This is a genomic window from Paraburkholderia sp. LEh10 (assembly GCF_017814945.1).
Classification (GTDB): Bacteria; Pseudomonadota; Gammaproteobacteria; order Burkholderiales; family Burkholderiaceae; genus Paraburkholderia.
The window spans coordinates 57,672-275,343 of record NZ_JAGIPX010000003.1 but is presented as its reverse complement, the minus strand read 5'-3'; the positions used below and the strand labels follow the sequence as shown (position 1 = coordinate 275,343).

Annotated in this window: 205 protein-coding genes, 1 tRNA gene and 1 pseudogene (1 of these 207 running past the window's edge); 104 read left to right on the top strand and 103 right to left on the bottom strand. The window is 63.7% G+C overall.

Going from position 1 to position 217,672, the window contains the following annotated elements; all coding sequences use genetic code 11:
* Window positions 1-224: 224 nt before the first annotated feature.
* The 3 genes from J8I87_RS04220 to J8I87_RS04210 all read right to left on the bottom strand — a co-directional run bounded on the left by J8I87_RS04220 (window position 225) and on the right by J8I87_RS04210 (window position 3,060).
* Window positions 225-611 (bottom strand): RidA family protein, encoded by a 387-nt coding sequence (locus tag J8I87_RS04220; protein WP_209930186.1) that lies wholly within the window; start codon window positions 609-611, stop codon window positions 225-227.
* Between the two features lie 67 nt (window positions 612-678).
* Complete coding sequence (locus J8I87_RS04215) at window positions 679-2,166, bottom strand: amidohydrolase family protein (RefSeq protein ID WP_209930185.1); 1,488 nt, start codon at window positions 2,164-2,166, stop codon at window positions 679-681.
* Between the two features lie 3 nt (window positions 2,167-2,169).
* Complete coding sequence (locus tag J8I87_RS04210; RefSeq protein WP_209930184.1) at window positions 2,170-3,060, bottom strand: MurR/RpiR family transcriptional regulator; 891 nt, start codon at window positions 3,058-3,060, stop codon at window positions 2,170-2,172.
* A gap of 141 nt (window positions 3,061-3,201) precedes the next feature.
* Here J8I87_RS04210 and J8I87_RS04205 point away from each other — a divergent pair, with 141 nt between their 5' ends.
* Complete coding sequence (locus J8I87_RS04205; RefSeq protein ID WP_209930183.1) at window positions 3,202-4,479, top strand: amino acid deaminase; 1,278 nt, start codon at window positions 3,202-3,204, stop codon at window positions 4,477-4,479.
* A 50-nt stretch (window positions 4,480-4,529) separates the two neighbouring features.
* Here the strand turns inward: J8I87_RS04205 and J8I87_RS04200 are convergent, their stop codons facing one another.
* Together J8I87_RS04200 and J8I87_RS04195 are read right to left on the bottom strand one after the other, a co-directional pair.
* Window positions 4,530-5,000: a MarR family winged helix-turn-helix transcriptional regulator gene (locus J8I87_RS04200; RefSeq protein WP_209930182.1), complete on the bottom strand. Its 471-nt coding sequence runs from the start codon at window positions 4,998-5,000 to the stop codon at window positions 4,530-4,532.
* Window positions 5,001-5,035: 35 nt separating this feature from the next.
* Window positions 5,036-6,631, bottom strand: a complete 1,596-nt coding sequence (locus J8I87_RS04195; RefSeq protein ID WP_209930208.1) for an MDR family MFS transporter — start codon at window positions 6,629-6,631, stop codon at window positions 5,036-5,038.
* 165 nt (window positions 6,632-6,796) lie between these two features.
* Here J8I87_RS04195 and J8I87_RS04190 point away from each other — a divergent pair, with 165 nt between their 5' ends.
* Window positions 6,797-7,639, top strand: a complete 843-nt coding sequence (locus tag J8I87_RS04190) for an EcsC family protein (RefSeq protein ID WP_209930181.1) — start codon at window positions 6,797-6,799, stop codon at window positions 7,637-7,639.
* Here the strand turns inward: J8I87_RS04190 and J8I87_RS04185 are convergent.
* From J8I87_RS04185 to J8I87_RS04150, 8 genes are all read right to left on the bottom strand, one after another.
* Complete coding sequence (locus tag J8I87_RS04185; RefSeq protein WP_209930180.1) at window positions 7,609-8,559, bottom strand: alpha/beta hydrolase; 951 nt, start codon at window positions 8,557-8,559, stop codon at window positions 7,609-7,611. The two genes, J8I87_RS04190 and J8I87_RS04185, sit on opposite strands and share 31 nt — an antisense overlap.
* Window positions 8,560-8,744: 185 nt before the next feature.
* Window positions 8,745-9,179, bottom strand: coding sequence for a CHRD domain-containing protein (locus J8I87_RS04180; RefSeq protein ID WP_209930179.1), 435 nt, complete (start codon window positions 9,177-9,179; stop codon window positions 8,745-8,747).
* Between the two features lie 149 nt (window positions 9,180-9,328).
* Window positions 9,329-13,684 (bottom strand): ATP-binding protein, encoded by a 4,356-nt coding sequence (locus J8I87_RS04175; protein WP_245253678.1) that lies wholly within the window; start codon window positions 13,682-13,684, stop codon window positions 9,329-9,331.
* A gap of 115 nt (window positions 13,685-13,799) precedes the next feature.
* Window positions 13,800-14,546, bottom strand: coding sequence for an aquaporin (locus J8I87_RS04170; RefSeq protein ID WP_209930177.1), 747 nt, complete (start codon window positions 14,544-14,546; stop codon window positions 13,800-13,802).
* Window positions 14,547-14,759: 213 nt separating this feature from the next.
* Window positions 14,760-15,401 carry a response regulator transcription factor gene (locus tag J8I87_RS04165; protein ID WP_209930176.1) on the bottom strand — a complete coding sequence of 214 codons (642 nt, stop codon included), beginning with the start codon at window positions 15,399-15,401 and terminating at the stop codon, window positions 14,760-14,762.
* A 93-nt stretch (window positions 15,402-15,494) separates the two neighbouring features.
* Window positions 15,495-16,196, bottom strand: a complete 702-nt coding sequence (locus J8I87_RS04160) for a response regulator transcription factor (RefSeq protein ID WP_209930175.1) — start codon at window positions 16,194-16,196, stop codon at window positions 15,495-15,497.
* Window positions 16,197-16,318: 122 nt separating this feature from the next.
* Complete coding sequence (locus J8I87_RS04155; protein WP_209930207.1) at window positions 16,319-16,972, bottom strand: response regulator transcription factor; 654 nt, start codon at window positions 16,970-16,972, stop codon at window positions 16,319-16,321.
* A 647-nt stretch (window positions 16,973-17,619) separates the two neighbouring features.
* Window positions 17,620-18,927 (bottom strand): MFS transporter, encoded by a 1,308-nt coding sequence (locus tag J8I87_RS04150; RefSeq protein ID WP_313063768.1) that lies wholly within the window; start codon window positions 18,925-18,927, stop codon window positions 17,620-17,622.
* A gap of 96 nt (window positions 18,928-19,023) precedes the next feature.
* Between J8I87_RS04150 and J8I87_RS04145 the strand changes: the two genes are divergently transcribed.
* The 7 genes from J8I87_RS04145 (at window position 19,024) to J8I87_RS04115 (ending at window position 25,671) form a co-directional block, all read left to right on the top strand.
* A complete protein-coding gene (locus J8I87_RS04145) occupies window positions 19,024-19,917 on the top strand; it encodes a LysR family transcriptional regulator (protein WP_209930173.1) in 894 nt (297 codons plus the stop codon).
* Between the two features lie 430 nt (window positions 19,918-20,347).
* Window positions 20,348-21,070 (top strand): c-type cytochrome, encoded by a 723-nt coding sequence (locus tag J8I87_RS04140; RefSeq protein WP_209930172.1) that lies wholly within the window; start codon window positions 20,348-20,350, stop codon window positions 21,068-21,070.
* Window positions 21,067-22,449, top strand: a complete 1,383-nt coding sequence (locus J8I87_RS04135) for a cytochrome c (protein ID WP_209930171.1) — start codon at window positions 21,067-21,069, stop codon at window positions 22,447-22,449. The genes J8I87_RS04140 and J8I87_RS04135 overlap by 4 nt, the downstream gene beginning before the upstream one ends.
* Before the next feature lie 43 nt (window positions 22,450-22,492).
* Window positions 22,493-22,675 carry a hypothetical protein gene (locus J8I87_RS04130; RefSeq protein ID WP_209930170.1) on the top strand — a complete coding sequence of 61 codons (183 nt, stop codon included), beginning with the start codon at window positions 22,493-22,495 and terminating at the stop codon, window positions 22,673-22,675.
* Window positions 22,676-22,677: 2 nt separating this feature from the next.
* Window positions 22,678-23,250, top strand: coding sequence for a cytochrome C oxidase subunit II (locus J8I87_RS04125; protein WP_209930169.1), 573 nt, complete (start codon window positions 22,678-22,680; stop codon window positions 23,248-23,250).
* On the top strand, window positions 23,237-24,862 hold the full coding sequence (locus J8I87_RS04120) for a b(o/a)3-type cytochrome-c oxidase subunit 1 (RefSeq protein ID WP_209930168.1): 1,626 nt from the start codon (window positions 23,237-23,239) through the stop codon (window positions 24,860-24,862). Before J8I87_RS04125 ends, J8I87_RS04120 begins: the two co-directional genes overlap by 14 nt.
* Entirely contained in the window at window positions 24,859-25,671 is an 813-nt protein-coding gene (locus tag J8I87_RS04115; protein ID WP_209930167.1) for a c-type cytochrome, read from the top strand. The genes J8I87_RS04120 and J8I87_RS04115 overlap by 4 nt, the downstream gene beginning before the upstream one ends.
* 91 nt (window positions 25,672-25,762) lie before the next feature.
* Here the strand turns inward: J8I87_RS04115 and J8I87_RS04110 are convergent, their stop codons facing one another.
* Complete coding sequence (locus J8I87_RS04110) at window positions 25,763-27,412, bottom strand: methyl-accepting chemotaxis protein (RefSeq protein ID WP_209930166.1); 1,650 nt, start codon at window positions 27,410-27,412, stop codon at window positions 25,763-25,765.
* Between the two features lie 342 nt (window positions 27,413-27,754).
* Between J8I87_RS04110 and J8I87_RS04105 the strand changes: the two genes are divergently transcribed.
* Window positions 27,755-28,558: a hypothetical protein gene (locus tag J8I87_RS04105; RefSeq protein WP_209930165.1), complete on the top strand. Its 804-nt coding sequence runs from the start codon at window positions 27,755-27,757 to the stop codon at window positions 28,556-28,558.
* 8 nt (window positions 28,559-28,566) lie between these two features.
* Here J8I87_RS04105 and J8I87_RS04100 read toward each other — a convergent pair whose 3' ends face one another.
* Window positions 28,567-29,472, bottom strand: coding sequence for a LysR family transcriptional regulator (locus J8I87_RS04100; protein WP_209930164.1), 906 nt, complete (start codon window positions 29,470-29,472; stop codon window positions 28,567-28,569).
* A 135-nt stretch (window positions 29,473-29,607) separates the two neighbouring features.
* Between J8I87_RS04100 and J8I87_RS04095 the strand changes: the two genes are divergently transcribed.
* A complete protein-coding gene (locus J8I87_RS04095; RefSeq protein ID WP_209930163.1) occupies window positions 29,608-30,351 on the top strand; it encodes an SDR family oxidoreductase in 744 nt (247 codons plus the stop codon).
* Window positions 30,352-30,462: 111 nt separating this feature from the next.
* Here the strand turns inward: J8I87_RS04095 and J8I87_RS04090 are convergent, their stop codons facing one another.
* Both J8I87_RS04090 and J8I87_RS04085 read right to left on the bottom strand, forming a co-directional pair.
* The gene (locus J8I87_RS04090) at window positions 30,463-30,990 is read right to left on the bottom strand and encodes a single-stranded DNA-binding protein (RefSeq protein ID WP_209930162.1); all 528 of its coding nucleotides are present in this window, start codon (window positions 30,988-30,990) and stop codon (window positions 30,463-30,465) included.
* A gap of 134 nt (window positions 30,991-31,124) precedes the next feature.
* Complete coding sequence (locus J8I87_RS04085) at window positions 31,125-32,312, bottom strand: MFS transporter (RefSeq protein WP_209930161.1); 1,188 nt, start codon at window positions 32,310-32,312, stop codon at window positions 31,125-31,127.
* Window positions 32,313-32,584: 272 nt separating this feature from the next.
* On the opposite strand from J8I87_RS04085, the gene uvrA reads away from it, so the two are divergent.
* The 3 genes and pseudogenes from uvrA to J8I87_RS04070 form a co-directional block, all read left to right on the top strand.
* A complete protein-coding gene (uvrA, locus tag J8I87_RS04080) occupies window positions 32,585-35,731 on the top strand; it encodes an excinuclease ABC subunit UvrA (RefSeq protein WP_209930160.1) in 3,147 nt (1,048 codons plus the stop codon).
* 21 nt (window positions 35,732-35,752) lie between these two features.
* A complete protein-coding gene (locus J8I87_RS04075; protein WP_209930159.1) occupies window positions 35,753-36,841 on the top strand; it encodes an AI-2E family transporter in 1,089 nt (362 codons plus the stop codon).
* Window positions 36,842-37,098: 257 nt separating this feature from the next.
* Window positions 37,099-37,337: pseudogene (locus J8I87_RS04070) on the top strand (PepSY domain-containing protein); the annotation flags it as partial.
* A gap of 54 nt (window positions 37,338-37,391) precedes the next feature.
* Here J8I87_RS04070 and purU read toward each other — a convergent pair.
* The 5 genes from purU to J8I87_RS04045 all read right to left on the bottom strand — a co-directional run bounded on the left by purU (window position 37,392) and on the right by J8I87_RS04045 (window position 42,594).
* Entirely contained in the window at window positions 37,392-38,255 is an 864-nt protein-coding gene (gene purU, locus J8I87_RS04065) for a formyltetrahydrofolate deformylase (protein WP_209930158.1), read from the bottom strand.
* 75 nt (window positions 38,256-38,330) lie between these two features.
* On the bottom strand, window positions 38,331-39,191 hold the full coding sequence (locus tag J8I87_RS04060) for a DUF4743 domain-containing protein (protein ID WP_209930157.1): 861 nt from the start codon (window positions 39,189-39,191) through the stop codon (window positions 38,331-38,333).
* A gap of 65 nt (window positions 39,192-39,256) precedes the next feature.
* A complete protein-coding gene (locus J8I87_RS04055; protein WP_209930156.1) occupies window positions 39,257-39,871 on the bottom strand; it encodes a LysE family translocator in 615 nt (204 codons plus the stop codon).
* Window positions 39,872-39,896: 25 nt separating this feature from the next.
* A complete protein-coding gene (locus J8I87_RS04050; protein ID WP_209930155.1) occupies window positions 39,897-40,463 on the bottom strand; it encodes an adenine phosphoribosyltransferase in 567 nt (188 codons plus the stop codon).
* Window positions 40,464-40,590: 127 nt separating this feature from the next.
* The gene (locus J8I87_RS04045; protein ID WP_209930154.1) at window positions 40,591-42,594 is read right to left on the bottom strand and encodes a monovalent cation:proton antiporter family protein; all 2,004 of its coding nucleotides are present in this window, start codon (window positions 42,592-42,594) and stop codon (window positions 40,591-40,593) included.
* Window positions 42,595-42,741: 147 nt separating this feature from the next.
* On the opposite strand from J8I87_RS04045, the gene kdsD reads away from it, so the two are divergent.
* The 11 genes from kdsD to J8I87_RS03990 all read left to right on the top strand — a co-directional run bounded on the left by kdsD (window position 42,742) and on the right by J8I87_RS03990 (window position 52,269).
* A complete protein-coding gene (gene kdsD / locus J8I87_RS04040) occupies window positions 42,742-43,725 on the top strand; it encodes an arabinose 5-phosphate isomerase KdsD (RefSeq protein WP_209930206.1) in 984 nt (327 codons plus the stop codon).
* Entirely contained in the window at window positions 43,725-44,288 is a 564-nt protein-coding gene (locus tag J8I87_RS04035) for a KdsC family phosphatase (RefSeq protein ID WP_209930153.1), read from the top strand. Before kdsD ends, J8I87_RS04035 begins: the two co-directional genes overlap by 1 nt.
* Window positions 44,285-44,890: an LPS export ABC transporter periplasmic protein LptC gene (lptC, locus tag J8I87_RS04030; protein WP_209930152.1), complete on the top strand. Its 606-nt coding sequence runs from the start codon at window positions 44,285-44,287 to the stop codon at window positions 44,888-44,890. The genes J8I87_RS04035 and lptC overlap by 4 nt, the downstream gene beginning before the upstream one ends.
* 20 nt (window positions 44,891-44,910) lie before the next feature.
* Window positions 44,911-45,588, top strand: a complete 678-nt coding sequence (gene lptA / locus J8I87_RS04025) for a lipopolysaccharide transport periplasmic protein LptA (protein ID WP_209930151.1) — start codon at window positions 44,911-44,913, stop codon at window positions 45,586-45,588.
* On the top strand, window positions 45,585-46,367 hold the full coding sequence (gene lptB, locus J8I87_RS04020) for an LPS export ABC transporter ATP-binding protein (protein WP_209930150.1): 783 nt from the start codon (window positions 45,585-45,587) through the stop codon (window positions 46,365-46,367). The genes lptA and lptB overlap by 4 nt, the downstream gene beginning before the upstream one ends.
* Before the next feature lie 209 nt (window positions 46,368-46,576).
* Window positions 46,577-48,094, top strand: coding sequence for an RNA polymerase factor sigma-54 (locus J8I87_RS04015; protein ID WP_209930149.1), 1,518 nt, complete (start codon window positions 46,577-46,579; stop codon window positions 48,092-48,094).
* Between the two features lie 175 nt (window positions 48,095-48,269).
* A complete protein-coding gene (hpf, locus tag J8I87_RS04010) occupies window positions 48,270-48,629 on the top strand; it encodes a ribosome hibernation-promoting factor, HPF/YfiA family (RefSeq protein ID WP_209930148.1) in 360 nt (119 codons plus the stop codon).
* Between the two features lie 279 nt (window positions 48,630-48,908).
* Window positions 48,909-49,424, top strand: a complete 516-nt coding sequence (locus J8I87_RS04005; RefSeq protein WP_209930147.1) for a PTS sugar transporter subunit IIA — start codon at window positions 48,909-48,911, stop codon at window positions 49,422-49,424.
* A 204-nt stretch (window positions 49,425-49,628) separates the two neighbouring features.
* Entirely contained in the window at window positions 49,629-50,597 is a 969-nt protein-coding gene (gene hprK, locus J8I87_RS04000; protein ID WP_007579699.1) for an HPr(Ser) kinase/phosphatase, read from the top strand.
* Window positions 50,598-50,672: 75 nt separating this feature from the next.
* Window positions 50,673-51,566, top strand: a complete 894-nt coding sequence (gene rapZ / locus J8I87_RS03995; protein WP_209930146.1) for an RNase adapter RapZ — start codon at window positions 50,673-50,675, stop codon at window positions 51,564-51,566.
* A 67-nt stretch (window positions 51,567-51,633) separates the two neighbouring features.
* Window positions 51,634-52,269: an LON peptidase substrate-binding domain-containing protein gene (locus J8I87_RS03990; RefSeq protein WP_209930145.1), complete on the top strand. Its 636-nt coding sequence runs from the start codon at window positions 51,634-51,636 to the stop codon at window positions 52,267-52,269.
* Window positions 52,270-52,277: 8 nt separating this feature from the next.
* On the opposite strand, the gene mutY is transcribed toward J8I87_RS03990, so the two are convergent.
* Both mutY and mutM read right to left on the bottom strand, forming a co-directional pair.
* Complete coding sequence (gene mutY / locus J8I87_RS03985; RefSeq protein ID WP_209930144.1) at window positions 52,278-53,381, bottom strand: A/G-specific adenine glycosylase; 1,104 nt, start codon at window positions 53,379-53,381, stop codon at window positions 52,278-52,280.
* A gap of 7 nt (window positions 53,382-53,388) precedes the next feature.
* Window positions 53,389-54,219 (bottom strand): bifunctional DNA-formamidopyrimidine glycosylase/DNA-(apurinic or apyrimidinic site) lyase, encoded by an 831-nt coding sequence (gene mutM / locus J8I87_RS03980; RefSeq protein WP_209930143.1) that lies wholly within the window; start codon window positions 54,217-54,219, stop codon window positions 53,389-53,391.
* A gap of 87 nt (window positions 54,220-54,306) precedes the next feature.
* Between mutM and J8I87_RS03975 the strand changes: the two genes are divergently transcribed.
* From J8I87_RS03975 to hisC, 8 genes are all read left to right on the top strand, one after another.
* On the top strand, window positions 54,307-56,148 hold the full coding sequence (locus J8I87_RS03975) for a tetratricopeptide repeat protein (protein WP_209930142.1): 1,842 nt from the start codon (window positions 54,307-54,309) through the stop codon (window positions 56,146-56,148).
* The gene (gene lolB / locus J8I87_RS03970) at window positions 56,148-56,792 is read left to right on the top strand and encodes a lipoprotein insertase outer membrane protein LolB (RefSeq protein ID WP_209930141.1); all 645 of its coding nucleotides are present in this window, start codon (window positions 56,148-56,150) and stop codon (window positions 56,790-56,792) included. The genes J8I87_RS03975 and lolB overlap by 1 nt, the downstream gene beginning before the upstream one ends.
* A gap of 29 nt (window positions 56,793-56,821) precedes the next feature.
* Window positions 56,822-57,703 carry a 4-(cytidine 5'-diphospho)-2-C-methyl-D-erythritol kinase gene (gene ispE / locus J8I87_RS03965; RefSeq protein ID WP_209930140.1) on the top strand — a complete coding sequence of 294 codons (882 nt, stop codon included), beginning with the start codon at window positions 56,822-56,824 and terminating at the stop codon, window positions 57,701-57,703.
* Window positions 57,704-57,755: 52 nt separating this feature from the next.
* Window positions 57,756-57,832: transfer RNA gene (locus J8I87_RS03960), tRNA-Gln, on the top strand.
* 47 nt (window positions 57,833-57,879) lie between these two features.
* The gene (locus tag J8I87_RS03955; RefSeq protein WP_209930205.1) at window positions 57,880-58,836 is read left to right on the top strand and encodes a ribose-phosphate pyrophosphokinase; all 957 of its coding nucleotides are present in this window, start codon (window positions 57,880-57,882) and stop codon (window positions 58,834-58,836) included.
* 157 nt (window positions 58,837-58,993) lie between these two features.
* A complete protein-coding gene (locus J8I87_RS03950) occupies window positions 58,994-59,605 on the top strand; it encodes a 50S ribosomal protein L25/general stress protein Ctc (protein WP_209930139.1) in 612 nt (203 codons plus the stop codon).
* Between the two features lie 120 nt (window positions 59,606-59,725).
* Window positions 59,726-60,328: an aminoacyl-tRNA hydrolase gene (gene pth / locus J8I87_RS03945; RefSeq protein WP_209930138.1), complete on the top strand. Its 603-nt coding sequence runs from the start codon at window positions 59,726-59,728 to the stop codon at window positions 60,326-60,328.
* Between the two features lie 88 nt (window positions 60,329-60,416).
* Window positions 60,417-61,496 carry a histidinol-phosphate transaminase gene (gene hisC, locus J8I87_RS03940; protein ID WP_209930137.1) on the top strand — a complete coding sequence of 360 codons (1,080 nt, stop codon included), beginning with the start codon at window positions 60,417-60,419 and terminating at the stop codon, window positions 61,494-61,496.
* Window positions 61,497-61,549: 53 nt separating this feature from the next.
* On the opposite strand, the gene J8I87_RS03935 is transcribed toward hisC, so the two are convergent.
* The 3 genes from J8I87_RS03935 to rsmD form a co-directional block, all read right to left on the bottom strand.
* Window positions 61,550-61,807: a YfhL family 4Fe-4S dicluster ferredoxin gene (locus J8I87_RS03935; RefSeq protein ID WP_209930136.1), complete on the bottom strand. Its 258-nt coding sequence runs from the start codon at window positions 61,805-61,807 to the stop codon at window positions 61,550-61,552.
* Window positions 61,808-61,954: 147 nt separating this feature from the next.
* The gene (gene coaD / locus J8I87_RS03930; protein ID WP_209930135.1) at window positions 61,955-62,461 is read right to left on the bottom strand and encodes a pantetheine-phosphate adenylyltransferase; all 507 of its coding nucleotides are present in this window, start codon (window positions 62,459-62,461) and stop codon (window positions 61,955-61,957) included.
* A 117-nt stretch (window positions 62,462-62,578) separates the two neighbouring features.
* Window positions 62,579-63,193, bottom strand: a complete 615-nt coding sequence (gene rsmD / locus J8I87_RS03925; protein WP_209930134.1) for a 16S rRNA (guanine(966)-N(2))-methyltransferase RsmD — start codon at window positions 63,191-63,193, stop codon at window positions 62,579-62,581.
* A 293-nt stretch (window positions 63,194-63,486) separates the two neighbouring features.
* On the opposite strand from rsmD, the gene ftsY reads away from it, so the two are divergent.
* Entirely contained in the window at window positions 63,487-64,674 is a 1,188-nt protein-coding gene (gene ftsY, locus J8I87_RS03920) for a signal recognition particle-docking protein FtsY (RefSeq protein WP_209930133.1), read from the top strand.
* 132 nt (window positions 64,675-64,806) lie between these two features.
* Here ftsY and maiA read toward each other — a convergent pair whose 3' ends face one another.
* Together maiA and J8I87_RS03910 are read right to left on the bottom strand one after the other, a co-directional pair.
* Window positions 64,807-65,451 carry a maleylacetoacetate isomerase gene (maiA, locus tag J8I87_RS03915; RefSeq protein ID WP_209930132.1) on the bottom strand — a complete coding sequence of 215 codons (645 nt, stop codon included), beginning with the start codon at window positions 65,449-65,451 and terminating at the stop codon, window positions 64,807-64,809.
* Between the two features lie 41 nt (window positions 65,452-65,492).
* Entirely contained in the window at window positions 65,493-66,191 is a 699-nt protein-coding gene (locus J8I87_RS03910; RefSeq protein WP_209930131.1) for a fumarylacetoacetate hydrolase family protein, read from the bottom strand.
* A 292-nt stretch (window positions 66,192-66,483) separates the two neighbouring features.
* Here J8I87_RS03910 and ybiB point away from each other — a divergent pair, with 292 nt between their 5' ends.
* Both ybiB and leuA read left to right on the top strand, forming a co-directional pair.
* Window positions 66,484-67,452 carry a DNA-binding protein YbiB gene (gene ybiB, locus J8I87_RS03905; protein ID WP_209930130.1) on the top strand — a complete coding sequence of 323 codons (969 nt, stop codon included), beginning with the start codon at window positions 66,484-66,486 and terminating at the stop codon, window positions 67,450-67,452.
* A gap of 538 nt (window positions 67,453-67,990) precedes the next feature.
* Window positions 67,991-69,649 (top strand): 2-isopropylmalate synthase, encoded by a 1,659-nt coding sequence (gene leuA, locus J8I87_RS03900; protein ID WP_209930129.1) that lies wholly within the window; start codon window positions 67,991-67,993, stop codon window positions 69,647-69,649.
* A gap of 132 nt (window positions 69,650-69,781) precedes the next feature.
* On the opposite strand, the gene J8I87_RS03895 is transcribed toward leuA, so the two are convergent.
* Window positions 69,782-70,165 carry a nuclear transport factor 2 family protein gene (locus J8I87_RS03895; RefSeq protein ID WP_209930204.1) on the bottom strand — a complete coding sequence of 128 codons (384 nt, stop codon included), beginning with the start codon at window positions 70,163-70,165 and terminating at the stop codon, window positions 69,782-69,784.
* A 42-nt stretch (window positions 70,166-70,207) separates the two neighbouring features.
* Window positions 70,208-70,771 (bottom strand): acyloxyacyl hydrolase, encoded by a 564-nt coding sequence (locus J8I87_RS03890; protein ID WP_209930128.1) that lies wholly within the window; start codon window positions 70,769-70,771, stop codon window positions 70,208-70,210.
* Window positions 70,772-71,121: 350 nt separating this feature from the next.
* On the opposite strand from J8I87_RS03890, the gene rpoH reads away from it, so the two are divergent.
* The 5 genes from rpoH (at window position 71,122) to cydX (ending at window position 75,555) form a co-directional block, all read left to right on the top strand.
* Window positions 71,122-72,057: an RNA polymerase sigma factor RpoH gene (gene rpoH / locus J8I87_RS03885; RefSeq protein WP_209930127.1), complete on the top strand. Its 936-nt coding sequence runs from the start codon at window positions 71,122-71,124 to the stop codon at window positions 72,055-72,057.
* A 310-nt stretch (window positions 72,058-72,367) separates the two neighbouring features.
* The gene (gene cydP / locus J8I87_RS03880) at window positions 72,368-72,628 is read left to right on the top strand and encodes a cytochrome oxidase putative small subunit CydP (protein WP_209930126.1); all 261 of its coding nucleotides are present in this window, start codon (window positions 72,368-72,370) and stop codon (window positions 72,626-72,628) included.
* A complete protein-coding gene (locus tag J8I87_RS03875; RefSeq protein WP_209930125.1) occupies window positions 72,618-74,207 on the top strand; it encodes a cytochrome ubiquinol oxidase subunit I in 1,590 nt (529 codons plus the stop codon). The genes cydP and J8I87_RS03875 overlap by 11 nt, the downstream gene beginning before the upstream one ends.
* 64 nt (window positions 74,208-74,271) lie before the next feature.
* The gene (cydB, locus tag J8I87_RS03870) at window positions 74,272-75,408 is read left to right on the top strand and encodes a cytochrome d ubiquinol oxidase subunit II (protein ID WP_209930124.1); all 1,137 of its coding nucleotides are present in this window, start codon (window positions 74,272-74,274) and stop codon (window positions 75,406-75,408) included.
* Between the two features lie 27 nt (window positions 75,409-75,435).
* A complete protein-coding gene (cydX, locus tag J8I87_RS03865; protein WP_209930123.1) occupies window positions 75,436-75,555 on the top strand; it encodes a cytochrome bd-I oxidase subunit CydX in 120 nt (39 codons plus the stop codon).
* Window positions 75,556-75,701: 146 nt separating this feature from the next.
* On the opposite strand, the gene nagE is transcribed toward cydX, so the two are convergent.
* From nagE to J8I87_RS03840, 5 genes are all read right to left on the bottom strand, one after another.
* Window positions 75,702-77,474, bottom strand: a complete 1,773-nt coding sequence (gene nagE / locus J8I87_RS03860; RefSeq protein WP_209930122.1) for an N-acetylglucosamine-specific PTS transporter subunit IIBC — start codon at window positions 77,472-77,474, stop codon at window positions 75,702-75,704.
* Window positions 77,475-77,583: 109 nt separating this feature from the next.
* Entirely contained in the window at window positions 77,584-80,169 is a 2,586-nt protein-coding gene (gene ptsP / locus J8I87_RS03855) for a phosphoenolpyruvate--protein phosphotransferase (protein WP_209930203.1), read from the bottom strand.
* A 13-nt stretch (window positions 80,170-80,182) separates the two neighbouring features.
* A complete protein-coding gene (locus J8I87_RS03850; protein ID WP_209930202.1) occupies window positions 80,183-81,190 on the bottom strand; it encodes an SIS domain-containing protein in 1,008 nt (335 codons plus the stop codon).
* Window positions 81,183-82,286, bottom strand: coding sequence for an N-acetylglucosamine-6-phosphate deacetylase (gene nagA / locus J8I87_RS03845; protein ID WP_209930121.1), 1,104 nt, complete (start codon window positions 82,284-82,286; stop codon window positions 81,183-81,185). The genes J8I87_RS03850 and nagA overlap by 8 nt, the downstream gene beginning before the upstream one ends.
* 101 nt (window positions 82,287-82,387) lie before the next feature.
* Window positions 82,388-83,122 (bottom strand): GntR family transcriptional regulator, encoded by a 735-nt coding sequence (locus J8I87_RS03840; protein ID WP_209930120.1) that lies wholly within the window; start codon window positions 83,120-83,122, stop codon window positions 82,388-82,390.
* Window positions 83,123-83,497: 375 nt separating this feature from the next.
* On the opposite strand from J8I87_RS03840, the gene J8I87_RS03835 reads away from it, so the two are divergent.
* Window positions 83,498-84,421: a bifunctional helix-turn-helix transcriptional regulator/GNAT family N-acetyltransferase gene (locus J8I87_RS03835; RefSeq protein WP_209930119.1), complete on the top strand. Its 924-nt coding sequence runs from the start codon at window positions 83,498-83,500 to the stop codon at window positions 84,419-84,421.
* Window positions 84,422-84,490: 69 nt separating this feature from the next.
* On the opposite strand, the gene J8I87_RS03830 is transcribed toward J8I87_RS03835, so the two are convergent.
* On the bottom strand, window positions 84,491-85,303 hold the full coding sequence (locus J8I87_RS03830; RefSeq protein ID WP_209930118.1) for a MetQ/NlpA family ABC transporter substrate-binding protein: 813 nt from the start codon (window positions 85,301-85,303) through the stop codon (window positions 84,491-84,493).
* Window positions 85,304-85,634: 331 nt separating this feature from the next.
* Here J8I87_RS03830 and J8I87_RS03825 point away from each other — a divergent pair, with 331 nt between their 5' ends.
* A complete protein-coding gene (locus J8I87_RS03825; RefSeq protein WP_209930117.1) occupies window positions 85,635-86,459 on the top strand; it encodes an FkbM family methyltransferase in 825 nt (274 codons plus the stop codon).
* Between the two features lie 4 nt (window positions 86,460-86,463).
* On the opposite strand, the gene J8I87_RS03820 is transcribed toward J8I87_RS03825, so the two are convergent.
* Window positions 86,464-88,230, bottom strand: coding sequence for a methyl-accepting chemotaxis protein (locus J8I87_RS03820; protein WP_209930116.1), 1,767 nt, complete (start codon window positions 88,228-88,230; stop codon window positions 86,464-86,466).
* 218 nt (window positions 88,231-88,448) lie between these two features.
* On the opposite strand from J8I87_RS03820, the gene J8I87_RS03815 reads away from it, so the two are divergent.
* Complete coding sequence (locus J8I87_RS03815; RefSeq protein WP_209930115.1) at window positions 88,449-88,739, top strand: YciI family protein; 291 nt, start codon at window positions 88,449-88,451, stop codon at window positions 88,737-88,739.
* A gap of 83 nt (window positions 88,740-88,822) precedes the next feature.
* On the opposite strand, the gene J8I87_RS03810 is transcribed toward J8I87_RS03815, so the two are convergent.
* The 5 genes from J8I87_RS03810 to J8I87_RS03790 form a co-directional block, all read right to left on the bottom strand.
* Window positions 88,823-89,440, bottom strand: coding sequence for an SCO family protein (locus J8I87_RS03810; RefSeq protein ID WP_209930114.1), 618 nt, complete (start codon window positions 89,438-89,440; stop codon window positions 88,823-88,825).
* 4 nt (window positions 89,441-89,444) lie between these two features.
* Entirely contained in the window at window positions 89,445-90,350 is a 906-nt protein-coding gene (gene cyoE, locus J8I87_RS03805; RefSeq protein ID WP_209930113.1) for a heme o synthase, read from the bottom strand.
* A gap of 5 nt (window positions 90,351-90,355) precedes the next feature.
* On the bottom strand, window positions 90,356-91,465 hold the full coding sequence (locus tag J8I87_RS03800; RefSeq protein WP_209930112.1) for a heme A synthase: 1,110 nt from the start codon (window positions 91,463-91,465) through the stop codon (window positions 90,356-90,358).
* Between the two features lie 48 nt (window positions 91,466-91,513).
* On the bottom strand, window positions 91,514-92,185 hold the full coding sequence (locus tag J8I87_RS03795; protein ID WP_209930111.1) for a cytochrome C oxidase subunit I: 672 nt from the start codon (window positions 92,183-92,185) through the stop codon (window positions 91,514-91,516).
* A 69-nt stretch (window positions 92,186-92,254) separates the two neighbouring features.
* Complete coding sequence (locus J8I87_RS03790) at window positions 92,255-93,016, bottom strand: SURF1 family protein (protein ID WP_209930110.1); 762 nt, start codon at window positions 93,014-93,016, stop codon at window positions 92,255-92,257.
* A gap of 87 nt (window positions 93,017-93,103) precedes the next feature.
* Between J8I87_RS03790 and J8I87_RS03785 the strand changes: the two genes are divergently transcribed.
* Window positions 93,104-93,313 carry a twin transmembrane helix small protein gene (locus J8I87_RS03785; protein WP_087734172.1) on the top strand — a complete coding sequence of 70 codons (210 nt, stop codon included), beginning with the start codon at window positions 93,104-93,106 and terminating at the stop codon, window positions 93,311-93,313.
* A 359-nt stretch (window positions 93,314-93,672) separates the two neighbouring features.
* On the opposite strand, the gene J8I87_RS03780 is transcribed toward J8I87_RS03785, so the two are convergent.
* The 8 genes from J8I87_RS03780 to J8I87_RS03745 form a co-directional block, all read right to left on the bottom strand.
* Window positions 93,673-94,530, bottom strand: coding sequence for a cytochrome c oxidase subunit 3 (locus J8I87_RS03780; RefSeq protein WP_209930109.1), 858 nt, complete (start codon window positions 94,528-94,530; stop codon window positions 93,673-93,675).
* 156 nt (window positions 94,531-94,686) lie between these two features.
* Window positions 94,687-94,896, bottom strand: a complete 210-nt coding sequence (locus J8I87_RS03775; RefSeq protein ID WP_209930201.1) for a DUF2970 domain-containing protein — start codon at window positions 94,894-94,896, stop codon at window positions 94,687-94,689.
* A gap of 55 nt (window positions 94,897-94,951) precedes the next feature.
* Window positions 94,952-95,566: a cytochrome c oxidase assembly protein gene (locus tag J8I87_RS03770; protein WP_209930108.1), complete on the bottom strand. Its 615-nt coding sequence runs from the start codon at window positions 95,564-95,566 to the stop codon at window positions 94,952-94,954.
* Between the two features lie 52 nt (window positions 95,567-95,618).
* Window positions 95,619-95,753 (bottom strand): cytochrome oxidase small assembly protein, encoded by a 135-nt coding sequence (locus tag J8I87_RS03765; RefSeq protein WP_209930107.1) that lies wholly within the window; start codon window positions 95,751-95,753, stop codon window positions 95,619-95,621.
* Between the two features lie 99 nt (window positions 95,754-95,852).
* Entirely contained in the window at window positions 95,853-97,466 is a 1,614-nt protein-coding gene (ctaD, locus tag J8I87_RS03760; protein WP_209930106.1) for a cytochrome c oxidase subunit I, read from the bottom strand.
* A 45-nt stretch (window positions 97,467-97,511) separates the two neighbouring features.
* Window positions 97,512-99,182 carry a cytochrome c oxidase subunit II gene (gene coxB / locus J8I87_RS03755; RefSeq protein WP_209930105.1) on the bottom strand — a complete coding sequence of 557 codons (1,671 nt, stop codon included), beginning with the start codon at window positions 99,180-99,182 and terminating at the stop codon, window positions 97,512-97,514.
* Between the two features lie 77 nt (window positions 99,183-99,259).
* Window positions 99,260-99,733 (bottom strand): DUF2244 domain-containing protein, encoded by a 474-nt coding sequence (locus J8I87_RS03750; protein WP_209930104.1) that lies wholly within the window; start codon window positions 99,731-99,733, stop codon window positions 99,260-99,262.
* A 279-nt stretch (window positions 99,734-100,012) separates the two neighbouring features.
* Window positions 100,013-100,972, bottom strand: coding sequence for a methyltransferase domain-containing protein (locus J8I87_RS03745; RefSeq protein ID WP_409518721.1), 960 nt, complete (start codon window positions 100,970-100,972; stop codon window positions 100,013-100,015).
* Window positions 100,973-101,210: 238 nt separating this feature from the next.
* Between J8I87_RS03745 and J8I87_RS03740 the strand changes: the two genes are divergently transcribed.
* Together J8I87_RS03740 and trmL are read left to right on the top strand one after the other, a co-directional pair.
* Window positions 101,211-101,867 (top strand): ComF family protein, encoded by a 657-nt coding sequence (locus tag J8I87_RS03740; protein ID WP_245253674.1) that lies wholly within the window; start codon window positions 101,211-101,213, stop codon window positions 101,865-101,867.
* Window positions 101,868-101,885: 18 nt separating this feature from the next.
* On the top strand, window positions 101,886-102,356 hold the full coding sequence (gene trmL, locus J8I87_RS03735; RefSeq protein WP_209930102.1) for a tRNA (uridine(34)/cytosine(34)/5-carboxymethylaminomethyluridine(34)-2'-O)-methyltransferase TrmL: 471 nt from the start codon (window positions 101,886-101,888) through the stop codon (window positions 102,354-102,356).
* Here the strand turns inward: trmL and J8I87_RS03730 are convergent.
* The 5 genes from J8I87_RS03730 to J8I87_RS03710 all read right to left on the bottom strand — a co-directional run bounded on the left by J8I87_RS03730 (window position 102,329) and on the right by J8I87_RS03710 (window position 105,354).
* Window positions 102,329-102,880, bottom strand: a complete 552-nt coding sequence (locus tag J8I87_RS03730) for an O-acetyl-ADP-ribose deacetylase (RefSeq protein WP_209930101.1) — start codon at window positions 102,878-102,880, stop codon at window positions 102,329-102,331. The genes trmL and J8I87_RS03730 overlap by 28 nt on opposite strands.
* Window positions 102,881-103,016: 136 nt before the next feature.
* Window positions 103,017-104,015 (bottom strand): NAD(P)H-dependent glycerol-3-phosphate dehydrogenase, encoded by a 999-nt coding sequence (locus J8I87_RS03725; RefSeq protein ID WP_209930100.1) that lies wholly within the window; start codon window positions 104,013-104,015, stop codon window positions 103,017-103,019.
* Window positions 104,016-104,036: 21 nt separating this feature from the next.
* The gene (gene secB, locus J8I87_RS03720) at window positions 104,037-104,507 is read right to left on the bottom strand and encodes a protein-export chaperone SecB (protein ID WP_209930099.1); all 471 of its coding nucleotides are present in this window, start codon (window positions 104,505-104,507) and stop codon (window positions 104,037-104,039) included.
* Window positions 104,508-104,668: 161 nt separating this feature from the next.
* Window positions 104,669-104,932, bottom strand: a complete 264-nt coding sequence (grxC, locus tag J8I87_RS03715) for a glutaredoxin 3 (RefSeq protein WP_209930098.1) — start codon at window positions 104,930-104,932, stop codon at window positions 104,669-104,671.
* Window positions 104,929-105,354, bottom strand: coding sequence for a rhodanese-like domain-containing protein (locus J8I87_RS03710; protein WP_209930199.1), 426 nt, complete (start codon window positions 105,352-105,354; stop codon window positions 104,929-104,931). The genes grxC and J8I87_RS03710 overlap by 4 nt, the downstream gene beginning before the upstream one ends.
* A gap of 150 nt (window positions 105,355-105,504) precedes the next feature.
* Between J8I87_RS03710 and gpmA the strand changes: the two genes are divergently transcribed.
* The 3 genes from gpmA to J8I87_RS03695 all read left to right on the top strand — a co-directional run bounded on the left by gpmA (window position 105,505) and on the right by J8I87_RS03695 (window position 109,269).
* Window positions 105,505-106,251, top strand: a complete 747-nt coding sequence (gene gpmA / locus J8I87_RS03705) for a 2,3-diphosphoglycerate-dependent phosphoglycerate mutase (protein ID WP_209930097.1) — start codon at window positions 105,505-105,507, stop codon at window positions 106,249-106,251.
* 537 nt (window positions 106,252-106,788) lie between these two features.
* Entirely contained in the window at window positions 106,789-108,381 is a 1,593-nt protein-coding gene (locus J8I87_RS03700; protein WP_209930096.1) for a S41 family peptidase, read from the top strand.
* A gap of 123 nt (window positions 108,382-108,504) precedes the next feature.
* The gene (locus tag J8I87_RS03695) at window positions 108,505-109,269 is read left to right on the top strand and encodes a molybdopterin-synthase adenylyltransferase MoeB (RefSeq protein WP_209930095.1); all 765 of its coding nucleotides are present in this window, start codon (window positions 108,505-108,507) and stop codon (window positions 109,267-109,269) included.
* A 44-nt stretch (window positions 109,270-109,313) separates the two neighbouring features.
* Here the strand turns inward: J8I87_RS03695 and ptsP (J8I87_RS03690) are convergent, their stop codons facing one another.
* A complete protein-coding gene (ptsP, locus tag J8I87_RS03690) occupies window positions 109,314-111,056 on the bottom strand; it encodes a phosphoenolpyruvate--protein phosphotransferase (protein ID WP_209930094.1) in 1,743 nt (580 codons plus the stop codon).
* A gap of 118 nt (window positions 111,057-111,174) precedes the next feature.
* Here ptsP (J8I87_RS03690) and J8I87_RS03685 point away from each other — a divergent pair, with 118 nt between their 5' ends.
* Entirely contained in the window at window positions 111,175-111,414 is a 240-nt protein-coding gene (locus tag J8I87_RS03685; protein WP_209930093.1) for a hypothetical protein, read from the top strand.
* Here J8I87_RS03685 and J8I87_RS03680 read toward each other — a convergent pair.
* The 6 genes from J8I87_RS03680 to J8I87_RS03655 form a co-directional block, all read right to left on the bottom strand.
* Window positions 111,378-111,647 (bottom strand): HPr family phosphocarrier protein, encoded by a 270-nt coding sequence (locus J8I87_RS03680; RefSeq protein WP_209930092.1) that lies wholly within the window; start codon window positions 111,645-111,647, stop codon window positions 111,378-111,380. The two genes, J8I87_RS03685 and J8I87_RS03680, sit on opposite strands and share 37 nt — an antisense overlap.
* 94 nt (window positions 111,648-111,741) lie before the next feature.
* Window positions 111,742-112,251 (bottom strand): PTS sugar transporter subunit IIA, encoded by a 510-nt coding sequence (locus J8I87_RS03675; protein ID WP_209930091.1) that lies wholly within the window; start codon window positions 112,249-112,251, stop codon window positions 111,742-111,744.
* 298 nt (window positions 112,252-112,549) lie between these two features.
* Window positions 112,550-113,506, bottom strand: coding sequence for a glutathione synthase (gene gshB / locus J8I87_RS03670; RefSeq protein WP_209930090.1), 957 nt, complete (start codon window positions 113,504-113,506; stop codon window positions 112,550-112,552).
* Between the two features lie 224 nt (window positions 113,507-113,730).
* Window positions 113,731-115,020, bottom strand: a complete 1,290-nt coding sequence (gene gshA, locus J8I87_RS03665; RefSeq protein WP_209930089.1) for a glutamate--cysteine ligase — start codon at window positions 115,018-115,020, stop codon at window positions 113,731-113,733.
* Between the two features lie 252 nt (window positions 115,021-115,272).
* Complete coding sequence (locus J8I87_RS03660; RefSeq protein ID WP_209930088.1) at window positions 115,273-116,778, bottom strand: ammonium transporter; 1,506 nt, start codon at window positions 116,776-116,778, stop codon at window positions 115,273-115,275.
* A 26-nt stretch (window positions 116,779-116,804) separates the two neighbouring features.
* Window positions 116,805-117,143, bottom strand: coding sequence for a P-II family nitrogen regulator (locus tag J8I87_RS03655; RefSeq protein ID WP_006048089.1), 339 nt, complete (start codon window positions 117,141-117,143; stop codon window positions 116,805-116,807).
* 413 nt (window positions 117,144-117,556) lie between these two features.
* On the opposite strand from J8I87_RS03655, the gene J8I87_RS03650 reads away from it, so the two are divergent.
* Together J8I87_RS03650 and J8I87_RS03645 are read left to right on the top strand one after the other, a co-directional pair.
* Entirely contained in the window at window positions 117,557-117,811 is a 255-nt protein-coding gene (locus tag J8I87_RS03650; protein WP_209930087.1) for an accessory factor UbiK family protein, read from the top strand.
* Window positions 117,812-117,911: 100 nt separating this feature from the next.
* Window positions 117,912-119,483, top strand: a complete 1,572-nt coding sequence (locus J8I87_RS03645) for a YifB family Mg chelatase-like AAA ATPase (protein WP_209930086.1) — start codon at window positions 117,912-117,914, stop codon at window positions 119,481-119,483.
* A gap of 333 nt (window positions 119,484-119,816) precedes the next feature.
* Here the strand turns inward: J8I87_RS03645 and J8I87_RS03640 are convergent, their stop codons facing one another.
* Window positions 119,817-120,413, bottom strand: coding sequence for a hypothetical protein (locus J8I87_RS03640; protein ID WP_245253673.1), 597 nt, complete (start codon window positions 120,411-120,413; stop codon window positions 119,817-119,819).
* A gap of 491 nt (window positions 120,414-120,904) precedes the next feature.
* Here J8I87_RS03640 and J8I87_RS03635 point away from each other — a divergent pair, with 491 nt between their 5' ends.
* Entirely contained in the window at window positions 120,905-121,429 is a 525-nt protein-coding gene (locus tag J8I87_RS03635) for a peroxiredoxin (RefSeq protein ID WP_209930085.1), read from the top strand.
* A gap of 81 nt (window positions 121,430-121,510) precedes the next feature.
* On the opposite strand, the gene J8I87_RS03630 is transcribed toward J8I87_RS03635, so the two are convergent.
* The 8 genes from J8I87_RS03630 to ugpQ form a co-directional block, all read right to left on the bottom strand.
* A complete protein-coding gene (locus tag J8I87_RS03630) occupies window positions 121,511-122,866 on the bottom strand; it encodes a sigma-54 dependent transcriptional regulator (protein ID WP_209930197.1) in 1,356 nt (451 codons plus the stop codon).
* Between the two features lie 64 nt (window positions 122,867-122,930).
* A complete protein-coding gene (locus J8I87_RS03625) occupies window positions 122,931-124,991 on the bottom strand; it encodes an ATP-binding protein (RefSeq protein ID WP_209930084.1) in 2,061 nt (686 codons plus the stop codon).
* A 3-nt stretch (window positions 124,992-124,994) separates the two neighbouring features.
* Window positions 124,995-126,275 carry a dicarboxylate/amino acid:cation symporter gene (locus J8I87_RS03620; RefSeq protein ID WP_209930083.1) on the bottom strand — a complete coding sequence of 427 codons (1,281 nt, stop codon included), beginning with the start codon at window positions 126,273-126,275 and terminating at the stop codon, window positions 124,995-124,997.
* Window positions 126,276-126,681: 406 nt separating this feature from the next.
* Window positions 126,682-127,755: an ABC transporter ATP-binding protein gene (locus J8I87_RS03615; protein WP_209930082.1), complete on the bottom strand. Its 1,074-nt coding sequence runs from the start codon at window positions 127,753-127,755 to the stop codon at window positions 126,682-126,684.
* A 28-nt stretch (window positions 127,756-127,783) separates the two neighbouring features.
* A complete protein-coding gene (locus tag J8I87_RS03610) occupies window positions 127,784-128,575 on the bottom strand; it encodes an ABC transporter permease (protein ID WP_209930081.1) in 792 nt (263 codons plus the stop codon).
* Window positions 128,572-129,513, bottom strand: a complete 942-nt coding sequence (locus J8I87_RS03605) for an ABC transporter permease subunit (protein ID WP_209930080.1) — start codon at window positions 129,511-129,513, stop codon at window positions 128,572-128,574. The genes J8I87_RS03610 and J8I87_RS03605 overlap by 4 nt, the downstream gene beginning before the upstream one ends.
* 102 nt (window positions 129,514-129,615) lie before the next feature.
* The gene (locus J8I87_RS03600; RefSeq protein ID WP_209930079.1) at window positions 129,616-130,722 is read right to left on the bottom strand and encodes an ABC transporter substrate-binding protein; all 1,107 of its coding nucleotides are present in this window, start codon (window positions 130,720-130,722) and stop codon (window positions 129,616-129,618) included.
* Between the two features lie 90 nt (window positions 130,723-130,812).
* Entirely contained in the window at window positions 130,813-131,577 is a 765-nt protein-coding gene (gene ugpQ, locus J8I87_RS03595) for a glycerophosphodiester phosphodiesterase (RefSeq protein WP_209930078.1), read from the bottom strand.
* A gap of 422 nt (window positions 131,578-131,999) precedes the next feature.
* Between ugpQ and J8I87_RS03590 the strand changes: the two genes are divergently transcribed.
* On the top strand, window positions 132,000-132,773 hold the full coding sequence (locus tag J8I87_RS03590; protein ID WP_209930077.1) for a DeoR/GlpR family DNA-binding transcription regulator: 774 nt from the start codon (window positions 132,000-132,002) through the stop codon (window positions 132,771-132,773).
* A 142-nt stretch (window positions 132,774-132,915) separates the two neighbouring features.
* On the opposite strand, the gene lipA is transcribed toward J8I87_RS03590, so the two are convergent.
* From lipA to J8I87_RS03575, 3 genes are all read right to left on the bottom strand, one after another.
* Complete coding sequence (lipA, locus tag J8I87_RS03585; RefSeq protein ID WP_209930076.1) at window positions 132,916-133,938, bottom strand: lipoyl synthase; 1,023 nt, start codon at window positions 133,936-133,938, stop codon at window positions 132,916-132,918.
* A 13-nt stretch (window positions 133,939-133,951) separates the two neighbouring features.
* Complete coding sequence (gene lipB / locus J8I87_RS03580) at window positions 133,952-134,719, bottom strand: lipoyl(octanoyl) transferase LipB (protein ID WP_209930075.1); 768 nt, start codon at window positions 134,717-134,719, stop codon at window positions 133,952-133,954.
* Between the two features lie 72 nt (window positions 134,720-134,791).
* Window positions 134,792-135,118, bottom strand: a complete 327-nt coding sequence (locus J8I87_RS03575; RefSeq protein ID WP_209930074.1) for a DUF2917 domain-containing protein — start codon at window positions 135,116-135,118, stop codon at window positions 134,792-134,794.
* Between the two features lie 98 nt (window positions 135,119-135,216).
* Between J8I87_RS03575 and J8I87_RS03570 the strand changes: the two genes are divergently transcribed.
* Entirely contained in the window at window positions 135,217-136,236 is a 1,020-nt protein-coding gene (locus J8I87_RS03570) for a transcriptional regulator GcvA (protein WP_209930073.1), read from the top strand.
* Window positions 136,237-136,266: 30 nt separating this feature from the next.
* Here J8I87_RS03570 and J8I87_RS03565 read toward each other — a convergent pair whose 3' ends face one another.
* The 9 genes from J8I87_RS03565 to J8I87_RS03525 all read right to left on the bottom strand — a co-directional run bounded on the left by J8I87_RS03565 (window position 136,267) and on the right by J8I87_RS03525 (window position 144,397).
* The gene (locus J8I87_RS03565; protein ID WP_209930072.1) at window positions 136,267-136,536 is read right to left on the bottom strand and encodes a DUF493 family protein; all 270 of its coding nucleotides are present in this window, start codon (window positions 136,534-136,536) and stop codon (window positions 136,267-136,269) included.
* A 90-nt stretch (window positions 136,537-136,626) separates the two neighbouring features.
* On the bottom strand, window positions 136,627-137,853 hold the full coding sequence (locus J8I87_RS03560; RefSeq protein WP_209930071.1) for a D-alanyl-D-alanine carboxypeptidase family protein: 1,227 nt from the start codon (window positions 137,851-137,853) through the stop codon (window positions 136,627-136,629).
* A gap of 373 nt (window positions 137,854-138,226) precedes the next feature.
* Complete coding sequence (locus tag J8I87_RS03555) at window positions 138,227-138,883, bottom strand: alpha/beta hydrolase (protein WP_209930070.1); 657 nt, start codon at window positions 138,881-138,883, stop codon at window positions 138,227-138,229.
* A gap of 46 nt (window positions 138,884-138,929) precedes the next feature.
* Entirely contained in the window at window positions 138,930-139,253 is a 324-nt protein-coding gene (locus J8I87_RS03550) for a (2Fe-2S) ferredoxin domain-containing protein (protein WP_209930069.1), read from the bottom strand.
* A gap of 167 nt (window positions 139,254-139,420) precedes the next feature.
* Window positions 139,421-140,581: a VanZ family protein gene (locus J8I87_RS03545; protein WP_209930068.1), complete on the bottom strand. Its 1,161-nt coding sequence runs from the start codon at window positions 140,579-140,581 to the stop codon at window positions 139,421-139,423.
* Between the two features lie 30 nt (window positions 140,582-140,611).
* Entirely contained in the window at window positions 140,612-141,238 is a 627-nt protein-coding gene (locus J8I87_RS03540) for an ABC-type transport auxiliary lipoprotein family protein (RefSeq protein ID WP_209930067.1), read from the bottom strand.
* 18 nt (window positions 141,239-141,256) lie between these two features.
* Window positions 141,257-142,219: an MlaD family protein gene (locus tag J8I87_RS03535; protein WP_209930066.1), complete on the bottom strand. Its 963-nt coding sequence runs from the start codon at window positions 142,217-142,219 to the stop codon at window positions 141,257-141,259.
* Between the two features lie 151 nt (window positions 142,220-142,370).
* Complete coding sequence (locus J8I87_RS03530; RefSeq protein ID WP_209930065.1) at window positions 142,371-143,261, bottom strand: ABC transporter ATP-binding protein; 891 nt, start codon at window positions 143,259-143,261, stop codon at window positions 142,371-142,373.
* A complete protein-coding gene (locus tag J8I87_RS03525) occupies window positions 143,258-144,397 on the bottom strand; it encodes an MlaE family ABC transporter permease (protein WP_209930064.1) in 1,140 nt (379 codons plus the stop codon). Before J8I87_RS03525 ends, J8I87_RS03530 begins: the two co-directional genes overlap by 4 nt.
* Before the next feature lie 158 nt (window positions 144,398-144,555).
* On the opposite strand from J8I87_RS03525, the gene J8I87_RS03520 reads away from it, so the two are divergent.
* From J8I87_RS03520 to J8I87_RS03510, 3 genes are read left to right on the top strand one after another with little or no spacing between them, the layout of a single operon-like run.
* Complete coding sequence (locus J8I87_RS03520) at window positions 144,556-145,461, top strand: biotin--[acetyl-CoA-carboxylase] ligase (protein WP_209930063.1); 906 nt, start codon at window positions 144,556-144,558, stop codon at window positions 145,459-145,461.
* A complete protein-coding gene (locus tag J8I87_RS03515; protein WP_209930062.1) occupies window positions 145,458-146,333 on the top strand; it encodes a type III pantothenate kinase in 876 nt (291 codons plus the stop codon). The genes J8I87_RS03520 and J8I87_RS03515 overlap by 4 nt, the downstream gene beginning before the upstream one ends.
* Window positions 146,334-146,372: 39 nt before the next feature.
* The gene (locus J8I87_RS03510; RefSeq protein ID WP_209930196.1) at window positions 146,373-146,612 is read left to right on the top strand and encodes a hypothetical protein; all 240 of its coding nucleotides are present in this window, start codon (window positions 146,373-146,375) and stop codon (window positions 146,610-146,612) included.
* Between the two features lie 48 nt (window positions 146,613-146,660).
* Here the strand turns inward: J8I87_RS03510 and rfaE2 are convergent, their stop codons facing one another.
* The 6 genes from rfaE2 to J8I87_RS03480 form a co-directional block, all read right to left on the bottom strand.
* On the bottom strand, window positions 146,661-147,143 hold the full coding sequence (gene rfaE2, locus J8I87_RS03505; RefSeq protein ID WP_209930061.1) for a D-glycero-beta-D-manno-heptose 1-phosphate adenylyltransferase: 483 nt from the start codon (window positions 147,141-147,143) through the stop codon (window positions 146,661-146,663).
* A 192-nt stretch (window positions 147,144-147,335) separates the two neighbouring features.
* Window positions 147,336-148,208, bottom strand: coding sequence for a ferritin-like domain-containing protein (locus J8I87_RS03500; RefSeq protein ID WP_209930060.1), 873 nt, complete (start codon window positions 148,206-148,208; stop codon window positions 147,336-147,338).
* A 566-nt stretch (window positions 148,209-148,774) separates the two neighbouring features.
* On the bottom strand, window positions 148,775-149,512 hold the full coding sequence (locus tag J8I87_RS03495; protein WP_209930059.1) for a PhaM family polyhydroxyalkanoate granule multifunctional regulatory protein: 738 nt from the start codon (window positions 149,510-149,512) through the stop codon (window positions 148,775-148,777).
* Between the two features lie 245 nt (window positions 149,513-149,757).
* The gene (locus tag J8I87_RS03490) at window positions 149,758-150,609 is read right to left on the bottom strand and encodes an enoyl-CoA hydratase/isomerase family protein (RefSeq protein WP_209930058.1); all 852 of its coding nucleotides are present in this window, start codon (window positions 150,607-150,609) and stop codon (window positions 149,758-149,760) included.
* A gap of 92 nt (window positions 150,610-150,701) precedes the next feature.
* On the bottom strand, window positions 150,702-151,910 hold the full coding sequence (locus J8I87_RS03485; RefSeq protein WP_209930057.1) for an ABC transporter substrate-binding protein: 1,209 nt from the start codon (window positions 151,908-151,910) through the stop codon (window positions 150,702-150,704).
* A 233-nt stretch (window positions 151,911-152,143) separates the two neighbouring features.
* Window positions 152,144-153,136 carry a fumarylacetoacetate hydrolase family protein gene (locus J8I87_RS03480; protein ID WP_209930056.1) on the bottom strand — a complete coding sequence of 331 codons (993 nt, stop codon included), beginning with the start codon at window positions 153,134-153,136 and terminating at the stop codon, window positions 152,144-152,146.
* A 17-nt stretch (window positions 153,137-153,153) separates the two neighbouring features.
* Here J8I87_RS03480 and J8I87_RS03475 point away from each other — a divergent pair, with 17 nt between their 5' ends.
* The 7 genes from J8I87_RS03475 to J8I87_RS03445 all read left to right on the top strand — a co-directional run bounded on the left by J8I87_RS03475 (window position 153,154) and on the right by J8I87_RS03445 (window position 161,367).
* Window positions 153,154-154,131: an IclR family transcriptional regulator gene (locus J8I87_RS03475; RefSeq protein ID WP_209930055.1), complete on the top strand. Its 978-nt coding sequence runs from the start codon at window positions 153,154-153,156 to the stop codon at window positions 154,129-154,131.
* 75 nt (window positions 154,132-154,206) lie between these two features.
* The gene (locus J8I87_RS03470) at window positions 154,207-155,418 is read left to right on the top strand and encodes a DUF3108 domain-containing protein (protein ID WP_209930054.1); all 1,212 of its coding nucleotides are present in this window, start codon (window positions 154,207-154,209) and stop codon (window positions 155,416-155,418) included.
* 147 nt (window positions 155,419-155,565) lie between these two features.
* The gene (locus tag J8I87_RS03465) at window positions 155,566-156,354 is read left to right on the top strand and encodes an alpha/beta fold hydrolase (protein ID WP_209930195.1); all 789 of its coding nucleotides are present in this window, start codon (window positions 155,566-155,568) and stop codon (window positions 156,352-156,354) included.
* A 116-nt stretch (window positions 156,355-156,470) separates the two neighbouring features.
* Window positions 156,471-156,728 carry a DUF3567 domain-containing protein gene (locus tag J8I87_RS03460; protein ID WP_209930053.1) on the top strand — a complete coding sequence of 86 codons (258 nt, stop codon included), beginning with the start codon at window positions 156,471-156,473 and terminating at the stop codon, window positions 156,726-156,728.
* A gap of 401 nt (window positions 156,729-157,129) precedes the next feature.
* Window positions 157,130-158,197 (top strand): homocysteine S-methyltransferase family protein, encoded by a 1,068-nt coding sequence (locus tag J8I87_RS03455; RefSeq protein ID WP_209930052.1) that lies wholly within the window; start codon window positions 157,130-157,132, stop codon window positions 158,195-158,197.
* A 47-nt stretch (window positions 158,198-158,244) separates the two neighbouring features.
* Window positions 158,245-160,983, top strand: coding sequence for a methionine synthase (metH, locus tag J8I87_RS03450; protein ID WP_209930194.1), 2,739 nt, complete (start codon window positions 158,245-158,247; stop codon window positions 160,981-160,983).
* A 177-nt stretch (window positions 160,984-161,160) separates the two neighbouring features.
* Window positions 161,161-161,367 (top strand): acid-shock protein, encoded by a 207-nt coding sequence (locus tag J8I87_RS03445; RefSeq protein WP_209930051.1) that lies wholly within the window; start codon window positions 161,161-161,163, stop codon window positions 161,365-161,367.
* A 155-nt stretch (window positions 161,368-161,522) separates the two neighbouring features.
* On the opposite strand, the gene J8I87_RS03440 is transcribed toward J8I87_RS03445, so the two are convergent.
* The gene (locus J8I87_RS03440) at window positions 161,523-161,849 is read right to left on the bottom strand and encodes a DUF1840 domain-containing protein (RefSeq protein WP_209930193.1); all 327 of its coding nucleotides are present in this window, start codon (window positions 161,847-161,849) and stop codon (window positions 161,523-161,525) included.
* Window positions 161,850-162,255: 406 nt separating this feature from the next.
* On the opposite strand from J8I87_RS03440, the gene argS reads away from it, so the two are divergent.
* From argS to J8I87_RS03410, 6 genes are all read left to right on the top strand, one after another.
* Entirely contained in the window at window positions 162,256-164,040 is a 1,785-nt protein-coding gene (gene argS / locus J8I87_RS03435) for an arginine--tRNA ligase (protein ID WP_209930050.1), read from the top strand.
* A gap of 100 nt (window positions 164,041-164,140) precedes the next feature.
* Complete coding sequence (locus J8I87_RS03430) at window positions 164,141-164,944, top strand: SPOR domain-containing protein (protein WP_209930049.1); 804 nt, start codon at window positions 164,141-164,143, stop codon at window positions 164,942-164,944.
* Window positions 164,945-165,095: 151 nt separating this feature from the next.
* Window positions 165,096-165,734 (top strand): thiol:disulfide interchange protein DsbA/DsbL, encoded by a 639-nt coding sequence (locus tag J8I87_RS03425; protein WP_209930048.1) that lies wholly within the window; start codon window positions 165,096-165,098, stop codon window positions 165,732-165,734.
* Window positions 165,735-165,758: 24 nt separating this feature from the next.
* Entirely contained in the window at window positions 165,759-166,529 is a 771-nt protein-coding gene (locus J8I87_RS03420) for an SDR family oxidoreductase (protein WP_209930047.1), read from the top strand.
* Window positions 166,530-166,532: 3 nt separating this feature from the next.
* Window positions 166,533-167,354: a helical backbone metal receptor gene (locus J8I87_RS03415; RefSeq protein ID WP_209930046.1), complete on the top strand. Its 822-nt coding sequence runs from the start codon at window positions 166,533-166,535 to the stop codon at window positions 167,352-167,354.
* A 265-nt stretch (window positions 167,355-167,619) separates the two neighbouring features.
* Window positions 167,620-169,218: an ABC transporter substrate-binding protein gene (locus J8I87_RS03410; protein ID WP_209930045.1), complete on the top strand. Its 1,599-nt coding sequence runs from the start codon at window positions 167,620-167,622 to the stop codon at window positions 169,216-169,218.
* Between the two features lie 110 nt (window positions 169,219-169,328).
* Here J8I87_RS03410 and J8I87_RS03405 read toward each other — a convergent pair whose 3' ends face one another.
* Window positions 169,329-170,399 carry an MBL fold metallo-hydrolase gene (locus J8I87_RS03405; RefSeq protein WP_209930044.1) on the bottom strand — a complete coding sequence of 357 codons (1,071 nt, stop codon included), beginning with the start codon at window positions 170,397-170,399 and terminating at the stop codon, window positions 169,329-169,331.
* Window positions 170,400-170,610: 211 nt separating this feature from the next.
* Between J8I87_RS03405 and J8I87_RS03400 the strand changes: the two genes are divergently transcribed.
* The 13 genes from J8I87_RS03400 (at window position 170,611) to J8I87_RS46225 (ending at window position 184,607) form a co-directional block, all read left to right on the top strand.
* The gene (locus tag J8I87_RS03400; RefSeq protein ID WP_209930043.1) at window positions 170,611-171,060 is read left to right on the top strand and encodes a MerR family DNA-binding transcriptional regulator; all 450 of its coding nucleotides are present in this window, start codon (window positions 170,611-170,613) and stop codon (window positions 171,058-171,060) included.
* A 186-nt stretch (window positions 171,061-171,246) separates the two neighbouring features.
* Window positions 171,247-173,067, top strand: coding sequence for a bifunctional isocitrate dehydrogenase kinase/phosphatase (aceK, locus tag J8I87_RS03395; RefSeq protein ID WP_209930042.1), 1,821 nt, complete (start codon window positions 171,247-171,249; stop codon window positions 173,065-173,067).
* A gap of 64 nt (window positions 173,068-173,131) precedes the next feature.
* On the top strand, window positions 173,132-173,908 hold the full coding sequence (gene can / locus J8I87_RS03390) for a carbonate dehydratase (RefSeq protein WP_209930041.1): 777 nt from the start codon (window positions 173,132-173,134) through the stop codon (window positions 173,906-173,908).
* A complete protein-coding gene (locus J8I87_RS03385; RefSeq protein ID WP_209930040.1) occupies window positions 173,901-175,091 on the top strand; it encodes an acetyl-CoA C-acetyltransferase in 1,191 nt (396 codons plus the stop codon). The genes can and J8I87_RS03385 overlap by 8 nt, the downstream gene beginning before the upstream one ends.
* 60 nt (window positions 175,092-175,151) lie before the next feature.
* Window positions 175,152-175,829 carry an SDR family oxidoreductase gene (locus J8I87_RS03380; protein WP_209930039.1) on the top strand — a complete coding sequence of 226 codons (678 nt, stop codon included), beginning with the start codon at window positions 175,152-175,154 and terminating at the stop codon, window positions 175,827-175,829.
* A 45-nt stretch (window positions 175,830-175,874) separates the two neighbouring features.
* The gene (locus J8I87_RS03375; protein ID WP_209930038.1) at window positions 175,875-177,005 is read left to right on the top strand and encodes an acyl-CoA dehydrogenase family protein; all 1,131 of its coding nucleotides are present in this window, start codon (window positions 175,875-175,877) and stop codon (window positions 177,003-177,005) included.
* 19 nt (window positions 177,006-177,024) lie between these two features.
* The gene (locus J8I87_RS03370) at window positions 177,025-177,471 is read left to right on the top strand and encodes a YchJ family protein (protein ID WP_209930037.1); all 447 of its coding nucleotides are present in this window, start codon (window positions 177,025-177,027) and stop codon (window positions 177,469-177,471) included.
* Window positions 177,472-178,008: 537 nt separating this feature from the next.
* Window positions 178,009-179,292 carry a dienelactone hydrolase family protein gene (locus tag J8I87_RS03365; RefSeq protein WP_209930036.1) on the top strand — a complete coding sequence of 428 codons (1,284 nt, stop codon included), beginning with the start codon at window positions 178,009-178,011 and terminating at the stop codon, window positions 179,290-179,292.
* A gap of 786 nt (window positions 179,293-180,078) precedes the next feature.
* Entirely contained in the window at window positions 180,079-181,425 is a 1,347-nt protein-coding gene (bioA, locus tag J8I87_RS03360) for an adenosylmethionine--8-amino-7-oxononanoate transaminase (protein ID WP_209930035.1), read from the top strand.
* Entirely contained in the window at window positions 181,425-182,609 is a 1,185-nt protein-coding gene (gene bioF, locus J8I87_RS03355; protein ID WP_209930034.1) for an 8-amino-7-oxononanoate synthase, read from the top strand. Before bioA ends, bioF begins: the two co-directional genes overlap by 1 nt.
* Entirely contained in the window at window positions 182,606-183,325 is a 720-nt protein-coding gene (bioD, locus tag J8I87_RS03350) for a dethiobiotin synthase (protein WP_209930033.1), read from the top strand. Before bioF ends, bioD begins: the two co-directional genes overlap by 4 nt.
* Before the next feature lie 37 nt (window positions 183,326-183,362).
* Window positions 183,363-184,421 carry a biotin synthase BioB gene (bioB, locus tag J8I87_RS03345; RefSeq protein WP_209930032.1) on the top strand — a complete coding sequence of 353 codons (1,059 nt, stop codon included), beginning with the start codon at window positions 183,363-183,365 and terminating at the stop codon, window positions 184,419-184,421.
* 42 nt (window positions 184,422-184,463) lie between these two features.
* Window positions 184,464-184,607 carry a hypothetical protein gene (locus J8I87_RS46225; protein WP_209930031.1) on the top strand — a complete coding sequence of 48 codons (144 nt, stop codon included), beginning with the start codon at window positions 184,464-184,466 and terminating at the stop codon, window positions 184,605-184,607.
* Here the strand turns inward: J8I87_RS46225 and J8I87_RS03335 are convergent.
* On the bottom strand, window positions 184,604-185,626 hold the full coding sequence (locus J8I87_RS03335; RefSeq protein ID WP_209930030.1) for an IS30 family transposase: 1,023 nt from the start codon (window positions 185,624-185,626) through the stop codon (window positions 184,604-184,606). The two genes, J8I87_RS46225 and J8I87_RS03335, sit on opposite strands and share 4 nt — an antisense overlap.
* 74 nt (window positions 185,627-185,700) lie before the next feature.
* Window positions 185,701-186,726, bottom strand: a complete 1,026-nt coding sequence (locus tag J8I87_RS03330; protein ID WP_209930029.1) for a sulfate ABC transporter substrate-binding protein — start codon at window positions 186,724-186,726, stop codon at window positions 185,701-185,703.
* A gap of 362 nt (window positions 186,727-187,088) precedes the next feature.
* Here J8I87_RS03330 and J8I87_RS03325 point away from each other — a divergent pair, with 362 nt between their 5' ends.
* Window positions 187,089-187,331 (top strand): hypothetical protein, encoded by a 243-nt coding sequence (locus J8I87_RS03325; RefSeq protein WP_245253671.1) that lies wholly within the window; start codon window positions 187,089-187,091, stop codon window positions 187,329-187,331.
* 44 nt (window positions 187,332-187,375) lie between these two features.
* Here J8I87_RS03325 and J8I87_RS03320 read toward each other — a convergent pair whose 3' ends face one another.
* Window positions 187,376-187,978, bottom strand: coding sequence for an RBBP9/YdeN family alpha/beta hydrolase (locus J8I87_RS03320; RefSeq protein WP_209930027.1), 603 nt, complete (start codon window positions 187,976-187,978; stop codon window positions 187,376-187,378).
* 202 nt (window positions 187,979-188,180) lie between these two features.
* Between J8I87_RS03320 and J8I87_RS03315 the strand changes: the two genes are divergently transcribed.
* From J8I87_RS03315 to J8I87_RS03285, 7 genes are all read left to right on the top strand, one after another.
* Window positions 188,181-188,627, top strand: coding sequence for a VOC family protein (locus tag J8I87_RS03315; protein WP_209930026.1), 447 nt, complete (start codon window positions 188,181-188,183; stop codon window positions 188,625-188,627).
* A gap of 23 nt (window positions 188,628-188,650) precedes the next feature.
* Window positions 188,651-189,601, top strand: a complete 951-nt coding sequence (locus tag J8I87_RS03310) for a glyoxylate/hydroxypyruvate reductase A (RefSeq protein WP_209930025.1) — start codon at window positions 188,651-188,653, stop codon at window positions 189,599-189,601.
* A gap of 61 nt (window positions 189,602-189,662) precedes the next feature.
* Window positions 189,663-190,589 (top strand): hydroxymethylglutaryl-CoA lyase, encoded by a 927-nt coding sequence (locus J8I87_RS03305; protein WP_209930024.1) that lies wholly within the window; start codon window positions 189,663-189,665, stop codon window positions 190,587-190,589.
* A gap of 34 nt (window positions 190,590-190,623) precedes the next feature.
* Window positions 190,624-191,154 carry a YbaK/EbsC family protein gene (locus J8I87_RS03300; RefSeq protein ID WP_209930023.1) on the top strand — a complete coding sequence of 177 codons (531 nt, stop codon included), beginning with the start codon at window positions 190,624-190,626 and terminating at the stop codon, window positions 191,152-191,154.
* On the top strand, window positions 191,151-191,408 hold the full coding sequence (locus J8I87_RS03295) for a DUF1289 domain-containing protein (protein ID WP_209930022.1): 258 nt from the start codon (window positions 191,151-191,153) through the stop codon (window positions 191,406-191,408). The genes J8I87_RS03300 and J8I87_RS03295 overlap by 4 nt, the downstream gene beginning before the upstream one ends.
* A complete protein-coding gene (locus J8I87_RS03290; protein WP_209930021.1) occupies window positions 191,405-191,863 on the top strand; it encodes a MaoC family dehydratase in 459 nt (152 codons plus the stop codon). Before J8I87_RS03295 ends, J8I87_RS03290 begins: the two co-directional genes overlap by 4 nt.
* The gene (locus tag J8I87_RS03285) at window positions 191,860-192,780 is read left to right on the top strand and encodes an MBL fold metallo-hydrolase (RefSeq protein WP_209930020.1); all 921 of its coding nucleotides are present in this window, start codon (window positions 191,860-191,862) and stop codon (window positions 192,778-192,780) included. The genes J8I87_RS03290 and J8I87_RS03285 overlap by 4 nt, the downstream gene beginning before the upstream one ends.
* A gap of 235 nt (window positions 192,781-193,015) precedes the next feature.
* On the opposite strand, the gene J8I87_RS03280 is transcribed toward J8I87_RS03285, so the two are convergent.
* Window positions 193,016-193,915 carry a DMT family transporter gene (locus J8I87_RS03280; RefSeq protein WP_209930019.1) on the bottom strand — a complete coding sequence of 300 codons (900 nt, stop codon included), beginning with the start codon at window positions 193,913-193,915 and terminating at the stop codon, window positions 193,016-193,018.
* A 113-nt stretch (window positions 193,916-194,028) separates the two neighbouring features.
* Here J8I87_RS03280 and J8I87_RS03275 point away from each other — a divergent pair, with 113 nt between their 5' ends.
* Complete coding sequence (locus tag J8I87_RS03275) at window positions 194,029-194,514, top strand: Lrp/AsnC family transcriptional regulator (protein ID WP_209930018.1); 486 nt, start codon at window positions 194,029-194,031, stop codon at window positions 194,512-194,514.
* A 35-nt stretch (window positions 194,515-194,549) separates the two neighbouring features.
* On the opposite strand, the gene J8I87_RS03270 is transcribed toward J8I87_RS03275, so the two are convergent.
* Complete coding sequence (locus J8I87_RS03270; protein ID WP_209930017.1) at window positions 194,550-195,440, bottom strand: alpha/beta fold hydrolase; 891 nt, start codon at window positions 195,438-195,440, stop codon at window positions 194,550-194,552.
* A 280-nt stretch (window positions 195,441-195,720) separates the two neighbouring features.
* On the opposite strand from J8I87_RS03270, the gene J8I87_RS03265 reads away from it, so the two are divergent.
* The gene (locus J8I87_RS03265; RefSeq protein ID WP_209930016.1) at window positions 195,721-196,680 is read left to right on the top strand and encodes a nitronate monooxygenase family protein; all 960 of its coding nucleotides are present in this window, start codon (window positions 195,721-195,723) and stop codon (window positions 196,678-196,680) included.
* An 80-nt stretch (window positions 196,681-196,760) separates the two neighbouring features.
* On the opposite strand, the gene icmF is transcribed toward J8I87_RS03265, so the two are convergent.
* The 4 genes from icmF to J8I87_RS03245 form a co-directional block, all read right to left on the bottom strand.
* Window positions 196,761-200,126 (bottom strand): fused isobutyryl-CoA mutase/GTPase IcmF, encoded by a 3,366-nt coding sequence (gene icmF, locus J8I87_RS03260; protein WP_209930015.1) that lies wholly within the window; start codon window positions 200,124-200,126, stop codon window positions 196,761-196,763.
* A gap of 116 nt (window positions 200,127-200,242) precedes the next feature.
* Window positions 200,243-201,181 (bottom strand): LysR family transcriptional regulator, encoded by a 939-nt coding sequence (locus tag J8I87_RS03255; protein WP_209930014.1) that lies wholly within the window; start codon window positions 201,179-201,181, stop codon window positions 200,243-200,245.
* Window positions 201,182-201,335: 154 nt separating this feature from the next.
* Window positions 201,336-202,415, bottom strand: coding sequence for a porin (locus J8I87_RS03250; protein ID WP_209930013.1), 1,080 nt, complete (start codon window positions 202,413-202,415; stop codon window positions 201,336-201,338).
* 545 nt (window positions 202,416-202,960) lie between these two features.
* Complete coding sequence (locus tag J8I87_RS03245; protein ID WP_209930012.1) at window positions 202,961-203,584, bottom strand: hypothetical protein; 624 nt, start codon at window positions 203,582-203,584, stop codon at window positions 202,961-202,963.
* A 531-nt stretch (window positions 203,585-204,115) separates the two neighbouring features.
* On the opposite strand from J8I87_RS03245, the gene J8I87_RS03240 reads away from it, so the two are divergent.
* From J8I87_RS03240 to J8I87_RS03205, 8 genes are all read left to right on the top strand, one after another.
* The gene (locus tag J8I87_RS03240) at window positions 204,116-205,138 is read left to right on the top strand and encodes a bile acid:sodium symporter family protein (RefSeq protein WP_209930011.1); all 1,023 of its coding nucleotides are present in this window, start codon (window positions 204,116-204,118) and stop codon (window positions 205,136-205,138) included.
* A 268-nt stretch (window positions 205,139-205,406) separates the two neighbouring features.
* Window positions 205,407-207,248 carry a phosphodiesterase gene (locus tag J8I87_RS03235; RefSeq protein ID WP_209930010.1) on the top strand — a complete coding sequence of 614 codons (1,842 nt, stop codon included), beginning with the start codon at window positions 205,407-205,409 and terminating at the stop codon, window positions 207,246-207,248.
* A 392-nt stretch (window positions 207,249-207,640) separates the two neighbouring features.
* Window positions 207,641-208,627: a LacI family DNA-binding transcriptional regulator gene (locus J8I87_RS03230; protein WP_209930009.1), complete on the top strand. Its 987-nt coding sequence runs from the start codon at window positions 207,641-207,643 to the stop codon at window positions 208,625-208,627.
* On the top strand, window positions 208,624-209,910 hold the full coding sequence (locus tag J8I87_RS03225) for an AGE family epimerase/isomerase (protein ID WP_209930008.1): 1,287 nt from the start codon (window positions 208,624-208,626) through the stop codon (window positions 209,908-209,910). Before J8I87_RS03230 ends, J8I87_RS03225 begins: the two co-directional genes overlap by 4 nt.
* 5 nt (window positions 209,911-209,915) lie before the next feature.
* Complete coding sequence (locus J8I87_RS03220; protein WP_209930007.1) at window positions 209,916-210,830, top strand: carbohydrate kinase family protein; 915 nt, start codon at window positions 209,916-209,918, stop codon at window positions 210,828-210,830.
* 174 nt (window positions 210,831-211,004) lie between these two features.
* Window positions 211,005-211,226, top strand: coding sequence for a hypothetical protein (locus J8I87_RS03215; protein ID WP_209930006.1), 222 nt, complete (start codon window positions 211,005-211,007; stop codon window positions 211,224-211,226).
* An 88-nt stretch (window positions 211,227-211,314) separates the two neighbouring features.
* Window positions 211,315-211,560 (top strand): hypothetical protein, encoded by a 246-nt coding sequence (locus J8I87_RS03210; RefSeq protein WP_209930005.1) that lies wholly within the window; start codon window positions 211,315-211,317, stop codon window positions 211,558-211,560.
* Between the two features lie 288 nt (window positions 211,561-211,848).
* Window positions 211,849-212,787, top strand: a complete 939-nt coding sequence (locus J8I87_RS03205; protein WP_209930004.1) for an ion channel — start codon at window positions 211,849-211,851, stop codon at window positions 212,785-212,787.
* Window positions 212,788-212,814: 27 nt separating this feature from the next.
* Here J8I87_RS03205 and J8I87_RS03200 read toward each other — a convergent pair whose 3' ends face one another.
* Window positions 212,815-213,432: a glutathione S-transferase family protein gene (locus J8I87_RS03200; RefSeq protein WP_209930003.1), complete on the bottom strand. Its 618-nt coding sequence runs from the start codon at window positions 213,430-213,432 to the stop codon at window positions 212,815-212,817.
* A 320-nt stretch (window positions 213,433-213,752) separates the two neighbouring features.
* Here J8I87_RS03200 and J8I87_RS03195 point away from each other — a divergent pair, with 320 nt between their 5' ends.
* Window positions 213,753-217,343 (top strand): indolepyruvate ferredoxin oxidoreductase family protein, encoded by a 3,591-nt coding sequence (locus J8I87_RS03195; protein ID WP_209930002.1) that lies wholly within the window; start codon window positions 213,753-213,755, stop codon window positions 217,341-217,343.
* A 64-nt stretch (window positions 217,344-217,407) separates the two neighbouring features.
* Here the strand turns inward: J8I87_RS03195 and J8I87_RS03190 are convergent, their stop codons facing one another.
* Window positions 217,408-217,672: the final stretch of a copper homeostasis protein CutC gene (locus tag J8I87_RS03190; RefSeq protein WP_209930001.1), read on the bottom strand. Its footprint extends 437 nt past the window's final position; only the last 265 of its 702 coding nucleotides appear in the window; its start codon lies beyond the right edge, outside the window; it ends in the stop codon at window positions 217,408-217,410.

The following is a 217,672-nucleotide window of genomic DNA, read 5'->3' as shown; positions in this document are numbered from 1 at the left end:
GGGCCCGTGGGTAATCGTCAAGCGGCTCGGGGTGAGCTGCTTTCTTTTGCCTACTTTTCTTTGCAGCCGGCAAAGAAAAGTAGGTGCCGCCCCGCACAGGGGCAACGCCCGCGCCGCGAGGCGCTATCGCGGATGCCAGCGACGGCGGCAAAACACAAGCCGGATTCGCAGATGCCAGCGCCAAAGTAAAACAACAAAAACCGCATCGCGAACCACAAAAAAACTCAAGCCGAAGGCTTCTTATATGCAACGCAGTCGACTTCGACCTTGCAGTCGATCACCATCGACGACACCACACACGCCCTCGCCGGCGGATTCGCGCCGAAATATTCCTTGAACACCTTGTTGAAAGAAGCAAAATCACGCGGATCATCGAGCCAAACCCCACACCGCACGACATGCTCAGGCCCATACCCGGCCTCGGTCAGAATCGCCATCACATTCTGAATCGCCTTGTGCGACTGCTCAACGATCCCGCCGTTGATCACTTCGCCGTTCTCCATCGGCGTCTGCCCCGACACGAACAGCCAGCCGTCCGCCTCGACCGCGCGCGCAAGCGGCATCACCTGACCGCCCGTGCCCTTGCCACCCTCAACGCCATAACGCTTCATCGTTCAACTCCTAAAACGTAAGTGCGTCCGCAACCCATGCGAACGCATCAATCGAAAATCGGATCAGTCAGAAACCCTGTGTCAGCTCGGCCCGCGATGCCGCCGTCGCCCCACGCGCGACGAACCTGCCTGCGCGCTCGCCCGTCAGCTTGCCGTCGAGATACGACAGCACGCCATTCACCCACACGGCATCGATGCCATCGGCCGCCTGCTGCGGCTTGTCGAACGTCGCCGCGTCGCGCACGCGCGCCGGGTCGAACAGCACGAGATCGGCGTGATAGCCGATATGCACTTCGCCGCGCTCCTTCAAGCCGAAACGCCGCGCCGACAGGCCCGTCATCTTGCGAATCGCTTCTTCCAGCGGAATCAGCTGCTGGTCGCGCGCATAGTGCCCCAGCACGCGCGGAAACGCGCCCCACAAGCGAGGATGCGGCAGCGGATCGTTCGGCAAACCGTCCGAGCCCACCATCGTCGCTGGATGCGACAGAATGCGCCGCACGTCGTCCTCCGACATGTTGTGGTACACGGCGCCCGCCGGCTGCAAACGCTTCGCCGCTTCCTGCTGCGTCACACCCCACTCCGCCGCGATCTCCTTCACCATCTTCCCCGCCATCTCGGGATGAGGCGTCGACCATGTGATCGTGATGTCGATATCGCCCGTCACCTGCTTGAGGTCGAGCGTCGACGAGCTGCGGTTGTACGGATAGCAGTCGCAACCGACGGGATGCATGCGCCGCGCGCCCTCCAGCGATTCGAGCACCTCGACGCTGCGCCCCCAGTTCGACGGCCCCGCGCACTTCAGATGCGAAATCACGACAGGCACGCGCGCGTGCTTGCCGATGCGGTACGCCTCGTCCATCGCATCGAGAATCGCGTCGAACTCGGTGCGCATGTGGGTCGTGTACAACGCGCCCGCCACTGCGAGCGGCTCCGCGAGCGCCATCACCTCTTCAGTCGGCGCAGCGAACGCGGAGCCATATGCGAGCCCTGAACTCAGGCCAAGCGCGCCGTTCGCAAGCGCTTCTTCGAGCTGTGCGCGCATTCCGTCGATTTCCTGCGAGGTCGCCGCGCGATCGAGCCGGTCCATGTGGTTGTTGCGCAGCGCCGTATGTCCGATCAGCGCGCCCACGTTGACGGAAGGCTTCGCAGCATTGACGGCGGCGACATAGGCCGCGAACGTCGGATACTGGAACGCGTCGCGCTCCCCGAGCAGATTCATCGGATCGGGCGGATCGCCCTTCAGCGACACGGGCGACGCGCTAATCCCGCAATTGCCGACGATCACCGTCGTCACGCCCTGCGTGATCTTGGGCAGCATTTGCGGCGAGCGGATCACATGCGTGTCGTCGTGCGTGTGGACATCGATGAAGCCAGGCGCGAGCGCGCGGCCATTCGCCTCGATCACCTCTTCGGCCAGCCAGTTCGACAGATTGCCGATCGCGGCGATCTTTCCATTGCGCAACGCGACGTCGCGCTCGACAGGCGGCGCGCCCGTGCCATCGTACAGTTGCGCGCCGACGATCAGCGTATCGGCGGCTTCGGGGTGCGAATGCATGGATCAGTCTCCTAGCGGTTGTCGGTCGCCGCCGCCGCGATGCGCATCGAGCGCATGCTTCATGCGGCGCAGCAGTTCGCGGCTCTCGTCGCCGAGGCTCACGGCCAGTTCGGTGACGAGCACGTCGAGCGCCATCATCATCGCGTAGCGCGATGACGACGGCTTGTAGATGAAATCGGTTTCGAACGCGACGATGGGAATCAGCCAGTCAGCGAGCTTCGCAAGCGGCGACGCGGGCGCCGTCACGGTGATCAGCGTCGCGCCGTAGCTGCGCGCGATGCGGCAGCTGTCGACCATTTCCGGCACGCGGCCCGTCGTCGACAGCGCGATCACCACCGTGTCGCGCGATACCGTCGATGCGACCATGCGCTGCAGCAAGCCGTCCTGATACGTCGCGACAGGCCGGCCGAGGCGCACGAGCCGGAAGCGCATTTCATCGGCAAGCGCGGTCGAGCCGCCGCCCATGCCGAACACGTAGATCATGCGCGCTTCGCGCAATGCGGCAGCAGCCTGCGCAACGGGCGCCTGGCATAGCAAATGATGGTTGTGCGCGAGCGCCGTCTGCAATTCGTCGAACACGCGCGTCGCCAGCGGTTCGGGCGTGTCGGGCTGCGCGCCCGATTGCAGGAACCGCTGACCGACCGCCGCCGCCTGCGCGAGCCGCAACTTCAGTTCGCGCACGTCGCGGCAACCGACAGCCTTCGCAAAACGCGTAACGGTCGCGACACTTACTTCCGCCCGCTCGGCCAGCGCCCCGATGCTCGCGCGCGATGCGCCCGTCAGGTCGTCGAGGATCAGCGCCGCGACCTTGCGCTCGGCCGAACGCAACTCGGGCGCGCATTCTGCAATGCGCGCGACGATGTCGAAGGCAACAGGTTCGGCAGTGGTGTTCATGGCTCGCGCGCGCCACGCGCCGCCGGTAACATCAGCCGCGGAACGCGTGGTACTAAATAACATTTCTTCAACCATCGTACTTTCGGTAACATACGAAAGTCAACTTCGATTCGATTTAACTGGCCGATGGAGCAGGATGACATGAAAGTTACAAACTATCAGGGAGCCACGATCGATCCGTACAGCAAGGGCCTCGGCAACGTGCCGGGCACGAGCATCCAGCTTGCGGACGCGTCGCGTCTCGAATGGAATCTGCTTGACGAGGACGTGAGCCTGCCCGCCGCCGTCCTGTACGCGGACCGTATCGAGCACAACCTGAACTGGATGCAGAAGTTCGTCGCCGAATACGGCGTGAAGCTCGCGCCGCATGGCAAGACGACGATGGCGCCGCAACTGTTCCGCCGCCAGATCGAAACGGGCGCGTGGGGCATTACGCTCGCCACTGCGCATCAGGTGCGCGCCGCGTATCACGGCGGCGTATCGCGCGTGCTCATGGCGAACCAGCTGGTCGGCAAGCGCAACATGCTGATGATCGCCGAACTGCTGAGCGATCCCGAGTTCGAGTTCTTCTGTCTGGTGGATTCCGTCGAAGGCGTCGAGCAGCTCGGCAAGTTCTTCGGCTCGGTGAAAAAGCAGTTGCAGGTGCTCGTCGAACTCGGGGTGCCGGGCGGCCGCACGGGCGTGCGCGACGAGGCGCAAACCAGCGCGGTGCTCGACGCGATCTCGCGCTATCCGGACTCGCTGAAGCTCGCGGGCATCGAACTGTACGAAGGCGTATTGAAGGAAGAACAGGAAGTGCGCGACTTCCTGCGCAGCGCCGTGAGGCTCACGCTCGAACTGTCGGACAAGGGGCGCTTTGCGCGCACGCCGGCCGTGCTGTCGGGTGCGGGATCGGCATGGTACGACGTCGTCGCCGAAGAGTTCGCGAAGGCATCGCGCAAGGACCGCATCGAAATCGTGCTGCGTCCGGGCTGCTATCTGACGCACGACGTCGGCATCTATCGTAAGGCGCAGACGGATATCTTCAAGCGCAATCCCGTCGCGAAGCGCATGGGCGAAGGCCTGTTGCCCGCGCTGCATCTGTGGGCCTACGTGCAGTCCATCCCAGAGCCGGACCGCGCGATCATCGGCCTCGGCAAGCGCGATTCGGCGTTCGATGCCGGCTATCCCGAACCCGCGAAGCACTATCGTCCGGGGACGGAAGCGCCGCGCGATGTCGCTCCCGGCGAAGGCTGGGAAATCTTCGGGATGATGGATCAGCACGCCTACCTGCGAATTCCCGCAGGCGCCGATCTGAAGGTCGGCGACATGATCGCGTTCGACATCTCGCATCCGTGCCTGACGTTCGACAAGTGGCGCCAGGTGCTCGTGCTCGATCCGTCGTATCGCGTGACGGAAGTGATCGAAACGTTCTTCTGATCGTTCTTCGAAGGAGGCGGCGCTGCGCGGCGCCGCTGTCTTTCAACGGTTCAACGCCCAGCCGCCGTGGCCTCCGCGTCAGTCGACGCGGCCGCCACCACTTCACCGATGCGCGCTTCAAGCATCGTCAGCGCACTCGACAGTCCCGCCAGCACGTCGTCCGGCAACGCGGCCATCGTGTCGTGCAGGAATGCGTTGCGGTTCGGCAGACTCGCTTCGATCGCGGCGCGGCCTTCAACGGTGAGTTTCACGTTCGTAATGCGGTTGTCGCGCTCGTCCATGCTGCGCGCGATCCAGCCCATCGCTTCGAGCGACTTTAGCTGACGCGTCAGCGCGCCGGGATCGATGCGCAGCCGCTCGACCAGCTTCTTCTGCGACGACTCGCCGGCCTGCTCATATAGCGCAAGCAGAATGCGCCAGCGCGGCAGCGGATGCCCGACGCGCCCTTCGAACGCCGACATGAACGCCCGATACGTGCGGCCAAACTGATGAAGGATAGCGACGCGGTCTTGTTCTTCCATGATGTTTCTACGGTTCCAAAGCGCTCAAACGACGGTCAATCCGCGTGGATGACCGGCTCGATCTGCTTGCGCAGTTTGACGGTCGGCACGCGCCGGCAATGCCAGACTGCAAACAGCGCGACCAGCGCGCCCAACGTGAGTCCGACATGAATCGCGCCAACCAGCGACTCGCGCGCCGATTCGAGCAGCACGGCGCCATTGTGCCCTGCGCGAGCCAGTTCGTTCAAAAGCACGTGCTGCGCGTCGCGGTTGACGAGAATCTGCGGATCGCCGAGCTCTGCAAACCATTGGCTCGCGTGGTCGCCATCGAGTGCGTCGCGCACGCCGCTCGCGTACATATGCGTGACGAGCGTGCCCGTCAGCGCCGTCCCGATCATGCCGCCGATCATCCGCAGCGATTGCAGCAGCGCCGTCGCGATGCCGAGATGCTGGCGGCCCGCCGTCTGCTGCGCGAAGACCGTGAGATTAGGCAGCACGAAGCCGAGGCCGAGACCGCCCATCGTCATGAACGTCATCAGCAGCCAGTGCGGCATCGTGCGCGTCGCGATCACCACGCCGAGCGACGCGCCCGCGAACAGCGCGAAGCCGACGAACAGCATCAGGTTCGGATTCGGAATGCGCGACACGATGCGTCCGTTGACGATACTGCCGATCGTGATGAACACGACGAGCGGCGTAATCACGAGGCCCGCCTGGTTCGGCATCATGCCGAAGCCGCCCTGGAACAGCAGCGGTGCGTAGAACAGCAGCGAAAACATCGCGAAGCCGCCGAGCACGGCCAGCGCGAAAAGCGCGGACAGGCTCTGGTTGCGGAACATGTCGATGGGAAGAATCGCTTGCGGGAAGCGCTTTTCCCATTGCCACAGCGCGATCGCGCACGCCACGCTGAACGCGAGCAGCGCAACGGCCGACGCGGTCACGCCATGCTTCGGCAGCAGTTCGACGAACAGCTGCAAGCTGCCCAGCGACAGCGCGATCAGCAACGCACCGGGCCAGTCGAGGCGCATCTTGCCTTCGTGCACGACATGCCGCAGATGCGGCAGATAACGCCATACGAAGAACAGCGACAGCAAGCCGACGGGTAGATTCACGTAGAACACCGAACGCCAGCCGTAGTACTGCGTGAGAAAGCCGCCGAGCGACGGTCCGACGGCATTCGCGATCCCGAACGCCGAACTCATCAGCACCTGCCAGCGCAGGCGAACCACCGAGTCAGGAAACAGATCAGGAATACACGCGAACGCGGTGCCGACCAGCATCCCGCCGCCGATGCCCTGCAGCCCGCGCGCAATCACGAGAAACAGCATGTTGTTCGCCGCGCCGCACAGCACCGAGGCACCCGTGAACACGACGATCGACGCGATCACGAACGGCTTGCGCCCATAGTAGTCGCCGAGCCGCCCGAAAATCGGCACGGTGATCACGGACGTCAGCAGATACGACGTCGCGACCCACGCGTATAGCTCGAAGCCCTTCAGATCGGCGACGATCGTGGGCAGCGCGGTACCGACAACCGTCTGGTCGAGCGCGACGAGCATCGATACGAATGAGATACCGAGCATCGCCAGCAGCGATTCCCGGAACGGTAACACTTGCCCACTCGAATGGTGGGCGGCGGTATGCACGGCCATTTTTTGATGGAACAACTGTTGACGCGTCAACGATACGGGAATCATACCATGCTGAATGGTTCTAATCTGAGTGCGTCCGAACTCTGCCGTCACGCACTTGGACGCACCGAAAATCTCAATATCTGCCGAAATCAGCAACGATCTTGCATGGGATCAGGGAGACTCATGGATTCAGCCACGCTTGCCGCCATGCCGCTATCCGCCGACGATCTCGCGGCCCTGCGCCGCGCCAAACACCAGCTGGAAAGCCCGGCGCTGGCGATGAAGCTCGCCAGCATCGTCGGTTCGCCACTGGAAAAACTGATCGCGCGCATGCCGTCCATCGCCAGCGACAAGGTCAACGATGCGACGCAGATCGCGCTGCGCAGATGCCTGCAGCTTGCGCTGCGCACGCTGGGCCGGCCGATGGGCGGCGCGCCGCTCGGCGTCAGCGGAAAGCCGAGCAATCTGCTGCACAAGTTCGCTGTTGCGACGACGGGCGCCGCGGGCGGCGCCTTCGGACTGCTCGCGCTGCCCGTCGAACTACCCGTCACGACGACGCTGATGTTCCGTTCGATCTGCGATATCGCGCGCAGCGAAGGTGAGGACCTGACGTCGATCGATACGCAATTGCAATGTCTGACCGTGCTCGGCATGGGCGGGAAGTCGAAATCCGACGACGAGGCCGATTACGGCTACTTCATCATGCGCGGCGCGTTGGCGCAGGCCGTGTCGAAGGCGTCGTCGGAGATTGCGAGCAAGGGATTCACGGCGCATGGCTCGGCGGCGCTGCTGCGCCTCTTGAACACGATCGCGTCCCGCTTCTCGGTGCAAGTGAGCGAACAGATCGCGGCGAAGTCGATTCCGGCCATCGGCGCGGTGCTCGGCGCAATGGTCAACACGGTGTTCATCGATCATTTCCAGCAGGTCGCGCACGGCCACTTCACCGTGCGCCGGCTCGAGCGCCATTACGGCACGGGTGTCGTGCAGGCCGCTTATCAGACAATCGACGTTTCGCTCGACGGGTGAACGCTGTCGGGCGCGCTCGTCACGCGCGACACAAAGCGCGCGGCGAGATCGAGCGCGCGGCGCGCCTCGGGGATGAACGGCACCCAGAGTTGCCAGACGTGCGGCATCTTGCGCCAGATTTCGAAGTCGATGTCGACGCCCGCGACGCGCGCCCTGTCGACGACGCGGCGTGAATCGTCGAGCAGCACTTCCGTGCTGCTCACCTGGATGAACAGCGGCGGCAAGCCTTTCAGGTCCGCGTAAAGCGGCGATGCGTACGGATGCGTCGCCGGGGTATCGCCAAGATAGAGCCTGGCGGCACGCGCGACGGAGGGACCGTGGAACATCGGATCGATGCCGTCGTTGGTTTGCAGCGACGCGCCCGTCGCGGCGAGATCGGTCCACGGTGAAAACAGGATCGCGCCTGCCGGCAGCGGATCGCGCGCATCGCGCAACGCGACGAGCGTCGCGAGCGCGAGACCGCCACCGGCGGAGTCACCGGCGATCACGATCGACTCTCGTTTCGTCCCATCTTCGAGCAGACAGCGATATGCGGCCAATGCGTCGTCGAGCGCGGCGGGGAACGGGTTTTCCGGCGCAAGGCGGTAATCGAGCGAGAAAACCCGCGCCCGGCTGCGTGTCGCAAGACCGAACGACGCCGCGCGATGCGTCCGCGGCGAGCAGAAGTAGTAGCCGCCACCGTGCAGATAGAGAATCGTCGCCGCGTGTCCGCCATCGGCGCGTTCCAGCCATTCGCCACGCAACGGCCAGTCACGCTCGCCATAGCGTTCATGCAGCACCCAGCCAGGCGGCACGCGCGGCGTGTACGCGCGCTTTGCGGTCATCTTGCGCGCGCGTTCGGCGCTGATCGTCGGATGCCGCGTCTGCGGATGAAACTGACGGCGCAAGAACCAGCACGCCAACGCGCTTTGCCAACTCATCGGAACACTCTCCAGCGACGGTTAAGCACCATGGTAGTGGGATTTGCGTGCTGTCGTCGAAGACGGGTTCGATTGGCTGCGCCGGCTGGCAACGCGCCGCTTGCGTCATGCGTGAAGAAAAATGGCCGGGAACCGTCGCGGACGGTCGCGGCCATCGTGGCTGCATGTGTTGGCTTCTCGTTGGTTTAGTTCGCCGGCAATACCTGGCCGCGAATTTCGCCCGAAGGATTTTGCGCCGTATGGACGTTGAAGTACCACTGTCCGGCAATCAAATCGGTGACCTGCTGTTCCGTCAGCGTCGCGGAACCCTTGATCGGACTGGCGAGCGCATTCTTGTCGATGGGCACCTGCACCTTCGCGTTCTGACCGACGGGCGCCGGACCATGGAAGTGCGCCATCGTCACGGGACCCGATAATCCTTCGTATGTGGCCGTCCATTTGAGCATTCTGCTCGAGGTGTCGAAGGTGGCGTCCAATGCGCCGTGCCCATGGCTCACGCGGGGCGGCACTTCGCTCGACGGTTCGAGGTCCGCCTTCAATTCCACCGTGTCGGCCAGCGCAACTCCCGACGCTAGCGCCCACAACACGGCCACCATGCTCAGCTTTCGAATCGCAGTCATTGTTATCTCCGGGTCTTTGTGCGTCGGGCGAGCATCGCAGCGGATGCCATGCCGCAACTGACGCCAGCACATACTAGTGCAAATCGGAGCACGGCGTACGACGCACGCGTAGCGATGAAAAGCCTTGCGAAGCAAACGGAAAATGGGTGTCAGGCAAGCAGCGCAGCCTGTTCTTCGATGCCGTCGAGCATCGTATTGCATTTGCGGACCAGCGCGACGCCTTCGCTACGCAATTCCTCCACGGGCGCAACCGTCAATCGCCGCCGATAGTGTTCGAGTTCCCCGAGCAATGGCGGATACTGCAAAACGCCAGCCGCGCCGGCGACGCGATGATGCCACTGCCGTAACGCCGCGACGTCGGGCTCGTTCAGCAGCGGCAGCAACGCGCGCAGATCGTCGCGCACCGCCGACACGAACGCGTCGAGCAGCGACTTGACCGTCGATTCGCTGCCCCAGATCTGCGTCAACTGGCTGAGGTCGACGGGTACGAACGGCATGTTGTCGGCGCTTTCGGAACCTGCATCCGCAACGGGCGCGCCGGGCACTTCAGCTTGCACGGCGGGCCGCGCGCTGTCCGCGCCGAACCACCGGCTCAGATATTCTCGCAACGTGGCGAGCCGCGTCGGCTTCACGAGGCAGTCGTCCATGCCGGCCGCGCGACATGCCTTCAGATCTTCCGGCGCCGTGTTCGCGGTGATGCCGAGAATCGGCAGCCGCGCGCCGCTGAGCCGTTCTCTTTCGCGCACGGCTCGCGCGAGTTCGTAGCCCGACATCCTGGGCATGTGGCAGTCGGTAATGAGGAAACCGTATGGCGTCTCATCGAGTGCTTCGAGTGCTTCGGCGCCATCGTTGACGACATCGCACGCGAAGCCAAGCAGCGCCAGTTGATGGCGGATCAGTTCCTGATTGACGGGATGATCCTCGGCGACGAGCACGAGACGACCTGCCGCGATCGCGCGCTCGCGGTCCGGCGGCGCAAAGCTCGCTTCGACTTCGCCCGGTTGACGCAGAGGCGTCGGCGACAGCCCCGTCAGCGCGGCAGCGCAGGCAGCGCTCAGACCGCGCCACGAAATCGGATTGATGCTGACGCGCACGGCGTCGTCGACGATCCGGTAGCCCGTCGGCTTTGGCTTCTCGCTCAGGCCGATGACCTTCGCGCCGGACTGTGCGACAGCCTCGGGAATGTCGATGCCGTCGGCGACGAAAACCAGGTCTACATCGCGCAGCACGCGCGGATTATGCAACTCCTTGCGGTTGCTGCTTGCGCAATGCAACTCGATGCCGAGCGCCGCCGCCAGATGTATCAGCGCGTGCGCGACGGACTTGTCGTTCGTGGCGACGATGCCCCGCTTGCCGCGCAATCCTCCCGCCGTGTAGTGCTGCATTTCAACCGGCATCGACAGACGCAGCGTCATGCAGGTCCCTTTGCCCGGCGCGCTGGACAGCGAGAGCGTGCCGCCCATCAGCGCGACCAGCTTACGGCAGATTGTCAGTCCGAGACCCGTGCCGCCAAAGCGCCGTGTCGTCGATGATTCCGCCTGCACGAAAGGCGCGAACAGCCGCGCCTGCACATCGGGCGCGATGCCGATACCCGTATCGTCGACGGTTATTTCTATGGTCTGTCCCGCGTCGTCCTCGCCGACCACCTTCACGTGGACGTCGACCTCACCCTCCGGCGTAAACTTGATCGCGTTTCCGAGCAGATTGAACAGGATCTGTCGCAGTCGCACACTGTCGCCGCGCAGCGTCGCGGCCACCTGCGGTTCGATGTCGACGCGTACTTTCAGACCTTTCTCGTGTGCGCGTCCCGCCAGCAGACCAACCGCGGTGTCGACGAGATCGCGCAGGTCGATTGGCTCGGACTCGATGGTCAGGCGTCCCGCCTCGATCTTCGAATAGTCGAGCAGGTCATCGAGAATCTGCAGCAGCGCGCCCGCCGATTCGTGAATCATCCCGAGCATTTCGCCCTGGTCGGCATCGAGCCGCGTGCGCTCCAGGACTTCGACGAGTCCGAGCACGCCGTTCATCGGCGTACGGATTTCGTGGCTCATCATCGCGAGGAAGTCATCCTTGGCGCGCGACGCCGCTTCGGCCAGATCGCGCGCGTGCGCGAGTTCGTCGGAACGCAGCCGTTCGCTGCTCACGTCGACCCAATAGCCGCTCCATACGGTGACGCCCGATGGTTCGAGGCGCGGCACGAGTCCCGCGCGAACCCAGCGCTGTTCGATCCCGCCATCGATGCGAAACTCGAGGCGCAGCGGTTCGGAAAGCTCCGCGGACCGCTCAAGTGCGGCCACGACGACAGGACGATCGTCTGCGCAGATGGTGCTGAAATCGAGCTCGCCACTGCGCATCAGCACATTGCTGTCGTATCCGAACAGGTGCTCCGTATCGCCGCCGACATACGGGAACGTGTATTTGCCATCGAGGCCGCGCCGCAACTGGAACACCACGGCCGGCAATGAACTCGTGACGTCGACGAGGCGCCGCTGGGTCTCGCTCGCCAGCACTTCTGCACGCCGGATGTCAGTGATGTCGACGACCGTGCCCAGCACGCACACGGGCGCCCCGTCTGCCCCGTTGCAGACGGACACGCAAAAGATGCCATGGCGGCTGTCGCCGTCGCGGCCTTCGAACTCCAGTTCGACTTGCGTCGGCGTGGCGCTCTTCAGCACGTCGCGGGTCAACTGTTCGAGCCGCACGCCGTTGTCCTCGCCCCATGCGCGAACATCGGCGCTGGTACGGCCGATGACGGCGTCGCGAGAGAGCCCGGTTGCGTCCTCGTAGGCCCGGTTGACGGCGATGTAACGCCCACACAAGTCTTTCGCGACGAGCGGATAGGGCACCATCTCCATCATCGTCTGCTGGAAATTCAGCTGCGACTCGAGTTCGCGCTCGGTGCGCTCGCGCCGCGCGACTTCGCGTTGCAGCAGCATGTAGGCCCGCAACGTCACCAGCAGCACGACACCGATACCGATCAGCACCGGCAGCAGGCGCAACGCCGTCACGCTCCAGCCGCGTTGCGGCGCAACCTCGCCCGTCACCCATTTTTGACTGATGCGCTGCCGCTCTGACGCGGGCATCGCAAGCAATGCGCGGTCGATCAACCCAGCCAGCGGCGCAAGATCGTCGCGCACGGCAAAGCCGACGGGGTCCGGCTCGCGCACGGCGCCGACGATCTTCAGCACGTCCGCATACTTCCGCGTGCGCGCGGCGTCGATTTCCGCGACATTGCCGACCAGCGCATCGGCGCCCCCGGAGGCAAGCAGTTGCAACGCCGCGTCCAGACTCGGAGCGACGATCACGCGTGCAGCGGGTACGCCGTACAGTTCGAACGGCACCGAGCCGCGGCTGTGCGACGAAACCACTACACGCCGCTTTGCGAAATCGGTCAGACTGCGCGCGGCGGGCTCGTGTGCACGCGCTACGATAACGAGGGGATAGTTCTCGTATGAACGTGTATAGGTCGCACCCGACAGGCGCGGATCGTTGCGGGTGGCCGTAGCGAGCACCGCGACGTTGCCACGGTTGAATTCGTCAATCGTCGCTGTCCGGTCCCTTGCCGGCGCTCGATGGAATTTGAGGCCCAGCGTGCGGCTCAGATAGTCGAGATAGTCGGCGGCGAAGCCCGTTGGTCTGCCCGTGTCGTCCAGCGTGCTGAACGGCGCCCAATCGCTGTCGAAGCCGACCGGCAACGACGGCAACGACTGCAACCAGGCCTGTTCTTCGCGGCTCAAGACCAGATTGGGCACCGTCGACGCGGCCCGCGTGTCGAAAGTGGCACCGAGCCATCGCGCCCGGATCGCGGCTTCGTCTTCCGGCTGCATGGCCGCGAGGCCGCGGTCGAGCTTGTCTCGCAGATCGCTTCTCGCGATGGGCACGGCAAAGCGTAGTTCGCTGAACTGCCCCGTTTCCTCGAATGCGATGCCCAGGTTGCGGAATTCGGCATCGATGAGATAGTGGCGCACAGCCGGCGTGAAGCCGAAGTACACGTCGTCGTCGCCCTTTTTGACCGCACGCAAGGCCGAGAGCGTGTCGGCAACGACATTGATCCGTGCGCGCGGATACCGCTCCCGCAGCACCGTGCTCAGCGCGAAGCCGCGCTCGACGGCCACGCGCGCGGTTTGAAGCTGCGCCCGCCCCGACAGCGCCATCGTGTTGTCCGCGAGCGTCACCGCCGAAGTCGAGCCGCGAAAATAGGGCACCGAAAATGACAGGCAATGCTCGCGCCCCGGCGTACGGGCGATGCTCGTCAGCAGGTCGACGCGGTTCGCGCAAGCCGCTGCAAGCAACTGCTCCATGTCGGGATACGCTTTCGTCTCGATTTCGACATCCCGTCCGACGATGGCGCGCAGATAGTCGACGCTCAAACCCGTGTATTTGCCGTCTTGAAACATCTCGAATGGCGACCAGCCATTGGCGAGCACACCGACCGTCAGCTTTCGAGGAAATGCAGATGGAGTGGTGTCAGGGGCCGCATTCGCCGACTGGCTGTACAGCCACATCGAAAGCAGCGCGATGCAGGCTGTCAGGACTCGGCAAACGCGAATCAGCCACGCGGCGCGAGCAGATTTACACGTGGAAGAAGCCGTCAGGTCTGGGGAGAGCATGGCCGCACGCTCACGCCGACTCGCCGTGGCGGCCCTCGTACGGCGAAGGCACGCGGTAATCGCGCGAGTCGCCGGGCAGCCGGGAATGCAGCAGGCCGGCGAGCACGCCACCCGCGAGCGGAGCCGCCCAGAACAGCCACAACTGGTCGAGCGCCCAGTCGCCGACGAAAAGCGCCGGCCCCGTCGAGCGCGCGGGATTGAGCGATGCGTTGGTAATGGGTGCAGCGACGACGTAGCTCAATGCCAGCCATACGCCTGCGACGAGCGGGCTGACCAATGTGGCCGATTTGTAGCCCGACATCAGCATGCGAGCCATGACGAACGCAAAGGACATCGTCACTTCGACGGCTAGCGCGGAATGCAGTTGATAGTCGGCAGGCGAGTGATCGCCGTACCCGTTGGCGCCGAATTCGCTCGCTGCGAGTTCGAATCCTGGACGCCCGCTGGCGATATAGGCCAGCAACGCGGCGCCCGCGACCGCGCCGAGTATTTGCGCCGCGATGTACGGCGCGAGATAGCGGACTGGAAAGCGTTGCGCCGTGACGAAGCCCACCGTGACGGCAGGGTTGAAGTGAGCGCCTGAGAAACGCCCGAGCACATAGGTCGCCGTAGTCAGTGCGAAACCGAATGCCAGCGGCATGGCCAAAATGCTATTGCCCTGCGCGCCCGAGTTGAACACCGCCGTGCCGCATCCGATGAACACAAGCCAAGCCGTCCCAGCGCCTTCCACGATCAACCGCTTCACCAGCCCTGACATGCACCCTCCCGGTAACTGCGCCGCCCGATCGCTCTGCGAGGCGGACTCTCTTTTGCGCCCGGTATCGATTGATATGCAGGTCGAATCAATGGCATGGCGCTCGCCCCCGCGATCCGCGGAGTCCAACAGGAGATTGTTGTGCGAGCAAACAAATCGATAAATCGGACAACTCCGAAAAAAATGTTAGCGTGCGTAAGCCTGCTGCGAAAGAGTTCATGTAAGACCGATCTGGCATGCGTAGTCGATAACGTCGGCTTCCGTCTCCAGACCAAGCTTGCGCATCGCATTGCGCTTTTGCGTGCTGATTGTCTTGGCGCTGCGATTCAGCTTGACGGCAATTTGACCAATCGTCATGCCGCTCACATACATCGTGAATACCTTCCACTCCCGCGCGCTCATCACGCCTGCCCGCGGCTGAGGCACACCCGCCTCCGCGATGGCCGCGCGGGCGTGATTGGACAGATATCCCTGCCCCGTCACCGCGGCGTCGATCGCGTGTACGAGCGATGCCGTGATATCGCGCTTGTCGACGATTCCGGCGATGCCGTGCTGCAGCAGCCCCATCAGAATCGATGCCTGATGGATCATCGTGAGCACCACAACGGGCAAATGGGGCGCATGGTGCAACAGACGTCTCAGGAACTGGATCGCATTGCTCTCGCCATCGATACCCGGCATGCCGAGGTCCGATACAACGACATCGCACGCGCACGAATCGAGCAATTCGGCAAGGGCTTGCGTATCTGCCGCCTCGCCCACCACGGAGACATGGGTTATCTGCTCCAGCAAATATTTGACGCCCATGCGCACGCATGCGTGATCGTCTGCCAAGACGACCCGAATCTTGTTTTCCATCTTGTTGTATTCTTCTCGGTGGACCGTCGCTTCATTGCTGTCCCCTTGCAGACGGTCGTTTCGCTACGTTGCGGCGCCGCTACGTCAACCTCTTCAGGCCAAACTGCGTGCAGCGTCCAGTTGATCGTCGGGCACCAGTCCGTGCTCGACCGCGAACCTGAATAGCTCCGCATCGCTTTGCAGCGACAGCTTGCGCATCGCCGTGCATTTCTGCGCGCTGATCGTCTTGACGCTGCGGCCAAGCCTCAGCGCGATTTCCGTCACGCCACGCCCCGACGCATAGTGCGTCAGGACTTCGAGCTCGCGCCTCGAAAGCACCTGCCGCACGTAGTCGATCCGGCGCGACAGCGTCGCGTCAGCCAGCAACGCGCGGATTGCAGGGCCCACATAACATTCGCGGGCCAACGCGGTGATGATGGCCACGTGAATCAGATCGATGCGGTCACGCTTGCTGATGACAGCGCCCACGCCGAGCCCGATTACCTTTTGCAATGCATCGGCCGCCGTTTCCATGGTCAGCACGACGATGACGACGTCGGGATGACGCTCCCTGAACTGGCGGACCATGTCGACGCCGTCGCCGTACGCGCCTCCCGGCATGTACAAGTCCATGACGATGAGTTCGCATTTGACACGCTGCGCTTCAGCAAACAGTTCAGATGAATCTGTTGCCCTTCCCACGATTTCGATATTCGGGAAGCCCGACATCAGATTCTCCATCGCAAGCAGGACCAGCGGATGATCGTCAGCGATGATGGTGCGGATCGGTAATGTCCCGTCCCTCTTGATATTCACGGCCTGGTCCTCCCTGTACCTGTCACCTGTTACATCGTTTTGCCCGCGAGAATCGGACATTCAGCCCCCGGCAGACATAAGACTCATCCGAAAGAGAGGCATCTGTCATGAATGTTTTATGTTTAGCCATCCTGAATAGCTTTTTGCACAAGACCGTACGCCCGTACGAATGCAAATAGACCGGGGTCGTTGCTCACACCCAGTTTCGCCATGGCGTCGCGTTTTTGCCGGCTAACTGTCCGGACGTCACGCCCCAGGTCGCGAGCGATCTCAGAGATCGACTTGCCACGCACGAACATGCGAATGACCTCCGCCTGCCGCGGCGACAAGTGGCGCATGGGCGACATGCCAGGCGGGTCGCCGCTCGCTTGCGCGAGTGTCAGCAGGATCGACTTGCTGACGTAGGAACGGCCCGCGCCCGCTGCGCGAATGGCCGACGCCAGTTCGTCCATCGATTCGCTCTTGTTGAGCATGCCGATCACGCCGTCCGACATGATCGAACGGAGAATGGCCGCATTCGTCAGGCTCGTCAGCACGACAATGCGCACTTCTGGCCAGCCCATCCTGACACGCCGGATGAGCCGCAGCCCGTCGTCGGCGTCGCCAGACGCGTTGGGCATGGTCAGGTCCGTCACGAGCACGTCGCACGGCGTCTTCTCCATCAACTGGACGAGCGACGAAGGACTCGTCGCCTCCCCAACGATAGCGAAGCCCCCCAGTGCCACCAGCGTGGCCCGGATACCGAGCAGAACAAACGGGTGATCGTCTGCCAGCATGACTCGAAGGTTCACTATTGCCGCCCTGTTTATTGGTTTGTGTTTGTCAATTCCGAAAAGCAATGCCAAATACGAGGCCGCTTTACGACATTGCTGGCGACATATAGCGAATTGCGCTCCGACAAACATAATCAAAACATCCACGACAAAAGCGGAATATCAGAGAGTTCCGAATCAGTGGCTGATTCAAAGGCAATTTGAAAATTTTATCGAGAACTTCCAATAACCAGCATTCCCATCGCGACAGTGACCGTCCATTTTCAGCACATCATTTCCGAAATTTCGAAGCACAGGCTAGGAAGCAGCGGCGAGCAAAATCGCCACGAGCGGATAGTTCAGGGGCCGATGGACGTTCCTCGCAATAACGCCCGGTAGCGTATTAGATTCAATATGAATTCCGTGCAAATCGTCGATTTATTTTTTTAATATACACCCAAAAGAGGAATTAACTTAGAAAGCGAATCCAGGAAAAGTCGCCACTTAAAATAATTCCGACTTTCACATCAGATAAATCAGACACAACCGATCGAATCTCCAACACAGGAATAATTCGATCAATCGAATGCAGAAAACAACGTCGAAAATAAAAGAGCGTTCGGTACATGGCCGAACGCCAAAAGAAAAAGTCTGAAAAGGCGCCAATGCGATCACGCTCCGACGCGCGGCGCGTACCCCGCCGCGCGCGACGGTCGCGGGAAAACAGGTAGCGCGAGCAACGCACATGCGCTCGCGACCGCCCACACGGCCGGCCACGAAGTCGCCGCGAGCAACGGAGGAATCGCAAGCGGCGTGACGAACAGCGTCATGAACGCACAGGTGTTGCCCATCGCAAGCGCAGTGCCCGCGCGGCGCGTTCCGGCGAGCGTCGCGAGCTCCGTATATGCAACGCCGTGCCACGCGGATGCGCTCACGCCGCCCAACACAACCATCGCCGCGAACAGGGTCGTCACCCAGCCGTATCCGTCGCCGAAGCACGCGGCGATCAATGCGAGCGTTGCGAACAGCAGTGCCGTCAGCACGCTGCAGACGCGCATGTACGCGCGCCGGTTGCCGTGCCGGTCCGTCCAGCGTCCGCTCCAGACACGCGCGACGGCGGCGCCCGTCTGCACGGCGCCCATCGTCGCGCTGATGCCAACCACGCCGGCATGGCCGAAATCATGGAGAAAAACGGTCGCGAACGTGACGACGGCGAGTTGCGGCACGCACAGCACGCCGATGCCGAGCGCGACGCGCCACACGCCGGCATCTCGCAGCGGCGAGACTCGCGTGGCTTGCATGGCCGCGAGTTCGCCACCCGCCGCGGCCGTCTGGTCCGCCTGCGCAGCGGCGCTGGGCGCCTCGTGCAGCCAGCGCCACGCGAACAGCGCCGTCACCGCGCACAGCACCGCAAGCACGCCATACACGGCGACAAAGCCGAAGTGCGCGGCCAGCGACGGCAGCGCCATCGCCCCGAGCCCGCCGCCCGCGGGGACGGCCGTCTGGCGGATGCTCATCGCGAGCCCGCGCTCGCCTTCGCGAAACCATGCCATGACGGCTCGGCCGCTCGAGCCATTGACACTGCCCCCGAGCAGCCCGACCGCGAGCAGTCCGAGTGCGAGCGGCACGATGCCGGGCGCGTCAGCGCCGCGCGGCACGACGAAGCCCGCCATCGCGGCGAGCGCGGCCGCCGTCGTCAGCAGGCCGAGCAGCAGCACGCGCCGGTCGCCCCAGCGATCGGTGAGCAGTCCCCACGGCAGCTCGCTGAGCGCGATGCCAAGACCCAGCATGCCGAGCACGACACCGAGCCCGTCGTTACCGAGGTGATAGCCGTTGCGCAAAAAAATCGCCGTCGTCGGGATACCCGAAAATGCAGCCGAAAAGCTCGCGTTTGCGGCAAAGCCGACACCCAGCACCTTCCAGCGATGATTGCCGTGCACGGCGCCCGATGCTTCCGATCCTTTGAATCCCTGCTCCACGTTTGCCTCCGTCATTCAGTCGACAGTCATCGTAGGATTGGACGACCAATCGGAAAAGCGGGAAAATAGGATGCCAGCCATCGGAAACTCCGAAACATGAACCAGCGTGCTTTCGACCTCGCGCAGTTGCGCACCTTCGTCGCCGTCGCCGAAGCGGGCAGCGTTTCGGCGGGGGCGGAACGCGTGTTCCTGTCGCAGTCGTCCGCCAGCGAGCAACTGAAGAAGCTCGAAGAGCGCGTCGGCCAGCCGCTTTTTCTGCGCGGCAAGCAGGGCGTCACGGCGACGCCGGCCGGCGCGAAGCTGCTCGACCATGCGCGGCGCATTCTCGCGATGAGCGAAGCGGCGTTCGAAGACCTGCAGGGCCGCTCGCTCGATGGCGAGTTGCGCATCGCGATTACCGACTACTACCGGCCGCAGGACATCGCTCGTGTGCTGAAGTTGTTCTCGGAGCAGCATCCGCGCCTGCGTCTGCATGTGACCGTCCTGCCGAGCGCGGTGATCGACAGCAGCGTCGAAGACGACACGACCTTCGATATCGGCCTGTCGCTGCGCATCGTCGCGCCCGGCGCGAAGCGCACGCCATCGGCGAATGCGCGGGCGTCGAGCACCGTCGTGAGGCGCGAGAAGCTGGTATGGGCGATGTCGGCCGATGCCGATCCGCAGCACATCGCCGCCCCCTTCCGTCTCGTGCTTTTGCCAGCGACGTGTCAGCTGCAGCGCTTCGTCGTCCGCCTGCTCGATGAGCGCGACGTGCCTTACGTCGTGTCGCATTCGGCATCCGGCATGGCGGGCCTGCAGTTGGCGTTGAAAGCTGGGCTCGGCATCTCATGTCTGAACGAATCGTCGCTCGGCTCGGGCATGGTGCCGTGCCCGCCTGCTGTTGCTCTGCCGCAGTTGCCGGCAGTCGAGTTCCATCTGTTGCCGGGACGCCCGGGCGAGAGCGGGCATGTCACCAATGCGCGCGCCGCGTTCATGCGGCTGCTCGCGTGAGAGGCGGTTGCCGTTGCGTGAGCGTGTCGGGCTGACACCTATCGCAAGCGTTCTGCCTTCCGTTGAAACGACGCGGATTGCCTCCTATGATGGTTGCAATGCCTACGTCATCCTGATGCCTTAACGTGGCGAAGCGTTTGCCGAAGCAGGCACGCGCGAAGCATGCGCGCATTCCGGGGCTTTCGCGCGGCAGCGGCCGGTGTCACGCTGTCGAGCCTCACCCTCTTCTGCATGCTTGTGCGCACTTGAATAGACTGTCGGCGCCGCGCACTTCTTCACATGTCAGGGCAATTGCAATTTCATTGACATAGGTCATGCGCGTGAAGGGAACAACCAGGCAGCATCGAAGAGTGGCCAGGCATGAGCCACGTCTTCCAAGGGTGTAAAAAGGATATCTAGAAACACAAACCCTCTCCCTACGAGGCAAGTCGTGCATCGCAGAACCGTCGGCTCTTCGATCCTGTTGCTTTTTTGCGTCTTGTGCGCCTTGTGCGCAACGCCGTCATTCGCGGCCTCGAACGATGCATCCGCACCATCGGCAATGGACGAGAAAATGCACGCCTGCACGACCTGTCATGGCATGCAGGGCCAGGGGCGCAACAACGACTATTTTCCGCGCATTGCGGGCAAGCCCGCCGAGTATCTGTTCAACCAACTGACAGCCTTCCGCGACGGCGGCCGCACGTATCCGCCGATGGGCTATCTGCTCGCGTTCCTGCCCGACGACTATCTGCGCAAGATCAGCCAGTACTTTGCCGATCTGCAGCCGCCTTATCCGAATCCCGATACCAACCCGCTGCCGCAAGCAACACTCGACTACGGCAAGCAGCTCGTCATGCGCGGCGACGCGAAGCGCGGCATTCCCGCCTGCGCCGCGTGCCACGGCGAACGTCTGACGGGACAGCAACCCGGCATCCCCGGCCTGCTCGGACTGCACACGAGCTATATCGCCGGGCAGATGGGCACGTGGCGCTCCGGCACGAGACACGCTCTCGCGCCCGATTGCATGCACTCGATCGCCGTCAAACTGAACGACAAGGACATCACCGCCGTATCGAGCTGGCTCGCGCGTCAGCCGCGCCCCGCCGATCCGCGTCCCGTGCCGAGATTGCCCGGCAAGCTGCCGCTCGCATGTGGGAGCCAACCGGAATGAAGACTCTGTCATTTAGCTTTGTGTCGATTAGCTCCGCGTCGCCTCGCTCCATCCCGGCTGGCTCCGCGAACTGCATGCGGCGTGCAGCGCGTCTGACGCGGCGCGCGGCGCTGTCGCTCGTCGCGGGCGCCTCGTTCGCTCTCGCGGCCGTCGCGCCGTGTCCGCCCTTCGTCAGCGCGGCCCGTGCGGCGGAAACGGCGCCGGCCGGCACCGACACACGTTCCGAGGTCGTTGTGCGCGGCGAGTATCTGGCGCGCGCGGGCGACTGCGTCGCGTGCCACACCGCGCCGCGCGGCAAGACCTTCGGCGGCGGCCTCGCGATGGAAACGCCGTTCGGCACGCTCTATACGCCGAACATCAGCCCCGACAACGAATACGGCATCGGCAAATGGACAGCCGACGACTTCTTCAAGATGATGCGCACGGGCAAGAGCCCCGACGGCAAGCTGATCTATCCGGCCATGCCGATCGCGCAATACACGAAGGTCACGCGCGAAGACTCCGACGCGATCTTCGCGTACCTGAAGTCGATGCCGCCCGTCCATCAGCCGAACCGCAAGCATGAGCTGCGCTTCCCGTTCAACCAGCGCGAGCTGCTGATCGGCTGGCGTTCGCTGTACTTTCGCGAAGGCGAGTTCCAGCCGAATCCGTCGCGCTCCGTCGAATGGAACCGCGGCGCGTATCTCGTCGAAGGGCTCGGCCACTGTACGATGTGCCACACGAAAATCAATCTGCTCGGCGGCTCGTCGAAGAGCGAGCAGTTCGCGGGCGGGCTGATCCCGGTGCAGAACTGGTATGCGCCGTCGCTCACGTCCGACAAGGACGGCGGCCTCGGCGACTGGAGCATCAAGGACATCGTCGATCTCCTGCAGGCGGGCATTTCCGATCGCGGTGCGGTCTACGGGCCAATGGCCGAGGTCACGTATCACAGCCTGCAATACATGACCGACGACGACGCCAAGGCGATGGCCGTCTATCTGAAGACGCTGCCCGACAACGACCCCGGCCGCAAAACAGGCCCGTCGGCGACCGTCAAGCCGGCCGTGTTCGAGACAGGCCAGCGCATCTATACGGATAAGTGCGCGATGTGCCACGGCGAGCATGGCGAAGGCAAGCTGCAGCACTATCCGCCCCTCGCGCGCAATCAGTCGATCGAAATGGACTCGGCCGTCAATCCGATCCGCATCGTGCTCAACGGCGGCTTCCCGCCGGGCACGCGGCGCAACCCCGAACCGTACGGCATGCCGCCTTTCGCACAGGAACTCAACGACGCCGACGCAGCGGCCGTCGTCACCTATATCCGTACCGCGTGGGGCAATCACGGCCTGCCTGTGACGGCAAAACAGGTCAACGAACTGCGCAAGGCGCCGCTGCGCTGACCATGCTTGACTGACTCAAATCCTGTCATCGGAGACTTCGCAGATGGACCCTAACGATCACTCCGGCGACCAGTACGGCAACGCTTCGAACGACGAAGTCGAACGCATCGTCGCGCAAGGACCGCACGGCGCGATCGCGGTCGCGGGCGTCGCGGCCGTGGTCGTGCTGGCGATCTGGATCGGCTTCTACTTTCTCGTGTTCTTGCCGCGCGGCGTCATTCACTGATCATGTCGAGCCAACCTTCCCATTCCCCTGACAGCGGTCACGCCGTCGCCGAGCGCGCTGAAAGGCGCTGGGCGTACTTCGTCATCGCGATCGTGGTGTTCATGCTGGCGCTGGTCGTGTACTCGGGACTGCACTGGGCGATGATGCCGCCATCGCGCGTCGAGACCATCGATCCATCCCGGCTGCAGATGTCGGGTGAATTCGTCGAGAGCAATCTCGGCAGCGCCGTCGAGACCGACGGTTCCGTCGTCGTGCGCTTCGTCGCGCAGCAGTACTCGTTCACGCCGCAATGCCTGCTGGTGCCCGCCGACACGCCGATCACATTCCGCACCACGAGCGCCGACGTCGTGCACGGCCTGCTCGTCACCGACACGAACATCAACACGATGGTCGTGCCTGGCTACGTCGCGACGTTTTCCTCCACCTTCGACAAACCCGCCGAGCACCTGATGCCCTGCCACGAGTTCTGCGGCTTCGGCCATCAGACAATGTGGGCGCACGTGAAGGTCATCGACAAGGCTGCTTTCTTCGAGCAGGCGAAACAAAACCGGAGGCTCAGCTGTGTTTCACGCTAAGCGACTCGTTCTCGCGCACTTCTGGCTCGCGTTCATCGCGTTCGGAATCGCGCTTCTGCTGGGCGCATGGCAGATGCTCGTGCGCAGTCCGCTGCATCCGTGGATCGGCGAACCGGAGCTGTACTACCGCTCTGTGACGGCGCACGGCACGGTGATGGCCTACGTGCTGCCCACGCTGGTGGCGATGGGCTTCGGCTACGCAATCGTCGAGCTGGCGCTGCAACAGGCGCTCGTCGGACTGAAGTGGGCGTGGGCCGCGTTCATCCTGCTCGTGGTCGGCGCGGTGATGGCCGTCGTGCCCATCGCGGCGGGCCAGGCATCGGTGCTCTTCACGTTCTATCCGCCCATGATCGGCAGCCCGTTCTACTACCTCGGCGTGGTGCTGGTGGTGGTCGGCTCGTGGATCTGGGTCGCGCTGATGGGCGTGAACCTGCACATCTGGAAACGCGCGAACCCCGGCAAGCCGGTGCCGCTTGCGATGTACGCGAACGTCGCGGGCGCGTATCTGTGGGCGTGGACGGCCGTCGGCGCCGCGCTCGAAATCCTCTTCCAGATCTTGCCCGTCGCACTCGGCCTGAAGACGACCATCGACGCGGGCCTCGCGCGCGTGCTGTTCTCATGGACGCTGCACGCGATCGTCTATTTCTGGCTCGTGCCGTCGTATATCGCGTACTACACGCTGGTGCCGCGCGCGATCGGCGGGCGTCTCTATAGCGATTCGATGGCGCGCGTGTCGTTCATCCTGTTCCTCGTGTTCGCGATGCCGATCGGCATTCACCATCTGTTCGCCGATCCGCAGGTCGGCGCGGGCTTCAAGTTCGTGCATGCCGTGTTCACGGGCATGGTCTCGGTGCCGACGCTGCTCACCGTGTTCACGATCTGCGCGTCGGTGGAAATCGCGGGACGGCTGCGCGGCGGCAAGGGCGCGTTCGGCTGGCTGAAGGCGCTGCCGTGGGACAACCCGATGATGCTCGTGATCGCGTTCTCGTTCATCATGCTCGGCTTCGGCGGCGCGGGCGGGCTCATCAACATGAGCTACCAGCTGAATGAAACGGTGCACAACACGCAATGGATCACCGGGCACTTTCACCTGATCTTCGGCGGTGCGATCGTCATCATGTACTTCGCGATCGCGTACGAGCTGTGGCCGCAACTGACAGGCCGCGCAATCGGCTCGCTGAGCCTGATCCGCTGGCAACTGTGGCTGTGGTTCATCGGCATGATGGTCGTCACGCTGCCGTGGCATTACGTCGGCCTGCTCGGCGCGCCGCGCCGGATGGCCTACTACGACTACAGCAATCCGGCGATAGCGCCGCAAGCGGTCTGGGTGGCCGTGTCGGCGTTCGGCGGGCTGATCCTGGTGATCTCCGGGCTGCTCTTTCTCTACATTCTTGCCAAGGCGCAGTTCGGTGCGCTCGAGCAGCCGAAGCAGTTCCGCTTCAGCGCGACCGTGCATCCCGTCGAGCGAGTACCTGCCGCGCTGAACAGCTTCGGCCTGTGGGTCGCGCTGATGATCGGCCTCACGGTCGTCAACTACAGCGTGCCGATCGCGCAACTGCTCGGACTGCAGCAGACTTCCGTGCCGGCCGTGTCGGTGGGAGCGCGATCATGAGCGACGAACGCGTCATCAGCTTCAGCAACCGGTGGTTCACGTCGAGCGTCGGCTGCGTGATCGCGATTGCCGTCGTGTCGATACTGATCGGCTTCATCTGGCTGCCGTCGAAGCACCCCGACTTCACGCAGCGTGGGCTATGGGCGACGATCTGCAGCGCGGCGGGCGCACCGTCGTCGTGGTTCACGCAAAGCGGGAACATCGCCGGTCCCGCGCCGAGCAACGTGATCGTGATACCGCCCGCGCCGCCGTGGGGCCGCACGCGGCCCAGCGCCGAATCGATCGGGCGCGGCGCGACGCTCGCGCAGAACTGCTCGATGTGCCACGGCGTCGAAAGCCTGATTCAAGTGACGGCGCCCGTGCTCGCGGGTGAATATGCGGATGTGATCTACAAGCAGCTACGCGATTACCAGAGCGGCCAGCGCATGAACTCGATCATGCCGCCCATCATCGCGCGTCTGAACGACCGCGATCTGCACGATCTCGCGAACTACTATTCGACACTGCCGCGTCCCGCCGCCGTCGAGCAAGCCACGGGCGAAGACGCGAGCATCCGCAAGCTCGTGAACGAAGGCTCGCCGATGCGCAACATCGCGCCGTGTGCCGCATGTCACGGCGACCGCGACCGCAAGGGCGCCGCGCCATGGCTCGGCGGCCAGTCGTCGGTGTATATGGCAGGACAGTTGAAAGCGTTCGCCGACGGTATGCGTCACAACGACATCAATGAGCAGATGCGCAACGTCGCGCGCAACATGACGCCGGAAGAGATCGACGGTGTGGCGAAGTATTACGCGCAAAGGCAGCCTTAACGCATCGCACTGAAAGACGAACGGCGGTGCAGGCATCGAGGCCTGCACCGCCGTTTCTGTTTCATGTCGCGCTCTATCGAGCGGGCGACGTTCAGACGGCTTCCGCCGTCTCCAGCGACATCTCCACCATTTGCTTCTGCGCAACCGTGCGGCGCACAGCGCTATGCGACGATGACACGTGCCCGCTATCCGTGCGGAACACCGCCACCGCGTCCGTGAGACGCCGCGCCTGCTCTTCGAGCGAACTGGCGGCGGCAGCGGCCTGCTCGACGAGCGCCGCATTCTGCTGCGTCACCTCGTCCATTTGCGCGACAGCGAGATTGACCTGATCGATGCCTGTGCTCTGTTCCGTTGCGGCTTCGGCGATCTCGCCCATGATCGCGCTGACGCGCGCAATCGCATCGACGATCTCCGTCATCGTCGATCCCGAGCGTTGCACGAGGTCCGCGCCCGCCGTCACGCGTTCGTTCGATTCGCCGATCAAGCCCTTGATCTCTTTCGCCGCTGCCGCACTACGCTGCGCGAGCGAACGCACTTCGCTCGCGACGACGGCGAAGCCTCGGCCCTGCTCGCCCGCGCGCGCCGCTTCGACGGCCGCGTTCAGCGCAAGGATGTTGGTCTGGAACGCGATGCCTTCGATCACGCCGACGATATCCGCGATACGCCGCGAATCGTCGACGATCTGCTGCATCGTGCCGACCACCTGCTGCGTCAGGTCGCCGCCCTGGGCCGCGAGCGTCGATGCGCCCTGCGCGAGCGTGCTGGCCTGCTTTGCGTTGTCGGCTGTCTGCTTGACGGTCGATGTCAGCTCTTCGATGCTCGCCGCCGTTTGTTCGAGCGAGGCGGCCTGCTCTTCGGTCCGTTGCGAGAGGTTCGTGTTGCCGGCGGCGATTTCGCTCACGCCCGTATCGATCGAATCGGTGCCGTCGCGCACTGTGTTGACCGTCGCGATCAGCGACTCCTGCATTTTCCGCAGCGCTGCGGCAAGCCGGCCCATTTCGTTGTCGCTGACACTGTCGACGCGGCTCGTCAGGTCGCCGTTGGCGATGCGCTGAAACTGCTCGATCGTGGCATCGACGGGATGCACGATCGCGCGAACCATCACGAGACGGCCAAGCCACGCGAAAATCAGCGTGGCCGCCATGCCGATCGCGACTGCCATGCTGATCGTGTAGAACAGCTGCTGCGCGTCCTGATAACGTTGCTCGGCGTGATCGAGCTGGAGCTTTTCGAGCGAAAGCATCGCCTTTTCATAAGCGCTGTAGAGCGGCGACAGTTTGTGGCCCTGCAACTGGTGAAATGCCGCCTTGTCGCCTGACTTGAGCGCGGCGAATGCGGGATCGATGCCTTCGCGCAGCAACGTGTCGCGCTTGTCCTGCATATCCTTGATGAGGCGTTGTTCTTCCGCGTCGTTGCTGGCCTTGCTGATGTAATGGGCAAGCCGTTCGTTCGACACCTTCAGATAGTTGTCGTAACGCTTGAGCACGGCGTCGGCGCCTTCCTGTTCGTTCAGTTCGATCAGCGACGAGTACGTCGCCAGCGTGAGACGCAGGCGAAGCAATTGCCCGGCGCTGCCTTCGAGATCGGCGACGGCCGGCGTATCGACCGTGTACATCTGCTGCAACGACGCATTGCTCTCACGCAGCGACAACAGTCCCGCCGCCGCGCCGATCAGCAATACGATGCCGAACAGCACGATCATCAACGTGAGGTATGCGCGAATTGAAAGACCTTTCAGCATGAAGCGTGTCTCCTATGGCCGCCTGACTGGAATGTCCAAGGTTCCATGGCAGGCTTGCTGCGCCCAGGCCGATAGGCAAGGTCCGCAACTCGATTGAAATTAAGCAAACGCACCACGTTGGCAGTTACGGCTGATTCGCCGAAAACTTTACGGCCCGCCCGCCTCCGTCGCGCCCAGACGTGGTCCGGTTTGATCTCGCGCAACGGACACGCGCTGCGAGTCGGCGTCCCGGTCACACTATTTGGGTTTGATGCAGCGAGATTTGACAGTTCGAAGGCGAAGCTTGCCCGCGCCTCGAAGTTGTCGGACATTAGCGAAGCGACGGTTACGCGGACCATGCTCATGCGAGAGACTCTGTCAGCGCTGATGGTGTTCATCCTGCTTCTCGCGGGAACGGGAGTCGGCTTTTTCGGCAAGCCGTATCTGCCGGAAGAGCACCGCAGGCACGAGACCTTGCAGTTGATCCAGCTCGTGATGACGATGCTCGTGACGTTCGCGGCGCTGGTGCTAGGGCTGCTCACGGCATCGGCGAAAAGCAGCTTCGATACGGTGGGTAACGACTTCCGCTCGTATGCCGCCGCGCTGATCCAACTTGACACGGCGCTGCGCGAGTACGGCCCCGACGCAGATTCCGCCCGCAAGCTGCTGCGCACCTACACGGCTGCCGCCATTGCCTCGACGTGGCCGGGCGAGCAAGCGCCGCCAGGCAGCTATCCGAGGTTCACCGCCGACCTCCGTCACGACAAGCTCGAAGACGGGCGCCTCGGCGATATCCTCAATGCGTCGTACGTCGCGGTGCGCCAGTTGAAGCCCGCCGACAGCTATCAGGAACGTACGCAGGCGGAATGCCTCGCGCGCTTCGAGCGCGTGATCGAGGCGCGCTGGACCTTGATCGAAGAAGCGCACAGCTCGATCTCGATACCCTTTCTCACGACGCTCACGTTCTGGCTGATGATCATCTTCCTGAGTTTCGGCCTCGTCGCGCCGCGCAATGCACTCGCGCTCGTGATGATCATGCTCGGCGCGGTGTCGATTGCCTCCGCGGTATATGTGATCGTCGATCTGGACACGCCGCTGACAGGGCCGATCATTTCGTCCAGCACGCCGATGCGCAACGCGCTCGAGCATCTCGACCGCGCGCATTAGCGCGACTGTCAGCCGACCTTGAGGCCGCCCGCCGCATCGAAGATATCGCGCAGCCATTGCGCGAACACCCGTACGCGCGACGACAACTGACGGTTTTGCGGATACAGCACCGTGACGGGCAGCGGCGGCGGAGGAAACTGCGGCAGCACGACGACGAGGCTGCCCGCAGCCAGTTCGCCTTGCACGCGATAGCGCGGCACCTGAACGAGACCGAGCCCGGCGAGTGCCGCGCCCGTATAGAGATCGGCGCCCGTCACCGAAACGATTGCTTCGAGATTCGTCTCGACGATGCGTTCGTCGACGGTGAATTCGAGCGGCAGCGCATCGCCCGTCGCGCTCGATATGTAGTTGACGGCGCGATGCGTGGTCAGCGCCGCGATGCCGTCAGGCGTGCCATGCCGTTCCAGGTATGCGGGACTTGCGACCGTCACCTGTTCGAGCCGCGCGACGCGCCGCCCCACCATCGACGAATCCTGCAAATTGCCCGCGCGCAGCACGCAATCGACGCCCTCACGCACGAGATCGACCAGCCGGTCGTCTTCGCCAATGTGCAGCTCGATGCCCGGAAAGCGCGCGAGAAAGTCCGGCAGCGCGGGGACGACGAAATGCCGTGCGAGCGTGCCTTGCAGATTCACGCGCAACAGTCCCTTCGGCGCTGCGTTGCGAAAGGAGCCTTCGGCCTCTTCCATGTCCGCGAGCAGCCGGATGCAGCGGCGGTAGTACGCTTCGCCGTCGTGCGTGAGGCGCACGGTGCGCGTCGTGCGCTCGAGCAGCCGCGCGCCGAGCCGCGCTTCCATCCGCTTCATCAGATTCGTGACGGTGGCGCGCGGAATCTGCAGATCGTCGGCGGCGCGCGTGAAGCTCTGCCGCTCGGCAATGCGGACGAACACCTGCATTTCCTGAAAACGGTCCATGACGGCTCGCTACGAGAGGGTTCGGGACTTTTGTTAAAGCAAATGGAATGATGATAACGGATTCCAGCTGATTATCTACGCGTCAATCTATCCGATCATGCTCGTCACCTACTCACCACATCGAGGAATCGGATCATGAACAACGTGAAAAATGCCCAGGTCGCTATCGTCACGGGCGCGTCGCGCGGGATCGGCGCAGCCATCGCGCGACGGCTCGCGAGCGAAGGATTTGCCGTCGTCGTGAACTATGCGGCGAGTTCGCAGGAAGCCGACGCGCTCGTCGCCGGACTGAAGGCGGAAGGCGCGGCCGCGATCGCGATCAAGGCGGACGTGTCGAACGCCGACGACGTGCGCCGCATGTTCGACGCGGCGGAGCAGCAGCTCGGCCGGGTCGATGTGCTCGTCAACAACGCCGGCGTGCTGAAAACGGTGCCGCTTGCCGATACAAGCGACGCGCTTTACGCACAGACTTTCGATATCAATGTGCGCGGCACGTTCAACACGCTGCGAGAAGCGGCCTCCCGCCTGAACGACGGCGGGCGCATCGTCAATTTTTCGAGCACGACGCTCGCGCTGAACATGCCGGGCTACGCCGTCTACAACGCGACGAAGGCGGCCGTCGAAGCGTTCACGCATGTGTTCGCGAAAGAACTGCGCGGCCGCAACATCACCGTGAATGCGGTGGCGCCCGGGCCGATCGCAACGTCGCTGTTCCTCGACGGCAAGACGGAAGAACAGGTTCAGAACTTCGCGAAGATGCCGCCGCTGCAACGGCTCGGGCAACCGGAAGATATTGCGTCAGTGGTCGCGTTTCTTGCCGGGCCCGATGGCGCGTGGGTCAATGGGCAGATTCTGCGAGCGAACGGCGGGTTGGCTTGAGACACGGGGCCGGTTGCGTCCGCCCGATGCCAGCATGACGAAACGGTGGCGCAAAAGCAAAAACCCCGCACGGAGGCGGGGTTGGTGTTCAGCTTCTGCGGTTACGGAGCGTCAGAACGGAATGTCGTCATCCATCTCATCGAAGCCGCCGCCAGCCGGCGCGCTCGGGCGGCTCTGACCGCCGCCACCGCCGCCCGCCACACGGCCGCCACCGCCGGACATGCGGCCGCCGCCGCGCTCCATCGATTCGCCACGGCTGTAGCCGCCTTCGTCGCCGCCACCACCGCCACCACCACCCGCGCCGCCTCGGCCGCCGAGCATCTGCATCTGGTCAGCGACGATTTCCGTCGAGTAACGGTCGGTGCCGTCCTGCGCCTGATACTTGCGCGTGCGGATGCGGCCTTCGATATACACCGACGAGCCCTTCTTCAGATACTCCGACACGATCTCGGCAAGGCGCCCGAAGAACGAGACGCGGTGCCATTCGGTCATTTCCTTGAATTCGCCCGTCTGCTTGTCCTTGTAGCGGTCGGTGGTCGCAAGGCGGATGTTCGCCACTGCGTCGCCGCTAGGAAGGTAACGGACTTCCGGATCGGCGCCCAGATTGCCGACGAGAATGACCTTGTTCACGGATGCCATGAGTTTCTCCTGTTGATTCCGTTTCCGGCGACGCGGCACCGTTGGCTTGCTACACCACGGCCGCCTGTGTCAGTGACCGGAAAGCCCGCCCCGCTCCCCGTTTGACCGCCGCCTTTAAATTCGTACCGTAAAAATTATGCTTTGCGCGGCGGCTGCTTCATGCTGGCGGCGATTATAAGCCAGCAAGCTACGAGCCCCGAACATGCAAAAAACACAGCGCTCTGTCCATCCACTTTCAGCAGCCAGCCGCCGATCACGCCGCCCATTGCAAGACCGATCGACTGCGTCGTGTTGTAGACGCCCGCCGCCGCGCCCTTGCGGTTGCCCGGCGCCAGCTTCGACACCAGCGACGGCTGCGAAGCCTCGAGAATATTGAAGCCGAGAAAATAGACGAACAGGATCGCCGCCACAGTCAGAATGGTATGCGGTGCGGCGCCCAACAGTAACTGGCCGATCAGGATAAGACCAATCGCACCCAGCACCACCGCCTTCATCTTGCCGCGCTTTTCGGCCGCGATGATCGCGGGAACCATCATCACGAACGCGAGCCCCATCACGGGCAGGTAGATCTTCCAGTGCGACGCGACGGGCAATCCGCCCGCTTCGAGGATGCGCGGCACGACGAGGAAAAGCGCCGTCTGGGTCGCATGCAGCACCAGCACGCCGAAGTTCAGGCGCAGCAGCTCCTTGTTATGCAGGACTTCGTGGAACGGCGCGGGCACGTGCATGGGCTTCGGCGCATCGGGCACGATCCACAGCACGACGCCGATCGCGAGAATCGAGAAGATGCCGACGAGCGCGAACAGACCGCTCATGCCGACCCAATGGAACACGATCGGCGCGCCGACGATCGCCACCGCGAACGACACGCCGATCGAGCCGCCCACCATCGCCATCGCCTTCGTGCGATGCTCTTCCGCCGTCAGGTCCGCGATGAACGCGATCACCGCCGACGACACCGCGCCCATGCCCTGAATCACGCGGCCGACGATGATCCACGTCATGTCGTGCGCGGCCGCGGCGACGAAGCTGCCGAGCGCGAAGATCAGCAGCCCCATCGCAATGACGGGCTTGCGGCCGACCATGTCCGAAACCCAGCCGTAGAAAATGTAGAGCAGCGATTGCGTCACGCCGTACGCGCCGAGCGCGATGCCGACCAGCAGCACGTTGTCGCCGCCCGGAATCGTCTTCGCGTAGATCGAGAAGACGGGCATGATCATGAACAGCCCCAGCATGCGCAGCGCAAAGATCGCAGCGAGCGACACGGTCGCGCGCAGTTCAGGCGCGCTCATGCGTGAAGAAGTGGCAGACGGATTGGACATCGGGAACGATTTTCGAATGAACGGCCGGCGGATCGCTCGGAGCCCTGCATGCGCGGCTTGCGATGCCCGCCGTGCTTGCGCCGGCGCCGTCTGCCTTGCAGACGACGAGAGGCGCCCTCAATTACGGGCTATTCGCCGCGACGCCGGACCCGCAAAAAACGACGCTTTCGTCTCTGTCAGCAGACCGTTTACGCGCTGTCAGGAAGCCGTAACGGCGGTCTGGAAAAGTCGTTATAGTAGCAGGTTTAGCCTTCCCCTCTTCCCGCCGGTTCATGGAACAAATCCGTATCCGTGGGGCTCGGACCCACAACCTGAAGAACGTCAATCTCGACTTGCCGCGTCACAAGCTGGTCGTGATTACCGGCCTGTCCGGCTCGGGCAAATCGTCACTCGCCTTCGACACGCTCTATGCCGAAGGCCAGCGCCGCTATGTGGAGAGCCTGTCCGCGTATGCGCGGCAATTTTTGCAGTTGATGGAAAAGCCCGACGTCGATCTGATCGAGGGTCTGTCGCCCGCCATTTCCATCGAGCAGAAGGCGACCTCGCACAACCCGCGCTCGACGGTCGGCACCGTCACCGAAATCCACGACTACCTGCGGCTACTTTACGCACGTGTCGGCACGCCTTACTGCCCGGACCACGAAATTCCGCTGCAGGCGCAAAGCGTCTCGCAGATGGTGGACGCCGCGCTCGCGCTGCCGGAGGACACGAAGCTGATGATCCTCGCGCCCGTCGTCGCGAACCGCAAGGGCGAGCACACCGAACTGTTCGAAGATATGCAGGCGCAAGGCTTCATCCGGTTTCGCGTGCGCTCGGGCGGCGGCACCGCGAACGAAGGCGTCGCGAAGATCTACGAAGTGGACTCGCTGCCGCAGCTGAAAAAGAACGACAAGCACACCATCGACGTCGTCGTCGACCGTCTGAAGGTGCGCGCGGACGCGAAGCAGCGGCTCGCCGAATCGTTCGAAACGGCGCTGCGCCTCGCAGACGGCCGCGCGATCGCGCTCGAAATGGACACGGACAAAGAGCACCTGTTCAGTTCGAAGTTCGCGTGTCCGATCTGCTCGTATTCGTTGCAGGAACTGGAGCCGCGCCTCTTCTCGTTCAACAACCCGATGGGCGCGTGCCCGGAGTGCGATGGCCTCGGCCAGATCACGTTCTTCGATCCGAAGCGGGTGGTCGCGCATCCGTCGCTGTCGCTCGCGGCGGGCGCGGTGAAGGGCTGGGACCGGCGCAACCAGTTCTACTTCCAGATGCTGCAAAGCCTCGCGGCGTTCTACGAATTCGACATCGACACCGCGTTCGAAGACCTGCCCGAAAAGGTGCGCCACATCCTGCTGTACGGCTCCGGCAAGCAGACGGTGCCGTTCTCGTACATCAACGAGCGCGGCCGGACTTCCGTGCGCGAGCATGTGTTCGAAGGGATCATTCCGAATCTGGAGCGGCGTTATCGCGAGACCGATTCCGTCGCGGTTCGCGAGGAACTCGCGAAGTACCAGAACAACCAGGCGTGCCCGTCGTGCGAAGGCACGCGTTTGCGCCGCGAAGCGCGTTTCGTGCGCATTGGCGTGGAGAAGGATGCGCGCGGCATCTATGAAATCAGCGGCTGGCCGCTGCGCGACACGCTCGGCTACTTCCAGACGCTGCGTCTCGAAGGCGCGAAGCGCGAAATCGCCGACAAGGTCATCAAGGAAATCGTCGCGCGTCTGATGTTCCTGAATAACGTCGGGCTCGACTATCTGTCACTGGAGCGCAGCGCCGAAACGCTGTCGGGCGGCGAGGCGCAGCGCATCCGCCTCGCGTCGCAGATCGGCTCGGGGCTCACGGGCGTGATGTATGTGCTCGACGAACCGTCGATCGGCCTGCATCAGCGCGACAACGACCGCCTCATTTCCACGCTCAAGCATCTGCGCGATCTCGGCAACTCCGTGATCGTCGTCGAGCACGACGAAGACATGATCCGCATGGCCGATTACGTCGTCGATATGGGGCCGGGCGCGGGCGAGCACGGCGGCATGGTGATCGCCGAAGGCACGCCCGTCGAGGTGCAAGCCGATCCCGCGTCGATGACGGGCCAGTATCTGGCGGGCACGCGCCGCATCGAATTCCCCGATGACCGCAAGCAGGCCGACGAGCGTCATTTGCGCATCCTCGAGGCTTACGGCAACAACCTGAAGCACGTGACGCTCGATCTGCCCGTCGGTCTGCTGACCTGCGTGACGGGCGTGTCGGGCTCAGGCAAGTCGACGCTGATCAACGACACGCTGTATCACGCGGTCGCGCAACACCTGTACGGCTCGTCCGCGGAGCCTTCGCCGTTCGAGGCGATCGAAGGCCTCGAGCATTTCGACAAGGTCATCAACGTCGACCAGTCGCCGATCGGCCGCACGCCGCGCTCGAATCCCGCCACCTACACGGGCGTGTTCACGCCGATCCGCGAACTGTTCGCGGGCGTGCCCGCCGCCAAAGAACGCGGCTACGATCCGGGCCGCTTCTCGTTCAACGTGAAGGGCGGGCGCTGCGAATCGTGTCAGGGCGACGGCGTGCTGAAGGTCGAGATGCACTTTCTGCCGGACGTCTACGTGCCGTGCGATGTCTGTCACGGCAAGCGCTACAACCGCGAAACGCTCGACATTCTGTACAAAGGCCAGAACATCAGCGAAGTGCTGGAGATGACGGTCGAACACGCGTACGACTTCTTCAAGGCCGTGCCCGTCGTCGCGCGCAAGCTGAAGACGCTGCTCGACGTGGGCCTCGGCTATATCCGGCTCGGCCAGTCGGCGACCACGCTGTCGGGCGGCGAGGCGCAACGCGTGAAGCTGTCGCTGGAACTGAGCAAGCGCGATACGGGTCGCACGCTGTACATCCTCGACGAGCCGACCACGGGGCTGCACTTCCACGATATCGCGCTGCTGCTCGAAGTGATTCACCGGTTGCGGGATCAAGGAAATACGGTTGTCATCATCGAGCATAATCTCGATGTGATAAAAACAGCCGACTGGGTGATCGATCTCGGTCCCGAAGGCGGCGCCGGCGGCGGCCAGATCATCGCGCAGGGCACGCCGGAGCAGATCGCAAACTCGAAGGCAAGTTTTACCGGACGTTATCTGGCGCCGCTGTTGGCGCGCGGCATGTCGGATGCATCAGTCATGCAGGAAGCGCAAGCCGTGGCGCAGAACGCGGAGCAGGCGTCCGGGGAACAGCCGGACGTCGAGGCCGGGAAGAGCGTGAGCGGCGAGGCTGCAGAATCCGTGAATCCTGCCGTAAAACCGGCAAGGCTGAAAAAGGCCGTCGCGGCCGATGCACCCAAATCGACTTCGAAATCGGCGACGAAGCCGGTGGCAAAATCCGTCAAAGCATCGACGAAGGCGTCGGAAAAAGCGCCGGCGAAGGCCGGCAAACCGGGCGTGAAAACCTGAGGTTGGAGACTATAGATAGCCATGGCCAAGCGTAATCAGGCCCGCGACGACAGCGGGCAGGTGCAGGATCTGCGCCCTCGCCCGGTCAGGCTGACCAGCGACATGAGCCTGCCGAAGCTGTCGGCGGTCGAAATCGGCAGCTATATCGTGGCGCTGCTCGCGATGTGGGCGGTGCTCGAACTGAAGCTGCTGGGCGCGCTGCTCGCCGGCATGCTTGTGTTCCAGCTTGTGCATATCCTCGCGCCGCGCATCGAAAAGCACATGTCGAGCGGCCGGGCACGCTGGCTCGCGGTGGTGATCCTGTCCGCCGTGATCGTCGGCGTGCTGGCGGGCTTCACCATCGCCGTCATCGATCATTTCGAGCGCGACGTGCCGAGCGTCCAGAAGCTGCTCGACCAGGCGATGGCGCTGATCGACCAGGCGCGCGGCCGGCTGCCGCAATTCATCGCGCAAAACCTGCCTGTCTCCACAGAACAGATGAAGGAAAAGGCCGCCGTGCTGATGCAAACGCACGCGGGCACGCTCTCGCAAGGCGGCAAGAACGCGGCGCGCATCTTCACGCATGTGCTGATCGGCATGATCATCGGCGCGATCATCGCGGTCGGTGCGCAGAAGCATATGCAGCGGCTGCCGCTGTCGACGGCGTTCATCACGCGCGTCAGCCGTTTTGCCGATGCGTTCCGCCGCATCGTCTTCGCGCAGGTGAAGATCTCGGCGATCAACACGGTGTTCACCGGCATCTTCCTGCTGTTGCTGCTGCCGCTCTTTCACGCGCCGCTGCCGATGGCGAAGACCCTCGTCATCATCACGTTTATCGTGGGGCTGCTGCCTGTGATCGGCAACCTGATCTCGAATACGCTGATCGTCGCCGTGGCGTTATCGGTGAGCTTTCCCGCCGCCGTGACGGCGCTCGTGTTCCTGATACTGATCCACAAGCTCGAGTACTTCCTGAACGCGCGCATTATCGGCGGACAGATCGAGGCGCGCGCCTGGGAGCTGCTGATCGCGATGCTCGTCATGGAGGCGGCGTTCGGCATTCCGGGCGTGATCGCCGCGCCGATTTTCTACGCGTACATCAAACGGGAACTGATTTACTTGCGGCTCGTGTGACTGTCTCCGGGAAGTCAGTCACGCACGCGAAGGGGCGGCCAGGCAGGCCGCCCTTGTTTCGCCGTTGACATATCGGTGATGCGACGTTTTGTCGCAATCGGGCAAAACGGCTTCCATCTACCGATCGCCCCGCGAGCCGCCGTCTTCCCGCAAATCCGGCTTACCGGCGCTGACTCAACGCTTGCGATAACCGCGCCACCCCATAAGATGGGAATCGTTCTTATTCGCAAGTAGATACGCCATCATGTCCGTCATTCGGCGCGCAGGCTCCTGGCCGGGGAACGGCGGGCGACCTCTTCATGCAGGCGCAGGGCGCATCCTCGGCACGGGCGGACGCATCGTGATCAGTTGCGTCGGCGTGATGGTGGCCATGCTGAGCGTGACGGGCCTGCTGATCTGGCTCAAGAAGCTGAATGCGCGCCGCCATGCGACGAGCACGCGCAAGCCGGCTGCACGCGTCGTCGGGACGCAAACGGAAAGCGCGGCTTCGCAATAAAAAACCGGCGCGGCCAGTCAAGGCCCGCGCCGGTTTCACATCAACGAAGACGAATCAGCGGAACACCACCGTCTTGCTGCCGTTCAGCACGATACGGTGCTCGACGTGCCACTTCACGGCGCGCGCAAGCGTCACACATTCGACATCGCGGCCAATCGCCGTCAATTGATCCGGCGTCATGCTGTGATCGACGCGCTCCACTTCCTGCTCGATGATCGGGCCTTCGTCGAGATCCGTTGTCACGTAATGCGCCGTTGCGCCGATCAGCTTCACGCCGCGGTCGAACGCCTGGTAGTACGGCTTCGCACCCTTGAAGCTCGGCAGGAACGAGTGATGGATGTTGATCGCGCGGCCGGCAAGCTGGTCGCACAATTGCGGCGACAGAATCTGCATGTAGCGCGCGAGCACGACGAGGTCAGCCTTGCATTCGTCGATCACTTCGAGCACCCGCGCTTCCTGCTGCGCCTTCGTGTCCTTCGACGTCAGCGGGAAATGATGGAACGGAATGTCGTAGCTCGCGGCGAGCTGATAGAACTCCTTGTGGTTCGAGATGATCGCGGGAATCTCGATGTTCAGTTGCCCCGTGCGATAGCGGAACAGCAAATCGTTCAGGCAGTGGCCGATCTTCGACACCATGATCACGACGCGCGGCTTCACGTTTGCGTCGTGCAGTTCCCAACGCATGCCGAATTGTTCGGCGAGCGTCGCGAACGCCGCGCGCAGCGCTTCGAGGCCAGGATCGCCGCCCACCTGCTGGAAGTGGACGCGCATGAAAAACTCACCCGTGTGGCTGTCGCCGAACTGCGCGGAGTCGAGGATGTTGCTGCCGCGCTCGAACAGAAAGCCCGAAACGGCATGAACGATGCCGGGCCGGTCGGCGCACGACAGTTTGAGGATAAAGCTGTGTTCGGTCGACATGACCTCGGTGACTCCCTTCTTCAGTGCGTGTTTCGTAGAGCGTGTGATGCCGTGCTACAGGCGCGCCGCCATTCGTCACGCGAACACGGGCGGCGCGAACAGCGCGTCGATGCCCGCGCATGCGTCTTCGTCGATCCAGCGTCGGCGCAGCAGGCAGTCGAGCGTCGCGAGGCTCGCATCGACTGTCATCGCGCCGTCTTCGATCCATTGCGCGACATCTTCGATACGCGCCAGCCGATGTTCGCCGACTTCGCCGTCCTGATTGCGCGGCGCGAAGTCTTCGGGCAGCGCCAGATCGTAGATGAAAATCTGCTCGGCCTGCGTGCCTTCCGGCAGCGATTGCAGCACATGTGCTGTGCGCCCCGCGACCGCATGCGCGGCGATTTCTTCCGGAATGCCCGCTTCTTCCCAGCACTCCTTGATGATCGTATCGGCAAGACTGAAACCCCAGCCGATGCCGCCCGCGACGACATTGTCGAGCATGCCGGGATCGGTCGCCTTCGTCTCGCTGCGACGCGCGATCCACAACTGCGGCGCGCCGCGTGACGCAGACTCTGCATATTCTACGACGCCGTTCAAATGCACCGCGTACGTCATCGTGCCGAAAAAGCGTGACGCCGCGCGTTCGATATACGCGAGCGGCGGCGCATCGAACGCATTGCGGATCGCGTAGGTTTCGTCGCGCCAGCCGGGAATGCGGCCGTCCGCGGCAAGCGCGCCGATCACCACGCCGAGCGCGGCGCTGCGCAGATCGACGGTATCGAAGCGCGGCGACAACCTCACGCCGCGTGCATCGATATCGAATACGTCGGGCCAGCGCACAAGCAGCGGCATATCGCTCGCACGAATCCAGCCGACGCGTTCCGCGCCGATCATGAACGGCAGATGGAGCGCGGGATCGAAACGGCGCGCGGCGACGATGCAAGGCAAAGACATGAACACTCCCGACAGCGTGATGCGAAAACGTGACGCCCCGCACTGCGCGCGCGGGGCGCGATGAATCAGTCGCGCAACGCGACGCGGATGCCGATCGCGATGAAGGTCGTGCCCGCCAGCCGGTCGAGCCACACGCCCGCGCGCGGACGACGCTTCAGCCAGCCGCCGATCATGCCCGCGCACACGCCGAACAGCGAAAACACGGCGACCGTTTGCAGCATGAACAGCGCCCCCAGTTCGAGCATTTGCAGCGTGACGCTCTGCGCGCCATGCGGGTCGACGAATTGCGGCAGAAACACGACGAAGAACAACGTCACCTTCGGATTGAGCATGTTGCCGATCACGCTCTGCCGGAAGATCGATGCGAGCGGCTGCGGCGCGCGCTCGTGCGCCGTCGCGAGGCCTTTGCTGCGCAGCGCCTTGATGCCGATCCAGATCAGATACGCCGCGCCCGCGAGCTTGATGACTTCGAACGCGACGGGCGACGAACGCAGCACGGCGGCGACGCCGAGCGCGGCAAGCGTCGTGTGAAACGAGATGCCCGCCGCGAAGCCGAGCGCGGCGACGAAGCCCGCGGCGCGTCCTTGCGAGATGCCGCGCGCGAGAACTTGCAGATTGTCGGGACCGGGCGCGAACGTGATCGCTATCGACGTCGCGAGAAAGAGCATGAAGTTGGGCATCGGGTAGAGGCTCCGTGTGGTGAAATCAGTGGCCGCCGAAGGTCGTGACGGTGAAAAGCGGCAGGCCCGCTTCGCGCAGCAGCTTCGAGCCGCCGAGTTCGGGCAGGTCGATGATGGCCGCGCCTTCAAGCACCGTCGCGCCGAGACGCTCGAGCAGCTTTTTGCCTGCCATCATCGTGCCGCCCGTCGCGATCAGATCGTCGATGATGACGACGCGGTCGCCCGGCTTGCACGCGTCTTCGTGAATCTCGACGGTCGCGGAGCCGTATTCGAGCTCGTATGATTCGGACACCGTCTTATACGGCAGCTTGCCGATCTTGCGGATCGGAATGAAGCCGAGGTTCAGCTCGTATGCGATGACCGGCCCGATGATGAAGCCGCGCGCATCGAGTCCCGCGACATAGTCGAGCTTCTTGTCGATATAGCGCTGCACGAACAGATCGATCAGCACGCGCAGCGTCTTCGGGTTTTGCAAAAGCGGCGTGATGTCGCGAAACTTCACGCCGGCCTGCGGCCAGTCGGGCACCGTGCGGATCTGGCTGTTGATGTATTCGGCCGGATCGAATGGCTTGTTCGCAGGCGCGTTGGACATGATGACTCCAGACGGGTCCGTGAGAACCCAGATATTTCCCATGAGTTGCGTGAGTGCGGCGCACGTTCGCCGATCGTCGTGAACGCCGCGCGCCGCGTGATTCATCGATGAAGTGTTGCAGCAAGCGTCAGGCCGCCGCCGCGCCCGGTCGCCGATGCTTGGACAAACGTTCCTCCGCTTCCGCCAGCGCTTCGGGCAGGCCGCGCAGCACGACGATGTCGCTTGCGCGCAGTTTGGTCGAGGGATCGGGCTCGACGCCGCGAATGCCATGCCGGCGAATCGCCGTCACTTCGACACCGAGATCGAACAGCCCGAGCTCTTCGAGCGTGCGCCCGACGGCATCGGCTTTTTCATCGACGGGGACCGATTGTAGCCGCACCTGTTCGTGGCCGTCGTCGTCTTCGACGTCGTCGGCGCCGTGGAAGTAGCCGCGCAGCAGGCTGTAACGCTCGTCGCGCAGCTCCTCGACGCGCCGCACGACGCGCCGCATCGGCACGCCCATCACGACGAGCGTATGCGAAGCCAGCATCAGGCTGCCTTCGACGATCTCCGGAATCACCTCGGTCGCGCCCGCCGCGAGCAGCTTTTCGAGGTCGCTATCATCGACGGTGCGCACGATCACAGGCAACGTCGGTTCGAGTTCGTGGATGTTGTGCAGCACGCGCAGCGCGGACGGTGTGTTCGCATAGGTGATCGCGACGGTCGCCGCGCGATGGATGCCCGCGGCCAGCAGCGACTCGCGCCGCCCAGCGTCGCCGAACACGACGGATTCACCCGCCGCCGCGGCCGCCGCCACGCGGTCGGGATCGAGGTCGAGCGCGACGTACGAGAGCCCTTCGTGCTCCAGCATGCGCGCCAGGTTCTGCCCGGCGCGGCCATAGCCGCAGATGATCACGTGGCCGCTCTGCTTGAGGCTTTGCGTCGCGATGCGCGTCATCTGCAGCGATTGCATCATCCATTCCGTCGACGACAGCCGCAGCACGATCCGGTCAGCGTTCTGGATCAGGAACGGCGCGGCGAGCATCGACAGCAGCATCGCGGCGAGAATCGCCTGCAACAGCGTCGCATCGACGAGGTGCTTGTCGAGAATCAGATTGAGCAGCACGAAGCCGAATTCGCCCGCCTGCGCGAGCCCGATGCCCGTGCGCATCGCAACGCCGGGCGTCGCGCCGAACAGGCGCGCAAGACCCGTGATCATCACGGCCTTGAGCAGCACCGGGCCGAGCAGGAACGCGAGCACGAGCAGCGGATGCTGCCAGATCACCATCGGGTTCAGCAGCATGCCCGTCGTCACGAAGAAGAGACCGAGCAGCACGTCGCGGAACGGCTTGATGTCCTCTTCCACCTGATGCCGGTACGGTGTCTCGGCGATCAGCATGCCCGCAATGAAGGCGCCGAGCGCGAGCGACAGGCCGAACTTGTCGGTGATGAACGCCGCGCCCAGCGTCACGAGCAGCAGGTTCAGGATGAACAGCTCCTGCGAGCGGCGCCGCGCCACCACGTTGAACCAGCGCGTCATGAACTTCTGTCCGACGATCAGGAGCAGCGCCAGCGCTATCACGATCTTGATCGACGCGACACCGAGCGCTTTCAGCAGGTCGTCGGAATGACCGCCCAGCGCCGAGATGATGATCAGCAGCGGCACCACGGCCAGATCCTGGAACAGCAGCACGCCGAAGATATTGCGGCCGTGCTCGGTTTCGATCTCGAGCCGCTCCGCGAGCATCTTGCTGACGATGGCCGTCGACGACATCGCGAGCGCGCCGCCCAGCGCGACGCTGGCCTGCCACGAAATATGCACCCACCGTTCGAACACGAAGCCGAGCGTGACCGCGAAAGCGATCGTGCCGAGCACCTGCAGCAGGCCCAGGCCGAATACGAGCGTGCGCATCGAGCGAAGCTTCGCCAGCGAGAACTCCAGCCCGATCGAGAACATCAGGAACACGACGCCGAATTCCGCGAGATTCTGCGCGCCGACCGAATCGGGCACGATGCCGAACGCGTGCGGCCCGATGACGATCCCCACCGACAGATAGCCGAGCATCGGCGGCAGGTTCAGATAGCGGAACACGACGACGCCCACCACTGAAGCCAGCAGCAGGAACAGCGTCATTTCGAGCGGGGAGATCATCGGCAAAAGCGCATCGGGTGAACGTCCTGGTTCGTCAGCGAAGCCGCGCGCAAACGCCCGCGCAGCAAGGTTGAGGGGCCGGTGAAGGCAACGTCCGGGATGGTCGGTCCCGGCGCGGCGGACAGGCGCCTTTGCTATACTCCCCGGATGATAGCGAAAATCAATGGCGACCGGGCGCTTGCGCTCGCTCGCGACGTGCTCGACATCGAAGCGGACGCCGTGCGTTCCCTTCGCGACCATCTCGACGACTCGTTCGTCGAAGCAATCGATTTCATTCTCGGCTGCCGTGGGCGCGTGGTCGTCTCCGGCATTGGCAAATCCGGCCATATCGCGCGCAAGCTGGCGGCAACGCTCGCCAGCACGGGCACGCCCGCCTTCTTCGTGCATCCCGCCGAAGCAAGCCACGGCGACCTCGGCATGGTGACGGCGGACGACGTGTTCATCGGCATGTCCAATTCGGGCGAATCGGAAGAACTCGTCGCAATCCTGCCGCTCATCAAGCGTCTCGGCGCAAAGATGATCGCGATGACGGGCCGCCCCGCGTCCAGCCTCGCGAAGATCGCCGACGTCCATCTATATTGCGGCGTCGAAAAAGAAGCGTGTCCGCACAATCTCGCGCCGACGGCCAGCACCACGGCGGCGCTCGCAATGGGTGACGCGCTTGCCGTCGCCGTGCTCGAAGCGCGCGGCTTCGGCGCCGACGACTTCGCGCGCTCTCATCCGGGCGGCGCGCTCGGCCGGCGTCTGCTCACCTACGTGCGCGACGTGATGCGCACGGGCGATCAGATTCCGAAGGTCCTGTCCGACTCGACCGTGCGCGACGCGCTCTTCCAGTTGACGGCCAAGCGCATGGGCATGACGGCCATCGTCGATGAAAACGAACGTGTCAAGGGCATCTTCACTGACGGCGACCTGCGCCGCGTGCTCGAACGCGACGGCGATTTCCGCGCGCTGTCGATCGATTCCGTCATGACCCATGGACCGCGTACGATCGGCCCCGACCGGCTCGCCGTCGAAGCGGTGGAACTGATGGAGCGTCACCGGATCAATCAGATGCTGGTCGTCGATGAAATGGGCAAGCTCATCGGCGCGCTCAACATGCACGACCTGTTCTCCAAGAAGGTGATCTGATGGCGCCTGCCGCTCTGACCGCGGCCGAACGCGCGAGCCGCGTGAAGCTGATGATTTTCGACGTCGATGGCGTGCTCACCGACGGCAGCCTGCTGTTTACGGCCGAAGGCGACACGATGAAGGCGTTCAACTCGATGGACGGCCACGGCGCGAAGCTGCTGCGCGAAGCGGGCATCGACACGGCGATCATCACGGGGCGCAAATCGGGCATCGTCGAGAAGCGCGCAGAGAATCTGCGCATCACGCATGTCTATCAGGGCGTGGAACACAAGCTCGCGGCATTCGAGCAATTGCTCAACGAAACGGGCCTCACGCCGGAAGAATGCGGCTATATGGGCGACGATTGGGTCGATCTCGCCGTTATGCTGAAAGTCGGCTTCGCGGCTGCGCCAGCGAATTCGCATCCCGAAGTGATCGCCCGTGCGCACTGGGTCAGCGAGGCGCGCGGCGGTCACGGCGCCGTGCGCGAAGTGTGCGATGCGCTGTTGCGCGCGCAAGGGCGCTATGACGCGCTGCTCGCGGCCGCATGCAGCGGCGAAACGCCGCGAGGCCTCGTCGGATGAACCGGTTTCGCTGGACCTCGCTGGTTCCGCTCGTCGCGATGGCGGCGCTCGCGGGCATCACGTACTGGCTGCTGCAGGCCACGCTGCCGCGCCAGGACGAAGGCGTGATCAAGCCGAAGCAGCACACGCCCGACTATTTCGCCGACAACTTTTCCGTGTCCGAGCTGGATCAATCGGGCGCGACGCAATACCGCCTCACGGCGGCGACGCTCGTTCACTACGAGGACACCGAAGTGAGCGATCTGACAAAACCGGCGATCCGCGCGTTTCAGCCGGGCAAGCCCGTCGTCACGGCGACGGGCGACCGCGGCACGGTGAATGGCGATGCTTCCATCGTCGATCTGTACGACAATGCGCGGATCGTGCGCGATGCCGGCTTCGGCGACCCGAGGATGCAGGCCGATTCCTCGCATTTTCGCGTGCTCGTCAATGACGATGTGATCCAGACGGAAAAGCCGGTTAAACTGCAGCGCGGCCAGTCGATCATGACGGCCAGCGGCATGAAATACAACAATGTCACCCGGGTGATGCAGCTATTCGGCAATGTGCGCGGCGCCATCGCCCCGGTCGATTCAGGCGGCTCCCAGAAGCAACCCAGGTAATCCAATTCAAGCGTGACTGCATGAACGAATCGTTCCCCCGTTTTGACTCCGGCCGCACGCGCGCGTCTAGCGTGCGCCGCGCCGGGCTTGCGGCACTGTTGATCGCATTGCCGCTCGCCGGTTTTGCGCCGCTGGCGCACGCCGAACGTGCCGACAAGGACAAGCCGCTCAATATCGAAGCGGACAACATGACGTACGACGACCTCAAGCAGGTCAATATCTTCACGGGCCACGTGGTCGCGACCAAAGGCACGATCCTGATCAAGGCGGATCGCGTCGAAGTCACGCAAGACCCGCAGGGCTATCAGTATGCGACGGGCACGTCGACGGGCAAAAATCTGGCGTATTTCCGCCAGAAGCGCGACGGCGTCGACGAATACATCGACGGCGATGCCGAGCGCATCGACTATGACGGCAAGCAAGATCTCACCACGCTGACGACGCGCGCGACCGTGCGCCGCCTGCAAGGCCTGACGACGGTGATGGACGAAGTGCATGGCAGCGTCATCACGTACGACGGCCAGAACGACTTCTACACGGCGAAGGCCGGCAAGGACGTCGCGGGCCCTGGTAATCCGTCGGGCCGCGTACGCGCGATGCTGTCGCCGCGCAACGGCGGCGCCCAGCCGCTTGGCGGGCCGTCCGCGACGCTGCAGCCTTCCACGCAATTCCAGGGACAAGGAACGACGAAGCCGTGAGCGCCCCTGCCCTTCCCAACCGAAAGCCCGCCGGCACCAGCAGTTCGCTCGTCGTCCGCAATCTGAAGAAGCGCTATGGCTCGCGCACGGTCGTCAAAGACGTGTCGCTCGACGTGAAAAGCGGCGAAGTGGTCGGCCTGCTCGGCCCGAACGGCGCCGGCAAGACCACGTCGTTCTACATGATCGTCGGCCTCGTGCCACTCGATGCCGGCGAGATCGACCTCGACGGCAAGTCGATCAGCCTTCTGCCCATCCACAAGCGCGCGTCGCTCGGCCTGTCGTATCTGCCGCAGGAAGCGTCCGTGTTCCGCAAGCTTTCCGTCGAGGAAAACATCCGCGCCGTGCTTGAACTGCAAGTCGGCGACGACGGCAAGCGTCTGTCGAAAGACGCGATCGCGTCGCGCACGGAAGCGCTGCTCGACGAACTACAGATTGCGCATCTGCGTGAAAATCCGGCGCTGTCGCTGTCGGGGGGCGAGCGCCGCCGCGTGGAAATCGCACGCGCGCTCGCGACCAACCCGAGCTTCATCCTGCTCGACGAACCGTTCGCGGGCGTGGACCCGATCGCCGTGCTCGAAATCCAGAAGATCGTGAAGTTCCTGAAGCAGCGCAACATCGGCGTGCTCATCACGGATCACAACGTCCGGGAGACGCTCGGCATCTGCGATCACGCATACATCATCAGCGACGGCAGCGTGCTCGCGGCGGGCGCGCCCGGCGACATCATCGAAAACGAGAGCGTGCGCCGCGTCTATCTGGGCGAACACTTCCGCATGTGAAGAACGCATGCGGCCGGAACAGCGCCGCGTGCAGCCCGCCCCTCTTTGGCCAACTCTGCGGCCATTTCAAGAGTAGCTTCAGTAATTTTGACGGGCCCGGCTGGCGTGTTCCCGCCTGTGCGCATCAAAAACTTTTGCACACGCGTTATTGCGGGTGTCGCAAGGTATCGCGGTCGTGGCAAACTCTCTACAATGATTCACAACCTGCCATGAAAGCCAGCCTCCAACTCCGCCTGTCGCAGCATCTTGCGCTGACACCCCAACTGCAGCAGTCCATCCGGCTGCTGCAGCTGTCTACGCTCGAACTGCAGCAGGAAGTCTCGATGGCGATCGCCCAGAATCCGCTGCTCGAAGCGGAGGACGACTGGATCGCGAGTCCGTTGCGCGTCGCCGCCGACGGCTCCGTGATCGCGCAGACGCCGCAGGGCACGGTGCCGGAGGAAATGTCGAGCGCGCCGCCGTCGTCTTCGTCCTCGTCGTCCGGGGAAAGCAGCGAGGGCAGCGAGCCGCAGGGCGTCGACGAATACAACGGCCTGGGCGCGGACGCGAATGCCGATTCGAACCAGTGGAATCTCGACGATTACGGCCGTTCGGGCAATGCATCAGACGACGACGATCTGCCGCCGCTGCAAATCCACGAATCGACGACGACGCTGCGCGACCACCTGAGCGCCCAGCTTCGCGTGACACAGGCGAGCCCGCGGGACCGCGCACTCGTCACGTTCCTGATCGAGTCGCTCGACGACGACGGCTACCTGACGGCCACGTTCGACGAAATACTCACCGATCTGCCCGAAGAACTCGAGGTCGATACCGACGAACTGAACGCGGCGCTGGCGTTGCTGCACAGTTTCGATCCGGCGGGCGTCGGTGCGCGCTCGGCATCGGAATGCCTGCGCCTGCAACTGTGCCGGCTCGATCCTTCGCCCACACGCACGCTTGCGCTCGACATCGTCGCGCATCACCTCGAATTGCTCGCCGCGCGCGATTTCACGCGCCTGCGCAAGTATCTGAAGGCCAGCGACGACGATCTGCGCGAAGCACACGCGCTGATCCGCTCGCTCGAGCCGTTTCCCGGTGCGGCGTACGGCAAGGCCGAAGCGGACTACGTGGTGCCCGACATCATGGTGCGCAAAACGGCACAGGGTTGGCAGGCGGAACTGAATCCCGAGGTCGTCCCGAAGCTGCGTATCAACCATCTGTACGCGAACATCCTGCGCAACAATCGCGGCGATCCGGGCAGCGGTTCGCTGCGCCAGCAACTGCAGGAAGCGCGTTGGTTGATCAAGAATATCCAGCAGCGTTTCGAAACGATCCTGCGTGTCGCGCAGGCCATTGTCGAGCGTCAAAAGAACTTTTTCGCCCACGGCGAAATTGCCATGCGCCCCTTGGTTTTGCGGGAAATAGCTGATACGCTGGGATTACACGAGTCGACGGTCTCCCGTGTGACAACCGGCAAGTACATGCTCACCCCGTTCGGGACGCTTGAATTTAAGTACTTCTTCGGATCGCACGTGTCCACAGACACAGGGGGCGCGGCCTCTTCCACGGCCATTCGCGCACTCATCAAGCAACTGATAGGAGCAGAAGACACCAAATCTCCTCTTTCAGACAGCCGCATTGCCGAACTGCTGGCAGAACAGGGTTTCGTCGTCGCGCGCCGCACAGTTGCGAAATATCGCGAAGCACTGAAAATCCCGGCAGTCAATCTGCGCAAGTCTCTTTAGCCCGCTACCTCCTGTGGCGGGCATTTCCCGGCCGCGCCGCTGTTTGGCGGAGCAGGCCGGCCGATACGACCTGCCAGTAGCCTGTCAACGGGGGACGGCGCGAGCAGATCGCGAGAATCGACCGGCGCTCTAGCGATTCATGCGGACCAGGCGGCCACTAGCTTGGAGAAGCACTATGAATCTGAAGATCAGTGGACACCATCTCGAAGTAACGCCAGCGTTGCGAGAATACGTGATCACCAAACTAGACAGGGTGCTAAGACATTTCGATCAGGTGATAGATGGCAGTGTGGTCCTCTCGGTCGACAACCACAAGGAAAAGGAAAAGAGACAAAAGGTTGAAATCAACCTGCATCTGAAGGGCAAGGACATTTTCGTCGAAAGCTGTGATGGCGACCTCTACGCCGCGATCGACCTGATGATCGACAAGCTGGACCGCCAGGTCATTCGTCACAAGGATCGTCTGCAGGGCCATCAGCACGAAGCGATCAAATACCAGCCGCTAGCGGCACAACCTGAAGTGCCTCCGCAATAAGCAAAGCAGAGGCATGTCGTTACCCCGCAAAACCGCCCGACGCCGGGCGGTTTTTTGTTGGCGTCTCCGCTATCCTATGGCATGCAACGTTCACGCCGGGTTTACGCGTGCGCGGCCGTCCGCGTATCGACTCATGGCGCGGCGCACCATGCGGTGCAACCCTGTTCTATAATAAATCGGTTACCTTCGGGTTTTTGTCCAGCCCGAGTCCCGCACAAAGGGAGCGTTGCGGGCCTCAAAAGCAGCGCTCACGCGTATCGCCGCGAGTAACTGCGAGGCATGGAACGCTTTTCAATCGCCACAGCGAGGAGAATCCAGGCGACCTTTGCGCCTGCCAACATGAATCGTTTAGCCAAATATCTTCCCCTCGAAAACGTCGTCGTCGGTCTATCGGTCACCAGCAAGAAGCGCGTATTCGAGCAAGCGGGCCTGATCTTCGAAAACCAGAACGGCATCGCCCGCAGCACAGTGACTGACAATCTGTTCGCGCGCGAGCGTCTCGGTTCGACGGGGCTCGGCGAGGGCGTCGCGATCCCGCACGGCCGCATCAAGGGCCTCAAGCAGCCGCTTGCCGCGTTCGTCCGCCTGTCCGATCCGATCCCGTTCGAATCGCCCGATGGCCAGCCCGTCTCGCTGCTCATCTTCCTGCTCGTTCCCGAACAGGCGACGCAACAGCATCTCGAAATCCTGTCGGAGATCGCCCAACTGTTGTCGGATCGCGAAGCGCGCGACCGGTTGCATACGGAAGAAGACCAGGAGACGTTGCATCGTCTGCTGACTCAGTGGCAACCTTGACGTATCGGCGAGGTGCGGCGCTCGTGCAATGACGGACACCACGGCGTCGCGTCCGAGGCTTGCCGCGGCGTCCGGGCGAACGGGCGTCGCGGCGAGTCGAACACATCCCGTGCAAAGCGTGGCAGAACGGGCAACAGCCGATGCCCGGCGAGCAGCACTACGGCGTCACATAGCGGCACATACGAAGGCAGGAGTCAGGGACTCATGGATACGTCCAGCATCAACGCCCAAAGCATTTTCGACGACAACGCGGCCGCGCTGAAACTCAGCTGGCTGACGGGGCACGAGGGCTGGGAGCGTGGCTTCTCGGCTGAAACGGTTGCGACTGCAACGTCCAGCGCCGATCTCGTCGGTCACCTCAACCTGATCCACCCGAACCGGATCCAGGTGCTGGGCGAAGCCGAAACCAACTACTACCAGCGTCAATCCGACGAAGACCGTTCGCGCCACATGGCCGAACTGATCGCGCTCGAACCGCCTTTCCTCGTGGTTGCGGGCGGCGTCGCCGCGCCGCCGGAACTGGTCCTGCGCTGCACGCGCTCGTCGACGCCGCTCTTCACGACGCCGATGTCGCCCGCCGCCGTCATCGACAGCCTGCGTCTCTATATGTCGCGCATCCTCGCGCCGCGCGCGACGCTGCACGGCGTATTCCTCGACATCCTCGGCATGGGCGTGCTGCTGACGGGTGATTCGGGCCTCGGCAAAAGCGAGCTGGGCCTCGAACTGATCAGCCGCGGCCACGGCCTCGTGGCCGACGACGCCGTCGATTTCGTGCGCCTCGGCCCGGATTTCGTCGAAGGACGCTGCCCGCCCCTGCTGCAGAATCTGCTCGAAGTGCGCGGCCTCGGCCTGCTCGACATCAAGACGATCTTCGGTGAAACGGCCGTGCGCCGAAAGATGAAGCTGAAGCTGATCGTGCAGCTGGTGCGCCGTCCGGACGGCGAATTCCAGCGGCTGCCGCTCGAAAGCCAGACCGTCGACGTGCTCGGGCTGCCCATCAGCAAGGTCACGATCCAGGTGGCGGCCGGCCGAAACCTCGCGGTGCTGGTCGAGGCAGCCGTGCGCAATACGATCCTGCAACTGCGCGGCATCGATACATTGCGCGACTTCATGGACCGCCAGCGTCTGGCGATGCAGGACCCCGACAGCCAGTTTCCCGGCAAGCTGATCTGACGCGATGCGCGCGAAGCCGGTGGCACAGCCGATAGCCCCGGATGCTATGATGACCCCAACGGATTCCACGACTCCATGCGCATTATCCTGATCACCGGCATCTCCGGCTCCGGCAAGTCTGTCGCGTTGAACGCGTTAGAGGACGCGGGCTACTACTGCGTCGACAATCTGCCACCGCGCTTTCTGCCCGAACTCGCCGCCTATCTCGCGGGCGACGGCCAGGACCGGCTCGCAGTGGCGATCGATGCGCGCTCGGGCGCCTCGCTCGAAGACATGCCGGAAATGATCGGCGATCTCTCCGGTCAACATGATGTGCGCGTGCTGTTCCTGAACGCCAGCACGCAAGCCCTGATCCAACGCTTTTCCGAAACACGCCGCCGCCATCCGCTGTCGGGCTCGCCCGCGCACGATGCCGATGTCGGCGTGCTGACGTCGCTGGCCGAAGCAATCGAGCGCGAGCGCGAACTCGTCGCGGGCCTCGCCGAATTCGGCCACCAGATCGATACCAGCAACTTGCGGGCAAACGTTCTGCGCGCGTGGGTCAAGCGTTTCATCGAGCAGGAGCACACGGGCCTCGCGTTGATGTTCGAGTCGTTCGGCTTCAAGCGCGGCGTGCCGCTCGATGCCGACTTCGTGTTCGATGTGCGCACGCTGCCCAATCCCTATTACGACCGGGAACTTCGCCCGCTGACAGGACTCGACAAGCCCGTCATCGATTTCCTCGAAGCATTGCCCGTGGTCCAGCAGATGATCGGCGACATCGAGTCGTTCTTGCAGAAATGGCTGCCGCATTTCCGCGATGACAATCGCAGTTATCTGACCGTTGCAATCGGTTGTACGGGCGGACAACACCGCTCGGTATTCATCGCCGAAACGCTTGCCGCGCGTTTCGCGAGCGAAGGGAACGTGATAGTGCGGCATCGCGATGCGCCGATCGACGTCGACGACTCATCGAAACTGGTCGCCTGAGGTTCCCGATGGCGGCTTGACCGGCCGCCGCTCAATGCGGCGGCGGCCCTAACCGAAGCGTTGCGCCATGTCCTCTACACCGTCCGTGCTTGCCGATGTGCCGCTGTTTCCCTTGCACACCGTCCTCTTTCCCGATGGATTGCTGCCGCTGAAAATCTTCGAGGCCCGCTATCTCGACATGGCGCGCGACTGTCTGCGCGACGAGACGTCGTTCGGCGTGTGCCTGCTGAAAAGCGGCGCGGAAGTCGCACAACCCGACGAACCTGCCGTGCCGGAAGCCGTCGGCTGCCTTGCGAAAATCGACGTCTGCGATGTCGATGAATTCGGCATGCTGCTGATTCGCGCGCGCGGCACCGAGCGGTTCCGTCTGTTGTCGCATCGCGTCGAATCGGGTGGATTGCTGGTCGGCATGGCGGAGCTGATCGGCGGCGACGTGCCGCTCGAAGGCACCGAGCATATGGAGAAGTTCGGCGCGTGCGCGGAGGTGCTGGAGCGCATCATCGCGACCATCCGCGAGCGCGATCCCGAGAGCCTTCCGTTCATCGAACCTTTTAGGCTCGACGATCCGTCGTGGGTGTCGAACCGTCTATCCGAAGTGCTGCCGATTCCGTTGAAGGCGCGGCAAAAACTGATGGAGTTGCGAGACGCCGGTGCGCGCATCGACGTCGTGCATCACTACATGCAGCAGCATCAGCTGCTGTAGCGCTTCGTTCAGATCAGCGAACCTTGCAGCCCCTCGAGCAGCTTGCGCACGGGCGCGGGCACGCCATACGCGTCGAGTTCGTTCAGCGACATCCAGACGGTGTCGGCATCGCGCACGTTGGCGGACTTCGAAGCGCGATCGAACGCTGCAATGCGCGGCTCGATATCGAGCCGGAAATGCGTGAACACATGCGTGAGCGGCGCGAGCCGCGACACGCTGGCACTGGCACCGAAGTCACGCGCGAGTTGCGCGAGCGAAGCCTCATCGGCCGCTTCCGGCAGACTCCACAGCCCACCCCAGACGCCCGATGGCGGCCGCTTTTCGAGCATCACGGTATCGCCGTCGCGCAATAGCAGCATCCATGTCCGGCGCGTCGGCACGATCTTCTTCGGACGCGCCGCGGGCAGTTCGCGCTGACGGCCCGTCACGTTCGCCACGCAATCGGAAGCGAACGGACAGCGGCCACAGTCCGGCTTGCCGCGCACGCACAGTGTCGCGCCGAGATCCATCAGGCCTTGCGTGTACGCGCTCACGTCGTCGTCGCTTGCGTTCACGGGCAGCAGCGATTCCGCGAGCAGCCACATGCCGTTCTCGACTTTCTTTTCCCCCGGAAACCCTTCGACGCCGAACACACGCGCGAGCACGCGCTTCACATTGCCGTCGAGAATCGTCGCGCGCGCGCCGAATGCGAACGATGCGATCGCCGCTGCCGTCGATCGTCCAATGCCCGGCAGCTCCGCGAGCGCCTCCACCCGTTCGGGAAACCGCCCGCCGTGCTGTTCGACCACGACCTGCGCGCAGCGATGCAGATTGCGCGCGCGCGTGTAGTACCCAAGGCCGGCCCATAGCGTCATCACGTCGTCGGCAGGCGCAGCGGCAAGCGCGGCGACGTCCGGGAAACGCGCGAGAAAACGCGCGTAATACGGAGTCACCGTCGATACCTGCGTCTGCTGCAACATGATTTCGGACAGCCAGATCCGATATGGATCGCGAGTGTTCTGCCACGGCAGGTCGTGACGCCCGTGTTCGCGCTGCCATGCGATCAGGCGCGCGGAGAAATCGTTTAGCGTCGGTATCACGGGGGAGGCGATCGAAGAAGCGGAAGCGGACATGAAGGATTCAGCGCTGACAGGTGGGACAGTAGTAAGTGGAGCGTTGCCCCTGCACGATCTGTTTGATCGGCGTGCCGCACACACGGCATGGCAGTCCCGCGCGATCATAGACGAAATAGTCGAGCTGGAAATAGCCGCTCTCGCCGTTGCTGCCGACGAAATCGCGCAATGTGCTGCCGCCTTTTTCGATCGCGGCGGCAAGCGTCACGCGCACGGCGTCTGCAAGCAGACCGTAACGGACCAGCGAGACGCGGCCGGCGGGTGTAGTCGGGCGGATGCCGGCGCGGAAGAGACTTTCTGAAGCGTAAATGTTCCCCACTCCGACAACGATGTCCCCCGAGAGCAGCGCCTGCTTCACTGACACCTTCCGCCCGCGCGTTTTACGATGTATCAAGGCGCCGGAAAAAGACGGTGCAAATGGTTCGACGCCGAGATCCGCCAGCAGAGGATGATCGAGTATGTCGCCTGCCGAGCGCGGGTGCCATAACACGGCGCCAAAGCGGCGCGGATCGCGAAAGCGCAAAATGAAGTCGTCGAACACCCAGTCGACATGATCGTGCTTCGCGGCCGCAGGTGGATGCGGCACATTGCGCAGCACCCTGAGTGTTCCCGTCATGCCGAGATGCACGATGAACCAGCCCTCGTCGATCTCGAACAGCAGATACTTGCCGCGTCGCTCCACTTTATGGACCAGCCGGCCATGCAAGAGCCGCGAAAAATCGGCGGGAATCGGCCAACGCAACGCGGATGTGCGGACTTCGACGCGCTCGACGCGTCGCCCCGCTACATACGGTTCGATTCCGCGTCGGGTGACCTCAACTTCTGGCAACTCTGGCATATCTGACTGGTCTGCAACTTGCGTCGGTGGTTATGCGCTTATTGTAGCGAGCGCGTTACAATCGTCCGAAACATTGAACGGATCTGTATGAACCTGTCCATCGTTAAGCAGTTTTTGAAGCGCCGGACCGGTGCGAACAGCGTGCCGCACGCTGTTTCCGCACGCCGGCTGCTGGGTGTGGCCGCTCTGGCTGTCTGGACGCTCGCCGCAATGCCCGTGCATGCGCAGGATCCGTCGCCCGATTCGGATGACAATTCCGTCTCCGTGCAGGACGCCTTCGGCCCCGAATCCGCCGAAGAAAAGAACAATCTGCCCAATGTTGCGCTGACGAGCCAGATCGTATTCCAGGTGCTCGCGGCGGAAGTCGCGCTGCAGCGCAATCAGCCCGCGCCCGCGTATCAAACCTACCTTTCGCTTGCGCGCGACACGCACGACCCGCGCATGGCGCAGCGCGCGACGGAAATCGCGCTCGCCGCACAAAGCCCGTCAGACGCGCTGACGGCCGCACAACTGTGGCAGCAGTACGCGCCCCAGTCGGAGCGCGCCGCGCAACTCGACGCATCGCTGCTCGTGTTGTCCGGCAAACCCGACGACGCGAAGCCGATGCTCGCGGCAGAGCTCGCGAAGATCGCGCCGGAAAACCGAGGCAACGGCATTCTTGCGCTGCAACTGCTGATCTCGCGCGGTCCGAATCGCGTGGGCGGCCTGCACGTGCTGCAGGATCTGCTCGCGAACGACATGAACCGGCCCGAAGCGCAGTTCGCGATCGCCCGTCAGCAGCTTCTCGCCGACGATGCGCCCGGCGCGCGCAAGTCGCTCGAACAGGCGCTCAAGCTCAAGCCCGACTATCTGCCCGCAGCGCTGATGCTGTCGCAGATGGGACCGGAAGAGCGCCAGGAAGGCATTGCATCGCTGGAAAAATACGTTCAGGCGAATCCGAAGTCGCACGAAGCGCGGCTTGCGCTTGCGCAAATGTATCTGGCAAGCGATCGCCTCGACGACGCGCAAAAACAGTTCGAGTACATGCAGAAGGACAACCCGAACGATCTGACGCCGCTGATGGCGCTTGCGCTCATCAAGATCCAGCAGAAGAATCTGTCCGAAGCGCAAAACTATCTGCAGCAGTACGCGCAAAAGGCCGAAAAGACGCCGGGTGCGGATCCGGGTCAGGCATACATCTACCTCGCGCAACTGTCGCTCGAGCAGAAGGACAACGCAGGGGCGAGCCGCTGGCTCGACAAGATCCAGCCGACGAGCAACCAGTATCTCCCCGCACAGGTCACGCGCGCGCAATTGCTGCAAAGGCAAGGCAAAGTGGACGATGCGCGCAGGCTGCTCGCGGGCATACACCCTGCGGACCCGCGCGATCAGGCGCTGATCGCGCGCACCGATGCCGCGATCCTGTTCGACGCAAAGCGCTATCAGGAAGCCGAGGCGCGTCTTGCGCAAGCCACCTCCGATTTCCCGGATGATCCTGATCTCACTTACGACTACGCGATGGCCGCAGAAAAGAACGGCCATTACGACGTCATGGAATCGCAGTTGCGCAAACTGATGCGCACGCAACCAGATAACGCGCAGGCGTACAACGCGCTCGGCTATTCGCTCGCGGACCGCAACCAGCGTCTGCAGGAAGCGGACAAGCTGGTCGAAAAGGCGCTGTCGCTGGCGCCGAACGACGCGTTCATCATGGATAGCGTCGGCTGGGTCAAGTACCGGCTCGGCGAAACGACGGATGCGATCAAGGTGCTGCGCAAAGCCTATGATCTGCAGCCGAACGCCGAAATCGGCGCTCACCTGGGCGAAGTGCTGTGGAAGAGTGGCGATCAGGATCAGGCACGCGCCGCATGGCGCGATGCGCGCAAGCTCGAACCCGACAACGATACGCTCGTCAAAACGCTCAAACGTTTTCAGGTGAACGATCTTTGATGCCCTTGTTACGCTTCGCTTTTCGTCCCGTGTTCTCGTCCCCGGCGCCGCACCGCGCGGCGCTGGCTCTCGCAGCCGCAGCCCTCGTCGCGTTGTCGGGCTGTGCTTCCGTCAAGCCGCAAGGCCCGGCCATCTCGACGGCAGCAACGGCGCTCAGCACGCAGACTAGCCGTGCGTATCACGGCCGCTTCGCCGTTCAGTATGTCGATCAGAATGGCCAGCAACGCAACGCGTACGGCAATTTCGACTGGCAGGAACGCGGCGACACCGTCACCGTGCAATTGCGCAATCCGCTCGGACAGACAATGGCCATCGTCACGTCGTCGCCGTCTGCCGCGACGCTCGAACTGCCGAACCGCCAACCGCTCACGGCCGATAACGTGACCACGCTGATGCAAAACGCACTCGGCTTCACGCTGCCTGTCGAAGGTCTGCGCTATTGGTTGCAGCCATCCGTCGCGCCGACTTCAAAGGCACGGACGGAGAAGGACCCGCAGCAGGAATCACATCTGAAGCAGATTCAACAGGACGGCTGGACAATCGACTACGTCGCCTATGCCGATGCGCCTGCAACCGGTGTGAAGCGCGTCAATCTCGAACGCGCCGAACCGCCCCTCGACATCAAGCTCGTGCTCGACCAGTAATTGCGCACTCGCGCTCCTTGCAAAGACTCATGATTGAAACGAACGACTCGCTGCGCGACTGCCTCGCTCCAGCGAAGCTGAACCTCTTCCTGCATATCACCGGCCGTCTGCCGAACGGATATCACGCGCTGCAGACGGTGTTCCAGTTGCTCGACTGGGGCGACACGCTGCACTTCACGCGCCGCGACGACGGCGCGATCACGCGCGGCACCGACATCGCCGACGTCCCCGCAGACACCGACCTGACCGTGCGCGCGGCGAAGCTGCTCAAGGAACACACGGGCACGCGCGAGGGCGTGAACATCGAAATCGACAAGCGTCTTCCGATGGGCGCGGGCCTTGGCGGCGGAAGCTCCGATGCGGCAACGACGCTGCTCGCGTTGAACCGTCTGTGGAAGCTCGGTCTTTCTCGCACGGAACTGCAAGCGCTCGCGGTGAAACTGGGCGCCGATGTGCCGTTCTTCGTGTTCGGAAAAAATGCGTTTGCAGAGGGTATCGGAGAAGAACTGGAGCAGGTACAATTGCCGCCGCGCCACTTTCTGGTGGTGACACCGAGGGTTCACGTTCCAACCTCAGCGATTTTTTCAGAAAAAACGTTGACAAGAGATACGAAAGCCCTCACAATAGCAGACTTTCTTGCACAGCATAGTTGCAGCGCAGAATGGCCAGACAGCTTCGGCCGGAATGACATGCAGCAGGTTGTCGCAGGGAAATACGCGGAAGTTGCGCAGGTGCTTGGATGGTTTGACAACATCGCGCCGGCGCGGATGACGGGATCAGGCGCAAGTGTTTTTGCAGCGTTCCGTAGCAGAGACGAAGCAGTAGCGGCGAAAGCCAAACTGCCAGTCGAATGGAACGGTGCAATAGCAGCAAGTCTGGATACGCATCCACTCTTCGCTTTCGCGGCATAAGTTTCGCGGCACTGAATGGCCTACAACGTTCAGTGAAGCTCAAAGTTAGTGTAGGGGAGTCGCCAAGTTGGTTAAGGCACCGGATTTTGATTCCGGCATTCGAGGGTTCGAGTCCTTCCTCCCCTGCCAAAAATTCTCGCAGTTCCTCGCCTCCCACAGCCTGAAGCAGGTGCATGATGAGCAGCCATGACGGCCTGATGGTTTTTACTGGCAACGCAAATCCGGCGCTTGCACAGGAAGTCGTCAAAATCCTCGGTATTCCCCTCGGCAAAGCGATGGTCTCCCGTTTCTCGGACGGTGAGATCCAGGTCGAGATTCAGGAAAACGTGCGTGGCAAGGACGTTTTCGTCCTCCAGTCCACCTGCGCGCCCACCAACGACAATCTGATGGAACTGATGATCATGGTCGATGCGCTCAAGCGCGCATCCGCAGGCCGGATCACCGCTGCCATCCCTTACTTCGGCTATGCCCGCCAAGACCGCCGCCCGCGCTCGGCGCGCGTTGCGATCTCGGCGAAGGTCGTCGCCAACATGCTGGAAATTGCTGGTGTCGAGCGGATCATCACGATGGATCTGCACGCTGACCAGATCCAGGGCTTCTTCGATATCCCAGTCGACAACATCTACGCAACGCCCGTGCTGCTCGGCGATCTTCGCAAGCAGAATCACGAGAACCTGTTGGTCGTGTCGCCGGACGTCGGCGGTGTGGTCCGCGCCCGTGCGCTGGCGAAGCAGCTGAACTGCGATCTTGCCATCATCGACAAGCGTCGTCCGAAGGCGAACGTCGCCGAAGTGATGAACATCATCGGTGAAGTCGAAGGCCGCACCTGCGTGATCATGGACGACATGGTCGATACGGCAGGCACGCTTTGCAAGGCAGCGCAAGTGCTGAAGGAACGCGGCGCAACGAAGGTGTTCGCGTATGCGACGCACCCGGTTCTGTCGGGTGGCGCTGGCCCGCGTATCGCCGCATCGGCGCTCGACGAACTCGTCGTTACCGATACGATTCCGCTCAGCGAAGAAGCCCGCCAGTGCTCGAAGATCCGCTCGCTGACGAGCGCAGGTCTGCTGGCCGAAACATTCTCGCGTATCCGTCGCGGCGACTCGGTGATGTCGCTGTTCGCGGAAGGCTGAAGCATTCGCGAAGGCGCCGCATGATGAATGCGGCGCTTTTGCTTTACCGGTGTGAACGGACGAAGGTTCACGCCGTCTTGTCTGGGGGCTATCGCCCATCAAGGGTGAACAAGGCCCCGTTTTACTGCCTGGTCGCGGGCAGCTAATGGAGAATCAAATGAAAGTCGTCGCTTTCGAGCGTAATCTGCAAGGTACGGGTGCGAGCCGCCGCCTGCGTAACTCGGGCAAGACCCCGGGCATCGTGTACGGCGCTGGCGAACCGCAACTGATCGAACTCGATCACAACGCGCTGTGGCACGCCCTGAAGAAAGAAGCCTTCCATTCGTCGATCCTCGACCTGGAAGTGGCAGGCAAGGCGCAACAGGTTCTGCTGCGCGACGTGCAATATCACCCGTTCCGTCAACTCGTGCTGCACGTGGATTTCCAGCGCGTCGACGCAAAGAAGAAGCTGCACACGAAGGTGCCGCTGCACTTCATGAACCAGGAAACCAACCCGGCTGTGAAGCTGGGCGGCGCGATCATCTCGCACGTCATCAACGAACTCGAAATCGAATGCCTGCCGGCCGCTCTGCCGGAATTCATCGAAGTCGATCTGGCGAAGATCGAAGCGGGTCAATCGCTGCACGCAACGGACATCGTTCTGCCCGCTGGCGTCGCGCTGGTTGCGCACCTCGCGTCGGAAAACCCGGTGATCGTTTCGGCACCGATTCCGGCTGGCGCAGTGTCGGAAGAAGCGTCGGCTGAAGGCGAAACGCCGGCTGCTGAATAAAGCCGCTATCCTCTCGATCCGTTTCAATGGAACGGTCGACGTAACCCGCCGCGGTTCGCCCCGGCGGGTTTTTTTTCGGTTTTTTAAGGCTGCGGGGCGCGCCGCGCGGCTCACTCGAACATGATCAAGCTGATCGTCGGACTCGGCAATCCCGGCGCCGAATACACCGCGACCCGTCACAACGCAGGCTTCTGGCTCCTCGACCAACTCGCGCGCGAAGCCGGCGCGGCGTTGCGCGACGAACGGCGCTTTCATGGCTTCTATGCGAAAGCGCGTCTGTACGGAGAGGAAGTCCATCTGCTCGAGCCGCAGACGTATATGAACCGCTCCGGCCAATCGGTCGTCGCGCTCGCGCACTTCTTCAAGATCCTGCCGGACCAGATTCTCGTCGCGCACGACGAGCTGGATCTGCCGCCCGGCACCGTCAAACTCAAGCTGGGCGGCGGCAGCGGCGGGCACAATGGCCTCAAGGATATTTCCGCGCATCTGTCGACGCAGCAGTATTGGCGTTTGCGCATCGGCATTGGGCATCCGCGCGATCTGATCCCCGAAAGCGCGCGCGCGGGCGCGAAGCCCGATGTCGCGAACTTCGTGCTGAAACCGCCGCGCAAGGAAGAGCAGGATGCGATCGATGCGTCGATCGAGCGCTCGCTCGCGGTGATGCCGACCATCGTCAAGGGCGAACTCGAACGCGCGATGATGCAGTTGCACCGAAATTCGTGACCTGAATGCAGAGGCAACGATCGCAATCAACTTGCATGAGACGGGAACGGGTCGCTAAAGCGCCGACTCCCGTCGACAGGAGAATAGCTTGAGCCGCTACTGGAGCAACATCGTTCACCGATTGACGCCATACGTGCCGGGCGAGCAGCCTGCGCTTGCGCATCCCGTGAAGCTGAACACCAACGAAAATCCGTATCCGCCATCGCCCGCCGTGCTGGACGCGATTCGCCGCGAGCTCGGCGAAAGCGCCGAGTCGTTGCGGCGCTACCCTGATCCGACGGCGCGCGTACTGCGCGAAACGGTTGCCGCGCATCATCGATTGAACGCGAATCAGGTATTTGCGGGCAACGGCTCCGATGAAGTGCTCGCGATCGTGTTTCAGGCGCTTTTGAAGCATGACAAGCCGATCCTCTTTCCGGACATCACGTACAGCTTCTATCCGACGTACGCGCGTCTCTACGACGTCACGTATCGCACGATCCCGCTCGACAATGCTTTCGAGATCCGCATCGATGACTACATGCAGCCGAACGGCGGCATTATCTTTCCGAATCCGAATGCCCCGACCGGTCACGCGTTGCCGCTTTCGGATATCGAGCGACTCGTCGCAGCAAATCCTGATTCTGTGGTCGTGATCGATGAGGCCTACGTGGATTTTGGTGCGCAGTCCGCTGTTTCGCTGATCGGCAAGTATCCAAATCTGCTTGTCGTGCAGACGACTTCCAAATCGCGCTCGCTTGCCGGGATGCGCGTGGGCTTCGCGTTCGGCGATCCTGCGTTGATCGACGCGCTGACCCGCGTGAAAGACAGCTTCAACTCGTATCCGCTCGACCGGCTCGCGCAAGTGGCCGCGACGGCCGCGTACAAGGACGACGCATGGTTCCGCGATTGCACGGAAAGGGTAATCGCAAGCCGCGAACGGCTGACGGCGCAAATGACGGCGCTCGGATTCGAAGTCGTGCCGTCATCGGCGAATTTCGTCTTCGCGCGCCGCGATGGATATGACGCCGCTGCGCTCGCCGCGCAACTCAGGGACAAGGAAATTTTCGTGCGCCACTTCAACGCACCACGCATCGACCAGCATCTGCGTATCTCGATCGGCACCGACGCCGAGTGCGATACGCTGCTGGATGCGTTGAAGGAGATTCTCGGCGGCTACGTCGGCTGAAACGCCAACGATCGAGCAGGAACGGCGCGCCACGCGCGCCGCTTGCGCCAGGATCAGGCGCTCTTGGCCGCCTGCAGCGCGTTGTACTTCGCCATCAGTTGTTCCGGCGATTCGAGATGCTCCGGATTGCGCGGAATACATTCGACGGGACACACCTGCACGCATTGCGGCTCATCGAAATGGCCGACGCATTCAGTGCATTTCGTCGGGTCGATCACATAGATTTCCGGGCCCATCGAAATTGCGTCGTTCGGGCACTCGGGCTCGCAAACGTCGCAATTGATGCACTCGTCGGTAATCATCAGGGCCATGCTGTTCTCACTTCATGCCAGCGCCTGTCGTGAACGCGCCGGCTAACGTTCCGTAATCCGCAATTTTACGCCTGTCGGATAGACCCCGCCGCGCATCATGTTATTGACGGCAGCGGACCCGACGCTCAGTCAGGCGCGCTGCCGCAATCATGGCTGTGCCGCGCGCGCCAGTTCGATGGCCGCGACCTTGGCTTCCAGGCGCTTTTCCACTGACGGGAACACGAACTTACTGACGTCGCCGCCCAATTGCGCGATTTCGCGGACGATGGTGCCCGAGATGAACTGATACTGATCGGACGGCGTCATGAACATTGTCTCGACGTCTGGCAGCAGATAGCGGTTCATGCCCGCCATCTGGAACTCGTACTCGAAGTCCGACACGGCGCGCAGGCCGCGCACGATCACACGCGCGTTATTGATGCGGACGAAATCCTTCAATAGCCCCTTGAAACTCATTACCTGCACGTTCGGATAGTGGCCGAGCACTTCGTTGGCGATGTCGAGCCGCTCCTCGAGCGTAAAGAATGGCCGCTTGTTGCGGCTATCCGCCACGCCCACCACCAACGTGTCGAAAATGCTCGACGCGCGACGCACGAGGTCTTCGTGACCGCGCGTGAGGGGATCGAACGTACCCGGATACACGGCGACTACCATGGGATTTCTCCTCTCTACAGACTAGAAGGCATGCCGGAACACGCCCCGCAGGACTCATCTGACGACGATACCGCGCGCGTGACGGCTAGCCATCCGGCGCTTGTTTTGGAACGCGCATTATTCCTCATTTTCGCGCTGCAGCAAATGATAGTGGACGGCACCTGCCTTGCCCTGCCGGATCACGGACCAGCCTGCGAGCGCGGCATTCCCGGCGGCGTCGAGCGACTCGCCGGATTCGACATACAGAAAGCCCTCCGCGCTGACCAGCGGCGCGGCGACTTCCAGCGCGCGGCCGAGCAGGCCTTCTCCGAACGGCGGGTCGAGGAACACGACATCGAACGAACCGGGCGCAAGGCTTGCTGCGAGGCGCAATCCGTCGGCTTCGGCGACTTCGATCGCCCGAGCCGCCAGCTTCGCCTGGTTGGCGCGTAGCTGGGCCGCCGCGCGCGAGTTGCGCTCGACCATCAGCACTCGCGCGGCGCCGCGAGACGCGGCCTCGAAGCCCAGTGCGCCGCTGCCGGCGAACAGATCGAGGCAGCGCTGGCCGTCGAGCCGCTGGCCGAGCCAGTTGAAGAGCGTTTCGCGCACGCGATCCGGCGTCGGACGCAGACCGTCGAGGTTGATCACCGGCAGCGGCGTGCGCTTCCAGTCACCGCCGATAATGCGGATCGTATGCGGCTGACCGCGGCCGGACGGCGCGCTTTTTGCGCGAGCGGAGGAAGTACGGGACATGCAGTTCGTCTGTTGAGCGTGCGCCCGCTAGTCTACGATTGGCGTCGATAAGCGGGCCGGAGCGCCCACGTTACCACACGCGCGCGAAGCGTTTCGTCCAAGTTCACCGCGGCGGTGCGTGGCCGGCAATCACGACGCCGCCGGGCGCGCCTGATAAAATGTGCGGCTTCCAGCGCCTCGCTTGCCGCACTGGGATGCGGCCCCTCGGCCGGGGCGACGCGCCGTCGTTCGCCGCCACGCATTGTCGAGCCGAAAGCGGGAATCCCGCGCAATCTCATCCAGCAGCCCAGACCATGTTCAGCTTTTTCAAACGATTCAAGGGTTCCAAGGCGCCCGACGACACGCCTGAAGCGTCGCAGACCGATTCCGGGGGCGCCGTCGACATGCAGGATGTGGCTGAACCGGACACGCGCGGCACGTCGAACGACGCGCAGCAAGCCGCGCGCTACGCGCCGCCTGCTCCGGATTCGGCCGACGCACCCGAATACGATCCCAACTACGTGCCCGAAGCCGCTGATTTCGAAGACGTGGAGTCGGAAGAAGACGTGGAGATCGTTCCGCCGCCCGAGCCCGAAGCGGCTGCAAAGCGCTCGTGGCTCACGCGCCTGAAGAGCGGACTGTCGAAGACCAGTTCGAGCATCACGGGCATCTTCGTCGGCACGAAGATCGACGAAGACCTGTACGAAGAGCTGGAGACGGCGCTTCTAATGTCCGACGCGGGCGTCGACGCAACGGAATACCTGCTCGAGGCATTGCGCGAAAAAGTGCGCACGGAGCGCCTCACCGATCCACAGCAGGTCAAAGGCGCATTGCGCACGCTGCTCGTCGATCTGTTGAAGCCGCTGGAAAAGTCCCTGACGCTCGGCCACTACCAGCCCACTGTGATGATGATCGCGGGCGTGAACGGCGCCGGCAAGACGACGAGCATCGGCAAGCTGGCGAAGCACATGCAGCGCTTTAACCAGTCGGTGCTGCTCGCGGCTGGCGATACGTTCCGCGCGGCCGCGCGCGAGCAGCTCGCGATCTGGGGCGAGCGCAACAACGTGACGGTCGTGCAGCAGGAAAGCGGCGATCCCGCGGCGGTGATTTTCGACGCTGTCGGTGCGGCGCGCGCCCGCAAGATCGATGTGGTGATGGCTGACACAGCCGGCCGGCTGCCGACGCAGCTTCACCTGATGGAAGAGTTGCGCAAGGTCAAGCGCGTGATCGGCAAGGCGATGGACGGGGCGCCGCATGAAGTGCTGCTCGTCATCGACGCGAACACCGGTCAGAACGCACTCGCGCAAGTGAAAGCATTCGACGACGCGCTCGGCCTCACCGGCCTGATCGTGACGAAGCTCGACGGCACGGCGAAGGGCGGCATTCTTGCGGCGATCGCGCGGCAGCGTCCCGTGCCCGTGTATTTCATCGGCGTCGGCGAAAAGGTCGAAGATCTGCAGCCGTTCAGCGCCGAAGAATTTTCGGATGCATTGCTTGGCTGATTCTGCGGCCGCCTAAAACTGGCGATGTGAAATACGAGGGGCGTCATGTGTTCGCATGACGCCCCTTTTTCCTGCAGCGCACGGCCGATTCGATGTCCGAATGCTCAGCCGCGCAGGCGCGACGTCGCTGCGTCACTCCGCATCGGGCTGCACGCCAGGTTCAGCACGCGCAAATGCATCGAGCGTATCCGCGTATTCGTGGATGCGACGGATCGTCGGATAGGGGCTCATATCAACCTTGAAGCGGTTCGCGTTGAAAACCTGCGGCACGAGGCAGAGATCGGCAACCGTCGGCGTGTCGCCGAAGCACAGCTTGCCCGCGCGCCCATCGGCGACGAGATACTCTTCGAGCGCCGCGAAGCCCGAGCTGATCCAATGGTGATACCACGCATCCTTCATCTCGTCGCTCACGCCGACCTTGTGCTTCAGATACTTCAGCACGCGCAGATTGTTCAACGGATGGATCTCGCACGCGAGTTGCTGAACGATCGAGCGGACGTAGGCGCGATCCACAGGCTTGGACGGCAAGAGCGGCGGCTCGGGATGCGTCTCGTCCAGATACTCGATGATGGCAAGCGACTGCGTCACCACATTGTCCCCGTCGACCAGCGTCGGCACGACGGAGTCGTGGTTGAGCTTGCGATACGCGGGCTTGAACTGCTCGCCGCCGTCGCGCAGCAGATGCACCGGCATGTACTCGTACGGCAGATTTTTCAGGTTCAGCGCTATACGCACGCGATACGACGCAGAACTACGAAAGTAGCTATACAGCTTCATTGTTGTCTTCCTCCCTCATGACTTCAGCGGCCTCAGCGGCTTTAGACGACGCGCACGCTGAATTCGCCAAGTGCTTCCACGCCGCCCTTCATCAGGTCGCCCTGCACGACCGCGCCGACGCCTTCCGGCGTGCCCGTGAAAATCAGGTCGCCCGGTTGCAGTTCAAAGAAGCTGGACAGATAAGCGATCGTCTCAGCCACGGACCAGATTAGTTGCGACACGTCCGAGCGCTGCTTTTCCTCACCATTGACGGTCAGCCAGATCGCGCCCTTACCGACGTGGCCGACTTTCGAAACGGGATGAATCGGGCCGAGCGGCGCCGAATGGTCGAAGCCCTTTGCCGTGTCCCACGGACGGCCCAGTTTTTTCGCTTCTGCCTGCAGATCGCGGCGCGTCATGTCGAGGCCGAGCGCATAGCCGTAGACGTGATCGAGCGCCTTGTCCGCGGGAATGTCCTTGCCCGCCTTGCCGATGGCTGCGACGAGTTCCATCTCGTAGTGAACGTTCTTCGACTGGGCCGGGTACGGAAATTCCCCCGTGGCGCCCGGCGCGACATAGAGCACGGCGTCGGCCGGCTTGGCGAAGAAAAACGGAGGTTCGCGATCGGGATCATGGCCCATCTCGCGCGCATGCGCCTCGTAATTGCGGCCGACGCAGTAAATACGGCGCACCGCGAATTGATCGTCCGATCCGGCAATCGGCACTGCCGTCACCGGCGCTGGCGCAAACACATAACCCATTCCGTTCTCCGTCTTCGATTGAGCCGCCTCGACGCGGCAAGGCATTGAGTGTAACGCGATGCCGACACACGCGTAGCCTGGCCGAACGGCCAGGTGGCGCACGGCGCGCGCATGCCGTAAGGTTCTTTGAAGGCCGCGACTTTGCTCAAATCCTGCTGCTGCGCCCGCCGTGCGATACTCGAACGAAGTTCGAAAGAAATGCCGTGCGGCAACGCCGCGCCCGTTTCGGCAAGCATTTTCTGCACGTGCGAAGCGTGGTTGTCCACCGTCCCCAAGATACCGATTTGCCCCGATGACCGATTTCACCGACACCGCCCCTTTTCCCTGCGCCCGATTCATCAAGGAAATCGGCCGCGGACCCAACGGCGCGCGTGCTCTCACGCCCGATGACACGCACGCGCTCTACACCGCGATGCTCGATGGCCGCGTCTGCGACCTGGAACTCGGCGCGATCCTGCTCGCATATCGCGTGAAAGGGGAATCCGCCGACGAGCTTGCGGCGATGCTTGCCGCAGCTCACGCGTCGTTCGCGCCCGTCGGCGTGAAGCACGACGCGTATCAGGCCGTGTCGATTCCGAGCTACAACGGCGCGCGCAAGCAGCCCAATCTCGTCCCGCTGCTGGCGCTGCTGCTCGCGCGCGAAGGCGTGCCCGTGCTGGTGCATGGCGTCACGGAAGATCCCGGCCGTGTGACGAGCGCCGAAATCTTCGCGCATCTGAACGTCACGCCCGCGCAGACGCATGCCGATATCGAAACCGGTCTCGCAAAAGGACGCATCGCGTTCGCGCCGATCGCAACGCTCGCGCCGAAGCTCGCGCGGCTGCTCTCGCTACGCCGGCGCATGGGCGTGCGCAACTCGACACATACGCTCGTCAAGATTCTCCAGCCGTTCGCGCCCGCCGGTCTGCGGCTCGTGAACTATACGCACCCGCCGTACCGTGAGAGCCTGACCCAGCTCTTCATGTCGCATCCCGACGCGGCGACCGGCGGCGCGCTGCTCGCGCGCGGCACGGAGGGCGAAGCGGTTGCAGATACGCGCCGCCAGGTGCAGATCGACTGGCTGCATGACGGCATCTGCGACACGCGCATTGCCGCCGAGCGCTCGTCGCCGGATGCACCCGAAGTCGAACTGCCCGAAGGCCGCGATGCCCCGACGACAGCAGCGTGGATCACGGACGTCCTGCGCGGCGACGCGCCCGTGCCGGCCGCAATCACACGCCAGGTCGAATTGATCGTCGAGATCGCGCAGAAGGCCGCCTGACATGGGTAAGCGGCTATTCGGCGGGTCGCTGACAAGCTCGAAACCGGCCGGCAAGGAGGACATCAGGAACGCCTCCCAGGCAGCTTCGGGTTGACAGGTCCGCGCCGCCTCGCTTATCTTTTAACAATGCGTTCCGTTCCGAACACCCTCCGAATTACCCTCGGCCGCCTAGCGCGGCCCCTATCGCTACGTCTAGCGTAAGCCAGGCGTAGCGCCGCACGCAGTCGCCACAGCGGCTCGCGGCGGTCCTCCGAAGTGAAGTCGTTCCAGTTTCACCCCAGTCCGTAGTTCCTTCAAAACCTGTAGTCGTCTGTATTCGTCCGTTTACCACCCGGACGAATCGCGAGGGTCAAATGCACGTTGCATGGGCTTCCGTTCCGATCGTTGCCTTCGTCGTCGTTCCGATGACGCTCTTCATCCGCGCCCGTTCGTTGCTCCCGCTAGCGCCCGGCTCGCGGGACGTGCATCTGTGGCAGCCCGCCAGCCGCTCGACGCCACATCACCCAGCACACGACCAATGAATCGAACGAGGCTCACCATGATGCGCAACCCTGCCGAGAAATACCGTCCCTTCCCCACCGTCCGTTTGACGGGACGCAAGTGGCCCACCCGCACGATCGACCGCGCGCCGATCTGGATGAGCACCGACCTGCGCGACGGCAACCAGTCGCTGATCGAGCCGATGAGCATCGCGCAGAAGACTGAGTTCTTCGAGATGCTCGTCGCCATCGGCTTCAAGGAGATCGAAGTCGGCTTTCCGTCGGCGTCGCAAACCGACTTCGATTTCGTGCGCAAGCTGATCGACGAAAAGCGCATTCCCGATGATGTGACGATCGAAGTGCTCGTGCAGTCCCGAGCGGACCTGATCGCGCGCACGTTCGAGGCGCTCGAAGGCGTGCCGCGCGCGATCATTCACCTGTACAACGCGATCTGCCCGTCGTTCCGCAAGATCGTGTTCAACCAGTCGAAGGAGGAGGTGAAGGCGCTCGCAGTGGAAGGCACGCGGATCATCCGCGAGCACGCGGATGCCTGTCCGCAGACGCGCTGGACATTTCAGTACTCGCCGGAGACGTTCAGCATGACCGAGCTGCCGTTCGCGCGCGAAGTGTGCGACGCCGTCGCGCAGACCTGGCGTCCGACGCGCGATCACAAGATGATCGTCAACCTGCCCGCCACGGTCGAGGCCGCGACGCCGAACGTCTATGCCGATCAGATCGAGTGGATGGACCGCAACCTCGGCTATCGCGACAGCATCGTGCTGTCGGTGCATCCGCACAACGACCGCGGCACGGCCGTCGCGGCAACGGAACTCGCGCTGATGGCGGGGGCGGACCGCGTCGAAGGGTGTCTGTTCGGCAACGGCGAGCGCACAGGCAACGTCGATATCGTGACACTCGCGATGAACCTGTACACGCAGGGCATCGATCCCGGCCTCGACTTCTCGGATATTGACGCCGTGCGGCGCGTCGTCGAGCGTTGCAACCAGATTCCCGTGCATCCGCGCCATCCGTACGCGGGTGACCTCGTCTATACGGCGTTTTCCGGCTCGCACCAGGACGCGATCCGCAAAGGCTTCGCGCAGCAGAAGCCCGACGCCGTATGGGAAGTGCCCTATCTGCCCATCGATCCCGCCGACGTCGGCCGCAGCTATGATGCCGTCATTCGCGTGAACAGCCAGTCGGGCAAAGGCGGCGCGACGTATCTGCTCGAGCGCGGCATAGGCTTCGCGCCGCCGCGGCGCGTGCAGATCGAATTCAGCCATGCTGTGCAGACGGTCGCCGACGAATCGGGCGCGGAAGTGACGGGAGATGCGATCTGCGCGCTCTTCGCCCGCGAATACTTCGAGGCCGAAGGCCCAGCGCAGCGCGTGAGCGGCTCAGCCGTGCGCTGGAACAGGCGCGAGATCAGCGTGCCCGCAGCGGCGGCCGCGAGCGTCGACGGCCAGCAAGCATATGCAAAGGCGGTCGCGCGCGAGTTCGCGGCGGCGGCGAAGCTGGCAGTCGAGATCACGTCGTATGAGAGCGTGCGCACGACGGATGGCCGCACGGCCGTATTCGTCGGCTGCCGCGTCGGCGAGCAGCCGATGCGGCACGGCGCGGGCGTCGCCGAAGACGAAATGACGGCCGTCGTCGATGCTGTGGTGAGCGGCATCAATCGCGCCGGTTGGCCGGGCGTCGATGGGCGGGTCGCGGCATAAAGGCACGTTCAAGCCGCACAAGCGAGGTTTGCAGAAAGGCGACCGTGCAGCCCGCCTGAGGCCGAACAGCCGAAGGCGAGCCGCCCGCTCACGAGGCGCGGCGTCGCAAACGGAGTGACCGCGCGATCCGCGTCACTCGATTGCGCAACGCGTCGCCTGCCACGCGACCAGCCGCCACTTTCCGTCTTCCTGCGCCTGGATGGCCGTATAGGCGATCGGAAAGAGCAACGCGCCGTTGTTGGCTTCCATTTCGATCAGCGCGCGTCCCGTAACCACGCACGTCTCGCGTCCGACGGGGAGCACGTCTTGCGACTGGACCTCGATCTGGCGGTAGCGGCGGCGCCCGGCCGTAATGGCGTCGATGAATTGCCGCTTCGACTCACGCTTGCCGTTCGTGTGGACGTATATGACGTTGTCGGAGAGCAGCGCGTCGAGCTGCTGCCCGTTCCCCTCGACCATCGCGCGAAAGCGATCGCGCTCGAGCCCGCGAATCGCTTCGATCACTTTTGCCGCCATCGCGTTCGCCCCCATCGACGACAGCGCCAACGGCAACGGTCGTCAGAAGTTGTATTGCACGTAAACCTGGTGGAAATTTATACCAGGATTCGGCTCTTTCATACCGCCGTTCGAGACATGCTGGAAACGGTAGCCAAACTGATACTGCTGATGATCGCCGAACTGCGCGCCCGCGCCTACCATGTCCGCGAACTGGAACGCGGAGCCCAACGTGAAGGTCGAAGAGATTCGCGGACTGGTCAGCACGCGTACGCCCACGCCCGCTTCGACGAACGGCCGGACCGATCCCGAGCCACGGATGAACCGCACGACGGGCGTGACGCCGAATTCGCCGATGTTCTCGTGAACGTTGCCTTCATTCGTGTGCCACCACGCGGCGTGCGCTTCCCCGATCAGCGCGAAGTGCCAGCCACCGATTTCCCACCAGGTCAGATTCGGGTCCCAGACGAAACCGAGATCGAGCTTGCGCACATGATGATCGGCGAGACCGCCTGCGATCTGAACGCCGAACTGGTCCGCAGAAGCCAGCGCGGAGACGCCGAATATTGCCGCAGCCACGGCAGCTTTAAGTGCCAGGTCAATCCAAGCCTTGTTCTTTTTTTCCATCGTGCGTCCGCTGAATGCAGGTTGAGCGACGAAATCGCGCAGCGACATTTTAGAGACGGGAGCAATTATCGGACCACTTAATACAACTGGAATGCCGCAAATCACTGCTTCTATTGCCGAAAAAATCTTACTGAAGATTGCCGGTTCCGGCTTCGGTCGTTGGATGGTACGTGTTCGGTGGCGAACCCGCAGGGCAGGTGCGATACTATTAAAAAGTCATTTTCAATAGCAGCGTGGGAACTTGGATGCCCCTACGGCCTCTAAGTATTAGCACTCGGTAGACGAGAGTGCTAACATCCATCGTGGTCTGGCTAGTGCCAGACTTTTGTCTGAATAAAGGAGTTCGCTACGTGAGCAACACATTGACCCTTCCGAGTACTCTGAGCCCGTCGTCGGCTAAGGCCGCTTCGGCAGGTGCACTGACGCTCTCGCATGCTTCTCTTCTGCCCGGCCAGCTGGGCAATATCGACGCCTACATCCAGGCCGTAAACCGGATTCCGATGCTGACGCCGGCAGAAGAGCGCCAGTTCGCCACCGAATACCGCGAGCAGAACAACCTCGAGTCGGCGCGTCGTCTGGTGCTGTCGCACTTGCGGCTGGTCGTGTCGATCGCGCGCAACTACCTCGGGTACGGTCTGCCGCACGCTGATCTGATCCAGGAAGGCAACATCGGTCTGATGAAGGCCGTGAAGCGCTTCGACCCGGCGCAGAACGTGCGCCTCGTGTCGTACGCAATGCACTGGATCAAGGCCGAAATCCACGAATACATCCTGCGCAACTGGCGCATGGTGAAAGTGGCGACGACCAAGGCGCAACGCAAGCTGTTCTTCAACCTGCGCAGCCACAAGCAAGGGTTGCAGTCGTTCACGCCGGACGAGATCGACGGTCTCGCTAAAGAACTGAACGTGAAGCGCGAGGAAGTGGCCGAGATGGAAACGCGGCTGTCGGGCGGCGATGTCGCGCTCGAAGGCCAGGTCGAAGACGGCGAAGAAGCATTCGCCCCGATCGCCTACCTGGCCGATTCGCACAGCGAGCCGACGGCCGTGCTGGCTGCGCGTCAGCGCGACCGCCTGCACAGCGACGGTATCGCGAGCGCGCTGGAGTCGCTCGACCCGCGCAGCCGCCGCATCATCGAAGCACGCTGGCTGCAGGTGGAAGACGACGGCTCGGGCGGTTCGACGCTGCACGAGCTTGCCGACGAGTTTGGCGTATCGGCCGAACGGATCCGCCAGATCGAAGCAAGCGCGATGAAGAAGATGCGCACCGCACTGGCCGAGTACGCGTAACGTCAGAGAAACATGTGGCGCGGGCTGGTGGCCGCGCGTCTTTCATACAGAGCCCTGCTCTTCGCAAGAAGGCGGGGCTTTTCCTTGCGTGTCGTCAAACATTGCGTCGCTTCCGGTCAGCGGCGTGACATTGTCTTGACCTCCCACAGAACGTGACTTATTAGTTGTAGTGCCGGAGCGGTTTGGCGACACGGCGACGCAAGCCCCACCGCCAGCGCGTTCCTGCAATTGCGATGCATGCGCCAGTGCTTCTGGTTCCGCGCACTGGGTCCTGCCGGGTCGACCGGCGCGATGTCGTTGCCGATCGAACATGACCACAACGTTCAATCATAGGAATCCTTCACGCCGCGCTCCTCGCAGCCGCATCGTCGCGTGGGCACGCGGTCCGACCTTCGCTCGCGACATCCTCATCGTGCTCGCGATCAAATTCGCGCTTCTCCTCGTGCTGAAGATCGCTTTCTTCAATGATCCGCAGGCGCAGAACATGTCGCTGCCGCCCGCGCAGGTCGCTCACGCACTGCTTTCGGTGCCCGCCGCGTCTTCGTCTGAAGGTGAACATCATGCCCGCTAGCGACGTCGTCGACCTCTCGCGCCTTCAATTCGCCGTCACGGCGCTCTATCACTTTCTGTTCGTGCCGCTGACGCTCGGGCTGTCGTGGCTGCTCGTCATCATGGAGAGCGTCTACGTGATGACGGGCAAGCAGATCTACAAGGACATGACCCAGTTCTGGGGCAAACTGTTCGGCATCAACTTCGCGATGGGCGTCACCACGGGGCTCACGCTCGAGTTCCAGTTCGGCACCAACTGGTCGTACTACTCGCACTATGTCGGCGATATCTTCGGCGTGCCGCTCGCGGTCGAAGGGCTGATGGCGTTCTTCCTCGAATCGACGTTCGTCGGCCTGTTCTTCTTCGGCTGGAACCGGCTGTCGCGCGTCCAGCATCTGATGGTCACGTTTCTTGTCGCGCTCGGCTCGAATCTGTCCGCGCTATGGATTCTCATCGCGAACGGCTGGATGAACAACCCGGTCGGCGCGGAGTTCAACTACGAAACGATGCGCATGGAACTGTCGAGCCTGTTCGCGGTGATCTTCAATCCCGTCGCGCAGGTGAAGTTCGTGCATACGGTGTCGGCGGGTTACGTGACGGCCTCGATGTTCGTGCTCGGCGTGTCGTCCTGGTATCTGCTCAAGCGCCGCGACATCGACTTCGCGTTGCGCTCGTATGCGGTCGCGGCGGGCTTTGGGCTTGCGTCGACCTTGTGCGTGATCGTGCTCGGCGACGAATCCGGCTATACGACAGGCGAAGTTCAGCAGATGAAACTCGCAGCGATCGAATCCGAATGGGAAACGGCGCCGCCGCCCGCGCCGTTCACGATCTTCGGGATTCCGAATCAGGAACAGGAGCGCACCGACTACGCGTTGCGCGTGCCTTGGGCGCTAGGCATCATCGCGACGCGTTCGCTCGACGAGCCTGTCGTCGGACTCAAGGAACTGATGGCGCGCAATGAAACGCACATCCGCAACGGCATGCTTGCTTACGGCGCGCTGCAAAAGATCAAGCAAGGCGACACAAGCGACGAGACGCGGGCCGCGTTCGATGCGCACAAGCGGGATCTCGGCTACGGCCTGATGCTCAGGCAGTTCACGCAGAACGTCACCGACGCCTCCGACGATCAGATCAAGCGGGCCGCGAAGAAGACGGTTCCTCCCGTGCTTCCCGTGTTCTGGTCGTTCCGTCTGATGGTGGGACTGGGCATCCTGTTCCTCGCGACCTTCGTGCTCGCGTTCTTCTTCTGCGCACAGCGCACGCTGCTGGACGGCACACGTCGCTGGTTCCTGCGCTGGGCCGTGTGGGCGATTCCGCTGCCCTGGCTCGCGGCCGAGTTCGGCTGGATCGTCGCGGAAGTCGGCCGCCAGCCGTGGACCATCGCCGGCGTTCTGCCGACGTCGCTGTCGGCATCGAGTCTGACGGCGGGCGACCTGTATCTGAGCCTCGCCGGCTTCATCGTGTTCTACACCGCGCTTTTCATTATCGAAATCATGCTGATGTTCAAGTATGCGCGGCTCGGGCCGTCGTCGCTGCACACGGGCCGGTATCACCACGAGCGCATCGGAGCCGCCGCCGTCGGCGCCAATACCGCGGCATGAGCGGCGGAATGTGCGGAGGCATCGGCGGCCACGATCACATGCTCGAACTACGGGAAACGACGCAATGGATTACGCAACTCTCAAAGTGATCTGGTGGGTGCTCGTCGGCGTACTGCTGATCGGCTTCGCGCTCACCGACGGCTTCGACATGGGCGCCGCCATCCTGCTGCCGTTCATCGCCAGGACGGACGGCGAGCGGCGCATCGTCGTTAATACGGTAGGCGCGACGTGGGAGGGCAATCAGGTCTGGCTCATCACGGCGGGCGGCGCGATGTTCGCCGCGTGGCCGCTCGTCTACGCGGCATCGTTCTCGGGCTTTTACTTCGCGATGCTGCTCGTGCTGTTCGCGCTGTTCTTCCGCCCGGTCGGCTTCGACTATCGCGGCAAGCGCGACGACCCGCGCTGGCGCACGGCATGGGACTGGGCGCTGTTCGTCGGCGGCTTCGTGCCCGCGCTGGTGTTCGGCGTCGCGTTCGGCAACCTGCTGCAAGGCGTGCCGTTCGCATTCGATCAGGAACTGCGCGTCACCTATCACGGCAGCTTCTTCGCGCTGCTCAATCCGTTCGCGCTGCTGTGCGGCGTCGTCAGCGTATCGATGCTTGCGGCGCACGGCGCGGCCTTCGTGAAGATGAAGGCAGACGGCATCGTTGCGCAGCGCGCGTCGGTGGCGCTGCGCATCGCCGCGCTCGCCGCCGTCGCGTTGTTTCTGATCGCGGGCGCGCTGATCGCAACATTGATCGGCGGCTATCAGATCACCGACCCGGCGCCGCTCGATACCGTCGCGAATCCGCTGCTAAAAAACGTGATAGGCGCGCCGGGCTTGTGGCTCACGAACTATTCGATGTATCCGTGGACGATCGCGGCGCCCGTCGCGGGCGTCGCAGGCGGTGTGCTCGCGCTGCTGCTCGCAAAATCGCGCTTCGAGCGCACCGCGTTCCTGTCGACGTCGCTGATGGTGTCCGGCGTGATCCTGACAGCGGGCTTTTCGATGTTTCCGTTCATCATGCCGTCGTCGCTCGACGGACGCAGCAGCCTCACCGTCTGGGACTCGACGTCGAGCCAGATGACGCTGCAAATCATGCTGATCGCTGTGATCGTGTTCATGCCGATCGTGCTCATCTATACGAGCTGGGTGTATCGCGTGATGCGCGGCAAGGTCACGGCCGACACGATCGAACAGAACCATCACTCGATGTACTGACGCACAAGTCACGAGCAGGAGCGGATCATGTGGTATTTCAGCTGGATTCTCGGAATTGGCCTTGCGCTCGCGTTCGGCATCATCAACGTGATGTGGCTCGAAGCGAACAACGCGATCGATGCCGACAGTGAGCCGGATAGACGCTAGAGCGCTGCCCGCAGCGTCCGTAAGTCCGTCCGTAAGTCCATCCGTAAGTCCATCCGTAAGTCCATCCGTAAGTCCATCCGTAAACGCAGATCGGCGCCCCACAGGGGCGCCGATCGTTCCAACCACCGTCCAGCCTAGCGTGAAGCTCAGGCCATCGCCGTCAGACGCGTCGACAGTTGCTTCGCGTAGCGCGGCGCCGCATCGCCGACGACGATGTGGAACGTATCCGCCGACACCCACGCGACGCTCAGCGCATCGAGACGCTGCCGCTCGACGGCCGACGGGTCGCGCACGACGATGCGCAGACGCGTCGCCGCCACCGCTTCGAGCGACACGATATTCGTCGCGCCGCCGAACACGGCGAGCCAACGCAGCGGGTCTGGATCGAGCGGACCGTTGGCCGTCGCAGCGGACGAAGCCGCCGCAGCCGCGGCAGCAGCAACGGGCGCAGCGCCCGACGCGGCCGCCGAAATAGCCGCCGTCGCATTGCCGCTGGCGATCGCCGTACGGATCTCATCGGCGATCATGTCCGCTTCCGGTCCGATGATCACCTGCACCGCGCCCGCGCCGCGCTTCAGCACACCGCGCGCGCCAATCGACTTCAGTTCGTTCTCGGACACCTTCTCCGAATCCACCACCGTCAGACGCAGACGCGTCGTGCATGCATCGACGACCGACAGATTCGCCGCGCCGCCGAGCGCCGCGATATAACGCTGCGCGCGCGTCGACGACGTTGCCGCCGCCGCGCCTTCGGGCGCCACATGACCGCCCGCCGCGTACGAATCGACGGCGGCGTCGGCCGTTTCCGGCTCGCGGCCCGGCGTCGCCATGTTGAACTTGCGGATGAAGAAGCGGAACAGCCCGTAGTAGACGACGGCATACGCGAGACCGATCACGATCGCTTCCCAGCCCTTCGTCGACAACCCGTAGTTCAGCACGTAGTCGATCGCGCCAGCGGAGAACGTGAAGCCGAGCTTGATGCCGAGCGCCGAGCAGATCGCCAGCGACAGTCCCGTCAGGACCGCGTGGATCGCATACAGCACGGGCGCGAGGAACATGAAGCTGAATTCGATCGGCTCCGTGACGCCCGTCAGGAACGACGTCAGCGCCATCGAGAACAGCAGGCCGCCGACCAGCGCACGGCGATCCTTCGGCGCTTCATGGAGCATCGCGAGACACGCTGCAGGAAGACCGAACATCATGACCGGGAAGAAGCCCGTCATGAACGTGCCCGCCGTCGGATCGCCCGCGAAGAAACGATGCAGGTCGCCCGTCACGGCAGCGCCGCCGCCCGGCGGCGTGAAGGAGCCGAACACGAACCATGCGAGCGAGTTCAGGATGTGATGCAGCCCTGTGACCAGCAGCAACCGGTTCAGCAGGCCGAACACGAACGCGCCGATTGCCCCCGCCGTCGTCAGCCAGTGGCCGGCAGCGTCGATGGCCGCCTGAACGGGCGCCCACGCGTACCCGAACACGATGCCCAGCACCAGACACGCGACCCCGGTGACGATGGGGACGAAGCGCTTGCCGCCGAAGAACGCGAGGTAGTCGGGCAGCTTGATGTCCTTGTACCTGTTGTACAGCATCCCCGCGACGATACCGGCGATGATCCCCGACAGCACGCCCATGTTGAGCTTGTCGTTGATGTCCTTCATCACGGCGACTTCGACCAGATAACCGATCGCACCCGCCAGCGCCGCAACGCCGTTATTGTCCTTCGCGAAGCCGACAGCCACGCCGATCGCGAACAGAAGCGGCAGGTTGTCGAAGATCGCGCCGCCCGCGTCGGCGATCATCTTGATGTTGAACACATCGGGCTGACCGAGGCGCAGCAAGAGGCCGGCTACCGGCAACACCGCAATCGGCAGCATCAGTGCGCGGCCAAGGCGCTGAATCTTCAGAAACGGATTCCCATCCATTGATACCTCCACTCCTTTGTCTCGTGTAAGTTGAGTCGTTGCATTACATGCAGGTTGAAATATCGAACTGACGAGTTCTGTCGTCAGACTGGTTGCGACGCAAGCGCACTCAGTCTTGCGGCCAGACCTCGCGGCTCAGGGCTCTTACCGCTTGCGCCGATTCGAGCGCGAGTGCTTCGTCGGCGCGCTGACGGCACAACTGATAATCGAGTTTGCGCACGCGCGCCTTGATACCCGGCACGGACACGGGGTCGACCGACAACTCGGTCACGCCGAGTCCGACGAGCAGCGGCACCGCGAGGGGATCGCCGGCGAGCGCGCCGCACACGCCGACCCACTTGCCGTGCTTTCCGGCGCCCTGCACGGCGGCCGAGACCAGACGCAGCACGGCCGGGTGCAGGCCGTCTGCCTGGGCGGCGAGATCGGCCTGGCAGCGGTCCATTGCGAGCGTGTACTGGGTGAGATCGTTGGTGCCGATCGACAGGAAATCCGCGTGCTTCGAGAGCTGATCGGCAAGCAGCGCCGCCGACGGCACTTCGATCATCACGCCAACTTCAATTTTTTCGGCGCGGCCCGTTTCGGCGGTGAGTTCGTCGATCCGCTTGCGCAGACGCACGAGTTCACCCGCGTCCGTCACCATCGGCAGCAGGATGCGCACCTTGCCGGCCGGCTGCACCGCAAGCAACCCGCGCAACTGGTCTTCGAGCAGATCCGGGCGCACCTGCGCGAGACGGATGCCGCGCAGGCCGAGCGCCGGATTCGGTTCGGGCGGCAGCGTCAGATAATCGACTTCCTTGTCCGCGCCGACATCGAGCGTGCGGATGATGGCCGTGCGGCCTTGCAGCGCCTCGACGATCGACTGATAGCTCGCGCGGTGCTCTTCGACAGTCGGCGCCGCCTGACGATGGATGAACAGCAGCTCCGTGCGCAGCAAGCCGACGGCGTCCGCGCCGTTCTCGACAGCCGTCGTTGCGTCGTCGAGTGTCGCGATGTTCGCGGCCACTTCGATTGCGCGGCCGTCGCTCGTCGCGGCAGCTTGCTGCGACGTGCGGCGGTTCGCTTCGCGCACGCCAGCGAGACGCTGACGCTCGGTGCGCGCGCGTTCGACGTCGAGTGCGTTCGGCGCGTATTCCAGGCGGCCCGCCGACGCGTCGACCACCACCTGCGTGCCGTCGGCGATCGAATGCAGCGCGTCGCCCATCGCGACCAGCGCGGGAATGCCCGCCTGACGCGCGATGATCGCCGCGTGCGAGGTCGCGCCTCCGCGTGCCATCACGAGCGCCGTGACGCGCGTGCGATCCAGCGACGACAGATCCGACGGCGTGAACTCGTCCGCGCTCAGCACGGCCTCGTCGGGCAGCGCGCGCGCCGCCGGGTTCGAGTAGCCGAGCGCGCGCAACACGCGCTTTTCGATGTCGCGCAAATCGGCGGCACGTTCAGCGAGCAGCGCGTCGTCGACTTTCGACAGCACGCCGATCTGCGCGCGGATCGCTTCGCGCCACGCGAAGCCCGCGCTCTTGCCGAGGCTTATCAGATCGCGCGCGGCGTCGATCAGCGTCGGGTCTTCGAGCAGCACGCGATGCACCGCGAAAATGCCCGCTTCACCATGCGCGCCGCGTTGCGACGCGTCACGCACGGTCGTGTTCAGTTCGGCATCGACGGCGGCGAGCGCCTTGTCGAGCTGACGGCTTTCGGCAGCGGGCGTGTTGGCCGTCGACTGCGGCGGATCGATGTCGGCGTCGTCCCAGCGCACGAGCCTGCCGACCGCGATGCCGGGGGCGGCGCAGACGCCCGCGAGCGTGTTCGGGGCGAGCGTCTCACCCGTCTTCGGCAAGACCGTGACGGGCGCGGGCGACATCTGGCGGGCCGGTTTCTCTTCTGCTTCGCCATGCGCTTCACGCGTCAGTTCGCGCACGACGGCTTCGACAGCCGCCGCGGCCTGCGCGCCGATGCCGACGACTTCGACCGTCGCGCCCTGCCCCGCGCCCAAGCCGAGCAAACCAACGACGCTTTCGATCGCCGCCTTCTTGCCCTCGAAACGTACTTCGACGCGCGCATCGAGTCCGCGCGCCGCTTCACGGGCACGCGCCGCGGGACGCGCATGCAGACCGCCCGCATGCGCGAGCACGATGGTCTGGCGCGCCTCCTCGGTGACGCTCGACCCTTCGCGCGACGCCGCCACCGCCGCGCCATCGCGCGCACGCAGCGTCAGAAGCGGCGACTCGCCGGCCTTCAACGTGCCGTTTCCAGCGCGCTCGACGATCTCGAACGCATCGGAATTCGCAATGGCGATCACCGACACGAGACTCGGCGCATTGCGCGCGACCACGTCCTGATCGAACTCGATCAGCACGTCGCCCGTACGCACTTTCGCGCCCTGCTCGACCATCGGCGCGAAGCCCTTGCCGTTCAGCCCGACGGTGTCAATACCGATGTGCAGCAGAACTTCGGCGCCTTGCGCCGTCGTGATCGTGACCGCGTGGCCGGTGCGCGCCAGATGCATCACGACGCCGTCGCACGGTGCCACGAGCTTGCCTTCCAGCGGATCGATGCCGATGCCATCGCCGAACATGCCGCCCGAAAACACGGGATCGGGCACGTTCGCGAGCGGGACGACGGGACCCGTCATCGGCGCGAGCAGAACAATATGGCCTTCGGAATGGCTCTTCAAACGGAAGTCCTCGACACGTCGCATCTGCATATCTCGCTCAGTGAGTTTCGGTGACTTTCATCAGATGGCGCGGCGCGTCAGGATCGCGTCCGCGTGCGGCGGCAAGGCCGGCAGCCATCACGTAGAAAGAAAGGATTGCGGCAATGGGATCGAGCGCCGCGTGAGCCGTCGATACCAGCGGCAAGGTGGCTTCGGACACATCGTCCGGCGCGGCGAGCAGCACGCGCGCGCCGCGCGCCCGCATGTCGTGCGCGAGTTGCAGGAGGCCCGCCTGTTCTGGTCCGCGCGGCGCGAACACGAGCAGCGGATAGTCGCGGTCGATCAGCTCCATGGGACCATGACGCACTTCGGCGCTCGAAAACGCCTCCGCCTGGATGCCCGAGGTTTCCTTCAGCTTCAGCGCTGCTTCCTGCGCGATCGCGAGGCCCATGCCGCGGCCGATCACGATCATGCGCTCGACGCCGCGCAGTTCGTCGACGGCCTTCGACCAGTCGAGCGCACCCGCGCGCGCGAGCGCTTGCGGCAGCGACTTCAGCGCGCCGAGCAGGGCTTCGTCCTTCTGCCAGTGCGCGACGAGTTGCGCGGACACCGACAGCATCGCGATGTAGCTCTTGGTGGCCGCGACGCTCAGTTCTGGACCGGCGACGAGAGGCAGATAGAACTCGCATGCGTTTTCGAGCGGCGAGCCGGGAACGTTGACGGCCGCCACCGTCAGCGCGCCCGCTTCGCGCAGCGCCTGCATCGTGCCGACCAGATCGGGGCTCTTGCCCGATTGCGAGAAAGCGAGCGCAAGCTGACCGTGCACCTTCAGCGGCGCCTGCTGCAGCGTGGCGACCGACATCGGCAGCGACGCGACGGGCAGGCCGATGCGGCTCATCGTCAGCGATGCGAAATAACTCGCCGCGTGATCCGAGCTGCCGCGCGCGACCGTCAGCGCGACATGACGCTGCTCTTGCGCGAGACGCGCGGCGAGCGCTTCCACGCGCGAGGTATCGTTGAGTTGCGCGGCGACCACGTCAGCAGACGCCAGCGCCTCTTTAAGCATATTCGACAATCGATTCTCCTTCGACGTAAGTGGCCGTCAGCGCCATGTCACGATCGAACACGACGACATCGGCCCACGCGCCACGCGCGAGACGGCCGCGGTCTTCGAGGCCGAGGTAGTCGGCGGCATAACGCGACATACGGTTTGACACATCGGCCACCGGCAGGCCGAGCGATACGAGATTGCGCAGCGCCTGATCCATCGTCAGCGTGCTGCCTGCGAGCGTGCCGTCGGCGAGACGCACGCCGCCGAGACACTTCGTCACGTGCTGGCTGCCGAGGCGGTATTCGCCATCGGGCATGCCCGTCGCCGACGTGCTGTCCGTCACCACGTAGAGGCGCGGAATCGCGCGCATCGCGGCGCGGATCGCGCCCGGATGGACGTGCAGCAGGTCGGGAATGATTTCCGCGTACTCGGCGTGCGCGAGCGCCGCGCCGACCATCCCGGGATTGCGGTGATGCAGCGGCGACATCGCGTTGAACAGGTGCGTGAAGCTGCGCGCGCCGTGCTTCATCGCGGCGACGGCGTCGTCGTAGGTGCCGAGCGAGTGGCCGAGCTGCACGCGCACGCCGCGCGCGTTGATCTCCGAGATGATGTCCATGTGGCCGGAGATTTCCGGCGCAATCGTGACGACGCGGATCGGCGCGATCGACAGATACTTCAGCACTTCATCGAGCACCGCCGACACAGCCGCGTCAGGCTGCGCGCCAAGCTTGCCAGGATTGATGTACGGGCCTTCGAGATGCACGCCGAGCACGCGCGCGCCGCCCTGCACGCGGTTGCGCGCAACGTCGCCGAGGCCCGCGACGACGCTCATCAGTTCGTCGCGCGGCGCCGTCATCGTGGTGGCGAGCAGGCTCGTCGTGCCATGGCGCGCGTGCGTGCGGGTGATCGTCTCGATCGCATTGCCCGCTTCCATCACGTCGGCGCCGCCGCCGCCATGCACGTGCAGATCGATGAAGCCAGGCAGGATGTACGGCGCATCGTTTGTCGACGGATCGGCGGCGTTGCCGTCGATGGCCGTGATGCGGCCGTTCTCGAATTCGATCTTGCCGTGGATCCAGCCTTCGGGGGTGAGTATGTTTCCGGTCAGCATGAGTCTCTCTGATAGTGCGTTATGCAGTGCGTGACTGATACGTGCCGTGTGCGTTCCGCCTGTTTCCCGTCGCGCGCCTTTCGCGCGCCCGGCGCGCCCGCTCACAGCCGCAGTTCAGCGACGAAGTCGTAGTAGTCGTCCCGGCAATAGGTATCCGTGAGTTCGATCGCGCGCTGATCGGCGCTGTAGCCGACACGTGTAATCAAAAGCAGCGCGCAGCCCGGTTCGATGTCCATCAGCGTGGAGATTTCGCTCGACGCGTTGACGGCGCGAAAGTGTTGCAGCGCGCGCACGACAGGCGCACCGCGCTGCTCGAGGTAGCTGTATAGGGAGCCGCCGATCGCCTGCGGATCGTGCACGATCGAAACGGGCAACGACGAATGCTCGACGGCCATCACGATGCCGTCGGCGCGCCGCAACCGACGCAGGCTCGCTACGGACGCGCCCGGCGACAGACCGAGGTGCACGATCTCATCGCGCGTGGCCGTGCGGACTTCGCGTTCGAGCCATACCGAATCGGGCCGGAAGCCGCGTTGCTCCATCTTCTTCGTGAAGCCGGTGAGGCGCGACAGCGGATCTTCGACGCGCGGCGTGATGAAGCTGCCAGCGCCTCGCGCGCGCCGGATCAAACCCTGCTCGACGAGCAGCGCAATCGCCTTGCGCGCCGTGATGCGCGACACACCGATGGCGTCGGACAACGTGCGCTCAGATGGCAGCGCTTCACCTGCCGACCACACACCGCAATGGATCGCCGTCGCCAGATTGCGGGCGAGTTGCAGGTACAGCGGGGTGACGTTATGGACGTCGGGTGTCAGGGCGGACCAACGGGTTTCCATATGGCTCGATGAATGATCGTGAGGAGTCTGACCTGCCTGATCTAGACAGCGGAGCCCATTATATAACCACCATAATACCAGTCAACGCAGTGGTATCTAGCTGGTCTACTGCCGGCAACGCCTTGATTCTCAAGGGTTTGCGCGAATTAAGCGGTTTCCCACTGACACCCATTGGCATTAGGGCATACCCGTATTTGAGACCAGTCGAGCGACCGGTCCGACTGATAGGTCGGTCAGGTTTGGTGCGTTAACACGCAAATGTAATACCTCTTTATTTACGATCTGGTGCAAACTTCGAAACTGGTGCGCGATCACTCGATGGAAACAAACACACCTTGGTGACCGAATGACAGTCCAACACGGGGAACGGACACGGTGAACGATCCCGCTATAGTCCGGGCGGAAGCCGTCCGCCATTTCAATCGCTTCTACACGCAGCACATCGGGGCCCTGCATGAGCATTTGCAGAAAAGCCCCTTTTCGCTGACGGAAGTGCGCGTGATGCACGAGTTGTCGCGCAGCCAGCATCAGACGGCGGCGGCGCTCGCGCGCAATCTCGGCATCGACAGCGGCTATTTGAGCCGCCTGCTCGCGAGCTTCGAGCGGCGCAACCTGATTTCGCGGCGTCCATCGGAGATCGACGCGCGCCAGTCGCTCGTCTCGCTCACCGAGGCGGGGCTTGCCGCATATCGGCCGCTCGATGCCGCAGCCGTCGATGAAGTGGCAGCCGGGCTCGCGCGGCTCACGCTTTACTCGCAGGATCAACTGGTCGCCGCGATGAAGCTGATCGAGCGCATGCTCGACGAGCGTCCGCGGCACAGCATCGTGACGCTGCGTGCGCCACGTGCGGGAGATTTCGGCTTGCTGGTCTCGCGTCAGGCGCAGTTGTTCGCGCATGGACACGGCTGGGATCACACGTTCGAAGCTCTGCTCGCGCGGCAGGTGGCGCAGTTCGCGCAGCACCATGACGCGCGGCGCGAGAACTGCTGGGTCGCGGAACAGGACGGCCTGATCGTCGGGTCGGCGCTGATGGCGGCGGCATCGGACGATCAGGCGGATGTGAGCATGCTCTATGTCGAGCCGGACGTGCGGCGGCTCGGCATCGGTACCCAGCTGATCGACGAATGCGTGCGGTTTGCAAAGCGCGCGGGGTATCGCACGGTGTCCGTCGAAAGTGAAAGTTCGCTCGACGATGCCCGGCGGCTTTTCACGCGTGCCGGTTTCGTGCTGGCATCGGCGACGCCGGAGCGGCGCTTCGGGCGCGATCTCGTCGTCGAGCGTTGGGAGCACGCGGTATAACGCGGTATAAAAAAGACGCCCCGGTTTCCCGTGGCGTCTTGCATGTCATGCCGTCAATCGCGAAGCGGCTCAGAACGACGGCACGACGGAACCCTTGAATTCCGTCTTGATGAACTGGCGCACGTCTTCCGACTGGTAGGCGGCGACCAGCTTCTTCACCCACGGCTGGTCCTTGTCCTTCGTGCGCACGGCGATCAGATTCGCATAGGGGCTGTGGACGTCTTCGAGCGCGATGGCGTCCTTCGTCGGTTGAAGGCCCGCTGCCAGCGCGAAGTTCGTGTTGATCGCGGCTGCATCGACGTCGGCAAGCGAGCGCGGCAATTGCGCCGCATCCAGTTCGACCAGTTTCACCTTCTTCGGATTGTCAGCGACGTCGAGCGGCGTCGCGTTGCTGCCGTTCGTGCCCGCGCCCGCCTTCAGCTTGATCACGCCTTGCGTCTGCAACAGCAGCAGCGCGCGGTTTTCATTCGACGGATCGTTCGGCACCGCGACCTTCGCGCCCTGCGGCAGATCCTTCAGCGACTTCAGCTTCTTCGAGTAGACGCCGAGCGGCGAGATGTACGTCAGGCCGACATTGACGATCTTGTAGCCACGCTGCTTGATCTGGCTGTCGAGATACGGCTGATGCTGGAAGCTGTTCGCGTCGAGATCGCCTGCGTCGAGTGCGGCATTCGGCTGCACGTAATCGTTGAACTCGATGACCTTGACGTTCAGGCCCTCGCGCTTCGCGACCTTCTGCACCACTGACCAGATTTGCGCGTCCGGGCCGCTGATCGTGCCGACCTTGATGACCTTGTCGTCGGCGTGCGCGCCGAAGCTGGTGACGAGCGCCGCCGAAGCGAGCGCTGCCGAAAAGACCTTGATGAGTGTTCTGCGCTGCATGTGATTCTCTCTTGACTGCCTTGTTTCAGATTCGTGTTCGACGGCGGACACTTCGATGTTGTCCACGCATCGTCGAACGACGGATCGTCTCACAGGCACGCCGCGATGTGAAATACAGGGATCGCATATGGGTATGCACGCGATGCGCCATGGCCAGACATGGCATTTCACTACTCGGCGAAGCGATTCGGGCGCAATTTTCGGAACCCTCCTACATCTATAAGACCGCCATATTTTTAAGATAGATGGGTCTGCTGGCGCGCGTTGATTACGCAGGTCACACCAACGCATGCCGGATGCCTTCAAACCTTAATCGAATCATTGAGCCTTCATGTCATTTCCTCCTCGTCCTATCGCTTTCATCCTTGCATCAACACATCACGGCAGCATGATCGTCAATCGCAACGATTTCGCCATCAACGAAACAGGCGGGACCTTCGGCGTCGGATTCCAGCTGCTCACGGCATCCCAGTTCGACAGGAACGAAATCGAACTCGCGCTGTTGCTCCTTGAACTGCGCCGCAAGCATTTCGGTGACGGCGTGATGGCGATTGACGGAGGAGCGAATATCGGCGTGCATACCATCGAGTGGTCACGCCGCATGCACGGATGGGGACACGTGCTGTCGTTCGAAGCTCAGGAAACCGTGTTTTATGCGCTAGCCGGCAACATCGCGCTCAACAACTGCCTGAATGCGCGAGCGCGGCTTGCGGCGCTCGGCGAACGCTGCGGGGAAATGATCGTGCCTCGGCCGGACTACACGAAGCCCGCGAGTTTTGGGAGCCTCGAACTGCGTCAGCGCGAAGATACCGAGTTCATCGGACAACACATTTCGTACGATGCGCACGACGGCGTAAAGGTCCCGGTTATCGATCTGCCGTCGCTGAACCTCGATCGGCTTGACTTTATGAAGCTGGACGTCGAAGGAATGGAACTCGATGTCCTGAACGGCGGACGCACCGTGCTCGAGCGACATCGTCCCGTCATGCTGATCGAAATGATCAAGTCTGATCGCGAGTCAATCGATCGATTTCTTGCGACGTTGGGCTATCGCCAGTTCGCCTACGGCATCAACCATGTCGCCATTCACGAGACCGACCCGACGCTTCAACATATCCAGGCGCTCGAGAATGGCGGCCTGCTGATCAACCCATAACCCGTCAGAAGGTGGTCCACTCGTCGTCGGAAGACTGAGCCTTGGCTATGCGTGGCGCCTCGGCAGTCCTCGCGGCGTGAGTCGCCGCGGCGCGCGGACCCGATTCCGGCGCGGCCTTCGTCGCAGCGGCAGCGGCAGCCGCCGCAACGGCCGGCTTCGCCGCAGCATTCATCACCTTCTTTGCGGCCGCGGGAGCGGTCTTTGGTGCGACGGCCGTTTCGCCGCCGTTCACCCGGAACGCCCCGAGCGTCTGGCGCAAGCGCGCCGCCTGATCCTGCAACGACGCTGCGGCAGCCGCAGCCTGCTCGACGAGCGCCGCGTTCTGCTGCGTCACTTCGTCCATCTGCGTGACCGCGCGGCCCACTTGCGAGATGCCGCTGCTTTGCTCTTCCGATGCCGCCGCGATCTCGCCCATGATGTCCGTCACGCGGCGCACGGCCTGCATGATCTCGCCCATCGTCGAACCCGCCTGCTCGACGAGCGCATAGCCGTTGTTGACCCGCTCGACGGAATCGCCGATCAGTTGCTTGATTTCCTTCGCCGCCGTCGCCGAGCGCTGTGCGAGACTGCGCACTTCGCCCGCGACGACCGCGAAACCGCGGCCCTGCTCGCCCGCGCGCGCTGCTTCGACGGCAGCGTTCAGCGCGAGAATATTGGTCTGAAACGCAATGCCTTCGATCACGCCGATGATGTCCGAGATCTGGCGCGAGCTGTCATTGATCTCCGTCATCGTGCCGATCACGCGGTTCACGACCTCGTTGCCCTTCGTCGCGATCTCCGACGCATTGTTCGCAAGTCCGCTTGCCTGGCGCGCGTTGTCGGCGTTCTGCTTGACGGTGGCCGTCAGTTCTTCCATGCTCGCCGCCGTTTCCTGCAGCGACGCGGCCTGCTGCTCGGTGCGCTGCGACAGGTCGCCGTTGCCCGCTGCGATCTGCTGCGTCGCCGATGCAATCGATTCCGCCGACTGGCGAATCTCGCCGATTGTGCGCTGCAGACGGCTTTGCATCTCGTTCATCGCGGCCATCATGCTCGACCCGTCGGTGGCGCGCACGGGCACGATCTGCGTGAGGTCGCCCGTTGCGATGCGCGCCGCGAGCTTCGCCGCATCCTGCGGCTCGCCGCCCAGACTCGCGCGCACGTTGCGGATGATCAGCAGCATCGCGAGTGAAATCCCCGCGCCGATCACGAGAACGACGATGAAGTGCTCGATCAGGTTCACGTAACAGGCGGTGTCGATATCACGCACGAACACGCCGCTCGTGATGTTCCAGTCCCACGGCGCGAAACGCTGCACATAGCTGATCTTCGGCACGGCCTCCTCGCTGTGCGGCAGACGTCCGCGATATTCGGCAAAGCCTTTGCCCGTCGCCTTCGCCGCGTCGACGATCGCCACGTACAGCAGCTTGCCGTCCGGATCCTTGAAGTCGCCGACCGCTTTGCCGTTCATTTGCGGCAAGGTCGGGTGCATCAGCACGACGGGCTTCGAATCCATCACGAACAGATAGCCCGATTCGCCGTAGCGCATCGTCGCGAGCCGCGCGAGTGCGTCGCGCTGCGCATCGGCCTCGCTCATCTTGCCCGCCTGCGCGAGCGCGTAGTAGCCGTTCACGACGCCCTGCGCGGCATCGACGAGATTCACCATGCCTGCCTTGCGCTCGTCGAGCATCGTCGAGCGCGTTTCGACTGCGCTCCACATTCCGACGCCCAGCAAACCCAGCCATACGAGCGCAAGCGACAACCACAGCTTGCCGTTCAGACTCATCCTACTCATTGTGTTGGTCTCTTGTGGTGTGGTCACTTCGCGGCATATCGGCGACGCCGGCTTCAGATGCACAGCGGACGCAAACGATTGCCTTTCTGGTTATCGGCAGATCGCCGCGCCGACTTGAGGCGTGTTGTAAGGGACACACCGTGCCGGGTCAGCCGATAATGACGGGCCGTCAGCGACCCGCGAGCCGCCCCGACCCTCCTCCCGATTGCGAGGCTTTTATGTACGTCGTTTCCCTCACCTACACCGCTTCGCTCGATCGCATCGACGACGCGCTGGAAGCACACCGCGCCTTCCTGACGCGTCAGTTCGACGCGGGGGTATTTGTCATGGCGGGGCCGAAAGTGCCCCGCGACGGCGGCGTGATCGTCGCGTCGCGTATCGAACGATCCAGACTCGACGCGATACTCGCCAGCGATCCATTCGCGCAGCAGAAGTTGGCGCGCTATGACGTGACGGAGTTCAAGGCGACCCGGATGGCACCGGGCATCGATCTGAAAGCGCCGGAGTAAATGCTGGCGCGAAATAAGAAAAGGCTGCACGTCGTCGTGCAGCCTTTCATGTCGATTGCGGGTTGTGCTTATTCCGGCGCGACCTAGCCCAGCAGCAGCTTGAGATCGTGAACCCACGGCGACGCGCCCTGCCCGTCGCGCGCGAACAGGCGCAGCTTGCCGTCCGTATCGAATACGTAGCTCGCAGCCGTGTGGTCCATCGTGTAATCGTCGGGCGTCTTGCCAGGCACTTTCGCGTAGTACACGCGAAAGTCCTTCGTCACCTTCGTCAGCTGTTCCTGATTGGCGGGGCGCAGGCCGACGAACGTCGGATTGAACGCCGGCACGTACTGCGCCATCAGGTCGGGCGTATCGCGCTCCGGATCGACGGTCACGAACAGCACCTGCACACGCTTTGCGTCTTCGGGGCCCAACTGTTGAAGCGCCTGGGACAATTCAGCCATCGTCGTCGGACATACATCCGGACAGTGCGTATAGCCGAAGAACAGCACGACGACCTTGCCCTTGTAATCGGCGAGCGTGCGTACCTTGCCGCTCGCGTCGGGCAGCGAAAAGTCGGCCCCGAATTGCTTGTTGCCGGTGATATCGACATTCGTGAACGCGGGCTGTTCCTTCCCGCATCCCGACACAAGCGCCGCGCCGCCAAGTGCGCACGCTACGAGCGCAACGCGCGCCGCGCGCGCCAACCGAGTAGTGAGCATGGTGTTACGCGCCGATCAAAGGACGCGCATAGTGGTCGATCAACAGCGCCGCAAACAGCAGCGACAGATAAACGATTGAGTAACGGAAGGTCTTACGCGCGAGAGCGTCGGAATATTCCCGATAGATCTTCCACGCGTACGCGAGGAACACGGCGCCCAACAGAACCGCCGACGCCAGATACACGATTCCACTCATGCCCGAAATGAACGGCATCAGCGTCACCGCAAACAGGATGACCGTGTACAGCAGGATGTGCAGACGCGTGTACGCCTCGCCGTGCGTGACGGGCAGCATCGGCAGGCCGGCGTTTTCGTAGTCCTTGCGGCGGTACAGCGCGAGCGCCCAGAAATGCGGAGGCGTCCACACGAAGATGATCAGCACGAGAATCCATGCGTCGCCGGGCACTGCGCCCGTCACGGCGGCCCAGCCGAGCGCCGGCGGCATCGCGCCCGATGCGCCGCCGATTACGATGTTCTGCGGCGTATACGGCTTGAGCAGCAGCGTGTAGACAATCGCATAGCCGACGAACGTGGCAATGGTCAGCCACATCGTCAGCGCGTTGGTGAACGTATAAAGCGTCCACATGCCGAGGCCGCCGAGCACGGCCGAGAACAGCAGGATCTGCCTCGTGGTGATTTCGCCGCGCGCGGACGGACGCCATGCGGTACGGCGCATCTTCGCATCGACTTTCTGCTCGACGAGACAATTGATCGCAAACGCGGCACCGGCCAGCAGCCAGATGCCGGCTGCCCCGCCGATCAACACGGTCCACGGGACCATGCCGGGCGTTGCCAGGAACATGCCGATCACCGCGCAGAAGACGGCAAGCTGCGTCACGCGCGGCTTTGTCAGCGCGATGTATTGAGAAATCCGGCTACCGGGCGAATGGGGGAGAGTTGTGCTGTCCATGGGGATCACGCTGGCGCGGCATCGCGCGCGGGAACTGCGGCGCGGCCGGGACGGCTATAAGCGATTCGAAAGTTTAGCATAACGAGCAGGAGCAGCAGGATCGCGGCTCCGCCGTTATGGGCGACGGCAATGGGCAACGGCCATTGCAAGACGATGTTCGACAGGCCCGTGACGAACTGGATCATGATCACGAGCAGCACGCCGTTCGCGGGCCGCCGCAGCGACTCGAAGCGGCGCATTTTCAGCGCGAACCAGAACAGATACGCGACCACGAAGAACGCAAACGTACGATGCGTCCAGTGGATCGCGACGAGTGCGTCCTGCGTGATCACGTCGCCGTCGCCCGTCATGCCGAGCGCACGCCACAGGTGAAAGCCGTGTTCGAAATCCATCGACGGAATCCACTGGCCGTTGCAGGTCGGGAAATCGGTGCAGGCGAGCACCGCATAGTTCGTGCTGACCCAGCCGCCGAGCGCGATCTGAACGATCAGCAGCGCGAGGCCGGCGAGCGCGGCGGCACGCCAGCGCGACGATTCGGGTTCGTACGCGGGCAGAGGCGTCTGACGCGCGGCGAGCCAGCCGAGCGTGCCGAGCAACGCAAGCCCGAGCAGCAGGTGAATCGTCACGATTACCGGTTGCAGCTTCATCGTCACGGTCCACGCGCCGAACGCGCCCTGCACGCAGATCAAGAGCAGCAGCGAGGTCGGCCACCACGGCGAAACATGCAACGGACGGCGCTTGATGCGCGCAACCCATGCGATCAACGTCTGCGCGATGATCAGCACGCCAATCGCCATCGCGAAGTAACGGTGAATCATTTCGATCCACGCTTTCGTCATGCTGACGGGGCCTGTCGGCATGGCCTGATGCGCGGCATTGATCGCCGCGTGCGCGATGAACGGCGACGACGTGCCGTAGCAGCCTGGCCAGTCGGGGCAGCCGAGACCCGAGTCGGTCAGGCGCGTAAAGCCGCCGAACATGACCAGATCGAGCGTCAGGAACGTCGTGACCCAGACCAGCTTACGGAACTTGTTGTCGTCGGCTTTCACCCACACGTACGACAGCAGCAGCAGCGCAATGCACAGCCCGATCAGTCCCAGTTGCAATACGAACATCTATCTTCCCTTCTCGCCTCTAAGCGCCTTTTCGCCCGCCAGCGCACTTTAGCCGATACTCGAATATTTCAGCAGTTTTGTGACATCACCCTTGATCTTGCTCGGGTCTGGGTCCTTCGGAAAACGCATCATCAGGTTGCCGTTCGGGTCGACCATGTAAATGTGATCGGCGATCTGCGTGCCGTCTGCGGCGGGCAGCCATGCGGCCACGTCCTTCGGATCAGCGATCAGCATTTCGGTGTCCTTGTACGCGCTATCGACGACGTCGGGCACTTTGCCCGCGTCCGTGCGCAGAAACACATTGACGATGCGCTCGCGTTCGCCCGCCTGGGTCGCCCGCACCTGGCGCATGAAATAGAGCTTCGTCACGCACGCCTTGTCGCACGCGCTGCTGTCGACGGAGATCATCAGCCAGCGGCCGCGCAGCGACGCGAGCTTCATCGGCTTGCCGTCTTCGCCCGTCACGACGAACGAGTCGGGAATCGGCCGCTGCGGGTCGATCAGCGTGCCGTAGCTCGTCGTGCCGCCCTTCGGCTTGATCACGTAATACGTAAAGTACGACGCGATCACGGGGGCCGCGCAGACCAGCGCAATCAGCAGCACCATCCAGCGGCCGCGCTGCCACGAGCCCTTGCCGTTCGGCTGACCCGGCACCGCGCCCGGCTCGCGTTGCGCGCGCCTTTGTTCCGTTCGCTGCGAACGGGGATTCTGCATCGACACTACTGATCCTCTTTCAATGATGGCGCCGGATGACGGTCCCGGTTCATGCTGTTCAAATCACAAGAAGCGTTACGCATGCGGCGCCTGTCCGTTGCCCGGACCGCCTTCGCGCCCCTTGCCTTGAGTCAGCTTCGCGTTCTTCGCGCTGCGCCTCGCCGCGTACAGGCCGAACACGATCGCGGCGACGGCCATGCCCCACCACTGGAACATATAGCCGTAGTTGCGCTCGACACCCGTCGTCGGCGCGGGCCAGTCGCGCACGAGCTTGTCGCCGTCGTCGCTGATCTGCTGGATCACGAATGGCTGCAGCGGCAGCCCGGTTTCCGTGGCATACGACGCGACATCGAGATTCTGACGAATCGTCTGATGCGCGGCCGAGCCGCCCTTCCCGAGTTCGTACGCGCGGCTTGCGTCGGCGCGCGCGATGCCTTCGACTTCGATCTCACCCTTCGGTGTGTCGTACGGCTCGATCGCCGTGCGCTCGTTCATGTTGCGCGGCAACCAGCCGCGATTGACGAGCACATAGCCGCCGTCGCGCAGTTTAAAGGGCATCACCACATAAAAGCCCGGCTGATCGTTATAAGGGCGATTATCGAGGTACACCACTTGCTGCGGCATAAACTGTCCGACAGCACGCACGCGATGAAACTCGATGTCCTTCAACGCGATCCGCGCGGCGCCGATGGTCTGCGCGGGCGCGTTCCCGAACTGTGTGATATGTGCATGCAGCGCTTCCTTCTGATGCGCGCGATCGCGCTGCCAAAAGCCGAGCCGCACGGTGACTGCGACGACGATAAGGATCAGCAGCGTCGGAATCAGACGGATCTTCATCGGGCAATTTCGGCGGACGTACGAACCGTTGCGCACGGTGCGATAATGAAGCTGTTGCTTTCGCTTTCCTGAATTTCAGTTGGTTCCATGCACATTCTCGTTCCCATCGCTTTCGCTCTGATCATCGCCAGCATGGTGTCCGCGCTGTATTTCATGATGCACGACCGGGGCAGGACGAAGCGTATGGTCTGGTCGCTGGCGACGCGTGTCGGCCTGTCGATTTCGCTATTCCTGTTCATCCTGTTCGCGCATTGGATGGGCTGGATTCAATCGACCGGCATTCCGTACGGACGCTGACGCGTCCTCGCCGCCGACGGCGCGCGTTCGATCCGAACGCGTTTTGCGGCAGAGCGCTGCGTCGCAGCCGCAGTTCCATCATGCGCCGTCTTCGTTTGACGGCGAAGTATGCCACTTAATTTCGCGCCGATCAGGGAACACACCGTTACGCGATCGGCGAAATTCCGAAAAATTGTTCGCCGTCCAAGCAAAACGCCGCCCTGACGTGGTCGAGGGCGGCGGCGCCTGAGTCTTGTCCGATACTGCTCCCGCTACCGTACGCCTGACGTCTGGACCGCGTCAGGCGCCGGGCGCCCGCGGCGCCTTGCCGCGTCGATATGACGCACGGCGCGCAGGCTCTCGCCGCTCGCAACCGGCGCTTACAACCAGTACACGACGACGTACAGACCCAGCCACACGACGTCGACAAAGTGCCAGTACCACGCCGCGCCTTCGAACGCGAAGTGATGGTCGGCCGTGAAGTGTCCTCGGATCATCCGCACCATCACGACTGCGAGCATCGTGCCGCCGAGGAACACGTGGAAACCGTGGAAACCCGTCAGCAGGAAGAACGTCGAGCCGTACACGCCCGATGCGAGCGTCAGGTTCAGCTCGTTGTACGCGTGGAAGTACTCGAAGCCTTGCAGGAACAGGAACGTGATGCCGAGCACCAGCGTCGCGGCGAGCCAGGCGATTGCCTTCTTGCGGTGATCTTCACGCAGCGCGTGGTGCGACACCGTCAGCGTCGCGCCCGACGACAGCAGCAGCGCCGTGTTGATGGTCGGAACGGGCCACGGCGTCATCGACTTGAAGTGCGAGACGAGGTCTGCCGGCCCGATGTTCGGCCAGACGGCCGTGAAGTCCGGCCAGATCAGCTTGTAGTCGAGGCTGCCCAGCTGATGCATCGCGATCTGGCGCGCGTAGAACAGCGCACCGAAGAATGCGCCGAAGAACATGACTTCCGAAAAGATGAACCAGCTCATGCTCCAGCGATACGACGCATCCACGCGCTTGCCGTACATGCCGCCTTCCGACTCCGCGATTGCATCGCCGAACCAGTGGTACAGCACGAAGAGCAGCCACAGCAGGCCGATCAACGCCGTAATGGGCGCCCAGGGCTCGCCGTTCACCCACGCCGCAAACGATGCAAGCAGGACCAGCAGGCCGGCTGCAGCGCTGATCGGGTGCCGCGACGGATGCGGTATGAAATAGTATGGGCTCTCGTTTTGACCGCTCATTGTTGATTCTCCACTTCAGTCCAGTTGTTCCGCTTGTCCGGTTGAATCCACAGCCGACTGCGCTGCTTTCCGGCTCTCTCTCCAACGGCGCGCTGCGTTGCGCCGCCCTGCTCCATTCCATCGGGCGCGATACGGCCGCCCTTGCCTCCCGCCCGCCTAGCCGACCACGGCGCGCACGATCAGGATCAACACCCCAATGAAGATCGCCGCGCCGATCAGCGCTGCGGCGATTACGTGCAGCGGGTTCAGCTGCGTGGCATCCGCTTCCAGATCGCGACGTTTGCGCACACCGAGAAACGACCACATCACCGCCTTCATCGACTGCCCAAAACTGCTCTTTCTGCCGTCGCGACCGCTATCGCTCATATCCTCGCCTTCTTTGGGCAAGCGTCGTTGCCACGCGTCAGGCCGCTCGTCCGGCTTACCCAGCCCTGGCTGGTTTCGCCGCGCTGTCCGCCGCCTGACCTTCCGTGCCGCGCGTCGTGGACGCGGGCGTATTCAGTTCGAAGAACGTGTATGACAGCGTGATCGTCTTCACGTCCTTCGGCAATTTCGGATCGACAACGAACACCACTGGCATCCGCTTCGTCTCGTTCGCCTTCAGGGTCTGCTGCGTAAAGCAGAAACACTCGATCTTCTTGAAATACTCGGTCGCCTGCTTTGGCGCATAGCTCGGAATGGCCTGAGCCTGGATCGAGCGCGCCTGCTCGTTGCTCACCTCGTACATCACCGTCGTCACTTCGCCCGGATGCACGTCCATGCTGTGCTGCTCCGGCTTGAAACCTAGCGGCCCGCGCGCATTCGCGTCGAACTCGATCGAAATCGTGCGGCTCATGTCGACCTGCGTGTTCTTCGCCTCGCGCGCCGTCGCGTCGCGCTGCACGAGGTTGTTGATGCCCGTGACCTCGCAGATCGCGCGATACATCGGCACCAGCGCAAACCCGAAGCCGAACATCAGAAACGCGACGGCGACGAGCTTGAACAGCATCGAGCGGTTAAAAGAACGGTCGGCCCCGGTGGGCGGTTGCGTCGACATCGAGCTTCCTCAACAGATTACGTGCAACGGGACTTCGACTCGTCACGGCAGATCATGGAAACCAGACCTGTTTGACGACGGCACCCAGAAAAAAGACGGCGACGACGGCAATAAGTATCAGACCGAGTCGCAGATTCCCTGCGCGAATGGCTTCAGGCGTTCGTCTTTTTTGTGGATTCCGGGTCATGCTGAACTTTTCTTGGTGCTGTGTTGCTGCAAGGCGCTTCGGTCCAGCCTGTCTGCTCCGGCGCTGCGTGCGCCGGAGCAGAGCTTCGAAAAAAACGGATTACTCGACCGTCGGCGGGTTCTCGAACGTGTGGAACGGAGCCGGGCTCGGCACGGTCCATTCGAGGCCCGTTGCGCCATCCCACGGCTTGTCCGACGCCTTCTCGAGTTCGCCGCCGCCACGGTAGGCGGGCAGCACAACCGCGAACAGGAAGTACACCTGCGCAAGGCCGAAGCCGAATGCGCCGATCGTCGCGACCTGGTTCCAGTCGGTGAACTGTGCCGGGTAGTCGGCATAGCGACGCGGCATGCCGGCGAGGCCGACGAAGTGCATCGGGAAAAACGTCAGATTGAAGAAGATCATCGACGCCCAGAAGTGGATCTGGCCGCGCGTCTCGTTGTACATCCAGCCCGTCCATTTCGGCGCCCAGTAGTACCAGCCCGCGAACAGCGCGAACAGCGAGCCCGCCACGAGCACGTAATGGAAGTGCGCGACCACGAAGTACGTGCCGTGATACTGGATGTCGAGGGGCGCCATCGACAGCATCAGGCCCGTGAAGCCGCCCATCGTGAACACGAACAGGAAGCCGATGGCAAACAGCATCGGGGTTTCGAACGACAGCGAACCGCGCCACATCGTCGCGACCCAATTGAACACCTTCACGCCCGTCGGCACGGCGATCAGCATCGTCGCGTACATGAAGAACAGCTGGCCCGTCACCGGCATGCCCGTCGCAAACATGTGGTGCGCCCAGACCATGAACGACAGGATCGCGATCGACGCCGTTGCGTACACCATCGAGCTATAGCCGAACAGAGGCTTTCGCGCGAACGCCGGGATCACCTGCGAGACGATCCCGAACGCCGGCAAGATCATGATGTACACCTCGGGGTGGCCGAAGAACCAGAAGATGTGCTGATACATCACCGGGTCGCCGCCGCCTGCCGCATTGAAGAACGACGTGCCGAAGTGGCGGTCGAACAGCACCATCGTGATCGCGCCTGCCAGCACCGGCATCACGGCGATCAGCAGATACGCGGTGATCAGCCACGTCCACACGAACATCGGCATCTTCATCAGCGTCATGCCGGGTGCGCGCAGGTTCAGGATCGTCACGATGATGTTGATGCTGCCCATGATCGACGACGCGCCCATGATGTGCACCGCGAAGATCGCGAAGTCCATGCCCGGGCCCATCTGCGTGGACAGCGGCGCGTACAGCGTCCAGCCGGCGGCCGTCGCGCCGCCCGGCGTGAAGAACGAACCGACCAGCAGCACGGCAGCGACGGGCAGCAGCCAGAAGCTGAAGTTGTTCATCCGCGCAAAGGCCATGTCCGATGCGCCGATCTGCAGCGGAATCATCCAGTTCGCGAAGCCGACGAATGCCGGCATGATCGCGCCGAACACCATGATCAGGCCGTGCATGGTGGTCAGCTGGTTGAAGAACTCGGGACGCATGATCTGCAGACCCGGCTCGAACAACTCGGCGCGAATGCCCAGCGCCATCACGCCCCCCGACAGGAACATGATGAACGAGAACAGCAGGTACAGCGTACCGATGTCCTTGTGGTTCGTGGCGAACAGCCAGCGACGCCAGCCATGCGGCGTCTCGTGGGCGTGATCGCCGTGCACATGCTCGTGCCCCGCGACTACATCGTGTCCGATGCTAGACATGACAATCTCCTAAAACGAATGCTGCTTTTTTCTGACTGTGACACGTCAGGCCGCTGGGCTGATTTCAACACGGCGTGCTTCCTTCGCGTCCGCACCGCCCGTGATCGTCTCCGGCTTCTTCAAAAGAATATGGTCTTCGGCGATGCCTGCTGCCTTCAGCGCGTCGCGCACGGCTTCGGCGCGCGCCTTCGCGAGCTTCGCGTTCTTGTCGGCAGCGCCAGTTGCGTCGGTGAAACCCGACAGCGTGACCTTCGCATCGGGATGCGCCTTCGCGTACGCCGCGGCTGCGTCGATGGCCACTTTCGCGTCGGCGGGCAGCGTGCTGCTGTTCGTCTCGAAGTAGATGCTGGCGGGCAGCGATGCTTGCGGCGCCGATGCCGCAGCATTGTCCGAAGCGCCCGAAGCTGCCGCGGGAGCCGATGCGCCCGCTTCGCCGCTTGCCGCTGCCGCTCCGCTCGCGCCTTCCGCGCCGCTCGCCGCCGCATCCGATGCGGCAGCCGCCGCTGCGCCCGCGAGGTGATCGCCGCCCGACGGCAGCCGGCCGTTGCGCGCATCGGCGATCTGCTTCGGTTGCAGGATGTCGCCCGTGTGGTTGCCCCACGAATTGCGTTCGAACGTGATGACGGAGGCGATCTCGACGTCGTTGAGCGTGGGCGCCCACGACGGCATCGCGTTCTTGCCTTTCAGCACGACGCTCACGTGCTCGGCGAGCGGGCCGTTCGCGACCTTGCTGCCGTCGAGCGCCGGGAACGCGCCGCCGCCCTTGCCCGTCGGCTGGTGGCAAACCGCGCAGTTCGCCGAGTAAACCTTGCCGCCGCGCTCCATCAGTTCGGCGAGCGTGTAGTTTTTGTTGGGATCGTCCTGGCCCGCGGCCATTTTCTTCTTCTGGTCGTCGACCCATTTCGCGTAGTCGTCATCGGACAGCACGTTCACGACGACGGGCATGTACGCATGCTCCTTGCCGCACAGCTCCGTACAGAAGCCGCGATACGTGCCGACCTTCTCTGCCTTGAACCACGTGTCGCGCACGAAGCCGGGGATCGCGTCCTGCTTCACGCCGAACGCGGGCACGTACCACGAGTGCACGACGTCGTTGGCAGTGGTGATGATGCGGATCTTCTTGTTGACAGGAACGACGAGCGGATTGTCGACTTCCTGCAGATAGGTGTCCGTGATCGGCGTCTGGCCGTTGACTTCGCTACGCGGCGTAGTCAGCGTGGACAGGTAGCTGATGCCTTCGCCCGGACCCTTCACGTAGTCGTAGCCCCACTTCCACTGATAGCCGGTGACCTTGACGGTCAGATCGGCGTTCGTGGTGTCCTTCATCGCGACGACTGTCCTGGTGGCGGGCAGCGCCATCAGCACGACGATGATGAACGGGACGATGGTCCAGATGATTTCGACGGTGGTGCTTTCGTGGAAATTGGCGGCCTTGAAGCCCTTCGACTTGCGGTGCGCGAAGATCGAATAGAACATCACGCCGAACACGCCGATGAAGATCACCGTGCACAGGATCAGCATGAACGTGTGGAGGCTGTAGAGCTCCTCGGCGATTCTGGTCACTGGCGGCTGGAGATTGATCTCATTGACGCGGGGGCCGCCCGGACTGTCGCCGACTGCAAGGGCGGCGCCGGCGAACAGCAGCCCGCTACACGCCAGCACGCCCATGAGGGCTCGCTTGATTGTTTTCATAGCTTCCTTACCCAAAATTTCCATTCAAACCCTCGACCCCGCTGGAAGGCTGCCCCTCGTCCTGTGGAACGGCGCGCGATTCAATATGCAACTTTTTGCGCCTAACACTGCCTGAGCCACAACCGCAGTTCGTCGGCGAATTGCGCGCGCCGATCTTGCGCAAGATGCAGCCCGACCGTGACACTTTCGCCACGCGAAACCAGCTTGATCCGGTCGCGCGGCGTCGCTCCTGGTTCGACCCGCACCCAACGCGGATTGAATTCGAACTGCGTGAGATGCTCGGCGCTGACCTGTTCGATCACGAGCCGGTTTGGAAACAGCCGGATACGCTCGTAATCGACAGCATGGCGCGCATAGATTGCGAATGCGACGCCGACAGCGAGCAGCTCGATACCTGTGAACGGCAACACCATCCACGCGCCGCACAGGACCAGCAAGAATGCTATCAACAGCGAGAACGCTGCGAGCGAGACATAGAAGAACACGAATTGCCGCGGTGAAACCGAACAATTGCGCTTCATCATCCAGTCTTTGAGGACGGGTTCTGATTCAGCCAGCAGATCGGTTGCATTCATCGCTGCCTCCCGCGAACCGCCAGTCACCGCATACTGCCACTGCCATTCACGCCCAGCTTAAATACCGCTACCCGAACCGCCGCCTCGGGCCTGCCGCTCCAATTGTGGGAACTTTGAGCGACAAACTGACGCATTATAGGGCCGATCCAGGGCATCCACAAGCAACGCTCTATCACCCGCCAAGCCAAGCTGCACAAGCCTCTGCGCCGATTTGACGCAGCTTTTGGCAGGGTTTTCGAGGTGGTAATTTCAGACATAACGGATGCCCTCTTTACCGCCTCAACGATTCTTTTGCCCGCCTCGTCCGATGTCCTCGATCCGCACGATTCCATGCCCTTCCGGCGTCGTGCGGGGCACCGCTTTCCATGCGTGTCCGTAGATCACCTCGAAGGTCAGCGGGATCGTGCCGTCGCCGCGGCGGCGCGCTTCGAGCGCGGCCAGCAGCGCACGGCGCATGCGCTTGGGCGCCGCGCCCGGCGGCACCTCGCGCTCGAACGGATACGCGCCCCAGCGGCGCACGTCCGCAAGCAGCGACTCGGGTGACTTGTAGGTGATGGTGAGCGTCTCCTGGTCCATCACCGGAATCTCGAAGCCGCTTTCAACCAGCATATCGCCAAGATCATGCATGTCGACGAAGTCGATCACATGCTTGCGCGAGCTCGCGCCGTGCGCAGCCTCGATTTCGGCGTAGGCGCCGCGCAATTCTTTCAGCGTGTCGGGTCCGAGCGTGCTGAACATCAGCAAGCCGTTGACCTTCAACACCCGCTGCCATTCGGGGAACACGAGATCGGGCCGCGAGTGCCAGTGCAGCGCGAGATTCGACCAGATGAAGTCGAATGCGCCCGAAGCGAAAGGCAACGCGGAAAAATCGGCCTGCGCGAAGCGCGGTCCCCGGGAGCCAAGCGCCTTGCCGAGCGAGGCGGGCAGAAAGCGCCGCCAGCTCGTGTCGGCGGCGTCGTGCGTGACGGCGCGAGCGAGCATCGCTCGCGAAAGATCAGCGCCGAACACGGGCGCTTCGGGAAAGCGCTCGCGCAACGAAGGGAGATCGTCGCCCGCGCCGCAGCCCGCATCGAGCACCTGCGCCGGGTTCACCTTGATGTAGTCGAGCCGCTCGCGCATGCGTTGAGCGATCTCGCGCGGCAGGAACGCGACGTCGTCGAACGTGGCGGCCCGGCGGTCGAAAATCTTCCGAAGACGGCGCGAATCATAGGCCGGACGGCTAGTTTCGGTGGGAGACACGGTTATGGAGTCGTACGGACGAAGAGTGCGAAGTATACTCGCTCGATTCCGTCCCTTCAGTGTCAGCGGCCTCGGGAGGCCTGTCGATATGCCGAAATGGGCTTTTCGGTGGTCTCTCGCGCCTCTTTCGCGACGACCGTTACGTGACCGGTTTGTCGGACTCGCGCAACGATCCATCTCGAAACTACGGGCGCTCGCGTGGTTCGCGTTGCCGACTCCGTGCGCCTTATGCGGCAATATGTCGCATAAGACTCTGTGCGGCTTTTGCGACGAAGCATGGTGGAACGAAGCGCGGCTGCGCTGTACCGTGTGCGCCGTACCGTTGAGCGGCTTTCGGCGCGCGAGCGTCATGCGCTATCGATGCGGCGATTGCATCTCAGCGCCGCCCGCGTTCGACGCGACGGTGGCGCTCGCCGACTATCGGGCGCCGCTTGACGCGCTTGCCGTCGGCCTCAAGTTTCGCGCCCGGCTCGCGCTGGCGCATGAGTTTGCGCGGCGGCTCGCAAGTTCCGCGATGGACGCGCTAGACGAACGCGATTGCCCGGACGTCGTCGCGCCCGTGCCATTGTCGGCGCGGCGGCTCGTCGAGCGCGGCTACAACCAGGCATGGGAAATCGCCCGGCCCTGCGCGAAAGCGCTGGGCATTCGCAGCGACGCGACGCTCGTGCGGCGCGTAATCGACACGGCGCCGCAATCGAAGCTCGATCTCGCTGCGCGCCGGCAGAACGTCGGGCGCGCGTTCGAAGTGGCAAGGCCCGTGCGCGGGCTGCATGTCGCGATCGTCGACGATGTGATGACGACGGGCGCGACGCTCGATGCACTGGCGCGCACGCTGAAGGCAGCCGGCGCGCGGCGCGTGACGAATCTCGTCGCGCTTCGCACACCGAAAAACTAGTTTTCGACTCACCCGCTTATGTTCAACGTCGTTCTCGTCGAGCCTGAAATTCCGCCGAACACCGGCAACGTGATCCGCCTGTGCGCAAACACGGGCGCGCGCCTGCATCTGATCGAGCCGCTCGGCTTTCCGCTTGACGACGCCAAAATGCGCCGCGCCGGTCTCGACTATCACGAGTACGCGCAAATGCACGTGCATCGCAACTGGGACGCACTGCTCGACAGCGAAGAGCCGAACCTCGCGCGCATGTTCGCGTTCACGACGCGCGGCTCCAGCCCGTTCCATTCGCACGCGTTCAACCCTGGCGACTGGTTCGTGTTCGGCGCCGAAACGCGCGGCCTGCCGGACGCCGTGCTGAACCGCTTTCCGGACGAACAGCGCGTGCGCCTGCCGATGCGCGCCGGCAACCGCAGCCTGAACCTGTCGAACACGGTGGCTGTCGTCGTCTTCGAGGCATGGCGTCAGGCGGGATTCGAAGGCGGCGCCTGAAGGCGCCCGTCGAGTCCTGCCTGGTAGCGCGAGTACATCGCCTCGTCGAAGCACGCGAAGATCACGCGTTCGATGGAAGGCGCTTTCGGCAATGTGTCGATGATAGTTTGAACGGCGATGCGCACCGCATCGTCGGCCGGAAAACGATAGATGCCGCAACTGATCGCCGGGAATGCGATGCTCGACAGGTGCGCATCGCGCGCGAGTTCGAGCGAGCGCCGGTAGCACGAAGCCAGCAACTGCGGCTCGCCGCGCTCGCCGCCGTGCCACACGGGTCCGACCGCGTGTATCACGTGACGCGCCTTCAGCCTGTGACCGGCTGTCATCTTCGCGTCTCCTGTCGCGCAGCCGCCTAGCGGCTCGCATTCGCGCAAAAGGTCCGGTCCGGCCGCGCGATGAATCGCGCCGTCGACGCCACCTCCGCCGAGCAATGACGTGTTCGCCGCGTTGACGATCGCGTCGACGTCGAGCGTCGTGATGTCGACGACGCGCGCCTCGAGCGTGCAACGGCCAATGGTGAGCATGGGGAAACCTCCGTATCGATCACAGCAACGATACGAAGTGGACAGCAAAAGAGGCGAGCCGTTCGGCGCTAGCCTTTACCGGCTGCGTTACAAGTCTTTCGACCAGACCTGGGCACGAAGGCCGCCTTTTTTTCGACTACTCCGCCTTGGCGTCCCGGCGCAGCAGCGCGCTCACCGCGTCCCGCGGCGCGACGCCGTTGAACAGCACGTCGCAGACAGCCTCGGTGATCGGCATTTCGATGCGCTTGTCCCGCGCGATTGACAGCACGCCGCGCGCGCAGCGCACGCCTTCGGCGACGTGACCGAGCGCGCCCAGGATATCGTCGAGCGAGCGGCCGCTGGCTAGCTGCATGCCGACCGTGCGGTTGCGCGACAGATCGCCCGTCGCGGTCAGGATGAGATCGCCGAGCCCCGTCAGGCCTGTGAAAGTCTCGGCGCGGCCGCCGAGCGCCGCGCCGAGGCGCGACATTTCCGCCAGACCGCGCGTGATCAGCGCCGCGCGTGCGTTCAGGCCGAGACCGAGACCGTCGGCGATGCCGGTGGCGATCGCCAGCACGTTCTTCACCGCGCCTCCGACTTCCACGCCGACTACGTCGTCACCGCTATAAATGCGCATCGCGCCATGATGGAACGCCGCGACGGTCCGCTCCCGGCACGCCGCCGACGCGCTCGCCACCGTCAGCGCGACGGGCAGCCCCTGCCCCACTTCGCGCGCGAAGCTCGGGCCGGACAGCACGCCATTGCTTGAATGTCCGCCCAGTTCCTGCGCGACGGCCTGATGCGGCAGCAATTGCGTATCGGCTTCGAAGCCCTTGCAGAGCCAGACGATATGCGCCGGCACCTTGCCCGCGTCGCGCATCGTGCGCAGCATCGCGCGCAAGCCCGCGACGGGCGTCGCGATGACGCACAGCGTGTCATCGGCGAGCGCGTGATCCAGCGCGAAGGCGAGGTTCGACTCGAACTGAAGCGCGCACGGTAACGCAACGCCGGGCAGATAGCGGGCGTTTTCGTGCGATGTGGTGAGTTCGGCGATGAGCGCGGCATCGCGCGCCCAGAGCACCGTGTCGTGACGCGCGGCCAGATGGCCGGCGAGTGCGGTGCCCCATGCACCGGCGCCGAGAACCGCGACCTTCATAGCCGGCACCGCCCGCGTGCGTCAGTGGTGCGCCGCGCTGCCCGCGCCGCCTTCTTGCGCGGCGATCTGTGCGACGCGTTGCTCGTACAGCGCCTGGAAGTTGATTTCGGCCAGGTGGATGGGCGGGAAGCCCGCGCGGGTGATCGCGTCGGCGATGTTGGAGCGCAGATACGGGAACAGGATGGTCGGGCAAGCAATGCCGACGAGGGGATCGATCTGCTCAGCCGGAATGTTGCGGATGTCGAAGATGCCTGCCTGCTTCGCTTCGATCAGGAACGCGACCTTGTCGTTGACCTTGGCCGTCACGGTGCCCGTGACGAGGATTTCGAACACCGTGTCCGCGAGACGCTCGGCCTTCACGTCGACTTCGACTTCGACCGACGGCATTTCCTGCTCCAGGAAAATAGCCGGCGAGTTCGGCTGCTCGAGCGACATGTCCTTCAAATAGATGCGCTGGATATTGAAGAACGGCTGGTTGTTGTCGTCGGACATGGTTTTCTGCTCCCTATATTTCGTTGCGGCGGACAGTGCCGCCAGATCTCATGGTGTTTCAGGCCGCCCCGAGGGACGGCGTCCAGCCAGCCGGTGCGAACCGCGCGAAAGCGCTGCCCGGCTTTCTCGTTTTTTCGCTGCCCCGCCGCACCGATTCGACGTCAGGCGGCGGCTTCGAGCAGCGGCGTCAGACCGCCCGCGCGATCGAGCGCGGACAGATCGTCGTAACCGCCGACGTGCCTGTCGCCGATGTACACCTGCGGCACCGTGCGACGGCCCGTACGCGTCATCATTTCCTGACGGCGCGCCGGATCCTTGTCGATCAGCACCTTTTCGATGTGCTCGACGCCGCGCGACTTTAGTAGACGTTCGGCCATCTGGCAATACGGGCACACCTGCGTGCTGTACATGATCACTTTGTTCACTTCGCAACTCCTTGTTTGACGACGGGCATGCCGGCCTGCTGCCAGGCGTTCACACCGCCTTCCAGCACGTGCACTTCCGCATAGCCTGCGTCGCGCACGATACGTGCCGCCTTGTTCGACTGCTGTCCCGTCTGGCATACCAGCAGCACCGGGTTGCTCTTATTCTTCCCGAGTTGGCTGACTTTCGCTTGCAGCTCGCCAAACTCGATCTGGCGCGCCGACGGCAGATGGCCGCTGGCGAACTCGGCCGCGGGCCGCAGATCGATGACGATGGCGTTGCGGCGATTGATCAGCTGCGTGGCGGCAGCCGCCGACAGGCCGCCGCGTCCGCGCCGGGAAATCGACGGCCACAGGAGCAACGCCCCGGAGACGAGGGCAATCGCAATCAGTACAAGGTTGGTGTAATCGGTGAAAAACTTCACGGAAGATCCGCCGGAAAAAAGGAAGGAATCGGATAAATCGGAAAGGGCAATCCGACCATTATAAAATAACCGTTTGACGCGATGGCGACCGCCAGCCGCAGGCTGCCGTTCCGCCCCGATTACCGCTTCCTCACTACCGACCGGCACGACATGTACAAACTCGTTCTCATCCGCCACGGCGAATCGACGTGGAACAAGGAAAACCGCTTCACCGGCTGGGTCGACGTCGACCTGACCGAACAGGGCAACCTCGAAGCGCAGCAGGCGGGCACGCTGCTGAAAGACTCGGGCTACACGTTCGACATCGCGTACACCTCGGTGCTCAAGCGCGCGATCCGCACGCTCTGGCACGTGCAGGACAAGATGGATCTGATGTACCTCCCCGTCGTGCACTCGTGGCGTCTGAACGAGCGGCACTACGGCGCGCTGTCGGGCCTGAACAAGGCCGAGACGGCCGCGAAGTTCGGCGACGACCAGGTGCTGGTCTGGCGCCGCAGCTATGACACCCCACCGCCCGCACTGGAGCCGACCGACGAACGCACGTCGTACAACGATCCGCGCTACGCGAAGGTGCCGCGTGAGCAGCTGCCGCTCACGGAATGCCTGAAGGACACCGTCGCGCGGGTGCTGCCCGTCTGGAACGAATCGATCGGGCCCGCAATCAAGTCGGGCCGCAAGGTATTGATCGCCGCGCACGGCAACTCGATCCGCGCGCTGGTCAAGTATCTGGACAACATTTCCGACAGCGACATCGTCGGCCTGAACATTCCGAACGGCGTGCCCCTCGTCTACGAACTGGACGAGGACCTGAAGCCGATCAAGCACTATTACCTCGGCGATCAGGAAGCGATCGCCAAAGCGCAGGCCGCTGTCGCCAAGCAGGGCAAGGCGGGCTGAGCACGGCTGCGGCGTCCTACGCTGGGTACGGGCGTGGCCCACAGCGCTGTGGGCCACGCGGTGGTCGGGCCACGCTGTCGGACGCACTATTTACCTTACCGGCCGCTTTTCGTCCATGTTTCGCGCGATCTTGCGCGGGCTCCTGGAATTGTACGCGCTTACTCCCGCTTTACTGACAGCACTGCCATGTACGCGCCATATTCCCGCCACACCGGCGCCGCAGGTGTCGCGGGCAGGAGCCGCGCGCAACGGCGATCCATACCGATGCATGCGCAACGGTATTGGCGAATCACCCCGAATCACCCGATTCATCCCGAACCACCCCGAATCACCCTATACGTAGCGCCATTTTTGGCATTGCTGGCGTCGGCCAGCGCACATTCGTTCCCCGGGGCGCCAGCGATCCTTAGAACCTCGCTGCGCGTGCGCTGTCGAACCCCGATCAACCGACCCATACAGGCCGTGCGAGCGTCACGTTATACTTGTCCGTCCTTTATCCTTTGACGCTGCCACGCGCTTCCGACCGCAACATACTCTATGCGAAAGAACCTGAAAAACATCGGCCTTATCGCCGCGGGCCTCGCTACCGGCGTTTTTGCAACCCTGCAACTCAGCGCCTCGGCCCAGCAACCCGCGTCCTCGCCGCTGCCGCTCGACCAGCTGCGGCTCTTCGCCGAAGTCTTCGGGCAGATCAAGCATGAGTATGTGGAGCCCGTCGACGACAAGAAGCTGCTGACGGCCGCGATCAAGGGCATGGTGTCGAGCCTCGACCCCCACTCGTCGTATCTCGACAAGACCGACTATGAAGAGCTGCAGGAACAGACCAAGGGGCGCTTTGCGGGCCTCGGCATCGAAATTTCGCAGGAAGACGGGCTGATCAAGGTCATTTCGCCGATCGAAGACACCCCCGCGTTCCGCGCCGGCATCCGCCCCGGCGACCTGATCACCCGCATCAACGACAAGCCCGTGCGCGGCATGACGCTGGACAAAGCCGTCAAGCAGATGCGTGGCGAGCCGGGCACAAAGGTCACGCTGACCATCTTCCGCAAGACCGACGACCGCACGTTCCCGCTCACGGTGACGCGCGCGATCATCAAGGTCCAGAGCGTGAAGGCGAAGGTCCTCGCACCGGGCTACGCGTACGTGCGCATCACCAGCTTCCAGGAGCGCACGGTGCCCGACCTCGCAGCCAAGCTGCAGGACATCGCGCGCCAGCAGCCGAACCTGAAGGGCCTGATCCTCGACTTGCGCAACAACGGCGGCGGTCTGCTGCAAAGCGCCGTCGGCGTCGCGGGCGCGTTCCTGCCGCCCGATTCCGTCGTCGTGTCGACCAACGGGCAGATTCCGGACTCGAAGCAGGTCTATCGCGACACCTATGACAACTATCGCCTGCCGTCCTTCGACGGCGATCCGCTGAAGAGCCTGCCGCCCATCTTCAAGACCGTGCCGATGATCGTTCTGACCAACGCGTACTCGGCGTCGGCGTCGGAAATCGTCGCGGGCGCGCTGCAGGATCAGCATCGCGCGCTGATCGCCGGCAAGACGACGTTCGGCAAGGGCTCGGTGCAGACCGTGCGTCCGATGACGGCGGATACGGCGCTGCGGCTGACCACCGCCTACTACTACACGCCGAGCGGCCGTTCGATCCAGAACAAGGGCATCCGTCCCGACGTCGCGGTCGATCAATATGCGGACGGCGATCCCGACGACGCGCTCGTCACGCGCGAAGTGGACTACTCGAACCACCTTGCGAACACGCAGGACCCGAACGAGAAGAAGGAACAGGAACAGCGCGAACAGGAGCGCATGGACCAGTTGCGCCTGCTCGAAGAGCAGAACGATAAGAAGACGCCGGACCAGCGCGCGAAGGATCGCGATCGCAAGCCGGTCGAGTTCGGTTCCGCCGACGACTTCATGCTGCAACAAGGCCTGAACAAGCTCGAAGGCAAGCAGGTGATCGAATCGAAATCGCTGATGGAGCGTCGTCTCGCGCAGAACAAACCGGCGCAATCGGCGTCGGCGCCTGTTGCCGTGAAGCCGGCGCTGCCGTCCACGCCGACGGCGACAAACCCGGCGGCGCCCGCGTCGGCGACGGCGCCGGCGTCACAACCGGCCACGCCGACCAAGTAAGCGTCACCCGTGTCTTCGCGGCGTGCCGCGAAGACACTTTCCCCGCGCGATTAGAATAACGAGAACCGCGCCGCATTCCCTCTCCCGCGCGCGCGACCACTACGACACGCGCCGCGCCCCGCCATGAACGACGACCAACTTCTGCGCTATTCCCGCCACATCCTCGTCGACGAACTCGGCATCGAGGCTCAGCAACGCTTTCTCGATGCGCACGCCATTGTCATCGGCGCGGGTGGGCTGGGCTCCCCGGCGGCGATGTATCTGGCGGCAGCGGGCGTCGGCAAGCTGACGCTCGTCGACGCCGATACCGTCGATCTCACCAACCTGCAGCGGCAGATCCTGCATGTGACGAAGTCGGTGGGACGGCTGAAGGTCGAGTCAGGACGCGACACGATCGCGCAACTGAACCCGGACGTCGAAGTAAACACAGTGGCCGAGCGCGTCGATGACGCGTGGCTCGATCACACCGTGCCGCAAGCGTCCGTCGTGCTCGACTGCACGGACAACTTCGCGACCCGCCACGCGATCAACCGCGCGTGCGTCGCGCATCGCGTGCCGCTCGTATCGGGCGCGGCGCTGCGGTTCGATGGCCAGATCAGCACGTTCGATTTCGGCAACGACGACTCACCCTGCTACGCCTGTGTGTTTCCGGAAGACCAGCCGTTCGAGGAGGTCGCCTGCTCGACGATGGGCGTGTTCGCGCCCACGGTCGGCATCATCGGCGCGATGCAGGCGGCGGAAGCGCTGCGCGTGATCGCGGAGATCGGTGAGCCGCTGGTGGGCCGCCTGATGATGCTAGATTCGCTTCGGATGGAGTGGAACACGATGCGCATCGCGCGCCAGCCCGACTGTCCCGTGTGCGGCGAGCGGCACCGTCCGTCAGTTTGACTGTAACGCCGGAAGGTCCACGAAGCAGCGCCTGAAGAAGCGCGTCAGGCCTGCGCGACGCGCTCCAGCGCCGATTGGACCTCTTCCGGCTCGAACGCGGCCAGCACGTCGGCGACGGGCTTCTCCAGCGTCTTCAGATGCGAGCGCAGGATTTCCTGCTTGACGAGCAGCAACTGGCTCGGGTGCATCGAGAATTCCGTCAGCCCCATGCCCAGCAGCAAACGCGTCAGCGACGGATCACCCGCCATTTCCCCGCAGATCGACACGGGCACGCCCGCGCGCTTTGCCTCGCGCAGCGTGAAAGCGATCAGATGCAGCACTGCGGGATGCAGCGGGTCGTACAGGTGCGCGACCGCGTTGTCGGCGCGATCGATCGCGAGCGTGTACTGGATCAGGTCGTTGGTGCCGATCGACAGGAAATCGAGCCGCTTCAGGAACAGCGGCAACGCGATCGCCGCCGCCGGAATCTCGATCATCGCGCCGACGCGGACGTTCGGATCGTAGGCGAGCCCCGCGTCGTCGAGTTGACGCTTGGCTTCCTGGATCAGGTCGAGCGTCTGGTCGATCTCACGCGCGTGCGCGAGCATCGGAATCAGAATCTTCACCGAGCCGAACGCCGACGCGCGCAAGATCGCGCGCAACTGCGTGAGGAACATGTGCGGCTCGGACAGGCTCCAGCGGATCGCGCGCAAGCCCAGCGCCGGGTTGGGCGCCGTCTCGAACTCGTCGCCGATCGAATCGAGCGGCTTGTCCGCGCCGACGTCGATCGTGCGGATCGTCACGGGCATACCGTTCATCAACTCGACCGCGCGCTTGTACGCGGTGAACTGCTCTTCCTCTTCCGGCATCCCGTCCTTCTGGTTCATGAAGAGGAATTCGGTGCGGAACAGGCCGATGCCCGTCGCGCCTGCATCGAGCGCGGCCTGCGCGTCGTCGGGCAGCTCGATGTTCGCGCACAGTTCGATGCGCGTGCCGCATACCGTCTGCGTCGGCGAAAACTTCAGGCGTTGCAGCTTGCGCGCTTCGAGTGCCTTCTCGCTCTGCCGGTACGAGTACTCTTCGAGCACGATGGGCGCCGGATCGACGATCACGATGCCGTGATCGCCGTCGACGATGATCAGATCGTCCTGACGGATCAGCGCGCTCGCGTGCTGCACGCCGACCGTGGCAGGAATACCGAGACTGCGCGCGACGATCGCCGTATGCGACGTGCGGCCGCCGAGATCCGTGACGAAGCCCTGGAACGTCTGTGTCTTGAACTGCATCATGTCGGCGGGCGCGATGTCGTGCGCCACCACGATCATTTCGTCGCAGCGGCCATGAATGCCGTTGATCAGCGCGCCCGACGCGCCCGCGAGCGCCTTCAGCACGCGCTCGACCACCTGTTCGATGTCGGCTTTGCGCTCGCGCAGGTATTCGTCTTCGACTTCGTCGAAGTGACGCGTCAGGCGTTCGAGCTGCTCCGTCAACGCCCATTCGACGTTGTAGCGGCGCGTGCGGATGAGGTCGATGGTTTCCTGAACGAGCATGGGATCGTTCAGGATCATTGAATGTACGTCGATGAAGGCGCCCATTTCGGTGGGCGCGTCGGCGGAAAGATCGCCGCGCAGTTCATCGAGTTCGTAATGCACCGTCGTTTGCGCCGTGCGAAAACGCTCCACCTCGCCTTCGATCTGCGTAGGCTCGATCAGATAGTGGTCGACGTCGAGTGCAGCCGGGGCGATCAGATATGCCCGCCCGATGGCGATACCGCGTGACACGGGAATTCCATGCAGCGTGAACGACACGCGCACCTCCTCTAGTTGTGTAATGCCGCGGCAAACCGCTGCAGTGCTCTCAGACCCCGCCGATCATTATAAATTCCGTACCGCGTAACGGCGCTGTGCAGCGCAGCATGCAACGGGATTGCGCAACGGCCTCGAGGCTCTCGTCGAGCTTGCAATGCATCTGTTTTCGGCATTCGCATCGCCGGGCATCGCCGCTTTCATCGACAGAAGCAACAGAATGCCGCGTGCGCGACGCGCCTCGGACAAACTCGACGGCCAAAATGGAAACGCCGCGACATTGCGCGGCGTTTTCTTCCAGAACGAAAGCGGCAGCCGTCTTTTTTATTGTCCCTCGCCGAATTTGTCGGCGATCAGTTGAAGCAGCGCATCCATCGCTTCTTTTTCGTCCGAGCCTTCCGTCTCGATGACCACCGTGCTGCCGATGCCCGCCGCCAGCATCATCACGCCCATGATGCTCTTCGCGTTGATGCGCCGGCCGTTGCGGCTCATCCAGATTTCCGACTGAAAGTTGGCGGCAAGTTGTGTCAGTTTGGCCGACGCGCGAGCGTGCAGCCCCAATTTGTTCACAATCGTCGTTTCCTGTTGCAGCATGAATGGGTCCGATGCGCTGATGTTGAAGTGATCGAAATTTAGACGGAAAGCCGCCACGCGGTGCGCGTGCGTTGCTGCGCACGGCACGGAGCGCTCATGCGTCGTTCCCGGTGCAGCCGGTGTAGCCGCCCGCCTTGCAGGTCTCGGCAAGCGCGCTGTCGGGTGGTGTCGCGGGAATACAGTCGTCGGTGTTCGTGACGGAAGCGGCAGGCGGGGTCGCCGGCCCGACGGAATGAATGCCCTTGGTCGCGCCCGCCAGCGCCTTGTCGACGAGCACGTCGAGCGGCGTCGCGCGGTAACAGACGGCGCGCACCAGCATCGGCAGATTCACACCCGCGAGCACGCGCACGTCGGGAATCGTCGCGAGCCGCCCCGCGATGTTCGACGGCGTCGCGCCGAACATGTCCGTCAGCACGAGCGCGCCGTTTTCTTCCTTGAGCCTGTCGATTTCCGAATGCGCGAACGATACGACCTCTGCGGGATCGCAATCCGGCGACACGTCGATGACGCCGATGCGGGCGGGCAAGCCGCCGTAAATGTGAGCGACACACTCGCGTAGCGCGGTGGCGAAGGGAGCGTGTGCAATGATCAGAATGCCTGCCATGTCAGCCTTGCTGCAGAAAACCGCCCGAAAATCGCGGCCGTGCTTCCGGGACGCCGCGATTGTGCCAAACCCAAGGCCAGACACGGCGAACGGAAAAGCAGGTCCATCGAACTCGCCTGAGATCGGGCCGCCAAGGGGCCGGATCACGCGGGCCCTCGCGGGCCGCTTTCAGGGGAGCGGGCATTGTAACAGCCTCATTTTCACGCTTTCGGCCTTTTCACGCTTGGCTGGCCCATCATGGACGGGTCGACAGCGCGTCAATTTCCAACCCTGAACATGGCGGCACGCACGCACCGCTTCAACCGACGGCTTTCTCCAGTGCGTCGATGAACATGCCTGCGACGTCGAAGCCCGTCTGATCCATGATCTCGCGAAAGCACGTCGGGCTCGTGACGTTCACCTCGGTCAGCCAGTCGCCGATCGCATCGAGCCCGACGAGCAGCAGGCCGCGCGCTTGGAGCACCGGGCCCAGGGTCTCGGCGATCTCGCGATCACGCGCCGTCAGCGGCTGCGCGACACCCAGTCCGCCCGCCGCGAGATTGCCGCGCACCTCGTTGCCCTGCGGAATGCGCGCGAGCGAGTACGGCACCGGCTGGCCGCCGATCAGCAGAATGCGCTTGTCGCCCGATTTGATCTCGGGAATGAACTTCTGCGCCATCACTGAGCGCGCTCCGTCGTGACTCAGCATCTCGACGATCGAGCCGAGGTTCATGCCATCCGCCTTCACGCGGAACACGCCCATGCCGCCCATGCCGTCGAGCGGCTTCAGGATCACGTCGCCATGTTCGGCGTGGAACGCGCGCAGGCGGGCGGGATCGCGCGTGACGAGCGTCGGCGCGACGAACTGCGCAAACTCGCCGATCGCCATCTTTTCCGAGTGGTCGCGGATGGCCTGGGGCTTGTTGAAGATGCGCGCGCCCGCGCGCTCGGCCAGCTCGAGCAGCCAGGTCGAGGTCACGTATTCCATGTCGAACGGCGGGTCCTTGCGCATCAGCACCGCGCCGAAGCTCGCCAGCGCGCGCGGCTCGACGGGCTGCGCTTCGTACCAGACGTCGCGGTGGCCATCCGACCGATCGCCGACGATTTCGAAACGGTACAGGTTCGCCTCGACGCCGCTGCCCGTCCACGCCAGATGCTGCGGCTCGCACGCGTACAACGTATGGCCGCGCTTCGCGGCCTCGGCCATCATCGCGTAGGTCGAATCCTTATAGATCTTGAAGCGGGAAAGCGGGTCGGCGATGAAGAGAATGTCCATGGAGTTCCTGATGCGCCCTCGCGGGCCTCACATTGTTCGTCGTGGCGTACGTCAGGCGAATGCGCCGAAGCGGCGCGCCCCACGTGCCGTTGCAGCCGCGCTCGACGCGGCGGGAGCGTCAGCCTACCGCGAGCGGGCAGATCTTGCAGATGGCCTGCTCATGATGAGCCGGTCACGCGTTGCTGACGCACCGCACGGCGGACAACCCGCCAGCGCGTCCGTCCTCAGACCTGGATCGCCTCCGGATCGGTCTTTTCGAGTTCCACCGATGCCGCCAGCAGCCCGAGCCGTCCCACCACGCCATACATGTAGAAGCGGTTGGGCGGCGCAGCGCCCGGCTTGGCGTGCGCATCCGGCAGCGCCGTATGCTCGAAGCCGAGCGGAACGAAATGCATACCGGGCGCATTCAGATTCTGGTCGCGATCACGGCTGCCATGCACGCGATAGAAACCGCCGACCACATACCGGTCGATCATGTACACGACGGGCTCGGCCACCTCCTCGCCGATGCGCTCGAACGTGTAGACGCCTTCCTGCACGAGCATGTCGTGCACTTCGAGTCCTTCCTTCGTGGTCGCCATCTTCGTGCGCTCCCGCTTGGTGAGCGCGGCGACTTCAGACGCGTCGTGCACCGTCATCACACCCATGCCATAGGTGCCCGCGTCCGACTTGATGACGACGTACGGCCGTTCCGAAATGCCGTACTCGCGGTACTTCTTCGCGATCTTCTTGAGCACGCCGTCGATCGCATCGGCCAGCGCCTCTTCGCCCATGCGCGCCTCGAAGTCGACGCCCTCGACGTGCGCGAAATATGGATTGATCATCCACGGGTCGATCTCGACCATCTTCGCGAACTTCTTCGCGACATCGTCGTAGCACGAGAAGTGCGTCGACTTGCGGCGCACGGCCCAGCCCGCATGCAGCGGCGGCAGCACGTATTGCTCGTGCAGATTTTCGAGGATGGGCGGAATGCCGCCCGACAGATCGTTGTTCAGCAGGATCGAGCACGGGTCGAAGTTCTTCAGCCCGAGCCGGCGCGCAGAGCGCTCCAGCGGCTCCAGCACGATCTTCTGGCCGTCCGACAGCGAGATGGTGACGGGCCCGACGATGCTTTCGTCAAGTGTGCCGAAGCGGACGTTCAGCCCCGCCTGGCGCATGATCGTCGCGAGCCGCGCGACATTTTCCAGATAGAACGCGTTGCGCGTGTGACGCTCGGGAATCACGAGCAAGTTCTTCGCGTCCGGACAGATCTTTTCGATCGACGCCATTGCCGCCTGCACGGCGAGCGGCAGCGTTTCCTGCGGCAGATTGTTGAACGCGCCGGGAAAGAGATTGGTATCGACGGGGGCGAGCTTGAAACCGGCGTTACGCAGATCGACCGAACAATAGAACGGCGGCGTGTGCTCCTGCCATTCGAGGCGGAACCAGCGTTCGATCGCGGGCGTGGCGTCGAGGATCTTCCGCTCGAGGTCGAGCAGCGGGCCGTTTAACGCCGTAACTAAATGCGGAACCATGATCACTCGCAGACTGGAGAAAAAAGATTGTAGAGCAATTGCCCTGCCCATTTGGGGACGGTTTCTCCATTCGCAAGTTATGGGTGGATGCATTCTCCCTATAGGAACGATAGCCGGAAAATCTGCTGTTTGTGAGATGAGATTGCGGCATGCGGCGTCGAGGCGCCGCAGCATGAAAAAAGCCCGCCGTGAAGGCGGGCCAAAGTCGCTGTGCTTATACCTTTCGAGAACCCGTCGCCGGGAAATGTTGCTTTATTCGACGTGCTCGCCGTGCAGGATCACGTCGAGACCTTCGCGCTCTTCTTCTTCCGTCACGCGCAGGCCGATCGTCACGTCGATGATCTTCAGCAGGATGAAGCTGATCACGCCGCTGTAGATGAGCGTCGTCAGGACGCCCTTCAGCTGGATGATCACACTGCCGTCCGCGCCGCCGATGTCCTTGACGGCGAACACACCCGTCAGGATCGCGCCGACGATACCGCCGATGCAGTGCACGCCGAACGGGTCGAGCGAATCGTCGTAGCCCATCTTGTGCTTGAGCCACGTGGCCGACCAGAAGCACACCACGCCCGCGATCAGGCCGATGGCGAGCGCGCCGCCCACGCCGACGAAGCCCGAAGCCGGCGTGATCGCCACGAGACCCGCCACTGCGCCCGATGCGATGCCGAGCACCGACGGCTTGCCCTTCGCGATCCATTCGGCAAACATCCAGCCCAGTGCGGCGATGCCCGTTGCAACCTGCGTCGTCATCATCGCGAAACCGGCACGGCCGTCAGCCGCCACTGCCGAACCCGCGTTGAAGCCGAACCAGCCAACCCACAGCATCGACGCACCGATCATCGTCAGCACGAGGTTGTGCGGCGCCATCGAGTCCTTGCCGTAGCCCGTGCGCTTGCCGAGCACCAGACAGCAGACGAGGCCCGCGATACCCGCGTTGATGTGCACCACCGTGCCGCCCGCGAAGTCGAGGATGCCCGCGCTAGCCAGCCAGCCCGTCGGTTCCCAGACCATGTGCGCGATCGGCGAATAGACGATGATCGACCACAGCGTCATGAAGATCAGCATCGCGGAAAACTTCATGCGGTCCGCGAACGCGCCGGTAATCAGCGCCGGCGTGATGATCGCGAACGTCATCTGGTAGATGAAGTAGACCGATTCCGGGATGGTCGGCGCAAGGTGGCTGACGGTGAGCGTCGTGGCCTTGTCGCCCTTGATATAGGCCATGCCGTGCATCACCACGCGCGAGAAGCCGCCGATGAACGAGCCGCCTGGCGTGAATGCGAGGCTGTAGCCGATCACCGTCCAGATCACCGTCACGATGCAGGTGATCGCGAAGCTCTGCATGACGGTGGCAAGCACGTTCTTCTTGCGGACCATGCCGGCGTAGAAGAGCGCGAGACCAGGGATCGTCATGAACAGCACGAGGGCCGTCGAGGTCAGCATCCAGGCGGTGTCGCCGGAATTAATCTTCGACGAATCGACCGAGAACGGCGCCGTCGGTGCCGCGGGCGCCGCTTCCGAAGCGGGCGCCGCGGCCGATGCGTCAGCGGGAGCGCTGGCCGCCGGTGCCGCCGAAGCGTCTGCGGCAGGCGCGCTCGCAGCGGGCGCCGCCGCTGCATCCGACGAAGCCGGCGCGCTCGCCGTGGTGGCCGCAGCGGAAGCCGCTGCGGGTGCCGACGCGTCGTCCGCGAGGGCAGCGCCGATGCCGACCGTCAGCAGCGAGCCGGCCATCAGCAGGGACATCATTAATTTACGCATCTTCAGTTTCCTCTTGTCGCTGTTTTTTACAGTGCGTCCGCGCCGGTCTCGCCGGTACGAATACGAATCACCTGTTCGATCGGCGTGACGAAGATCTTTCCGTCGCCGATCTTGCCCGTACGCGCCGCCCGCTCGAGGGCTTCGATCGCCTGGTCGACGATGTCGTCCGACACGGCCGCCTCGATCTTCACCTTCGGCAGAAAGTCGACGACGTATTCGGCTCCCCGATACAACTCCGTATGACCCTTCTGACGCCCAAACCCTTTGACCTCCGTCACCGTGATCCCGGAGACGCCGATCGCCGACAGGGCTTCGCGCGCCTCATCGAGCTTGAACGGCTTGATGATTGCGGTAATGAGTTTCATGAAATCCTCGCTGTAGTGACTCAACCCGTTTGCGTGACTTGCATTTGCCTTGCGCCCTGCTTTCGATCATTCCCCGGAACGGCAAGCAAGAGCGCATCTCCAGACGGCGTCCCGCCGGTGCGCGCGGCAGTAACAGCAACGTCCATGCCATGTTTGTGGCAGACTCCCGCCGGCGCTTGTGGCACAAGGGTTTGCGCGTTTACTTGTCCGAACGGCCAGTTCAGGTCGGGGGCGGTGGCGCACCCGGAGGATCGTTGCTAGAGTGTTTGCAGGCTTGGATCTCAGGCGCGCGCACCAATGGCGCACACGTTGCGGCGGCTTGGCGGCAGGTTTGCACCAGAAACGATCATTCAGTGTTACGAGGCACGCGCGTAACGACACATGCACATTTTTTGTGCAATAAGGGGAATGAAATGAAGCAACCGAACGACATCTTCAACGACTTTCAGGCTCGCGTTTCCGAGCTGTTCAAAAATTCGCCGGCCAAAGATGTCGAACGCAACGTGCGCGCGATGCTGTCGCAGGGGTTCTCGAAGCTCGATCTGGTCACGCGCGAAGAGTTCGATACGCAGACACAGGTGCTCGTGCGCACCCGCGCGCGTCTTGAAGAACTCGAGCGCCGCGTCGCTGAGCTCGAGCAGAAGCTGCCTGTGACGCAATCGTCCTGAACACGCTCATTTGAACTGCACATCACTGGCAAGCGGCCCGTGACGTCATCAGCGCTTTAAGGTGAACGCGCCCGCTGGGCGCGTCCGGACGGGAGAAAACATGTCGCTTGCCGTGGTGCGCAGTCGCGCGCCGGCCGCTGGCCGCGCGCCCGAAGATACCGTCGAGGTTCATCTCGCGAACGGACTTCCCTCTTTTTCCATCGTCGGTCTGCCCGATCTCGAGGTGCGCGAAAGCCGCGAGCGTGTGCGGGCGGCACTGCTCAACTGCGGGCTCGACTTTCCCGTGCGCCGGATCACGGTCAATCTCGCGCCCGCCGACCTTCCGAAGGAATCCGGGCGTTTCGATCTGCCCATCGCGCTCGGCATCCTGGCCGCGAGCGGACAGATTCCCGTCGAATCGCTGGCGCAACGCGAATTCGCAGGCGAACTGTCGCTGACGGGCGCGCTGCGTCCGATGCGCGGCGCCTTTGCGATGGCGTGCGGCACGGCGCGCGGTCATCTGTCCTCCGAAGCTTCGTCCGACGCTCCACTGCCTGCCGGCGCCGACGGACGCACGCCCGAGCTCTACCTGCCGCGTGCCAGCGCAAAAGAAGCGGCGCTCGTGCCCGGCGTCGCCGTCTACGGCGCAGCCGATCTGCCGTCGCTTTGCGCTCACCTCGCGGGTGACGCGGACGCGCGGCTGTATCCCGTTGCCGCTGTGGCGCTATCCAGCGAAGCCGCCGCGCCGCCCGACATGGCGGACGTCATCGGCCAGCGCGGCGCGCGGCGCGCGCTCGAAGTCGCGGCAGCCGGCGGACATCACGTGCTGATGATCGGACCGCCCGGCGCGGGCAAGTCGATGCTCGCCGCGCGACTGCCCGCACTCTTGCCGCCGATGACCGACGACGAAGCGCTGACGTCCGCGGCGCTGCTCTCAGCGAGCGCCGCGGGGTTCGCGCCCGCGCAGTGGCGCCAGCGGCCGTTCCGCGCGCCGCATCATTCGTCGAGCGCGGCGGCGCTCGTTGGCGGCCGCAATCCGCCGCAGCCCGGCGAGATCACGCTCGCGCATCTGGGCGTACTGTTTCTCGACGAATTGCCCGAATTCGACCGGCATGTGCTCGAAACGCTGCGCGAACCGCTTGAGAACGGCCGCATCACGATTTCGCGCGCCGCGCTTCAGGCCGACTTCCCAGCGGCATGCCAGCTAATCGCCGCGATGAATCCCTGTCCATGCGGCTGGCGCGGCGACCCCGGTGGCCGCTGCCGATGCACGCCGGAAGTCGCCGCCCGCTACATGCGCAAGCTCTCCGGACCGCTGTTGGACCGCATCGACATCCAGATCGAAATTCCTGCGCTGTCACCGGCGGAACTGTCGGCCCGCTCGGTGACGCGCGGTGAGGAGAGCGCGGCGATTGCGCAACGGGTCGAAGCAGCGCGGGCGCGTCAGCTGCAGCGGCAGGGCAGGACAAACCGCGAACTCAGCGGCCGCGAAGTGGATGAGGTTTGCCGCCCCGACGCCGATGGCGAGCGGCTGTTGCGCGAAGCAGGCGAGCGCTTCGGCTGGTCAGCGCGCGCTTACTATCGCGTGCTGAAGGTTGCGAGAACCATCGCTGATCTGGCCGGTACCGAAGTTCCGGATGCAGGGCAGGTCTCCGAGGCTGTTCAGTATCGACGGGCGTTCTGTAATCAGTAAAAACTACAGAAGACAAAAAATGCGTGTCAAGACTTGACTTATGCACATTTCCGGCCCACCGATAAGTTTTGATACAACTGAAAGCCTATTGTGAGGCGACTCGCCGACGTCATTGATTTTATTGGCTTTTTCAGAATGCCAAGATTCAGGGCAAATCGACAAATCGCCCGTGGCATGGGGATCTGCGGCCCACCGCACGAAGTTACCAACAAAGTTATCCACAGATCCTGTGGGTAACCAAAAAACTCCCATGTAAACCGACGATTAGCGGACTTTTCTGCGAAGGAACTTTCACTTCCCTGAGCGCTCTGAGGCACACTCGTTCGGCCCAAATCAGTAAAGTTTGAACGATCCGAAGAATTGTTCGATTTGTTCGGGAGGCGGTTCCTTGCTGGCGATCACGGCCGCCTGGTAGACATGGCGTCCTTTTGCGACCAGCCGCGCGTGCATGGTCCGCGCTTCGTGCTGCGGGCCTGCCTTGCCGTTGAAGGTCATTTCGAGCCCCTGCACCTCGCCGCCCGCCGCGAGCGGAATCGAAGTCGTATGGGCATCAGGCGCCGAGCCGAGGTTGCGTGCGAGGCCCGAGCGCAGGTAATCGAGGGCGCTGCGCTGCACTTGCGGATCGTCGCTTGGCAGCATCACGGTGCCGACCGCGAACACCGCGTCGCCCGCCTCGGCGATTTGCATCGCCATTTTCATCGGCGTGCCGCCGATGTCGATCTGCCGTTCGTCGGAGGTCGGCTTCGCGGGCAGGTCGACCGTATAGCCGTTGTCGTTGTTCATGATCGTGCGCCAGTCGTAGGTCGGCGAACAGGCGGCCAGCAGCCAGCCGGCCGACAGCGCGGCGATGGCCGTCGCCGTCAGCGGGCGGAGCGAGGCGAGCGAAGAAGCGAAACGGTGAGCGAACTGACGCAAACGTGATAGGAGCATGGCGCGGCGAACGTGATGACGTGGCGTAAAGGACCATTATCCGCCGCCGACCAGAGTTAGCGCTTTAGCGCTTACTGTGGTCCCATGCCACGTCGGCTGGAGTTGGCGCTTTGGCGCCTACTCCAGCCACTTGGCGAGTCGAACAGAGTTGGCGCTTTGGCGTCTACTCTGGTCCCACGCCATGTCAGCCGGAGTGTGCACTCCAGCGCCTGCTCCAGCCCCTTGCCCAGTCGCCCAAGGCTAGCGCTTGGGCGCTTCTTCTGGCCCCATGCCAAATCGACCAAGGCTAGCCCCTCGCGCGTTAGCCCGGCCTCCACACAAAACGGTCGACAATCGCACTTGAGCGCTCACGTTATCCTCCGCTTAACCGCACGCCCAACCGCGTCGCGGGATTGCCGGTACAATATGAAACCATATGCGGGCGCTCATCCCTTCGCTGTTCCACCACCATCTGGGCGCCTTGAAGCCGCGCGTTTCCCGAGGTCCCGTCCATGAGCCAAACCGCCGTTTCCCGTCGTTCGAGCCCGATTCGCTATATCGCCGCGGCCGTCGTCGCCGGCGTGATCGCGGTCGCTGGTTACTTCGCGTTCGGCAGCCAGCAGCACGTGCCTGACGCGACGTTCACCCTGTTGTCGGGCCAGAAAGTGTCGACGGCCGACCTGAAAGGCAAGGTCTACCTCGTCAACTTCTGGGCAACGAGCTGCGACACCTGCATGAAGGAAATGCCCCAGATGATCCAGACGTACAACCGCTTCAAGGACAAGGGCCTCGAGTTCGTCGCCGTCGCGATGAGCTACGACGCGCCGATGTACGTCACCAACTACGCCGAAACGCGCCGCCTGCCGTTCAAGGTCGCGATGGACGACGGTTCCGCCGCGAAACAGTTCGGCAATGTCCAGTTGACGCCGACCACGTTCGTGATCGACCGCAACGGCAAGGTCCTGAAGCGCTACGTCGGCGAGCCGCAGTTCGCGGAACTCGACCAGCTGCTCGAAAAGGCGCTCGGTACGACCTGATCCGAGCGCCTCACTTCCGACGGCGGGCGTCGCGCTGAATCTTCCCAGCGCACCCGCCGTCAGCGGCATTTCAAACCCGCATCACCTTTCATTTTCCCCACGCGCAGCCAGGCCGTAACGCTTGATCTTCTCGTAAAGCGTCGCCTTGCCGACCTGCAGCCGGTCCGCCGCCATCGCCACGGCGCCGCCCGTCTGCTCCAGCGCCTCGGCGATCACCGCACGCTCGAACTGCTCGACGCGCTCCTTCAAAGGCTGCGTGACCGACGTAAGCGTATCGTCGGCCGCCGTCGCCGCCGTATCGTCGCCGACACCCAGCACGAACCGGTCCGCCGCGTTGCGCAACTCGCGCACATTGCCGGGCCATTCGCGCTGCATCAGGTTGGTACGCTGCCGGTCGGTGAGGATCGGCGCGGGACGCTGATAACGGACGGCCGCATCGAGCAGGAAATGCTCGAACAGCGGCACGATATCCTCGCGCCGCTCGGACAGCGGCGGCAGCGCGATCGTCACCACATTCAGCCGATACAGCAGATCGCGCCGGAACGTGCCCGCCGCGACGTGCTCGGTCATGTCGCCCTTGGCCGCCGCGACGATCCGGCAATCGACACGTATCGGCTGATTCGACCCGAGCCGCTCCAGCACGCCGTCTTGCAGCACGCGCAGCAGCTTGACCTGCAGTGCGAGCGGCATGCTTTCGATCTCGTCGAGAAAGAGCGTGCCGCCCGACGCATGCTCGAGCTTGCCGATGCGCCGCTTCGCCGCGCCCGTGAATGCTCCAGGCTCATAGCCGAACATCTCGGATTCGAACATCGGCTCCGGCAGCGCGCCGCAGTTCACCGCGAGAAACGGCTTGTCCCGGCGGGGCGACAGCTCGTGCAGACTGCGCGCGATCAGTTCCTTGCCCGCGCCCGTATCGCCGTTGATCAGCACCGATGCATCCGTCGGCGCAACGTTCGCGATCAGCTTGCGCACCTGCTCGATGGCGAGACTGCGGCCGATGATGCGTGGCGCAAGCGTCCCCTGCTCCGCAAGCTCGCGGCGCAGCGCGAGGTTTTCGAGCACCAGCGTGCGGCGCTCCAGTGCGCGTCGCACGGTTTCGATCAGCCGCTCCGAAGCGAACGGCTTTTCGATGAAGTCGTACGCGCCGTCGCGCATCGCCTGCACGGCCATCGAAATATCGCCGTGCCCCGTGACGAGAATCACGGGCACATCGGGTGCGCGCTCGCGGCATTGCGCGAGCAGATCGAGACCGCTTGCGCCGGGCAGGCGGATGTCACTGACGATCACGCCCGAAAACTCCGCGTTGATCAGCTTCGCCGCCGATTCCACGGACGCATGCCCGACCACTTCGAATCCCGCGAGTTGCAGGCTTTGCACGCTCGCGCGCCGCACGAGTTCGTCGTCTTCGATATAGAGGACCTGCAAGCCCTTGTTCATCATGTCCTGTACCGCCTTGAATACGCGTTGAAACGCGCGATGCGACGATCGATCACGCGACGATTCACGACCCCGTCGTAACGGAGTCCGCAATATCCGTCGACTGCGAGCGCGCGCGACGCAATGTCAGCACGAACTCGGCGCCGCCTTGCGCATTGTTGCGCGCTACGAGCGAGCCGCCGCAATCGCGCGCAATCGACGAGCAGATAGCCAGACCGAGCCCGAGGCCCTGGCCCATTTCCTTCGTCGTGAAAAACGGTTCGAAAAGCCGCGGCAACACGTCGTCGGGAATGCCGGGACCATTGTCGCTCACCGTGATCGTGAGCGACGCCTGCGTCGTTTCCACGCCGATCGCGATGCGCGGCCCGGGCGTGGCCGCCACCGCATCGAGTGCGTTGCCGAGCAGATTGATCAGCACCTGTTCGAGCCGCAAGTCGTCGCAATGCGCGACCAGCTTCGGATCGTCGGTTTCGAGATTGAAGCGCGCGGGCGCAGCGCCTTCGTCGATAAACGTTACGTCGACCGTCACGCCCTGCAAGCGCTTCTGCAGCAGCGCCAGCACATTGCGCAATGCGCGCGCCACGCCCGCGCGCGCATTGCGAGGCCGCGCGCGTCCGACGAACAGCTTCAGCTGGTTCGTGATCTTGCCCATGCGCTCTGTGAGCGCGGCGATCGCTTCGAGGTTTTCTTTCGCCGACGCATGGTCGCCGCGTTCGAGAAACACGCGCGTGTTATCGGAGAATCCGCGCAATGCGGCGAGCGGCTGATTCAGTTCATGCGTGATGCCCGCCGCCATCTGTCCGAGCGCGGCGAGCTTGCTCGCCTGAATCAGCTCGTCGTGCGCGGCGCGCAACTCCTGCTCCGCGCGGGTGCGCTCGCTGACTTCCTTCTTCAACTGCTCGTTCGCCTGCGACAGATCGGCCGTGCGCTCGGCGACACGCTGGTTCAGTTCCGCGTACGCCTTCTGCAGCAACGCGCGGCTGCGCATCACTTCGCGTACGCGCGCGCGGCGCATGCGCCAGTAGAACAGCAGCAGGCACAGCGACACATAGCCGAAGCCCGTCACGATCGTCGCGTAGCGCGCGTCCGCATTGACGGGATCGATGGGCGCCATCGTGATGAGCCGCCAGTCGGGCTCGCCGAGCACGCGCTGCGACGCCAGAAAGCGCGGCGCGTAACCCCCGCTCTGCCCACCGCCGATCCGCACGATCTGCGCGCCGCCTTCGAGCGTGCGCATCACCGTCATCGGCAGCGGCAACATCGGCTGACGCGCGTACTGACGGGTTTCGTAGATCGACGCGATCACATCGCTCGAAAGCGGCCTGACGGTGTGGTACTTCCACGCGGTCACTGACGACAGGAAGATCACGCCATGATCGTCCGTGACGATCAGCGGCTCGGATGCGTCCGCGCCCTGAAACCATTCGAGATTCAGCTTGACGACGGCCACGCCGACGATCTTGCCGTCACGGCGCACTGGCTGCGAGATGTAGTAGCCCGGATCGAGCGAGGTCGTGCCGATGCCGAAGAAGCGCCCGACATTGCCCTTCACCGCTTCGACGAAGTACGGCCGGAACAGATATTCCTGGCCAATGAAGCTGTCGGGCTGACTCCAGTTGCTCGCCGCCACGCAGCGGCCCGCCGCCGTGATGATGTACGCGACATTCGCGCGGGCGCGGCGATTGAGGTCTTCGAGATATTGATTGGCACGCGCGACCTTGCTCGCGTCCGGGTCCACCAGCACATCCTGCACGAGCGGATGTTCGCCGAGCAGATACGGCAGCGATTCGTAGCGTTCGAGCGTGCTCTTGAGGGTGTTCGTCGTACGGTCCGCGCGCACTGCAGCGTTGCGCCGCAGCGTATCGATGCCGTGCTGCCAGGTGATGGTCCACGTGAGTCCGCAGGCCGCCACGAGCCCGGCGACCAGCGCGAACAGGATCAACAGGCGGCGCGTCACGTTGGCGGGAGTCGTTCGATGGAGATCGCCTATTGTGGCATATCGTGCCCCATCGTCGAGCGCGTCGAATTCGTCGAGCGCTTCGGCTCCCATGCGCGCGTCCGTCGAGCCGGACGGCGCCTGCGTTGCAAGCGGCGCCGCGCCATGTTGCCGCGGCGCCGCTTTCATGGCTCAGACCTCAACCGTTTCGTTGACCGACACATCGCGGCGCATCGCGGTGCGCAGCTTCGAGCGGTCCAGTTCTTTTTCCCATGCCGAGACGACGACCGTCGCGACGCCGTTGCCGATGATGTTCGTCAGCGCGCGGCATTCGCTCATGAAGCGGTCGATGCCGAGAATCAGCACCATGCCCGACAGCGGGATCGTCGGCACGACGGCGAGCGTCGCGGCGAGCGTGATGAAGCCTGCGCCCGTCACGCCGCTCGCGCCCTTCGACGTCAGCATCGTCACCGCGAGCAGCGTCAGCTGCTGGCCCCACGTGAGGTCGGTGTTGGTTGCCTGCGCGATGAAGAGCACGGCCATCGTCATGTAGATGTTGGTGCCGTCCAGGTTGAACGAGTAGCCCGTCGGCACGACGAGACCCACCACCGAGCGCGAGCAGCCGAGCTTTTCGAGCTTCAGCATCAGTTGCGGCAGCGCGGCTTCCGACGAGCTCGTGCCGAGCACGATCAGCAGTTCTTCCTTGATGTAGGCGACGAAGCGCAGGATGTTGAAGCCCACTGCGCGCGCGATGAGGCCAAGCACGACCACCACGAACACGGCCGACGTCAGATAGAACGTGCCGATCAGCTTGAGCATCGGGACCAGCGAGCCGATGCCGTACTTGCCGATCGTGAACGCCATCGCGCCGAATGCGCCGATGGGCGCCAGCTTCGTGATGATCCGCACGATGCCGAACAGGATGTGCGAGAGGCTTTCGATGAAACTCACCACCGGCTTGCCCTTTTCGCCCGCCGTTGCCAGCACCGCGCCGAACAGCAGCGAGATCAGCAGGATCTGCAGGATTTCACCCTGCGCGAACGCCGACGACAGCGTGTCCGGAATGATGTGCATGAAGAAATCGACGGTGGTCTGGCCGTGCGCCTTCGCCGCATACGACGCGACTGCCTTGCCGTCGAGGGTGGCGGGATCGATGTTGAAGCCGGCGCCCGGCTTCAGCAGGTGCGTGGCCGCGAGGCCGAGCACGAGCGCGAACGTCGAGACGACTTCGAAGTACAGCAGCGCCTTGCCGCCGACGCGCCCGACCTTCTTCATGTCCTCCATGCCGGCGATGCCCGTCACGACGGTACAGAAAATGATGGGGCCGATCACCATTTTGATCAGCTTGATGAAGCCGTCGCCGAGCGGTTTCATGTCGGTGGCGAGCGTCGGATAGAAGTGCCCCAGCAGAATGCCGATGATGATCGCGACGATCACCTGCACATAGAGGACTTTATAAAAGGGTTTCTTCACGATGGTGTTCCTGCAATGGAGTAAAACCGGGGTGGACCGAAGGCCGGCCACGCGTCGCATCGACGAACGGGAAATCGCGCGTCATGCGCGGTGACGAAGCCGCGGAACGACGAAATGACGACGAAATCAGAGGGACCAGAACAGGAATTCGGGCATCGTTGTCTCCTTCATTTATAGTGGACGGGCCGTCGCGGCCGCGCCATTATTTCGCAAGGTCGATGCCAGCGCACAGCTTGAGCGCAGCGCGTTGATTTATAAGGTCGTTTCGATACGGGGACGATGCCGGGAGTCCGGGTTTCTGGAAAATTCGGAAGCCGGGCGTCCGGATTCCCGAACGCCTTTCTTCGCTTATCCCAGGGCTAACCCAAGGCCAACCCAAGGCCAACCTAAGGCTGCTAACCCAGGGCTAACCCTGAGTCCCTTCTTCGAGCACCAGCAGGTTCTCGTGCGAGAAACCGAGCGCCACCGGCTCACCGCGCTCCGGCAACCGGCGGTTCGGATCGTTGAAGATATCGAGCGAGATCACTTCGTTCTTCACGCGCGTTCTGATGCGCACGATCGCGCCGAGGAAGTTCACCTCTTCGACCGTCGCCGTCAGTGTATTGCGGCCCGCAACGGGCGCTTCCAGCACGATCGCCTCGGGACGCAGTGCGAGCATGCGCTTCTTGCCCGCATCGTCGGCGGGGAGCGATTGCGTGGTGCGCAGTTCCTGGCCATCGACGGCCATGCGGCCCGTCGACGGGTCGATCACGTGTCCCGACAGGATGTTCAGCGTGCCGACAAACGACGCGACAAAGCGCGTGCGCGGATAGTTGTAGATGTCGAGGGGCGTGCCGACCTGCTCGACACGCCCTTCGTTCATCACGACGATGCGGTCGGAGATAGACAGCGCTTCTTCCTGATCGTGCGTGACGAAGATCGACGTGATGCCGAGCTCGCGTTGCAGCGCGCGAATGTCCTGGCGCAGCGAGATTCGGATTTTCGCGTCGAGCGCCGACAGCGGCTCGTCGAGCAACAGCACTTGCGGCTTGCTCGCGAGCGCGCGCGCCAGCGCGACGCGCTGCTGCTGTCCACCCGACAATTGCCACGGATACCGCTCGCCGAGTTGCGGCAGCTTGATCAGTTGCAGCATTTCATCGACGCGCTGTTTGACCTCGCCTTGCGGACGATGTGCGACCTTCAGCCCGAAGCCGATGTTCTCCGCGACCGTCATGTTCGGAAACAGCGCATACGACTGGAACACCATGCCGACGTTGCGCTGCCGCGTGCGCAGGCGCGTGACGTCGCGCCCGTCGAGGCGGATCGTGCCACGCGTCGGCGTTTCAAAGCCCGCGATCATGCGCAGCACCGTCGTCTTGCCGCAGCCCGACGGCCCGAGAAACGTAATGAACTCGCCGCGCTCGATCTTCATGTCGAAGTGATGCAGCGCCGTGTTCGCGCCGAATGTCTTGTGCAGGCTGTCGATCTCAAGGAATGCCATGACGGTGCCTCAATTCATCGTCGATAGATCAGGGTTTCCGCGCGGACAACGTGCGCACGGAGCCGAACACCTGGATCAGCCCCATCGACGCCCACGTGACGGCGAACGCGATGATCGCGAGCGCGGATGGCTCATACGCGCGGTTCGCGCCGATCAATTGCAGATACGGACCGAACGCCGGACGATCCAGCAAGCTCGCCAGCGTGAACTCGCCGATCACCACCGCAAAGGTGAGAAACGCGCCGGACAGAATGCCCGAGCGGATATTCGGAAAGATCACCTTGAACAGAATGGTCGGCCAGTTCGCGCCGAGACATTCGGCCGCTTCCGTCAGCGAGCGCACGTCGACCGCGCGCAGGCCCGCGTCGACGGCCCGGTACATGTACGGCAGCGACAGCGTCACGTAGCCGAACACCAGCAGCAGATCCGTCGCCCGCTCGTTCGAGGTGAGCGGCAGGATCGAACTGCTGTTGTAGATGCGCAGATAGCCGAACACGATCACGATCGCGGGGACGACGAGCGGCAGCAGCGTAATGAACTCGACGATGCCGCGCAGCTTCGGCAGACGCAATTGCACCCAATAAGCCGTCGGCACGACGAGCAGCACGCCGACGACGATCGTCAGCAAGGCCATCAGGATCGAGTATCCGAACGATGCCTGAAAATGCGGATCGCCGAGCACGACCTTGTATGCGTCGAAGCTGTACGCGCCCCGCCGCATGCGCAGGCTGAATTCGAAGGACGCGATCAGCGGAATCAGAAAGTACAGGGAACCGACGATCATCGCGGTCCACGCACCCACGCGCGATTGGCTGTTCATCGGCGTCCCCTTTCCGCGCGCGAGCGCAGCCAGATATAGCCGCCGTTCGACAGTCCCGTCACGAGAATCATGCCGAGCGCGAGCGCATAGCCGAGATTCTGATTGTGCAGCACGTCGCCGCGAATCTGTGCGTAGAGCAGGATCGTCACGATGTTCAGCGAGCTACCCGTCAGGGCATACGCGGTCGCGACCGCGCCGAACGAGTTTGCAAAAAGCAGCAGCGTCGCGCCCAGCACGCTCGGCCACAGCACGGGCAATGCGACGTACCGCCAATATTGGTAAGCCGTGCCGCCGAGGCAATCGCACGCTTCACGCCATTCGCGCTTCAGGCCATCGAGCGCGGGCGTGATGATCAGCACCATCAACGGGATCTGGAAATACAGATATGTGATCGTCAGGCCCCAGAAGCTCAGGATGCTGAAGCCCGTCGAATAGAGATTGATGCCCGTGTACTTCTTCAGCAGCACCGTCACGAGGCCGACGCGCCCCAACGTGCAGATGAACGCGAACGCGAGCGGCACGCCCGCAAAGTTCGACGCGACGCCGGAGAACGTCAGCAGCGTCGGACGGATCCAGCCGGGCAGCTTGCCGTGCACGGCCGCCCACGCGAGCAGCGAGCCGAGCACCGCGCCGCCCGCCGCCGATGCCGCGCTCACCTTGAAGCTTATCCAGTAGGCGTCGAGCGTGCCTTCCTGAAACAGGTCGCGCATGTTGGCAAGCGTGAAGTGGCCTTGCGCGTCCTGAAACGCGCCGACCATCAGGAAGCCCGTCGGCAGAATCAGGAACAGCAGTGCGAACAGGAAGAACGGCATCACGCCGATCCACGTCCACAGCGGCGACGTCCGGCCGGGCCCGTCGACCTTCGGCGCGGGTGTCGGCACGGACGGAACCAGCAGATCCGCCTGGCCGCCCGGCCCGGCTTCCGATGAAGCGCTCATAACTCAACCTCGTGCAGACTCACTGCTGCGCCGTCACGCATGCTCATGCAGGCGATGGAACCGCGCATCGCACGCCCTTCGCATCGCCCGATCTCACAGCGCTTACTTGACGTTCGCGCCGACCACCTGGTCCCACTGCTTCGTCACGACTTCCTTCGTCGCGTCCTGTTGCTGAAGCGTCGGGAACACGGCGTTCTTGTATGCCGAGGCGGGCGGCAGCTTGTCGAGCAGCGCCTGCGGCACCTTCTTCTGCGACACCAGTTCGTTGTAGCGGATCGGGTGGCAATAGCCCGTCAGCCAGCCTATCTGGCCTTCGTCCGAGTACAGGTATTCCATCCACAGCTTCGCCGCGTTCGGATGCGGCGCATAGGCGCTGATCGCCTGCACGTAGACGCCCGCGACGACGCCCGTCTTCGGCACGACCACCTGCACCTTCGGGTTGCCCTTCAGCGTGTCGCGATCGGCGAGTGCGTTGTAGTCCCAGCGCACGATGATGGGCGTCGTGCCTTGCGCGAGCGACGCGGCCTTGCCGATCACGGGCACGAAATTGCCGCTCTTGTTCAGATCCGCGAAGTACTTGAGGCCCGCTTGAGCCGCCTTGCCCGCGTCGCCCTTCGCCGCCGAAAGACCCGCCGCGTACACGCCCTGGATTGCCTGGTTCGCCGAGCGCGGATCGCCCGCGAGCGACACGGCGTTCTTGTAGTCGGACTTTTGCAGATCGCTCCAGTCGGTGGGCACCTTGTCGATCATGTCGGCGTTCACTTCAAACGCAAGCACGCCGTAGTAGTCGCCATACCAGTAGCCGTCGGGGTCCTTGTTCTCGTTCGGGATCGACTTCCATGCCGCCACCTTGTACGGCTGCAGCAGACCTTGCGCCTTCGCGGCCGGACCGAACGACAGACCCACGTCGATCACGTCGGGCGCCTGCGGACCCTTGTTGCCCTTGTTCGCCTTGATCGCTTCGATCTCGTCGCCGGAGCCCGCATCGGGATTCAGTTCGTTGATCTTGATGCCGTACTTCTTCTGGAAGTCCGCGATCATCGGACCGTAGCCGCACCAGTCGTGCGGCAGCGCGATCACGGTGAGCTGCCCTTCCTGCTTCGCGGCGGCGACGAGTGCTTCAGGAGGCGCCGCAACGGCGTTGCCCGCGGTGGCCACGCCGGCCAGCGCCGACGCCGAAAGGAAATAACGCAACGTGGTCGGTTTCATAGTTTTCTCATCCTCTGCCGAAATTGCTACGTTAGAAAAGCTGCCTGTCGACGTCCCGCCGACGTCCGCATGCACACACACCACGCGCGATCAGCCGACGACGTCCGCGCCGATCATATCGAGGCGATCGGTACAAATCATGTCAACGCCCCACTTCACGAGCTCGCGTGCGCGCGCCGGATCGTTCACGGTGTAGGCGAGCACGCGCAGACCGGCGTCATGCATCATGCGAACATTCCGTTGCGTCAGACGACGATGATTCGCATGCAGCGACACACACGCGAGTTCTCGCACGATGCGCATCCAGTCGTCGGGCAATGCGTCGAACAGCATGCCGCGCGGCAACGAAGGCGCTACATCGCGCGCGGCCCTCAGTGCATCGAATGAAAACGACGATAGAAGCGGCTTTTGCACACGCCACAGATCCTTTGCAGCGAGCGCGACGAGACGCCCCGTGACCTCTTCGCGGCCCGGGCAAGGCTTGATTTCGATATTGGCCGCGATTGCATCGCGCTCGCAGCGCGCCGCCGCCTGCGCGAGCGTGGGCAGACGCTCGTCCCTGAAGCGCGCGTCGAACCACGCGCCCGCGTCGAGCGACGCGAGTTGCTGCCAGGTATGCAGCGCCGCCGGGCCGCGGCCGTTCGTCGTACGATCGAGATCATCGTCGTGCAGCAGAAAGATCTGATTGTCGGCGGAGAGCTTGGCGTCGAACTCGACCATCCGGTAGCCGAAGCGCACACAGGCGTCGAAGCCCGCGAGCGTGTTTTCCGGCGCGAGCCCGCCGCCGCAGCGATGCGCGACGAGCCGTGGATACGGCCAGTCCGCGGATAATGCCTGATCGATCCCGTTGCCCATCGTGCTTGCCTTCACAAAGATCTGATGGAACTGCGGCCTGCGCGTTACGACGCCGGTCTGCGCCGTTGTATCTTTTTCTGAGGATCGCGAATGGTTGGTCTTCCATCGGCGATAGGACGCGGGCTTTTCATTGAACGGCAATCGGCTTCTTTAAACATTGCGCGGCGCGTATTTCAATTCGTTTTCGAAGGTTCGATGTTCGCGAAGTTTCAAATCGGGCGCGAATGCCTCAGAATGCGAAGGCTAAATTCAAATACCCAAACTTGCAAGCTCCCAAAAAAATACAACGAGAAAGCACACACGTATAGCGCCGCCCTCCACTTTGACATCGGTTCGACATAAAGAATTGATAGTCATCTGTACGGGAATGCACCGACAGCAAGGCGAACGCAGAGCGTCAAATTCGAAGAGGACAATCAGGCATGTGGCAGGAAGACCGTCATCAGAGAATACGCGCGCTGCTGTCGACCCTCAAACGCGTCTCGACCGAACGCATCATGGCGGATCTGGGCGTATCGCGCGAGACGGTGCGGCGCGATCTGCTCGATCTCGAGGCGCTCGGCGAACTGCGCCGCGTGCATGGCGGCGCGATCAAGCCCGCCGACGAAGCGCCCATCGCCGAGCGCGCGCAAACGCACGTGAAGTCGAAGAAGGCGATTGCAAAGGCCGCGACGGGTGTGATCGCAAGCGGGCAAACGCTATTCATCGATGCCGGCACGACGACGGCCGCGCTCGCCGACGAACTCGCGAAGCTCGCCAATCTGACCATCGTCACCAACTCGATCGACGTCGCGATGAAGATGCGCGGCACGCCCGAACAGCGCGAATCGTGGGCGAACGAAGTCATTCTGCTGGGCGGCTCGATCAGCGACCGCGCGCTGTCCACGATGGGCGACACGACCATTCTCGATATCCAGCGTTATCGCGCGGATATCGCGCTGCTTTCGCCTGTCGGTGTCGATGCAAGGCATGGTGCGACCAACTACGATCGCTCGGAAACGGAGGTCGCGCGCGCGATGGTGAGCAATGCGGATAGCGTCGTGATACTCGCGGACCATAGCAAGATCGGGCAGCGCAGCCGCATCGCGTACTGTCCGCCGGAAAAGATCGATCTGCTGATCACCAACCGCAAAGCCGCGGACGTCGCGACATTTGCGCAATTGAAGCGGAAAGTGGGGAAGGTGATTCTGGCGTGAAGTCGCACAACGCGGTGTTGTTGTAGTTTTGTGCGTTTTTGCTTTTGAGGTGAGCGCCACCGTTTTCGCGCGCACGCACAGCACAAAAAAGCCCGCTTTCGCGGGCTTTTTTGCTTCAATCGATGGCTACTGCTGTTGGCAATCAGACCACGCCGGCATCATGCGCCTGCACGTCGGCGTGATAGCTCGAGCGCACCATCGCGCCGACAGCCGCGTGCGTGAAGCCCATCTTGTACGCTTCTTCCTCGTACATCTTGAACGTATCGGGATGCACATAGGCACGCACGGGCAGATGATGCTCCGACGGCTGCAGATACTGGCCGATCGTCAGCATGTCGACATTGTGCTCGCGCAGATCGCGCATCACCTGCAGGATTTCTTCTTCCGTCTCGCCAAGACCGACCATCAGGCCCGACTTCGTCGCAGTTTCCGGATGCAGCGCCTTGAAGTCCTTCAGCAGCTTCAGCGAATGCGCATAGTCGGAACCCGGACGCGCTTCCTTGTACAGACGCGGCACCGTTTCGAGGTTGTGGTTCATCACATCGGGCGGCGCGGCGTTCAGGATGCCGAGCGCGCGATCCAGACGGCCACGGAAGTCCGGCGTGAGGATTTCAATGCGCGTTTCCGGCGACAACTCGCGCGTCTTCTCGATGCACTCGACGAAGTGCGCCGCGCCGCCGTCACGCAGATCGTCGCGATCGACGCTCGTGATCACCACGTACTTCAGCTTGAGCGCGGCGATCGTGCGCGCAAGGTTCGCCGGCTCTTGCGGATCGAGCGGATCGGGACGGCCGTGGCCGACGTCGCAGAACGGGCAGCGGCGCGTGCATTTGTCGCCCATGATCATGAACGTCGCGGTGCCCTTGCCGAAGCATTCGCCGATGTTCGGGCAGCTCGCTTCCTCGCACACGGTATGCAGGTTGTGCTCGCGCAGAATCTGCTTGATCTCGTAGAACCGCGAATTGCCCGTCGCCGCCTTCACGCGGATCCAGTCGGGCTTCTTCAGTTTTTCGATCGGAACGATCTTGATCGGAATGCGCGCAGTCTTGGCTTGTGCCTTCTGCTTCGCGGTGGCGTCATAAGGCGCCGCAACGGCATTGGCCGCGCTGCTTGCTGCGTGGTTGGCAGAGTCGGAAGCTGCGGGATTCGCGGTAACGTCAGTCATTCGTTCGTTCCAGTCAGGCGGTGATGGCACCCACCTGCGGTTGGCCGACGGCCGCGGGACTGCCGTCGATGTTGGCGATGAGGCTTGCTGCAAGGGTTCGGGCTACGTCGTCCCAGCCGGCGGCGACGCCGAGCGTCGCCATGTCGACTGTTTCAAGCCCCGCGTAGCCGCATGGATTGATGGCGAGAAACGGCTGCAGATCCATTTTCACGTTGAGGCTGACACCGTGATAGCTGCAACCGCTGCGGATTTTCAGGCCCAGCGCGGCGATTTTCGCGCCGGTATGCAGCCCTGCATCCGGCTGCCCGGGCGCGACATAGATGCCGGGCGCGCCCGCCTTGCGTTCTCCGGCGAGATTATACGCTGCGAGTGTGTCGATCACGGCCTGCTCGATCCGCGTCACCAGCTCGCGCACCATCAGCTTTCGACGTCGCAAATCCAGCAGCAGATAGGCGACCACCTGACCGGGGCCGTGATAGGTGATCTGCCCACCTCGATCGACCTTGACAAGCGGAATGCCGCTGTCGGCGGCGAGCAGATGCGCGGGATCGCCGGCTTGGCCGAGCGTGAAAACGGGCGGATGCTCGACGAGCCAGATTTCGTCTGAGGTTTCGTGGGTGCGCGAATCCGTGAACGCGCGCATCGCGTCGAAGCTCGCCTGATAGCCCTCCGAGCCGCGCCAGCGAACGATCACGGGCTGTGCGGCAAGGCCGGGCGCGTCAACGTCAGGCTGACGGGTGTCTGAAGAATGGGGGGACGATGAAACCGGCGTGGCACACATGATGTCGGCAGTTTACCGAAATCCTGCGCGCCTCGCCGGCCATGAGGGCAATGTACGGAAACAGTGAGTGAATCAGACGGTGCGCCATCCGGAGCGCAGCCACGCGCCGAATCGTTCGGTGACCCGGGCCACCCAGTTCAGCGCCTTTTGATCGCAGCGCGTCGGCACGAGGAATGCCACGCGCGCCTGCGTGCCGCGTTCGACGGATAGCCACAGCCTTTCGCCGCGCCGCAGACGCAGCGTCTTGCCGGGTTCGAGCCAGTAGTCTTCGACGTCGTCGCTGCGCGTCACCCACACCGCGCCGCCCGAGACGGCGAGCCGGGTGCTGCGCGTAACTTTCATCGGAACGGTTTCGCCGGCTATGATTTCGAACGTGATGCTAGAGGAAATTTCTCGCATGATGGCCTCGCCAAAAATCACTTCATGGCTACAATCGTAGACGGGACAAGGGTTTACGCAAAACGAGCAATTTTCACGGCTATGTGAGAAAAATTGCGATGGATCTTCGACAACTACCCGCACTGAACGCGGTCAGGGCTTTCGAGGCCGCTGCTCGTCACGAGAGCTTTTCGCGCGCCGCCGACGAGCTATTCGTCACGCACGGCGCCGTGAGCCACCAGATTCGCGCACTGGAAGAAGCACTGGGTGTGAAGCTTTTCGCTCGCGACGGCAAGCGCGTGCGGCTCACCGATGTCGGCCGGCGCTACGCATCGCAAGTGCGCACGGCGCTGGTGGCGCTGGCGGAGGCCACGCGCGAAATACGCGCCGGGGACCGCGACCGGCGGCTCATCGTGTCGATGCTGACGTCATTCGCGGCGCGCTGGGTGACGCCGCGCATCGGCAGCTTCATCGAGGCGAATCCGCAGTGGGATCTCGAACTGCTGTCGACCAATGCGCTCACCGACTTCGCCCGCGACGACGTCGACTGCGCGATCCGCTTCGGCTATGGCAACTATCCGGGGCTGCACGCCGAGCTGCTGCTCGAAGAGGTGTTTTTCCCTGCCTGCTCGCCGAGCTTCAACGGCGGCAATTTGCCGACAACGCCCGCCGATCTCGCGAACGTGCCGCTGCTGCGCTCCGACGACGAGCTGTGGCGTCCGTGGTTCGACGCAGCCGGCCTGACCGACTTGCCCGAGCCGAAACGCGGCGTGCTGTATCAGGATTCGTCGAATCTGCTGCAGGCGGCCATCGACGGCCAGGGTGTCGCGCTGACGCGCCGCTCGCTTGCGATGCACGAAATCGCAGCGGGCCGGCTCATACGGCTATTCGATATCGACGGCCCGAGCCCGTGGCAGTACTTCTTCATCTGCGCACCGCAGATGTTGCAGACAGCCCGCGTGAAAGCCTTCCGGGATTGGGTATTCGACGAAGTCGCACGCTTTCGGCAATTGTTCGAAAGCGCGTGCACTGAAAACGCGAAGCGTTCGGCCAGCAGGCAAATACAGGAAAAAAGCGACGCGCGACCTGCGCCGGACGCATTGCACGTCCAGCTTCCAGCGGCGCAGACGGAGCGCTAGCGCGCCGCCGCCTGTCCGCCGCAAAGTGCGTTACAGCACCACTTTCACCATCGGATGCCCTGTCAGCGCCCGATAGATATCGTCGAGATGCTCGCGATTCAACGCGCGCACCGTCACCGTCAGGCCGGTATAGTTGCCGCCGCTCGACGGCCGCACCTCGACACGCGCCGCATCGAAACCGCCGTCGAACCGGCGGATCACCTCGACGATCGTCGTCTGGAAATCAGGGTGCGATTTGCCCATCACCTTGATGGGGAAATCGCACGGAAAATCGATCAATGATTCGTTCACGGGACTCATCCTCGGCTCCTGTATTCATCGCACGCAATCACATCCATATGATTGCGCGCGGACAAAAAGCAAGCCGCAGACTTTCTCCTTCCTGCCGGCTTACTTCTTCTTGTTGAACATCAGCATCATCGAATCCCAAACGCGGCCGACGATGCCCGCCTGCGGCACGGCCTGCAGCGCGACGAGCGGCACCTGCGCGAGGGTCTTGCCGTCCGCGACGAACTTCACGCTGCCCACCTGCTGGCCTTCCGCGATCGGCGCGATCAGCGGGTCGGTGTGGTCGACCTGCGGCTTGACCTTGTCGGCCACGCCCTTCGGCAGCGTGATGTACTGATCGCTCTTCACGCCGAGCTTCACGGTGTCCTGCGAGCCCTTGTAGACACGCGGCGTCTCGATGACCTGGTTGGCCTTGTACAGGCGCACTGCGTCATACGCGGAGTAGCCGTAGTTCAGCATCTTCAGGCTGTCCTGCACGCGGTCGTGCTCCTTCTGCTCACCCATCATCACCGACACGAGACGGCGCGACGCATCCGGCACGCCCGGCAGCGGACGCTTCGCGCTGGCGATCAGGCAGTAGCCGGCCGCTTGCGTGTGACCCGTCTTCAGGCCGTCGACGGTCGGGTCGATCCACAGCAGGCGGTTGCGGTTCGGCTGCTTGATCTTGTTATACGTGAATTCCTTGACGGAAAAGATGTTGTAGTAATCCGGGTAGTCGCGAATCAGACGCGCGGACAGGATGGCGAGGTCGCCGGCCGTCGTGTAGTGCTGCGCGTCGGGCATGCCATTTACATCGGCGAAATGCGTGTTTTTCATGCCGAGCTTTTGCGCTTCCGCGTTCATCAGGTTGACGAACTGCGATTCGCTGCCGCCGACCAGCTCCGCGAGTGCGATCGCCGCGTCGTTGCCCGACTGCACGATCATGCCGTAGACGAGATCGTGAACCGTGACGGGCTTGTTCGCCTCGATGAACATGCGCGATTCGTCGTTCCTCACGCGGCGCACGGCTTCGCTCGGATTGATCGTCTGATCCATCGTGATCTTCTTCGCCGACAGCGCTTCGAACACGAGATAAGCCGTCATCAGCTTGGTCAGCGACGCCGGCTCGACTCGCTCATCCGGGTTGGCCGAAGCGAGCACCTGGTTGCTGGTCGCGTCGACGAGCACCCACGAGCGCGCGTTCACGCCTGGCGGCGGCACCTGCGCGAATGCGCTGCCCGCGACGAGCGCGGCGGGCAGCGCGAGACCTAGCGCGAATTTTCTGGCAACGGATTGCGGAACGAAAGAAGCGAGGCTTTGACTGAAAAGGCCGGGTTTCGAAAAGCGCATAGGATGGATTCGGGCAGAAGGTTGTTCTGGTTGCGCACGGAAGCGCAGTTCGATGAATCGCGCGATGCCCGACTCGCAGCGCGGCCGCGCACGAGCGGTGCGGCGCCCATTTGACTGCTCGTCAGACTGTCACGCGGTCGGTTCGCGCAGCGCGCCTCGCATCTCGCGCCGAATCCGCCGCCATGAACTCACGAGCAAGGCGATTCGATCCACCAGACGGGCAACGCTGCGCCCAAAAAAAGAGCGCTCATTATACGCGGCGCTGCCTGACAATTTGCTCAACGTCACGGAGTTTTTCCCGCATTTGCGCGGCTTTTTTGCGACATGAGCGGCACGCGGCCGCTCATGTTTCGAGACCGCGCGCGCGACGGACTCACCGCCACGCGTCGACGATGATGCGCTTCAGAATATGCAGCTTGCGATGCAGGAAGTGCTCGGCGCCGGGAATCACGATGACGGGCAGTTCCTGCGGGCGCGCCCAGTCGAACACCGACTGGACGGGCACGGTATCGTCGGTTTCGCCGTGAATCACGAGCGTGTTTTCCGGCACGGGCGCGACCTCCCAGCGGCTCGCCGCCGTGCCGACGAATACCATCCGCTCGATCTCCTGCCCCTCTTGCGCGAGCCGCGCGGCGACGTGCGACAGCACGAAGGTGCCGAACGAAAAGCCCGCGAGCACGAGCGGCAGATCGGCCTGGCCGGGCTGCGCGCGCATATGGTCGAGCACGGCGCGCAGGTCGTCGCGCTCGCCGATGCCCGCGTCATGCGTGCCTTGCGTTTCGCCTACTCCGCGAAAATTCGAGCGGTAGGTGACGTAGTTCAGCTGGACCAGCGTGCGCGCGAGCGTCTGCGCGACCTTGTTGTCCATCGTGCCGCCGAAAAGCGGGTGCGGATGCGCGACGAGCGCGATGCCTCGCGGCGCAAAGCGCGCATCGCCGCCCGATTCGCGGCTGGCGTCGGGCGCATCGACGGCGACTTCGATCTTGCCCACCGGGCCGTCGATCAGATACTTCTTCGTGTGTACGTTCATCGTGTATGGGGTCGCTGTGAATCGCGAGGCATGGCGATAAAGCGGATCAACGGTCGATCAGAAGACGCTCGACGATCTTGCCGTTCGCGAGATGAGAATCGACGATTTCGTCGATGTCGCTCTGGTCGACATACGTGTACCAGACGCCTTCGGGATACACGACGATCGTCGGCCCCTCCTCGCAGCGGTCCAGACACCCGGCCTTGTTGATGCGCACCTGGCCGGGACCGGCAAGGCCGAGCTGCTTCACGCGTTTCTTCGCGTATTCCTGCATTTCCTGGGCGTTGCAGTTCGCGCAGCAGGGACGCGCCGCGCCCGGCTCGCGCTGGTTCAGACAGAAAAAGACGTGGTACTTGAAGAAGGAATCCATGATGACTGGCGTGTGAAATCCGTTGATGATGCGCCGTGCGCGAACGGACGGCGCGTGCGAGCAGGCTGCAAGGTCCCGTCGATTATAGCGAGCGGCATCCGGCGACGCAGTCCACCGTGGTTGTGCCTGCATCCGGCATCGCGACGCACGCGCCGCGCGACGCGATCTCAGACGCCGGAGCCTCGTCTTTTCGACAGCAACGCGCGTTCCATCGACAGCGCGACCCACACGAGCGCCGCATATGGCCACATCCACGCGAGCCAGCGCGCGAGGCCGTTGAAATGCAGATAGCGGCCTTGCCGCCAGTCGGCCAGCACGACGTCGAAATATGGATTCACGGGCAGCAGATTGACGAACACGAGCGACACGGCGAGCGCCGTCGCGGTGAGCGCGGCCCGCGTGCCGCGCGGCAGCTTCAATGCGAGCAGCATCGCGACGCAGCCGCTCGCGAGCCCGATCAGCGCGCCCGGCGTCGCCCAGTTGAACGCGAGCCCCGATTGCGACTGCAGAAACGTCGCACCCGCTTTCACGAACAGCGTCGCCACGACGAACGCGATCAACAGGCGCACGCGCGGCGCGCGCTCGCGCATCGGCAGCGACGCGAGCGCGCCCGCCGCCAGCAGGTTGAGCGCGGTGATGACGGCTTCCCATCCATCGTCGGGCATCCAGGAAGCGACCCTCGCGGGCCACGCCGGCACGTGCCACGCGGCGGGCGTCCACGCGAGGAGCGCGTCCTGCATCGCCGAATCGAAGCGCAGCCACAACTCGCGCGGCCACGAGCCGAGGCCGAACAGCAGCGGCGACGGATACATCGTCGCAAACGGCCACAGGCCCGCGAGACCGATCGCCGCCGCGCTGTCGCGCTCGAACCAGAGAAAACGCACGCGGCGCAGCATGCCGCGATCGAGCAGCGCACCCGTCAAAGGCGACATCAGCGTCGCGCCGAGCAGCGCGCCAAGCGCGTTCGCCGCGAGATCGAGGTTCGACGCGACGCGCGTCGGCAGATAGGTCTGCACGGCCTCCATCACGCCCGACAGCAGCGTGCCGAGTCCGAACGCGAACGCCACGGCAATCGCGCCGCGCCAGCGCGGATACACGGCCAGCACGACGAGCGCGCCGAACGGCATGTAGCCGAGCACGTTCGTCACGACATCGAAGGCCGTCAGATACTGCGGGAAAGGATCGAACAGATAGGCGAGCGGCCCGATGCCGAGCGAGCGCCAGCCATGGAACGGATACCACGATCCGTAGACGATCAGCGCCGCATACAGCGCCAGCGCCTGCCTCGCGAACGCCGACGGCCGGCGCTGCCACGGCTTGTCACGCATGCAGCGCTCCCATGACGGGGCGGCCAGGCGTCATTGCTGCGCGACGAGCGCCTGCACGCCGAGCCACGCGGAGATTTGCGCGACGAGGTCGTCGGTGGCGGCAGCGAGTGCGCGCGCGCCGCCCGCCGCGTCGGCCGAACTCGCCGGCGCGCGCGCGATGAACGTGCGCTGCCCGACCACCTTGCCGTCGACGAACAGCGTCGTGCGCGCCGTGACGGAGCCGTGGCTTTGGGACTGGCCGTCGAAGTCCTGTTCGAACTCGTCGAGATCCACTTTCAGCACGGGCGCGCGCACGCCGTCGCCGCCCGTGAGCACCGTGCCCCGCGACGACAGCGCATTGCGCAGCCGCTGCGTCACCAGTTGCGCGGGCGGCATCGTCCAATGGCTGTTCGCGTACGAGGCCGTCTGCTGCGAGTCCGCAAACGAGAGGCGATAGATGAGATTGTCGGAACCGAGCGTGGCGGGCGCCGAGACTTCGAGCACCTTGATGGCCGGCATCGTGCCCGTGCTCGCAGGCAGCGGAGCCGGGCCGAGGTCGTAGCGGATGTCGGCGAGCGCGGCGGGATTGCCCGCGCAGCCGGCCAGCACGCCGAGCGCGAGCAGCGTTGCAGCGAGCGCGGCGCGAGTGGTGAAGAGACGGTTGATCGAGCGTGTCATGCTGTGTTCCTTTGAAATTCATTTCGCCGCATGGGCTGCGGGCCACACGAAGCCTGGCTCGCCGGGACCGGGCGCGGCGCGCGGCGCGCCGAACAGCACGCTGTTGGGCGTGGCGCTGAACGTATCGGCGGCGCGATCGACGGAACGCACGGCCGAGCGCACGTCCTCAGCCAGCGAATTGACGCGCGGCAGCGTCTCGTAGCCGACGCGCGCCGAAATGTCCTGCAGCGTCGCGTTCATCGAAGTCAGCGCATCGCCTGCCTGCTGCGCGGCCGTGCCGACCTTGTTCAGCGTGCCTTCGAGCGGACCGTCAGGACGATTCAGGTTGGTGATCATCCGGTTCGTCGACGCGAGCGTCTTGTCCAGCTGGTTGAGCGTGTCAGGCAGCTTGCCGACGGCGGGACCCATCTGCGCGGTGAGCGTCGCGACGCCGTCGGCCGCGTGCTGCAGGCTCGCCGCCGTCGCCAGCAACTGGTCGCGCATCTCCGGCGACAGCACGGCATCAACGTCGCGCACGGTCTTTTCGAGCTGCCGCACCAGCACGTCGCCGCGCGCCTGCAACTGGTCGAACAGGCCAGGACGCATCGGCAGTTGCGCGACATCCTTCGCGGACGACGCGAGCGGCCTCTGGTCGCGCCCCGTGTCGTCGAGCTGGATGAACGCAAGGCCCGTGACGCCCTGCAACCCGAGACTGCCAAATGTCGAATGCGTGATCGGCGCGTTCTTGTCGACCAGGATGCGGATCAGAATCTGCCCCGGATGCCCGCGATCGAACTTGATCGATTGCACCTTCCCGACGTCGAGGCCGCGATATCGTACCGCAGCATCCGGATACAGGCCTGTGACATTGGTCCGTGCGATCAGATCGAAAGGGATGCGCACCGACCTGTCGACGTTGAACAGAAACGCCGCCGCGCCGATCGCAACCGCCATCACGACGGTGAAGAGCCCGGCCCAGAAGGCGTGGGATTTGTTTTCCATTGTCAGGTTCCCTCGTTCGCAGCGATTTTGCGGCCGGTCCTGCCACTGTCTTTGTCACGGCGCGCTGCTCGCCTGCTTTGTGCGCGCCCGTCCTGCCCGCTAGCGCGACGCCGCGCGCGCCTATCGCACAGATCGCGCATGGCTGCTGCGCTCACAGCGCGGTACGCAGCGGAATCGCTTCCGCCGCGGGCTCCAGCGCTTCCGGCGGCAGCTTCGCGCGCCGCTCCGGTGACAATCCCTGCAACGCGAGCCGCCCGCGCAGCCCGAGAAAATACTCGCGAATGAATGGGTGATCGACGCCCGCCACTTCCTCGACGGGCGCAGCCACCACGATCTTGCGGTCGGCGATCACCGCGACGCGCGTCGACAGTGCAACCATCGTGTCGAGATCGTGCGTCACCATCACCACTGTCAGGCCGAGCGCACGATGCAGCGCGCTGATCAGCTCGACGAATTCGTCGGACGCCTGCGGATCGAGGCCCGCTGTCGGCTCGTCGAGAAACAGCAGTTCAGGCTCCAGCGCGATCGCGCGCGCGATGCCCACGCGCTTGACCATCCCGCCCGACAGCGCGGCGGGCATCTTCGATGCGTGCTTGCACGGCAGCCCGACCATTTCGAGCTTCAGCATCACGATGTCGCGCAACAGGTCTTCTGGCACCTTGCCGAGCTCGCGCAGCGGCTGCGCGATATTGTCGAACACCGACAGCGACGAAAATAGCGCGCCGTGCTGGAACAGCATGCCCGAGCGCACGCGCATCAGCCGCGCTTCGTCCTTGTCGAGCTCCGACATGTCCTCGCCGAACACCTTGATGGTGCCCGAGGTCGGCTTCTCGAGCCCGAGAATCTGGCGCATCAGCGTCGTCTTGCCCGAGCCCGAGCCGCCGACGATCGACACGATCTCACCGCGCCTCACATCGAAGTCCAGATGCTGATGGACGATGTTGCGGCCGTAGCGTTTGGTGAGATTGCGCACCTCGATCACGGTTTCCGCGATCTGCGGCAGCGGCTGGTCCTTTACGGCGGTAGTGAGCGGCGCGATCATGACAGCCCCACGTTCTGAAAGAGAATGGCAAACACGGCGTCGGCGAGAATGACGATCGTGATCGACGTGACAACCGAGGTCGTCGTGCCCTCGCCGAGGCTCTGCGAATTGGCCTTGATGCGAAAGCCGAAGTGACAGCCGACGATCGCGATCAGCATGCCGAAGACCATGCCCTTGCCGAGGCCGATCCACAGGTTCGCGACGGGCACGACGCCCGGCAGTGCGCGCGCGAAGTACGACATGTCGATCTGCAACACGAGCTTCGCGGCAAGCGCGCCGCCCGCCAGCGCGACGATGTTGGTCCACATCACGAGCAGCGGCATCGCGAGCGACAGCGCCACCACGCGCGGCAGGATCAGACGCAGGCCGTGCGGAATGCCCATCACGCGCATCGCGTCGAGTTCTTCCGTCACGCGCATCACGCCGATCTGCGCGGTGATCGCGGAGCCGGAGCGTCCCGCCACCAGGATCGCGGACAGCACCGGGCCGAGTTCGCGCAGCACCGACATCCCGAGGATGTTCACGATGTACTGGTTCGCGCCGAACAGCCGCAACTGCTGCGCGGACAGATAGCTCAGCACGATGCCGATCAGGAACGCGACGAGCGCGGTGATGGGGAGCGCCTGCGTGCCCGCGGCATAGACGTTCGCCGAAATCTCCTTCCACGGCGCGAGCTTCGGATTGCGCGCGACGGCCAGCAAATCGAGGATCACGCGCCCGAACATCGCGACACCGCCATACAGATGCTCGAACAACGCGAAGATGCCGAGGCCGAGCTTCGTGAACGGATCGAAGCGGTCCACGGGCTCCGGGTTCTCGCGCGCGGTGTCGAGCAGCGCGATGCGGTCGAAAATGTCGCGCTGCGTGTCGTTGAGCGCGACGAGATCGGTGGGCAGCCTGTAGCCCCACACGCGCCACAGCGCCTGGCCTCCCACATGGTCCATCCGTTCGATGTGCGACAGATCCCACTGCGCAACATGCGCGCGGCTGTCGACCAGTTCGCGCAGACGCGGCAGCGCCCTTCCGTGCAGGCGGTCGCGTGCGAGGGCGAGTGCGGTCCACTGCCCGGACAGTCGGACGATCTTGCCCTTGCTGCCTGCCGCGACTTCGAGGCCGGGAGGAGTGTCGTAGTTCAAGGATCGCTGGATGTGGTGATCGGATTAACGGGCATTGTAACGAAGCCATCGATAAAGGGCCGTGGTGGTATGCCCGCTGCTGGTGCCGCGCGATGCGCAGGCACGGGGTGGGTAATGTACCGATCACGATGACAGACTGAGTGGCTAAAATACGCCTCATGAATACCCCTACTTCACCTGCCCCCTCGGGCGACTGGCGGATCGACCGGCAGCGCGCCGTAGCGCTGTTCGGACCGGCCGCGAACGACTGGCCGATCGAGATCGTCGAAGAGACGGGCTCGACGAATGCCGACCTGATGGCGCGCATGAAGGCGCTGCCGCGCGAAGCGGGCGCGCTCGCGCAACCCATCGTGCGAGTCGCCTATCTGCAGACGGCGGGACGCGGCCGCCGCGGCCGCACCTGGTATGCGGAACCGGGCAACGCGCTGCTGTTTTCGGTGGCCTGCGTGCTGCCGAGGCCGCTCGAAGGACTCGCGGGCCTCAGTCTCGCCGTGGGCGTCGCGCTCGTCGACGGCTTGCGCTCGCTGCCCGTCGCGGGTCCCGGCCAAATCGCGCTGAAGTGGCCGAACGACGTGCTGCTCGAAGGCGACAAGCTCGCTGGCATCCTGATCGAAACGGCATGGAGCACACAGGACGCGAGCGCCGTCGTGATCGGGATCGGCACGAACGTGAAGGGTGCGGACGAACTGGCCGCGAAAGTCGATGCGCTCAATGCCGACGTGCCACGCGCTGCACGCGGCGCCGCACCGACGGCGCTATCGCGCGCGCTGCCGAACGCGAACCTCACCGATACGCTCGCCGCCGAACTCAACGCGCTCCAGCCGGCGCTGCAGCGCTTCGGCGCCGAAGGCTTCGCACCGTTCCGGCAGCGCTGGAACGGCTGTCACGCGTATGCGGGCCGCGACGTCGTGCTGTTCGAGCAGGGCGTGGAGACGGGGCGCGGCGTCGCGGCGGGTGTCGACGATCTCGGGCAATTGCTGCTCGATACGCCGTCCGGCCGGCAGGCCATCGCGACGGGCGACGTGTCGCTGCGTCTCGCGGACGAAGGAAGCGGCGCTGCATGAGCGGCGACCCGTTTCTGCTGATCGACGCGGGCAATAGCCGCGTCAAGTGGGCGCTGGTACACGCCGATGGTACACAGACGCACTCAGGCGCATTCTCGCACGGCGGCCAGCTGGTAAAGGGAACAGGTGATCCTCTGCAGTCAAGGCATGAACCGGATTGGTCCGCGTTACCCGCGCCTGCTTCTGCATGGTTATCGAATGTCGCTGGCGACGCGGTCGCGCGCCGCATCGATGCATTCATCGACAGACAGTGGCCCGGCCTGTCGCGCACGACGATCCGCTCGGCCGCGCGGCAATGCGGCGTGACGAACGGCTACACGACACCGACTCAACTGGGCAGCGACCGCTGGGCGGGTATGATCGGCGCGCGCGCCGCGTTTCCGGGCGAGCCGCTGCTGATCGCGACCTTCGGCACGGCGACGACGCTGGAAGCGCTGAACGCTGACGGCGTATTCGTCGGCGGCCTGATCGCGCCGGGCTGGTCGCTGATGATGCGCTCGCTCGGCGAGCACACCGCGCAACTGCCGACGCTCGACGCAAGCGCCGCGCGCGATCTGCTCGCACACGACGCCGCCGGCGCGAGCCAACGCGAACGCGCAAAGCACGCCGCATGGCTCGCGACCGATACGCCGCGTTCGTTGTCGACGGGCTGCGCGCTGGCGCAGATCGGGCTGATCGAGCGGATGTGGCGCGATCTGCAGGACGAATGGAAGACGCCCGTGCGGCTCGTCGTGAGCGGCGGCGCGGCGGGGGAACTGGCGCTAGGACTCGGCGTGCCGTACACGCGCCACGATTCGCTCGTGCTGGCGGGCCTTGCGCTGATCGCCGCAGAAGCGTCGGCCGCGCCGCCGACGGGCAGCCGCGCGGCCTGACTGCCGGGACACTGAACAAGCAAGCTGGAGACCTCAATGATGCTGCGCTGGCTAGTCGCTTTGCTCTTTCTCGCCAATATCCTCGCGTTCGTCACGATGCGCGGGCTGTTCGGCCCGTCGCCGGCCGCGGGGCCGCGCGAGCCGAATCACCTGAACCGGCAGATCCACCCGGAGCAACTGCGTGTGCAGCCGATGTCGTCGGCCGACGCGGCCGATCTCGCCGTCGTCGGCGGCCCGGCTCCCGTTGCGCCTGTCGCGGCTTCGGCGCTGGCGCAGTAAGGCGAAAGATTCAAACCAGCGCGCTCGGGCGAGCGCGCTGCGCGTCGCTCAGCCTTGAGCGCGGACTTTCTTCAGCAGCGCAGTCGTCGAGCGGTCGTGCTCGAACGGGATCGCCAGCGCTTTGCCGCCCCAGCCGCGCACGAGGGCGGATTCGGGCAGCTTGTCCATGTCGTAGTCGCCGCCTTTGACTAGCACGTCGGGACGCAGCGCCCCGATCAGCGCGACGGGCGTCTGCTCCTCGAAGCGCACCACCCAGTCGACACTTTCCAGCGCGGCCAGCAGCGCCATCCGGTCGGCTTCGTTGTTGATCGGCCGGTCGTCGCCCTTGCCGAGCATGCGCACCGATGCGTCGCTGTTCACGCCGACGATCAGCGTCGCGCCCAGCGCCTTTGCATCCGCGAGATACGTGACGTGCCCGCGATGCAAAATATCGAAGACGCCGTTCGTGAACACCACGGGGCCCTTCAGCGACGGACGAAGTTGAGCGAGGGCATCGCGTGTCGTGAGCTTGCGTTCGAAGGTAGCGGCCATAGGAGAAGTCGTTTAAGGGGGCTTGGGTGTCTTTGAGCGTTGCGGCATCGGCCAACGGTTGATGCAAGGCCCGTGCGGCGACAATGCAAGCAAAGAAACATCGATAAGAAAACGGCCCGGCGGGTTCTCACCTGCCGGGCCGTTGCGTTCCGGTGCCGCGCGTCGGGCGTTCCCGAATGCGCGCCGCCCTCATCAGGCCGGTTGTTGCTGCGCCGGCTGGTCAGTCTGCAGTCGCGCGACCACTTCCTTGCGATAGCGGTTCAGTTCCTGCGCCGTCGTGAATGAGCGTTCGAACAGGATCGACAGGTTGTGGAGAATGCGCTCGACAACCTTCTTTTCCCAACCGTCGTCGAAACGGATCTGCTCGTCGAGCCAGCGTTCGAGCCATTCCGGATCGGGCAGACGCGACTGGACGGTGTCGCGCGGGAACAGCGACTGGTTCACGTGCAGGTTGGTGGGGTGCAGCGGCTTTTCCGTGCGGCGCGCGGAAGCCATCAGCACGCCGATCTTCGCGAACGCTGCGCGCGCGCCGTCGCCGAAATTGCTCAGCGCCTTCTTCATGTAGCGCAGATAGGCGCCGCCATGCCGCGCTTCGTCGCGCGAAATGGTCTCGTAGATGGCCTTGATGACGGGCTCGGTATGCCATTCAGCCGCGCGGCGATACCAGTGGTTCAGGCGGATTTCGCCGCAGAAGTGCAGCATCAGCGTTTCGAGCGGCGGCGCCGGATCGAATTCGAAGCGCACCGCATGCAGTTCTTCTTCTGTCGGCACGAGTTCCGGCTTGAAGCGGCGCAGATACTCCATCAGCACCAGCGAGTGCTTCTGCTCTTCGAAGAACCACACGCTCATGAAGGCGGAGAAGTCGCTGTCGTGGTGGTTGTCGCGCAGGAACATTTCTGTGGCGGGCAAGGCCGACCATTCGGTGATCGCGTTCATCTTGATGGTCGCCGCCTGCTCGTCGGTAAGCAGCGACGCGTCGAATTTGTCCCAGGGAATGTCCTTCTCCATGTCCCATCGAACGGATTCGAGCGATTTGTAAAGTTCCGGATAAAGCATGGTGTTCATAATCCCACCCCTGTTCTGCGCAAGGCGACGTCTGTTATCTGTTGCTACTTGTGCTGCCGACATACGGGAAAATTCCGAATCTTCGGGAACTTTCTCCGTCATCAGCGCAGCATTCAATTTTACGCGGTAATCGGCTGCCAAGAAGCATGCTTGGCAAAAGAACTACTGCGGCTCGTGATGCGCACGCGATTTTCATGCCTCGCATGCGCGGCCAACCGTGGGTGAGGGGAAACCTGTGCCTGGGTCGTGCCAGCTTGCTGCCTGGACAGCAGCATTGGGTCCGGGACTGACGCGTGGGCGCCGTGTTGGGACCGGGAGGAACCGCGAATCTGGTGAATTTCGCGCGCTCCCGCAGGCCAAAAAAGCTTACACGATGATAGCACGCGGGCCTGACAGTCCCGCTTCCGGGGCGTCGGCGCGCGCTTCGACATTGACGCAAAACAACGCAAGCGCTTGCGCACCGCACGGCGCAATCAGAATGTGCTATGCGGCGCGCATGCCTTGCCGCGAGCGGACGACGCGCGTTTGCATGACGATGCCGGCGCGCCGCTTCGCCGGCTCTACTGTCATTCCGACGTCGATGAACTCTTCTTCGCCGCCGTCGTGCCGCCGTTGCGCCTGGCCGCAGCGCCCGACGTGCGCTTCGCGGCGGGACGCGGTGCGTCGCCCGATTTCGCCTGTTCCGCACTGTCGGCGTCGCGCTCGGGCACGTCGTCCGGCTCGAGATCGCTCGGCTCAATGCCCGCGCCTGCTTCCGACGCGCCTGTCGCCGTCGTCGTGGCCGGCTGCGCCATCGCGAACTGCGCGATCTGGTTGAACTGCGCCTGCAGCAGATTCCACCAGCCCGACGCGTCGAACGCCGTAGACTGCGCCGCGTCGCCCGCCTCTTGCGCGGTTTCGGCCGCCTGTGGCTCGGGTTGTTTCGGCGCTTCGGGCGCGGGTTGCGTCATCGATTGCTGCGCGAATGCGCCGAACGCGCGCAGCGTGGCGAGCGTCGCGCGCTGCACTTCCAGCGCCTGGATCGCCGACTGCAGCATGTTCAGGTTGAGCTTGAGCCACTGCTCGACGGCGCGCATGTCGGTGATGCGCTTGTCGAGATCTTCGACGTTCGTGAGCGGCGCCATCATATCGGACATTATCGAAAGCGACGGCACGAAGCCCTGCGCCGCGCCGGGTTGCGTGCCCGGAAAGGCTGCGCCGAACGGGGTCAGACGCATCATGCCCCACATGCGGTCCAGCATTTCGGCGGGCGGAAAGCCGGGAAAGCCTGGGAAGGGCGGCGTCGAGCCGGGAGTGTCGGTCATGGTGATCTCCTTGATCTTCTGATGGACGGTTGCCTGCCTGCGGCGTTGGGTTCGATCATACCGCGCGCGAATTGCAGCGATTCATCGCTAGCCTCGCGGCGTGTGAGCTTATGGTGCGCCTTCCGGTGTGACGGTATTGCGGCGCCATGCAATGTGCAATCGCTGCTCCCTTTCGCGTCGCGAGGCGTCTTGCGGCCCTTCGTTGTCCCAACCCGCATCCGTGAGGACGCACCGCGGCGCGAGCGTCAGAACGTTTCCTCGCCGGGGAAATCGGGGGTCCTTCTTTCGCGCAGGGACGCCACGCCTTCGCGCACGTCCGGCCCCGCGAAACCCATGAATTCCAGCGCCAGCGACGTATCGAACGTCGGGCCCGCCGAACGCAGCCAGTTGTTCAACGCATACTTGGTCCAGCGGATCGCCGTCTGCGAACCGTGCGCGAGCTTGCGCGCGACTTCGAATGTCTTCGGGAGCAGGTCGTTGTCGTCGACGGCGAGTGAGACGAGGCCGATCCGCTCCGCCTCCTCGCCGCTCACCGGCTCGCACAGCATCAGGTAATACTTCGCCTTGGCCATGCCGCACAACAGCGGCCACACGATCGCCGCATGATCGCCCGCCGCGACGCCCAGCCGCGTATGGCCGTCGATGATGCGCGCCGACTTCGTCGCAATCGAAATGTCCGCCAGCAGCCCGGCGACGAGCCCCGCGCCGACGGCCGGGCCGTGCATCGCCGAGACGATCGGCTTGCTGCAGTTGATCACGTTATAGACGAGGTCGCGCGCTTCGCGCCAGACGCGCGTGCGCACATCGAAGTGGTTGGCCATGTCTTCGACGAGGCCGAGGTCGCCTCCCGCCGAAAAGCCCTTGCCTTCGCCGCGTATCACGGCGACACGCGTCTGCGGATCGCGATCGATGTCGCGCCAGATATCGGCGAGTTCGCGATGCATGTTCGCATCGGCGGTGGCGAGGTTGCTCTTGTTCGCGCCTTCGCCACTCATGACGATTTCGAGGATGCCGTGCGCATGACGCCGCACGCGCAGCGACCTGTAGTGCGCGTAAAACGCGGGTTCGACCGATTGAGATTCCGATTCGTGAGACATGGCTGGCACCCGTAAGAGCGACGCGTCGGCGTCGGGTCACACGTGACGCGTGCGGCGCAGCCGACGCTGCGCCGCCGTCATACGCCGCTCATTCAGCGCGGCTGATACACCCACTTCCCGCTGCGGATCTCGACCATCACACGCGCGCGCTGATCGAGGCCGAGGTGATCGGTCGCGCTCATGTTGACGACGCCGTTGGTATCGACGAGCCCTTTCGTCGCCTCGAGCGCATCGCGCAACGCGCGGCGGAATTCAACCGTGCCCGGCGCAGCCGACTTCAGCGCGACGGGAATCGCGTTGTTCAGCAGCATGCTCGCATCCCACGCATACGAGCCGAATGCGGATACGCTGCCTGGCCCGCGCAGTGCTTCGAAGCGCGCGATGTAATCGAGCGCGAGACGCTTCGAAGCATAGTCCGCGGGCAACTGCGACGCGACCAGCACGGGGCTCGCGGGCAGGAACGTGCCGTTGCAGTCGGCGCCGCACACGCGCAGGAAATCGTTATTGCCGACGCCGTGGTTGTGATAGATCTTGCCCTTGTAGCCGCGCCCGATCAGCGTCTTCGGCGGCAGCGCGGCCGGCGTGCCCGCCGCGCCCACGACGACGGCATCGGGGTTCGCGGCCATGATCTTCAGGATCTGGCCGGTGACGCTCGGGTCGGTGCGATTGAAACGCTCATTGGCCACGACGCTGATGTGGTGAATCTGCGCGAACTTCGCGACTTCCGCATAGAACGTTTCGCCGAGCGCGTCCGCCTGGCCGATGTACGCGAGTGTCTTCACGCCATGCTGGCTCGCGTGTTCGGTGATCGCGGACGCCATCATCGCGTCCGTCTGCGGCGTCTTGAACATCCAGTGCCGCTTAGCATCGACAGGCTCGATGATCTTCGCCGACGACGCCAGAGAAATAGCGGGCGTCTCGCCCTCGGCGATGACGTCGATCATCGCGAGCGAGTTCGGCGTGATGGACGAACCGATGATGGCATCGACGTGATTTTCGGAGATCAGCTTCTTCGTGTCCTGCACGGCTTGCGTCGTATCGGACGCGTCGTCGAGCACGATGTATTCGACCTTCTGTCCGGCGATCTCTTTCGGAAAGAGCGTCGCGGTATCGCGCGCGGGAATGCCCAGCGATGCGGCCGGTCCCGTCAGCGACAGCACGAGGCCGATCTTGACCTGAGCGAGCGCGAGCCCCGGCAGCAGCGAAAGCGCGGCGGCGAGCGCCGTGCGCCGTCGCAAGCCGCGCCGGTTCGAAACGCGCTGATGCAAAGTTGAAAATGCAAACGACCCGTATCGCGGCATGCGATGTCTCCTTCGTGTTTTTATGCGTTATTCGATGCTGCGTGGCTGGTGCTGCCCGCTGACCGTGAGTCGCGAGGCGAGGCGAGGCGCGGCGGCCTCGCGCGAGCGTCAGTGTAGCGGCGCGCGGCGCGCTCCCGGCATCGGGCGAAACCCTTTCGGATCGCCTGACGCCACGCATCGCCGATAGCGCGCGCGTATGACGCTTCGATCGGGCGTCATGCGTGAAGCCTTTCTCACTGCGCGGCTTCGGGCGGCGACACAGCCTGATCGATCGAGCCAAAGATCGACTTGCCCGCTTCGTCGAGCATCTCGATCTTCACCGTATCGCCGAATTGCATGAACCCGGTCTGCGCCGCGCCGTGCTCGATCGTTTCGAGGCAACGCTTCTCGGCGATGCAGCAGTAGCCGCGCTTCGCATCCTTGTTCGAGACCGTGCCCGAACCGACGATCGAACCCGCGCGCAGATTGCGGGTCTTCGCGGCATGCGCGATGAGTTGGCCGAAGTCGAACACCATGTCGGTGCCCGCGTCGGGCTGGCCGACCTTCTTGCCGTTCCAGTGGACGATCATCGGCCGGTGCACGCGGCCTTCGCGCCATGCGTCGCCGAGTTCGTCGAGCGTCACGGCGACGGGCGCGAACGAGGTCGCCGGCTTGCTCTGGAAAAAGCCGAAGCCCTTCGCCAGTTCGGCGGGAATCAGGTTGCGCAGCGACACGTCGTTGACGAGCGTCACGAGCCGAATGCTTTTCAACGCCTGCTCGGGCTTCACGCCCATCGGCACGTCGCCCGTGATCACGGCGACTTCCGCCTCGAAGTCGATGCCGAATGATTCCGACGCGCACACGATGTCGTCCTTCGGCCCGATGAAATCGTCGCTGCCGCCCTGGTACATCAGCGGATCGGTCCAGAACTCCGGCGGCATGTCGGCGCCGCGCGCGCGGCGCACCAGCTCGACGTGATTCACGTACGCCGAGCCGTCGGCCCACTGGAACGCCCGCGGCAGCGGCGCCATGCATTCCTTCGCGTCGAACGAAAAGGTGTTGCGCGCGCGTCCCTGATTCAACTCGTCGTACAGGTCGCGCAGTTGCGGAGCGTAGAACGTCCAGTCGTCGAGGACGCGCTGCATCGTCGGCGCGATGGCGTCGGCGACGGCGGCCGTGTGCAGGTCGCGGGAAACGACGATCAGCTGACCGTCGCGCGTGCCGTCCTTCAGCGTGGCAAGTTTCATGGCGGGAAAGGCGTTTGATGACGATAAGGGGAATCTATTCTACGATGGTGAATCGGCGCGGCCAAAGCGGTCTCGCCGCAGTCCACCGTCCAACTTGCCTGCCCATGCCGCCCACCGTCCGCTCCAGTTCCATCCGCACCGGCGCCGATTCCGCCGATTCCGTCGATATCGCCGACGATGACGCCGTCGATCAGCAGGAAGGCGGCGAAGAGAAACTGCGCTCGGGCATCCAGTCGATCGAGGTGGGCTTCCGGCTGCTCGAAGTGCTCACGCACGAACCGCGCGCAATGATGCTGCGCGATCTCGCACAGCAAGCCGGGATGAGCCCCGCGAAGGCGCATCGCTATCTGGTGAGCTTTCAGCGCCTGGGCGTCGTCGCGCAGGACCCGCTGACGGGCCGCTATGAACTCGGCGGCTTCGCGCTGCAACTGGGGCTCGCGCGGCTCGCGCGCGTCGACGGCGTGAAGCTCGCGCGTATCGCGCTCGCCGAGCTGCGCGAGCGGCTCGACATGACGGTAGGCATCGCCGTGTGGGGCAATCAGGGGCCGACCGTCGTCCACTGGATGGAGTCGAGCTATCCGGCGAAGGCATCGCTGAAACTCGGCGACGTGATGCCAATGCTGAGCTCCGCAACGGGCCTGCTGTTCGCCGCATATCTGCCGCGCGGCAAGACGGCCGCGATGATCGGGCGCGAACTCGGCGAGACGCAGCGTTGGGCGACGGCCAACAGTCCGTGCACGCCAGAAGACGTCGAGCGCGTGCTCGCGGATGTGCGCGCGCATGGCGCGGCGCGCGTCGAAGGCATGTTGCTGCCGACCATACACGCGTTCTGCATGCCCGTGTTCGATTCGAATGGCGATCTCGCGCTCGGACTGATCGCGCTGGGTCACGAAGGCGCGTTCGACATTGCCTGGGGCGGCGAAGTCGATACGGCGCTGCGCGAGTGCGCACACAAGCTGTCTTATGAACTCGGCTATAGTCCTACGCCGCGCTAGGCCCGAGGAACGCGCGAACGCGCTTCGCGGTCGAAGCGTTTCCATTCGCGTGCTTTGTCCAACCGGCTGCTTCTGATGTCGTCTCCGTCCGCCGTCCGTTCCGTCTTGCAATCGCGTGTCGCCGTTGCACAGCGCCGCTCGTCGCAGCTGCGTTGGAGCGGCGTGCTGGCGGCCGTCGTGGGCGCGCATTTGACCGCGGCACAGTGGTTCGAGCGGCATCACGACACGTTCAAGCCTATCTCGCCCGAGCATGTTCCCGTGCAGGTCGCGCTGCTCAAGCCGGAGCGCATCGAGACGCAGGCGGCCGGCTCGCCTCCGCCCGCGAAGGCGCCCGCCGCCGCGCCCAAACGCGGCGCGCAGCCGCCGCGCGCACATGTATTGACGGCGACGCGAACTGTCCCGAAGCCAGCCGCAGCGACGCCGACGCATGAAATTGCGAGCGCGCCCGTGGCGGCTTCGGCGGCGGCGGGTCCGGATGCAGGTGTTGCTTCCGCACCGACGACGCAGGCCGCCGCCAACCCCGGCCAAGGCAACGCGCCACACACGGCGCCCGGCGTGAAATTTTCCGTGCCGCCCTCGGGCGAACTGCAATACGACACGTTCTATAACGGCGTGCGCAACCAGCCGGGCAAGATTCACTGGTCGACGGACGGCGACGCGTACGCGATGATCGTTTCCGTGCCTTTGCCGTTCGTCGGCACGTTCAGCTATTCGAGCCACGGGCATGTGGACGCATTCGGCCTGGCACCTGATCAGTACATCGAAAAACGCGGCCGCCGCGGCGAGGACATCACCACATTTCACCGCGACACCAAGCAGATCGCGTTCACGCGTACGCCGGATACGCTGCCGCTGCAGGACGGCGCGCAGGATCGCTTCAGCATGGTGATGCAGCTCGCCAGTCTGGTACGAGGCGACCCCGACGCGTATCAGCCAGGCGTCACGCGCGAGTTCTACGTGACCGACAACGACAGCGGCGAAATCTGGCCCATCGAAACGATCGGCGACGAAACGGTGCGCACCGACCACGGGTTTATCGACGCGAGGCATTTCATGCGGCTACCGCGACGCGAAGGGGACCGGCGGCGCATCGATGTGTGGCTCGCGCCGTCGCTCGGTTGGCTGCCCGTGCGTCTCGTGCAGACCGAACCGAACGGCACGCAGATCGAACTCGTGTGGCGCGGCAAGCTCGCGCCCCCGGACGCGAGCGGCGACAACGCCGGCGACAACCCGCAGGACGCCGGACCGAGCGTCACCGATCCGGGCGCGGGGCCCGAAAAGCCCTGACGCAATCAGGCCATTCGAATCGCGGTACAAATAAGAAAACCTGGAAGACACTGCGCTTCAGAAACTTCCGTCGCCGGCGTCGATCGCATGACGAGCGATCAGTTGACTCGCTCGTTCTTTCATCGCGACAACACTTGGGGAGTCCGCATGCAAATCAATGTGAATGGCATCGATACGCGCTATGTCCTAAGCAATGAAGGCCCCGGACCATGGCTCACGTTCATTCATCAGCTCGGGGGCGATCTGTCGGTCTGGGATCAGCTCGCAGGCTATTTCCGCGAACGCTATATGGTTTTGCGTTACGACGTGCGCGGCCACGGTCAGACGGCTGTTTCAGACAAGCAATTCAGTGTTGCAGATTTGTCTCGTGATCTGCGTGCGCTGCTGGATGCGCTTGGCGCTCAAAGAACACATATTGTCGGAATGTCGATGGGCGGCATGATCGCGCAGCAGTTCGCGCTCGATAACCCGGCGCGCATCGAAACGCTCACGCTCGCCGACACGCACGCGGCCACGCCACCCGAGGGCCGCCCGCTCTGGGACGAGCGGGCCGCGAAGGCGCGCGGCGAAGGCCTTGGCGTGCTCGCCGAAGGCACGATGGAGCGCTGGCTGACGGCCGGCTTCCGTGAAGCTCATCCCGAAGTAGTCGAACAGATTCGCGAGGTGTTCGAGCGCACTCCGCCTGACGGTTATGCGCACGCGTGCGTTGCGCTGCGCGATTTCGACGTGCGCGGTAGACTGGCTGAGATCACCCTTCCCACACTTACTGTGGCTGGACGCCACGATGCAGGCACGCCACCTGCTGCTACACAGGTAATTGCGGATGCCATCCGGGGAGCGAAATTCGAGTTGCTGGACGCGGCTCACCTCGCACCAATTGAGCAATCGCAACGCTTTGCTGCTTTGCTTGAATCGTTTCTGCAGAAACGGGTCTAACCGATAGGTTCGGAGACTGATCGCATCAGGCCGGACCCACCCCTTGAATTCCAAACCAGGGGCTCCATCTACGGTGCAACACTGGCCCGGAGCCATCGGAAATAAGGAGTGTCGCCATGCAAATGATCTACAACAGCCCCAACTACTGTGTCGTCGAGTTCCCGCCGCAAGACGGCCATATCTCGATGAAGTCCGGCGGGTATGAGATCGTCGACAAGAATACGCAGCGCGAGATTTACATCGACGGTGCGATGGCAGCCAGTTTTCGCGAAAACGTGCAAAAGTTGATCGAAGACGAGCCGACGCTCGACGAAGTGGACGAATTTCTCGGTCAATTCGACAGCCTGATGAATCAACCGGTCATTCTTCACTGACCAGCGGGCGCGAGCCTCGCCCGTCGTAAGGCGACACGTTCCAATCGACCCCGTCCGGCTTTCCGGGCGGGGTTTTTCATTTGGGCCTGCTTTTTGTCTGCCTGCTTTTTGTCTGCCTGCTTTTTGTCTGCCTGCTTTTTGTCTGCCTGCTTTGGTCTGCCTGCTTTTGTCTGGCTGCTTCGTGCAACACGGCGCGAGACGCTGAGCGACAACGTTGCGCAAACAGCGAAACAAATACTTCCGGCGCTTCATTCGCAGCAACTGCCGCGCCTCGCGCGCCGGCAATCCCGCAGGCAACCCTTGGGCGGCTGGCGCGCCCGGCGCGTACGCGGCCATGCGGCTACAATATTGAGTTTCCTGAACAAGCCGGCCGAGTGCGCCGGCGCGAGCCCGATCAGACCATGAACCAGCCCGCCCCGTCAGCCCCCTCAGCCCCGTCGCCCGCCTATACGCGCGGCGCTGCCCTGCCCGCGTTGCTCGAATCGCGCATCCTGATCCTGGACGGCGCGATGGGCACGATGATCCAGCGCTACAAGCTCGATGAAGCCGCCTATCGCGGCGAGCGCTTCAAGGACTATCCGCGCGACATCAAGGGCAACAACGAACTGCTGTCGATCACGCAGCCTCAGATCATCCGCGAGATTCACGAGCAGTATCTCGCTGCGGGCGCCGACATCATCGAGACGAACACGTTTGGTGCAACGACCGTCGCGCAAGCCGACTACGGGATGGAAGAGCTCGTCGCGCAGATGAACCTCGAATCCGCGAAGCTCGCGCGCGCGGCCTGCGACCAGTACTCGACGCCCGACAAGCCGCGCTTCGTCGCGGGCGCCATCGGGCCGACGCCGAAGACGGCCAGCATCTCGCCCGACGTCAACGATCCCGGCGCGCGCAACGTCACGTTCGACGAGTTGCGCGCCGCCTACTACGACCAGGCGAAAGCGCTGATGGAAGGCGGCGCCGATCTGTTCCTCGTCGAAACGATCTTCGACACGCTCAACGCGAAAGCGGCGCTGTTCGCGCTCGACGAACTGTTCGACGACACGGGCGAGCGCCTGCCGATCATGATCTCGGGCACGGTGACAGACGCGTCGGGCCGCATTCTGTCGGGACAAACGGTCGAGGCGTTCTGGAATTCGCTGCGTCACGCAAAGCCGCTCACGTTCGGCCTGAACTGCGCGCTGGGCGCGGCGCTGATGCGCCCGTACATCGCGGAACTGGCGAAGCTTTGCGACACCTATGTGTCGTGCTATCCGAACGCCGGCCTGCCAAATCCGATGAGCGACACGGGCTTCGACGAACTGCCCGCCGACACCTCGGGCCTTCTGAAGGAGTTCGCGCAGGCAGGTCTCGTGAACATCGCGGGCGGCTGCTGCGGCACGACGCCGGAACACATCGCCGCCATCGCGAAGGCGCTGAACGATGTGAAGCCGCGCAAGTGGCCGGGCCAGTATCGCGACGCCGCATAAGGCCGCCGAAGCACGCGAACGCTGTATCGCACGAGAACATCGAAGCACTGACGAAACACGCACAAACCATGACCGATCATACGATGCGCCTTTCCGGCCTCGAGCCGTTCAACGTCACTTCGGGGACGCTCTTCATCAACGTCGGCGAACGCACGAATGTGACGGGCTCGAAGGCATTCGCGCGGATGATCCTGAACGGCCAGTTCGACGAAGCGCTCGCCGTCGCGCGCCAGCAGGTCGAAAACGGCGCGCAGGTCATCGACGTGAACATGGACGAAGCGATGCTCGATTCGAAAGCGGCGATGGTGCGCTTCATGAATCTGATTGCATCGGAGCCGGACATCGCGCGCGTGCCGATCATGATCGACTCGTCGAAGTGGGATGTGATCGAAGCGGGCCTGAAGTGCGTGCAGGGCAAGGCGATCGTCAACTCGATCTCGCTGAAGGAAGGCGAAGAGAGCTTCCGCCGCCAGGCTAAACTGATTCGCCGCTACGGCGCCGCAGCCGTCGTGATGGCCTTCGACGAGCAAGGCCAGGCCGACACGTTCAAGCGCAAGACGGAAATCTGCAAGCGCTCGTATGACGTTCTCGTCAACGAAGTCGGCTTCGCGCCGGAAGACGTCATCTTCGACCCGAACATCTTCGCCATTGCGACAGGCATCGAAGAGCACAACAACTATGCCGTCGACTTCATCGAAGCGACGCGCTGGATCAAGCAGAACCTGCCGTATGCGAAGGTGAGCGGCGGCGTGTCGAACGTGTCGTTCTCGTTTCGCGGCAACGACCCGGTGCGCGAAGCGATCCATACCGTGTTCCTCTATCACGCGATTCAGGCGGGCATGGACATGGGCATCGTCAACGCGGGCCAGTTGGGCGTGTATGCCGATCTCGACACCGAATTGCGCGAGCGTGTCGAAGACGTCGTGCTGAATCGCCGCGAAGACGCAACCGACCGTCTGCTCGAAATCGCCGACAAGTTCAAGACGGGCGCGGCGAAGAAAGAAGAGAACCTCGAGTGGCGCAACCAGGGCGTCGAGCAGCGTCTCGCGCATGCGCTCGTGCACGGCATCACGAACTTCATCGTCGAAGATACCGAGGAAGCGCGCGTCAAGATCATGGGCAGCGGCGGCCGCCCCATCAACGTGATCGAAGGCCCGCTGATGGACGGCATGAACATCGTCGGCGACCTGTTCGGCCAGGGCAAGATGTTCCTGCCGCAAGTCGTGAAGTCGGCACGCGTGATGAAGCAGGCTGTCGCCCATCTCATTCCCTTCATCGAAGAAGAGAAGCGCCAGCTCGCCGAAGCAGGCGGCGACGTGCGCGCGAAAGGCAAGATCGTGATCGCGACGGTGAAGGGCGACGTGCACGATATCGGCAAGAACATCGTCTCCGTTGTGCTTCAGTGCAATAACTTCGAAGTGGTCAACATGGGCGTGATGGTCCCGTGCAACGAGATTCTCGCGAAGGCGAAAGTCGAAGGCGCGGACATCATCGGACTGTCGGGGCTGATCACGCCGTCGCTCGAAGAGATGGCCTACGTCGCGTCGGAAATGCAGCGCGACGACTACTTCCGCGTGAAGAAGATTCCGCTTCTGATCGGCGGCGCGACGACGTCGCGCGTGCATACGGCCGTCAAGATCGCGCCGAACTATGAAGGCCCCGTGGTGTATGTGCCCGATGCGTCGCGTTCGGTGTCGGTGGCGTCGAACCTGCTGTCGGATGAAGGCGCGGCGAAGTATCTCGACGAACTCAAGACCGACTACGACCGCATCCGCGACCAGCACGCGAACAAGAAGGCACTGCCGCTCGTCACGCTCGAGCAGGCGCGCGCGAACAAGACGAAGATCGACTGGAGCGCCTATCAGCCTGTGAAGCCGAAGTTCATCGGCCGCCGCGTGTTCAGAAACTATGACCTGAACGAGCTCGCGAACTACATCGACTGGGGTCCGTTCTTCCAGACGTGGGATCTCGCCGGGCCGTATCCCGCCATCCTCAACGACGAGATCGTTGGCGAATCGGCGCGGCGCGTGTTCTCCGATGCGAAGTCGATGCTCGCGCGGCTGATCCAGGGCCGCTGGCTCACCGCGAACGGCGTGATTGCGCTGCTGCCCGCCAACACGGTCAACGACGACGACATCGAAATCTACACGGACGAGTCGCGCACCGAAGTCGCGCTGACGTGGCGCAACGTCCGCCAGCAAAGCGTGCGCCCCGTGGTGGATGGCGTGATGCGCGCAAACCGGTCACTCGCGGACTTCATCGCGCCGAAGGACTCGGGCGTCGCCGACTATATCGGCATGTTCGCGGTCACGGCGGGTCTCGGCGTCGATGCGAAGGAAAAGCAGTTCGAGCAGGATCACGACGACTACAGCGCGATCATGCTGAAGGCGCTCGCCGACCGCCTCGCGGAAGCGTTCGCCGAAGCGATGCACGCGCGCGTGCGCCGCGACCTGTGGGGCTACGCCCACGACGAAACGCTGTCCAACGACGAGTTGATCGCCGAGAAGTATCGCGGCATCCGTCCCGCGCCCGGCTATCCCGCGTGTCCGGATCACCTCGTCAAGCGCGACATGTTCGTCACGCTGCAAGTCGACGAGATCGGCATGAGCGTGACCGAGTCGCTGGCGATGCTGCCCGCCGCGAGCGTTTCCGGCTTCTATCTGGCGCACCCGGAAAGCACCTACTTCTCCGTCGGCAAGATCGGCCAGGACCAGCTCGAAGACTACGCGCGGCGCATGTCGCTGTCGAAGACGGACGCGGAGCGCGCGCTCGCGCCGCTGCTGTAAGCGGGGGAGCGCGTGGCAGGAATATATCGCTGGCCGAAGGCTGAATATTCCGGCTGAAAGGCCCAGCGAATATTTTCGGCTTTGTAGACTGAAATCGCTGCATCCCGCGAACCCGCCAGACGCGACCGAAAAACGCGTCGGCTCAACGACTTGCAACCGTCAACGGAGAATAATCGTATGAAGAAGCTGACGCTGATGTTGACCGCGTTATCGCTTGCCGCCATTGCGCCGCTGTCCGAGGCCCAGCCTCAGGCTCCCGGCGGATCGAGCGCGGTGAGCTCGTACTCGCCGCCCACCGTCAAGCACGTGAAGAAGCCGAAAAAGAACAAGACGAAGAACGGCGCGTCCGCTCCGGCGACGGCGCCGGACGCCGCGAGCCAGTAACGCGCAAGCGCCGCGGCAAATGAAAAAGCCCGTTCAGTGACGGGCTTTTCTGCTTCTGGACTCCGTACGCGCAGTTCAGGCGCAGACCCATGCGGCGTGAGCGCCGCCATCACACGGCTGCGCGCACCCGATCTCGCCGAAGCGCGAGCCGCGCGTCACAAACCCCAAACGATATCCGTGTTGTCCTTCTGCGCGGCGCGCAGCATGTCGAGGAACGGGAACGCGCGCTGCGCGAGGCCGATCGGAAGCTCGTGGTGCTCGTGGCCATCCTCCCCTTCGTGGAAGTGGCCTTCATGCTCCGCACGCTCCTGCTTGTCGGTGACGATGGCCGCTTCGAGCTTCGAGATCGCAACGCCCAGTTCATCGTGGTTGATGACGCCGCGCTGGCCGAGCCGCTTGCCGATGATCCCCAGCAGGTACTGGGCGAGATTCTCCAGCATCACCACATCGGGCGCGGAGCGGCACTTGAAAGTGATCAGCATGATGACGGTTCCCTTTTCGTTTTGGTGGCTTCTCGCGCGGCCAGCCGCATGATGCCCCGCGGCCAGCCGCGCGGGTTCCGTTGGCGCGCCGGCCCACCCTCCGGCGGCGGGCTGGCGGCCACGGCCCTTGCCGGGCATCTCATTGGACATATTAGCACCTGCTAAAATCCGGCTTGACGGAAAAAGCTCGCCGTCGTGCGCCCGGGCACGCTGCGCCTTCATGGCCGCGCGTGTTCGCACTGTCGCCACGGCCCGCGCCCGAAGCGCCATCCGCGCGGCCGCGCGGCCGCGGGGTCGCGCCGGCGTCGCATGTGGCGCTCAGGCGCTTTCCACGCCGCCGACGGCTTCACGCCGTTTTCGGCGCTGCCCCGCTTCATCGGACTGCCTCACTGGACTCGCAACAAGCATGCTGCCTGCACACAAACACACTCTCGAAACCCTGTTGACCGACGTGGTCAAGCAGGTCGCCCAGGCCACTCAAGGTGCATCCGAAGCCGCGTTCATCGCACCCGCCATCGTGCTCGAACGACCCAAGGTCGCCGCGCATGGCGACGTCGCGTGCAACATCGCCATGCAGATCGCCAAGCCGCTGCGCAGCAATCCACGCCAGCTCGCGCAACAGATCGTCGATGCGCTGCTCGCTCATCCGCAAGCCGCGGGCCTCGTCGAAAGCGCCGAAGTGGCCGGTCCGGGCTTCATCAATCTGCGCCTGTCGGCGGCTTCCAAGCAGGCCGTGATCGCCGCCGTGTTCGCACAGCGCGCAGCGTTCGGCCGCTCGCAGCGCGACGCCGGCAAGCGCGTGCTGGTCGAGTTCGTGTCGGCCAACCCGACGGGCCCGTTGCACGTCGGCCACGGCCGCCAGGCCGCGCTCGGCGACGCGATGTCGAATGTGCTCGCGTCGCAGGGCTATGACGTGCATCGCGAGTTCTACTACAACGACGCGGGCGTGCAGATCGGCAACCTCGCGATCTCGACGCAGGCCCGCGCCCGCGGCCTGAAGCCGGGCGACGCCGGCTGGCCGGAAGCCGCGTACAACGGCGAATACATCGCCGACATCGCGCGCGACTACCTGAACGGCGAAACCGTATCGGCCAGCGACGGCGAGCCCGTCAAGGGCGCGGGCGACGCGGACAACCTCGAGGCCATCCGCCGTTTCGCCGTCGCCTATCTGCGTCATGAGCAGGATATGGACCTGCAGGCGTTCGGCGTGAAGTTCGACCAGTACTACCTCGAATCGTCGCTATACACGGAAGGCCGCGTCGAGAAGACGGTGAACGAACTGATCGCAGCGGGCAAGACGTACGAGCAGGACGGCGCGCTGTGGCTGCGCACCACCGACGACGGCGACGACAAAGACCGCGTGATGCGCAAGTCCGACGGCACGTACACGTACTTCGTGCCCGACGTCGCGTATCACGAGACCAAGTGGGAGCGTGGCTTCACGAAGGTCATCAATATCCAGGGCTCGGACCATCACGGCACGATCGCGCGGGTGCGCGCCGGACTGCAGGGACTCGGCATCGGCATTCCGAAGGGCTACCCCGACTACGTGCTGCACAAGATGGTCACCGTGATGCGCGACGGCCAGGAAGTCAAAATCTCGAAGCGCGCGGGCAGCTACGTGACGGTGCGTGATCTGATCGAATGGTCGGGCGGCGCGCTGCCGGGCCAGGAAGCCGCGCCCGATCTGCTCGACGAAGAGACGATCCGCCGCGGCCGCGACGCCGTGCGCTTCTTCCTGATCTCGCGCAAGGCCGACACGGAATTCGTGTTCGACGTCGATCTCGCGCTCAAGCAGAACGACGAGAACCCGGTGTACTACGTGCAGTACGCGCACGCGCGCATCTGCTCGGTGATTAGCGAATGGAAGTCGCGCTACGCCGCCGATGAAATGATGCTGCCGTCCTTCGATCTGTCGCCGCTCGACAGCGAGCGCGCGATGGCGCTGTTGCAGAAGCTCGCCGAGTTCCCGGACATGCTGACGCACGCCGCCGACGAACTCGCTCCGCACGCGGTCGCGTTCTATCTGCGCGACCTCGCGGGCGAATTTCACTCGTTCTACAATGCCGAACGCGTTCTCGTCGACGACGAAACGCCGCGCAACGCGCGCATCGCGCTGCTTGCGGCGACGCGCCAGGTGCTGGCGAACGGCCTCGCCGTGATCGGCGTGTCGGCGCCCGCCAAAATGTAATCTCCGCGCGGTTTAATGGCACTTAATTGGGACGACGAGCGGATGACCGTCGCTATAATCGACGGTCATTCAAGATTTCCTTTTGCAGGTGAATTAGACGATGGCAAAACCACGCCGCACTACAAAACAATCGAAACAGACCGGGGGCACTTTTCTCGGCATCGTGCTAGGCCTGATCGTTGGCCTGGCCATCGCGGTGGTGGTGGCGCTCTACATCACGCGCGCACCCACGCCGTTTGTCGCGAAGGTCGCGCCGCCCGCCGCTTCGGATAGCGGCGCGAGCCAGCCGCAGTACGATCCGAACCGTCCGCTGCAAGGCAAGACTCCCGGCCAGCCGGTGCCGCAAGCGGCGCAGCCCGCGCCGCCCAATACGGCGCCCGGCCAGACCACGAACCAGTCGCAGACCTCGGGCATGCTCGAAGAGCCGCAGATCGTCGAGGTGCCCCCGTCGAACAATGGCGTCGCTGTCGCGCCGAAGCCCGCGCAGGACAACGCCAACGGGAATAACGGCGCGAACAGCGGCACGACGACGGCGATGAACCAGCCGAAGAAAGCGCCGAACGCGACCAGCGCGCCGACGACCGCGAACATTGCGCCCACGCAGCCGCCGAAAGCCGGCTCGACGCCGAACGCGAACGGCACGCCGCCCGTCGCCAACGACGCGAACACCGGCTATCTGCTGCAGGTTGGCGCATACAGGACGGCGGCGGACGCCGAGCAGCAGCGCGCGCGGCTCGCGTTCCAGGGCTTCGAATCGAAGGTCACGCAGCGCGATGCGGGCGGAGTGACGTACTATCGCGTTCGGATCGGCCCGTTCTCGAAGTTCGAGGAAATGAACACCACCCGCCAACGCCTGTCCGATGCGGGCGTGGACACGGCCGTGATCCGCTTCACCAAGCAGTGACTCTCGCGCAGTAACAGGTTGTCACGCGCCGCCGCTGAACCTTCGACGCGCGGCGCGAGTCTCATGTGCGGCAGACGCCTGCCGTCGAATCCGTAACGGTCGCGGCGCGCGAAAGCCCGCCACCGTTACCTCCCTGATTGGTTCACAAGACATGAAAAAACTGCTCAGCATTCTTTTTCTTTCGTTCGGCATCGTCGCGAGCGCTGCGCAAGCGTCGCCCGCCGCGCCTGTCGCTGGCAAGGACTACACCGTGCTGTCCACGCCGCAGCCCGTCGAGGCGCCCGCCGGCAAGATCGAAGTGATCGAGTTCATGTGGTACGGCTGCCCGCACTGCAACGAGTTCGACCCGGACCTGGAAGCGTGGATCAAGAAACAGGGCCCGGACGTCGTGTTCAAGCGCGTGCCCGTCGCCTTCCGCGACGACTTCATTCCGCACTCGAAGCTCTATCACGCGGTCGACGCGCTCGGCCTCGCGAACCAGCTCACGCCGACCATCTTCCACGAGATCCACGTCAACAAGAACTATCTGCTGACGCCGGAAGACCAGGCAAAATTCCTCGCGAAGAACGGCGTCGATCCGAAGAAGTTCATGGACGCGTACAACTCGTTCTCGACGCAAAGCGCGCTCCAGCGTGACAAGAAGCTGCTCGAAGACTACAAGATCGAAGGCGTGCCGACGCTCGCCGTTCAGGGCAAGTACGAAACAGGCCCGGCGCAGACCAACAGCCTGACGGGCACGATCCAGGTGCTCGACTACCTGATCGCCCAGGTTCGCGCGAAGAAGATGTAATTCGATTCACGCACGCCAGCCGGTATGAGCTCATCATTGAAGGTTTTCATCACCGGCGCGTCCAGTGGCATAGGTGAAGCGCTCGCCGCCGAATACGCGCGGCGCGGCGCGATTCTCGGCCTCGTCGCCCGGCGCGGCGACGCCCTCGCCCGCTTCCAGCAGTCCCATCCGCAGAACACGATCTCCGTCTATTGCGTCGACGTACGGGATGCGGACGCGCTCGCCCGCGCCGCGCAGCAGTTCATCGCGCAGCACGGCTGCCCCGACGTGGTGATCGCGAACGCGGGCATCAGCCGCGGCGCCGTGACAGGTCACGGCGAGTTGCAGACGTTTCGCGACGTGATGGACATCAACTACTTCGGCATGGTCGCCACCTTCGAGCCGTTCGCGCAGGCGATGGTCGACGCGCGCAAAGGCACGCTCGTCGGCATTGCGAGCGTCGCGGGCGTACGCGGGTTGCCGGGCTCGGGCGCATATAGCGCGTCGAAATCGGCGGCGCTGAAGTATCTGGAAGCACTGCGCGTCGAGATGCGGCCGCTCGGCGTATCGGTCGTCACGATCGCGCCCGGCTATATCCGCACGCCGATGACGGCGCGCAATCCATACGCGATGCCCTTCCTGATGGACGCGGATCGCTTCGCCCAAAAGGTCGCGGACGCCGTCGAGCGCAAGAGGCGCTTCGCCGTGTTCCCTTGGCAGATGCGCTTCGCGGCGATGCTGCTGCATGTCGCGCCGCGCTGGCTCTACGATGCCGTCTTCGAAAAGGCGCCGCGCAAGCCGCGCACCGCGCAATAGGTCATGGCCGCGCGTGCCGTCGATGCAGCCGGTGTCGAGCACGCGAAAGCGGCAAGCGGTGCGCGCATCGTGTCGTTGGTGCCGAGCATCACCGAACTTCTCTTTGCGTTGAATCTGGATGCGCAGATCGTGGGGCGCACGGGCTTCTGCGTGCATCCACGCGACAAGGTGCGCAAGGTGCCGAAAGTCGGCGGCACGAAGGCCGTGAAACTCGACGCGGTGCGCGCGCTGCAACCCACGCATGCCATCGTCAACATCGACGAGAACGAGCGCGAAACCGTCGAGCGGCTGCGCGAGTTCGTGCCGCATGTCGTCGTCACGCATCCGCTCGCGCCCGAGGACAATTTTGCGCTGTACGCGCTGCTCGGCGCGATCTTCGATCGTCAGGACGACGCACGGCGGCTAGGCGATGCGCTTCGGTTGCAACTGGATGCCGCCGCATCGCGCGACTGGCCGTATCAGAACGTGCTTTACGCAATCTGGCGCGAGCCTTGGATGACCGTCGCGCGCGACACCTATATCTCCGCGATGCTGCGCCTCGTGAACTGGCAAACGCTGCCGGACACGCAAGGCGGCGAAAAAGGCGCGGCCCGTTATCCGACATTCGACTTCGACGCGCCGTGGCTTGGCGAGGTCGACCGGGTGCTGCTGTCGAGCGAGCCGTATCGCTTCACGCGGCAGCATTGCGACGCGCTCAAACAGGACGCGCGCCTTCAGCGCAATCGCGGCACGCAAATCCAGCTGATCGACGGTGAAATGGTGTCGTGGTACGGCTCGCGCGCGATCGACGGCATCGCGTACCTTGTGGACTACGCCCGCCGCTAGCCTCAATCCGCAGCCATATGGATATGCGGATTCAATTGTTGTCGCTGCCGAAAGCGTTCGATAAGCTTGCGCGAGAGCCGGCGCAGCGGCGCCCGACGCAATGGCGCCCGATGCATCAACGCCTCGACAAGACGTGACGCAGCGCGCCGGCCGCATATTCGTATCAGAATGACATTGCGTGACAGCACCCGCACGGAGCGCGCGTGATGCACAACGCCACCCCACGCCGCCCCGCCACGAACAATTCGAAATCCCGGGAGATCTTATGCGTTTCAAGTTGCTTGCCGCCGCCGCGACGTTGACGGCCCTCGCCACCGCGTCCGCGCTGGCCGTCGCGAAACCGCTCACCGTCTGTACGGAATCGAGCCCGGACGGGTTCGATGTCGTTCAGTACAACTCGCTCGTCACGACCAATGCATCGGCGGACGTGGTCTTCAATTCGCTCGTGTCGTATGACGAAGCGGCGAAGAAGGTCGTGCCGTCGCTCGCCGACAAGTGGGACGTGGGCGCAGACGGTCTCACGTACACGTTCCATCTGCGTCCGAACGTGCAGTTCCAGACCACTGACTACTTCAAGCCGACGCGGCCGCTGAACGCCGACGACGTGGTCTTCACGTTCGACCGGATGCTCGACGACAACAACCCGTGGCACAAGGTCGCGGGCGCGAGCGGCTTTCCGCACGCGCAATCGATGGGGCTCGTGAAGCTGATCAAAGCGGTATCGAAGGTCGACGACAACACCGTCAAGTTCGAACTGAACGAGCCTAACGCGACCTTCGTGTCGATTTTGACGATGGGCTTCGCGTCGATCTATTCAGCGGAATACGCCGACCAGTTGCTGAAGGCGGGCACGCAGGCCGATCTGAACGCAAAGCCGATCGGCACGGGGCCATTCGTGCTGAAGGGCTACACGAAAGACTCGATCATCCGCTACGACGTGAATCCGACGTACTGGGGGCCGAAGCCGAAGATCGACCGGCTGATCTACGCGATCACGCCGGATGCCGCCGTGCGCGCGCAAAAGGTGAAGGCGGGCGAATGCCAGATCGCGCTGTCTCCGAAGCCGCAGGACGTCGCGGACGCGAAGAAGGACAAGTCGCTCGCCGTCGTGCAGACGCCCGCGTTCATGACGGCGTTCGTCGCGCTAAACACGCAGAAGAAGCCGCTCGACAACCAGAAGGTGCGCGCCGCGCTGAACATGGCGTTCGACCGTGCATCGTATCTGAAGGCCGTGTTCGACAATACGGCGACGCCTGCAAACAATCCGTATCCGCCGAATACATGGAGCTACGACAAGGCCGTGAAGCCGTGGCCCTACGACACCGAAAAGGCGAAGAAGCTGCTCGCCGACGCGGGCTATCCGAACGGCTTTGAAACGACGATCTGGGTGCGCCCGAACGGCAGCGTGTTGAATCCGAACCCGAAAGCAGGCGCGGAAATGCTGCAGGCCGACTTCGCGAAGATCGGCGTGAAGGCCGAAGTGAAGGTGATCGAATGGGGCGAACTGATCAAGCAGGCCAAGCAGGGACAGCACGATACGCTGTTCATGGGTTGGGCGGGCGACAACGGCGACCCGGACAACTATCTGTCACCCCTCTTTAGCTGCAACGCGGTGAAGTCGGGGATCAACTTCGCGCGTTACTGCGATCCGGAACTCGACAAGCTGATCGCGCAGGGCAAGGAAACCGCCGATCAGAGCAAGCGCACGAAGGCGTATGAGGCTGCGCAGCAGATCATCCACGACGAAGCACTGTGGATTCCGCTCGGCTATCCGACGGCGGCGGCGATCACGCGCACGAACGTGAGCGGGTATCACGTCAGTCCGTTTGGACGGCAGAATTTTGGGGCAGTCGTGGTGCAATAGGCTCAGACTTCAGGCTCAGACTTCACAACGCTTCGCTTCGACGCACGAAAAAGCCCGGCCAGTAACTACAGCTGGGCTTTTCATTTTGCAGGCGGGGGCTTGACGTTACATCACGGATTGAAGCGAACCACGCCATCGTCCCCCTGCACCCGTTTCAACTCGCCCTGAAGCCACAGCAGATGCAAATGCGCGAGCGCCTCACCCATCGCGAACGTCATCTGATGAATATCGAGTTCGCGCTTGAACATGACGGGGACGATATCCGCCGCGCTGCACGGCTTCTGCGCGCAAGCCGCGCGCACTTCCGCGAGCCGCGCCGCGTGGTGATCGCGCAGTTGCCCGATACGCGTGCGCAGCCCGCGAAACGGCTTGCCATGCGACGGCAGCACGAGCGTTTCGGCGACCATCGTTTCGTAACGGCCGAGCGAACCCAGATACAGCGCGAGCGGATTGCCTTCCGGCTCGATGTCGAACACCGACACGTTCGTCGAGATGCGCGGCAACACCATGTCGCCGGAAATCAGCACGCCATCCGCTTCTGAATGCAGTGCGCAATGCTCCGGCGAATGACCGAAACCCGTCACGACGCGCCACGTGCGCCCGCCGATCGACAGCGCATCGCCGTCACGCATGCGCCGGTATTGGCCGGGCACCGACGGCACCAGGTTCGAGTAATAGCTCTTACGATTGCGCAGTTTGTCCAGCGAGGCTTCGTCGCGCAAACCGTGCCGCGCGAAGTGGCGCGCGGCGCCCTCGCCGCCTGCGTTCGAGCCGTCGCCCGCCGCCATCACGCGGCCCAGCATGTACTCTCCGAGCGTGATCCACAGACGCACGCTCCAGCGCTTGCGGTCGCCGCCCTCGCACAGCCAGTTCGCGAGACCGAGATGATCGGGATGGCAATGCGTGACGATCACACGCAGCACGGGAAGACCTTCGAGCGCCGTGTCGAATAGCTTTTCCCAGTTCGCCTTGATCTCGTCGGAAGCAATCCCGCAATCGACGATTGTCCAGCCCTTCTGCCCGTCGATCTCGTCGCGCAGCAGCCAGAGATTGATGTGATCGAGCGCGAACGGCAACGGCATACGCAGCCAGTAGACGCCCGGCGCGACCTGCTGGGTCGTGCCGGCGGCGGGCATGCTGTCGGCGAACGGGTAGTCGAGTTGGTGTTCGAGAGCATTCATCGTGGGTTTCCTCGTCGGCCGCACTTCCGTGAGTCGTGACCCAATCCGGGCGTGCGGCGTGGTTGCGCTTTATTCAAGTTGACGATAACGTAAACGTCGATTCTAACGTTCAATCCGTTATTGTGCCCGGCCTCGGGACACCGCGACCGGACTCCACGACCGGACTCCACGACCGGACTCCGCGACCGGACTCCGCGATGAACACTCGACAATGAACACCCAATACACGATCACCGAACTGGCCCGCGAATTCGACGTAACGCCGCGCGCAATCCGCTTCTACGAAGACCAGGGTTTACTCTCACCAAGCCGCGAAGGGTCGAGCGGACTGCGACGCGTCTACTCCGGCCGCGACCGCACGCGGCTCAGGCTGACGCTGCGCGGCAAGCGGCTGGGCTTCACGCTGTCGGAAATCCGCGATCTGCTCGATCTTTACGACTCGCCGACCGACACCGTTGCGCAGTTGCAGGCGTTCCTCGCGACCGTTGTCCGGCACCGCGAAATACTGGAGCGCCAGCGCGAAGACCTGAACGCAACACTGGAAGATCTCGCGCAATACGAAGCGCAGGCGCGCGTGCTCCTCGAAAGCGGCGAGCGTGGCGATGGCTACATCAACGAAGCGAACGCCGCGCGTGAAGATGTATTGAAAGAAAAATCCTGATCGAAAGATCGGACGACGTACGCAACAGTTGGCACGGCGTTGGGAGAAGATGATTCCAACGTCATCCAACACGCTTCAAACGACAATGCGCCGGCGCTGCGCTCAAAAGGCGAAGGCGTCTCGCAGGCTCACCCGGACGATACAATCGCGGGTGTCTTCACGACATTGAACGAATGCACGGTCGACATGAATCACTTTCCCAAACTGCTGTCGTCACAGATCGGCTTTGATGTCGCGGAGACACTGCTCGCGGGCTTCGACCGGCATTACCGCATCTTTCGCGAAGCCGCGATCCGCGCCAAAACCCTATTCGAATGCGCCGACTGGCACGGCATCCAGAAGCTCGCGCGCGAGCGCATCACGTCGTATGACGAGCGCGTGCGCGAATGCGTCGAAAAGCTCGAAGACGAATTCGACGTGGAGAACATCGACGACGAAGTCTGGCAGCAAATCAAGCTGCACTACATCGGCCTGTTGACGGCGCACCGCCAGCCCGAATGCGCGGAGACGTTCTTCAATTCCGTGTGCTGCAAGATCCTGCATCGCTCGTACTTCAACAACGACTTCATCTTTGTGCGGCCCGCGATTTCGACGGAATACCTCGAAAACGACGAGCCTGCGGCAAAGCCCACGTATCGCGCGTATTACCCCGACAAGGACGGACTCGCTGTCACGCTGGAGCGCATCGTCACGAATTTCCAGCTGAATCCGCCGTTTGAAAATCTGACTCGCGATGTCGAGTGCGTGATCCAGGCGCTGCGCGACAACTTCGGCACCTTCAACGGAGCGCCCAATTTCCAGATTCACGTGTTGTCGTCGCTGTTCTTCCGCAACAAGGCGGCGTACATCATCGGCCGCATCATCAACGGCGACGTGATGGTGCCGTTCGCATTGCCGATCCATCACGTGAAGCCGGGCCTGCTCGCACTCGACGCGCTGCTCTGCCGCCGCGACCAGTTGCTGATCATCTTCAGCTTCTCGCACTCGTATTTTCTCGTCGACATGGAAGTGCCGTCCGCGTGCGTCGAGTTTCTCGGCACGCTTTTGCAAGGCAAGCCGAAGGCGGAAATCTATACGTCGGTCGGCTTGCAGAAGCAGGGCAAGAATCTTTTCTATCGCGACTTGCTGCGGCATCTGAAGCATTCGAGCGACCGCTTCATCATTGCGCCCGGCATCAAGGGCATGGTGATGATCGTCTTCACGCTGCCGTCGTTCCCGTATGTCTTCAAGCTGATCAAGGATTCGTTTCCGCCGCCCAAGGAAACCACGCGCGACAAGGTTCAGGGCAAGTATCAGCTCGTCAAGCGCCACGACCGCGTCGGGCGCATGGCCGATACGCTGGAGTATTCGAGCGTCGCGCTGCCTCTCTCGCGTCTCGACGACACGCTCATTCAGGAGCTCGAAAAGGAAGCGCCTTCTATGCTCGAATACGAGGGCGACAATCTCGTCATCAAGCATCTGTACATCGAACGCCGCATGGTGCCGCTCAATATCTTCCTGCAGAACGGCACGGACGCGGACATCGAACACGGCATCAGGGAGTACGGCAACGCGATCAAGGAACTGATGCAGGCGAACATCTTTCCCGGCGACATGCTGTACAAGAACTTCGGCGTGACGCGCCATGGGCGCGTCGTGTTCTACGACTACGATGAAATCGAATACCTCACCGATTGCAACGTGCGCGCCGTGCCGTCGCCGCGCCACGAAGAAGACGAGATGTCGGGCGAGCCATGGTACTCGGTCGGACCTCACGACATTTTCCCGGAGACGTACCGCGCTTTTCTGCTCGGCGACCCGCGCGTGCGCGAATCTTTCCTGAAGCACCACGCGGATTTCTTCGATCCCGCGCTATGGCAAGAGCACAAGGACCACATCCTGAAGGGCGAGTTGCCCGACTTCTATCCGTACGACCGAGGCCTGCGCTTTCGCGTGCGCTATCCCGAACGGTTCACTGCAATGCACGCCGCCAGCGCGGCGCCTGCGCCGTCGGTGCGCGTCGCATGAACGTGCACCGTTCGCCATTGAATAACATGAAACACTGGACAACCAGATCACGTCGGAACGAATCATGAACACGAACGCCTCTTCCGCTCCTCATCCCCTTGCGCATCTGTTTCGGAACAACGATGCGTGGGTCAAACACAAGCTCGACGAAGACCCCGAATTTTTCGCGCGGCTCGCGCATCAGCAAGCGCCCGAATATCTGTGGATCGGCTGCGCGGATTCGCGCGTGCCCGCCAACGAGATCATCGGCCTGCCGCCGGGCGAAGTATTCGTCCATCGCAACATCGCGAACGTCGTCGTGCACTCGGATCTGAACTGTCTCTCCGTGGTCCAGTTCGCCGTCGATCTGCTGAAGATCAAGCACATCATGGTGGTCGGCCACTACGGCTGCTCGGGCGTCGGCGCGGCACTGCTCGGCCGGCGCGTCGGTCTGGCCGACAACTGGCTGCATCACGTGCAGGACGTGCGCGCAAAGCATGCAGCGCTGCTCGAGGAGTGGCCGATGGGCGAAGCGCGGCATCGGCGGCTCGTCGAGCTGAACACGATCGAACAGGTGGTCAACGTGTGCCGCACGACGATCATCAACGACGCATGGGCGCGCGGCCAGGATCTCACCATTCACGGCTGGGTGTACGGCGTGCATGACGGGCGCGTGCGCGATCTCGGCATGACGGTAAAAGATCCGTCGAAGCTCGAAGAGACTTACACGAATTGCGTTGCGGCCGTGTCCGCGAGCCGCGCAAGTACCGCAGACAACGACGTGGTCGCCGCCGATGCCGCGAAGCTCGGCGACGTGGCCGCTGTCGTCCATGGTGTCATCAAGGAGCTTAAACATGAGTGAGACAAAAGATCCCATCGTCATCGTTTCCGTCGCACGCACGCCGATGGCGGCGTTCCAGGGCGAGTTCGCATCGCTGACGGCGCCGCAGCTCGGCGCGATCGCGATCAAGGCGGCCGTCGAGCGCGCGGGCCTGAAGCCCGAGCAGATCGAAGAAGCCGTGATGGGCTGTGTGCTGCCCGCGGGCCAGGGCCAGGCGCCCGCGCGCCAGGCGGCGCTCGGCGCGGGCCTGCCGCTGTCGACGGGCTCGACTACCGTCAACAAGATGTGCGGCTCTGGCATGCGCGCGGCGATGTTCGCGCACGACATGCTGACGGCGGGTTCCGTCGACGTGATCGTCGCGGGCGGCATGGAGAGCATGACGAACGCGCCCTATCTCCTGCCGAAGGCGCGCGGCGGCATGCGCATGGGCCACGGTCAGGTGCTCGATCACATGTTCCTCGACGGCCTCGAAGACGCGTACGAAAAAGGCCGCCTGATGGGCACGTTCGCCGAGGAATGCGCGGCCTCGTTCGACTTCACGCGCGAGGCGCAGGACAAGTTCGCGATCGAATCACTGACGCGGGCGAAGCGCGCGAACGAGGACGGTTCGTTCGCGTGGGAAATCGCGCCCGTCACGCTCGATGGCAAGAAAGGCAGCGTGAGCGTCGAGCGCGATGAGCAGCCGTTCAAGGCGAATCTCGACAAGATCCCGACGCTCAAGCCCGCCTTCAGCAAGACGGGCACGGTGACGGCCGCGAACTCGTCGTCGATCAGCGACGGCGCGGCCGCGCTCGTGATGATGCGCGAATCGACGGCGAAGCGGCTCGGCGTGACGCCGCTTGCGCGCGTCGTCGGCCATTCGACGTTCGCTCAGGAACCGGCGAAGTTCACGACGGCGCCCGTCGGTGCGATTCGCAAGCTGTTCGAAAAGAACGGCTGGAAAGCCGCGGACGTTGATCTGTACGAGATCAACGAGGCGTTCGCTGTCGTCACGATGGCCGCGATGAAAGAGCACGACCTTCCGCACGACAAGGTGAACGTGAACGGCGGCGCATGCGCGCTCGGCCATCCGATCGGCGCATCGGGCGCGCGCATCCTCGTCACGCTGATCGGCGCGCTGAAAAAGCGCGGCTTGACGCGCGGCGTCGCGAGCCTGTGCATCGGCGGCGGCGAAGCGACGGCGATGGGCGTCGAACTGCTCTGACCAGGGGCTAACACCACGCAAACAGCGGCGCGCGGCCATCCGCGCGCGAAAGGACACCTCATGAAGACAGTGTTGATCGTAGGTGCGTCGCGCGGCATCGGCCGTGAGTTCGTAAAGCAATATCGGCACGACGGGTGGCGCGTGCTCGCCACCGCGCGCGGCGACGAAGCGCTCGGCGAACTCGTCGCGCTCGGCGCCGAGGCGTTTTCGCTCGACGTCACCGCGCCCGAGGACATCGCCGCGCTGGGCTGGAAACTGGACGGCGAGCGGCTCGATGCCGCTGTGATCGTGTCGGGCGTGTACGGTCCGCGCACGGAAGGCGTCGAGACGATCAGCGCGGAAGACTTCGACTTCGTGATGGCGACCAACGTGCGCGGGCCGATGCAGCTGATACCCGTCTTGCTGCCGCTCGTCGAGGATGCGAACGGCGTGCTCGCCGTGCTATCGAGCCGCATGGGCAGCATCAGCGACGCGAGCGGCACGACGGGCTGGCTGTATCGCGCGAGCAAGGCCGCGCTGAACGACGTGCTGAAAGTGACATCGCTGCAGACGCGCGGCGCAACCTGCATTTCGCTGCATCCGGGCTGGGTGCGCACCGACATGGGCGGCGCGCAGGCGGCCGTCGATCCGGCGCATAGCGTCAGAGGCATGCGCGAGGTGCTGGCGCAGGCGGCCAGCTCGCCGGAGCTGTTTCATGGCCGGTTCTTCCAGTACGACGGCACCGCGCTCGACTGGTGACACCGGCGTAATCACACAAGCTGCAGACAACGAGGAGACATCCGCATGCTGCTCGATCAGGACCACCTGATGATCCGCGACGCGGTTCGCACATTCGTGCGTGAAGCCGTGACACCGAACGCGGCGCAATGGGACCGCGACCGCACGTTTCCCGCCGACGTGCATCGCCAGCTCGCCGAACTCGGCGCGTATGGCGTGCTCGTGCCGGAGGAGTATGGCGGCGCCGGGCTCGATGCGCTCGCGCTTGCGGTGATACTCGAGGAAATCGCGGCGGGCGACGGCGGCACGTCGACGGCGATCTCGGTCAACAACTGCCCCGTGTGCAGCATCCTGCTGACGTATGGCAACGCGCAGCAAAAGCGCGACTGGCTCACGCCGCTCGCACGCGGCGAGATGCTCGGCGCGTTCTGCCTCACCGAGCCGCAGGCGGGCTCGGATGCGTCGGCTTTGCGAACGACGGCCACACGCGACGGCGACTCGTATGTGCTGAACGGCGTCAAGCAGTTCATCACGAGCGGCAAGAACGGCAATGTCGCGATCGTGATGGCCGTCACCGATAAAAGCGCCGGCAAGCGCGGCATCAGCGCGTTCATCGTGCCGACGGATACACCGGGCTACGTCGTCGCACGTCTGGAGGACAAGCTCGGGCAGCATTCGTCGGATACCGCACAAATCGTCTTCGACAACTGCCGGGTGCCCGCCGCCAATCTGATCGGCGCGCAAGGCGAAGGGTATCGGATTGCGCTGTCGGGCCTCGAAGGCGGCCGTATCGGCATCGCCGCACAAAGCGTCGGCATGGCGCGCGCGGCGCTCGAAGCGGCACTCGCGTACGCGAAGGAGCGCGAGAGCTTCGGCCAGCCGCTCTTCGCGCATCAGGCCGTGCAGTTCCGCCTCGCCGATATGGCGACGCAGCTCGAAGCGGCGCGGCAGCTGATCTGGCACGCAGCCGCGCTGAAGGACGCGGGCCAGCCCTGTCTGACGGAAGCGGCGATGGCGAAACTGTTCGCGTCCGAGGCGGCGGAGCGCATCTGTTCGGCCGCGCTGCAGATACACGGCGGCTACGGTTATCTGAGCGACTTCCCTGTCGAGCGTATTTATCGCGACGTGCGCGTCTGCCAGATCTACGAAGGCACAAGCGATATCCAAAAAATCCTGATCGCGCGCGGACTGAGCTAGAACCCTTTCACGACCTTTCATGACTGCATCAGCGAAACAACGTCCTGCCGATTGTCCTTGCGGCGGCGCCGCGCCGAATCGACGCGACGGCGGCAAGCCGCCGCGTTTCGCGGACTGCTGCGGCCGCTACATCGACGCAGGCGCTGCCGCACCCACCGCGCTCGAACTGATGCGTTCGCGTTATAGCGCGTATGTGCTCGGCGAATCCCAATACTTGCGCGACACGTGGGCGCCGCAGACCTGCCCCGCCGATCTCGACGTCGACCCCGACGCGCCCGATGCCCCACGCTGGCTAGGTCTGCAAATCAAGCGCTTCGCGCCGCTCGACGCTACGCACGCCGAAGTGGAATTCGTCGCACGCTACAAGATCGGCGGACGGGCGCACCGGCTACACGAATCCAGCCGTTTCGTCAGAGGTGAAGATGCACGCTGGCGTTATGTCGACGGCGATGTGAGCGACCGCTGACACCAACCCTTCGATACCGCTAACATCGCGTCTTAAGTGCCCCCTACAAAATTCAAATAAGGGACATTTCTGTAAGCAAATCAATGTGTTGGATCAACGCCACGGCCCTCATATCAGTTATGCTCACAATACCGCCGAGGCCCGCGCCGGACGGTCGCCGGCGGCCGTAAACGCAGCAATTAGTGCCGCAAGGGGTTTGTACTGAATTGCACAAATATAAATTGTCGTGCCAGTATGAGCCTCACAGATGTTGCAGCGCTTCGTTGCGAGGTAGCGGACCACCGCTCCCACAGGATGTCCAGACGCACCGCTGGTTGATTGTTCAGCCGGCACGCGATCAGGGGCATCGCGAGGCGCTCACTTCGACGCGTGGGGTCGCGTCGACCGGCTTAGGTTCATCCAAATGCAGTCTCGATCTGTATGCCTGCGCGAAACAGCGCAGCGTAAGTGATCCTTTTGACTCTCGTTTGGCATGTCACCTTGGCGCAATCAGCCCTTATGGGAAGCTTCAAGCGTTTTTGAGAGCAGGTGTTGCGGATGGCGTTCACTCAAGTTCTGACAGTTTGTGCGATGTCGGCGGCCTTCATGGCTAGCGCTATTTCGTTCGCGCACGCGGACCCGCTCGCGGACGCCGATACCGGCCCGCTCAGCCGTGCAAACGTGCAGCGCCTCGCGCTCGACGAAGACGGCTACCTCCCTGTCGTCAACCTGAATGAACGGGTCATCCATATCCCCGTCGACGCCGACGGCCAGGTCACCCTCGAAACGACGATCTACAAGCCGGACGGCCCAGGCCCGTTCCCGATGATCGTCTTCAACCACGGCAAGATTCACGGCGATCCTAGGATGCAGACGCGCAGCGATCCGATGTCGCTTGCACGCGAGTTCGTGCGCCGCGGCTACGTCGTCGTTGCGCCGAACCGCCAGGGTTTTGCCGGCTCGGGCGGCACGTACGTGCAGGACGGCTGCGATGTGGCGCGCAACGGCATGAGCCAGGCAGCGGACGTCGCCACGACCGTCGACTACATGTCGAAGCAAGGCTATGTGGACGCGCAGCATATCGTCGTGGCGGGCACGTCGCACGGCGGCCTCGCGACAATCGCCTACGGCACGAATCCCGCGCCCGGCGTGCGCGCACTGATCAATTTCTCCGGCGGCCTGCGCCAGGATGCTTGCACCGACTGGCAAGGCAATCTGACCAACGCGTTCGGCACTTACGGCGAGAAAACGCACGTGCCGTCGCTGTGGCTGTACGGCGATAACGATTCGATCTGGCCGTCGTCGCTGGTTTCGCGGATGTATGCCGCGTACACGCAGCACGCGCAGGCGATGGGCGCGAGCGCGAAGATGGTCGACTTCGGCTCGTACAAGAACGACGCGCATCGGCTCGTCGGCGATCGCGACGGCGTGCGCGTCTGGTGGCCGTCCGTCGAGGCGTTCCTCGCGCGCGTCGGCATGCCGACGGGCGTGCAGTATCGCGTGGCCGAACCGCAGCAGCCGAAGGCCACGCATTTCGCGTCGATCGACTCCGTCGATGCTGTGCCCTTCGTCGACGAAGCCGGCCGCGCCGGCTACCGCAACTTCCTGCACCAGTATCCGAGCCGTGCGTTCGCTGTGTCCGATTCGGGCGCATGGTCGTGGGCGGAAGGCGGCGACGATCCGATGTCCGTGGCCGTCGCCAACTGCCAGAAGCAGAGCTCCGACCCGTGCCATCTCTACGCGGTGAACGACGCTGTCGTGTGGAAGGAAAGCTCGACCCGGACGGCCGACGCCGAATCCACCTCGAAAGACGGCAGCAAGCCCGCTCTGGCTAGCCGTTGATTCTCTCGCCGCCCGTTGCGCGGAGCGCGCCGGGCGGATTCCCTTGCAGTGTCGCTTGTGCAACCGGCGTCCACCGTTGCTTGTCGGCGTGCGCGCGCCGTTCGTACTGGCATACGGATTTGAAGCCGCTAACGCGGCGTTGCTCGCTGCGTTCGTGGCGGCGTATGCAGCTTGATCCGCTCTCGCAAGCGTTGCCCACTCCATCCGCTCCATCCATATCGGCGACGTGCATCGCCGAATCCGCGCATACACGCGCTGCCCGGAGCGCCATTTCCTGACCGCGTGACGCAATACTTATGCAGCCAACACTCATGCATACCGACAGACATCGCGCCTCGCATCGGCGGAAAGACAATCGCGCGGCCAGATTTTTTTCCTGGGCGCCCGTGACTTTGCCGTCGTCATCTACTGTCAATTGCGGCCTTTCAAAGCGAACGGGCGCGAGCTGTCGCCAATCACCCGAAATCGCGCGCAGGGCCTTGAAAACATGGCGTTTTCAGATAGTGCATCGCAGCGAATAACGCGCTAATCTCCCCTCCGTTGCCGCAAAAATGGCGCGCTGCAAAGCCCCCTGCGAGCCCATGCGCCGCCTTGCGAGCAACAACACATCCGACGCACCGGAAGGCGCCGCAATCGTCGTTCATCGACGCTGCCATGACGCCCGCCATCGCCGGATTCCAAGACGGACGCAGACCGTCCCGATTCGCCAGCAGCATTTGCATAACCGACACGCGAGACGCCGCGCCCGATGCCCGCGCCTTGCCCGGCTCATGTTCCGGAGCAGTTTTGAATACACAAGCAACCGAAGACTGGGTCGCCCGCAGCCTGCGTGCTGTGTGGCATCCCTGTACGCAGATGAAGCATCACGAGCGCTATCCGCTCGTGCCCGTTTCGCGCGGCGCCGGCGCGTGGCTCTATGATCGCGCCGGACATCGCTATCTCGATGCGATCAGTTCGTGGTGGGTCAACCTGTTCGGCCACGCGAACCCGCGCATCAACGCCGCGCTGAAGGATCAGCTCGACACGCTCGAACACGCGATGCTCGCCGGCTGCACGCACGAACCCGCCATCGACCTCGCCGAGCGTCTCGGCGCGCTCACGCAGGACACGCTGGGGCACGCATTCTTCGCGTCCGATGGCGCATCGGCCGTCGAAATCGCACTGAAAATGAGCTTCCATTCGTGGCGCAACCGCGGCTGCGACTACAAGCGCGAGTTCGTGTGCGTCGCGAACAGCTACCACGGCGAAACGATCGGCGCGCTCGGCGTGACGGACGTCGCGCTTTTCAAGGACGCCTACGACCCGCTGATCCGCAACGCGCATGTAGTCGCGTCGCCGGACGCGCGCTTCGCACGCGAAGGTGAGACGCCCGCCGATGTCGCGCAGCGCGCGCTCGACGATGTGCGGGCGCTTTTCGAATCGCGCGCCGGGAACATTGCCGCGCTGATCGTCGAGCCGCTCGTGCAGTGCGCGGCGGGCATGGCGATGCACGACGCGTCGTATATCGCAGGCTTGCGTGCACTGTGCGACGGCTACGGCGTGCATCTGATCGCCGACGAAATCGCCGTCGGCTGCGGACGCACGGGCACCTTCTTCGCCAGCGAACAGGCGGGCGTATGGCCAGATTTCCTGTGTCTGTCGAAGGGAATCAGCGGCGGCTATCTGCCGCTGTCGATCGTGTTGTCGCGCGACGAAATCTTCGCCGCCTTCTACGACGACGACATGACACGCGGCTTTCTGCATTCGCACTCGTACACGGGCAATCCCCTCGCTTGCCGCGCTGCGCTCGCTACCCTCGACCTGTTCGCGAGCGACCACGTGCTCACCGCGAACGCGAAGAAATCAGCGACACTGCGCGCCGCGCTCGAACCGCTCGCGCAGCACGCGCAAGTGCGCAACCTGCGTCAGCGCGGCACGATCTTCGCGTTCGATGCCGTGATCGAAAACGCCGATGCCGCGAAGACCTTCTCGCGCCGCTTCTTCGAACACGCGCTGCAGCGCGAACTGCTGCTGCGCCCGATCGGCACGACGGTGTATCTGATGCCGCCGTACATCCTCGATGACGAAGAGATCGCGCTGCTCGCCGAACGCACGCGCGCGACGTTCGACGCGACGTTGACGGAGGCGCGCTGATGCAATTGCTCGACATGCTTGAAGAAGGTCTGAAGGACATCGACGCGCGCGGCCTGCGCCGCCGACGCCGCATCGTCGATTCGCCGTGCTCCGCGCATATGACCGTTGATGGCCGCAACATCATCGGCTTCGCGAGCAACGACTATCTCGGACTGGCCGCGCATCCGCTGCTCGTCGCGGCGATCACGGAAGGCGCGCGCCGCTATGGCGCGGGCAGCGGCGGCTCGCACCTGCTGGGGGGCCACTCGCGCGCGCACGCGCAACTCGAAGACGATCTCGCCGAATTCGCGGGCGGCTTCGTCGACAATCCGCGCGCGCTGTACTTCAGCACCGGCTACATGGCGAATCTCGCGACGCTTACCGCGCTCGCGGGACGCGGCACGACGCTCTTCTCCGACGCGCTCAATCACGCATCGCTGATCGACGGCGCCAGACTCTCGCGCGCCGAAATCCAGATCTATCCGCACGCTGACGCGAATGCTCTCGCCGCGATGCTCGAAGCGTCGCAGTCCGCTGTGAAGCTGATCGTCACCGATACCGTGTTCAGCATGGACGGCGACATCGCGCCGCTCGCGCGCCTCCTCGAACTCGCTGAAAAGCATCGCGCGTGGCTCGTCGTCGACGATGCGCATGGCTTTGGCGTGCTCGGTCCGCAAGGACGCGGCGCGGTTGCGCAAGCCGCGTTGCGCTCCAAGCATCTGATATCGATCGGCACGCTCGGCAAGGCGGCGGGCGTGTCGGGCGCGTTCGTCTGCGCGCACGAGACCGTGATCGAATGGCTCGTGCAGCGCGCGCGTCCGTATATCTTCACGACGGCATCGGTGCCGTCGGCCGCGCATGCCGTGTCCGCGAGCCTGCGCATCATCGGCGGCGACGAGGGCGAGCATCGCCGCGCGCATCTGCACTCGCTGATCGAGCGCACGCGCGAGATGTTGAAGCGCACGCCGTGGCTGCCCGTCGATTCGCACACGGCCGTGCAGCCGCTCATCATCGGCGCGAACGAGGCGACGCTCAGCGCGGCCGCGTCGCTGGACCGCGCGAATTTGTGGGTGCCCGCGATCCGTCCGCCGACCGTGCCCGAAGGCACGTCGCGTCTGCGCATTTCGCTGTCCGCAGCGCATTCGCACGCCGATCTGGACCAGCTCGAAAGCGCCTTGATGCAGACAGCGGAGGCGCTCGCATGAACAACGCACTGTCTTTGTTCGTCACGGGCACCGACACGGAAATCGGCAAGACGCTGGTGTCGGCGGCGCTGTTGCGCGGCTTCGTGCGCCAAGGCTTGCGCGCCACCGCAATGAAGCCGATTGCGGCGGGCGCGTCGATGGTGGACGGCGTGCTGCACAACGAAGACGCCGATCAGCTCGACGACGCCGCCAATGTGCTGCTGCCGCCCGAGATCCGCACGCCGTTCATGCTCAAGGAACCGGCCGCGCCGCATATCGCCGCCGCGCATGAGGACGTGGCGCTCGACATGACGCGCATCGTCGACGCACACAAGGCGGCGCTGCAGATGGCCGACGTTGTGGTCGTCGAAGGCGTCGGCGGCTTTCGCGTGCCGCTCACCGATGCGCACGACACGGCGGATCTCGCCTTTGCGTTGAATCTGCCCGTGGTGCTCGTCGTCGGCATGCGCCTCGGCTGCATCAGCCACGCGCTGCTGACGGCGGAAGCCATTGCCGCGCGCGGCCTGCCCATCGCGGGCTGGGTCGCGAACCGCGTCGATCCCGCGATGCAGTTCGCCGACGAAAACATTGCGGCGATCCGCGACCGGCTCGAACGCCAGTACGACGCGCCGCTCCTTGGCACCGTGCCGCATCTGAGCCCTGCGTCGCCGGACGTGGCCGCAACCCACCTCGACACCGCCGGACTGCTGCAGACGCTGCGCGGCGCGCAGCGCTGAAGGTATTCGACGTATCAGAACATCAAGGAAGGACTATATGAGTCACATCGACACCGCCCCCCTGCCCCTCACGCCGTCCCAGGCCGCGGCTGCCGCCGACGCTGCCGCCGCCCGCTGGCGCGTCGCCGATGTCGTCGCGCTTTACGCGCTGCCGTTCAACGATCTGCTGTTCCGCGCGCAACAGGTGCATCGCGAACACTTCGACGCAAACGCCGTGCAACTGTCCACGCTGCTGTCGATCAAGACGGGCGGCTGCGAGGAAGATTGTGCGTACTGTCCGCAATCGGTACACCACGACACGGGGCTGCAGGCGGAAAAGCTCATGGACGTCGAAGACGTGCTGGCCGCTGCGCGAGTTGCGAAGGGCAACGGCGCGACGCGCTTCTGCATGGGCGCCGCGTGGCGCAACCCGAAGGACCGCCATCTGGAGCCGATCAAGGAGATGATCCGTGGCGTAAAGGCGATGGGCCTCGAAACCTGCGTCACGCTCGGCATGCTCGAAACGCATCAGGCGCAAGGTCTGCGAGAAGCAGGGCTCGACTACTACAACCATAACCTCGACACGTCGCCGGAGTTCTACGGCCAGATCATCTCGACGCGCACCTACCAGGACCGCCTGGAAACACTCGAACGCGTACGCGACGCGGGCATCAACGTGTGCTGCGGCGGGATCGTCGGCATGGGCGAATCGCGCCGCGAACGCGCGGGCCTGATTGCGCAGCTCGCGAACATGGAGCCGTATCCGGAATCGGTGCCGATCAACAATCTCGTGCAGGTCGAAGGCACGCCGCTCACGGGCACGGAAGCGCTCGACCCGTTCGAGTTCGTGCGCACGATCGCGGTGGCGCGCATTACGATGCCGCGTGCGATGGTGCGCCTGTCCGCGGGCCGCGAACAGATGGATGAAGCGCTGCAGGCGATGTGCTTCCTCGCCGGCGCGAACTCGATCTTCTACGGCGATCAACTGCTGACGACGAGCAATCCGCAGGCAGAAGCGGACCGCAAGCTGCTCGAACGCCTCGGCATTCGCGCGGAAGCCGCGCAGCAGATGCCGCTCGACCGCAGCGGCTGCGAGCACGGCTGCGACGGGCATTGAGCTTCGTTTCAGCGTGAGCGTGCACGCCTGAAGGGTGCGCGTTTGCGACATGCGCGTTTGCGACATGCGCGTTTGCGACGTGCGCGTTCGCGACGTGTGCGTTTGCGACGTGCTCTAAGGCAAAGGCCGCTTCGAGACGTCGAAGCGGCCTTGGCGGTTTCAAGAGTGAAGCGCAACAGGGGTTAATGAACGGAAGCTGGAGCTATCGAAGCGGTTGCGAGCATACGTTCGAAGACCTCGAATGGCGAATGAAATGCATGCGTAGCACGCGGGCGGCTGTTGAGGCTATCGGCGATGGCATCGAGTTCCTCCTGGCTGTAGATCGAGAGGTCGGTGCCTTTTGGCAAGTACTGACGCAGCAGTCCGTTGGTGTTCTCACAGGTACCGCGTTGCCACGGGCTTTGCGGATCGCAGAAGTACACGCGCACGCCGGTGGCGGCGCTGAGCTCCTGATGACGGGTCATTTCCTTGCCCTGGTCGTAGGTGAAGCTCTGGCGCAGTGGGGCAGCGATCGAATTCAGCTTGGCAGTGAAGCCCGCCAGAGCCGAGGCGGCGGTGGCATCTTCCATCTTCGCCAGCAGCACCAGGCGACTGGTGCGCTCAACCAGCACGCCGACGGAAGACTGGTTGCCGGCGCCCTTAATGAAGTCGCCTTCCCAATGGCCAGGCATCAGCCGGTCGTCGACCTCGGGCGGGCGCACATGGATGCTCACCATGTCGGGGATCTGGCCGCGCCGGTCAGTGCCGCGCTTGCGTGACATGCGCGTGCTGTGGCCGTGGCGCAGACAGGCGATAAGCTGGCGGCGCAGCTCACCGCGAGGCTGCGCATAGATGGCGGTGTAGATGGTCTCATGCGAGACGTGCTGGGTTGGATCGTTGGGCCACATGCGCTTGAGGGTACCTGAGATCTGCTGCGGTGACCACTTCCATTCCAGCAGGGTGAGTACCACGCGCCACGACACGCTTTGAGGGTGCAGCTTGGGACACGGGCGCGCCGCCTCACGTCGGCTCGTGCTGAGCGCCTGGGCTGGTGCAGACGCATAGCCAACGGCAGAACACGTGTTTCTGGCCAGCTCGCGGCTCACGGTTGACGCCGCGCGCCCGAGTGTCCGGGCCATGGCCCGGACACTCGAACCCTGCTGCTTCATGCTTGCAATCGTCATGCGTTCTTCAGGCTGCAGTTGTTGGTAAGTTCTTTTTTGCATTGGCACACCTTACACGAGCAAGGTGTTGCACTTCAAATTTGATAGCGCCCTTTCTTTTGTCCGATACGCGACGCTTATTTCCGGTCGACGAAAATCTGATCGAACGTCCCGCCGTCGGCGAAATGGGTCTGCTGCGCTTTTTGCCAGCTGCCGAACACCTGTTCGACGGTGAACGTCTTCAGCGGCTTGAACTCCCCCGAATGCTTCGCGAGCACAGCGGGGTCGCGCGGACGCAAGTGATGCTGCGCGATGATCTCCTGCGCGGGCGCCGTGTACAGATAGTCGAGATACGCCTGCGCCTCCTTGCGCGTGCCGCGCTTGTCGACCACCTTGTCGACGATCGTCACGGGAGGCTCGGCGAGTATGCTCATCGACGGATACACGGCCTCGAAGCTGCCCGCGCCCACGCCGGTGTCGATCAGTGCTACTTCATTTTCGAACGTCACCAGCACGTCGCCGATGCCGCGCTGCGTGAAGGTCGTCGTTGCGCCGCGGCCACCCGTGTCGAGCACGGGCACATTGCGGAAGATCTCTTTCTCGAAGTCGAGCGCCTGAGCGTCGGTCGCGCCGCTTTGCTTCTTGTAGCCCCACGCGGCGAGATACGTGTAGCGGCCGTTGCCCGCCGTCTTCGGATTCGGGATCACGACCTGCACGCCCGGCTTCGCCAGGTCGTCCCAGTCCTTGATGTGCTTCGAGTTGCCCTTGCGCACGAGGAACACCATCGTCGTCGTATACGGCGCGCTGTTGTTCGGCAAGCGTGCCCGCCAGTTGTCGGGCACGAGATGGCCGCGCTCGGCGAGCAGATCGATGTCGTTCGGCTGGTTCATCGTCACGACGTCGGCCTGCAAGCCCTGCAGCACCGACAGCGCCTGCGCGCTCGATGCGCCGTGCGACTGCCTGACCGATACGGCCTCACCGCTTTTCGCCTTGTACGCCGCGATAAATGCAGTGTTGATGTCCTTATACAGTTCGCGCGTGACGTCATACGACACGTTGAGCAGCGATGCATCCGCATGCGCGCTCTGCGCCACGCCGAACGACAGCGTCAACGCCGCAATGCCGGCTGCGACCCGGCGAATCTGATCCCTTCTGCCTGCCATCTTTCCCCCGCTTGTCGATGATGAAACCCGTTGCAGCCGCGCCGCGGCTAAAGCAGCGATTCTAACGAATCGCCCGAGCGATTCCTGGCGGCATTGAGAAGATGTCCTATGCCTTCCGGCCAGGTGTTCTGACATATCGATCACGCGTACGATCGGTTCATGGCATCGCTCGCGAGTGATGCAAGGTCGCGTAGCGGCGCGGGTTGCACGCGTCTATCTGTCGAGGTTCTGATCAAACAGTCCCCAGCTTAGGAAGGAAATTGCATAGGATGGTGCAAATGGAAATGATGGAAAAACCTCTGGCGAAGCGCCGCTTCCACGCGCTTCGGCTGATTCATGGCGGTCTCAACATGGAGGCACGAATGACCCGCGCCGAAACCACGATCGAACACATTCTCCAGGACCTCGAGGACCTCAAGCGCGAAGTGCGCGAGTTGAAGAACTATGTGGATGAACGCTTCCGGCAGTTCGAAGCAAAAATCGAAGCAAAGATGGACTCGCGTTTCGCCGCGCTCGAAAGCGCCATGCGCACTGAGTTCCGTTTGTTGTGGGCGGCCAACTTCGCGCTCGTCGGCATCCTGGCGAAGGGCTTTCAATGGATCTGAGAGCCGCCGCGTCGCGTTGCGGCGCTCAGTCTTGCATCGCGCACTCAGAAGGAGGCCTGCAGGTCCAGTTCCGGCGACTCATCGCGAAATCGCAGCGGCGCAGCGCAATGAGCAAGTGTATCCACGAAGTATTTCGCGCGCGGCCATGGTCCGTAGCCTGCCGCCGTGTTGATATGTCCCGCGTCGCCCAGATTCACGAATGCGCTGCCTAGTCGCCTCGCAAGCTCACGCGCACCGGCAAGCGGCATCCATGGGTCGGTCTCGCTGCCGATCAGAATCGACGGCACACCTAGGCGGTGTGCATGGAAAGCGCCCGCGAACTCGAACTTCTTCGGGCTGGCCGGCGCGACGAACAGCACGCCGGCGATATCCGCCGCGCGCACGCCTTGCTGCAATGCATGCGCGGTAGCCAGGCACCCGAAGCTGTGAGCGGCGAGCACGAACGGCCCGCGCTCTTTCGCCATCAGATCACGCACGGCTTGCGCCCATTGCGCGAGATTGGGCGCATCCCAGTCCGCCTGCTCGACGCGCAATGAACGCGCAAACTGACGCTCGAGCCAGCTCTGCCAGTGAGCGCCTTCGCTGCCGTGCAAGCCCGGAACGGTCACGAGCCGCGGCGGCCAGATCGACTGGGTGCACGAAAACATGATTCTTTTCCTCGCTGCGGGAAACGGGAAATCATTGTCGCGTGGGCGGCATGCGGCTTGAACCAATTTTTCGTGCTTTGCATATCGGCCCGCCTGTGCGCGTGTTTGCTGAGCCCCGTGCCCGGCGCGTCGTGGCGGGTCGACCGCCCGCGAACGGCGGCGAAAAAGTAGAATGAAGCCTATCCATAAATGGAGTGGCCTCATGTCGCAGACGTCGTCCGCAACGCCACGTGCGCTGCAGCCCTTTCATCTGGCGTTCCCAGTCACCAGCCTCGCCAATGCGCGCGCGTTCTACGGCGATTTGCTCGGCTGCCCGGAAGGCCGCAGTTCACCGGAATGGGTCGACTTCGACTTCTTCGGCCATCAACTGGTCGCGCATCTGTCGCCGGAAGACGCGGGACACAGGAGCGTCAACCAGGTGGACGGCGACAACGTGCCCGTACGCCACTTCGGCGTCGTGCTGACGATGGACGACTGGCACGCGCTCGCAGAGAAGCTTCGCGCGGCGGGTACGAAGTTCATCATCGAACCGCATCTCCGCTTCAAGGGCGAAGTCGGCGAGCAGGCGACGATGTTCTTCCTCGACCCGTGCGGCAACGCGCTCGAATTCAAGGCTTTCGCCGACATTAGCCGACTCTTCGCGAAGTGACGGCAACGCACAACCGACCACGCATGAAAGTCCTGTTCTACACACCGCAATCTGACGCCGCCGACTGGCTGCGCGACCTGTCGCGCGCGCTGCCCGAAGCCGACCTGCGCGAGTGGCAACCGGGCGACGACGCCCCTGCCGATATCGCAATCGTCTGGCGTCCGCCGCGCGACATGCTCGCCGGCCGCGACGGTCTGCGCGCTATCTTCAATCTGGGCGCGGGCGTCGACGCCATTCTCGCGCTCGAACGCGAGCATCCCGGCACGCTGCCGCGCAATGCGCAACTCGTGCGCCTGGAAGACACGGGCATGGCGCAGCAGATGGCCGAGTACGTGACGCATGCCGTGTTGCGCTACATGCGCCGCTTCGACGAATACGATCTGCAGCAGGCACAGCAGCGCTGGCATGTGCTCGAACCGCATCCGCGCGAGACGTTCACGATCGGCATACTGGGTCTCGGCGTGCTCGGCGCGCATGTGGCGAAATCGCTCGTGTCGCTCGGCTTTCCAGTGCGCGGGTTCAGTCGCAGCGCGCGCGAGATCGACGGCGTCGTGACGTTCGCGGGCCTGCCGCACGACACGCAATTCGATGCGTTCGCCAATGGCCTCAAGGTGCTCGTCAATCTGCTGCCGCATACGCCCGATACTCACGGCATACTCGACAAGCGCAGCCTGTCGAAGCTCGCGCGCGGCGCCTACCTGATCAACATCGCGCGTGGTGCGCATCTCGTCGAGCAGGATCTGCTCGACGCACTCGAGCAAGGCCAGATTTCAGCAGCCACGCTCGACGTATTCACCGACGAACCACTACGGCAGCATCATCCGTTCTGGAAGCATCCGCGCATCTCGATCACACCGCATGTTTCCGCGCTGACGTTGCGCGAGGAAAGCGTCGTGCAGATTGCGCAGAAAATCGTCGCGCTTGCGCGCGGCGAGCGGATTGGCGGAATCGTCGACATCGCGCGCGGATATTGAACACGCGTACGGTACGAAGCAGGAAGCAAGACAGGCCGCATTACGCGGCAGGAGACAATACATGGCCATGCCACAAGCAGTAAAGATCGTCGAGGTCGGTCCGCGCGACGGACTGCAAAACGAAAAAGACTTCGTGCCGACGGCAATCAAGATCGAGTTGATCAATCGCCTGTCGGCGGCGGGATTCCGGAACGTCGAAGCGGCCTCGTTCGTGTCGCCGAAATGGGTGCCGCAAATGGCCGACGGCACCGACGTGATGGCGGGCATCGAGCGCCGCCCGGGTACGATTTACTCGGTGCTGACGCCAAACCTGCGTGGCTTCGAAGGCGCCGTTGCAGCGCACGCCGATGAGATCGTCATCTTCGGCGCCGCCAGCGAAGCGTTCTCGCAAAAGAACATCAATTGCAGCATTGCGGAGAGCATCGAGCGCTTCGTGCCCGTCGTGCAAGCCGCGAAAGACAAAAGCGTGCGCGTGCGCGGCAGCGTGTCGTGCTCGCTCGGCTGCCCGTATCAGGGCGAAGTGCCCGTGGCTTCCGTGGTCGATGTCGTCGAGCGTTTCGCCGCGCTCGGCTGTGACGAGATCGATATCGCGGACACCATCGGCGTCGGCACGCCGAAGCGCACGCGCGAAGTGTTCGCGGCCGTCACGCAGGTGTTTCCGCGCGAACGTCTGTCGGGCCACTTCCACGATACGTACGGGCAGGCGCTCGCGAACATCTACGCCGCGCTGCAGGAAGGCATCGAAATTTTTCACGCGTCGGTGGCGGGACTCGGCGGCTGCCCGTATGCAAAGGGCGCGACGGGCAATGTCGCGACGGAAGACGTGCTGTATCTGATGGACGGCCTCGGCATCGAAACGGGCGTCGATCTCGCGCAAGTCGTCGAGATCGGTGATTTCATCTCGACGTCGATCGGCAGGCCAAACGTCTCGCGCGCCGGGAAGGCGCTGCTGGCGAAGGCACGCAGCGAAAAAAACACTTGCGTGTGATGTAGCGCGCAACCAGCTTCACAGGAAACAGGACATGACGGACAACGCAACGGTTCAGACTCCTCAGACGCCCGATCTCGATTCGCTGCCGGACTCGGCGCGCCGCGTCGCGCTGCTGCTGCGCGAACGCGGCCACGCCGGGCAAATCGTGATGCTGCCGGAAACGGGCAAGACATCGGCGGAAGCGGCGGCGGGACTCGGCTGCTCGATCGCGCAGATCGCGAAGTCGATCCTGTTTCGCCGCCGCGAAGACGATGCACCCGTGCTGATCATCGCGAGCGGCGCGAATCGCGTCGATGAAAAGAAGGTCGCTGCGCAGGTCGGCGACGTCGCGCGCGCGGACGCACGATTCGTGCGCGAGAAAACAGGCTATGCAATCGGCGGCGTGTGCCCGATCGGCCACGCGACACCGCCCGTCACGCTGATCGACGCCGACCTGTTCACGCTCGGCAGTCTGTGGGCCGCCGCCGGTCATCCGCATGCCGTGTTCAATCTGACGCCGCAGGAACTGGCCACGCTGACGGGCGCGCCGATCGTCGATGTAGCGTTGCGCGAGACGGCATGACGGCCGACACCGTCCGCGCGCAAGACGCTGCACACGACACGGCGCAACGCAACGCGCCCGTTCCATCGCCCTGCATCAACGTGTGCCGGATGGACCCGGCGACAGGCTTGTGCGACGGCTGCCTGCGCACGATCGACGAAATCGCGAACTGGTCGTCGTTCGACGACGCGGCCAAACGCGCGATCTGGGAAGAAATCGAAAAGCGTCACGCCGACCTGATGGCCAGGCAACAACGTCGCGAGGAGAGCAAATGAATACGCCGCCGCGCGTCGTCACGGTCGGTGAAACGTTCGGCACGACGCTGAGCTTGTCCGCGGATTCGATCAAGTCGTTCGCGACGATCGTCAACGATCTGAACCCGCTGCATCACGATGACGAATACGCCGCGCAAAGCCGCTTCCGTGGCCTGATCGCCTCCGGCACGCAGCCCACCGCACACTTCATGGCGCTGCTCGCCACGCATTTCTCCACCTATGCGCAGCCGCTCGGCCTCGAGTTCGACATCAAGCTAAAAAAAGCCGTGCACAGCGGCGATACGCTGACCTTTACGTGGCGCGTCATCGGCGCGTTCTGGAAAGCGAGCCTCAACGGCGACCTGACGCAACTCGAAGGCAGCGCCTTCAATCAGCGCTCTGAAACGGTGCTGCTCGGCAAGTCGACGATACTCGTCATGCCCAAGCCCGGCATCGAACCAAAAGGCCGGACATGATCGCGCTGCCTCGCTCAGTACGCGTGTTCGAACGCGGCTGGTTGTCGTCGAACAACGTGCTGCTGATCGACGACGCGCGCGCCGCGCTCGTCGATACCGGCTACGCTACGCATGCGGCGCAGACGGCAGCGCTCGTTCGGCATGCGCTCGGCGCGAGGCCGCTCGATCTGATCGTCAACACGCATCTGCATTCGGACCACTGCGGCGGCAACGCGCTGCTGCAAGCAACATGGCCGTGCCGGACGCTGATTCCGTCGACGGAAGCGCAGGCGGTGCGTGAATGGGATGAGACGCGCCTGACGTTTCGCGCGACGGGCCAATACTGCGAACGTTTCGCATTTTCGGACACGATCGCACCGGGAGCACATCTCACACTGGGCGCCCTCGATTGGGAAGTGCTCGGCGCGCCGGGACATGACCCGCATTCACTGATGCTCTACTGCGCCGAACAACAACTGCTGATCAGCGCGGACGCGCTGTGGGAAAACGGCTTCGGCGTGATCTTTCCCGAACTGGAAGGCGAAAGCGGCTTTGCCGAGCAACAGGCCGTGCTCGAACTGATCGGCACGCTCGCCGTGAAGACGGTCATTCCCGGCCACGGCGCGCCGTTTTCCGGCGTCAACGCGGCACTCGACCGCGCGATGTCCCGCGTCGCATGGCTGCGCGCCGATCCCGCGCACAATGCCCGTAATGCGCTCAAGGTGTTGATCGTGTTCAAGCTGCTCGACGCGCGCGTGCTGTCTTTCGAAACGTTGTTGCGCATGATCGACGAGGCCAGCGTGATGCGAGCGGCGGCGGCCATGCTGAAGCCGCGCAGCGCATGGCCTGCGCTGCTGCGCGAACTGATCGAAGGCATGGCGGGCGAGAACGGGCCGCTGCGGTTCGACGGCGAGCAAATCAGCGCACGCGCCGAATGAGGGCACAGACGAGGAGGAGGCGCGGACGCACAACCAGCGCGAACGGGCGTACAAAAAAGAAAGCCGCTCGGCTTTCAGTTCGAGCGGCGCAATTATTGTTGACGTGATCAGCGTCGAAGAAATGATACCTGCGCGAAGCTTTCGGACGCATCGGTGATTTCCCTACAGATTCTTGACGTCCGACGAATTTCGCTCACTCCTTATTCGGAATCCGTACTATCGGTATGAACTACCGTTATATCGAGTAACGGCGCGTCGGCACGATGCGCCAGCCGAGATTCACGCCCGCCGCCGCGAGCAGGATCAGCACCGCGCCTAGCACCTGAATCCAGGCGAGCTTCTGACCAAACGCGATCCCGTCCACGACGATCGCGACCACCGGGTAGATGAACGACAGCGCGCCCGTCATTGCCGTCGGCAGCTTCTGGATGGCCCCGTACAACAGCACGTACATGATTCCCGTGTTCACGACGCCGAGCGTGACGAGTTGCAGCCAGTGCGTGCCCGTCGAAGGCAACGCGTCGTACTGCACGAACGGCCCGAGCACGACGACGCCCGTCGTCGCGGTGATCAGCGCGATAAGGTGCGGCGGCGTGTTCTTCAAGTGCTTCGTGATGATCGACGAAACCGCGTACAGAAACGCCGCGCCGACCGCGTACGCGACGCCCTGCAGATATTGCCCCGGCACCGCGAGCACGGCAGGCTCGACCTTCACGACGAATACGAGACCGACAAACGCAATCAGCAGCCACACGACCGTCGACGCCGTCACGCGCTCGCGGAACACCAGCGCGCCCAGCGCGACGAGCATGAAAGGCTGCGTGCTGTAGACAGTCGTCGCCATCGAGATCGACGCGCGCGAGTACGCGGCGAACAGCAGCACCCAGTTCGCGACGATGGCCGCGCTGCTGAGCGTCGCGAGCAGGATCACCTTCGACGAGAACAGCTTGCGCTTGAGCAGGCCGAGCGCCGCGCAGATCAGCAGCAGCGTCGCGCCGCCGAACAGGCAGCGGAAGAACGCGACGTTCAGCGCCGATTGCTGCGAGGAGACAACGAGCCAGCCAATCGTGCCCGACATCAGCATCGCGAGCGTCATCTCGACCGCGCCGCGCCGTACTTCGTTGCTTGCTCCCATCTGAAGGTCTCCAGAAAAGTCACATCTGCCGGTCAGTGTAATTAATCCGAAGTCGCGGATACATCTCTAAAATGAGGTGAAGCAATCGGTCGACCTAAAAAGCGAAGGTCAAAATGACGAAACGCCTTACTCCTCACTCGAAGCAGACGCCCGCGCCCGCAACGCTCGACGACACGGACCGCGCACTTCTCGCAGCGCTCGCCGACGACGCACGCCAGCCCGTCAGCGATCTTGCGCGCAACGTCGGGTTGTCCGCGCCCGCGACTGCGGACCGCTTGCGGCGTCTCGACGCGCAAGGCGTGATCGAGCGCTTCACGGTGCAGATCGATCCGCGCGCGCTCGGCTACACGCTGCAGGCGATCGTGCGCGTAAAACCGCTGCCCGGCCAGTTGCATCTGGTGGAAGAGGTGATACGGCGCATTCCCGAGTTCGTCGAATGCGACAAGGTGACGGGCGACGATTGCTTTATCTGCCGCCTGTATCTGCGAACGATCGATCAACTCGACGAAATCCTGTCGAAAGTGACCGAGCGAGCGGAAACGAGCACGGCGATCGTCAAGTCGACGCCCGTGCCGCGGCGCTTGCCGCCGCTCGTCTGAGTGGACGGGCGGCGCGCACTGTCAGGCGTCGGGGCTCAAGGCTCGATGGCTTCGAAAAAGGACAGCATTTCCGCGACGAGTTCGGCGGGTGCTTCTTCCGGGATGTAATGACCGCACGGCAGCGAGCGGCCGCTGACATCGCGCGCGACCTTGCGCCATTCAGCGATCGGCTCGAAGCATTGCTCGATCACGCCTTGCGCGCCCCACAGCACGCGCAACGGACAGCCGATCTTGTGACCGCGCTCGATGTCCGCCCGGTCGTGATCGAGATCGATCGTCGCCGACGCGCGGTAGTCCTCGCACATCGCATGGACCGCGCCGGGCTGACGCAATGCGTCGCGGTATTGCGCGAGCACTTCGGGCGCGAACGGCGCGAGGCCCGCGTGACGGCTGCCCATCACGCGGTCCACATAGACATCCGGATTTCCTTCGATCAGCGTCTCGGGCAGCGGCTGCGGCTGGATCAGAAAGAACCAGTGGAAATAGAGCGTGGCGAACGTGCGGTCCGTCGCTTCGTACATCGCGAGCGTCGGCGCGATGTCGAGCAGCATCAAACGTTCGACGGCGACGGGGAAGTCGAGCGCCATCCGGTGCGCGACCCGCGCGCCGCGATCGTGCGCGCAGACAAGAAACCGTTCGAAGCCGAAATGACGCATCAGCGCGACCTGGTCGGCGGCCATCGCGCGTTTCGAGTAAGGCGCGTGCGTGGCGTCGCTGGGCGGCTTCGCCGACGCACCGTAGCCGCGCAAATCGGTGGCGATCACCGTGAAGTGCTTTGCCAGTTCGGACGCGCATCGATGCCAGATCAGATGGCTCTGCGGATGACCGTGCAACAACAGCAAAGGCGGCCCTGCTCCGCCCTTGACTCCATGAATATCGACTTCGCCAGCCGCAACGCGAAAGGGTGTGAAGTCCTCGAAAAGCATGTCGGTTCTCGTTGTCGTCGTAAGTCCCGGAATTGTAGAAGGCCGATGTGTCCCTGCGAGTGGGATAACCCACGCTTTCGTAGAACCTGAACACTCCTTCGAACGGCCACCTGCTGAGCAACGCGCGTCAGACTCGCCTATAATCGAACGATCGTTCTCAAAATTGAGCGAAAGTGCCTTTCAGGCGGAGCGTGAGCTTTGTCGAAGCGTCGCTTTCGCGCCGCTACACTCATATCGCCGGGTTCGAATACACCGGCATGTCGATCAGGAGACTCGCACCATGGCATTGCCAGCCGTTCTGCAGCAACTTGCGCTGCCCGTCGTCGCTTCGCCGATGTTCATCGTCAGCTACCCGGAACTCGTGCTTGCGCAGTGCAAGGCGGGGATCGTCGGCTCATTTCCGGCGCTCAATGCGCGCCCAGCCGAACTGCTCGACGAATGGCTGACGCAGATTCAGGCGTCGCTGGCCGAGCACAAGGCGGCCAATCCCGATGCCGTCATCGGACCGATCGCCGTCAACCAGATCGTCCATCAATCGAACGCGCGGCTCGAACACGACGTCCGCGTATGCGTCGAGCATAAAGTGCCGATTTTCATCACGAGCCTGCGGGCGCCCGCGAGGGAGATCGTCGATGCCGTGCACAGCTACGGCGGCATCGTGCTGCACGACGTCATCAACCTGCGTCACGCGCAAAAGGCGCTGGATGCCGGCGTCGACGGGCTGATTCTCGTCGCCGCGGGCGCGGGGGGCCATGCGGGCACGACGTCGCCGTTCGCGCTGGTCGGCGAAGTGCGGCGCATGTTCGACGGCCCGATCGTGCTGTCGGGATCGATTGCGAACGGCGGCTCGATTCTCGCCGCGCAGGCGATGGGCGCCGATCTCGCGTACATGGGCACGCGCTTCATCGCGACGAAGGAAGCGCACGCCGTCGAAAGCTACAAGCAGGCGATCATCAACGCGAATTCCGCCGACATCATCTACACGAACCTCTTCACCGGCGTGCACGGCAACTACATTCGCGAGAGCATCGTGAACGCGGGGCTCGATCCGGACGCACTGCCCGAGTCGGACAAGTCGAAGATGAACTTCGGCAACGAAAAGGCGAAAGCATGGAAAGACATCTGGGGTGCGGGCCAAGGCGTGGGCCTGATGCATGATGTGCCGAGCGTCGGGCAGCTCGTCGCGCGTCTGAAGGAGGAATATCAGGCGGCCAAGACGCGCCTCGCGATCGGCCGCTAGCAAGCGAGGCCGCAATAGTGAGAGGCCGCGTCGCTGCGCGCGGCCCTTCCGGTACTTCTGGTACTTCTGGTATCGACACCTCACATGTTCCGTCGATACTGACCGCCCACTTCGAACAATGCGTGCGTGATCTGTCCGAGCGAACAGACGCGCACCGCGTCCATCAGCACGACGAAGACGTTTTCATCGTCGATGACGGCCTGTTTCAGCCGTTCGAGCATCGCGGGCGCGTCGTTTTCGTGGCGTGACTGGAATGCGCGCAGCCGCGCGAGTTGGCCCTGCTTTTCGTCTTCCGTCGAGCGCGCGAGCGCAATCGGCGGCGGTGCGTCATGCGCATGCGCGCCGAGGAACGTATTCACGCCGACGATCGGATACGAGCCGTCATGCTTGCGATGTTCGTACAACATCGACTCGTCCTGAATCCGCCCGCGCTGATACCCCGTTTCCATCGCGCCGAGCACGCCACCGCGTTCCGTGAGCCGGTCGAACTCCGCGAGCACGGCGGCTTCGACCAGATCCGTCAGTTCGTCGATGATGAAGCTGCCCTGATTGGGATTCTGGTTCTTCGCAAGGCCCCACTCGCGATTGATGATCAGTTGGATCGCGACCGCGCGGCGCACCGAGTCTTCCGTCGGCGTGGTGATCGCTTCGTCGAACGCATTCGTGTGCAGCGAGTTGCAATTGTCGTAGACCGCGATCAGCGCCTGCAGTGTCGTGCGGATATCGTTGAAGTCGATTTCCTGTGCGTGCAGGCTGCGGCCCGAGGTCTGCACGTGATACTTGAGCTTCTGGCTGCGCTCGTTCGCGCCGTAGCGCTCGCGCATCGCGACGGCCCAGATGCGGCGCGCGACGCGGCCGAGCACCGTGTATTCGGGGTCCATCCCGTTCGAGAAGAAGAACGACAGATTAGGCGCGAAATCGTCGATCGCCATGCCGCGTGCGAGATATGCCTCAACATAGGTGAATCCATTTGCGAGCGTATAAGCGAGCTGCGAGATCGGATTCGCGCCCGCCTCGGCGATGTGATAGCCGGAGATCGACACCGAGTAGAAATTGCGCACGCCGCGTTCGACGAAATACGCCTGAATATCGCCCATCACTTTCAGGCTGAACTCCGTCGAGAAAATGCAGGTGTTCTGCCCCTGATCTTCCTTCAGGATATCGGCCTGAACGGTGCCGCGCACGTTTTCCAGCGCGAAGCGGCGTGCCGCGTCGAGTTCGTCTTGCGACGGATCGCGCCCTTGCGCCTGCGCTTTCGCGTGCGCGAGCGCGATCTGCTGATCGATCGCGACGTTGAAGAACATCGCGAGAATGGTCGGCGCGGGCCCGTTGATCGTCATCGATACCGACGTTTCCGGCGAGCACAGATCGAAGCCGTCGTAGAGCGCTTTCATGTCGTCGAGCGTCGCGACGGATACGCCCGAGTTGCCGACCTTGCCGTAAATGTCGGGCCGCTCGTGCGGCTCTTCGCCGTACAGCGTGACGGAATCGAACGCCGTCGACAGACGCTTCGCCGGCATGCCTTCCGACAGCAGCTTGAAGCGCCGGTTGGTGCGGAACGGATCGCCCTCGCCCGCGAACATGCGCGTCGGGTCTTCGTTCTCGCGGCGAAACGGAAACACGCCCGCCGTGAACGGAAAATAGCCCGGCAGATTGTCGAGCATCAGCCAGCGCAACACTTCACCGGGGTCCCTGAAATGCGGCAGCGCGACCTTGCGAATCTTCGATCCCGACAGCGTTTCGACGGTGAGGGCCGTGCGGATCTCCTTGTCGCGAATCTTCACAACATGCTCGTCGCCCGAATAGGCAGCGACCGTCTTCGGCCACGCGTCGAGCAGCGCCTTTTCGCGCTCGCCCATTTGCGAAGTGCGGGCGGCGATGAGCGCATCGAACGCGTCGAGGTCTTGCGCGCCGCCGTTCGCGTCGGTCAGCATGCGGCGGGCTTCGTCCAGATGCCAGCGCTCGCGCGCAAGCTGCGATTGCGCATCGACCCGCTCCCGATAACCGCGCACCGTCAGCGCGACATCCGACAGGTAGCGCACACGCGCGGGCGGCACGATCGCGTTGCGGCCCGTCGAATGGCGCACGCCTTCCATTCTGGGCAGCCGGCCGTCGCTTTTGCGCAAGCCGTGTTCGCGCAACGCCTGCGCGATGTTTTGGTACACAGCCGTTACGCCATCATCATTGAAGCGGGACGCTATCGTACCAAACACAGGCATCTGCTCGACCGGCGACGCAAACTTGTGATGGTTACGCTGCACCTGCTTCGCGACATCGCGCAGTGCATCGGCGGCGCCTTTGCGGTCGAACTTGTTGATCGCGACGAAATCCGCGAAATCCAGCATGTCGATCTTTTCGAGCTGGCTCGCGGCGCCGAACTCCGGCGTCATCACATACAGCGACTTGTCCGCGTGCGGCACGATGGCCGCGTCGCCCTGGCCGATGCCCGAGGTCTCGACCACGATCAGATCGAAGCCCGCGGCCTTGCACGCGGCAATCGCATCCGGCAGCGCGTCGGAGATCTCGCTCGACGCCTCGCGCGTCGCCAGAGAACGCATGAAGACGCGCGCGCCGCCGCCCCAGTCGCCGATCGCGTTCATGCGGATCCGGTCGCCGAGCAGCGCGCCGCCCGACTTGCGGCGCGACGGATCGATGGCGATCACGGCGATGGTCAACGCGTCGCCGTAGTCGAGCCGAAAACGCCGGATCAATTCGTCCGTCAGCGACGACTTGCCCGCGCCGCCCGTGCCCGTGATGCCGAGCACGGGCACGCTCGCCTGCTGCGCATCGCGAGCGAGTTCGTCGCGGGTGGCCGCGTCGGCATCGCCCGTTTCAAGCGAAGTGATCAGCTGCGCGAGCTTGCGAAACACCGCGCCTGGGATCGCATCGCCGTGCAGCGCGCCCGTCAGCTCGCGCGCCAGTTGCGCGGGCGGCTTTCCGGATCGCGCCGCGCCTCGGCAGCGCGCGATCATGTCGTCGATCATGCCCTGCAGCCCGAGCCGCTGGCCATCGTGTGGCGAGTAGATGCGCTCCACGCCGTAGCGCTGCAGTTCCGCGATCTCGTCGGGGACGATCACGCCGCCGCCGCCGCCGAACACCTTGATCCCGTCGCCGCCGCGCTCGCGCAGCAGATCGACGAGATAGCGGAAGTATTCGACATGCCCGCCCTGGTAACTCGACACCGCGACGCCGTCCGCGTCTTCCTGCAGCGCCGCCGTCGCGACTTCTTCGACGGAGCGGTTATGGCCGAGATGGATCACTTCGACGCCGCTCGCCTGCAGGATGCGCCGCATGATGTTGATCGACGCGTCGTGACCGTCGAACAGCGCCGCAGCCGTGACGAAACGCAAGCGTCGCAAGGACTGCGCGCCGGGCGCGCGCTGCGCGGCAGGTTGGGAAGTCGGCGCGTCGTCGCCGATGCGCTGCGGCGTGGAAAGATCGGTCATGTCTCCCCCGGATCGAATCGTGAGGTTCGTTCGTTTCTGCTTCGCGGGTGCTGCAACCAGTATAACGACATGCCCCGATCACCCGGGCGGCCTTCGACGGAGCGCGGCCGGAACGCTCACCGCGCCGCCAGCGCTCGGATCTGATCGAGCGTCGGCCAGAGTGTCTCGCTCGCGAAGCGCTCCGCGATGAAATCGACGAATGAACGCACCTTCGCCGACAGATGCCGCCGGCTCGCATACACGATATGAATCGGCAGTTCGCGCGGCGGCAGCTCATCGACGAGCAGCGGCACGAGGCGCCCTTCCGCCAGATCGTCGCCGATCACTTCGGTGCCGAGCAGCGCGAGCGCCGCGCCCTGCAGCACGACGACGCGCTGCGCCTCCAGATGATTGACGATCAGGTTGCCCGAGATCTTGACGCGCGCGTTGTCGGTATTCGCGCCAGCCACCAGTTCGAGCGCGGATACGCCCGCGTACTGGATGAAGTTGTGCCGCGCGAGATCGGCGACGCGCTTCGGCGCGCCATGGCGCTCGATATATTCCGGCGACGCGCACAGCACGAGATGCGCGGTCGCCACCTGCCGCGCGATCAGCGACGACGACTTGAGCCCCGACGGCGACGCACGGATCGCAACGTCGAAACCTTCGTCGATCAACTCCACGACACGATCCGACAGCGTGATATCGACGGTGACTTGCGGATGCTGCGTGGCGAAGTCGGCGACGGCGCTCATCACGTGACGCAGACCGAAAGCCGACAGCGCCGACACACGCAAGCGCCCTTGCGGCACGACGCTCGCCGCGCCGACCGCCTGCTCGGCTTCCTCCAGTTCCGATAGCACCTGGCTCAAGCGCTCGTAGTACTCGCGACCCGCTTCCGTCGGCGCGACGCGGCGCGTGGTCCGGTTCAAGAGCCGCGCGCCGAGCTGCTGCTCGAGATGCATCACATGCTTGCTCGCCATCGCCGCTGACATGTCCATCTTGTCCGCCGCGCCGACAAAGCTGCCCACCTCGACCACGTGGCGAAACACTTTCATGCTGACGAGAGTATCCATGGCTGCTCGCTCCGGACAGGAATGAATCGGGCTGATTTCCTGGACTTTATCAAGGAGCGGTCGGCAATGGGCGACGCCGGGTGCGTCGAAAGAAAAAGCCCTGCGTTCCGTGAAGAAGGCAGGGCCGGGCAGGAATACGTCCTGAAGGCGTCGGTCAGAACTTCGCGCGAAGGCCGACGCCCGCCGTGTAGCCCGACGACTGGCTCGTGTACTTGTCGTAAAGGTACGCCGCGTACACGTCGGTGCGCTTGGAGAGCGGATAGTCGTAGCCGATCGCCGCGGACTGATGCATCTGGTCGAGGCCGCCGGCGTCGCGCGAGTACGCGTACGACGCCATCACGGTGCCCGGGCCGGCCGGCACCGACACGCCGCCTTGCGCCGTATTCACGTGCCAACTGCCGACGTCCTGGTCGTTCTTCGTGTACATGTACTGACCGTAGAACTTCACGAACTTCAGGTCGTACGACACGCCTAGCTGGCCGACCGACTGGCTCTTCAGGCCCGCGACCAGCGAACCCAGGTCGGTCGGGCTGTTGTTGAAGTTGACGTACTGAAAGACGCCCGTCGCCGCGAACGGACCGTGGAAGTACAGGAACTGCGCGCTGTACTTCTTCGAGCCGTTGTGGCCGGCCGTGTTGCCGAACGCATACATCGCGCTGCCCGACAGGCCGCTGAAGTCCGGCGACGAATACTGGACCGCGTTGTTCCAGCCGGAATCGCCGACCACGCCCATATCCGTCGTGTAGGTCGGGAACGTGCCCAGTCCGAGGAACACGTGATAGACGGCGGGCGAGAAGACGTACGAGTCGATGAACGGGTTGAAGAGGATCGTCGACACGAACAGGTGCGTCGTCAGACGGCCCGCCGTCACCGTGCCGAACGGCGACTCGATACCGACGTACGCGTTACGCCCGAAGAACGTGTCGCCATCGAATCGGCCGAACTTGCCGTTCTGAGCACGGAAGAAGTCTTCGAGCGTGAAGATCGCCTTGTAGCCGTTGCCGAGATCCTCAGCGCCCTTGAGGCCCCAGTACGACGTCGACATGCCGCCGCCCGACACGTTCCACGCGGCCTGGTTGCCCGGGAACTTGGTCACGCCAACCCATTCGTCGACCTGACCATAAAGCTGCACGCTCGACTGCGCGAACGACGAGGTCGACGCGACGGCCAGCAAGGCGCCGACGACGCTCGCCTTCAGAGTTGTTCTCAGCGCACGGCTGACGGTTGTTTTCATGGGTTCTCCAATCTTTGTCAAAAGGGTGTGGCTGTGCGGCGGGGCGCTCGCCTGATCCGTGTGCTTGTTATCCGTCTGGATCGTCCGAGCCAATCTGGGCTGGGACAAATCTTTGCGGACCATTTTTGCGGACAAAAATATCTGTGCTTATTGCCGGTATATCGGACTGAATAGCTTGGCCGACTTTCGGCCGGGTATTGGTTGCCGACGCACCTGGTTTCCGCAGCGCCGCAAGTTCCCGCGCGCGCGTTCAGGTGCGCGGATGCTGAGATACCGCAGACGCATCAGCCATTTGTTGACGCAGTGCATCAACGGAGGCGAGATTTGACGACAAAACAGCGGAGGCTGACGAGCGTTTTCAATAAAGTGTGGCGTCCTGGCGACGTCTTATCGACCGCATGGGCAATTGTCGGACGTACGGGCGGAAGCGGCCCGTCTGTGGGACGCGGAAAACGCAGGAGAAGGAATCCGCCATCAGAACGAGGCGGAAGAGGTTAAACGTTCAAACGTCCAGGCAAAAGGGAGCGCGAAAGGACTCGCAGGGATCAGTTACGGTAAGGCGATGGCGACGGAATGCGCGAAGAATCGCCAGGCGGACGCGGAATCTGACGAGATGCGCCGCGTTCTTCGTTGTAGCGCGTGACGTCGTCGCGGATCGAGCCGATGTGCGCCGGTTGCGTGTTCGACGGCGGTCGAGGCGTGTTGCGCGATTCCGTGCTCACAGGAGTAATCGCGCCGGCGTACTGAGTACCGACGTATTGCGCCGTCGGACGGTTGCGGTAGACATCCGGCGGCAGCGGCATGCGTTGCGACCCGTACGCCCGTGCATTGCCGCCGTCGACGCGACCCGCGAAAGTATCGTTCAAACTGCCCCGGCTGGGCGCATTCACGTGCAGGTGCTGCGACTGCGATTCGTTTCGCGCATACCGGCTGATGTGACCCGGACCTGGCATGACGCGCGGCGTCTCATGCGAAATATTCGCGCGTGGCCCCTGATTCATATGCACCGTGCCGCCAAACGACGACCCGTGAAAGCTTGAACTGCCGCCGAAGAAGCCGTGCCCTTCGTGCGGACCGAACACAGGCTTTGCGTAGGCGAGCGAAGTCAGCGCAACGACCAGCGCGCCCGTCGCCCACCATTTCATTCTCGACAGCCCTACGTGCACCATGTTTCACCTGCCCGACGACCCGCCTTGAAGCCCACCGTTCGAGCAGCGGCTGAGCTTGTTCCGGGACTGACGCGGCTGCATACGACATGCATCGCGCGATGTCCCAACGGCCTTCGAACAGTAATTTATTGGCGCCCTCCAAGGGTGTCGAGCCAAAATGTGTTAGGTCTGCCGCACTCTTGTAACGCATTGTTACTGCGACGCTTTTTCGCCACAAACCGCTTGCAGAACCCCGTGAAAAAGCGCTGAAAACAAGTCGTTCGAACAACTGAATTCGTCTGAGCAGAGACGAGAAAATTGGCGCTTTCTGTAGACCAATACGACGTTGTCCGACGCCCATCCAAACGCCCGCCGCACCATGCATGACGATGCGCGCGCAACGACACCAGGCAGGCTTTCATGCGTTTAGGTAATTAATCAATTCGGCAAATGAATTTGCTTTTTCAATCGCTTTGCGTCGACAATAGGCGCTCGGCGTTCGCCTGCCACCGCTTGCATGGGCACCGCCTCATCAGCAGCGAGATTTCAAAGATGGCCCGTCCGAAACTCCTTCCCGACAATTTCACGCTATGCCTGATCGGCACGGTGGTTCTCGCCAGCCTGTTGCCCGTTCGCGGCCAGGCGGCGATGGCGTTCAACTGGGTCACGGATGTCGCCGTCGGGCTGCTGTTTTTTCTGCATGGCGCCAAGCTGTCGCGCGAGGCCATCATCGCCGGCGCGACGCATTGGCGGCTGCACCTCGTCGTCCTGCTAAGCACGTTCGCGCTGTTTCCGATACTCGGGCTCGTGCTCAAACCGCTTCTTTCGCCCCTCGTGACGCCGTCGCTCTACGCCGGCATCCTCTTTCTCTGCACGCTGCCGTCGACGGTTCAGTCGTCGATTGCGTTCACGTCGATTGCTAAGGGCAACGTGCCGGCTGCCGTATGCAGCGCGTCGGCGTCCAGCCTGCTCGGCATCTTCATTACTCCTGCCCTCGTCAGCCTTATCGTGAGCAGCCAGGCGGCAAGCGGTGCGTCGCCGTGGCATACGGTATGGAATATCGTGCTGCAGTTGCTGGTGCCGTTCGTCGCCGGGCAGTTGCTGAGGCCGATGATCGGTGGATGGATCGAGCGCAACCGCGCCGTGCTGAAGTTCGTCGACCAGGGCTCGATCCTGCTGGTGGTATATGCGGCTTTCAGCGAGGCCGTCAACGAAGGCCTGTGGCATCAGATTCCGCTCGCCGCGCTGGGCGGCCTGCTCGTGGTATGTGCGGTGCTGCTGGCGCTCGCGCTGCTTTTGACGATGTTCGTCAGCAAGCGCCTTGGCTTCAGCCGCGCAGACCAGATCACGATTATTTTCTGCGGCTCGAAGAAGAGCCTCGCGGCCGGCGTGCCCATGGCAAAGGTGATTTTCGCGACGCATGCGGTCGGCGCTGTCGTGCTTCCGCTGATGCTCTTCCATCAAATCCAGCTGATGGTCTGCGCGGCGCTGGCGCAACGCTGGGGCGCGCGCGACACCAGCGCCGAAAAGCGCGCCGCGCAAAAGGGCGCGGCAGCCGCCGTTGCCCGCCGCTAGCCCTGTGCCCGATTGATATAAACCGTTCATAAGCGCTCTCCCTGAGTGCATGTCGTGGAAGGCCGCCTTCGGGCGGCTTTTGCTTATTTCAGCGTGGCAGGCGCCTGGTGTCGCCTCGACGCGATGGCATAGGAAAAATGCCCATCAATCCCAGATAGTGGAAGCGCTTCCGGTACGCCTCTCGGCGATCCGAATGTCACTAAAAATTCATTTAATTTCAGCGCCTTGCTGCCGATAAGCCGTCGAACCAATGTTCCGGCTGTCTGTCATGTCCCAACGCTCGTCCTCATCCACCGTAGCGCCGCGCATCGTAGACCTGATCGCGCAGCGTGGCCTCTGCGCCGTGTTCCAGCCGATCGTCGATTTCGAAGACCGCGCGATTCTCGGTTACGAAGGGCTGATTCGCGGGCCGGCCGGGACCGCGCTGGAAACGCCGTACGCGCTGTTCGCCCAGGCGTCCGCCGAAGGCAGCGCGATTGCGCTGGAGCGTGCCGCGGCGCGCACCTGCATCGAGGCATTCGCGAAGCTCGCGTACGACGGCAAGCTGTTCCTGAACTTCAGCGCGGGTGCAATCCGCCAGTTGGCGGACGACCGCGACGGCACGTTCGCGCTGCTTCGCAACATGGGCGTGGATGCCGAACGCATCGTGATCGAACTCACGGAGCAAAGCGCGATTCCCGACTTTGCCAATTTCCTGCCCGCTATTTCGGTGTTGCGTAAGGCGGGCGCCGAGTTCGCGCTCGACGACTACGGCACGGCGAACGCGAGCATGAACCTGTGGGTGCGGCTGCAACCGGACGTCGTGAAAATCGACCGCTTCTTCATTCATGACATCGCCAGCGACCCGCTCAAGTTCGAGGCCGTCAAGGCGATGCAGCACTTCGCGGCCGCGAGCGGCGCGCGGCTGATCGCCGAGGGAATCGAGAACGAAGCGGACCTGATCGTCGTGCGCGATATGGGCATCGCCTGCGGACAAGGCTATTTCTTCGGCAGGCCGCATGCGCATCCGCTGCGCACCGTCTCCGACGACGCGCGCGAGGCGCTTCGTGCGGGCCATATCGCGGTGTTCCCAGGAGCGACGCGCACGGTGAGCGCTTCGCCGCCGGGCGGAATGGCGTCGGCGAAGATGATCGTGCACGCACCCGCGCTGGAACGCCACGCGACGAACAACGATGTGCTCGAACTGTTCAACCGGCTGCCCAATTTGCATGCCGTCGCCGTCATCGAGCACAACGAGCCGGTTGCGCTGATCAACCGGCGCGCGTTCATGGACCGCTACGCGCTGCCGTACCACCGCGAACTGTTCGGCAAGCGGCCGTGCATGCTGTTCGCGAACGCGTCGCCCGTCATCATCGAAAAGTCGATGACCGTCGAGAACATGGCGAAGCTCCTTGCCAGCGACGACCAGCGTTATCTCGCCGACGGCTTCGTGATTACGGATCAGGGCGAGTACGTCGGCCTGGGCACGGGTGAAAGCCTCGTGCGCGCAGTCACCGAAGTGCGCATCGAGGCGGCGCGCTACGCGAATCCCCTCACCTTCTTGCCGGGCAACATCCCGATCAGCTCGCACATCGCGCGGCTGCTTGGTCACGACGCGTGCTTTTACGCGTGCTACGTGGACCTGAACCACTTCAAGCCGTTCAACGATCAGTACGGGTATTGGCAAGGCGACGAAGTGCTGAAGTTCGCCGCGAACGTGCTGGCGCAAGTCTGCGATCCGACGCGCGATTTCCTCGGGCATGTCGGCGGAGACGACTTCCTGGTCCTGTTCCAGAGCGACGACTGGCGCGAGCGCGCGCAGCGTGCGATCCAGATCTTCAACGAAGGCGCGCAGCGCTTCTACGCGCCGGGCGACCGGCTCGCGGGCGGCATCCACGGCGAGGACCGGCGCGGCAATCCGACCTTCTGCGGCTTCGTGACGATGGCGATCGGCTGCGTGCAAGTGCAGCCGCAAGCAGGCGGGCCGATGTACAGCAGCGAGGACATCGCGTCCGTGGCTGCGCTCGCGAAGCGGCGTGCGAAAAGCGAGGCGTCCGGTCTCGTGCTGGTCGAATTCGAAGAAAGCCAGGCGCTGTTGCAAGGACGTACGGCGGCAGCGACCGTCGATTGAGCTTCGTAACGCCGCAGACACACGGCATCCCCTCGGCTTCCGCGCTTTCGTCCCCGACGCCGCGCGTCTTTCGCCGACATCTCCTTGTCATGACGGGCAGTCACCTTCGCATCGAGGCTCGAACTGCGCGTTTCCCCGTCGTCTCATCCCGCCATCCGCAATCACGCGCGCAAAGCGCTCGCGCGCGTCATCGCAGCGCCTCGCAATCCAACCCAATAATGAATCGAATGCATCGTTTAGTGAATTTTACTAAACGAACGATATAAATCGAATGCGCCTACGTACGGGTATCTACGCGTATCGAACATCGTCGAACCGGGTTTTCCGTGCGACGTTTTACTATACAATCACCCGAACCTGAACCCCGCCGCGGCGCTCCGCCGTTTCTTTCGATGGCAACAACGATTCGCGACGTCGCCCGCGCAGCCAGCGTGTCGATCGGCACGGTTTCGCGAGCACTGAAAAATCAGCCGGGCTTGTCGGAGTCGACGCGCGAGCGCGTCGTCGAAACGGCGCGCCGGCTGGGCTACGATTCCGCGCAACTGCGTCCGCGCATCCGCCGGCTCACCTTTTTGCTGCATCGTCATCACAATAATTTCGCCGTCAGCCCATTCTTCTCGCATGTGCTGCACGGCGTCGAAGACGCCTGCCGCGAGCACGGCATCGTTCCTTCCGTACTGACGGCCGGCCCGACCGAGGACGTGCTCCAGCAGATGCGTCTGCATGCGCCCGACGCAATCGCCGTCGCCGGCTTCGTCGAGCCGGAAACGCTCGCGACGCTCGCCTCGATGCAGCGCCCGCTCGTGCTGATCGACCTGTGGGCGCCGAACCTGCGTTCGGTGAATCTCGACAACCAGGCGGGCGCCGCGCTCGCGATGCAGCATCTGTTCGCGCAGAACCGCACGCGCGTCGCGTTCATCGGCGGCTCGCTCGCGCACTACAGCATCGCGCAGCGCGCGCTCGGCTATCGGCGCGCGTTCTTCGAAGCGGGGCTGCTGTTCGATCCGTCGCTGGAAGTGACGATCGATGCCGGCCTCGATCCCGACGCAGGCGCCGCGCTCGCGATGGAGCAACTGCTCGACCGTCCCGGCCCGCGCCCGGACGCCGTCTTCGCCTACAACGACCTCGCGGCGCTCGCCGCGCTGCGCGTGTGTCTCGCGCGCGGCGTGCGGGTGCCGGAAGACATCGCGATCGTCGGCTTCGATGACATTCCCGCCGCCGCGCACGCGCGCCCGCCGCTCACGACGATCGCCGTCGACAAGGAAGCGCTCGGGCGGCGCGGCGTCGAACTGCTGCTCGAAGACACGCCGTCCGCACTCGATATTCGCGTTCCGGTCCAACTCGTTGTCCGTGCCAGCACCTCGGTGAACACGCCATGAAACAACCCGAAACCACCCTTTCGAACAACGACGCCGCCAATCACAAGGCGCCGCCCGTCGCGAGCTTCCGCGACGGCGACTTCCTGCTCTCGCACATCGAAGACACGCTGCGCTTCTATGCGCCGAACGTGCTCGATCCGAGCGGCGGCTTCTTTCACTTTTTCCGCGACGACGGTTCGATCTATAACCGGGCGACGCGGCACCTCGTCAGCAGTTGCCGCTTCGTCTTCAACTACGCGATGGCGTACCGCCAGTTCGGCGATCCGCAGCATCTGGAGTACGCGCAGCATGGCCTGAAGTTCCTGCACGACGGACATTGGGACCCGCATCACCAGGGCTACGACTGGGAGATCGACTGGCGCGACGGCCACAAGCGCACGCTCGACGCGACGCGCCATTGCTACGGCCTCGCGTTCGTGCTGCTCGCGTACGCGCATGCCGCGATGGCGGGCATCGAGGAAGCGAAGCCGATGATCGGCGCGACGTTCGAGCTGATGGAGCACCGCTTCTGGGACCCGGCCACCGGCCTCTACGCCGACGAAGCCGCCGCCGACTGGCGCGTGAGTTCCTATCGCGGCCAGAATGCGAACATGCATACGACGGAGGCGCTGCTCGCCGCGTATGAGGCGACGGGCCATCTCGTGTACCTGGACCGTGCGGAGCGCATTGCGGCCAACATCACGCTGCGGCAGGCGAAGCTGTCGCAAGGTCTGGTGTGGGAGCACTTTCATGCGGACTGGTCGGTGGACTGGCACTACAACGAGGAAGACAGTTCGAACATCTTCCGTCCGTGGGGCTTCCAGCCCGGCCATCAGACGGAATGGGCCAAGCTGCTGCTGATTCTCGAACGTCACCGCCCATTGCCGTGGCTGCTGCCGCGCGCGATCGAGCTGTTCGACGCCGCGATGGCGCACGCATGGGACAACGATCACGGCGGCCTGTACTACGGCTTTGGCCCGGACGGGACTGTCTGCGATCACGACAAATACTTCTGGGTGCAGGCGGAAACCTTCGCGACAGCGGCGCTGCTCGGCAATCGCACGGGCAACGAACGCTTCTGGGACTGGTATGACGAGATCTGGCGTTATAGCTGGACGCATTTCGTCGATCATCGTCATGGTGCGTGGTATCGCATCCTCACGTGCGACAACCGCAAGTACAGTGACGAAAAGAGCCCGGCCGGCAAGACCGACTATCACACGATGGGCGCATGCTACGAAGTGCTGCATCATGCACTGCAATCCGCAGCGCAACCTTCCAGTCCGAATAACCTCGTACGGTGAGCATCATGAGCGCGAGCCCTGAATTTCCTGACTTCGTATCCGCCGGCGACATCCTCACCGATCTCGTGCGCACGGGTCCTGCAAGCTGGCTGTCGGTGCCCGGCGGCGCGGGCTGGAACGTCGCGCGCGCCGTCGCGCGGCTCGGCCTGCCGACCGCGTGCGCAGGATCGCTGGGCGTCGACAACTTCTCCGACGATCTGTGGAACGCGAGCGTCGGCGCCGGTCTCGACATGCGCTTCATGCAGCGCGTCGAGCGCGCGCCGCTGCTTGCCGTCGTGCATCAGACGCATCCGCCCGCGTACTTTTTCATGGGCGACAACAGCGCGGACCTCGCATTCGATCCGTCGAAGCTGCCGGAAGGCTGGATGTCGCATGTGAAGTGGGCGCACTTCGGCTGCATCAGCCTCGTGCGCCAGCCGATCGGCGCGACGCTCGCGAAGCTTGCCGCCGACCTGCGCGAACGCGGCGTGAAGATCAGCTTCGATCCGAACTACCGCAACCTGATGGCGCACGGCTACGAGCCGACGCTGCGGCACATGGCGTCGCTGGCCGATCTGATCAAGGTGTCGGACGAAGACCTGCGGCTGCTCTTCAAGACGGACGACGAAGCGGCCGCCCTCGCGCAACTGCGCGCGATGAACCCGAAGGCGATCGTGCTCGTTACGCGCGGCGCGGAGAAGGCGACGCTGATCGACGGCGATCGCATCGTCGAAGCGCAGCCGCCGCGCGTGGCCGTGGCCGATACCGTCGGTGCGGGCGATGCGTCGATCGGCGGCCTGCTGTTCAGCCTGATGACGGCGCCGCAGCGCAAGTGGGAAGAGCATCTGGCGTTCGCACTCGCCGCGGGCGCGGCCGCATGCCGCCACTCGGGCGCGCATTCGCCGACGCTCGACGAAGTGGTATCGCTGCTGCAGGATTGATCGGCAGGGTTGCCGGCGGCCGCGCGCGACGTGCGAACCGAGCCGGCAACTGCGGCATCTGCGCGGCGGCACGCATCGACGCCTGGCAAGACCCCGGGTACGCCCCGAGGCGGCGACATGTGAGCGTCGAAAACGCGTGCTACGATGGAATCTCCCCCTTGCAGGAGATGCATCATGGAGGACGTCACCTACACCAAAGGGCTCTATACGGCGACGGCGACGGTCCGCGCTTTAGATGGCGGCAAGTACCAGGGCGTGGTCGCGCTCTCACGCGACGAAGGCGACGAGACGGAGGACACCGTCTACGAAGTCGACGCCAGCTCGGCCACGGCCGACGAAGCGCTCGAAGAAGCCAAGGCGCTGGCCCACAGAATCCTCGGCGAGATCGAACTTTAGGCAGTGGGCTAATGCATCGAGGCAGACGTGGCGCGTCCGGCGCGCGCTGCGCCTACGGCCTTTTCTCGTTGAACAGGCGGAGGCGATCATGGCAGAACCGCTCTTTCTTTACGGCGTGTATGCGATACACGTGCGTCCACTCGAACTTCAAGGCGCACGCTGGGACGCGGAGTATGAGATCCGTCATCTCGATCATCCCGTGCAGCGCTGGACCACGGTAGGCGGCGACACAGGCTTCGCGACGGAAGCTGAAGCTGTCGAGACAGCCCACCAGCAGGCAGTGGCCGATATCGAGCACGGCGCAGGCGTGCCGAAGCCACGCGCGTTTCCTTGACCGTGCCAGTGCACGCTTGCGCCGCCTGACCATGAGCTGTTGCCGCCCGGGATCGGGCGGTCTCGCTGACGGCGGCCTGTCCGTCGACGCTGGCCCGCAGGCAGCGCCGGCGCCCCGGATTCGTGAGGCTTCGCGCGCCCGCACGAAACACGCGTTGTCCGGACGCGGAGCAACCCACGACGGATGTCGGCGGCATTCCCGCGCTACACTACACGCCGCAGCGAGCGCCGCGCATCATGGCCGCGCCGCGCCGCTGCGCGATACGTCCGTCAGCCAATCAAAAGAACAATGAGCGCGACCCCGCCCGACTCCAACCATCACCCGTCACGCCAGGGCCGAATCCTCGACCGGAAGATTCGCTCCCGCTCGCACACCGTCGTCGCGCACGGGTTGCCGCTGCGCGTCTGGCAAGACCTCTACCACCGCGCGCTGACGATCACGTGGCCCGTCTTTTTCATCTCCCTTGCGATACTGTTCCTGCTGCTGAACTCGATTTTCGCGTCGCTCTATGAACTCGGCGGCGCATCGATTGCGAACCAGAACCCCAAAGGTTTCGCAGGCGCGTTCTTCTTCAGCGTGGAGACGCTCGCGACGGTCGGCTACGGCGACATGCATCCGCAGACCTTTTACGCGCATTTCGTTGCCACGCTCGAAATCTTCGTCGGCATGTCGGGGATCGCGCTCGCCACCGGTCTGATCTTCGCGCGCTTCTCGCGCCCGCGCGCCAAGATCATGTTTTCGCGTTACGCGATCGTGCGCCCTATCGACGGACGCACCACGCTCATGGTGCGCACCGCGAACGCGAGACAGAACGTGATCGTCGAGGCCCGCGCGCGGCTGCGGCTGATGCGCGTCGAGCGGTCGTCGGAAGGCTACGTGCTGCGCAAGATCTACGATCTCGCACTCGTTCGCGACCAGCAGCCGATGTTCTTTCTCGGCTGGAACCTGATGCACGTCATCGACGAAGCGAGCCCGCTCTACGGTCAAACGCAGGAAAGCCTCGCCGAACACGACGCATCGCTTCTGATCACGATAGAAGGCTCCGACGAAAACACGACACAAACGATGCAGGCCCGTTACTCGTGGCCCAGCGAGGACATCCGCTGGCAGCACCGATTCGTCGATCTGATCCGCGAAGAGAACGGCGTGAGCCACATCGACTACTCGCACTTCGACGAGGTCGTGCCGCTTCAACCGCACGAACTGCGGCAGCAGCCGACGGGCTGACGGCTCGGCGCGAGTCCGGGCAGGACTTCACCGCGCCGACTTCAGCGCCCCGATTTCGCGCTGCTCGACGGCCACCGCGCGCGAATGCGCTTCGCGCGCCATCGCCCGCTCGACGTACTCGCCGATACGTCCCGCGGGATCGAGCAGCTTTGCGACGAACGCGATCTGCAGCGTGCTTGCCAGCAGCAGGTCGGCGGCGGAAAAGCGCTCACCCAGCAGCCAGTCGCCTTCGCCGAGCGCCTGGTCGATGGCCGCCTTCACCCGCTCCAGATTGCCCCAGCCGAAGCTGAACGAATTGCCCGATGCGCCCGTCATCTTTTCGGCCATCGCCGGTTCGAGGCAGCCCGGCGTGAAGAAAAGCCATTGCAAAAAGCGCCCGCGCAACGGATCGCCGACGGGTGCGCCAAGCATCGCCGCCGGGAAACGGTCGGCCAGATACAGCAGCACCGCGCCCGATTCGGCGACCTGCACGCCGTCGTCGTCGAGCGCGGGCAGCTTGCACATTGGGTTGACTTGGTGGAAGTTGGTGGTGTCCTGCTCGCCTGCGCGGATGTTCACGTGCGCCAGCTCATACGGTGCGCCCGTTTCTTCGAGCATCCACAGCGCGCGGAACGCCCGCGTCTTCGGCCAGTAATACAGTTTCATCGCGCCCCCTTTTGCGTTCGTTCCAGAACCCGGTCGGCATAGCGTACCCCAACAGCAGCGCAAGCGGCCCTCATCCAAATGGCCAGGCGGGACACGAAAACGGAAGCCGAAATCCCGCGAAAATGCGGCTTTCGGCAAGCGGTGGATGATCCATCTCAAAATGAGCCGCAATGCCCGGAAACGTCTCGCTGTTGCTCGCCCAAGCGGACAAAGTAGCAATAATCTTCTCTATTTGACGCGAAAGAATGGAGTCTCTTTCGCTGGGACGGCGCCACCTTCGGCGTGCCCGCAGCGAAACGCATAAGAAATGGAGACTCACGATGACCGCTCGTCTGCCCATCGACGGCACCCCCGCACTCGCCGAATACCGCCTCTCGGACAACCTCACCGCCACGCGCGGCCGCATCTTCCTGACGGGTACGCAGGCGCTCGTGCGTCTCGCGCTGATGCAGCGCCAGCTCGACAAGGCGCGCGGCCTGAACACGGCCGGCTTCATCAGCGGCTATCGCGGCTCGCCGCTCGGCATGGTCGATCAGCAGTTGTGGAAAGCGAAGAAACTGCTCGACGCAAACGACGTCCGCTTTCTGCCCGCGATCAACGAGGAACTCGGCGGCACGGCTGTGCTCGGCACGCAGCGCGTCGAGGCCGATCCGGAACGCACCGTCGATGGCGTGTACGCGATGTGGTACGGCAAGGGCCCGGGCGTGGACCGCGCGGGCGATGCGCTCAAGCACGGCAACGCGTACGGCTCGTCGCAGCATGGCGGCGTGCTGGTCGTCGCGGGCGACGATCATGGCTGCGTGTCGTCGTCGATGCCGCATCAGAGCGACTTCGCGATGATCGCGTGGCACATGCCCGTCGTGAATCCTTCGAATGTCGCGGACATGCTCGAATTCGGCATCTACGGCTGGGCGCTGTCGCGCTTTTCGGGCGCGTGGGTCGGCTTCAAGGCGATTTCGGAGACAGTGGAGTCGGGCTCGACCGTCGATCTCGACGCGCTGCAAACGCAATGGCGCGCGCCCGAAGACTTTCAGACGCCCGCTGGCGGCCTGCACAACCGGTGGCCCGACCTGCCGAGTCTCACGATCGAACAACGCCTGCATGCGAAGCTCGACGCCGTGCGCCACTTCGCGCGCTTCAACAGCATCGACAAGTGGATCGCGCCGAGCCCGCATGCGAACGTCGGCATCGTCACATGCGGCAAGGCGCATCTCGATCTGATGGAGGCGCTGCGCCGCCTCGATCTCACCGTCGCCGACCTCGACCGCGCGGGCGTGCGCATCTACAAGGTCGGCCTGTCGTTCCCGCTCGAAATGACGCGTATCGACGCGTTCGTGTCCGGGCTTTCTGAAGTGCTCGTGATCGAAGAGAAAGGCCCCGTGATCGAGCAGCAGATCAAGGACTATCTGTACAACCGCAAGGAAGGCGCACGGCCGGCGATCGTCGGCAAGCATGCAGAAGACGGCTCGATGCTGCTGTCGTCGCTCGGTGAGTTGCGGCCGTCGCGCATTCTGCCCGTGTTCGCGAACTGGCTCGCGAAGCACAAGCCCGCGCTGGACCGCCGCGAGCGCGTGGTCGATCTTGTCGCGCCGCAAATCCTGTCGAATGCCGCCGACGCCGTGAAGCGCACGCCGTATTTCTGCTCGGGCTGTCCGCACAACACCTCGACGAAAGTCCCGGAAGGCTCGATCGCGCAGGCCGGCATCGGCTGCCACTTCATGGCGTCGTGGATGGAGCGCGACACGACGGGCCTGATCCAGATGGGCGGCGAAGGCGTCGACTGGGCCGCGCATTCGATGTTCACGAAGACGCGCCACGTATTCCAGAATCTCGGCGACGGCACGTACTTCCACTCGGGCATTCTCGCGATCCGCCAGGCAGTCGCGGCGAAGGCGACGATCACGTACAAGATCCTCTATAACGATGCCGTCGCGATGACGGGTGGCCAGCCGGTGGACGGCAGCATTTCCGTGCCGCAGATCGCGCGCCAGGTCGAAGCGGAAGGCGTCTCGCATTTCGTCGTGGTCAGCGACGAGCCCGAGAAGTACGACGGCCATCATGGCCTTTTCCCGAAAGGCACGACCTTCCATCACCGCAGCGAACTGGACAAGGTGCAGCGCGAGCTGCGCGACATCGACGGTGTGACAGTGCTGATCTACGACCAGACGTGCGCAGCGGAAAAGCGCCGCCGCCGCAAGAAGGGCGAGTTTCCCGACCCGGATAAGCGCCTCTTCATCAACGAAGAAGTGTGCGAAGGTTGCGGCGATTGCGGCGTGCAGTCGAACTGCCTGTCCGTCGAGCCCGTCGAAACGCCGCTGGGCCGCAAGCGCCGCATCGATCAGTCGTCGTGCAACAAGGACTATTCGTGCGTGAACGGCTTCTGCCCGAGCTTCGTGACGATCGAAGGCGGCAAGCTGAAGAAGGCGGCGGGCGTCGCATTCGACGCGGCAGCCCTTGCCGCGCGCGTCGATGCGTTGCCGCTGCCCACGACGAAACTCGATGCCGCGCCGTACGACATCCTCGTGACGGGCGTCGGCGGCACGGGCGTCGTGACGGTCGGCGCGCTGATCAGCATGGCCGCGCATCTCGAAGGCAAGAGCGCGTCGGTGCTCGACTTCATGGGCTTCGCGCAGAAGGGCGGCTCGGTGCTGTCGTTCGTGCGCTTCGCCGCGCGCGACGAGTGGCTCAACCAGGTGCGTATCGACACGCAGCAAGCCGACGTGCTGCTCGCCTGCGACATGGTGGTCGGCGCGAGCGCCGATGCATTGCAGACGGTGCGTCATGGCCGCACCCGGATCGTCGTGAACACGCACGCGATTCCGAACGCGTCGTTCGTGCAGAATCCGGATGCGAATCTGCACGCCGATGCGCTGCTCGACAAGATGCGTCACGCAGCCGGTGAAGCGCGCATGTCGTCGTGCGATGCGCAAGCGCTCGCGACGCGTTTCCTCGGCGATACGATCGGCGCGAACATCCTGATGCTCGGCTTTGCGTGGCAACTCGGCCTCGTGCCCGTCTCGTTCGCCGCGATGATGCGCGCAATCGAACTGAACAACGTCGCCGTGCAGATGAACCAGCTCGCGTTCTCGATCGGCCGCATGGCTGCCGCCGATCCCGCCGGGCTCGAAGCACTGTGGGGGCAGCGCCATGCCGCCAAAGCGGAGGTGTCGCTGGATACGCTCGAAGCCCTGATCGCGGATCGCGAAGCGCGTCTGCTGGCCTACGGCGGCGCGGCTTACGTGCAGCGTTATCGCGCGCTGGTCGATGCGGCGCGCGCCGCTGAGCGCAAGATCGAAGGCGCGCATGAGGCACGCCTGAGCCGCGCAGTCGCGACGACCTTCTATCGTCTGCTCGCCGTGAAGGACGAATACGAAGTCGCGCGCCTGCATAGCGATCCCGCGTTTCGCGCGGCGCTGGAAGCGCAGTTCGAAGGCGTCGCGGGCAAGGACTTCGGCGTGAAGTTCAACCTCGCTCCGCCGACGATTTCACGCGCACAACACGGCGCAAAGCCGAAAAAGAAGACCTTTGGGCAATGGATGTGGCCGGTGTTCGGCGCGATGGCCAAATGGCGCGGCCTGCGCGGCACGATGCTCGATCCGTTCGGCCGCACGGTCGAGCGCCGCATGGAACGCGAGCTTTCGACAGACTACGAAACGACGATGCAGCGCGCGTTCGCGATGCTGAACGACGTCACCGCCGACGACATCGTCAGGCTCGCCGATCTGCATGCCCGCGTGCGCGGCTATGGTCACGTGAAGCTTGCGAACCTCGCGGCGGTGAAACGCGGCGAGCGCGAACTGGCCGCGCGTCTGCATATCGAAGCGGCAACGGGGGCCGCCGTCAAGCTGGCACTCGAAGAAGCGAAGGGCGCGGGAACGTTGCGCGGCATTCCTGTCGTCGTGGCGAAATGACGTGATGCATGAAAGCATGTGCCGTGCGTGAGCGCGGCACATGCACGGCATCGATGAACAAGCGTCACGAGTCCAGCAGAGTCCGCACGCGCCGCACCTTTTCCTCATCGACGGGAGCAAGACCGTTGCCGCCGGCACGCACGCCCGAGCCGAAGTGAACGGCCTTCACTCGCGTCGCGCGCACGAAGTCCGCAACGCGATCGACGGTCAATCCGGCGCCCGCCAGTACATTGCAACGCGACTGGCTCGCGCGCGTCACCAGGTCACTGATCTGCGCAGACGCATCGAGCACAGAACTTTTCCCGCCTGATGTCAGCACATTCGTGACG

Bases quoted from the DNA above. Each gene is read 5' to 3' on its own strand.
- J8I87_RS04220 (WP_209930186.1), bottom strand. From the start codon at position 611: ATGAAGCGTTATGGCGTTGAGGGTGGCAAGGGCACGGGCGGTCAGGTG.
- J8I87_RS04215 (WP_209930185.1), bottom strand. From the start codon at position 2,166: ATGCATTCGCACCCCGAAGCCGCCGATACGCTGATCGTCGGCGCGCAA.
- J8I87_RS04210 (WP_209930184.1), bottom strand. From the start codon at position 3,060: ATGAACACCACTGCCGAACCTGTTGCCTTCGACATCGTCGCGCGCATT.
- J8I87_RS04205 (WP_209930183.1), top strand. From the start codon at position 3,202: ATGAAAGTTACAAACTATCAGGGAGCCACGATCGATCCGTACAGCAAG.
- J8I87_RS04200 (WP_209930182.1), bottom strand. From the start codon at position 5,000: ATGGAAGAACAAGACCGCGTCGCTATCCTTCATCAGTTTGGCCGCACG.
- J8I87_RS04195 (WP_209930208.1), bottom strand. From the start codon at position 6,631: ATGGCCGTGCATACCGCCGCCCACCATTCGAGTGGGCAAGTGTTACCG.
- J8I87_RS04190 (WP_209930181.1), top strand. From the start codon at position 6,797: ATGGATTCAGCCACGCTTGCCGCCATGCCGCTATCCGCCGACGATCTC.
- J8I87_RS04185 (WP_209930180.1), bottom strand. From the start codon at position 8,559: ATGAGTTGGCAAAGCGCGTTGGCGTGCTGGTTCTTGCGCCGTCAGTTT.
- J8I87_RS04180 (WP_209930179.1), bottom strand. From the start codon at position 9,179: ATGACTGCGATTCGAAAGCTGAGCATGGTGGCCGTGTTGTGGGCGCTA.
- J8I87_RS04175 (WP_245253678.1), bottom strand. From the start codon at position 13,684: ATGTGGCTGTACAGCCAGTCGGCGAATGCGGCCCCTGACACCACTCCA.
- J8I87_RS04170 (WP_209930177.1), bottom strand. From the start codon at position 14,546: ATGTCAGGGCTGGTGAAGCGGTTGATCGTGGAAGGCGCTGGGACGGCT.
- J8I87_RS04165 (WP_209930176.1), bottom strand. From the start codon at position 15,401: ATGGAAAACAAGATTCGGGTCGTCTTGGCAGACGATCACGCATGCGTG.
- J8I87_RS04155 (WP_209930207.1), bottom strand. From the start codon at position 16,972: ATGCTGGCAGACGATCACCCGTTTGTTCTGCTCGGTATCCGGGCCACG.
- J8I87_RS04145 (WP_209930173.1), top strand. From the start codon at position 19,024: ATGAACCAGCGTGCTTTCGACCTCGCGCAGTTGCGCACCTTCGTCGCC.
- J8I87_RS04135 (WP_209930171.1), top strand. From the start codon at position 21,067: ATGAAGACTCTGTCATTTAGCTTTGTGTCGATTAGCTCCGCGTCGCCT.
- J8I87_RS04130 (WP_209930170.1), top strand. From the start codon at position 22,493: ATGGACCCTAACGATCACTCCGGCGACCAGTACGGCAACGCTTCGAAC.
- J8I87_RS04125 (WP_209930169.1), top strand. From the start codon at position 22,678: ATGTCGAGCCAACCTTCCCATTCCCCTGACAGCGGTCACGCCGTCGCC.
- J8I87_RS04115 (WP_209930167.1), top strand. From the start codon at position 24,859: ATGAGCGACGAACGCGTCATCAGCTTCAGCAACCGGTGGTTCACGTCG.
- J8I87_RS04110 (WP_209930166.1), bottom strand. From the start codon at position 27,412: ATGCTGAAAGGTCTTTCAATTCGCGCATACCTCACGTTGATGATCGTG.
- J8I87_RS04105 (WP_209930165.1), top strand. From the start codon at position 27,755: ATGCGAGAGACTCTGTCAGCGCTGATGGTGTTCATCCTGCTTCTCGCG.
- J8I87_RS04100 (WP_209930164.1), bottom strand. From the start codon at position 29,472: ATGGACCGTTTTCAGGAAATGCAGGTGTTCGTCCGCATTGCCGAGCGG.
- J8I87_RS04095 (WP_209930163.1), top strand. From the start codon at position 29,608: ATGAACAACGTGAAAAATGCCCAGGTCGCTATCGTCACGGGCGCGTCG.
- J8I87_RS04090 (WP_209930162.1), bottom strand. From the start codon at position 30,990: ATGGCATCCGTGAACAAGGTCATTCTCGTCGGCAATCTGGGCGCCGAT.
- J8I87_RS04085 (WP_209930161.1), bottom strand. From the start codon at position 32,312: ATGTCCAATCCGTCTGCCACTTCTTCACGCATGAGCGCGCCTGAACTG.
- uvrA (WP_209930160.1), top strand. From the start codon at position 32,585: ATGGAACAAATCCGTATCCGTGGGGCTCGGACCCACAACCTGAAGAAC.
- J8I87_RS04075 (WP_209930159.1), top strand. From the start codon at position 35,753: ATGGCCAAGCGTAATCAGGCCCGCGACGACAGCGGGCAGGTGCAGGAT.
- purU (WP_209930158.1), bottom strand. From the start codon at position 38,255: ATGTCGACCGAACACAGCTTTATCCTCAAACTGTCGTGCGCCGACCGG.
- J8I87_RS04060 (WP_209930157.1), bottom strand. From the start codon at position 39,191: ATGTCTTTGCCTTGCATCGTCGCCGCGCGCCGTTTCGATCCCGCGCTC.
- J8I87_RS04055 (WP_209930156.1), bottom strand. From the start codon at position 39,871: ATGCCCAACTTCATGCTCTTTCTCGCGACGTCGATAGCGATCACGTTC.
- J8I87_RS04050 (WP_209930155.1), bottom strand. From the start codon at position 40,463: ATGTCCAACGCGCCTGCGAACAAGCCATTCGATCCGGCCGAATACATC.
- J8I87_RS04045 (WP_209930154.1), bottom strand. From the start codon at position 42,594: ATGATCTCCCCGCTCGAAATGACGCTGTTCCTGCTGCTGGCTTCAGTG.
- kdsD (WP_209930206.1), top strand. From the start codon at position 42,742: ATGATAGCGAAAATCAATGGCGACCGGGCGCTTGCGCTCGCTCGCGAC.
- J8I87_RS04035 (WP_209930153.1), top strand. From the start codon at position 43,725: ATGGCGCCTGCCGCTCTGACCGCGGCCGAACGCGCGAGCCGCGTGAAG.
- lptC (WP_209930152.1), top strand. From the start codon at position 44,285: ATGAACCGGTTTCGCTGGACCTCGCTGGTTCCGCTCGTCGCGATGGCG.
- lptA (WP_209930151.1), top strand. From the start codon at position 44,911: ATGAACGAATCGTTCCCCCGTTTTGACTCCGGCCGCACGCGCGCGTCT.
- J8I87_RS04015 (WP_209930149.1), top strand. From the start codon at position 46,577: ATGAAAGCCAGCCTCCAACTCCGCCTGTCGCAGCATCTTGCGCTGACA.
- hpf (WP_209930148.1), top strand. From the start codon at position 48,270: ATGAATCTGAAGATCAGTGGACACCATCTCGAAGTAACGCCAGCGTTG.
- J8I87_RS04005 (WP_209930147.1), top strand. From the start codon at position 48,909: ATGGAACGCTTTTCAATCGCCACAGCGAGGAGAATCCAGGCGACCTTT.
- hprK (WP_007579699.1), top strand. From the start codon at position 49,629: ATGGATACGTCCAGCATCAACGCCCAAAGCATTTTCGACGACAACGCG.
- rapZ (WP_209930146.1), top strand. From the start codon at position 50,673: ATGCGCATTATCCTGATCACCGGCATCTCCGGCTCCGGCAAGTCTGTC.
- J8I87_RS03990 (WP_209930145.1), top strand. From the start codon at position 51,634: ATGTCCTCTACACCGTCCGTGCTTGCCGATGTGCCGCTGTTTCCCTTG.
- mutY (WP_209930144.1), bottom strand. From the start codon at position 53,381: ATGTCCGCTTCCGCTTCTTCGATCGCCTCCCCCGTGATACCGACGCTA.
- mutM (WP_209930143.1), bottom strand. From the start codon at position 54,219: ATGCCAGAGTTGCCAGAAGTTGAGGTCACCCGACGCGGAATCGAACCG.
- J8I87_RS03975 (WP_209930142.1), top strand. From the start codon at position 54,307: ATGAACCTGTCCATCGTTAAGCAGTTTTTGAAGCGCCGGACCGGTGCG.
- lolB (WP_209930141.1), top strand. From the start codon at position 56,148: ATGCCCTTGTTACGCTTCGCTTTTCGTCCCGTGTTCTCGTCCCCGGCG.
- ispE (WP_209930140.1), top strand. From the start codon at position 56,822: ATGATTGAAACGAACGACTCGCTGCGCGACTGCCTCGCTCCAGCGAAG.
- J8I87_RS03955 (WP_209930205.1), top strand. From the start codon at position 57,880: ATGAGCAGCCATGACGGCCTGATGGTTTTTACTGGCAACGCAAATCCG.
- J8I87_RS03950 (WP_209930139.1), top strand. From the start codon at position 58,994: ATGAAAGTCGTCGCTTTCGAGCGTAATCTGCAAGGTACGGGTGCGAGC.
- pth (WP_209930138.1), top strand. From the start codon at position 59,726: ATGATCAAGCTGATCGTCGGACTCGGCAATCCCGGCGCCGAATACACC.
- J8I87_RS03935 (WP_209930136.1), bottom strand. From the start codon at position 61,807: ATGGCCCTGATGATTACCGACGAGTGCATCAATTGCGACGTTTGCGAG.
- coaD (WP_209930135.1), bottom strand. From the start codon at position 62,461: ATGGTAGTCGCCGTGTATCCGGGTACGTTCGATCCCCTCACGCGCGGT.
- rsmD (WP_209930134.1), bottom strand. From the start codon at position 63,193: ATGTCCCGTACTTCCTCCGCTCGCGCAAAAAGCGCGCCGTCCGGCCGC.
- ftsY (WP_209930133.1), top strand. From the start codon at position 63,487: ATGTTCAGCTTTTTCAAACGATTCAAGGGTTCCAAGGCGCCCGACGAC.
- maiA (WP_209930132.1), bottom strand. From the start codon at position 65,451: ATGAAGCTGTATAGCTACTTTCGTAGTTCTGCGTCGTATCGCGTGCGT.
- J8I87_RS03910 (WP_209930131.1), bottom strand. From the start codon at position 66,191: ATGGGTTATGTGTTTGCGCCAGCGCCGGTGACGGCAGTGCCGATTGCC.
- ybiB (WP_209930130.1), top strand. From the start codon at position 66,484: ATGACCGATTTCACCGACACCGCCCCTTTTCCCTGCGCCCGATTCATC.
- leuA (WP_209930129.1), top strand. From the start codon at position 67,991: ATGATGCGCAACCCTGCCGAGAAATACCGTCCCTTCCCCACCGTCCGT.
- J8I87_RS03895 (WP_209930204.1), bottom strand. From the start codon at position 70,165: ATGGCGGCAAAAGTGATCGAAGCGATTCGCGGGCTCGAGCGCGATCGC.
- J8I87_RS03890 (WP_209930128.1), bottom strand. From the start codon at position 70,771: ATGGAAAAAAAGAACAAGGCTTGGATTGACCTGGCACTTAAAGCTGCC.
- cydP (WP_209930126.1), top strand. From the start codon at position 72,368: ATGACCACAACGTTCAATCATAGGAATCCTTCACGCCGCGCTCCTCGC.
- J8I87_RS03875 (WP_209930125.1), top strand. From the start codon at position 72,618: ATGCCCGCTAGCGACGTCGTCGACCTCTCGCGCCTTCAATTCGCCGTC.
- cydB (WP_209930124.1), top strand. From the start codon at position 74,272: ATGGATTACGCAACTCTCAAAGTGATCTGGTGGGTGCTCGTCGGCGTA.
- cydX (WP_209930123.1), top strand. From the start codon at position 75,436: ATGTGGTATTTCAGCTGGATTCTCGGAATTGGCCTTGCGCTCGCGTTC.
- nagE (WP_209930122.1), bottom strand. From the start codon at position 77,474: ATGGATGGGAATCCGTTTCTGAAGATTCAGCGCCTTGGCCGCGCACTG.
- ptsP (WP_209930203.1), bottom strand. From the start codon at position 80,169: ATGCGACGTGTCGAGGACTTCCGTTTGAAGAGCCATTCCGAAGGCCAT.
- J8I87_RS03850 (WP_209930202.1), bottom strand. From the start codon at position 81,190: ATGCTTAAAGAGGCGCTGGCGTCTGCTGACGTGGTCGCCGCGCAACTC.
- nagA (WP_209930121.1), bottom strand. From the start codon at position 82,286: ATGCTGACCGGAAACATACTCACCCCCGAAGGCTGGATCCACGGCAAG.
- J8I87_RS03840 (WP_209930120.1), bottom strand. From the start codon at position 83,122: ATGGAAACCCGTTGGTCCGCCCTGACACCCGACGTCCATAACGTCACC.
- J8I87_RS03830 (WP_209930118.1), bottom strand. From the start codon at position 85,303: ATGCAGCGCAGAACACTCATCAAGGTCTTTTCGGCAGCGCTCGCTTCG.
- J8I87_RS03825 (WP_209930117.1), top strand. From the start codon at position 85,635: ATGTCATTTCCTCCTCGTCCTATCGCTTTCATCCTTGCATCAACACAT.
- J8I87_RS03820 (WP_209930116.1), bottom strand. From the start codon at position 88,230: ATGAGTAGGATGAGTCTGAACGGCAAGCTGTGGTTGTCGCTTGCGCTC.
- J8I87_RS03815 (WP_209930115.1), top strand. From the start codon at position 88,449: ATGTACGTCGTTTCCCTCACCTACACCGCTTCGCTCGATCGCATCGAC.
- J8I87_RS03810 (WP_209930114.1), bottom strand. From the start codon at position 89,440: ATGCTCACTACTCGGTTGGCGCGCGCGGCGCGCGTTGCGCTCGTAGCG.
- cyoE (WP_209930113.1), bottom strand. From the start codon at position 90,350: ATGGACAGCACAACTCTCCCCCATTCGCCCGGTAGCCGGATTTCTCAA.
- J8I87_RS03800 (WP_209930112.1), bottom strand. From the start codon at position 91,465: ATGTTCGTATTGCAACTGGGACTGATCGGGCTGTGCATTGCGCTGCTG.
- J8I87_RS03790 (WP_209930110.1), bottom strand. From the start codon at position 93,016: ATGAAGATCCGTCTGATTCCGACGCTGCTGATCCTTATCGTCGTCGCA.
- J8I87_RS03785 (WP_087734172.1), top strand. From the start codon at position 93,104: ATGCACATTCTCGTTCCCATCGCTTTCGCTCTGATCATCGCCAGCATG.
- J8I87_RS03780 (WP_209930109.1), bottom strand. From the start codon at position 94,530: ATGAGCGGTCAAAACGAGAGCCCATACTATTTCATACCGCATCCGTCG.
- J8I87_RS03775 (WP_209930201.1), bottom strand. From the start codon at position 94,896: ATGAGCGATAGCGGTCGCGACGGCAGAAAGAGCAGTTTTGGGCAGTCG.
- J8I87_RS03770 (WP_209930108.1), bottom strand. From the start codon at position 95,566: ATGTCGACGCAACCGCCCACCGGGGCCGACCGTTCTTTTAACCGCTCG.
- J8I87_RS03765 (WP_209930107.1), bottom strand. From the start codon at position 95,753: ATGACCCGGAATCCACAAAAAAGACGAACGCCTGAAGCCATTCGCGCA.
- ctaD (WP_209930106.1), bottom strand. From the start codon at position 97,466: ATGTCTAGCATCGGACACGATGTAGTCGCGGGGCACGAGCATGTGCAC.
- coxB (WP_209930105.1), bottom strand. From the start codon at position 99,182: ATGGAAATTTTGGGTAAGGAAGCTATGAAAACAATCAAGCGAGCCCTC.
- J8I87_RS03750 (WP_209930104.1), bottom strand. From the start codon at position 99,733: ATGAATGCAACCGATCTGCTGGCTGAATCAGAACCCGTCCTCAAAGAC.
- J8I87_RS03740 (WP_245253674.1), top strand. From the start codon at position 101,211: ATGTCGCATAAGACTCTGTGCGGCTTTTGCGACGAAGCATGGTGGAAC.
- trmL (WP_209930102.1), top strand. From the start codon at position 101,886: ATGTTCAACGTCGTTCTCGTCGAGCCTGAAATTCCGCCGAACACCGGC.
- J8I87_RS03730 (WP_209930101.1), bottom strand. From the start codon at position 102,880: ATGCTCACCATTGGCCGTTGCACGCTCGAGGCGCGCGTCGTCGACATC.
- J8I87_RS03725 (WP_209930100.1), bottom strand. From the start codon at position 104,015: ATGAAGGTCGCGGTTCTCGGCGCCGGTGCATGGGGCACCGCACTCGCC.
- secB (WP_209930099.1), bottom strand. From the start codon at position 104,507: ATGTCCGACGACAACAACCAGCCGTTCTTCAATATCCAGCGCATCTAT.
- gpmA (WP_209930097.1), top strand. From the start codon at position 105,505: ATGTACAAACTCGTTCTCATCCGCCACGGCGAATCGACGTGGAACAAG.
- J8I87_RS03700 (WP_209930096.1), top strand. From the start codon at position 106,789: ATGCGAAAGAACCTGAAAAACATCGGCCTTATCGCCGCGGGCCTCGCT.
- J8I87_RS03695 (WP_209930095.1), top strand. From the start codon at position 108,505: ATGAACGACGACCAACTTCTGCGCTATTCCCGCCACATCCTCGTCGAC.
- J8I87_RS03680 (WP_209930092.1), bottom strand. From the start codon at position 111,647: ATGCTGCAACAGGAAACGACGATTGTGAACAAATTGGGGCTGCACGCT.
- J8I87_RS03675 (WP_209930091.1), bottom strand. From the start codon at position 112,251: ATGGCAGGCATTCTGATCATTGCACACGCTCCCTTCGCCACCGCGCTA.
- gshB (WP_209930090.1), bottom strand. From the start codon at position 113,506: ATGGACATTCTCTTCATCGCCGACCCGCTTTCCCGCTTCAAGATCTAT.
- gshA (WP_209930089.1), bottom strand. From the start codon at position 115,020: ATGGTTCCGCATTTAGTTACGGCGTTAAACGGCCCGCTGCTCGACCTC.
- J8I87_RS03660 (WP_209930088.1), bottom strand. From the start codon at position 116,778: ATGCGTAAATTAATGATGTCCCTGCTGATGGCCGGCTCGCTGCTGACG.
- J8I87_RS03655 (WP_006048089.1), bottom strand. From the start codon at position 117,143: ATGAAACTCATTACCGCAATCATCAAGCCGTTCAAGCTCGATGAGGCG.
- J8I87_RS03650 (WP_209930087.1), top strand. From the start codon at position 117,557: ATGAAGCAACCGAACGACATCTTCAACGACTTTCAGGCTCGCGTTTCC.
- J8I87_RS03645 (WP_209930086.1), top strand. From the start codon at position 117,912: ATGTCGCTTGCCGTGGTGCGCAGTCGCGCGCCGGCCGCTGGCCGCGCG.
- J8I87_RS03640 (WP_245253673.1), bottom strand. From the start codon at position 120,413: ATGCTCCTATCACGTTTGCGTCAGTTCGCTCACCGTTTCGCTTCTTCG.
- J8I87_RS03635 (WP_209930085.1), top strand. From the start codon at position 120,905: ATGAGCCAAACCGCCGTTTCCCGTCGTTCGAGCCCGATTCGCTATATC.
- J8I87_RS03630 (WP_209930197.1), bottom strand. From the start codon at position 122,866: ATGAACAAGGGCTTGCAGGTCCTCTATATCGAAGACGACGAACTCGTG.
- J8I87_RS03625 (WP_209930084.1), bottom strand. From the start codon at position 124,991: ATGAAAGCGGCGCCGCGGCAACATGGCGCGGCGCCGCTTGCAACGCAG.
- J8I87_RS03615 (WP_209930082.1), bottom strand. From the start codon at position 127,755: ATGGCATTCCTTGAGATCGACAGCCTGCACAAGACATTCGGCGCGAAC.
- J8I87_RS03610 (WP_209930081.1), bottom strand. From the start codon at position 128,575: ATGAACAGCCAATCGCGCGTGGGTGCGTGGACCGCGATGATCGTCGGT.
- J8I87_RS03605 (WP_209930080.1), bottom strand. From the start codon at position 129,513: ATGAGCGCTTCATCGGAAGCCGGGCCGGGCGGCCAGGCGGATCTGCTG.
- J8I87_RS03600 (WP_209930079.1), bottom strand. From the start codon at position 130,722: ATGAAACCGACCACGTTGCGTTATTTCCTTTCGGCGTCGGCGCTGGCC.
- ugpQ (WP_209930078.1), bottom strand. From the start codon at position 131,577: ATGGGCAACGGGATCGATCAGGCATTATCCGCGGACTGGCCGTATCCA.
- J8I87_RS03590 (WP_209930077.1), top strand. From the start codon at position 132,000: ATGTGGCAGGAAGACCGTCATCAGAGAATACGCGCGCTGCTGTCGACC.
- lipA (WP_209930076.1), bottom strand. From the start codon at position 133,938: ATGACTGACGTTACCGCGAATCCCGCAGCTTCCGACTCTGCCAACCAC.
- lipB (WP_209930075.1), bottom strand. From the start codon at position 134,719: ATGTGTGCCACGCCGGTTTCATCGTCCCCCCATTCTTCAGACACCCGT.
- J8I87_RS03575 (WP_209930074.1), bottom strand. From the start codon at position 135,118: ATGCGAGAAATTTCCTCTAGCATCACGTTCGAAATCATAGCCGGCGAA.
- J8I87_RS03570 (WP_209930073.1), top strand. From the start codon at position 135,217: ATGGATCTTCGACAACTACCCGCACTGAACGCGGTCAGGGCTTTCGAG.
- J8I87_RS03565 (WP_209930072.1), bottom strand. From the start codon at position 136,536: ATGAGTCCCGTGAACGAATCATTGATCGATTTTCCGTGCGATTTCCCC.
- J8I87_RS03560 (WP_209930071.1), bottom strand. From the start codon at position 137,853: ATGCGCTTTTCGAAACCCGGCCTTTTCAGTCAAAGCCTCGCTTCTTTC.
- J8I87_RS03555 (WP_209930070.1), bottom strand. From the start codon at position 138,883: ATGAACGTACACACGAAGAAGTATCTGATCGACGGCCCGGTGGGCAAG.
- J8I87_RS03550 (WP_209930069.1), bottom strand. From the start codon at position 139,253: ATGGATTCCTTCTTCAAGTACCACGTCTTTTTCTGTCTGAACCAGCGC.
- J8I87_RS03545 (WP_209930068.1), bottom strand. From the start codon at position 140,581: ATGCGTGACAAGCCGTGGCAGCGCCGGCCGTCGGCGTTCGCGAGGCAG.
- J8I87_RS03540 (WP_209930067.1), bottom strand. From the start codon at position 141,238: ATGACACGCTCGATCAACCGTCTCTTCACCACTCGCGCCGCGCTCGCT.
- J8I87_RS03535 (WP_209930066.1), bottom strand. From the start codon at position 142,219: ATGGAAAACAAATCCCACGCCTTCTGGGCCGGGCTCTTCACCGTCGTG.
- J8I87_RS03530 (WP_209930065.1), bottom strand. From the start codon at position 143,261: ATGATCGCGCCGCTCACTACCGCCGTAAAGGACCAGCCGCTGCCGCAG.
- J8I87_RS03520 (WP_209930063.1), top strand. From the start codon at position 144,556: ATGAATACCCCTACTTCACCTGCCCCCTCGGGCGACTGGCGGATCGAC.
- J8I87_RS03515 (WP_209930062.1), top strand. From the start codon at position 145,458: ATGAGCGGCGACCCGTTTCTGCTGATCGACGCGGGCAATAGCCGCGTC.
- J8I87_RS03510 (WP_209930196.1), top strand. From the start codon at position 146,373: ATGCTGCGCTGGCTAGTCGCTTTGCTCTTTCTCGCCAATATCCTCGCG.
- rfaE2 (WP_209930061.1), bottom strand. From the start codon at position 147,143: ATGGCCGCTACCTTCGAACGCAAGCTCACGACACGCGATGCCCTCGCT.
- J8I87_RS03500 (WP_209930060.1), bottom strand. From the start codon at position 148,208: ATGAACACCATGCTTTATCCGGAACTTTACAAATCGCTCGAATCCGTT.
- J8I87_RS03495 (WP_209930059.1), bottom strand. From the start codon at position 149,512: ATGACCGACACTCCCGGCTCGACGCCGCCCTTCCCAGGCTTTCCCGGC.
- J8I87_RS03490 (WP_209930058.1), bottom strand. From the start codon at position 150,609: ATGTCTCACGAATCGGAATCTCAATCGGTCGAACCCGCGTTTTACGCG.
- J8I87_RS03485 (WP_209930057.1), bottom strand. From the start codon at position 151,910: ATGCCGCGATACGGGTCGTTTGCATTTTCAACTTTGCATCAGCGCGTT.
- J8I87_RS03480 (WP_209930056.1), bottom strand. From the start codon at position 153,136: ATGAAACTTGCCACGCTGAAGGACGGCACGCGCGACGGTCAGCTGATC.
- J8I87_RS03475 (WP_209930055.1), top strand. From the start codon at position 153,154: ATGACGATAAGGGGAATCTATTCTACGATGGTGAATCGGCGCGGCCAA.
- J8I87_RS03470 (WP_209930054.1), top strand. From the start codon at position 154,207: ATGTCGTCTCCGTCCGCCGTCCGTTCCGTCTTGCAATCGCGTGTCGCC.
- J8I87_RS03465 (WP_209930195.1), top strand. From the start codon at position 155,566: ATGCAAATCAATGTGAATGGCATCGATACGCGCTATGTCCTAAGCAAT.
- J8I87_RS03460 (WP_209930053.1), top strand. From the start codon at position 156,471: ATGCAAATGATCTACAACAGCCCCAACTACTGTGTCGTCGAGTTCCCG.
- J8I87_RS03455 (WP_209930052.1), top strand. From the start codon at position 157,130: ATGAACCAGCCCGCCCCGTCAGCCCCCTCAGCCCCGTCGCCCGCCTAT.
- J8I87_RS03445 (WP_209930051.1), top strand. From the start codon at position 161,161: ATGAAGAAGCTGACGCTGATGTTGACCGCGTTATCGCTTGCCGCCATT.
- J8I87_RS03440 (WP_209930193.1), bottom strand. From the start codon at position 161,849: ATGCTGATCACTTTCAAGTGCCGCTCCGCGCCCGATGTGGTGATGCTG.
- argS (WP_209930050.1), top strand. From the start codon at position 162,256: ATGCTGCCTGCACACAAACACACTCTCGAAACCCTGTTGACCGACGTG.
- J8I87_RS03430 (WP_209930049.1), top strand. From the start codon at position 164,141: ATGGCAAAACCACGCCGCACTACAAAACAATCGAAACAGACCGGGGGC.
- J8I87_RS03425 (WP_209930048.1), top strand. From the start codon at position 165,096: ATGAAAAAACTGCTCAGCATTCTTTTTCTTTCGTTCGGCATCGTCGCG.
- J8I87_RS03420 (WP_209930047.1), top strand. From the start codon at position 165,759: ATGAGCTCATCATTGAAGGTTTTCATCACCGGCGCGTCCAGTGGCATA.
- J8I87_RS03415 (WP_209930046.1), top strand. From the start codon at position 166,533: ATGGCCGCGCGTGCCGTCGATGCAGCCGGTGTCGAGCACGCGAAAGCG.
- J8I87_RS03410 (WP_209930045.1), top strand. From the start codon at position 167,620: ATGCGTTTCAAGTTGCTTGCCGCCGCCGCGACGTTGACGGCCCTCGCC.
- J8I87_RS03405 (WP_209930044.1), bottom strand. From the start codon at position 170,399: ATGAATGCTCTCGAACACCAACTCGACTACCCGTTCGCCGACAGCATG.
- J8I87_RS03400 (WP_209930043.1), top strand. From the start codon at position 170,611: ATGAACACCCAATACACGATCACCGAACTGGCCCGCGAATTCGACGTA.
- aceK (WP_209930042.1), top strand. From the start codon at position 171,247: ATGAATCACTTTCCCAAACTGCTGTCGTCACAGATCGGCTTTGATGTC.
- can (WP_209930041.1), top strand. From the start codon at position 173,132: ATGAACACGAACGCCTCTTCCGCTCCTCATCCCCTTGCGCATCTGTTT.
- J8I87_RS03385 (WP_209930040.1), top strand. From the start codon at position 173,901: ATGAGTGAGACAAAAGATCCCATCGTCATCGTTTCCGTCGCACGCACG.
- J8I87_RS03380 (WP_209930039.1), top strand. From the start codon at position 175,152: ATGAAGACAGTGTTGATCGTAGGTGCGTCGCGCGGCATCGGCCGTGAG.
- J8I87_RS03375 (WP_209930038.1), top strand. From the start codon at position 175,875: ATGCTGCTCGATCAGGACCACCTGATGATCCGCGACGCGGTTCGCACA.
- J8I87_RS03370 (WP_209930037.1), top strand. From the start codon at position 177,025: ATGACTGCATCAGCGAAACAACGTCCTGCCGATTGTCCTTGCGGCGGC.
- J8I87_RS03365 (WP_209930036.1), top strand. From the start codon at position 178,009: ATGGCGTTCACTCAAGTTCTGACAGTTTGTGCGATGTCGGCGGCCTTC.
- bioF (WP_209930034.1), top strand. From the start codon at position 181,425: ATGCAATTGCTCGACATGCTTGAAGAAGGTCTGAAGGACATCGACGCG.
- bioD (WP_209930033.1), top strand. From the start codon at position 182,606: ATGAACAACGCACTGTCTTTGTTCGTCACGGGCACCGACACGGAAATC.
- bioB (WP_209930032.1), top strand. From the start codon at position 183,363: ATGAGTCACATCGACACCGCCCCCCTGCCCCTCACGCCGTCCCAGGCC.
- J8I87_RS03335 (WP_209930030.1), bottom strand. From the start codon at position 185,626: ATGCAAAAAAGAACTTACCAACAACTGCAGCCTGAAGAACGCATGACG.
- J8I87_RS03330 (WP_209930029.1), bottom strand. From the start codon at position 186,726: ATGGCAGGCAGAAGGGATCAGATTCGCCGGGTCGCAGCCGGCATTGCG.
- J8I87_RS03325 (WP_245253671.1), top strand. From the start codon at position 187,089: ATGACCCGCGCCGAAACCACGATCGAACACATTCTCCAGGACCTCGAG.
- J8I87_RS03320 (WP_209930027.1), bottom strand. From the start codon at position 187,978: ATGTTTTCGTGCACCCAGTCGATCTGGCCGCCGCGGCTCGTGACCGTT.
- J8I87_RS03315 (WP_209930026.1), top strand. From the start codon at position 188,181: ATGTCGCAGACGTCGTCCGCAACGCCACGTGCGCTGCAGCCCTTTCAT.
- J8I87_RS03310 (WP_209930025.1), top strand. From the start codon at position 188,651: ATGAAAGTCCTGTTCTACACACCGCAATCTGACGCCGCCGACTGGCTG.
- J8I87_RS03305 (WP_209930024.1), top strand. From the start codon at position 189,663: ATGGCCATGCCACAAGCAGTAAAGATCGTCGAGGTCGGTCCGCGCGAC.
- J8I87_RS03300 (WP_209930023.1), top strand. From the start codon at position 190,624: ATGACGGACAACGCAACGGTTCAGACTCCTCAGACGCCCGATCTCGAT.
- J8I87_RS03295 (WP_209930022.1), top strand. From the start codon at position 191,151: ATGACGGCCGACACCGTCCGCGCGCAAGACGCTGCACACGACACGGCG.
- J8I87_RS03290 (WP_209930021.1), top strand. From the start codon at position 191,405: ATGAATACGCCGCCGCGCGTCGTCACGGTCGGTGAAACGTTCGGCACG.
- J8I87_RS03285 (WP_209930020.1), top strand. From the start codon at position 191,860: ATGATCGCGCTGCCTCGCTCAGTACGCGTGTTCGAACGCGGCTGGTTG.
- J8I87_RS03280 (WP_209930019.1), bottom strand. From the start codon at position 193,915: ATGGGAGCAAGCAACGAAGTACGGCGCGGCGCGGTCGAGATGACGCTC.
- J8I87_RS03275 (WP_209930018.1), top strand. From the start codon at position 194,029: ATGACGAAACGCCTTACTCCTCACTCGAAGCAGACGCCCGCGCCCGCA.
- J8I87_RS03270 (WP_209930017.1), bottom strand. From the start codon at position 195,440: ATGCTTTTCGAGGACTTCACACCCTTTCGCGTTGCGGCTGGCGAAGTC.
- J8I87_RS03265 (WP_209930016.1), top strand. From the start codon at position 195,721: ATGGCATTGCCAGCCGTTCTGCAGCAACTTGCGCTGCCCGTCGTCGCT.
- icmF (WP_209930015.1), bottom strand. From the start codon at position 200,126: ATGACCGATCTTTCCACGCCGCAGCGCATCGGCGACGACGCGCCGACT.
- J8I87_RS03255 (WP_209930014.1), bottom strand. From the start codon at position 201,181: ATGGATACTCTCGTCAGCATGAAAGTGTTTCGCCACGTGGTCGAGGTG.
- J8I87_RS03250 (WP_209930013.1), bottom strand. From the start codon at position 202,415: ATGAAAACAACCGTCAGCCGTGCGCTGAGAACAACTCTGAAGGCGAGC.
- J8I87_RS03245 (WP_209930012.1), bottom strand. From the start codon at position 203,584: ATGGTGCACGTAGGGCTGTCGAGAATGAAATGGTGGGCGACGGGCGCG.
- J8I87_RS03240 (WP_209930011.1), top strand. From the start codon at position 204,116: ATGGCCCGTCCGAAACTCCTTCCCGACAATTTCACGCTATGCCTGATC.
- J8I87_RS03235 (WP_209930010.1), top strand. From the start codon at position 205,407: ATGTCCCAACGCTCGTCCTCATCCACCGTAGCGCCGCGCATCGTAGAC.
- J8I87_RS03230 (WP_209930009.1), top strand. From the start codon at position 207,641: ATGGCAACAACGATTCGCGACGTCGCCCGCGCAGCCAGCGTGTCGATC.
- J8I87_RS03225 (WP_209930008.1), top strand. From the start codon at position 208,624: ATGAAACAACCCGAAACCACCCTTTCGAACAACGACGCCGCCAATCAC.
- J8I87_RS03220 (WP_209930007.1), top strand. From the start codon at position 209,916: ATGAGCGCGAGCCCTGAATTTCCTGACTTCGTATCCGCCGGCGACATC.
- J8I87_RS03215 (WP_209930006.1), top strand. From the start codon at position 211,005: ATGGAGGACGTCACCTACACCAAAGGGCTCTATACGGCGACGGCGACG.
- J8I87_RS03210 (WP_209930005.1), top strand. From the start codon at position 211,315: ATGGCAGAACCGCTCTTTCTTTACGGCGTGTATGCGATACACGTGCGT.
- J8I87_RS03205 (WP_209930004.1), top strand. From the start codon at position 211,849: ATGAGCGCGACCCCGCCCGACTCCAACCATCACCCGTCACGCCAGGGC.
- J8I87_RS03200 (WP_209930003.1), bottom strand. From the start codon at position 213,432: ATGAAACTGTATTACTGGCCGAAGACGCGGGCGTTCCGCGCGCTGTGG.
- J8I87_RS03195 (WP_209930002.1), top strand. From the start codon at position 213,753: ATGACCGCTCGTCTGCCCATCGACGGCACCCCCGCACTCGCCGAATAC.